Annotated in this window: 245 protein-coding genes, 2 tRNA genes, 1 other RNA gene, 5 pseudogenes and 3 riboswitches (1 of these 256 running past the window's edge); of the genes and pseudogenes, 212 read left to right on the top strand and 41 right to left on the bottom strand. The window is 39.4% G+C overall.

Translation table 11 applies throughout. The features are described 5' to 3' along the window. From JJN14_RS07680 to JJN14_RS07620, 13 genes and pseudogenes are all read left to right on the top strand, one after another. Positions 1-707 carry the 3' portion of a class I SAM-dependent methyltransferase gene (locus JJN14_RS07680; RefSeq protein ID WP_125410111.1) on the top strand. Its footprint begins 52 nt before the window's first position, so the window shows 707 of its 759 coding nt (coding positions 53-759); the start codon falls outside the window, past its left edge; the stop codon is at positions 705-707. 86 nt (positions 708-793) lie between these two features. Beyond that, positions 794-1,306, top strand: coding sequence for an adenine phosphoribosyltransferase (locus JJN14_RS07675; RefSeq protein WP_001049318.1), 513 nt, complete (start codon positions 794-796; stop codon positions 1,304-1,306). 288 nt (positions 1,307-1,594) lie between these two features. Beyond that, on the top strand, positions 1,595-2,539 hold the full coding sequence (gene metA, locus JJN14_RS07670) for a homoserine O-acetyltransferase MetA (RefSeq protein ID WP_201058329.1): 945 nt from the start codon (positions 1,595-1,597) through the stop codon (positions 2,537-2,539). A gap of 8 nt (positions 2,540-2,547) precedes the next feature. Then, positions 2,548-3,225 (top strand): DnaD domain-containing protein, encoded by a 678-nt coding sequence (locus JJN14_RS07665; RefSeq protein ID WP_201058328.1) that lies wholly within the window; start codon positions 2,548-2,550, stop codon positions 3,223-3,225. Between the two features lie 97 nt (positions 3,226-3,322). Continuing rightward, a complete protein-coding gene (tpiA, locus tag JJN14_RS07660; protein WP_201058327.1) occupies positions 3,323-4,081 on the top strand; it encodes a triose-phosphate isomerase in 759 nt (252 codons plus the stop codon). Positions 4,082-4,153: 72 nt separating this feature from the next. Then, positions 4,154-4,559, top strand: a pseudogene (locus tag JJN14_RS07655) (ATP-binding cassette domain-containing protein); the annotation flags it as partial. Positions 4,560-4,719: 160 nt separating this feature from the next. Continuing rightward, complete coding sequence (locus JJN14_RS07650) at positions 4,720-5,238, top strand: Dps family protein (protein ID WP_004237560.1); 519 nt, start codon at positions 4,720-4,722, stop codon at positions 5,236-5,238. Positions 5,239-5,445: 207 nt separating this feature from the next. Next, positions 5,446-5,784 (top strand): zinc ribbon domain-containing protein YjdM, encoded by a 339-nt coding sequence (locus JJN14_RS07645; protein WP_001061584.1) that lies wholly within the window; start codon positions 5,446-5,448, stop codon positions 5,782-5,784. A gap of 2 nt (positions 5,785-5,786) precedes the next feature. Next, the gene (locus tag JJN14_RS07640; protein ID WP_201058326.1) at positions 5,787-6,416 is read left to right on the top strand and encodes a Pr6Pr family membrane protein; all 630 of its coding nucleotides are present in this window, start codon (positions 5,787-5,789) and stop codon (positions 6,414-6,416) included. A 124-nt stretch (positions 6,417-6,540) separates the two neighbouring features. Further along, positions 6,541-7,692: an MFS transporter gene (locus tag JJN14_RS07635; protein WP_201058325.1), complete on the top strand. Its 1,152-nt coding sequence runs from the start codon at positions 6,541-6,543 to the stop codon at positions 7,690-7,692. A gap of 99 nt (positions 7,693-7,791) precedes the next feature. After that, complete coding sequence (gene truA, locus JJN14_RS07630) at positions 7,792-8,541, top strand: tRNA pseudouridine(38-40) synthase TruA (protein ID WP_049510665.1); 750 nt, start codon at positions 7,792-7,794, stop codon at positions 8,539-8,541. Continuing rightward, positions 8,531-9,304 carry a bifunctional hydroxymethylpyrimidine kinase/phosphomethylpyrimidine kinase gene (locus JJN14_RS07625; RefSeq protein ID WP_070478558.1) on the top strand — a complete coding sequence of 258 codons (774 nt, stop codon included), beginning with the start codon at positions 8,531-8,533 and terminating at the stop codon, positions 9,302-9,304. The genes truA and JJN14_RS07625 overlap by 11 nt, the downstream gene beginning before the upstream one ends. Further along, entirely contained in the window at positions 9,282-9,743 is a 462-nt protein-coding gene (locus JJN14_RS07620) for an ECF transporter S component (protein WP_201058324.1), read from the top strand. The genes JJN14_RS07625 and JJN14_RS07620 overlap by 23 nt, the downstream gene beginning before the upstream one ends. A 253-nt stretch (positions 9,744-9,996) precedes the next feature. Here the strand turns inward: JJN14_RS07620 and JJN14_RS07615 are convergent, their stop codons facing one another. The 4 genes from JJN14_RS07615 to JJN14_RS07600 form a co-directional block, all read right to left on the bottom strand. Continuing rightward, positions 9,997-11,079 carry a M24 family metallopeptidase gene (locus JJN14_RS07615; RefSeq protein WP_201058323.1) on the bottom strand — a complete coding sequence of 361 codons (1,083 nt, stop codon included), beginning with the start codon at positions 11,077-11,079 and terminating at the stop codon, positions 9,997-9,999. A 127-nt stretch (positions 11,080-11,206) separates the two neighbouring features. Next, the gene (gene gatD, locus JJN14_RS07610) at positions 11,207-11,989 is read right to left on the bottom strand and encodes a lipid II isoglutaminyl synthase subunit GatD (protein WP_054388476.1); all 783 of its coding nucleotides are present in this window, start codon (positions 11,987-11,989) and stop codon (positions 11,207-11,209) included. Then, positions 11,989-13,332 carry a lipid II isoglutaminyl synthase subunit MurT gene (gene murT, locus JJN14_RS07605; protein ID WP_201058322.1) on the bottom strand — a complete coding sequence of 448 codons (1,344 nt, stop codon included), beginning with the start codon at positions 13,330-13,332 and terminating at the stop codon, positions 11,989-11,991. Before murT ends, gatD begins: the two co-directional genes overlap by 1 nt. A 98-nt stretch (positions 13,333-13,430) precedes the next feature. Beyond that, entirely contained in the window at positions 13,431-14,747 is a 1,317-nt protein-coding gene (locus JJN14_RS07600; RefSeq protein WP_049510658.1) for an FAD-containing oxidoreductase, read from the bottom strand. A 329-nt stretch (positions 14,748-15,076) separates the two neighbouring features. Between JJN14_RS07600 and JJN14_RS07595 the strand changes: the two genes are divergently transcribed. The 12 genes from JJN14_RS07595 to JJN14_RS07540 all read left to right on the top strand — a co-directional run bounded on the left by JJN14_RS07595 (position 15,077) and on the right by JJN14_RS07540 (position 29,100). Then, a complete protein-coding gene (locus JJN14_RS07595) occupies positions 15,077-16,651 on the top strand; it encodes a DEAD/DEAH box helicase (RefSeq protein WP_084863035.1) in 1,575 nt (524 codons plus the stop codon). 72 nt (positions 16,652-16,723) lie between these two features. After that, positions 16,724-18,072 (top strand): IS3 family transposase gene (locus JJN14_RS07590; protein WP_201058010.1). Its coding sequence is split into 2 segments (ribosomal slippage): positions 16,724-17,174 and positions 17,174-18,072, totalling 1,350 coding nucleotides; the frame shifts between segments, so codons are not numbered across the junction. A gap of 272 nt (positions 18,073-18,344) precedes the next feature. Continuing rightward, entirely contained in the window at positions 18,345-19,133 is a 789-nt protein-coding gene (gene codY, locus JJN14_RS07585) for a GTP-sensing pleiotropic transcriptional regulator CodY (RefSeq protein WP_000940738.1), read from the top strand. Further along, positions 19,133-19,708, top strand: coding sequence for a cysteine hydrolase family protein (locus JJN14_RS07580; protein WP_201058321.1), 576 nt, complete (start codon positions 19,133-19,135; stop codon positions 19,706-19,708). The genes codY and JJN14_RS07580 overlap by 1 nt, the downstream gene beginning before the upstream one ends. An 81-nt stretch (positions 19,709-19,789) precedes the next feature. Further along, positions 19,790-19,875: transfer RNA gene (locus JJN14_RS07575), tRNA-Leu, on the top strand. A 134-nt stretch (positions 19,876-20,009) separates the two neighbouring features. Then, positions 20,010-21,287, top strand: a complete 1,278-nt coding sequence (locus JJN14_RS07570; protein WP_201058320.1) for an ABC transporter permease — start codon at positions 20,010-20,012, stop codon at positions 21,285-21,287. 12 nt (positions 21,288-21,299) lie between these two features. After that, positions 21,300-21,947, top strand: a complete 648-nt coding sequence (gene vex2 / locus JJN14_RS07565; RefSeq protein ID WP_201058319.1) for an ABC transporter ATP-binding subunit Vex2 — start codon at positions 21,300-21,302, stop codon at positions 21,945-21,947. Positions 21,948-22,108: 161 nt separating this feature from the next. Further along, positions 22,109-23,488 (top strand): ABC transporter permease subunit Vex3, encoded by a 1,380-nt coding sequence (gene vex3, locus JJN14_RS07560; RefSeq protein ID WP_049492343.1) that lies wholly within the window; start codon positions 22,109-22,111, stop codon positions 23,486-23,488. A gap of 141 nt (positions 23,489-23,629) precedes the next feature. Then, entirely contained in the window at positions 23,630-24,286 is a 657-nt protein-coding gene (gene vncR / locus JJN14_RS07555; protein ID WP_201058318.1) for a response regulator transcription factor VncR, read from the top strand. Then, positions 24,283-25,611, top strand: a complete 1,329-nt coding sequence (gene vncS / locus JJN14_RS07550) for a sensor histidine kinase VncS (protein ID WP_201058317.1) — start codon at positions 24,283-24,285, stop codon at positions 25,609-25,611. Before vncR ends, vncS begins: the two co-directional genes overlap by 4 nt. 140 nt (positions 25,612-25,751) lie before the next feature. Then, complete coding sequence (locus JJN14_RS07545) at positions 25,752-26,633, top strand: class II fructose-bisphosphate aldolase (RefSeq protein ID WP_033688381.1); 882 nt, start codon at positions 25,752-25,754, stop codon at positions 26,631-26,633. 244 nt (positions 26,634-26,877) lie between these two features. Next, positions 26,878-29,100 carry an N-acetylmuramoyl-L-alanine amidase family protein gene (locus tag JJN14_RS07540; RefSeq protein WP_201058316.1) on the top strand — a complete coding sequence of 741 codons (2,223 nt, stop codon included), beginning with the start codon at positions 26,878-26,880 and terminating at the stop codon, positions 29,098-29,100. Positions 29,101-29,153: 53 nt separating this feature from the next. Here JJN14_RS07540 and JJN14_RS07535 read toward each other — a convergent pair whose 3' ends face one another. Further along, on the bottom strand, positions 29,154-30,410 hold the full coding sequence (locus tag JJN14_RS07535) for an ISL3 family transposase (protein ID WP_201058285.1): 1,257 nt from the start codon (positions 30,408-30,410) through the stop codon (positions 29,154-29,156). 390 nt (positions 30,411-30,800) lie between these two features. Between JJN14_RS07535 and JJN14_RS07530 the strand changes: the two genes are divergently transcribed. The 21 genes and pseudogenes from JJN14_RS07530 to JJN14_RS07440 all read left to right on the top strand — a co-directional run bounded on the left by JJN14_RS07530 (position 30,801) and on the right by JJN14_RS07440 (position 50,130). After that, the gene (locus tag JJN14_RS07530; protein WP_201058315.1) at positions 30,801-31,793 is read left to right on the top strand and encodes an ABC transporter ATP-binding protein; all 993 of its coding nucleotides are present in this window, start codon (positions 30,801-30,803) and stop codon (positions 31,791-31,793) included. Between the two features lies 1 nt (position 31,794). Then, the gene (locus tag JJN14_RS07525) at positions 31,795-32,613 is read left to right on the top strand and encodes an ABC transporter permease (RefSeq protein WP_201058314.1); all 819 of its coding nucleotides are present in this window, start codon (positions 31,795-31,797) and stop codon (positions 32,611-32,613) included. Between the two features lies 1 nt (position 32,614). Next, positions 32,615-33,400, top strand: a complete 786-nt coding sequence (locus JJN14_RS07520; RefSeq protein WP_201058313.1) for an ABC transporter permease — start codon at positions 32,615-32,617, stop codon at positions 33,398-33,400. A 384-nt stretch (positions 33,401-33,784) separates the two neighbouring features. Beyond that, a pseudogene (locus JJN14_RS10310) lies at positions 33,785-34,015 on the top strand (hypothetical protein); the annotation flags it as partial. 16 nt (positions 34,016-34,031) lie between these two features. Beyond that, positions 34,032-34,439 (top strand): hypothetical protein, encoded by a 408-nt coding sequence (locus JJN14_RS07515; protein ID WP_201058312.1) that lies wholly within the window; start codon positions 34,032-34,034, stop codon positions 34,437-34,439. Positions 34,440-34,583: 144 nt separating this feature from the next. Beyond that, positions 34,584-34,796, top strand: coding sequence for a hypothetical protein (locus tag JJN14_RS07510; protein WP_201058311.1), 213 nt, complete (start codon positions 34,584-34,586; stop codon positions 34,794-34,796). A gap of 24 nt (positions 34,797-34,820) precedes the next feature. Further along, entirely contained in the window at positions 34,821-35,360 is a 540-nt protein-coding gene (locus JJN14_RS07505; RefSeq protein ID WP_201058310.1) for a hypothetical protein, read from the top strand. A gap of 237 nt (positions 35,361-35,597) precedes the next feature. After that, a complete protein-coding gene (locus JJN14_RS10155) occupies positions 35,598-35,819 on the top strand; it encodes a hypothetical protein (RefSeq protein ID WP_236253684.1) in 222 nt (73 codons plus the stop codon). A 24-nt stretch (positions 35,820-35,843) separates the two neighbouring features. After that, complete coding sequence (locus tag JJN14_RS10150) at positions 35,844-36,038, top strand: hypothetical protein (RefSeq protein ID WP_236253683.1); 195 nt, start codon at positions 35,844-35,846, stop codon at positions 36,036-36,038. Positions 36,039-36,111: 73 nt separating this feature from the next. Continuing rightward, positions 36,112-36,654: a hypothetical protein gene (locus JJN14_RS07495; protein ID WP_236253682.1), complete on the top strand. Its 543-nt coding sequence runs from the start codon at positions 36,112-36,114 to the stop codon at positions 36,652-36,654. Next, on the top strand, positions 36,647-36,775 hold the full coding sequence (locus JJN14_RS07490) for a DUF4176 domain-containing protein (RefSeq protein ID WP_201058308.1): 129 nt from the start codon (positions 36,647-36,649) through the stop codon (positions 36,773-36,775). The genes JJN14_RS07495 and JJN14_RS07490 overlap by 8 nt, the downstream gene beginning before the upstream one ends. Next, positions 36,759-37,082, top strand: a complete 324-nt coding sequence (locus JJN14_RS07485; protein ID WP_236253681.1) for a hypothetical protein — start codon at positions 36,759-36,761, stop codon at positions 37,080-37,082. The genes JJN14_RS07490 and JJN14_RS07485 overlap by 17 nt, the downstream gene beginning before the upstream one ends. A gap of 13 nt (positions 37,083-37,095) precedes the next feature. Next, positions 37,096-37,893 (top strand): hypothetical protein, encoded by a 798-nt coding sequence (locus JJN14_RS07480; RefSeq protein WP_201058307.1) that lies wholly within the window; start codon positions 37,096-37,098, stop codon positions 37,891-37,893. Between the two features lie 33 nt (positions 37,894-37,926). Then, on the top strand, positions 37,927-38,448 hold the full coding sequence (locus JJN14_RS07475; RefSeq protein WP_201058306.1) for a hypothetical protein: 522 nt from the start codon (positions 37,927-37,929) through the stop codon (positions 38,446-38,448). A gap of 14 nt (positions 38,449-38,462) precedes the next feature. Then, positions 38,463-39,005, top strand: a complete 543-nt coding sequence (locus JJN14_RS07470; protein WP_201058305.1) for a hypothetical protein — start codon at positions 38,463-38,465, stop codon at positions 39,003-39,005. Positions 39,006-39,159: 154 nt separating this feature from the next. Further along, positions 39,160-39,690, top strand: a complete 531-nt coding sequence (locus tag JJN14_RS07465; protein WP_201058304.1) for a hypothetical protein — start codon at positions 39,160-39,162, stop codon at positions 39,688-39,690. A 5-nt stretch (positions 39,691-39,695) separates the two neighbouring features. Beyond that, positions 39,696-39,977, top strand: a complete 282-nt coding sequence (locus tag JJN14_RS07460) for a hypothetical protein (protein ID WP_236253680.1) — start codon at positions 39,696-39,698, stop codon at positions 39,975-39,977. Between the two features lie 243 nt (positions 39,978-40,220). Further along, positions 40,221-40,943: a hypothetical protein gene (locus JJN14_RS07455; protein WP_201058303.1), complete on the top strand. Its 723-nt coding sequence runs from the start codon at positions 40,221-40,223 to the stop codon at positions 40,941-40,943. 600 nt (positions 40,944-41,543) lie between these two features. Next, a complete protein-coding gene (locus JJN14_RS07450) occupies positions 41,544-48,038 on the top strand; it encodes a S8 family serine peptidase (protein ID WP_201058302.1) in 6,495 nt (2,164 codons plus the stop codon). Between the two features lie 611 nt (positions 48,039-48,649). Next, on the top strand, positions 48,650-49,561 hold the full coding sequence (locus JJN14_RS07445) for a DUF6287 domain-containing protein (RefSeq protein ID WP_185760943.1): 912 nt from the start codon (positions 48,650-48,652) through the stop codon (positions 49,559-49,561). 251 nt (positions 49,562-49,812) lie between these two features. Continuing rightward, the gene (locus tag JJN14_RS07440; RefSeq protein ID WP_070842676.1) at positions 49,813-50,130 is read left to right on the top strand and encodes a hypothetical protein; all 318 of its coding nucleotides are present in this window, start codon (positions 49,813-49,815) and stop codon (positions 50,128-50,130) included. A gap of 31 nt (positions 50,131-50,161) precedes the next feature. On the opposite strand, the gene JJN14_RS07435 is transcribed toward JJN14_RS07440, so the two are convergent. Both JJN14_RS07435 and JJN14_RS07430 read right to left on the bottom strand, forming a co-directional pair. Then, on the bottom strand, positions 50,162-52,039 hold the full coding sequence (locus JJN14_RS07435; protein ID WP_201058301.1) for an N-acetylmuramoyl-L-alanine amidase: 1,878 nt from the start codon (positions 52,037-52,039) through the stop codon (positions 50,162-50,164). A 51-nt stretch (positions 52,040-52,090) separates the two neighbouring features. Further along, the gene (locus JJN14_RS07430) at positions 52,091-52,999 is read right to left on the bottom strand and encodes a LysR family transcriptional regulator (RefSeq protein WP_084926873.1); all 909 of its coding nucleotides are present in this window, start codon (positions 52,997-52,999) and stop codon (positions 52,091-52,093) included. 63 nt (positions 53,000-53,062) lie between these two features. Between JJN14_RS07430 and JJN14_RS07425 the strand changes: the two genes are divergently transcribed. From JJN14_RS07425 to JJN14_RS07410, 4 genes are all read left to right on the top strand, one after another. Further along, positions 53,063-53,332, top strand: a complete 270-nt coding sequence (locus JJN14_RS07425; RefSeq protein WP_020901947.1) for a YqgQ family protein — start codon at positions 53,063-53,065, stop codon at positions 53,330-53,332. After that, the gene (locus tag JJN14_RS07420; RefSeq protein ID WP_201058300.1) at positions 53,332-53,712 is read left to right on the top strand and encodes a rhodanese-like domain-containing protein; all 381 of its coding nucleotides are present in this window, start codon (positions 53,332-53,334) and stop codon (positions 53,710-53,712) included. The genes JJN14_RS07425 and JJN14_RS07420 overlap by 1 nt, the downstream gene beginning before the upstream one ends. Positions 53,713-53,875: 163 nt before the next feature. After that, positions 53,876-54,103 (top strand): hypothetical protein, encoded by a 228-nt coding sequence (locus JJN14_RS07415; RefSeq protein ID WP_049492311.1) that lies wholly within the window; start codon positions 53,876-53,878, stop codon positions 54,101-54,103. A 165-nt stretch (positions 54,104-54,268) separates the two neighbouring features. Next, positions 54,269-54,496: a DUF4190 domain-containing protein gene (locus tag JJN14_RS07410; RefSeq protein ID WP_201058299.1), complete on the top strand. Its 228-nt coding sequence runs from the start codon at positions 54,269-54,271 to the stop codon at positions 54,494-54,496. Positions 54,497-54,535: 39 nt separating this feature from the next. Here JJN14_RS07410 and JJN14_RS07405 read toward each other — a convergent pair whose 3' ends face one another. Beyond that, a complete protein-coding gene (locus tag JJN14_RS07405; RefSeq protein ID WP_201058298.1) occupies positions 54,536-55,261 on the bottom strand; it encodes a 16S rRNA pseudouridine(516) synthase in 726 nt (241 codons plus the stop codon). A 161-nt stretch (positions 55,262-55,422) separates the two neighbouring features. Between JJN14_RS07405 and typA the strand changes: the two genes are divergently transcribed. From typA to thiE (JJN14_RS07315), 18 genes are all read left to right on the top strand, one after another. Continuing rightward, a complete protein-coding gene (gene typA, locus JJN14_RS07400) occupies positions 55,423-57,264 on the top strand; it encodes a translational GTPase TypA (RefSeq protein ID WP_000164111.1) in 1,842 nt (613 codons plus the stop codon). 19 nt (positions 57,265-57,283) lie between these two features. Continuing rightward, entirely contained in the window at positions 57,284-57,538 is a 255-nt protein-coding gene (locus JJN14_RS07395; protein ID WP_000262657.1) for a DUF3165 family protein, read from the top strand. A gap of 114 nt (positions 57,539-57,652) precedes the next feature. Next, positions 57,653-59,005: a UDP-N-acetylmuramoyl-L-alanine--D-glutamate ligase gene (gene murD / locus JJN14_RS07390; protein ID WP_125386116.1), complete on the top strand. Its 1,353-nt coding sequence runs from the start codon at positions 57,653-57,655 to the stop codon at positions 59,003-59,005. A gap of 1 nt (position 59,006) precedes the next feature. Next, on the top strand, positions 59,007-60,065 hold the full coding sequence (locus JJN14_RS07385; RefSeq protein ID WP_201058297.1) for a UDP-N-acetylglucosamine--N-acetylmuramyl-(pentapeptide) pyrophosphoryl-undecaprenol N-acetylglucosamine transferase: 1,059 nt from the start codon (positions 59,007-59,009) through the stop codon (positions 60,063-60,065). 9 nt (positions 60,066-60,074) lie between these two features. Next, positions 60,075-61,328, top strand: a complete 1,254-nt coding sequence (locus JJN14_RS07380) for a cell division protein FtsQ/DivIB (RefSeq protein WP_201058296.1) — start codon at positions 60,075-60,077, stop codon at positions 61,326-61,328. A gap of 232 nt (positions 61,329-61,560) precedes the next feature. Next, complete coding sequence (gene pyrF / locus JJN14_RS07375; RefSeq protein ID WP_125386113.1) at positions 61,561-62,262, top strand: orotidine-5'-phosphate decarboxylase; 702 nt, start codon at positions 61,561-61,563, stop codon at positions 62,260-62,262. Positions 62,263-62,295: 33 nt separating this feature from the next. Beyond that, positions 62,296-62,928, top strand: coding sequence for an orotate phosphoribosyltransferase (pyrE, locus tag JJN14_RS07370; protein ID WP_201058295.1), 633 nt, complete (start codon positions 62,296-62,298; stop codon positions 62,926-62,928). Positions 62,929-63,161: 233 nt separating this feature from the next. Continuing rightward, on the top strand, positions 63,162-64,298 hold the full coding sequence (gene lctO / locus JJN14_RS07365) for an L-lactate oxidase (RefSeq protein WP_000120714.1): 1,137 nt from the start codon (positions 63,162-63,164) through the stop codon (positions 64,296-64,298). A gap of 148 nt (positions 64,299-64,446) precedes the next feature. After that, positions 64,447-64,535, top strand: a riboswitch (TPP riboswitch). A 217-nt stretch (positions 64,536-64,752) separates the two neighbouring features. Then, on the top strand, positions 64,753-65,421 hold the full coding sequence (locus JJN14_RS07360) for a TenA family protein (RefSeq protein WP_201058294.1): 669 nt from the start codon (positions 64,753-64,755) through the stop codon (positions 65,419-65,421). Between the two features lie 275 nt (positions 65,422-65,696). Continuing rightward, entirely contained in the window at positions 65,697-66,479 is a 783-nt protein-coding gene (thiM, locus tag JJN14_RS07355) for a hydroxyethylthiazole kinase (protein ID WP_201058293.1), read from the top strand. A 1-nt stretch (position 66,480) separates the two neighbouring features. Beyond that, the gene (gene thiE / locus JJN14_RS07350; protein ID WP_201058292.1) at positions 66,481-67,113 is read left to right on the top strand and encodes a thiamine phosphate synthase; all 633 of its coding nucleotides are present in this window, start codon (positions 66,481-66,483) and stop codon (positions 67,111-67,113) included. Positions 67,114-67,308: 195 nt separating this feature from the next. Next, a riboswitch (TPP riboswitch) is annotated at positions 67,309-67,397 on the top strand. A gap of 155 nt (positions 67,398-67,552) precedes the next feature. Next, positions 67,553-68,113, top strand: a complete 561-nt coding sequence (locus tag JJN14_RS07345; RefSeq protein WP_201058291.1) for an ECF transporter S component — start codon at positions 67,553-67,555, stop codon at positions 68,111-68,113. Beyond that, the gene (locus tag JJN14_RS07340; protein WP_201058290.1) at positions 68,114-69,499 is read left to right on the top strand and encodes an ATP-binding cassette domain-containing protein; all 1,386 of its coding nucleotides are present in this window, start codon (positions 68,114-68,116) and stop codon (positions 69,497-69,499) included. Position 69,500: 1 nt separating this feature from the next. After that, positions 69,501-70,151, top strand: coding sequence for an energy-coupling factor transporter transmembrane component T (locus JJN14_RS07335; protein WP_201058289.1), 651 nt, complete (start codon positions 69,501-69,503; stop codon positions 70,149-70,151). 10 nt (positions 70,152-70,161) lie between these two features. Beyond that, complete coding sequence (gene tenA, locus JJN14_RS07330; protein WP_201058288.1) at positions 70,162-70,854, top strand: thiaminase II; 693 nt, start codon at positions 70,162-70,164, stop codon at positions 70,852-70,854. Positions 70,855-70,858: 4 nt separating this feature from the next. After that, entirely contained in the window at positions 70,859-71,383 is a 525-nt protein-coding gene (thiW, locus tag JJN14_RS07325; protein ID WP_033685230.1) for an energy coupling factor transporter S component ThiW, read from the top strand. Then, positions 71,383-72,186 carry a hydroxyethylthiazole kinase gene (locus JJN14_RS07320; RefSeq protein WP_201058287.1) on the top strand — a complete coding sequence of 268 codons (804 nt, stop codon included), beginning with the start codon at positions 71,383-71,385 and terminating at the stop codon, positions 72,184-72,186. The genes thiW and JJN14_RS07320 overlap by 1 nt, the downstream gene beginning before the upstream one ends. Then, on the top strand, positions 72,179-72,811 hold the full coding sequence (thiE, locus tag JJN14_RS07315) for a thiamine phosphate synthase (protein WP_201058286.1): 633 nt from the start codon (positions 72,179-72,181) through the stop codon (positions 72,809-72,811). The genes JJN14_RS07320 and thiE (JJN14_RS07315) overlap by 8 nt, the downstream gene beginning before the upstream one ends. A gap of 85 nt (positions 72,812-72,896) precedes the next feature. On the opposite strand, the gene JJN14_RS07310 is transcribed toward thiE (JJN14_RS07315), so the two are convergent. Both JJN14_RS07310 and thiD read right to left on the bottom strand, forming a co-directional pair. Next, positions 72,897-74,153: an ISL3 family transposase gene (locus tag JJN14_RS07310; protein WP_201058285.1), complete on the bottom strand. Its 1,257-nt coding sequence runs from the start codon at positions 74,151-74,153 to the stop codon at positions 72,897-72,899. A 125-nt stretch (positions 74,154-74,278) separates the two neighbouring features. Continuing rightward, entirely contained in the window at positions 74,279-75,070 is a 792-nt protein-coding gene (gene thiD / locus JJN14_RS07305; protein WP_201058284.1) for a bifunctional hydroxymethylpyrimidine kinase/phosphomethylpyrimidine kinase, read from the bottom strand. Positions 75,071-75,153: 83 nt separating this feature from the next. After that, positions 75,154-75,252: riboswitch (TPP riboswitch) on the bottom strand. Positions 75,253-75,435: 183 nt separating this feature from the next. Here thiD and JJN14_RS07300 point away from each other — a divergent pair. The 9 genes and pseudogenes from JJN14_RS07300 (at position 75,436) to JJN14_RS07265 (ending at position 84,799) form a co-directional block, all read left to right on the top strand. Beyond that, positions 75,436-75,831, top strand: a complete 396-nt coding sequence (locus JJN14_RS07300; RefSeq protein WP_201058283.1) for a CopY/TcrY family copper transport repressor — start codon at positions 75,436-75,438, stop codon at positions 75,829-75,831. Positions 75,832-75,841: 10 nt separating this feature from the next. Beyond that, on the top strand, positions 75,842-76,213 hold the full coding sequence (locus JJN14_RS07295) for a cupredoxin domain-containing protein (protein ID WP_000935055.1): 372 nt from the start codon (positions 75,842-75,844) through the stop codon (positions 76,211-76,213). Between the two features lie 9 nt (positions 76,214-76,222). After that, complete coding sequence (locus JJN14_RS07290) at positions 76,223-78,466, top strand: heavy metal translocating P-type ATPase (RefSeq protein ID WP_201058282.1); 2,244 nt, start codon at positions 76,223-76,225, stop codon at positions 78,464-78,466. 211 nt (positions 78,467-78,677) lie between these two features. Beyond that, positions 78,678-80,453: a pyruvate oxidase gene (spxB, locus tag JJN14_RS07285; protein WP_000191811.1), complete on the top strand. Its 1,776-nt coding sequence runs from the start codon at positions 78,678-78,680 to the stop codon at positions 80,451-80,453. Between the two features lie 154 nt (positions 80,454-80,607). Continuing rightward, a complete protein-coding gene (locus tag JJN14_RS07280) occupies positions 80,608-80,955 on the top strand; it encodes a VOC family protein (protein ID WP_201058281.1) in 348 nt (115 codons plus the stop codon). A 434-nt stretch (positions 80,956-81,389) separates the two neighbouring features. Further along, a pseudogene (locus tag JJN14_RS10220) lies at positions 81,390-81,533 on the top strand (DUF961 family protein); the annotation flags it as partial. Positions 81,534-81,584: 51 nt separating this feature from the next. Beyond that, a pseudogene (locus JJN14_RS07275) lies at positions 81,585-82,373 on the top strand (conjugal transfer protein); the annotation flags it as partial. Positions 82,374-82,594: 221 nt separating this feature from the next. Beyond that, the gene (gene tet(M) / locus JJN14_RS07270; protein WP_201058279.1) at positions 82,595-84,514 is read left to right on the top strand and encodes a tetracycline resistance ribosomal protection protein Tet(M); all 1,920 of its coding nucleotides are present in this window, start codon (positions 82,595-82,597) and stop codon (positions 84,512-84,514) included. A 99-nt stretch (positions 84,515-84,613) separates the two neighbouring features. Continuing rightward, a complete protein-coding gene (locus JJN14_RS07265) occupies positions 84,614-84,799 on the top strand; it encodes a cysteine-rich KTR domain-containing protein (protein ID WP_413926387.1) in 186 nt (61 codons plus the stop codon). Between the two features lie 57 nt (positions 84,800-84,856). Here JJN14_RS07265 and JJN14_RS07260 read toward each other — a convergent pair whose 3' ends face one another. After that, positions 84,857-85,210, bottom strand: coding sequence for a helix-turn-helix transcriptional regulator (locus JJN14_RS07260; protein ID WP_001227349.1), 354 nt, complete (start codon positions 85,208-85,210; stop codon positions 84,857-84,859). 531 nt (positions 85,211-85,741) lie between these two features. Here JJN14_RS07260 and JJN14_RS07255 point away from each other — a divergent pair. From JJN14_RS07255 to manA, 6 genes and pseudogenes are all read left to right on the top strand, one after another. Further along, positions 85,742-86,164 carry an RNA polymerase sigma factor gene (locus JJN14_RS07255; protein ID WP_000804878.1) on the top strand — a complete coding sequence of 141 codons (423 nt, stop codon included), beginning with the start codon at positions 85,742-85,744 and terminating at the stop codon, positions 86,162-86,164. Beyond that, complete coding sequence (locus JJN14_RS07250; RefSeq protein WP_000845144.1) at positions 86,161-86,391, top strand: helix-turn-helix domain-containing protein; 231 nt, start codon at positions 86,161-86,163, stop codon at positions 86,389-86,391. The genes JJN14_RS07255 and JJN14_RS07250 overlap by 4 nt, the downstream gene beginning before the upstream one ends. Before the next feature lie 447 nt (positions 86,392-86,838). After that, on the top strand, positions 86,839-87,042 hold the full coding sequence (locus tag JJN14_RS07245) for an excisionase (protein WP_000814511.1): 204 nt from the start codon (positions 86,839-86,841) through the stop codon (positions 87,040-87,042). A gap of 81 nt (positions 87,043-87,123) precedes the next feature. Then, positions 87,124-88,341: a tyrosine-type recombinase/integrase gene (locus tag JJN14_RS07240; protein WP_001291561.1), complete on the top strand. Its 1,218-nt coding sequence runs from the start codon at positions 87,124-87,126 to the stop codon at positions 88,339-88,341. Positions 88,342-89,098: 757 nt separating this feature from the next. Beyond that, a pseudogene (locus JJN14_RS07235) lies at positions 89,099-90,537 on the top strand (6-phospho-beta-glucosidase). A gap of 120 nt (positions 90,538-90,657) precedes the next feature. Then, a complete protein-coding gene (manA, locus tag JJN14_RS07230) occupies positions 90,658-91,602 on the top strand; it encodes a mannose-6-phosphate isomerase, class I (protein ID WP_201058278.1) in 945 nt (314 codons plus the stop codon). Between the two features lie 40 nt (positions 91,603-91,642). On the opposite strand, the gene JJN14_RS07225 is transcribed toward manA, so the two are convergent. Further along, positions 91,643-92,983: a sodium-dependent transporter gene (locus JJN14_RS07225; protein WP_201058277.1), complete on the bottom strand. Its 1,341-nt coding sequence runs from the start codon at positions 92,981-92,983 to the stop codon at positions 91,643-91,645. A 340-nt stretch (positions 92,984-93,323) separates the two neighbouring features. Here JJN14_RS07225 and JJN14_RS07220 point away from each other — a divergent pair, with 340 nt between their 5' ends. Continuing rightward, entirely contained in the window at positions 93,324-94,064 is a 741-nt protein-coding gene (locus JJN14_RS07220) for a MerR family transcriptional regulator (protein ID WP_201058276.1), read from the top strand. Between the two features lie 41 nt (positions 94,065-94,105). Here JJN14_RS07220 and JJN14_RS07215 read toward each other — a convergent pair whose 3' ends face one another. Genes JJN14_RS07215 through JJN14_RS07205 form a run of 3 tightly spaced genes read right to left on the bottom strand, consistent with a single transcriptional unit; the run spans position 94,106 to position 96,752 of the window. Further along, positions 94,106-94,627 (bottom strand): DUF1697 domain-containing protein, encoded by a 522-nt coding sequence (locus tag JJN14_RS07215; protein ID WP_201058275.1) that lies wholly within the window; start codon positions 94,625-94,627, stop codon positions 94,106-94,108. Positions 94,628-94,675: 48 nt separating this feature from the next. Then, positions 94,676-95,848, bottom strand: a complete 1,173-nt coding sequence (locus tag JJN14_RS07210; protein WP_201058274.1) for an NAD(P)/FAD-dependent oxidoreductase — start codon at positions 95,846-95,848, stop codon at positions 94,676-94,678. 58 nt (positions 95,849-95,906) lie between these two features. After that, positions 95,907-96,752 (bottom strand): DegV family protein, encoded by an 846-nt coding sequence (locus JJN14_RS07205; protein WP_201058273.1) that lies wholly within the window; start codon positions 96,750-96,752, stop codon positions 95,907-95,909. A gap of 124 nt (positions 96,753-96,876) precedes the next feature. Here JJN14_RS07205 and JJN14_RS07200 point away from each other — a divergent pair, with 124 nt between their 5' ends. The 18 genes from JJN14_RS07200 to metK all read left to right on the top strand — a co-directional run bounded on the left by JJN14_RS07200 (position 96,877) and on the right by metK (position 114,690). Next, entirely contained in the window at positions 96,877-97,434 is a 558-nt protein-coding gene (locus JJN14_RS07200; RefSeq protein WP_201058272.1) for a TetR/AcrR family transcriptional regulator, read from the top strand. Between the two features lie 18 nt (positions 97,435-97,452). Further along, the gene (locus JJN14_RS07195) at positions 97,453-97,920 is read left to right on the top strand and encodes a deoxycytidylate deaminase (protein ID WP_000136976.1); all 468 of its coding nucleotides are present in this window, start codon (positions 97,453-97,455) and stop codon (positions 97,918-97,920) included. An 88-nt stretch (positions 97,921-98,008) separates the two neighbouring features. Further along, a complete protein-coding gene (gene upp / locus JJN14_RS07190) occupies positions 98,009-98,638 on the top strand; it encodes a uracil phosphoribosyltransferase (RefSeq protein WP_201058271.1) in 630 nt (209 codons plus the stop codon). A 173-nt stretch (positions 98,639-98,811) separates the two neighbouring features. Next, the gene (gene clpP / locus JJN14_RS07185; protein ID WP_000613475.1) at positions 98,812-99,402 is read left to right on the top strand and encodes an ATP-dependent Clp protease proteolytic subunit ClpP; all 591 of its coding nucleotides are present in this window, start codon (positions 98,812-98,814) and stop codon (positions 99,400-99,402) included. Between the two features lie 78 nt (positions 99,403-99,480). Next, positions 99,481-99,768 (top strand): YlbG family protein, encoded by a 288-nt coding sequence (locus tag JJN14_RS07180; RefSeq protein ID WP_049492230.1) that lies wholly within the window; start codon positions 99,481-99,483, stop codon positions 99,766-99,768. 67 nt (positions 99,769-99,835) lie between these two features. After that, positions 99,836-100,996, top strand: a complete 1,161-nt coding sequence (locus JJN14_RS07175; RefSeq protein ID WP_070478656.1) for an ABC transporter substrate-binding protein — start codon at positions 99,836-99,838, stop codon at positions 100,994-100,996. Positions 100,997-101,111: 115 nt separating this feature from the next. Then, positions 101,112-101,981, top strand: a complete 870-nt coding sequence (locus JJN14_RS07170; RefSeq protein WP_000941421.1) for a branched-chain amino acid ABC transporter permease — start codon at positions 101,112-101,114, stop codon at positions 101,979-101,981. A gap of 3 nt (positions 101,982-101,984) precedes the next feature. Next, positions 101,985-102,941, top strand: a complete 957-nt coding sequence (locus tag JJN14_RS07165; protein WP_000662290.1) for a branched-chain amino acid ABC transporter permease — start codon at positions 101,985-101,987, stop codon at positions 102,939-102,941. Next, positions 102,941-103,705 (top strand): ABC transporter ATP-binding protein, encoded by a 765-nt coding sequence (locus JJN14_RS07160; RefSeq protein WP_201058270.1) that lies wholly within the window; start codon positions 102,941-102,943, stop codon positions 103,703-103,705. The genes JJN14_RS07165 and JJN14_RS07160 overlap by 1 nt, the downstream gene beginning before the upstream one ends. Then, the gene (locus JJN14_RS07155; protein WP_000062200.1) at positions 103,705-104,415 is read left to right on the top strand and encodes an ABC transporter ATP-binding protein; all 711 of its coding nucleotides are present in this window, start codon (positions 103,705-103,707) and stop codon (positions 104,413-104,415) included. Before JJN14_RS07160 ends, JJN14_RS07155 begins: the two co-directional genes overlap by 1 nt. A gap of 367 nt (positions 104,416-104,782) precedes the next feature. After that, complete coding sequence (locus tag JJN14_RS07150) at positions 104,783-105,439, top strand: CBS domain-containing protein (RefSeq protein ID WP_064276923.1); 657 nt, start codon at positions 104,783-104,785, stop codon at positions 105,437-105,439. 108 nt (positions 105,440-105,547) lie between these two features. Next, a protein-coding gene (prfB, locus tag JJN14_RS07145) for a peptide chain release factor 2 (RefSeq protein WP_201058269.1) occupies positions 105,548-106,643 on the top strand; the annotation gives its coding sequence in 2 pieces (ribosomal slippage) (positions 105,548-105,619 and positions 105,621-106,643; 1,095 coding nt in all). A gap of 17 nt (positions 106,644-106,660) precedes the next feature. After that, a complete protein-coding gene (ftsE, locus tag JJN14_RS07140; RefSeq protein ID WP_004263501.1) occupies positions 106,661-107,353 on the top strand; it encodes a cell division ATP-binding protein FtsE in 693 nt (230 codons plus the stop codon). Further along, positions 107,346-108,272, top strand: a complete 927-nt coding sequence (ftsX, locus tag JJN14_RS07135) for a permease-like cell division protein FtsX (RefSeq protein ID WP_042751472.1) — start codon at positions 107,346-107,348, stop codon at positions 108,270-108,272. The genes ftsE and ftsX overlap by 8 nt, the downstream gene beginning before the upstream one ends. Before the next feature lie 180 nt (positions 108,273-108,452). After that, positions 108,453-110,636, top strand: a complete 2,184-nt coding sequence (locus tag JJN14_RS07130; RefSeq protein WP_201058268.1) for a PTS transporter subunit IIBC — start codon at positions 108,453-108,455, stop codon at positions 110,634-110,636. A 51-nt stretch (positions 110,637-110,687) separates the two neighbouring features. Continuing rightward, the gene (locus tag JJN14_RS07125) at positions 110,688-111,503 is read left to right on the top strand and encodes an endonuclease/exonuclease/phosphatase family protein (protein ID WP_201058267.1); all 816 of its coding nucleotides are present in this window, start codon (positions 110,688-110,690) and stop codon (positions 111,501-111,503) included. A gap of 292 nt (positions 111,504-111,795) precedes the next feature. Beyond that, the gene (locus tag JJN14_RS07120; RefSeq protein ID WP_061589833.1) at positions 111,796-113,139 is read left to right on the top strand and encodes a DEAD/DEAH box helicase; all 1,344 of its coding nucleotides are present in this window, start codon (positions 111,796-111,798) and stop codon (positions 113,137-113,139) included. A 360-nt stretch (positions 113,140-113,499) separates the two neighbouring features. Beyond that, positions 113,500-114,690, top strand: coding sequence for a methionine adenosyltransferase (metK, locus tag JJN14_RS07115; RefSeq protein ID WP_201058266.1), 1,191 nt, complete (start codon positions 113,500-113,502; stop codon positions 114,688-114,690). Positions 114,691-114,773: 83 nt separating this feature from the next. Here the strand turns inward: metK and JJN14_RS07110 are convergent, their stop codons facing one another. The 5 genes from JJN14_RS07110 to JJN14_RS07090 form a co-directional block, all read right to left on the bottom strand. After that, positions 114,774-115,409: a GNAT family N-acetyltransferase gene (locus JJN14_RS07110; protein ID WP_201058265.1), complete on the bottom strand. Its 636-nt coding sequence runs from the start codon at positions 115,407-115,409 to the stop codon at positions 114,774-114,776. 134 nt (positions 115,410-115,543) lie between these two features. Beyond that, entirely contained in the window at positions 115,544-115,843 is a 300-nt protein-coding gene (locus JJN14_RS07105) for a DUF1827 family protein (RefSeq protein ID WP_000767189.1), read from the bottom strand. A gap of 58 nt (positions 115,844-115,901) precedes the next feature. Further along, positions 115,902-116,354 carry an NUDIX hydrolase gene (locus JJN14_RS07100; protein WP_201058264.1) on the bottom strand — a complete coding sequence of 151 codons (453 nt, stop codon included), beginning with the start codon at positions 116,352-116,354 and terminating at the stop codon, positions 115,902-115,904. 135 nt (positions 116,355-116,489) lie between these two features. Beyond that, on the bottom strand, positions 116,490-118,748 hold the full coding sequence (locus JJN14_RS07095) for an ATP-dependent Clp protease ATP-binding subunit (protein WP_201058263.1): 2,259 nt from the start codon (positions 118,746-118,748) through the stop codon (positions 116,490-116,492). A gap of 231 nt (positions 118,749-118,979) precedes the next feature. Continuing rightward, positions 118,980-119,210 carry a DUF1797 family protein gene (locus tag JJN14_RS07090; RefSeq protein ID WP_000443570.1) on the bottom strand — a complete coding sequence of 77 codons (231 nt, stop codon included), beginning with the start codon at positions 119,208-119,210 and terminating at the stop codon, positions 118,980-118,982. A gap of 190 nt (positions 119,211-119,400) precedes the next feature. Here JJN14_RS07090 and JJN14_RS07085 point away from each other — a divergent pair, with 190 nt between their 5' ends. From JJN14_RS07085 to JJN14_RS07040, 10 genes are all read left to right on the top strand, one after another. After that, the gene (locus JJN14_RS07085) at positions 119,401-120,084 is read left to right on the top strand and encodes an amino acid ABC transporter permease (protein WP_033686685.1); all 684 of its coding nucleotides are present in this window, start codon (positions 119,401-119,403) and stop codon (positions 120,082-120,084) included. Continuing rightward, positions 120,084-120,818 carry an amino acid ABC transporter ATP-binding protein gene (locus tag JJN14_RS07080; RefSeq protein ID WP_000140957.1) on the top strand — a complete coding sequence of 245 codons (735 nt, stop codon included), beginning with the start codon at positions 120,084-120,086 and terminating at the stop codon, positions 120,816-120,818. Before JJN14_RS07085 ends, JJN14_RS07080 begins: the two co-directional genes overlap by 1 nt. Positions 120,819-121,170: 352 nt before the next feature. Continuing rightward, the gene (locus JJN14_RS07075; RefSeq protein WP_033681420.1) at positions 121,171-121,734 is read left to right on the top strand and encodes an HAD family hydrolase; all 564 of its coding nucleotides are present in this window, start codon (positions 121,171-121,173) and stop codon (positions 121,732-121,734) included. A 14-nt stretch (positions 121,735-121,748) separates the two neighbouring features. Further along, positions 121,749-123,695: a DNA topoisomerase (ATP-hydrolyzing) subunit B gene (gyrB, locus tag JJN14_RS07070; RefSeq protein WP_201058262.1), complete on the top strand. Its 1,947-nt coding sequence runs from the start codon at positions 121,749-121,751 to the stop codon at positions 123,693-123,695. Between the two features lie 81 nt (positions 123,696-123,776). After that, the gene (gene ezrA / locus JJN14_RS07065) at positions 123,777-125,504 is read left to right on the top strand and encodes a septation ring formation regulator EzrA (RefSeq protein ID WP_201058261.1); all 1,728 of its coding nucleotides are present in this window, start codon (positions 123,777-123,779) and stop codon (positions 125,502-125,504) included. Between the two features lie 136 nt (positions 125,505-125,640). Next, the gene (gene pgdA, locus JJN14_RS07060) at positions 125,641-127,032 is read left to right on the top strand and encodes a peptidoglycan-N-acetylglucosamine deacetylase PgdA (protein ID WP_201058260.1); all 1,392 of its coding nucleotides are present in this window, start codon (positions 125,641-125,643) and stop codon (positions 127,030-127,032) included. Between the two features lie 208 nt (positions 127,033-127,240). Then, positions 127,241-132,151 carry a S8 family serine peptidase gene (locus JJN14_RS07055; protein ID WP_201058259.1) on the top strand — a complete coding sequence of 1,637 codons (4,911 nt, stop codon included), beginning with the start codon at positions 127,241-127,243 and terminating at the stop codon, positions 132,149-132,151. A 414-nt stretch (positions 132,152-132,565) separates the two neighbouring features. Then, a complete protein-coding gene (gene glyQ, locus JJN14_RS07050) occupies positions 132,566-133,483 on the top strand; it encodes a glycine--tRNA ligase subunit alpha (RefSeq protein ID WP_000038736.1) in 918 nt (305 codons plus the stop codon). A 259-nt stretch (positions 133,484-133,742) separates the two neighbouring features. Next, positions 133,743-135,779 carry a glycine--tRNA ligase subunit beta gene (gene glyS / locus JJN14_RS07045; RefSeq protein WP_201058258.1) on the top strand — a complete coding sequence of 679 codons (2,037 nt, stop codon included), beginning with the start codon at positions 133,743-133,745 and terminating at the stop codon, positions 135,777-135,779. A gap of 43 nt (positions 135,780-135,822) precedes the next feature. Then, positions 135,823-136,080, top strand: a complete 258-nt coding sequence (locus JJN14_RS07040) for a DUF896 family protein (protein WP_049492208.1) — start codon at positions 135,823-135,825, stop codon at positions 136,078-136,080. 90 nt (positions 136,081-136,170) lie between these two features. On the opposite strand, the gene JJN14_RS07035 is transcribed toward JJN14_RS07040, so the two are convergent. The 4 genes from JJN14_RS07035 to JJN14_RS07020 all read right to left on the bottom strand — a co-directional run bounded on the left by JJN14_RS07035 (position 136,171) and on the right by JJN14_RS07020 (position 140,483). Then, a protein-coding gene (locus JJN14_RS07035) for an IS3 family transposase (protein WP_201058010.1) occupies positions 136,171-137,519 on the bottom strand; the annotation gives its coding sequence in 2 pieces (ribosomal slippage) (positions 136,171-137,069 and positions 137,069-137,519; 1,350 coding nt in all). Positions 137,520-137,631: 112 nt separating this feature from the next. Next, positions 137,632-138,876, bottom strand: coding sequence for an NAD(P)H-dependent oxidoreductase (locus tag JJN14_RS07030; protein WP_061589828.1), 1,245 nt, complete (start codon positions 138,874-138,876; stop codon positions 137,632-137,634). Between the two features lie 18 nt (positions 138,877-138,894). Continuing rightward, positions 138,895-139,500 carry an NADPH-dependent FMN reductase gene (locus JJN14_RS07025; protein ID WP_201058257.1) on the bottom strand — a complete coding sequence of 202 codons (606 nt, stop codon included), beginning with the start codon at positions 139,498-139,500 and terminating at the stop codon, positions 138,895-138,897. 59 nt (positions 139,501-139,559) lie between these two features. Next, entirely contained in the window at positions 139,560-140,483 is a 924-nt protein-coding gene (locus tag JJN14_RS07020; protein ID WP_201058256.1) for an FAD:protein FMN transferase, read from the bottom strand. A gap of 308 nt (positions 140,484-140,791) precedes the next feature. On the opposite strand from JJN14_RS07020, the gene nox reads away from it, so the two are divergent. The 3 genes from nox to pdxT all read left to right on the top strand — a co-directional run bounded on the left by nox (position 140,792) and on the right by pdxT (position 143,780). Further along, entirely contained in the window at positions 140,792-142,171 is a 1,380-nt protein-coding gene (gene nox / locus JJN14_RS07015; protein ID WP_201058255.1) for a H2O-forming NADH oxidase, read from the top strand. A gap of 151 nt (positions 142,172-142,322) precedes the next feature. Next, the gene (gene pdxS / locus JJN14_RS07010) at positions 142,323-143,198 is read left to right on the top strand and encodes a pyridoxal 5'-phosphate synthase lyase subunit PdxS (protein ID WP_000138526.1); all 876 of its coding nucleotides are present in this window, start codon (positions 142,323-142,325) and stop codon (positions 143,196-143,198) included. Continuing rightward, positions 143,199-143,780: a pyridoxal 5'-phosphate synthase glutaminase subunit PdxT gene (pdxT, locus tag JJN14_RS07005; RefSeq protein ID WP_201058254.1), complete on the top strand. Its 582-nt coding sequence runs from the start codon at positions 143,199-143,201 to the stop codon at positions 143,778-143,780. 20 nt (positions 143,781-143,800) lie between these two features. Here pdxT and trhA read toward each other — a convergent pair whose 3' ends face one another. After that, complete coding sequence (trhA, locus tag JJN14_RS07000; RefSeq protein WP_201058253.1) at positions 143,801-144,448, bottom strand: PAQR family membrane homeostasis protein TrhA; 648 nt, start codon at positions 144,446-144,448, stop codon at positions 143,801-143,803. After that, positions 144,445-144,891, bottom strand: a complete 447-nt coding sequence (locus JJN14_RS06995) for a DUF1836 domain-containing protein (RefSeq protein WP_201058252.1) — start codon at positions 144,889-144,891, stop codon at positions 144,445-144,447. The genes trhA and JJN14_RS06995 overlap by 4 nt, the downstream gene beginning before the upstream one ends. A gap of 134 nt (positions 144,892-145,025) precedes the next feature. Between JJN14_RS06995 and JJN14_RS06990 the strand changes: the two genes are divergently transcribed. The 7 genes from JJN14_RS06990 (at position 145,026) to trxB (ending at position 149,378) form a co-directional block, all read left to right on the top strand. Beyond that, positions 145,026-145,520 carry a GNAT family N-acetyltransferase gene (locus tag JJN14_RS06990; protein ID WP_201058251.1) on the top strand — a complete coding sequence of 165 codons (495 nt, stop codon included), beginning with the start codon at positions 145,026-145,028 and terminating at the stop codon, positions 145,518-145,520. Next, positions 145,520-146,029 (top strand): methylated-DNA--[protein]-cysteine S-methyltransferase, encoded by a 510-nt coding sequence (locus JJN14_RS06985; RefSeq protein ID WP_201058250.1) that lies wholly within the window; start codon positions 145,520-145,522, stop codon positions 146,027-146,029. The genes JJN14_RS06990 and JJN14_RS06985 overlap by 1 nt, the downstream gene beginning before the upstream one ends. Before the next feature lie 12 nt (positions 146,030-146,041). Then, the gene (locus JJN14_RS06980) at positions 146,042-146,398 is read left to right on the top strand and encodes an arsenate reductase family protein (protein WP_201058249.1); all 357 of its coding nucleotides are present in this window, start codon (positions 146,042-146,044) and stop codon (positions 146,396-146,398) included. 157 nt (positions 146,399-146,555) lie between these two features. Continuing rightward, positions 146,556-147,356 (top strand): amino acid ABC transporter permease, encoded by an 801-nt coding sequence (locus JJN14_RS06975; protein ID WP_201058248.1) that lies wholly within the window; start codon positions 146,556-146,558, stop codon positions 147,354-147,356. Beyond that, a complete protein-coding gene (locus tag JJN14_RS06970) occupies positions 147,356-148,099 on the top strand; it encodes an amino acid ABC transporter ATP-binding protein (RefSeq protein WP_000590965.1) in 744 nt (247 codons plus the stop codon). The genes JJN14_RS06975 and JJN14_RS06970 overlap by 1 nt, the downstream gene beginning before the upstream one ends. Before the next feature lie 77 nt (positions 148,100-148,176). Then, on the top strand, positions 148,177-148,401 hold the full coding sequence (locus JJN14_RS06965; protein WP_000926599.1) for a DUF4059 family protein: 225 nt from the start codon (positions 148,177-148,179) through the stop codon (positions 148,399-148,401). A 65-nt stretch (positions 148,402-148,466) separates the two neighbouring features. After that, a complete protein-coding gene (gene trxB / locus JJN14_RS06960) occupies positions 148,467-149,378 on the top strand; it encodes a thioredoxin-disulfide reductase (protein ID WP_061589820.1) in 912 nt (303 codons plus the stop codon). Positions 149,379-149,416: 38 nt separating this feature from the next. Here trxB and rlmB read toward each other — a convergent pair whose 3' ends face one another. Continuing rightward, positions 149,417-150,145: a 23S rRNA (guanosine(2251)-2'-O)-methyltransferase RlmB gene (gene rlmB / locus JJN14_RS06955; RefSeq protein WP_045611907.1), complete on the bottom strand. Its 729-nt coding sequence runs from the start codon at positions 150,143-150,145 to the stop codon at positions 149,417-149,419. Positions 150,146-150,189: 44 nt separating this feature from the next. Further along, complete coding sequence (gene def, locus JJN14_RS06950; RefSeq protein WP_001272956.1) at positions 150,190-150,801, bottom strand: peptide deformylase; 612 nt, start codon at positions 150,799-150,801, stop codon at positions 150,190-150,192. Between the two features lie 279 nt (positions 150,802-151,080). On the opposite strand from def, the gene JJN14_RS06945 reads away from it, so the two are divergent. From JJN14_RS06945 to ssrA, 4 genes are all read left to right on the top strand, one after another. Further along, the gene (locus JJN14_RS06945) at positions 151,081-152,406 is read left to right on the top strand and encodes a CapA family protein (protein ID WP_201058247.1); all 1,326 of its coding nucleotides are present in this window, start codon (positions 151,081-151,083) and stop codon (positions 152,404-152,406) included. A gap of 21 nt (positions 152,407-152,427) precedes the next feature. After that, positions 152,428-153,255 (top strand): HAD family hydrolase, encoded by an 828-nt coding sequence (locus tag JJN14_RS06940; protein WP_201058246.1) that lies wholly within the window; start codon positions 152,428-152,430, stop codon positions 153,253-153,255. A 1-nt stretch (position 153,256) separates the two neighbouring features. After that, complete coding sequence (locus tag JJN14_RS06935; protein WP_201058245.1) at positions 153,257-153,892, top strand: SGNH/GDSL hydrolase family protein; 636 nt, start codon at positions 153,257-153,259, stop codon at positions 153,890-153,892. 61 nt (positions 153,893-153,953) lie between these two features. Beyond that, positions 153,954-154,301, top strand: a transfer-messenger RNA (tmRNA) gene (gene ssrA, locus JJN14_RS06930). A 136-nt stretch (positions 154,302-154,437) separates the two neighbouring features. On the opposite strand, the gene JJN14_RS06925 is transcribed toward ssrA, so the two are convergent. From JJN14_RS06925 to JJN14_RS06905, 5 genes are all read right to left on the bottom strand, one after another. Beyond that, positions 154,438-155,520, bottom strand: a complete 1,083-nt coding sequence (locus tag JJN14_RS06925; protein ID WP_201058244.1) for a tyrosine-type recombinase/integrase — start codon at positions 155,518-155,520, stop codon at positions 154,438-154,440. A 132-nt stretch (positions 155,521-155,652) separates the two neighbouring features. Beyond that, positions 155,653-156,249 carry a CD20-like domain-containing protein gene (locus tag JJN14_RS06920; protein ID WP_201058243.1) on the bottom strand — a complete coding sequence of 199 codons (597 nt, stop codon included), beginning with the start codon at positions 156,247-156,249 and terminating at the stop codon, positions 155,653-155,655. Positions 156,250-156,671: 422 nt separating this feature from the next. Beyond that, positions 156,672-157,565 (bottom strand): type II toxin-antitoxin system PemK/MazF family toxin, encoded by an 894-nt coding sequence (locus JJN14_RS06915; RefSeq protein ID WP_201058242.1) that lies wholly within the window; start codon positions 157,563-157,565, stop codon positions 156,672-156,674. A 13-nt stretch (positions 157,566-157,578) separates the two neighbouring features. Then, positions 157,579-157,959 (bottom strand): ImmA/IrrE family metallo-endopeptidase, encoded by a 381-nt coding sequence (locus tag JJN14_RS06910; RefSeq protein WP_201058241.1) that lies wholly within the window; start codon positions 157,957-157,959, stop codon positions 157,579-157,581. Between the two features lie 5 nt (positions 157,960-157,964). Beyond that, positions 157,965-158,324, bottom strand: coding sequence for a helix-turn-helix domain-containing protein (locus JJN14_RS06905; protein WP_201058240.1), 360 nt, complete (start codon positions 158,322-158,324; stop codon positions 157,965-157,967). Positions 158,325-158,620: 296 nt separating this feature from the next. On the opposite strand from JJN14_RS06905, the gene JJN14_RS10215 reads away from it, so the two are divergent. After that, positions 158,621-158,743: a hypothetical protein gene (locus JJN14_RS10215; protein WP_265342529.1), complete on the top strand. Its 123-nt coding sequence runs from the start codon at positions 158,621-158,623 to the stop codon at positions 158,741-158,743. On the opposite strand, the gene JJN14_RS06900 is transcribed toward JJN14_RS10215, so the two are convergent. Then, positions 158,715-159,374 (bottom strand): DUF4145 domain-containing protein, encoded by a 660-nt coding sequence (locus JJN14_RS06900; protein WP_201058239.1) that lies wholly within the window; start codon positions 159,372-159,374, stop codon positions 158,715-158,717. The genes JJN14_RS10215 and JJN14_RS06900 overlap by 29 nt on opposite strands. A gap of 106 nt (positions 159,375-159,480) precedes the next feature. Between JJN14_RS06900 and JJN14_RS06895 the strand changes: the two genes are divergently transcribed. The 62 genes from JJN14_RS06895 to JJN14_RS06590 all read left to right on the top strand — a co-directional run bounded on the left by JJN14_RS06895 (position 159,481) and on the right by JJN14_RS06590 (position 199,384). Next, a complete protein-coding gene (locus JJN14_RS06895) occupies positions 159,481-159,672 on the top strand; it encodes a DNA-binding protein (protein ID WP_201058238.1) in 192 nt (63 codons plus the stop codon). A gap of 80 nt (positions 159,673-159,752) precedes the next feature. Continuing rightward, positions 159,753-160,031, top strand: coding sequence for a helix-turn-helix domain-containing protein (locus tag JJN14_RS06890; protein ID WP_049542764.1), 279 nt, complete (start codon positions 159,753-159,755; stop codon positions 160,029-160,031). A 7-nt stretch (positions 160,032-160,038) separates the two neighbouring features. Further along, complete coding sequence (locus tag JJN14_RS06885) at positions 160,039-160,224, top strand: hypothetical protein (protein WP_201058237.1); 186 nt, start codon at positions 160,039-160,041, stop codon at positions 160,222-160,224. Beyond that, positions 160,221-160,412, top strand: a complete 192-nt coding sequence (locus JJN14_RS06880) for a hypothetical protein (protein WP_201058236.1) — start codon at positions 160,221-160,223, stop codon at positions 160,410-160,412. Before JJN14_RS06885 ends, JJN14_RS06880 begins: the two co-directional genes overlap by 4 nt. A 10-nt stretch (positions 160,413-160,422) precedes the next feature. Further along, entirely contained in the window at positions 160,423-160,764 is a 342-nt protein-coding gene (locus tag JJN14_RS06875) for a hypothetical protein (RefSeq protein ID WP_201058235.1), read from the top strand. After that, positions 160,765-160,995 carry a hypothetical protein gene (locus tag JJN14_RS06870; protein ID WP_201058234.1) on the top strand — a complete coding sequence of 77 codons (231 nt, stop codon included), beginning with the start codon at positions 160,765-160,767 and terminating at the stop codon, positions 160,993-160,995. It begins immediately after the preceding gene. Positions 160,996-161,008: 13 nt separating this feature from the next. Beyond that, positions 161,009-161,731, top strand: a complete 723-nt coding sequence (locus tag JJN14_RS06865) for an HNH endonuclease signature motif containing protein (protein WP_201059149.1) — start codon at positions 161,009-161,011, stop codon at positions 161,729-161,731. Further along, positions 161,724-162,206 carry a siphovirus Gp157 family protein gene (locus tag JJN14_RS06860; protein WP_201058233.1) on the top strand — a complete coding sequence of 161 codons (483 nt, stop codon included), beginning with the start codon at positions 161,724-161,726 and terminating at the stop codon, positions 162,204-162,206. The genes JJN14_RS06865 and JJN14_RS06860 overlap by 8 nt, the downstream gene beginning before the upstream one ends. After that, positions 162,206-162,565, top strand: coding sequence for a hypothetical protein (locus tag JJN14_RS06855; RefSeq protein ID WP_201058232.1), 360 nt, complete (start codon positions 162,206-162,208; stop codon positions 162,563-162,565). Before JJN14_RS06860 ends, JJN14_RS06855 begins: the two co-directional genes overlap by 1 nt. Then, on the top strand, positions 162,565-163,050 hold the full coding sequence (locus JJN14_RS06850; RefSeq protein WP_201058231.1) for a hypothetical protein: 486 nt from the start codon (positions 162,565-162,567) through the stop codon (positions 163,048-163,050). Before JJN14_RS06855 ends, JJN14_RS06850 begins: the two co-directional genes overlap by 1 nt. After that, positions 163,013-164,206, top strand: coding sequence for a DEAD/DEAH box helicase family protein (locus JJN14_RS06845; RefSeq protein ID WP_201058230.1), 1,194 nt, complete (start codon positions 163,013-163,015; stop codon positions 164,204-164,206). Before JJN14_RS06850 ends, JJN14_RS06845 begins: the two co-directional genes overlap by 38 nt. 16 nt (positions 164,207-164,222) lie before the next feature. After that, complete coding sequence (locus JJN14_RS06840; protein WP_201058229.1) at positions 164,223-164,540, top strand: hypothetical protein; 318 nt, start codon at positions 164,223-164,225, stop codon at positions 164,538-164,540. After that, a complete protein-coding gene (locus tag JJN14_RS06835) occupies positions 164,540-165,313 on the top strand; it encodes an AAA family ATPase (protein WP_201058228.1) in 774 nt (257 codons plus the stop codon). Before JJN14_RS06840 ends, JJN14_RS06835 begins: the two co-directional genes overlap by 1 nt. Positions 165,314-165,332: 19 nt before the next feature. After that, the gene (locus tag JJN14_RS06830; RefSeq protein ID WP_201058227.1) at positions 165,333-165,860 is read left to right on the top strand and encodes a hypothetical protein; all 528 of its coding nucleotides are present in this window, start codon (positions 165,333-165,335) and stop codon (positions 165,858-165,860) included. Positions 165,861-165,962: 102 nt separating this feature from the next. Further along, complete coding sequence (locus tag JJN14_RS06825) at positions 165,963-166,139, top strand: hypothetical protein (RefSeq protein ID WP_191619980.1); 177 nt, start codon at positions 165,963-165,965, stop codon at positions 166,137-166,139. A 119-nt stretch (positions 166,140-166,258) separates the two neighbouring features. Next, on the top strand, positions 166,259-166,507 hold the full coding sequence (locus JJN14_RS06820) for a hypothetical protein (RefSeq protein ID WP_201058226.1): 249 nt from the start codon (positions 166,259-166,261) through the stop codon (positions 166,505-166,507). 4 nt (positions 166,508-166,511) lie between these two features. Further along, positions 166,512-167,042, top strand: a complete 531-nt coding sequence (locus JJN14_RS06815; RefSeq protein ID WP_201058225.1) for an NUMOD4 domain-containing protein — start codon at positions 166,512-166,514, stop codon at positions 167,040-167,042. Between the two features lie 18 nt (positions 167,043-167,060). Then, on the top strand, positions 167,061-167,882 hold the full coding sequence (locus JJN14_RS06810) for a bifunctional DNA primase/polymerase (RefSeq protein ID WP_201058224.1): 822 nt from the start codon (positions 167,061-167,063) through the stop codon (positions 167,880-167,882). 41 nt (positions 167,883-167,923) lie between these two features. Then, positions 167,924-169,222 (top strand): virulence-associated E family protein, encoded by a 1,299-nt coding sequence (locus JJN14_RS06805; RefSeq protein WP_201059148.1) that lies wholly within the window; start codon positions 167,924-167,926, stop codon positions 169,220-169,222. Between the two features lie 300 nt (positions 169,223-169,522). Then, positions 169,523-169,678 carry a DUF7204 family protein gene (locus JJN14_RS06800; RefSeq protein WP_201058223.1) on the top strand — a complete coding sequence of 52 codons (156 nt, stop codon included), beginning with the start codon at positions 169,523-169,525 and terminating at the stop codon, positions 169,676-169,678. Next, on the top strand, positions 169,675-170,145 hold the full coding sequence (locus tag JJN14_RS10140) for a RusA family crossover junction endodeoxyribonuclease (protein ID WP_236253677.1): 471 nt from the start codon (positions 169,675-169,677) through the stop codon (positions 170,143-170,145). The genes JJN14_RS06800 and JJN14_RS10140 overlap by 4 nt, the downstream gene beginning before the upstream one ends. After that, positions 170,142-170,357, top strand: a complete 216-nt coding sequence (locus tag JJN14_RS06785) for a hypothetical protein (protein WP_201058222.1) — start codon at positions 170,142-170,144, stop codon at positions 170,355-170,357. The genes JJN14_RS10140 and JJN14_RS06785 overlap by 4 nt, the downstream gene beginning before the upstream one ends. 184 nt (positions 170,358-170,541) lie before the next feature. Next, complete coding sequence (locus tag JJN14_RS06780; RefSeq protein WP_201058221.1) at positions 170,542-170,778, top strand: hypothetical protein; 237 nt, start codon at positions 170,542-170,544, stop codon at positions 170,776-170,778. Further along, positions 170,778-171,296, top strand: coding sequence for an adenine-specific DNA methylase (locus JJN14_RS06775; RefSeq protein WP_201058220.1), 519 nt, complete (start codon positions 170,778-170,780; stop codon positions 171,294-171,296). Before JJN14_RS06780 ends, JJN14_RS06775 begins: the two co-directional genes overlap by 1 nt. Continuing rightward, positions 171,293-171,553, top strand: a complete 261-nt coding sequence (locus JJN14_RS06770) for a DUF1372 family protein (RefSeq protein ID WP_201058219.1) — start codon at positions 171,293-171,295, stop codon at positions 171,551-171,553. The genes JJN14_RS06775 and JJN14_RS06770 overlap by 4 nt, the downstream gene beginning before the upstream one ends. Beyond that, the gene (locus tag JJN14_RS06765) at positions 171,550-171,867 is read left to right on the top strand and encodes a MazG-like family protein (RefSeq protein ID WP_322107870.1); all 318 of its coding nucleotides are present in this window, start codon (positions 171,550-171,552) and stop codon (positions 171,865-171,867) included. Before JJN14_RS06770 ends, JJN14_RS06765 begins: the two co-directional genes overlap by 4 nt. Then, a complete protein-coding gene (locus JJN14_RS06760; protein WP_201058218.1) occupies positions 171,864-172,220 on the top strand; it encodes a hypothetical protein in 357 nt (118 codons plus the stop codon). The genes JJN14_RS06765 and JJN14_RS06760 overlap by 4 nt, the downstream gene beginning before the upstream one ends. Beyond that, positions 172,205-172,432, top strand: coding sequence for a DUF3310 domain-containing protein (locus tag JJN14_RS06755; protein WP_201058217.1), 228 nt, complete (start codon positions 172,205-172,207; stop codon positions 172,430-172,432). The genes JJN14_RS06760 and JJN14_RS06755 overlap by 16 nt, the downstream gene beginning before the upstream one ends. Continuing rightward, positions 172,422-172,811, top strand: a complete 390-nt coding sequence (locus tag JJN14_RS06750; RefSeq protein ID WP_201058216.1) for a helix-turn-helix transcriptional regulator — start codon at positions 172,422-172,424, stop codon at positions 172,809-172,811. The genes JJN14_RS06755 and JJN14_RS06750 overlap by 11 nt, the downstream gene beginning before the upstream one ends. Then, positions 172,808-173,233, top strand: coding sequence for a DUF1492 domain-containing protein (locus JJN14_RS06745; RefSeq protein ID WP_201058215.1), 426 nt, complete (start codon positions 172,808-172,810; stop codon positions 173,231-173,233). Before JJN14_RS06750 ends, JJN14_RS06745 begins: the two co-directional genes overlap by 4 nt. 196 nt (positions 173,234-173,429) lie before the next feature. Beyond that, positions 173,430-173,558: a hypothetical protein gene (locus JJN14_RS10210; protein WP_265342528.1), complete on the top strand. Its 129-nt coding sequence runs from the start codon at positions 173,430-173,432 to the stop codon at positions 173,556-173,558. A 929-nt stretch (positions 173,559-174,487) separates the two neighbouring features. Further along, positions 174,488-174,928 (top strand): terminase small subunit, encoded by a 441-nt coding sequence (locus JJN14_RS06740; RefSeq protein WP_201059146.1) that lies wholly within the window; start codon positions 174,488-174,490, stop codon positions 174,926-174,928. Continuing rightward, positions 174,906-176,204, top strand: coding sequence for a PBSX family phage terminase large subunit (locus tag JJN14_RS06735; protein WP_201058214.1), 1,299 nt, complete (start codon positions 174,906-174,908; stop codon positions 176,202-176,204). Before JJN14_RS06740 ends, JJN14_RS06735 begins: the two co-directional genes overlap by 23 nt. Positions 176,205-176,215: 11 nt before the next feature. After that, entirely contained in the window at positions 176,216-177,685 is a 1,470-nt protein-coding gene (locus JJN14_RS06730; RefSeq protein WP_201058213.1) for a phage portal protein, read from the top strand. Beyond that, entirely contained in the window at positions 177,594-179,111 is a 1,518-nt protein-coding gene (locus JJN14_RS06725; protein ID WP_236253676.1) for a minor capsid protein, read from the top strand. Before JJN14_RS06730 ends, JJN14_RS06725 begins: the two co-directional genes overlap by 92 nt. Beyond that, a complete protein-coding gene (locus JJN14_RS06720) occupies positions 179,098-179,340 on the top strand; it encodes a hypothetical protein (protein WP_201058212.1) in 243 nt (80 codons plus the stop codon). The genes JJN14_RS06725 and JJN14_RS06720 overlap by 14 nt, the downstream gene beginning before the upstream one ends. Before the next feature lie 17 nt (positions 179,341-179,357). Then, the gene (locus JJN14_RS06715; RefSeq protein WP_049512727.1) at positions 179,358-179,537 is read left to right on the top strand and encodes a hypothetical protein; all 180 of its coding nucleotides are present in this window, start codon (positions 179,358-179,360) and stop codon (positions 179,535-179,537) included. A 266-nt stretch (positions 179,538-179,803) separates the two neighbouring features. Further along, entirely contained in the window at positions 179,804-180,016 is a 213-nt protein-coding gene (locus tag JJN14_RS06710; RefSeq protein ID WP_084887156.1) for a crAss001_48 related protein, read from the top strand. A gap of 109 nt (positions 180,017-180,125) precedes the next feature. Next, positions 180,126-180,695, top strand: a complete 570-nt coding sequence (locus tag JJN14_RS06705; RefSeq protein WP_201058211.1) for a DUF4355 domain-containing protein — start codon at positions 180,126-180,128, stop codon at positions 180,693-180,695. A gap of 4 nt (positions 180,696-180,699) precedes the next feature. Continuing rightward, entirely contained in the window at positions 180,700-181,542 is an 843-nt protein-coding gene (locus JJN14_RS06700; RefSeq protein ID WP_201058210.1) for a N4-gp56 family major capsid protein, read from the top strand. A gap of 11 nt (positions 181,543-181,553) precedes the next feature. Further along, the gene (locus tag JJN14_RS06695) at positions 181,554-181,736 is read left to right on the top strand and encodes a Rho termination factor N-terminal domain-containing protein (RefSeq protein WP_201058209.1); all 183 of its coding nucleotides are present in this window, start codon (positions 181,554-181,556) and stop codon (positions 181,734-181,736) included. Further along, positions 181,726-181,914: a hypothetical protein gene (locus JJN14_RS06690; RefSeq protein ID WP_201058208.1), complete on the top strand. Its 189-nt coding sequence runs from the start codon at positions 181,726-181,728 to the stop codon at positions 181,912-181,914. Before JJN14_RS06695 ends, JJN14_RS06690 begins: the two co-directional genes overlap by 11 nt. A 1-nt stretch (position 181,915) precedes the next feature. Further along, complete coding sequence (locus JJN14_RS06685) at positions 181,916-182,227, top strand: phage head-tail connector protein (protein WP_201058207.1); 312 nt, start codon at positions 181,916-181,918, stop codon at positions 182,225-182,227. Beyond that, complete coding sequence (locus JJN14_RS06680; protein WP_201058206.1) at positions 182,208-182,546, top strand: hypothetical protein; 339 nt, start codon at positions 182,208-182,210, stop codon at positions 182,544-182,546. The genes JJN14_RS06685 and JJN14_RS06680 overlap by 20 nt, the downstream gene beginning before the upstream one ends. After that, complete coding sequence (locus JJN14_RS06675) at positions 182,521-183,033, top strand: HK97-gp10 family putative phage morphogenesis protein (protein ID WP_201058205.1); 513 nt, start codon at positions 182,521-182,523, stop codon at positions 183,031-183,033. Before JJN14_RS06680 ends, JJN14_RS06675 begins: the two co-directional genes overlap by 26 nt. After that, a complete protein-coding gene (locus JJN14_RS06670) occupies positions 183,030-183,398 on the top strand; it encodes a hypothetical protein (protein ID WP_050228845.1) in 369 nt (122 codons plus the stop codon). Before JJN14_RS06675 ends, JJN14_RS06670 begins: the two co-directional genes overlap by 4 nt. Positions 183,399-183,400: 2 nt before the next feature. After that, positions 183,401-183,814 carry a phage tail tube protein gene (locus JJN14_RS06665; RefSeq protein WP_153192975.1) on the top strand — a complete coding sequence of 138 codons (414 nt, stop codon included), beginning with the start codon at positions 183,401-183,403 and terminating at the stop codon, positions 183,812-183,814. A gap of 4 nt (positions 183,815-183,818) precedes the next feature. Continuing rightward, complete coding sequence (locus tag JJN14_RS06660) at positions 183,819-184,199, top strand: DUF6096 family protein (RefSeq protein ID WP_201058204.1); 381 nt, start codon at positions 183,819-183,821, stop codon at positions 184,197-184,199. A gap of 38 nt (positions 184,200-184,237) precedes the next feature. Continuing rightward, on the top strand, positions 184,238-184,588 hold the full coding sequence (locus tag JJN14_RS06655) for a hypothetical protein (RefSeq protein WP_201058203.1): 351 nt from the start codon (positions 184,238-184,240) through the stop codon (positions 184,586-184,588). Further along, a complete protein-coding gene (locus JJN14_RS06650) occupies positions 184,575-188,261 on the top strand; it encodes a phage tail protein (protein WP_201058202.1) in 3,687 nt (1,228 codons plus the stop codon). The genes JJN14_RS06655 and JJN14_RS06650 overlap by 14 nt, the downstream gene beginning before the upstream one ends. An 11-nt stretch (positions 188,262-188,272) precedes the next feature. Then, the gene (locus tag JJN14_RS06645) at positions 188,273-188,623 is read left to right on the top strand and encodes a DUF6711 family protein (RefSeq protein ID WP_201058201.1); all 351 of its coding nucleotides are present in this window, start codon (positions 188,273-188,275) and stop codon (positions 188,621-188,623) included. 8 nt (positions 188,624-188,631) lie between these two features. After that, the gene (locus JJN14_RS06640) at positions 188,632-192,099 is read left to right on the top strand and encodes a tail fiber domain-containing protein (protein ID WP_201058200.1); all 3,468 of its coding nucleotides are present in this window, start codon (positions 188,632-188,634) and stop codon (positions 192,097-192,099) included. Further along, positions 192,096-192,296, top strand: coding sequence for a hypothetical protein (locus JJN14_RS06635; RefSeq protein ID WP_125852258.1), 201 nt, complete (start codon positions 192,096-192,098; stop codon positions 192,294-192,296). The genes JJN14_RS06640 and JJN14_RS06635 overlap by 4 nt, the downstream gene beginning before the upstream one ends. Positions 192,297-192,299: 3 nt before the next feature. Beyond that, on the top strand, positions 192,300-192,926 hold the full coding sequence (locus tag JJN14_RS06630; RefSeq protein ID WP_201058199.1) for a hypothetical protein: 627 nt from the start codon (positions 192,300-192,302) through the stop codon (positions 192,924-192,926). Between the two features lie 8 nt (positions 192,927-192,934). Then, positions 192,935-193,213, top strand: a complete 279-nt coding sequence (locus tag JJN14_RS06625) for a DUF7365 family protein (RefSeq protein ID WP_201058198.1) — start codon at positions 192,935-192,937, stop codon at positions 193,211-193,213. Positions 193,214-193,227: 14 nt separating this feature from the next. Then, entirely contained in the window at positions 193,228-193,719 is a 492-nt protein-coding gene (locus JJN14_RS06620; protein ID WP_201058197.1) for a hypothetical protein, read from the top strand. A gap of 4 nt (positions 193,720-193,723) precedes the next feature. After that, on the top strand, positions 193,724-194,044 hold the full coding sequence (locus JJN14_RS06615) for a hypothetical protein (RefSeq protein ID WP_201058196.1): 321 nt from the start codon (positions 193,724-193,726) through the stop codon (positions 194,042-194,044). A 5-nt stretch (positions 194,045-194,049) separates the two neighbouring features. Further along, a complete protein-coding gene (locus JJN14_RS06610; protein WP_201058195.1) occupies positions 194,050-194,778 on the top strand; it encodes a hypothetical protein in 729 nt (242 codons plus the stop codon). 17 nt (positions 194,779-194,795) lie between these two features. Further along, entirely contained in the window at positions 194,796-195,140 is a 345-nt protein-coding gene (locus tag JJN14_RS06605) for a phage holin (RefSeq protein ID WP_201058194.1), read from the top strand. Next, a complete protein-coding gene (locus tag JJN14_RS06600; RefSeq protein ID WP_201058193.1) occupies positions 195,133-195,999 on the top strand; it encodes a CHAP domain-containing protein in 867 nt (288 codons plus the stop codon). The genes JJN14_RS06605 and JJN14_RS06600 overlap by 8 nt, the downstream gene beginning before the upstream one ends. A 591-nt stretch (positions 196,000-196,590) precedes the next feature. Continuing rightward, the gene (locus JJN14_RS06595; protein WP_000094601.1) at positions 196,591-197,925 is read left to right on the top strand and encodes an Nramp family divalent metal transporter; all 1,335 of its coding nucleotides are present in this window, start codon (positions 196,591-196,593) and stop codon (positions 197,923-197,925) included. Between the two features lie 110 nt (positions 197,926-198,035). After that, positions 198,036-199,384 (top strand): IS3 family transposase gene (locus tag JJN14_RS06590; protein ID WP_201058010.1). Its coding sequence is split into 2 segments (ribosomal slippage): positions 198,036-198,486 and positions 198,486-199,384, totalling 1,350 coding nucleotides; the frame shifts between segments, so codons are not numbered across the junction. Between the two features lie 57 nt (positions 199,385-199,441). Here the strand turns inward: JJN14_RS06590 and JJN14_RS06585 are convergent. Beyond that, positions 199,442-199,529: transfer RNA gene (locus tag JJN14_RS06585), tRNA-Ser, on the bottom strand. Positions 199,530-199,690: 161 nt separating this feature from the next. Here JJN14_RS06585 and JJN14_RS06580 point away from each other — a divergent pair. The 4 genes from JJN14_RS06580 (at position 199,691) to JJN14_RS06565 (ending at position 205,680) form a co-directional block, all read left to right on the top strand. After that, positions 199,691-200,431 carry a DeoR/GlpR family DNA-binding transcription regulator gene (locus JJN14_RS06580; RefSeq protein WP_000920654.1) on the top strand — a complete coding sequence of 247 codons (741 nt, stop codon included), beginning with the start codon at positions 199,691-199,693 and terminating at the stop codon, positions 200,429-200,431. Beyond that, entirely contained in the window at positions 200,428-201,339 is a 912-nt protein-coding gene (gene pfkB, locus JJN14_RS06575; RefSeq protein ID WP_201058192.1) for a 1-phosphofructokinase, read from the top strand. The genes JJN14_RS06580 and pfkB overlap by 4 nt, the downstream gene beginning before the upstream one ends. Then, the gene (locus tag JJN14_RS06570) at positions 201,336-203,288 is read left to right on the top strand and encodes a fructose-specific PTS transporter subunit EIIC (RefSeq protein ID WP_000701448.1); all 1,953 of its coding nucleotides are present in this window, start codon (positions 201,336-201,338) and stop codon (positions 203,286-203,288) included. Before pfkB ends, JJN14_RS06570 begins: the two co-directional genes overlap by 4 nt. An 88-nt stretch (positions 203,289-203,376) precedes the next feature. After that, complete coding sequence (locus tag JJN14_RS06565; RefSeq protein WP_080673740.1) at positions 203,377-205,680, top strand: DNA translocase FtsK; 2,304 nt, start codon at positions 203,377-203,379, stop codon at positions 205,678-205,680. A gap of 44 nt (positions 205,681-205,724) precedes the next feature. Here the strand turns inward: JJN14_RS06565 and JJN14_RS06560 are convergent, their stop codons facing one another. Continuing rightward, positions 205,725-206,153: a DUF6556 family protein gene (locus tag JJN14_RS06560; RefSeq protein ID WP_125443067.1), complete on the bottom strand. Its 429-nt coding sequence runs from the start codon at positions 206,151-206,153 to the stop codon at positions 205,725-205,727. Between the two features lie 138 nt (positions 206,154-206,291). Here JJN14_RS06560 and JJN14_RS06555 point away from each other — a divergent pair, with 138 nt between their 5' ends. The 10 genes from JJN14_RS06555 to JJN14_RS06510 all read left to right on the top strand — a co-directional run bounded on the left by JJN14_RS06555 (position 206,292) and on the right by JJN14_RS06510 (position 216,222). Then, entirely contained in the window at positions 206,292-207,434 is a 1,143-nt protein-coding gene (locus tag JJN14_RS06555) for a cysteine desulfurase family protein (RefSeq protein ID WP_201058191.1), read from the top strand. A gap of 8 nt (positions 207,435-207,442) precedes the next feature. Beyond that, on the top strand, positions 207,443-208,657 hold the full coding sequence (gene thiI / locus JJN14_RS06550; protein WP_033687158.1) for a tRNA uracil 4-sulfurtransferase ThiI: 1,215 nt from the start codon (positions 207,443-207,445) through the stop codon (positions 208,655-208,657). 136 nt (positions 208,658-208,793) lie between these two features. After that, complete coding sequence (locus JJN14_RS06545; RefSeq protein ID WP_084951156.1) at positions 208,794-209,618, top strand: alpha/beta hydrolase; 825 nt, start codon at positions 208,794-208,796, stop codon at positions 209,616-209,618. A gap of 20 nt (positions 209,619-209,638) precedes the next feature. Beyond that, positions 209,639-210,379 carry an esterase family protein gene (locus JJN14_RS06540; protein ID WP_125443071.1) on the top strand — a complete coding sequence of 247 codons (741 nt, stop codon included), beginning with the start codon at positions 209,639-209,641 and terminating at the stop codon, positions 210,377-210,379. A gap of 12 nt (positions 210,380-210,391) precedes the next feature. Continuing rightward, on the top strand, positions 210,392-211,558 hold the full coding sequence (locus tag JJN14_RS06535) for an ATP-grasp domain-containing protein (RefSeq protein WP_201058190.1): 1,167 nt from the start codon (positions 210,392-210,394) through the stop codon (positions 211,556-211,558). Positions 211,559-211,717: 159 nt separating this feature from the next. Beyond that, positions 211,718-212,623: an aquaglyceroporin Gla gene (gene gla, locus JJN14_RS06530; RefSeq protein ID WP_125386017.1), complete on the top strand. Its 906-nt coding sequence runs from the start codon at positions 211,718-211,720 to the stop codon at positions 212,621-212,623. Between the two features lie 124 nt (positions 212,624-212,747). Further along, positions 212,748-213,473 (top strand): CppA N-terminal domain-containing protein, encoded by a 726-nt coding sequence (locus JJN14_RS06525; RefSeq protein ID WP_201058189.1) that lies wholly within the window; start codon positions 212,748-212,750, stop codon positions 213,471-213,473. Continuing rightward, the gene (locus tag JJN14_RS06520; protein ID WP_201058188.1) at positions 213,470-214,405 is read left to right on the top strand and encodes a serine hydrolase domain-containing protein; all 936 of its coding nucleotides are present in this window, start codon (positions 213,470-213,472) and stop codon (positions 214,403-214,405) included. The genes JJN14_RS06525 and JJN14_RS06520 overlap by 4 nt, the downstream gene beginning before the upstream one ends. A gap of 8 nt (positions 214,406-214,413) precedes the next feature. Then, the gene (locus JJN14_RS06515; protein WP_201058187.1) at positions 214,414-215,310 is read left to right on the top strand and encodes a DMT family transporter; all 897 of its coding nucleotides are present in this window, start codon (positions 214,414-214,416) and stop codon (positions 215,308-215,310) included. 153 nt (positions 215,311-215,463) lie between these two features. Beyond that, entirely contained in the window at positions 215,464-216,222 is a 759-nt protein-coding gene (locus JJN14_RS06510) for a CPBP family intramembrane glutamic endopeptidase (RefSeq protein WP_201058186.1), read from the top strand. Between the two features lie 52 nt (positions 216,223-216,274). Here the strand turns inward: JJN14_RS06510 and JJN14_RS06505 are convergent, their stop codons facing one another. Together JJN14_RS06505 and rsmG are read right to left on the bottom strand one after the other, a co-directional pair. Then, a complete protein-coding gene (locus JJN14_RS06505; RefSeq protein WP_004239507.1) occupies positions 216,275-217,558 on the bottom strand; it encodes a uracil-xanthine permease family protein in 1,284 nt (427 codons plus the stop codon). Positions 217,559-217,859: 301 nt separating this feature from the next. Continuing rightward, entirely contained in the window at positions 217,860-218,573 is a 714-nt protein-coding gene (gene rsmG / locus JJN14_RS06500) for a 16S rRNA (guanine(527)-N(7))-methyltransferase RsmG (RefSeq protein ID WP_125851892.1), read from the bottom strand. 93 nt (positions 218,574-218,666) lie between these two features. On the opposite strand from rsmG, the gene JJN14_RS06495 reads away from it, so the two are divergent. Both JJN14_RS06495 and htpX read left to right on the top strand, forming a co-directional pair. Beyond that, positions 218,667-219,227, top strand: a complete 561-nt coding sequence (locus JJN14_RS06495) for a LemA family protein (RefSeq protein ID WP_000219844.1) — start codon at positions 218,667-218,669, stop codon at positions 219,225-219,227. Position 219,228: 1 nt separating this feature from the next. Beyond that, complete coding sequence (gene htpX / locus JJN14_RS06490; protein WP_033687100.1) at positions 219,229-220,128, top strand: zinc metalloprotease HtpX; 900 nt, start codon at positions 219,229-219,231, stop codon at positions 220,126-220,128. Between the two features lie 150 nt (positions 220,129-220,278). Here htpX and JJN14_RS06485 read toward each other — a convergent pair whose 3' ends face one another. Both JJN14_RS06485 and JJN14_RS06480 read right to left on the bottom strand, forming a co-directional pair. Further along, positions 220,279-221,838, bottom strand: a complete 1,560-nt coding sequence (locus JJN14_RS06485; protein WP_201058185.1) for an ATP-binding cassette domain-containing protein — start codon at positions 221,836-221,838, stop codon at positions 220,279-220,281. 330 nt (positions 221,839-222,168) lie between these two features. Further along, on the bottom strand, positions 222,169-222,498 hold the full coding sequence (locus JJN14_RS06480) for a helicase BlpT (protein WP_084927338.1): 330 nt from the start codon (positions 222,496-222,498) through the stop codon (positions 222,169-222,171). A gap of 169 nt (positions 222,499-222,667) precedes the next feature. Here JJN14_RS06480 and JJN14_RS06475 point away from each other — a divergent pair, with 169 nt between their 5' ends. Continuing rightward, complete coding sequence (locus JJN14_RS06475) at positions 222,668-223,210, top strand: YceD family protein (RefSeq protein WP_201058184.1); 543 nt, start codon at positions 222,668-222,670, stop codon at positions 223,208-223,210. Next, the gene (gene nth / locus JJN14_RS06470) at positions 223,210-223,839 is read left to right on the top strand and encodes an endonuclease III (protein ID WP_061714266.1); all 630 of its coding nucleotides are present in this window, start codon (positions 223,210-223,212) and stop codon (positions 223,837-223,839) included. The genes JJN14_RS06475 and nth overlap by 1 nt, the downstream gene beginning before the upstream one ends. 29 nt (positions 223,840-223,868) lie before the next feature. Here nth and JJN14_RS10205 read toward each other — a convergent pair whose 3' ends face one another. Further along, entirely contained in the window at positions 223,869-224,003 is a 135-nt protein-coding gene (locus tag JJN14_RS10205; RefSeq protein WP_265342527.1) for a hypothetical protein, read from the bottom strand. Between the two features lie 46 nt (positions 224,004-224,049). Between JJN14_RS10205 and pyrR the strand changes: the two genes are divergently transcribed. From pyrR to carB, 5 genes are all read left to right on the top strand, one after another. After that, positions 224,050-224,571, top strand: coding sequence for a bifunctional pyr operon transcriptional regulator/uracil phosphoribosyltransferase PyrR (pyrR, locus tag JJN14_RS06465; RefSeq protein WP_000850023.1), 522 nt, complete (start codon positions 224,050-224,052; stop codon positions 224,569-224,571). Between the two features lie 18 nt (positions 224,572-224,589). After that, positions 224,590-225,513: an aspartate carbamoyltransferase catalytic subunit gene (locus tag JJN14_RS06460; RefSeq protein ID WP_004260121.1), complete on the top strand. Its 924-nt coding sequence runs from the start codon at positions 224,590-224,592 to the stop codon at positions 225,511-225,513. A 49-nt stretch (positions 225,514-225,562) separates the two neighbouring features. Further along, the gene (locus JJN14_RS06455; RefSeq protein ID WP_201058183.1) at positions 225,563-226,648 is read left to right on the top strand and encodes a carbamoyl phosphate synthase small subunit; all 1,086 of its coding nucleotides are present in this window, start codon (positions 225,563-225,565) and stop codon (positions 226,646-226,648) included. A 4-nt stretch (positions 226,649-226,652) separates the two neighbouring features. Beyond that, a complete protein-coding gene (locus JJN14_RS06450; protein ID WP_201058182.1) occupies positions 226,653-227,216 on the top strand; it encodes a hypothetical protein in 564 nt (187 codons plus the stop codon). Positions 227,217-227,412: 196 nt separating this feature from the next. After that, complete coding sequence (carB, locus tag JJN14_RS06445) at positions 227,413-230,589, top strand: carbamoyl-phosphate synthase large subunit (protein ID WP_201058181.1); 3,177 nt, start codon at positions 227,413-227,415, stop codon at positions 230,587-230,589. Positions 230,590-230,686: the final 97 nt, after the last annotated feature.

Genomic DNA, 230,686 nt, shown 5'->3' with positions numbered 1-230,686 from the left:
GTCCAGGTGGAAAACGTGCCACAGATTGGTTAATTGCGGAAGGAGAATTTTCAAAAGAAAAGAGAATACTAGAGGTTGCGTGTAATAGAGGAACTACAGCAATTGAGTTGGCACAGCGTTTTGGTTGTAAGATAACTGCTGTTGATATGGATGCTCAAGCTTTAGAAGTGGCTAAAAAATCTGCTGAAACGGCAGGTGTTGGTCATTTGATCAGGTTTGAAAGAGCAAATGCAATGAAACTTCCTTATGAAGATGCTAGTTTTGATATTGTTATAAACGAAGCTATGCTGACTATGCAAGCCGATCAAGCTAAGAAAAAATGTGTAATGGAATATCTAAGGGTTTTAAAACCTGAAGGTCTTCTCTTGACACATGATGTGCTTCTTAAGGAAGCTAAAGAGTCTGTCAGACAGGAACTGTCACAAGCAATTCATGTAAATGTAGGTCCTTTAACTCAAGATGGTTGGGAAGAGGTGATGATAGAATCAGGTTATTGTGATGTGAAAGTATTGACTGGTGAAATGACGTTAATGAAATTATCAGGTATGATTTATGACGAAGGTTGGTTAGGAACTTTGAAAATTTGTGTAAATGCTTGTAAAAAGGAGAATAGAAAGCAGTTTTTAACTATGTATAAAATGTTCGCTAAGAATAAAAAGAACTTGGGCTTTATTGCTATGGCTAGTTATAAATCGTCAAATCGTTAGATAATCATTGATGTTAACTTTTCCTTTCTTCTTTCTTAAAAAATATGCTATAATAGAGAGTAAAAAACTTTGAAAGAAAGAAAAAGATGAATTTAAAAGATTATATTGCAACAATTGAAAATTATCCGAAGGAAGGTATTACTTTCCGTGATATTAGTCCTTTGATGGCTGATGGAAATGCTTATAGCTATGCTGTTCGTGAAATTGTTCAGTATGCTACTGACAAGAAAATCGACATGATCGTGGGACCTGAGGCTCGTGGTTTTATCGTGGGCTGTCCAGTTGCCTTTGAGTTGGGAATTGGTTTTGCACCTGTTCGCAAACCAGGTAAATTGCCACGCGAAGTTATTTCTGCTGACTATGAAAAAGAGTACGGTGTTGATACCTTGACTATGCACGCTGATGCCATCAAGCCAGGTCAACGTGTTCTTATCGTAGATGATCTCTTGGCAACAGGTGGAACTGTTAAGGCAACTATCGAGATGATTGAAAAACTTGGTGGTGTTGTAGCAGGTTGTGCCTTTCTTGTTGAATTGGATGAATTGAACGGCCGTGAAAAAATCGGTGACTACGATTACAAAGTTCTTATGCATTATTAATGAAAAACAGTCCCTAGGGCTGTTTTCTCTACATTAGGATATAAAAATAGACTATAGCTAGTTAGAGAAAAAGTATAATTGAAAACTATATCTTCTTGCAGTATAATAAAAGGACTAAGTGTTTGAGATTTAGTTTCATACTCAATGAAAATCAAAGAGCAAACTAGGAAACTAGTCGCAGGCTGTACTTGAGTACGGCAAGGCAACGTTGACGCGGTTTGAATTTGATTTTCGAAGAGTTTCAAACATATGCAATGATTCCTGAAAGAATACAGTTAGGAGAGGGTTATGCCGATTCGAATTGATAAAAAATTACCAGCTGTTGAGATTTTACGGACAGAGAATATCTTTGTCATGGATGATCAACGTGCAGCCCACCAAGACATCCGTCCTTTGAAGATTTTAATCTTAAATCTTATGCCACAGAAAATGGTCACAGAAACCCAGCTGTTGCGCCATTTGGCCAATACGCCCTTGCAACTGGATATTGATTTTCTCTATATGGAAAGCCATCGTTCTAAGACAACTCGTTCAGAGCACATGGAGACCTTTTATAAAACTTTTCCTGAAGTTAAGGACGAGTATTTTGATGGCATGATTATCACGGGTGCTCCAGTTGAGCATTTACCATTTGAGGAAGTGGACTATTGGGAGGAATTTAGCCAGGTGCTTGAGTGGTCCAAGACCCATGTCTATTCGACCCTTCATATCTGTTGGGGGGCTCAGGCAGGACTCTATCTGCGTTATGGGGTTGAAAAATACCAGATGGACAGTAAGTTATCGGGTATCTATCCTCAGGACACCTTAAAGGAAGGTCATCTTCTTTTTAGAGGCTTTGACGATAGCTATGTATCCCCTCATTCACGGCACACGGAGATTTCTAAGGAAGAGGTCTTAAACAAAACCAATCTCGAGGTTTTATCAGAGGGTCCTCAGGTTGGGGTTTCGATTTTGGCTAGTCGTGATTTACGAGAAATTTATAGTTTTGGGCATTTGGAATATGACCGTGATACCTTGGCAAAAGAGTATTTTAGAGATCGTGACGCAGGTTTAGATCCACATATTCCAGAAAATTACTTTAAGGATGATGATGTCAACCAGACACCTTGTCTTTGTTGGTCTTCATCAGCAGCCCTCTTTTTCAGTAACTGGGTTAATTATGCGGTCTATCAGGAGACGCCTTTTGATTGGAGAAAAATAGAAGATGATGCATCTGCTTTTGGGTATTTATAAGAGGAATTATGACATATTTAGACGCTTTTAAATCAGGGAACTTGGTTTTACCGAGTGCCCTGCTCTTGCATTTTAAGGAACTCTTTCCTTCTAGCGACGATTTTCTGGTCTGGCAATTTTTCTATTTGCAAAATACGACAGGCTTAGAAGAAATGTCCCCAAGCCAGATTGCTGAAAGGATTGGCAAGGAAATTTCGGATGTCAATCAGGCTATTTCCAATCTGACGGAAAGGGGACTGCTTCAGTATCGAACCATCGAATTAAATGGTGAAATCGAATTGCTTTTTGATGCTAGTTTAGCTTTGGAACGTTTGGATGACTTGTTTGGAGTTGCTCATTCGAGTTCAGACCAGTTGACATCTCAAAATCAACTCAAGGATTTGGTGGAAACCTTCCAACAGGAGTTGGGGCGCTTGTTGACGCCTTTTGAGATTGAGGATTTGACCAAGACACTAAAGGAAGATGGGACCAGTGCTGACTTGATTAAGGAGGCTCTTCGTGAAGCGGTTTTGAATGGAAAACCAAACTGGAAGTACATTCAGGCGATTTTAAGAAACTGGCGCCATGAAGGTGTCAAGAGTGTGGCTCAAATCGAGGCTAAACGAGCAGAGAGAGAAGCAAGCAATCCTCAGTTGACACAGGTATCTACAGATTTCAGAAATGCTATGGATCTCTGGAAGGATTAATCATTGGAAGCAAGCTTGAAATCCGAGTAAGATTTGCAAGCTGTGTCTAATTGTGATAAAATAAATAGAAAATAAATTGAAAAAAGAGGTATGTGAAATGTCACGTAAACCATTTATCGCTGGTAACTGGAAAATGAACAAAAATCCAGAAGAAGCTAAAGCATTTGTTGAAGCAGTTGCATCAAAACTTCCTTCATCAGATCTTGTTGAAGCAGGTATCGCAGCTCCAGCTCTTGATTTGACAACTGTTCTTGCTGCTGCAAAAGGCTCAAACCTTAAAGTTGCTGCTCAAAACTGCTACTTTGAAAATGCAGGTGCTTTCACTGGTGAAACAAGCCCACAAGTTTTGAAAGAAATCGGTACTGACTATGTTGTTATCGGTCACTCAGAACGCCGTGACTACTTCCATGAAACTGACGAAGATATCAACAAAAAAGCAAAAGCAATCTTTGCAAACGGTATGCTTCCAATCATCTGTTGTGGTGAGTCACTTGAAACTTACGAAGCTGGTAAAGCTGCTGAGTTTGTAGGTGCTCAAGTATCTGCTGCATTGGCTGGATTGACTGCTGAACAAGTTGCTGCCTCAGTTATCGCTTACGAGCCAATCTGGGCTATCGGTACTGGTAAATCAGCTTCACAAGACGACGCACAAAAAATGTGTAAAGTTGTTCGTGACGTTGTAGCTGCTGACTTTAGTCAAGAAGTTGCGGACAAAGTTCGTGTTCAATACGGTGGTTCTGTTAAACCTGAAAACGTTGCTTCATACATGGCTTGCCCAGACGTTGATGGTGCCCTTGTTGGTGGTGCGTCACTTGAAGCTGAAAGCTTCTTGGCATTGCTTGACTTTGTAAAATAATCGACTCTTTATCAACATTATTGGGTTGAAGAAAAGCTAAGATCGAGAAAGGACAAATATCGTCCTTTCTTTTTTGCTACCAAAGCGGCTAATGTAGACCATTTTATCCGAACTCTTCCTGGTGGTTATAACATGGAGATGAACCAAGACTCCAGCAATATTTCCCTCGAGCAAAAACAACTCTTGACCATCGTGCGTGCTCTCCTAGACAATCCTAAAATTCTCATTTTGGATGAAGCGACTTCCTCTATTGATACCCGTTTGGAACTCTTGATTCAAAAAATCACGAAACGATTGATGAAAGGAAGGAACAGCTTTGTCATTGCACACCGCCTTTCGACCATTCAAGAAGCAAATAAGATTCTCGTTCTTAAGGATGGACAGATTATTTAGCAGGGAAATCACGAAAGTGTACTCCAAGCGAAAGGTTTTTTATTATGATCTTTACCATAGCCAATTTTCAAGCCAATCTGATTAAATCAGCTAATAAAATAATGTCAAACTTTTCTTAAATTATCAGTCTATTGCAACTTTTCTCATGTGAGTCATTTGGCTTGCTATTGGTTTTCCTTAGTAGTATACTAAGAGAGTAAACACTAAGAAGTGCTTACAAATAATAATGAATGAGGTAAAATAAAATGGTAGAATTGAAAAAAGAAGCAGTAAAAGACGTAACATCATTAACAAAAGCAGCGCCAGTAGCATTGGCAAAAACAAAGGAAGTCTTGAACCAAGCTGTTGCTGATTTGTATGTAGCTCACGTTGCTTTGCACCAAGTGCATTGGTACATGCGTGGTCGTGGTTTCCTTGTATGGCATCCAAAAATGGATGAGTATATGGAAGCTCTTGATGGCCAATTGGATGAAATCAGCGAACGCTTGATTACACTTGGTGGTAGCCCATTCTCTACATTGACAGAATTCCTTCAAAATAGTGAAATCGAAGAAGAAGCTGGTGAATACCGTAATGTTGAAGAAAGCTTGGAACGTGTGCTTGCTATCTACCGTTACTTGTCAGAACTCTTCCAAAAAGGTTTGGATGTCACTGATGAAGAGGGTGATGATGTGACAAACGGTATCTTCTCAGATGCTAAAACTGAAACTGATAAAACAATCTGGATGCTTGCCGCAGAACTTGGACAAGCACCAGGTTTGTAAGATAAATGCATCCCTTTCTATCATGAGTTTCTGTATCACTACTCATGATAAACTATCTTTTAAAAATCATGTAGCAGACAAAGTTACATGATTTTTTCTTTGCTTCTCCGGCGACTCATTTGTCAAAATGCTGATTTTAAGGTATAATAGTTGCTGTTCGAGAAATTTTGATTTTCAAAGAATAGTGAATGATGATAAGGAGAAACCATGAACAACTTACCAAATTGCCCAAAATGTAACTCAGAGTATGTCTACGAAGACGGTGCCCTACTGGTTTGCCCAGAGTGTGCTCATGAGTGGAATCCTGCTGAAGTTGCAGATGTAGAAGAGGGCCTTGTTGCTATCGATGCCAACGGGAATAAATTGGCTGACGGTGATACTGTAACCCTCATCAAGGACTTGAAAGTAAAAGGTGCGCCAAAAGATTTGAAACAAGGGACGCGCGTGAAAAATATCCGCATCGTAGAAGGCGACCACAATATCGACTGTAAAATTGATGGCTTCGGTGCCATGAAACTCAAATCAGAGTTTGTGAAGAAAATTTAAGCATGTCAAAGCACTACAAACTTGTATTTTATAGCCGTATCTTCTTGTTTCTAGCGGCTTTTACGGGAGTTTATCTTGAAATCGCCAAGCATGGTGGATTTGGGATGCTTCTCTATTACACTGTTCTGTCCAACCTTTTAGTCGCGATTTTTACGCTCTATCTCCTAAAGGTTATGAGCCGTTTAGGTGAAAACTGGCAAAGGCCAAGCCTCTTGCGCTTAAAAGGTGGGGTCACCATGAGTATCATGATTACCTGTGTGATTTACCATTTCCTATTAGCGCCTATTGCGACTAATTTCTATACTCTAGAAAATTTCCTTTGCCACTATATCGTTCCCCTCTGGTTTTTAGCAGATACCCTCTTTTTTGACAAACAGGGTCAATACAAAATCTGGGATCCAGTTGTGTGGACAATTTTACCCTTACTTTATATGATTTTTGCTCTTTTTAATGGCTTGGTACTGAAACTTGATGTTCCTAATTCTAAGGTCAGTCCCTTCCCTTACTTCTTTTTGAATGTGAACAAGGGGTGGGATGTCGTGTTCAAGTGGTGTCTGATTATATTTGTTGCCTATATGGTGGCAGGATTTATCTTCTACTTGATCAAGCAAACCAAGAGAAAGTCATCCTAAGACACAAGGGATTCATTTTCGAGTTTAAGAAGGAGTCTATACAATAAAGAGGCTTCTTCTTTTCTTGCCTGTTTGATAACTATCAAAAAAGTAGAAGATTAAGAGAAATATAGAAAGAGATTTCATGAAACAATTTTTAGAACGGGCCAGTATTTTGGCTCTCTCCCTCGTTTTGATTACATCCTTTTCCATCTCGAGTGCTCTGCCAGCCATGTTTGACTATTATCAAGGTTATCCTAAGGAACAAATTGAGCTCTTGGCGAGCTTGCCTTCCTTTGGAATCATGATTATGTTATTACTAAATGGTTTCTTAGAAAAAATATTTCCTGAGCGATTACAGATTAGTTTGGGCTTGCTAATATTATCTCTTAGTGGAATCGCACCTTTCTGGTATCAAGCCTACCCCTTTGTTTTTGGAACACGGATTCTTTTTGGTTTGGGTGTTGGGATGATTAATGCCAAGGCCATTTCCATTATCAGTGAACGCTATCAAGGAAAAACGCGAATTCAGATGTTAGGGCTACGCGGTTCTGCAGAGGTCGTTGGGGCTTCTCTCATTACCTTGGCAGTCGGCCAATTGTTGGCCTTCGGTTGGACAGCTACCTTCCTAGCCTATAGTGCTGGATTTTTGGTACTGACCCTTTATCTGCTCTTTGTCCCTTATGGAAAGGAAAAGAAAGAAGTCAAGAAAAAAGCGAAGGAAGTAAGTCGCTTAACTCGAGAAATGAAAGGCTTGATTTTTACCCTAGCTATTGAAGCGGCAGTTGTAGTTTGTACCAATACAGCTATTACCATCCGTATTCCAAGTTTGATGGTGGAAAGAGGACTTGGAGATGCCCAGTTATCTAGTTTTGTTCTTAGTGTCATGCAGTTAATCGGGATTGTGGCTGGGGTGAGTTTTTCTTTCTTGATTTCTATCTTTAAGGAAAAATTGCTCCTCTGGTCTGGTATTACCTTCGGCTTAGGGCAAATTGTGATTGCCTTGTCTCCATCCTTGTGGGTGGTAGTGGCAGGGAGTATTCTGGCTGGTTTTGCCTACAGTGTAGCCTTGACGACGGTCTTTCAACTGGTCTCTGAACGAATTCCAGCTAAACTCCTCAATCAAGCAACTTCATTTGCTGTATTAGGCTGTAGTTTCGGAGCTTTTACGACTCCATTCGTTCTAGGTGCGATTGGCTTACTAAGTCACAATGGTATGTTGGTCTTTAGTATCTTAGGAGGGTGGTTGATTGTAACCTCTATCTTTGTCATGTACTTACTTCAAAAGAGAGCTTAGGATTGGTTTCCTAAGTTTTTCTTTTTGTGAATTTTGCACCCAGACAATATTTGTTTTTGAACCTTGTTTTCAGATTATTTTCTTGATAAAATAGAAGTTATGACGAGATATAAAGCAACTATTTCCTATGATGGTTACGCCTTTGCGGGCTTTCAACGCCAGCCCCATGCGCGTAGCGTTCAGGAAGAAATAGAAAAAACCTTGACCAGGTTAAATAAGGGGCAAGCTATTACTGTTCACGGTGCTGGTAGGACAGATAGTGGGGTTCATGCCCTGGGACAGGTGATTCATTTTGACCTGCCTTATCAAATGGATGAGGAGAAGCTCCGTTTTGCTTTGGACACCCAGTCCCCTGAAGATATTGATGTGATTTCGATTGAGCTTGTGGCGGATGATTTTCATTGCCGTTATGCCAAGCACAGTAAGACCTATGAGTTTATCGTGGATAGGGGCCGTCCCAAGAATCCTATGCGCCGTCACTATGCCACTCACTTTCCCTATTCACTCGATGTGGAACGCATGCAGATTGCAATCAAAAAGTTAGAGGGAACCCATGATTTCACTGGCTTTACAGCCTCTGGGACTAGTGTAGAGGATAAGGTTCGAACCATCACAGAAGCTAGTTTAACAGTTAATGAGACAGGTCAGTTTTTGACCTTTACCTTTTCAGGAAATGGTTTCTTGTATAAGCAGATCCGCAATATGGTGGGGACGCTGCTCAAAATCGGCAACAACCGTATGCCAGTAGAGCAGATTGACCTCATCTTGGAGAAAAAGGACAGGCAGCTTGCAGGTCCCACTGCAGCACCAAATGGTTTATATTTAAAGGAGATTCGTTATGAAGAATAATCGTATTTTAGCACTTTCTGGGAATGATATTTTTAGTGGTGGTGGCCTGTCAGCTGATTTGGCTACCTATAACTTGAACGGCTTGCATGGCTTTGTAGCAGTGACTTGCTTGACAGCCTTGACGGAAAAGGGCTTTGAAGTCTTTCCAACTGACGATGCCATTTTTCAACATGAATTAGATAGCTTGCGTGATGTGGAGTTTGGGGGAATTAAGATTGGTCTTCTTCCTACTGTCAGTGTGGCTGAGAAGGCTTTGGACTTTATCAAACAACGCCCAGGAGTGCCTGTGGTTCTGGATCCTGTCTTGGTTTGCAAGGAAACACACGACGTAGCTGTAAGTGAACTCTGCCAAGAATTGATTCGCTTCTTCCCTTATGTCAGTGTGATTACGCCTAATCTTCCTGAAGCAGAATTATTGGCAGGTCAGGAAATTAAAACCTTGGAAGACATGAAAACTGCAGCTCAGAAATTGCATGACTTAGGAGCGCCAGCAGTCATTATCAAGGGAGGCAATCGCCTTAGTCAGGACAAGGCTGTGGATGTCTTTTATGATGGACAAAACTTTACAGTCCTAGAAAATCCTGTTATCCAAGGGCAAAATGCTGGTGCAGGTTGTACCTTTGCCTCAAGCATTGCCAGTAACTTGGTTAAAGGTGATGAACTTTTAGCAGCAGTAGAAAGCTCTAAGGCTTTCGTTTACCGTGCCATCGCACAAGCAGATCAGTATGGAGTAAGACAATATGAAGCAAACCAAAACAACTAAAATCGCCCTTGTATCCCTATTAACCGCCCTCTCTGTGGTTTTAGGTTATTTCTTAAAAATTCCAACACCGACAGGCATTCTAACTCTTTTAGATGCGGGTGTCTTCTTTACGGCCTTCTACTTTGGTAGTCGCGAAGGGGCTGTAGTCGGAGGACTAGCAGGTTTCTTGATTGACCTCTTATCAGGCTATCCTCAGTGGATGTTCTTTAGCTTGGTCAACCATGGCTTGCAGGGATTTTTCGCAGGATTTAAAGGAAAAACTCAGTGGTTAGGCCTTATCTTAGCAACGATTGCCATGGTAGGGGGTTACGCCTTGGGTTCTACTTTGATGAATGGCTGGGCATCAGCCCTACCAGAAATTCTACCAAATTTCATGCAAAATATAGTAGGGATGATTGTAGGATTTATTCTTAGTCAAAGTATCAAGAAGATTAAGTAAAGAGACTGAGTCAAAAGTCTTTCAAATAAGAAAAACGCATAGTATCAGGTGTTGAAAACTTGATACTATGCGTTTTATTGTGGGAAGATTTTATACTCTTCAAAAATCTCTTCAAACCGCGTCAACATCGTCTTGCCGTAGATATGGTTACTGACTTCATCAGTCTTATCTACAACCTCAAAACAGTGTTTTGAGCAACCTGCGGCTAGTTTCCTAGTTTGCTCTTTGATTTTCATTGAGTATTAGATGAATATTAATCAAAATAAAGCAAGTCTTTGCTGGTGCTTGTAAAGAGGTCAAAGCCATCCTTGGTAACAACACCACAGTCTTCAATACGGACACCAACTTTACCAGGGATATAGATACCTGGTTCAACAGAGAAGCACATGCCTTCTTCGATGACCATGTCGTTTCCTTCCATGATGGATGGGAATTCGTGGACATCCATACCGATACCATGACCAAGACGGTGGTTGAAGTACTCACCGTAACCAGCTTTTTCGATGACTTCACGGGCAGCGCGGTCCACTTCATGGGCAGTCACACCTGGCTTGATAAAGTCAAGAGCAGCTTGTTGGGCTTCAAGAGTCAAGTTATAAATGTCTTTCTTGAATTGGTCAGGTTTACCAACAGCGACTGTACGAGTCATATCTGACGCATAGCCGTTGACCAGAACACCGAGGTCAAAGAGGAGAAGAGCATCATTTTCAACCTTATTAGCTGCTGGAATACCGTGTGGATTTGCAGCATTATCACCAGTCAAGACCATGGTATCAAAACTCATTTCATAGCCTTCACGTTTCATGGCAAAGTCGATTTGAGCGATGATATCTGTCTCCGTCTTATCAAGAGAAATATTGTCAAACCCCACTTTAACAGCCTTGTCCGCATAGAGACCTGCAACCATCATTTTTTGCACTTCGTCAGCTGATTTGATGAGGCGCATGCGTTGGATACGAGGTGTGAGGTTTTCAAACTCAGCAGTTTCAAAAACGGTTTTTAAACCATGATATTTGGTCAAGATAAGATTGTCAAACTCAACAGCGACACGTTTGAAGTCAAGTTGAGGAAGAGCATGTTTCATTTTTTGCCATGGATTTTCAGAATCCACATAGCCCACAACTGGGAAGGAAACAGTGCTAGTAGCACGTTCTACTTCAAGGGCTGGGACAAAGAGGAGAGGTTCCTGATTTGCTAGGACAAAAAGGAACATTTGGCGTTCATGGGGATCACTGTAAAAGCCAGTGAGGTAATTGATTGTGACGGGGTCAGATACGACAGCGACGTCTAGTTTTTCTGATTCAAGATATGTTACGATTTGTTGTAATTTAGACATATGCTACCTTCTTTCTACCCCTCTATTTTGGCAAAAAATGAGAGAAAATGCAAGGGAGAAGGGTAAAAGAAAAGTCAAAAAGAACTCCGACAAGATAACGGAGTTCTTTGATATAGTTTTACCTTGTTTAAGAAAAGTCAGCCTTGCTTTTGACGTCGCTGTATTCTTCAGCGATTTCTTGGCTGAGAATGTCTTCATAGGCAGGGAGTTGGATGTCCTGACCATATTTCTTCTTGAGGGCAGTAGTGACTAGGCGATAGGCCAGATTGGCATTACGAGAGAGGATAGGCCCGTGGAAGTAGGAACCAAAGACATTCTTATAATGAACCCCTTCACCAACCTTTTCTTCATTGTTTCCATTTCCATAGACAACCTGTCCCAGTGGTTTTTGGTCATCTGAGAGGAAGGTACGGCCCTGGTGATTTTCAAATCCATAGTAGGTTTCATTGAAATCTTCATTGTGAATCTTGATGTCCCCGATAAAACGGTTATTGGTCTGGTTGAGCGTGTAGTGGCCCATGACACCTAGCCCTTCGATACGTCTCCCTGAAGCTTCAATATAATATTGACCCAATAGTTGGAAACCACCGCAGATAGCGAGGACCACACCGTCGTTTTGTATGTAGTTGTCAATGCTCTCTTTTTTAGCAGGTAGGTCGTCTGCAATAATACTTTGTTCAAAGTCTTGACCGCCACCGAAAAAGGCGATGTCGTAGTGATTTTCATCAAAATCATCATGAAGTGAAACGATGTCAACCGTCACATGGGCTCCCAGTTTTTCAGCCACATACTTGAGCATGAGGATGTTTCCATTGTCCCCGTAGGTATTCATGAGATTTCCGTATAGGTGGGCAATGTTGATCTGATAGGGGTAATTGCCAGCTTTTGAGGAAAGTGAAGTATAAACCATTAGTTCATCTCCTTTCTAACAATCTGACGACTAGCCAGCAGTTCGCGGAATTCCAGCATAGCAGTATAGGTAGCTAGAATATAAGCATGCTTGCAGTCTTGGTTCTCAATGGTCTTAAGAACTTGTTCCAGACTACTTGTTTCAGTGATTTTTTCAGCTGGATAGCCTGTTACTCGTAGACGACGAGCGATTTCAGAATGACGAACACCGCCAGCGTTGATTTCAGGGATGTCCATCTCAGTGATTTGTTCAAAATCAGCATCCCAGATCCAGCTGGTATCAATTCCATCTGCATAGTTGGCATTTAGGAGAACAGATAGACTAAATGGATAAGGTGCTAGTTTAATCATTTCGATAGCTTGAGTTGCACCGACTGGATTTTTAATCAAGACGAGGGTACATTCCTTGTCACCGATATGGAAGGTTTCTTGGCGTCCAAAGACTGCACGGCTCTTATCAAATCCCTGCTTGATGAGTTGTGAATCTGCACCGAGGAAACGGGCGATGGCAACCGCTGCTAGGGCGTTGTAGATATTGTAGAGACCACCGATTTGGATACCATATTCTTGTCCGTCAATGATAAAGCGAGAGCGATTGTTGGTCAACTCAACTAGTTCTGTCAAGCGATAGTCGAGATCAGGACGTTTACATCCGCAGCCTTCACAGATATAGGCACCCAAGTTTGCATAGGTATTATGCTCATATTTGAGGATTCCTTGGCAGTCAGGACAAAGAATCCCTTCTGTATTATAGTGAGCCAGCTGGGCTGGACCTTTCTCCAAGTCAAAACCAAAATACTCTACAGGATTTGGAATAGCTGGCTTGTAGAAAAGAGGACTGTCACCATTTAGGAGAACAGTAGCCGTAGGTACCTTACGAATAGCATCCAAAATCATCTTGTAAGTAGTGTAAATCTCACCATATCGGTCCATCTGGTCACGGAAGATATTCGTGATAACAAATAAGCTTGGCTGGATATAGTCACAGATACGAGATAGACTTGCTTCGTCAATCTCTAGGACGGCAATATTTTTCCCAGTTTTAGAAGATTTGGCTGTTAAGAAGGTTGTCGCAATTCCTGTAATCATGTTGGCACCGCTTGGGTTGGTCAGAACTTGACCATAAACCTCTTTTAAAATGCCGACAGTGAGGGCAGTTGTCAAGGTTTTTCCATTGGTTCCAGTGACCACGACAATCTCGTAGTTCTTAGCTAGGTTTTGTAAAATATCTTTATCAAATTGAAGGGCAAGTTTTCCTGGAAGCGTACTCCCTCGGCCAAGACGGCTTAAAATGAAGTGGGAAGAACGCCCAGCAAGAAGGCCCAAAGTAGTTTTTAATTTCATGGTTCTATTATATCATAAAAGAGGAAAAAGACAGATTTGAGGTTCCGCAGAAGTAAAAACAGCCCAAAGAGGGCTGTTCGATACGATTAAATCTCAACTTAAATCGCAAACAAGTCATTCAAGTTCTCAGCCAAGGTTGGGTGAGTGAAGATTTGTTTTGTGAAGTAAGTGTAAGGAATCTTGTTGTCCATAGCAACAGTGATGATATTGATGATTTCTTGAGATCCTTCTGAGAAGATGCTTGCTCCAAGAATTTCTTTTGTTTCAGTATTAACAACAGCTTTGAAAGCTCCGCGAAGGTCTCCATTTACATGACCACGAGGCATTGCTGCAACAGGGATTTCTTTCACAGCGTATGGAAGTTTCAAATCAGCTGCTTGACTTTCAGTCAAACCAACTTGTGAAAGTGCAGGTGTGATGAACATGGTGTTTGGTACATTGAGACGGTCTTCAAGTGTGTAGCTGCCATCTCCAGCAAGGTAGCTGTAAACAACACGGAAGTCATCAAGTGAAATGTAAGTAAATTGAAGGCCACCGTTGACATCTCCAACTGCAAAGACACCAGGAACGTTTGTTTGACAATGTTTGTCCACTTTAATAGCGCCACGTTCAGTTAGTTCAATATCTGTATTTTCAAGTTGAAGTGGTTCTACATTTGGTTTGCGTCCAGTTGCGTAGAGAAGGGCATCGAAACGGTAAGTTTCATTTTCAGTTACGACAAGCACTTGGTCACCGTCATTTTTAATTTCAGTAGTACGGATATTTTGAAGCAATTCAATACCGTCTTCTTCCATGTATTGTTTAGCAAGAGCTGCGATGGAAGGTTCTGCACGAGGTAGGAAAGTATCCAAGGCATCTAGGACTGTAACCTTGCTTCCAAGTTTGTTGTAAAGGCCGGCAAATTCAAGACCGATATTTCCGCCACCAAGAACACCAAGTTTTTTAGGCAATTTGTCCAAGTTTTGGATACCTGTTGAGTCAAAGACGTTTTTGCTTGTAGCAAGTCCAGGGATTGGCAAGACGTTTGAAACAGCACCAGTGTTGATGACGATTGTTTCAGCAGTCAGTTCTTTCTTTTCATCACCAGCTTGGATTTCGATGACTTTATTTGAAAGGAAGTGAGCTTCCGCATCAAAGATATCTACGCCTGTACCAGCAACAGTCGCATAGTTTTTACCGTTAAGGCGACCAGTGATAGTGTTTTTGGTAGCAATGACTTCTTCAAAAGACAAGTCTTTTTCAGCAGCAACTAGCAAAGTCTTAGTTGGGATACAACCAATGTTGATACAAGTTCCACCGTACATGGCTTTGCTACGTTCAATGAGGGCAACTTTTTTGCCAGCTGAAGCCAATTTACCAGCTAGTGTTTTACCAGCTTTACCAAATCCGATAACGATTAAATCATAAGTTAACATTTAGAGTTCCTCCTATTCGAATTTCATTCTAGCACAAGAAAAAAACTTTTGCACAATTCTGCTACGCTTTAAAAAAGTTTATGAAATAGTGGAAATTACAGCCTTACTTTCTCAGAAAAATCGTTTACATGACATTATCGAAGGATTAGGCTATCTTTTGCTTCTCTCTTGTGTTATACTAGATAGGTTGCAAAGAAAACAGTACTTTTCTTTTGTGGAAAAGAAGCAACACGATTTTATATCCAGTATATGAAAATACGTCATAAAAAGAAAAGTATAAACTAAGCCCTATAGGGTGGCTTCGCACCACCTTTAGAAAGAAGAATAACGTGAAATTTAATGAATTAAACTTGTCTGCTGATTTGCTAGCAGAGATTGAAAAAGCTGGTTTTGTAGAAGCCAGTCCGATCCAAGAGCAAACTATTCCCTTGGCTCTTGAAGGCAAGGACGTTATCGGTCAAGCTCAGACTGGTACAGGAAAAACTGCAGCCTTTGGCTTGCCAACCCTTGAAAAAATCCGTACAGAAGAAGCGACCATTCAAGCTTTGGTTATCGCTCCAACACGTGAACTTGCTGTTCAAAGTCAAGAGGAACTCTTCCGTTTTGGTCGTAGCAAGGGAGTCAAAGTCCGTTCAGTATATGGCGGATCGAGCATTGAAAAACAAATTAAGGCTCTTAAATCTGGTGCCCATATCGTGGTGGGAACACCGGGTCGTCTTTTGGACTTGATTAAACGTAAGGCCTTGAAATTACAAGATATTGAAACCCTCATCCTTGACGAAGCAGACGAAATGCTCAACATGGGCTTCCTTGAAGATATCGAAGCTATCATTTCTCGTGTCCCTGAAAACCGTCAAACTTTGCTTTTCTCAGCAACTATGCCAGATGCCATCAAACGTATCGGTGTTCAGTTTATGAAAGAACCTGAGCATGTGAAGATTGCTGCTAAGGAATTGACAACAGAATTGGTTGACCAATACTATATCCGAGTTAAAGAACAAGAAAAATTTGACACCATGACTCGTCTCATGGATGTGGAGCAACCTGAGCTTGCTATCGTATTTGGTCGTACAAAACGCCGTGTAGATGAATTGACTCGTGGTCTGAAAATCCGAGGCTTCCGTGCAGAAGGAATTCATGGTGATTTGGACCAAAACAAACGTCTTCGTGTCCTTCGTGACTTTAAAAATGGCAATCTTGATGTTTTGGTTGCGACAGACGTTGCAGCGCGTGGGTTGGATATTTCAGGTGTGACCCATGTCTATAACTACGATATTCCACAAGATCCTGAAAGTTATGTTCACCGTATCGGTCGTACAGGTCGTGCTGGTAAGTCAGGTCAGTCTATTACTTTCGTATCACCAAATGAAATGGGCTACCTCCAAATCATTGAAAACTTGACTAAGAAACGCATGAAAGGTCTCAAACCTGCAAGTGCAGAAGAAGCCTTCCAAGCTAAAAAACACGTAGCTCTCAAGAAAATCGAACGTGATTTTGCAGATGAGACTATCCGTGCCAACTTTGAGAAATTTGGTAAGGATGCTCGTAAGCTGGCTGCCGAATTTACTCCTGAAGAATTGGCAATGTATATCTTGAGTCTGACTGTTCAAGACCCAGATAGTCTTCCTGAAGTGGAGATTGCACGTGAAAAACCATTGCCATTTAAACCATCAGGTAATGGATTCGGTGGTAAAGGTAAGGGAGGTCGTCGTGGAGATGACCGTCGTGATAATCGCCGTGGAGACAACCGTCGTGGTGGTCGTCGTGATGATTTCAAAAAAGGAAGTCGTGGCAACGATCGTTTTGATAAGGAAAAACGTTACCGTAAAGATAATAAAAAACCACGCAATACTTCAAGCGAAAAGCAAACAGGCTTTGTTATTCGTAACAAGGGCGATAAATAAGAAAAAGCGGTTCAAAATGTACTGCACCCCAAAAGTTAGACAGTAAAAATCTAACTTTTGGGGTGTTTTATTATGAAATTGAGTTATGATGATAAAGTTCAGATCTATGAACTTAGAAAACAAGGATATAGCTTAGAGAAGCTTTCAAATAAATTTGGGATAAACAATTCTAATCTTAGGTACATGATTAAATTGATTGATCGTTACGGAATAGAGTTCGTCAAAAAAGGAAAGAATTGTTACTATTCTCCTGAACTAAAACAAGAGATCATTGATAAAGTTCTTCTTGAGGGGCATTCACAAATTAGGGCGTCTCTGGATTATGCTCTTCTAAGTAGTGGATTACTTTCGAATTGGCTGGCACAATATAAGAAAAACGGGTATACTATTGTTGAGAAAACAAGAGGGAGACCACCTAAAATGGGACGTAAGCCAAAGAAGAGATTTGAAGATATGACAGAATTAGAACGTCTTCAAGCAGAAAATGAGTACTTGAGAGCGGAGAATGCCATTCTAAAAAAGTTGAGAGAACTCCGATTGAGGGACGAAAAGGAGCAAGAAGAAAAACGGAAATTGTTCAAGGACTGGTAACAGAGTTTTCTTTAGATATCCTTCTAAAGATTATTAAGCTTGCCCGTTCAACTTATTATTACCACTTAAAACAGCTGGATCAAAGCGATAAAGATTATGATATTAAAGCTGAAATTCAGTCAATTTATACTGAGCATAAAGGAAATTACGGCTATCGTCGCATGACTCTAGAATTACGAAATCGTGGCTTCGTAGTGAACCATAAGAAGGTGCAGCGTCTGATGAAAGTACTTGGTTTAACGGCTCGAATTCGCCGTAAAAGGAAGTATTCTTCATACCAAGGAGAGGTTGGCAAGAAAGCAGATAATCTTATTCAACGTCAATTTGAAGCAACCAAACCAATGGAAAAGTGTTATACGGATGTGACAGAATTTGCCATTCCAGCAAGCAGCCAAAAGCTTTATTTATCACCAGTTTTAGATGGCTTTAACAGCGAAATTATCTCCTACAATCTTTCTACTTCGCCGAACTTAGTACAAATGAAAGCTATGCTAGAACAAGCCTTTACAGAGAACCATTACGAGAATACAATTCTCCATAGTGACCAAGGATGGCAATACCAACACGATTTCTATCATCATTTTTTAAAGAATAAGGGAATCCAACCATCTATGTCACGTAAGGGAAATAGCCCAGATAACGGTATGATGGAATCTTTCTTTGGCATTCTTAAGTCTGAAATGTTTTATGGTTATGAGAATACGTTTCAGTCACTTGAACACTTGGAACAAGCTATTGTAGACTATATTGATTACTACAACAACAAACGAATTAAGGTAAAACTAAAAGGACTTAGCCCTGTACAATATAGAACTAAATCCTTTGCTTAAATTAATTGTCTAACTTTTTGGGGTCAGTACAAAATGAATCGCTTTTTTATATAAGGAGACCGAATGGAAAAGAAAGATAAATAAAATAGATATATTATCTTCTTATAATATTATGATACACAAAAATAGGGGGCTTGTCAATAGAAAAGAAGCAATTTAATTAAAAATATTCTTGTTTTTTTAAATTGCAATTAAATAAGCAATTTTCAGATAATAATTGAAAATTCAAGCTGTTTATGTTATAATGATAGCGATTATATTCGAGGTGAAAAATGGCACATTTATTAGAAAAAACTAGAAAAATTACTTCTATCCTGAAGCGCTCAGAGGAGCAGTTGCAGGAAGAGCTTCCCTACAATGCAATTACCCGTCAATTGGCAGATATTATTGACTGTAACGCCTGTATCGTTAATAGCAAGGGACGTCTCCTTGGCTATTTTATGCGTTACAAAACCAATACAGATCGTGTAGAGCAATTCTTCCAAACTAAGATTTTCCCGGATGACTACATTCAAGGCGCGAACATGATCTACGATACAGAAGCCAATCTGACAGTTGATCATGATTTGAGTATTTTCCCTGTAGAGAGTCGTGCCGACTTTCCAGATGGTTTGACAACGATTGCACCGATTCATGTATCAGGGATTCGTCTTGGTTCTTTGATTATTTGGCGCAATGATAAAAAATTCGAAGATGAGGACTTGATCCTTGTTGAGATTGCGAGTACCGTTGTTGGAATTCAACTCCTCAACTTCCAGCGTGAAGAAGATGAGAAAAATATTCGCCGCCGTACTGCTGTTACCATGGCGGTTAATACCCTTTCTTATTCAGAACTCCGTGCTGTTTCAGCAATTTTAGGGGAATTAAATGGAAATGAAGGGCAGTTGACTGCGTCTGTGATTGCAGACCGTATCGGTATTACCCGTTCTGTGATTGTCAATGCTCTTCGTAAACTTGAGTCTGCGGGAATTATTGAAAGTCGCTCACTTGGAATGAAGGGAACCTACCTTAAGGTCTTGATTTCAGATATTTTTGAAGAAGTGAAGAAAAGAGATTACTAATGACTAAGGCTTTAATTTCGATTGATTATACAGAAGATTTTGTTGCTGATAGTGGGAAGCTGACAGCAGGTGCTCCAGCTCAGGCGATTTCGGATGTCATCAGCAAGGTAACTCGATTAGCTTTTGAACGCGGAGATTACATCTTCTTTACAATAGATGCTCATGAAGAAAACGATTGTTTCCATCCAGAAAGCAAGCTATTTCCTCCTCACAATTTGATTGGGACTAGTGGACGGAATTTATACGGAGATTTGGGGACCTTTTATCAAGAGCATGGTTCAGACAGTCGTGTCTTTTGGATGGATAAACGCCATTACTCAGCTTTTTCAGGGACTGACCTGGATATCCGTTTGAGAGAGCGTCGAATTTCTACAGTTATTTTAACCGGAGTCTTGACGGATATCTGTGTCCTGCATACAGCTATAGATGCCTATAATCTAGGATATGATATCGAGATTGTTAAACCAGCTGTTGCTTCCATCTGGCCTGAAAATCATCAATTTGCCCTAGGTCATTTCAAAAACACACTTGGAGCTAAGTTAGTAGATGAAAATCTAAATGAACTTTCTGAGTAATTTGGTTGATGAAATGAAAAAATTTTGAAAAAAAGTGTTGACAAGGATCCCAAAAGTTGATATACTAGTAAAGTAATCGACGCGGGGATGGCGGAATTGGCAGACGCGCAGGACTAAGGATCCTGTGACCGCTTTAGGTCGTGAGGGTTCAAGTCCCTCTCTCCGCATAGGATAAGAGTTAGCTTAGGCTAGCTCTTTTTTATCTAATTCAAGTAGAGCAAAAAATTTTTGCTCTTTTTTGTATTTCATAAACATTTCATATTTGGATTTTATAATAGTCTTACAAATATGGAGGTGACAAATGAATCCAATCCAAAGAGCTTGGGCTTATGTCAGCAGAAAACGACTGAGAAGTTTTATTTTATTTCTGATTTTATTGGTCCTGTTGGCTGGAATTTCAGCCTGTTTGACTCTGATGAAGTCCAACAAAACAGTTGAAACCAATCTTTACAAATCACTCAATACCTCTTTTTCTATTAAGAAGATAGAAAATGGTCAGACCTTCAAGTTGTCAGACCTAGCATCTGTAAGCAAGATTAAGGGACTGGAAAATGTTTCTCCTGAACTGGAGACGGTCGCAAAACTAAAAGACAAGGAAGCAGTGAGTGGCGAGCAGAGCGTAGAACGTGATGATTTGTCAGCTGCAGACAAGAACCTGGTTAGCTTAACGGCTCTGGATGATTCATCTAAGGATGTAACCTTTACCAGCTCGGCTTTCAATTTAAAAGAAGGGCGACATTTTCAAAAAGGGGATTCAAAGAAAATCATCATCCACGAAGAGTTGGCTAAGAAGAATAGTCTTTCCCTTCATGACAAGATTGCCTTAGAAGCCGGTCAGTCAGAATCTGGAAAAGGGAAAACAGTGGAGTTTGAGATTGTCGGCATCTTTTCTGGTAAAAAACAAGAGAAATTTACAGGCTTGTCTTCTGACTTCAGTGAAAACCAAGTCTTTACAGACTATGAAAGTAGCCAAAGCCTTTTGGGAAATGGTGAATCTCTAGTCAGTGCAGCTCGCTTTTATGTAGAAAATCCTAAGGAAATGGACGGACTCATGAAGCAGGTGGAAAACTTGGCCTTGGAAAATAACGGCTATCAAGTTGAGAAAGAAAACAAGGCTTTTGAACAAATCAAAGACTCGGTTGCTACCTTCCAAACCTTCCTGACCATCTTCCTTTATGGGATGCTGATAGCAGGAGCAGGGGCTTTGATTTTGGTCTTGTCTCTCTGGTTGAGAGAAAGGGTCTACGAAGTGGGAATTTTACTGGCACTTGGAAAAGGCAAGAGCTCGATCTTCCTACAATTTTGTTTAGAGGTTGTTTTGGTGTCTCTTGGAGCTTTGCTTCCAGCATTTGTTGCAGGAAATGCAATCACATCTTACCTACTCCAAACCCTACTAGCAAGTGGAGATCAGGCAGTCTTACAAGACACGCTAGCCAAAGCAAGCAGTCTATCAACCAGCGTCCTATCTTTTGCAGAATCCTATGTTTTTCTAGTTCTGCTTAGTTGTTTATCTGTAGCCCTTTGTTTCCTATTCTTATTTAGAAAATCGCCGAAAGAAATTTTATCATCTATTAGTTAAGAAGGAGAAATCATGACTTTATTACAATTACAAGATGTTACCTACCGTTATAAGAACACTGCTGAAGCAGTCCTATATCAGATCAATTATAATTTTGAACCCGGAAAATTTTACAGTATCATTGGTGAGTCAGGAGCGGGGAAATCCACTCTCTTGTCTCTACTAGCTGGTCTAGATAGTCCTGTTGAAGGTTCTATTCTTTTCCAAGGAGAGGACATTCGTAAGAAGGGCTATTCTTACCATCGCATGCACCATATTTCTCTGGTCTTTCAAAATTATAACTTGATAGATTATCTTTCTCCACTGGAAAATATCCGCTTGGTCAATAAAAAGGCAAGCAAGGATACACTGCTTGAGCTTGGTTTGGATGAAAGTCAGATCAAGCGGAATGTTCTCCAGTTATCAGGTGGTCAACAGCAACGTGTTGCCATTGCTCGTAGTTTGGTCTCAGAAGCTCCAGTTATTCTAGCGGATGAGCCAACGGGAAATCTGGACCCTAAAACTGCTGGAGATATTGTCGAACTGCTCAAATCACTTGCCCAGAAAACAGGTAAATGTGTCATCGTCGTAACTCACAGCAAAGAAGTGGCACAAGCGTCAGATATTACACTTGAGTTGAAGAATAAGAAATTGACTGAAACTCGCAATACGACGAAATAATATGAGCTTTTTCAGTTATACTCTTCGAAAATCAAATTCAAACCACGTCAGCGTCGCCTTACCGTACTCAAGTACAGCTTACGGCTCGCTTCCTAGTTTACTTTTTGATTTTCATTGAGTATTAGAACTATAAAATAGAATAAAATCTAGAAAGGGAACCTATGTTACACAACGCATTTGCCTATGTTACAAGGAAGTTTTTCAAATCGATTGTTATCTTCCTGATTATTCTCCTCATGGCGAGCTTGAGTTTGGTCGGCTTGTCGATCAAGGGAGCTACTGCCAAGGCTTCTCAGGAGACCTTTAAAAATATCACTAACAGCTTCTCCATGCAAATCAATCGTCGCGTCAATCAAGGAACGCCACGTGGTGCTGGGAATATTAAAGGTGAAGATATCAAAAAAATCACCGAAAACAAGGCCATTGAGTCTTATGTGAAACGCATCAACGCTATCGGAGATTTGACTGGCTATGAACTCATCGAAACACCAGATACCAAGAAAAATCTGACACCTGACCGTGCTAAACATTTTGGAAGTAGCTTGATGATTACAGGTGTCAATGACTCCTCTAAAGAAGACAAGTTTGTCTCTGGTTCTTATAAGTTGGTCGAAGGTGAGCACTTAAACAACGACGACAAGGACAAGATCCTCCTGCACAAGGACTTGGCAGCCAAACACGGCTGGAAAGTAGGGGACAAGGTCAAACTAGACTCTAATATCTACGATGCAGACAATGAAAAAGGTGCCAAGGAAACAGTCGAAGTGACAATCAAGGGACTCTTTGATGGTCATAATAAGTCAGCAGTAACCTACTCACAAGAACTCTATGAAAATACAGCTATCACAGACATTCACACTGCTGCAAAACTTTATGGATACACAGAAGACACAGCTATTTATGGGGATGCAACCTTCTTTGTAACAGCGGACAAGAACTTGGATGATGTTATGAAAGAGTTGAATGGCATCAGTGGTATCAACTGGAAGAGCTATACACTTGTTAAGAGCTCCTCTAACTACCCAGCTCTTGAGCAATCCATCTCTGGTATGTACAAGATGGCCAACCTCCTCTTCTGGGGTAGCTTAAGCTTCTCAGTCCTTCTCCTTGCCCTCTTGCTCAGCCTTTGGATCAATGCCCGTCGCAAGGAGGTGGGAATCCTCCTCTCTATTGGTCTCAAGCAGGCAAGTATCTTGGGTCAATTTATCACCGAATCCATCTTGATTGCCATCCCTGCTCTTGTTTCTGCTTATTTCTTAGCTAACTACACAGCGCGTGCAATCGGAAATACTGTTCTTGCCAATGTTACTTCAGGTGTTGCCAAGCAAGCCAGCAAGGCTGCTCAAGCCTCTAACCTTGGTGGTGGTGCAGAAGTAGATGGCTTTAGCAAGACTTTGTCGAGCCTAGACATTTCTATTCAGACATCAGATTTTATCATCGTCTTTGTCCTTGCCTTGGTTCTAGTAGTTCTCGTTATGGCACTTGCTTCAAGCAATCTCCTTAGAAAACAACCAAAAGAACTCTTGCTGGATAGCGAATAACAAACTTGCTACCTTTTCTCCACTAAATGGGGTATAATATAGGTAGCATTTTTATCTATTTCATCTTGATAAGTCCTCTGTTTATCTGGATGAAACTGGGATAATTTACAAGAAATTTAAAGGAATGTGAAACGTTTTTCTATGAAAATTTTAATTGTAGAAGATGAAGAGATGATCCGTGAGGGGGTCAGTGACTATTTGACGGATTGCGGTTATGAAACCATTGAGGCAGCAGATGGGCAAGAAGCCTTAGAAAAATTTTCTAGCTATGAAGTAGCCTTGGTTTTACTGGATATCCAGATGCCCAAGCTCAATGGCCTAGAAGTCCTAGCTGAGATTCGTAAAACCAGCCAGGTCCCTGTCTTGATGTTGACAGCCTTTCAGGATGAGGAATACAAGTTGAGTGCCTTTGCTTCGCTAGCAGATGGCTATCTGGAAAAACCTTTTTCTCTGTCCCTCTTAAAAGTAAGGGTGGACGCGATTTTCAAGAGATACTACGATACGGGACGAATCTTCTCCTATAAGGATGCCAAGGTGGACTTTGAAAGCTACAGTGCAAGCCTAGCAGGTGAGGAAGTAGCCATTAATGCCAAAGAGTTGGAAATTCTGGACTATCTGGTGAAAAATGAAGGCCGGGCCTTGACTCGTTCTCAGATTATCGATGCCGTCTGGAAAGCGACAGATGAGGTTCCCTTTGACCGTGTCATTGATGTCTATATCAAGGAACTGCGGAAAAAGTTAGACTTGGATTGCATCCTCACTGTGCGCAATGTTGGTTATAAATTGGAGCGAAAATGAAACGAACAGGTTTATTTACAAAGATATTCATCTACACCTTCTCGATTTTTAGTGTTCTAGTCATTTGTCTTCATTTAGCTATTTATTTTCTTTTTCCTTCGACTTATCTGAGTCATCGTCAGGAAACCATTGGTCAGAAAGCGACAGCCATTGCCCAGTCACTAGAAGGAAAGGATAGGCAGAGTATCGAGCAAGTGTTAGACTTGTATTCCCAAACTAGTGATATCAAGGGGGCCGTTAAGGGCGAGATGACCGAGGACAAGTTAGAAGTCAAGGACAGCCTTCCTCTGGATACAGACCGCCAGACCACCTCTCTTTTTATCGAGGAGCGCGAGGTGAAAACGCAAGACGGTGGTACTATGACTCTCCAGTTTCTAGCTTCCATGGACTTGCAAAAGGAAGCAGAGCAAATCAGTCTCCAGTTTCTTCCCTATACCTTGCTGGCATCCTTTCTGATTTCCCTCTTGGTGGCCTATATCTATGCTCGGACTATTGTTGCTCCGATATTGGAAATCAAGCGAGTGACCCGTCGGATGATGGAACTAGATACCCAAGTACGATTGCGCGTGGACTCTAAGGATGAGATTGGTGATCTCAAGGAACAAATCAATAGCCTTTACCAGCATCTTTTGACTGTTATTGCGGACTTGCATGACAAGAATGAAGCCATTCTCCAGCTTGAAAAGATGAAGGTCGAATTTTTGCGAGGGGCTTCTCATGAACTGAAAACACCCTTGGCTAGTTTGAAAATCCTGATCGAAAATATGAAAGAGAATATCGGTCGCTATAAGGATAGAGACCACTATCTGGGAGTTGCCTTGGGGATTGTGGATGAGCTCAATCACCACGTTCTGCAGATACTTTCCCTCTCTTCTGTGCAGGAATTGCGAGATGATAGGGAAACAATTGATCTCCTCCAGATGACGCAAAGTCTCGTTAAGGATTATGCCTTACTAGCCAAAGAAAGAGAACTTCAGATTGACAATAGCTTGAACCACCAGCAGGCTTATCTAAATCCATCTGTGATGAAGTTAATTCTGTCTAATCTCATCAGCAACGCTATCAAGCACTCCATTCCAGGTGGCTTAGTTCGAATTGGCGAAAGAGAAGGGGAACTTTTTATCGAAAATAGCTGTAGCTCAGAGGAACAAGAAAAACTGGCCCAGTCTTTTTATGATAATGCTAGTCGCAAGGCCAAGGGGTCGGGGATGGGGCTCTTTGTAGTCAAAAGTCTATTAGAACATGAAAAATTAGCTTATCGTTTTGAAATGCAGGAGAATCGCTTAACCTTCTTCATAGCTTTTCCAAAAGTTACCCAAGACTAGTCAGAGAAAGGGTTTACATAGATGAAGCTAGAAGAAATTCAATCGAAACTGCGAGAAAAACTAGATTTTTTTGTCAAAAAGTGATAAAATGAACAATGTAAATGGGATGACCCATAAAAATATACAGGAGGCCTGATAAAATGGCAATCGTTTCAGCAGAAAAATTTGTCCAAGCAGCTCGTGACAACGGTTATGCAGTTGGTGGATTTAACACAAACAACCTTGAGTGGACTCAAGCTATCTTGCGCGCAGCAGAAGCTAAAAAAGCTCCAGTTTTGATCCAAACTTCAATGGGTGCTGCTAAATACATGGGTGGTTACAAAGTCGCTCGCAACTTGATCGCTAACCTTGTTGAATCAATGGGTATCACTGTACCAGTAGCTATCCACCTTGACCACGGTCACTACGAAGATGCACTTGAGTGTATCGAAGTTGGTTACACTTCAATCATGTTTGACGGTTCACACCTTCCAGTTGAAGAAAACCTTAAATTGGCTAAAGACGTTGTTGAAAAAGCACACGCTAAAGGTATCTCAGTAGAAGCTGAAGTTGGTACTATCGGTGGTGAAGAAGACGGTATCATCGGTAAAGGTGAATTGGCTCCAATCGAAGACGCTAAAGCAATGGTTGCAACTGGTATCGACTTCTTGGCAGCTGGTATCGGTAACATCCACGGTCCTTACCCAGCAAACTGGGAAGGTCTTGACCTTGACCACTTGCAAAAATTGACAGAAGCTCTTCCAGGATTCCCAATCGTATTGCACGGTGGATCAGGTATTCCTGATGAGCAAATCCAAGCAGCTATCAAACTTGGTGTTGCGAAAGTTAACGTTAACACAGAATGCCAAATCGCATTCGCTAACGCAACTCGTAAATTTGCTCGTGACTACGAAGCAAACGAAGCAGAATACGACAAGAAAAAACTCTTCGACCCACGTAAATTCTTGGCTGACGGTGTAAAAGCTATCCAAGCATCAGTTGAAGAACGTATCGACGTATTCGGTTCAGAAGGTAAAGCTTAATCTAGCTGAACTATATAAATCAGAAACCTGCCCATTGGGTGGGTTTTTTGTTTGGGGAAAAATAAAATATATGTTATAGACTTTGTATTATGCCTTTGATATAATTAATTTAGCTTATAGGTAAATATCAAGTTTTTTAAAAAGTTTCGGTTTTTAATATTTGGTACTATGTAGTTTTAAAACTTGATAACGTTACTAGATAGCTAGTTTTAGTATATTAGAATTATTGGGGTTAATGTTAGAGATGAAAGATAATATCGTGAGTTTTTTTCAGTATTTTTTATGGAAAAGAAAAATTAAAGAGGTCCATACTCACAATGAAGCTAGTGTTAGAAGAGTGTTTAGGTCTATTGCACAGAATGGATTTGATTATTATGGTGAGTCAGTACCTTATGGTCGGGCTAAGTGGTTTATTGAGTCAGAAAAAGAATTTTATAATGAATTCTCTAATACTGAATTTGAATATTTTGGCTATTCTCCGGTTAGAAGTTTAAAGGAAGAAGATTTTAAAGAATATGGTTTACTCTTGACCCAGTATGGAATTTTCGAAAAAATGCAAATCAAGGATCAAGAAAGGTGTAATGTACAATTTTTTCCATTTTCCAATTTATGGAAAGTAGAAGTAGATGATAATGATCAGTTAGCATTTTACTATCCATATGGGATTATTAAACGTTTGAATGTCTCGAATAGTTTGAACTATGTTGTTAGGGAATTGAATGAATTGATTGCCTCTGGTTATACAAATGATGTACAAGTTGAAAATTTAAATACACAGTTATTAAAAATTGGTAAAAAGAATGTTAATTCAACTACCTTTAGAAGAGGAACTGAAATAGGAGTTGTTTCTTGGATTTTATTAAGTGTTGGTGACAGATTGCATAAAGCTCAAATAAATGCAATGGTTAGCGCTCCTTCAGGTCATGGACATGCAGCTGAGTATGCAAATAATCTGATGGATAAGATTAAATATCCATTCCACTATGTAAGACAAACTGGTCAAGATAATGCCAAAAATGGCGCTGATCGAATGGTTGGAAATCAAAAAATTCAAACTAAATATTATGCAAGAGCAAGCGGGACTGTAAACTCAGCTTTCGAGTCTAAAAGCGAAGGAGGAATGTATAAGTATAAAGGAATGCAATTGGAAGTTCCTAAAGATCAATATGATAAAGCAGTAGAGTTATTTGAAGAAAAAATTAGACAAGGTAAAGTTGAAGGAGTTAATAATCCAGCTGAGGCAAAAAATATCATCAGAAAAGGTCATATTACCTATAACGAAGCAAAATTGATAGCCAAAGGAGGTAATTTGACCTCTATTAAATTTGATGCAATTGATGGAGCTATTAATTCATTACCAGGTGTAGGTATAAGCTTTGTTATTGTCTTTTCTCAGGCCAAATGGTCGGGTGCAGAAACCAAAGATGCGGCTCTAATGGCTGGTAAAGCAGGATTACGAACCCTAGCTATGGGAACTAGTATTTATGTTGCGTCACAGCAATTTGCAAAAATATTTACAAAACAAATTAATGATTATTTTGGAAAAAAAATTACAGCTGAAGTAGTTGCAAGACGAGCTGCACCGGTGATTTCATTTGCTGTTATTATGGGTCCAGATATTTTTGAAGCGCTTGTTGGAAGAATTTCTTCACAGCAGTTATTAAAAAATGCAGCAGTTGCTGGGGGCGGTATGATGGCAGGAGCTGGTGCAGGTGCGGTTGGTGGTGCAATTGCTGGACCAATAGGTGCATTAGCGGGTGCGATTATAGGAGGAATTGCAGGAGGAATAGGAGCAAAAGCAATTGCGGATCAATTCATAGAAGATGATCGTGTGGAAATGTTTGCTCAATTAAAAGAAGAGTTTATTGATATTGTGATGGTTATTTCGCTATCTCAAAAAGAGTTTAATAAAATTCAAGAAGATGTCTTTAATGAACAATTAGAAGGTTTATTGAAGGATATGTTCCAGAGAAAAGAAAATAGTCGAACTTATGCGAAAGAGTTTGTTGAGGAAAAAGTTAAATCTGTCATAAAAGATAGAAAACGAGTTGAATTGAAGGGTATTATTGAGGCTGTTCAAGTAATAAATGATATTCAAGATTCATCGGAATCAGGATGGATACAAAATGACGGCGCTTGGTACTATCTAAATAATAGCGGTTCTTTAGCAAGGGGGTGGATTCAAGATAATGAACATTGGTACTATCTAAGTGAAGATGGAGCCCTGGTAACAGGTTGGTTTAAGTATAATGATGTCTGGTATTACTTGAAAGATAGTGGAGCTATGGCGACAGGTTGGATTCAAGATTCAGGAAAATGGTATTATTTAAATGAGGACGGATCAATGGTAACAGGTTGGTACCAAGTTGGCGAAATATGGTATTATTCATATTCTTCAGGAGAACTCGCAGTTAATACTACCATAGACGGGTATAGAGTTAATGAAAATGGAGAATGTGTTGATTAAATTGAATATTAATACTAACGGCTCTTTGTCAACTGTAGTGGGTTGAAGAAAAGCTAAGATCTAGAAAGGACGGATTTCGTCCTTTCTTTTTTGATATTGAGAGCGATAAAAATCCGTTTTTTGAAGTTTTCAAAGTTCCGAAAACCAAATGCATTTCGTTTGATAAGTTTAATGAGATTATTAGTCGCTTCTAATTTGGCATTAGAATAAGGTAGTTGAAGAGCATTGACAATCTTTTCTTTGTCCTTGAGGAAGGTTTTAAAGACAGTGTGAAAAAGAGGATGAACCTGCTTTAGATTGTCCTCAATAAGTCCGAAGAATTTGTCAGGTTCCTTGTTCTGGAAGTGAAAAAGTAAGAGCTGATAGAGATTGTAGTGGTGTTTCAAGTCTTCTGAATAGCTCAAAAGCTTATCTAGAATCTCTTTGTTGGTTAGATGCATGCGAAAAGTAGGGCGATAGAAACGTTTATCACTCAATTTACGACTATCCTGTTGAATGAGCTTCCAGTAACGCTTGATAGCCTTGTATTCATGGGATTTTCGCTCAAACTGATTCATAATTTGGACACGCACACGACTCATAGCACGGCTGAGATGTTGGGCAATGTGAAAGCGGTCGAGAACGATTTTAGCGTTAGGAAAAAGTTTTCTGGAAATATCGTAGTAGGGGCTAAACATATCCATAGTAATGATTTTCACCTGACAACGAACGGCTCTATCGTAGCGCAGAAAGTGATTTCGGATGATAGCTTGTGTTCTGCCTTCAAGAACAGTGATAATGTTGAGATTATCAAAATCTTGCGCAATGAAACTCATCTTTCCCTTAGTGAAGGCATACTCGTCCCAAGACATAATCTCAGGAAGACGAGAAAAATCATGCTTAAAGTTGAAATCATTGAGCTTTCGAATGACAGTTGAAGTTGAAATGGAAAGCTGATGGGCAATATCGGTCATAGAAGTTTTTTCAATCAGCTTTTGAGCAATTTTTTGGTTGATGATACGAGGGATTTGATGATTTTTCTTTATTAGAGGAGTCTCAGCGACCGCTATTTTCGAGCACTGATAGCACTTAAAACGGCGTTTTCTAAGGAGGATTCTAGTAGGCATACCAGTCGTTTCGAGGTAAGGAATCTTAGACGGTTTTTGAAAATCATATTTCTTCATTTGACTTCCACACTCAGGACAAGATGGAGAGTCGTAGTCCAGTTTAGCGATGATTTCTTTGTGAGTATCCCTATTGATGATATCCATAAATTGGATATTAGGGTCTTTGATATCGAGCAGTTTTGTGATAAAATGTAATTGTTCCATATGATTCTTTCTAATGAGTTGTTTTGTCGCTTTTCATTATAGGTCATATGGGACTTTTTTTCTACACAAAAATAGGCTCCATAATATCTATAGAGGATTTACCCACTACAAATATTATAGAGCCATACTAACCTGCCCATTGGGTGGTTTTTTTGACGTTTCAAGGAAACTATTAAACCAGAATTTTTGTTTAAAAGTATGATTTTAAGAGAGAAATCTCTAATTTTATAATCTGTAGGCAAACGCTTGCATTCCTTTTTTTATTGGACTATAATAGGTTGGTATAAAGCCTTTTGTAAGAATAAAATGTAGAAGGTGTAGAAAGTAAGGATTTAGAATGTTTGTAGTCAAAAACACAACGTTGCTATTCCTTGCGCTAGGGAGAGATTTATGGCAATGATAGAAGTGGAACATCTTCAGAAAAATTTTGTGAAGACTGTTAAGGAACCGGGCTTGAAGGGGGCTTTGCGCTCCTTTATTCATCCTGAAAAGCAGACCTTTGAAGCTGTCAAAGATTTGACCTTTGAGGTGCCCAAAGGGCAAATTTTAGGATTTATCGGGGCAAATGGTGCTGGGAAGTCGACAACCATTAAAATGCTGACAGGGATTTTAAAACCGACATCTGGTTTTTGTCGGATTAATGGCAAGATTCCCCAGGACAATCGCCAAGATTATGTCAAGGATATTGGAGTGGTCTTTGGACAACGCACCCAGCTATGGTGGGATTTGGCTCTACAAGAGACCTACACGGTCTTGAAAGAGATTTACGATGTGCCAGACTCGCTCTTTCATAAGCGTATGGACTTTTTGAATGAAGTCTTGGATTTGAAGGACTTTATCAAGGATCCCGTACGAACTCTTTCACTGGGGCAACGGATGCGGGCGGATATTGCAGCTTCCTTGCTTCACAATCCCAAGGTTCTCTTTTTAGATGAGCCGACCATTGGGTTGGACGTTTCGGTCAAGGACAATATTCGTCGGGCTATCACCCAAATCAATCAAGAGGAAGAAACAACCATTCTCTTGACCACTCATGACCTGAGCGATATTGAGCAACTCTGTGATCGGATCTTTATGATTGATAAGGGGCAGGAGATTTTTGATGGAACGGTGAGCCAACTTAAGGAAACCTTTGGAAAGATGAAGACTCTTTCTTTTGAACTGCTACCAGGTCAAAGTCATATCGCTTCTCACTATGAAGGCCTGCCTGATATGGCCATTGATAGACAAGGGAATAGTCTCAACATTGAATTCGATAGTTCTCGCTACCAATCAGCTGACATTATCAAGCAAACCCTATCTGATTTTGAAATCCGCGATTTGAAGATGGTGGATACGGATATTGAGGATATTATCCGTCGCTTCTACCGAAAGGAGCTCTAAGATGTTCAAATTGTGGAGACGTTATAAACCCTTTATCAATGCAGGGGTTCAGGAGTTGATTACCTATCGAGTCAACTTCATTCTCTATCGGATCGGCGATGTTATGGGTGCTTTTGTGGCCTTTTATCTCTGGAAGGCTGTCTTTGATTCATCGCAGGAGTCCTTGATTCAGGGCTTTAGTATGGCAGATATCACCCTCTACATCATCATGAGTTTTGTGACCAATCTTCTGACCAGGTCGGATAGCTCCTTTATGATTGGGGAGGAGGTCAAGGATGGTTCCATTATCATGCGCTTGTTGAGACCAGTGCATTTTGCAGCCTCTTATCTTTTTACCGAGCTTGGGTCTAAGTGGTTGATTTTTATCAGCGTTGGCCTTCCATTTTTAAGTGTCATTGTTTTGATGAAAATCTTATCTGGGCAAGAGATTGTAGAAGTGCTGGGATTAACTGTCCTTTATCTCTTTAGTCTAACGCTGGCCTATCTGATTAACTTTTTCTTTAATATCTGCTTTGGATTTTCTGCCTTTGTGTTTAAAAATCTATGGGGTTCCAATCTACTTAAGACTTCCATAGTGGCTTTTATGTCTGGAAGTTTGATTCCCTTAGCATTCTTTCCAAAGGTTGTTTCAGATATTCTCTCCTTCCTGCCTTTTTCATCCTTGATTTATACTCCGGTTATGATTATTGTTGGGAAATACGATGCTAGTCAGATTCTTCAGGCACTCGCTTTGCAGTTTTTCTGGCTCTTAGTAATGGTGGGCTTGTCTCAGTTGATTTGGAAACGAGTCCAGTCATTTATCACCATTCAAGGAGGTTAGTATGAAAAAATATCAACGCATGCATCTGATTTTTATCAGACAATACATCAAACAAATCATGGAATATAAGGTGGATTTTGTGGTTGGAGTCCTGGGAGTCTTTCTGACCCAAGGCTTGAACCTCTTGTTTCTCAATGTCATCTTTCAACACATCCCATCTCTAGAAGGTTGGACTTTTCAAGAAATTGCTTTTATCTATGGATTTTCCTTGATTCCCAAGGGCTTGGACCATCTCTTTTTTGATAATCTCTGGGCATTGGGACAACGCTTGGTGAGAAAAGGGGAGTTTGATAAGTATCTGACGCGTCCTATCAATCCTCTTTTTCACATTCTGGTTGAGACCTTTCAGATTGATGCTTTGGGCGAACTCTTGGTTGGTGGGATCCTACTAGCGACAACGGTATCTAGCATTGCTTGGACTCTTCCAAAATTCCTGCTTTTCCTAGTTTGTATTCCTTTTGCGACCTTGATTTATACTTCCTTGAAAATCGCGACAGCCAGCATCGCTTTTTGGACTAAGCAGTCAGGTGCCATGATTTACATTTTCTATATGTTTAATGATTTTGCCAAGTACCCGATTTCTATTTACAATTCGCTCCTTCGATGGTTGATTAGCTTTATCGTGCCTTTTGCCTTTACGGCCTATTATCCTGCTAGCTATTTCTTGCAGGACAAGAATGTTATCTTTAACATTGGTGGTTTGATGTTGATTTCCCTTGTTTTCTTTGTCATTTCTCTTAAACTTTGGGATAGGGGGTTAGATGCCTACGAAAGTGCGGGGTCCTAAGAAAAAACTCAAAGCCTTGTCTCAGGACAGGCTTTTTTAGATGTTAGGATCATGCCTTGAAGCTAATTCTAGAGTGTTAAACTAGATGAAAAAAGAAGCAATAAGATGTAATTCAATTGCAGTTAGTATAAATGAATGAAAAAGATGGGATAGCACCTTAGAATCAGATCTTATAGGTATTTCTTTGATTCCTGTTATAGGAATTATTGGAAAGATAGTGTAAAAGGAATTTTATAGAAAATTTTTTTCAAACAAAATACTGATAAGGTACAGATATTGAGAGAGTTAGATTTTTGGTTAAGCTTTGAGGGGCGGTTCATGACAAGAATTTTTTTACATTCATGATATAATATGTCTATATTCTCACGTTATAGGAGGATAATCATGAAAAAATGTACCTTGCTTTGGCTGATTTTAGCACTTGTAATTTTTGGAGGAGCATGAAGAAGAAATTGAAAAATTTGTAAAGTCTTTAAAAATTCAAAGATTGGATCTGTTCAGATGGATTAGAATAGTTTAACTGTTGAACAGATATGGAATGGAACTCCTCAAGGTGGTGGCTATATGTTGAAACTTAGAGGAAAGGTAAATAATAATGATAAAACGAAATTCATGGAGGTAACTGATACTGATGAAAAATAAAACAAAAAAATGGAAATGGTTTCTTTTGATTATTCCTGCATTTATGATTCTAGGGCTCATTACTACTATTCTTGATGATATGAAATCAGATGATGGAATTTACTATCTGGTAGTCAAAAATGAATCTACTAAAACGGCTTCACTAGATAAAACTTCATGGATAAAAATAGAAGGTGAGCAGATCACTATAAAGGAAGGAGGTAAAGAATATACTTACTCATTTGATACTGAGAATGAAGAATTTATTAGAGATTCGGTTCATTATTCTTGTTTGATACATGATGGGACCTTAATTCTTTTAGGAGAACAGCCACAAAAGGAATTGCCCGAATATGTCAGTCCTGAAAGTAGTTGGTATTCGGGATATGAAAAAGGTCAGGTGAAAATAACTAATTAATTGGTTTTTCTCTATATTAACGGTAGCAAGTTAACAAGAATTCATGTCTAGGAGAGGACTAATTTACCTCTCTTCTTTTTGGATAATCTGAATAAGGAAATTGCGAGATGTGCATTTGTACATACAGCAACTAAACTGTGATTAATGGATTCAGTAGCCGGTGCAAAAGCACGTTTAAGTACTCTTTTTGATAAGGCTTATCTATATGATAAATATGGGGATAAAGTCGTGGAATTTGCTGGTGATGTTTGGAATGGTACAGAGAAAGTAGTAGGTGATACTGCTGGAAAAATATGGGACAGTACAGGAGATGCAGTTAATGGATTTTTCTCGGGATTAGGTAGTGTTTTTAATTAATAAATTAACGGAGAAATTTTAATTATGAAAATATATATTGGTTATTTGGATTCGAAATGGATTTATTTTGATGAAAGAAACGAAGTATTTCAATATCAAAATCAAAAAAATAGTTCTAATTGGATTATGGTTGCTGCTCCACTTGCAGTCTTTCTTTTAAAAGGAATTGCAAGTGCTTTAAATTCAGCCATTGGTACATTATCGTATACGATTAATCTCGGTATTGCAATGATTGGAACTCTGATAGTTTGCGGAATGTTGATGATAACGAAGGCGAGAAAAAAATATCCGAGAACTGGTTGGAAAACAGTTGTTTTGAAGGGAAAAGATCTCAAAACACTATTAGTAAAGGTGATTTCAATTTTTATTATTAAGATTCTCTTTATTATTTTAGGGATTTATTTTTTGGTTACTTATATTAGAGAAACTGATTTTTTATGTCTGTTGATATATCTACTTGCTTTTGCTTGTGTTATACATTTTCATCAGGAATTTAAGACAAGTAAAGTTAAAAAAATATTGAAAAGACAAAAAATATTGTTAAATGGTTTGGGAGATTCATAGTAGGAAGGGAATAAATACTTTATTTCAAGCAAACAACAAAATGGTATAAATATTTCTCCGGATGATCTAAAAAATGAGTCTGTAGATTTTTTAAAGGAAAGTATCACTTCAAAATTAAGTGATATAGCTTCTGATTTAGGAACGGGTTATTATACCTCTTACATGCTTCCATATCAAGTTCCATATTTAATCAATGGCTTAAAATCACAGATTGGGAATACACTAACGAAATGTGGATTGAGTGCACTTCTATCAACTGCACCTGGTTCTACTGTTAATAAAATGGTGGGAGAAAGCATTGAGAAAATTGGAGATTGTGTAATACTGTCAGTGAATAAATTAGATGGATTCTTAGGGAGTGCTAAATTTGCGAAAGCATTACCATATGGATTGGGATCGGCGATTGATTTTGTCGCACAGTTATACAGTGGCGAAGATGTTGGAGATGCAGCAATTTAGACAGGTGGGCATATTGGAGTAACATTGTTAGCTACAGCATTATTAGGTCCAGGAGGATGGGTTTTTGGTGCAACAGTGGTGGGATCAATGGCTTTTGATTATCTATATGATAAATATGGAGATAAAGTCGTGGAATTTGTTGGTGATGTTTGGGATGGTACAAAGAAAGTAGTAGGTGATACGATGAAATCTGTTGGTGATACAGCTGATAAAATATAGGACAGTGCGGGAGATGCAGTTAATGGATTTTTCTCGGGATTAGGTAGTGTATTTAATTAAAAAGGATGTACATATGGAAACAATTATTAATTTAGGGATATGGGAGAACAAAAATTATCATTTTGATTGGGAGAATAAGGTATTGCTAGAGGAAACATCTTCTCCTAATTACTGGTCTTATATTCTACTGCCTGTTATGCTGTACATTATAAATAAAATTTCTGATATATTGGCTGAAGCAGGAATATTTAATAATCAGTTAGTCCGAGTTGGGACGGTTACGATCTTAGGCGTTTTATCTTATTTTTTGGCCGCTTTGATTATCAGATTTTACCACGGAACTTTAAAATTAAAAAAATCAGAGTTGGATGGGGAACAGAGTAAGAAGTTTGTCAGATCTTTGAAGAGAAGAAGAGGGTATTTTAAATGTCTTCTTAATCTTTTTAGAATCCTAACTGTAGTCGCTACTCTTTTGTTTGTCTTTGGAAATGAAACCATTGCCGTACTCTTTTTGGCGGTTAGTTTTTTAGTGATATTTATGTTCAAATTTGATTACCAACTTAATAGATGGTTAAAAATCATTAAAATAGTAGAAAAAGGAGAGGAGAATGTCTAACTTATTACCTATTGGTACAATTGTTCGTCTACATAATGGAGCGATTGATGTGATAATTATAGGTAGATTTCCATTATACAATCAGGAGGGTACAATTAGCTATTTTGATATTGTGGTATAATGGGGCAAGGACATTTTTCTTTGTTTTTCTGTTTGGCAAAAATTCGAAGACTGCTATTGGAGCTATCGTTGGGCTCGCTTGGGGAACGCTTAATCTTATCGGTTCTGTTGTTGCACCAGAATTTAAAAAGTCAGTTTATGACAAAGCTAAAAATTTAGCTTATGGTGCTGTAGACGTGGTAGAATCAGGAGTGGAATCTATCGGGAAAGGAATCCACCAGGGCTTGGAGACTGTCAAAAGTGTGGGCAAGAATGTTTCTGATTTTTTCAATGGTGGTCTGAAGGCGGCCTCATCCTTGTTTGGATAATAGGAGAAAATAAATGGATAAGATACAAAAAGATACTAATGATGCACTAGAAACAACACGTAAATGGAATCCATTATTAATGATTTTCGCAATGCCTTTGTATTTGTTTTTGATTATTTGGGCCTCATACTTTCCAATGGGAGTGCTCCGATTGGCTAGTGAAGATGGACATGAACTAGTTATACAATTGACATCAATAGAAAATAGCCTTATTCCTCCAGCTAGTTTCTTTGGTTTTCTATTCTTGTTTAGTTGGCTCTGTTTTATTAGTTTTTATATTATTTCCAAAAGAAATCGCATTAAAGCTTATTTATTGACTCAGATTCTTCAGTTGATTCTATTTGTGATTTTTTATTATAGTTGGTTTATAGCCATCTTGTATTTAATCCCTCTAGTTGCAATTCGTATCGTTTACTGGATAGGTTTTGTCTTATCACTGATTTACTTTATCTACATTTTTGTAACAAAGCAGCGCGCTAGAAAAGATTTTTTTGCTTCTCTAAATATTAAAAAATTTTTGAATGTTATTTTATTCTTATGGTTGTTGATGTATGGAATCAACCTCTTTACCCACGGGCTTAATCATTTCCTTGCGCACCTCTTGCTTGCTTTATTGCCAATTTCACCTATTTTATTTGGCCTTTTTATGGTTTCATTTCTTAAATCCTATTTAGTAACGCTAGAGAACTTGAATGCAGTCAATAAAAATCAAGAGAAATACCGTGAAGAGTATGGATATACCATCGAAGAATGGTATGGGAAAAAGTCAAAAATGTACAAGGAACATGTGAAGAAGTCTAAAAAGAGATAAAGGTTTGTATAATTTTTATTAAAAGGAGAAAAGATGAAGAAGTTATTTGTCATCATTTTGTTATTGATTCTTGGAGGTTGCTCTAATGGAAAGGAAGCAGGGGGAACAGAGAAAAGTACACGCAATACAGTTGTAAATAAAGAGAAAGAATTGAAATTTGTAGTAGCACCGCAATATGAAGGTCAAACGTCTGATTTAATTGAACTTGGAAAAAAATTGACTAAGGAACATCCCGAACTAGGTAGTAAGGGAAATATGGCTATCTACTATACAGGAGCAGTCTCAGATGGTAGAGCAGCACTGATGCTCGTCAATAAAACTGACGTAGATATCAAAAAAGATTTGGAGTTTTCACTAAGCTGGTCCTATGATGGCAAAACTATTTTTGAGAATCAAAAGATTAGCTATGCTATCAAGGATAGTGGTGAGTTACCTTCTTACACAACTACATTAATTTTGTTACCACTTAACTCAGAACAATTGGAGGTTGTTGACTCGATGTCAGATCCATCCAAGATGACACTTTCAATGTCTGATGTGAAGAGCATAGAATAAGCTAGGAGTTGAATGTGACAACAGAAACCATTTTATTTTTATTTGCTACCATCGTCATCTTTTTATCTTTGATCTTTTTATCTGGTACATATCTCTACCTTTATTTTCGGGATAAAAAGATGGTACGTCTTGCCAAATCGTCTGTTAAGGGAACGGTTGTGGGCTATAGTAATTTTCAGGCTGGAAATCCTCCGATTGTTGAATATACGGTTAACGGAACTACTTATAGCAAGCCATTACGGTATTTTATAATCAAAACGGTTTCGCTTCCATGGGGCCCCATAAGTACATATGATAACTTTACAAGAGAGGATATGTTGGCAAATTCACTAACCTTTTATCGCAATTCTTTTATATCGTTTAATAACTTAATGCGTACGCATTTTCCAGTCTATTCGAAGATGACGGTATGGTATGATCCTGAAAAACCAAACAGGGCTTATGTGGAACGATACTGTGGGATTAACAAGCTTTATAAATGGTTTGGCATCGGTAGTGCTATATTGTTAATCATGACCTATGCTATTGTAGTACTTGCTTATTTGTTAAAGAGATGAGGTATAGATGTCAGACGTTAGTATTGTTGAAGTAGAGGAATATGGCTATACCATTGAAGAATGGTATGGAAAGAAGTCAAAAATGTATAAGGAACATGTTAAGAAGTCTAAAAAGAGATAAAGGTTTGTATCATTTTTATTAAAAGGAGAAAAGATGAAGAAGTTATTTGTCATCGTTTTGTTATTGATTCTTGGAGCTTGCTCTAATGGAAAGGAAGCAGGGGGAACAGAGAAAAGTACACGCGATACAGTTGTAAATAAAGAGAAAGAATTGAAATTTGTAGTAGCACCGCAATATGAAGGTAGAACATCGGAATTAATTGAACTTGGAAAAAAATTGACTAAGGAACATCCTGAGGTAGGTAATCAGGGAGAAGTTACTCTATACTATTCTGGTAGTACATATACATTCAATGAGCAGGAGTATGCAGTATTTATGATATTAAACAAGACAGATACTGACATTAATCATGATGCTAAATTTAAAATTAGTTGGAGTTATGCGGGACAGCAAATCTACCAAAATGAATTAGTTGAATACAAGATTTCTGAAAGCGGGGAGCTGCCTACACAATCTGCAACAATTTTCTTACTTCCTTTAACAACTGAACAGAAATCGATTGTTACAAAGATTGTAGATGAAAGAAAAATGAACCTAAGTATATCAGATATTCAGATGAAGTAGAAGAAGTGTATATTGAAGATGCTTTGCCAGAAGACTTTTTGTATCACAGTCTGTTTCAAGTTTTAAATACTGTTTCAACTAGAATTTTAGAACCAGATGATGAGTCAGTGAAAGAAGGAATTGATTTCTTAGCTGGTTATATCCATTATCAGGGGCATTGTGAGTTGACCCCTCCCTTCTTTTTCACCACAATCTCTGATGGGAAAGTCTATACAGATATAAAAGTAGGTGTGTTAAAAGAGACTTTTTCAGGTATTCAGTCTATTGAAGAAATTTTTGGATGGTAAATGTGGAATTAAAATTTAGTCACTGCATGTATTGAGTGGGTTGGGAAATGTATCATATGAACGGATTTGTCAAAAAGTATATCCTTCATGTTAGGAGCTTATAGAGGATATGCTGGAAATGTTTTATAGATATCCCAGTTTATTTTAAGAGTTATCCTTTCTCTGAAACAGATGTAGCTAAGGATGCCTTCATAAAATATAGATGCAATTGGTTAAGGCTTGCAAACGATAGGAGTGGAGTTGATGGTAAAGAAAAATAGAAAAAATAAAGCAAAGATTACTGATATAGAAAGAGAAAGATACCACGGGCCTTTGATTACAGATGGTGTTAGTTTAGTTTATATTAAGTTATATCCATGGATTGCTTTAGCATTAACTGGTTTTCTGTATGTGGGTGGAACTTATGAAGACAATCTAGGCATCTTTAAAGGACTTTCTTTGTTTTGCGGTGTTGTGAATATACTTGGTATTATCATTTCTTTTATTCCTTATTTGGTAAACGCCTGGAAGGCTTTAACATATTATTTGATAGCCCTCACAGTGTTAAGCTTAGTGATAGATTTAGATTTTATTGGTTTATTAATGGTTATTTCAGACGGCAGTCCTATAGGAGCCAAGGAGATATATCAATCCCCTCTCACTCCATTTTATGTAATATTGATGATGCTCCTTTTTATCTTTGCTTGTTGCCTCTATGCTTGGTACTATCTCCCAAAGAATCAGGGGAAAGTCTGGGCTTTTAATCAAGTAAAAGAGGGAGATAGAAAGAAAACATGGTGGAATAATGTTGCTATAGCTTTTGCGGGGGCAACAATCATTCCCGCCCTTCTAACAGGTTATATTCAGATTGTTTTTGGTGTTTTATTGGGAATTTTGTTGACCTTGACGCTACCAGCTGTTATGGTAGATGCGTTTTATGCAGCTATTTACATAAGAAAGCATCCTGATAGCGATGGATTAGTTTAGAAATGAAATCATTTGTAAATATCTAAGAAAGGTGCACTTAATTTGACAATTCAAGGGAGATGAAAATTTCTTGACTTCTATACTCAGAGTTCTATACTATAATCGCAATCGCCGATTTAGCTCAGTTGCTAGAGCAAGCTACTCGTAAAGTCTGGCTCCTAGGTGAATAAATGATCGAATATCTGAAAGATTTATATATAGAAAATAACCGTTAAGCCTTTTTCTTAGCGGTTATTTCTATTATTTAATAGCATTGATATTTCATCAATTATGTCTGTCTCTGTGATTCTGGTAGAGGTTCAACTTGATTGTTACTATTTTTAATGGTGTGAATATGCTTATAATGTACCCCAGTTAAGTACGAAACTTTTTGACTCAATCTTATTTTTAACATGTGTTAAAAAAATAATTAACCCATATTAATTTTTCTTGACTTAAATTTTTTAAATTGATATACTATTTTTCAGAGAGCTAACAATTATATATAAATGTACTACTCTATTTCCTAGATAACACTTAGTAAAACTTTTTATAACAAAGGCTAGCAAAGTTAAAGTTTTTCTATCTATTGGAAGTTAAATAAATATGTAAGGAATTAAAATGAAAAAAAGTACAGTATTGTCACTAACCACAGCTGCAGTTATTTTAGCAGCATATGTCCCTAATGAGGTAGTTTTAGCAGACACATCTAGCTCTGAAGATGCTTTAAATATCTCTGATAAAGAAAAAGTAGTAGTAGGTAAACAAAACGAAAACAAAGAAAAACATGAAGATATTCATAATGCTATAGAAACTTCAAAGGATATTGAAGAGAAGAAAACAACAGTTATTGAAGAAAAAGAAGTTGTTAGTAAGGATTCTGTGATAGATAATAAAACTAACAATGAAAAAGTAACAATCAAAAAAGAAGATTCCAATCAATACAAAGGAGATAATGCAGACTCGGCTGCAAGTAAAGATACGGAAAGTCCCAAAAAAGAAGATAGACTTGTCTATATTGCTGAATTTAAAGATAAAGAATCTGGAGAAAAAGCAGTCAAGGAACTATCCAATCTTAAGAATACAAAAGTTTTATATACTTATGATAGAATTTTTAACGGTAGCGCTATTGAAACAACCAAAGATACTCTGGATAAAATTAAACTAATAGAAGGTATTTCATCGGTTGAAAGGTCACAAAAAGTCCAACCTATGATGAATCATGCTAGAAAGGAAATTGGAGTTGAAGAGGCAATCGATTACCTAAAATCTATCAATGCACCATTTGGTAAAAATTTTGATGGTAGAGGTATGGTCATTTCAAACATCGATACTGGGACTGATTATAGACATAAAGCTATGAGAATCGATGATGATGCCAAAGGCTCAATGAGATTTAAAAAAGAAGACTTAAAAGGTACTGATAAAAATTTCTGGTTGAGTGATAAAATTCCTCATGCTTTCAATTATTATAATGGTGGTAAAATCACTGTAGAAAAAGCTGATGATGGAAGCGATTATTTTGATCCACATGGGATGCATATTGCTGGGATTCTTGCGGGAAATGATACTGAAAAAGATATCAAAAACTTTAACGGAATAGATGGAATTGCGCCTAATGCACAAATTTTCTCTTATAAAATGTACTCAGACGCTGGATCTGGATTCGCAGGAGATGAAACAATGTTTCATGCTATTGAAGACTCGATCAAACACAATGTCGATGTTGTTTCAGTATCGTCTGGCTTTACAGGAACAGGTCTTGTAGGTGAGAAATATTGGCAAGCTATTAGAGCGTTAAGAAAAGCAGGCATTCCAATGGTGGTAGCTACAGGTAACTATGCGACTTCTGCTTCAAGTTCTTCATGGGATTTAGTGGCAAATAATAATCTGAAAATGACAGATACAGGGAATGTGACAAGAACTGCAGCACATGAAGATGCGATAGCAGTTGCTTCTGCTAAAAATCAGACAGTTGAGTTTGACAAAGTTAAGATTGGAGGAGAAAGTTTTAAATACAGAAATATAGGGGCCTTTTTCGATAAGAATAAAATCATAACAAACGAAGATGGTTCAAAAGCTCCTAGTAAATTGAAATTTGTATATATAGGTAAAGGTCAAGACCAAGATTTGATAGGTTTGGATCTTAAGGGCAAAATTGCAGTAATGGATAGAATTTATACAAAGGATTTAAAAAATGCTTTTAAACGAGCAACGGATAAGGGCGCACGCGCCATTATGGTTGTAAATACTGTAAATTACTACAATAGAGATAATTGGACAGAGCTCCCAGCTATGGGATATGAGGAGGATGAAGGAACTACTAGTCAAGTTTTCTCAATTTCAGGAGATGATGGTGTAAAGCTATGGAACATGATTAACCCTGATAAAAAAACTAAAGTCAAAAGAAATAATAAAGAAGATTTTAAAGATAAATTGGAGCAATACTATCCAATTGATATGGCAAGCTATAATTCTAATAAACCGAATGTAGGTGATGAAAAAGAAATTGACTTTAAGTTTGCACCTGACACCGACAAAGAACTTTATAAAGAAGATATCATAGTTCCAGCAGGGTCCACATCTTGGGGACCGAGAACAGATTTACTTTTAAAACCGGATGTCTCAGCACCCGGTAAAAATATTAAATCCACTCTCAATGTCATTAATGGGAAATCAACTTATGGCTATATGTCAGGAACTAGTATGGCAACTCCAATCGTGGCAGCTTCTACTGTTTTGATTAGACCAAAGTTAAAGGAAATGCTTGAAAGACCTGTATTGAAAAATCTTAAGGGAGATGACAAAATAGATCTTACAAGTCTTACAAAAATAGCCCTACAAAATACTGCACGTCCTATGATGGATGCGACTTCTTGGAAAGAAAAAAGTCAATACTTTGCATCACCTAGACAACAGGGGGCAGGGCTAATTAATGTTGCCAATGCTTTGAGAAATGAAGTCGTAGCAACTTTCAAAAACACGGATTCTAAAGGTTTGGTAAACTCTTATGGTTCTATTTCTCTTAAAGAAATAAAAGGAGATAAAAAATATTTTACAATTAAGCTTCACAATACATCAAACAGACCTTTGACCTTTAAAGTTTCAGCATCTGCTATAACTACAGATGCTCTAACTGACAGACTCAAACTGGATGAAACATACAAAGATGAAAAATCTCCAGATGGGAAGCAAATTGTTCCAGAAATCCACCCAGAAAAGATCAAAGGAGCAAATATTACATTTGAGCATGACACTTTCACTATAGGCCCAAATTCTAGCTTTGATTTAAATGCGGTTATAAATGTTGGAGAGGCTAAAAACAAAAATAAATTTGTAGAATCATTTATTCATTTTGAGTCAGTGGAAGAAATGGAAGCTCTAAACTCCAATGGGAAGAAAACAAATTTCCAACCTTCTTTATCGATGCCTCTAATGGGATTTGCTGGGAATTGGAACCACGAACCAATCCTTGATAAATGGGCCTGGGAAGAAGGTTCAAAATCAAAAACAATGGAAGGTTATGATGATGATGGTAAACCAAAAATTCCAGGAACCTTAAATAAGGGGATTGGTGGAGAACATGGTATAGATAAATTTAATCCAGCAGGAGTTATACAAAATAGAAAAGATAAAAATACAACATCCCTAGATCAAAATCCAGAATTATTTGCTTTCAATAACGAAGGAATCTACGCACCATCATCAAGTGGTTCTAAGATTGCTAAAATTTATCCTTTAGATTCAAATGGAAATCCTCAAGATGCGCAGCTTGAGAGAGGATTAACACCTTCTCCACTTGTATTAAGAAGTGCAGAAGAAGGATTGATTTCAATAGTAAATACAAATAAAGAGGGAGAAAATCAAATCGACTTAAAAGTCATTTCGAGAGAACACTTTATTAAAGGAATTTTAAACTCAAAAAGAAATGATGCAAAGGGAATCAAATCTTCTAAACTAAAAGTTTGGGGTGACTTGAAGTGGGATGGACTCATCTATAACCCTAGAGGTAAAGAAGAAAATGCACCAGAAAGCAAGGATACCAAAGATCCTGCTACTAAGATAAGAGGACAATTTGAACCGATTGCGGAAGGCCAATATTTCTATAAATTTAAATATAGGTTAACTAAAGATTACCCATGGCAGGTTTCCTATATTCCTGTAAAAATTGATAACACAGCCCCTAAGATTGTTTCGATTGATTTTTCAAATCCTGAAAAAATTAAGCTGATCACAAAGGATACTTATCACAAGGTCAAAGAGCAATACAAGAATGAAACTTTATTTGCGAGAGATCAGAAAGAACATCCTGAAAAATTTGACGAAATTGCCAACGAAGTTTGGTATGCAGGAGCCGCTATTGTTAATGAAGATGGAGATGTTGAGAAAAATCTTGAAGTAACTTATGCAGGTGAGGGTCAAGGAAGAAATAGGAAACTTGACAAAGACGGAAATACCATTTATGAAATTAAAGGTGCAGGAGATTTAAGAGGAAAAATCATTGAAGTCATTGCACTAGATGGCTCTAGCAATTTCACAAAGATTCATAGAATTAAATTTGCTGATCATGCTGATGAAAAAGGGATGATTTCCTATTATCTAGTAGATCCTGATCAGGATTCTTCTAAATATCAAAAGCTTGGAGAGATTTCCGAATCTAAATTTAAAAATTTAGAAAATAGAAAAGAGGATAGTCTTAAAAAAGATACAACTGAAGTAGAACATCATCAAGAAAGTGAAGAGGCTACCGAAGAAAAATCTAGCTTTACTATTCATAAAACTATTTCAACAATTAGAGACTTTGAAAGCAAAGATTTAAAGAAACTGATTAAAAAGAAATTTAGAGAAGTTGATGATTTTACAAGTGAAACTGGTAAGAGAATAGAGGAATACGATTATAAATACGATGATAAGGGAAATATCATTGCTTATGACGATGGTAGTGCCTTACAATATGAAACTGAAAAACTTGACGAAATCAAATCAAAAATTTATGGTGTTCTAAGCCCGTCTAAAGATGGACACTTTGAAATTCTTGGAAAGATAAGTAATGTTTCTAAAAATGCCAAGGTATATTATGGCAATAACTATAAATCTATAGAAATCAAAACGACCAAGTATGATTCATATTCAAAAACGATGACATTTGATTTATACGCTAATATTAATGATATTGTGGATGGATTAGCTTTTGCAGGAGATATGAGATTCTTTGTTAAAGATGATGATCAGATAAAAGCTGAAACGAAGATTAGAATGCCTGAAAAAAATAAGGAAACTAAAACAGAATATCCCTATGCATCAAGTTATGGGAATATAATAGAATTAGGAGAAGGAGATCTTTCAAAAAACAAACCAAACAATTTAACGGACATGGAATCTGGTAAAATCTATTCTGATTCAGAAAAACAACAATATCTATTAAAGGATAACATCATTTTAAGAAAAGGCTATGCACTAAAAGTGACTACCTATAATCCTGGAAAAACGGATATGTTAGAAGGAAATGGAGTTTATAGCCAGGAAGATATAGCAAAAATACAAAAGGCCAATCCTAATCTAAGAGTCTTATCAGAAAAAATAATTTATGCTGATAGTAGAAATGTTGAAGATGGAAGAAGTACTCAATCCGTATTAATGTCGGCTTTGGACGGCTTTAACATTGTAAGGTATCAAGTGTTTACCTTTAAAATGAATGATAAAGGGGAAGCAATCGATAAAGATGGAAATCTTGTGACAGATTCTTCTAAACTTGTATTATTTGGTAAGGATGGTAAAGAGTACACAGGAGAGGATAGGTCCAATGTAGAAGCTATAAAAGAAGATGGCTCTACGTTATTTATTGATGCAAAACCAGTAAATCTTTCAATGGACAAGAACTACTTTAATCCATCTAAATCTAATAAAATTTATGTACGAAATCCAGAATTTTATTTAAGAGGTAAGATTTCTGATAAGGGTGGTTTTAACTGGGAGTTGAGAGTTAATGAATCGGTTGTAGATAATTATTTAATCTATGGAGATTTACACATTGATAACACTAGAGATTTTAACATTAAGCTTAATGTTAAAGATGGTGACATCATGGACTGGGGGATGAAAGACTATAAAGCAAACGGATTCCCAGATAAGGTAACTGATATGGATGGAAACGTTTATCTTCAAACTGGCTATAGTGATTTGAATGCGAAAGCGGTTGGAGTACACTATCAATTTTTATATGATAATGTAAAACCTGAAGTAAGCATTGATCCTAAGGGAAATACTAGTATCGAATATGCTAATGGAAAATCTGTAGTCTTTAATATCAATGATAAAAGAAATAATGGATTCGATGGTGAGATTCAAGAACAACATATTTATGTAAATGGAAAAGAATACAAAACATTTGCTGATATTAAACAAATAGCAGATAAGACACTAAACATTAAGATCGTTGTAAAAGATTTTGCAAGAAATACAACCGTAAAAGAATTCATTTTAAACAAAGATACGGGAGAAGTAAGTGAATTAAAACCTCAGATGGTAACTGTGACCATTCAAAATGGAAAAGAAATGAGTTCAACGATAGTGTCGGAAGAAGATTTCATTTTACCTGTCTATAAGGGGGAATTAGAAAAAGGCTATCAATTTGATGGTTGGGAAATTTCTGGTTTCGAAGGAAAAAAAGACACTGGCTATGTTCTTAATCTATCAAAAGATACCCTTATAAAACCTGTATTCAAGAAAATAGAGGAGAAAAAGGAGGAGGAAAATAAACCTACTTTTGATGTATCCAAAAAGAAAGACAACACACAGGCAAATCCTAGTCAATTAAATCAAAGTCATAGAAAAGAGGACTTACAAAGAGCAAATCATTCACAAAAATCTGATTCAACTAAGGATATTACAGCTACAGTTCTTAATAAACACTTTGAAACTAAGAAAGAAGTCTATCTTAATGAACAAGAGAATATAGCTAATAAACATACTAACATTGATAGTAAGTCGGATACTAACCATTCTGATAAGTTGCCAAAAACCGGAACAGTTAGAGCAGTTCTTACACCATTCATTGCTGGAATGTTGTTTATAGTAGGAGCGCTTCTTGGATTGAAGAAAAAAGATCAAGATTAAGATTAAGACAAAAGGTATGGATGAAAAAATGGTTTATGTGTTGAGATTAGATAGTGTGATTGTTAAACAGTTTGCTGACAATTACTATTTAATACTTAATTCTTAAGTTTACATTGATAATTATACACTTTTAGAATGTATTAATGGACTTCATTTAGATAACAAAAAATCTTCTTATTACAGATAGGAAGATTTTTTGGATTTTACCAATTTCATAAAATACAGTATCGAACTATATATTAAAAACTGTGCTTTTACAATTGTAGTAAAAACTCAAGATTTATTTGATGAAGTACAGGCTATATGAAATATGATAAGTAAATATGCCTATTAGATTTTTTATAAACATAATATAAGTGAATAATATGAAAGGATAGCTCCTTTTCATTATCATAGTTAGACTATAAAAATATATAAAATTCTTAAAAATTATGGTATAATTTATGTTAATAAATTCGATATAGAGTTTAATGGATGATTCTATTGCTGCCAATATTTAAGGGTTAGTTGATTGGTTTTCTTTTGAAAATCCATCCATTCATGGATACTGACAAATCTTACGAATTTGTTTAAGATATAGGTGAAATATAGTGAAAAATGGGAGGAATACTATGACTAAGAAACATTTTGAAGAGAGAAATGGTCCGAAATCAACTGTATCGAAGGTAGTGAAAGGAACTTCTCCATCTAAGATTAGGGGCAAGTTTTTTAAAATAAAAGTCTATATTGGCATTGCCATTAGTCTCTTGGTCGTTGCAATCCTAGCAAGCCTCTTCTTATTCTCACCTAACGCAAAGAAAGAGTCAAATGAAGCCATTTCTTCAGTTGCTAAAAAAGAGAACACAAGTAAAGAAGCGATAGATACTTCGAAAGCGTCTGAGAATGAGAAGAAGAAAGAAGAGGAGATTCAAAAACTCAAGGAACAGCTAACCAGTTTAGATAGCAAGGTCTCTGAGTCAGAGAAGGTAGTTAGCAAGCTAAAAGAAGAAACTGCAGTTCCGAAACTGGATATTGAAGCATTAAGAAATAATGATTTATCTAGTTTGAAAGGCACATGGCGTACACCGTCGGGCAATGAATATGTCATTAATGAGTCTGGTGAAATTTATATAACTAGCTTTAGAGATGGTCAAAAATTTGAATATACTGTTGAATTGGACAATAGTTACTCTCATCTGAAAAATCGAAGTTCAGATTCCAACTTTAAAGAAGTTGAAAGTCTAAGTGCACACACTAAAGGTTCTGTCGCAGGAGGATTTGTGGTAGTTGCCGTACCAAGTGGAGTTGTCATGCAACCTGGTGATGATGGAAAACTGACAGATAAAAGCAATCATGACGAGGAGAGACTGTTTGCAGGACAGCAGTATGAAGCGATGTTGTCGAGACCAGAAGATGTTTATTATCGTGTAAAACCAGATACTAGTAAACTTGAGGAAGAGGAGAAGAATTTAGCTCAACTACAGGCTGAACGCGAAGCAATCAAAACTTCTCTAGAATCTAAGGAAAAGAAAAATAATAACTAGAAAAAACTAGTTTAGAATCTAACTTTCGATTGTTTTAGTTCAGAAATACTGTTGCAATCGCTAGAATGAAGAAGCTCATTAGGGCTTCTTTTCTTTTATCTTAACACTTCAACCACTTAGACTGATATAGAGACCAGATAGGCAAAAGAACTTGTTCTTGAAACTGACCTCTGCTATAATGATTTTTGTAAGGGACGTGAGGCGTCACTATCAGATAACTCAAGTTCATAAAAAAGCAATTGGAGATAAAAATGAAAAAATTATTAGGTATTGGATTCTTGCTAGTTTCAGCTTTGGTTTTGTATTTTGGTTCTGTTGGATGGCCAAGTTTGGATGTCAACCTATGGTCACTGATTCCGGTAGGACTGTTCCTCTTTTTCACTCTAGAGAATTTTTTGAAAAAAGACTACAAGGCTAGTCTGATGTGTTTAATTATTGCTTTTATCATTGCAAATGCAATTTTAGACCTTTTGCCAATTTCAAGTGGCTTGGTAATTGGAGCGGGCGTACTAGCTTGCATTGGTATTGGATACCTCTTTCCTGATAAAGATACACAAGAAGACAAATAGAAAAGGCCTCGAGGTTTCTCGAGACCCTTTTTTACTTACCAGCGTAATATTTTTGAATTCCTTTCACGATACCTGCTACAAGCTTATCTTGATAGTGGCTATCTCGAATCTGTTGATTTTCAGCGAAATTATCTATATAACCAAGCTCTAGGAGGACGGCTGGTTTAGCAGTTTCTCGAAGAACGGCAAAGCTTCTTTCCAATAAACCAGCATCTTTAGCACCAGTCTCAGCTAACAATGAAGAGTGGATAGCGGCTGCAAGACGCTTGCTCTCACTCATACGGTCAGGATGGTTATGCCAGTATGGGTTGATTTTACTTGGATAATCAGGATCATCACTATAGGAATAGGTTTGAATTCCACTAGCTCTAGAGTACGCGCTGCCAGTCGCATTGAAGTGAATACTAATAAAGATATCAGAGTTAGTCTTGTTAACCATACGAGAACGCTCTGTAACAAAATCTACATCAATATCACTATCACGTGAAGTAAGAACTTTGTAGCCAAGTTCTTCTAACTTTTTGCGTAATTTACGATACACCTGCATGTTGAGGTCTTTTTCAGCGACATTGTAATAGTATGCACCTGAGTCTCTTCCACCATGTCCTGGATCTAAAAAGATGGTTCTACTGTATTGGCCTTTTACAAAACCAACTTCTTTTGAGACCTCAGAAATCCATTGACCATTTTTGTGGAATAGATGGTCTTTACCGTCAATTTTGTAAGTTCCGGAAACATAATGTCCATTATCATCTAAGTAGTAGCGAGCCTTATAAGTGTCGTCGTAAATCCACTCTTTTTTAGCCATATAACCACCAGCTTTGAGATAGTAAGCTCCAATCCATTCTTTTGATGCATACATTCCACCACGCTTCAAAAAGAACCAGCTGTTATAGTTTTTATCAAATATCCATTCATTATCAGCCATGGCTCCATTGGTTTTTAGATAATAGCTTCCCGACCATTTATCGGCTAACATAGCTCCATCTTGAGCAAAAGAATACCAAGAACCGCTGATTTTTTCCCATTTGTTTTGGACAAATTTTCCAGATGCGTTCGCATAGAACCAGGTATCTTTAATTTTTACCCAGCTATTTTCAGCCATAGCACCACTGTTATTAAATAGGTAGCCCTTAAATGTAGTTGAGCTCAACATGATTCCCTTTTTATCAAAGTAGTACCAAGAACCATTGACTTTCTCCCACTTGTCCTGAGAGATTTTTCCAGAGGATGTGGCATAATACCAATTTTGGTCGATTTTTGCCCAGCCGTTTGTGGCCATAGCTCCACTTTTGGTCAGTAAATAGTTATCAAAAGTTGTATTACTAAGCATGATTCCATCTTTGTCAAAGTAATACCAAGCACCACCAATTTTCTCCCATTTATTCTGAGAAATTTTTCCAGAAGAATTAGCGAAGTACCATTTTCCATTGATAAAGTTCCAACCGTTTTCAGCCATCACTCCATCTTTATTGAAAACATAACCATCAAAGGTTGTATTGCTTAGTCGATGGCCATCTTTATTGAAGTAGTACCACTTTCCTTGGATTTTTTTCCAGTTGGTAACAGGTTTGTTGTGTTCGTAAAAGCGCCAGTTATTATTTTCTTCCTGCCAACCTTCTTTGACTTTTTCAACTTTTTCTTCTTTTTTTACTTCAGACTTCTTCTCTTCTGTAGCAGGATTTTTTTTCTCTATTTTTTCTTCTTTATCATCAATTTTAGAAGAATTGTCTGTTTTTTCGACCTTCTCTTTCGATTTTTCTTGGTTTTCGATTTTTGAAGTACTTGAATGAGGAATTGTTACATTTTCTCGTACTGACTCTGCTTTATTTTCTTGAGCTTGGGCAGTTGTTTGAGTGTATCCTAAAATAGATAAGGCAACTGCACTAGCAAGTAAAACCTTTTTCATATTAAACTCCTTTTGTTTTTTTGCTTATTATAATAAAATCTTGCTGATTTCTCAACTATCAAACTGAACTTCTTCTAGTAGATAGTCTATAAAGCGTTCGCCCATCTTAGATAGGCTGGTTTTTTCATGCTGGATATAGACCAGCTCAATGGGGTCGTCAATGTCCAGAGGGATGGAAACGATATTGTCTCCATTGAGATTACTGTTCAAAATCCCTGTCGCAATGGTATAACCATCCAAACCAATCAAGAGATTAAAGAGGGTAGCACGGTCGCTGACTACGATAGATTTTTTGTGGTATTCCTGCGAGAGAATCTCTTCTGAAAAGTAGAAGGAGTTATGAGTTCCTTGGTCATAGCTGAGGTAAGGGAAGTTTTCTAAATCAGACAGTTTGACCTTATCTTTCTTTGCTAGAGGGTTGGTCTTGCTGACAAAGATATGAGGCTGAGCTGTAAAGAGATGGTGAGCTAGCAGGTGGTTGTCATCCAGCATTTTGGTTAAAACATCACGGTTGTAGCTGTTTAGGAAGAGGACACCGACCTCACTACGGAAATTCTTGACGTCGTCAATAATCTCCCAAGTACGAGTTTCACGAAGGAAGAGCTCGTATTTCTCCATATCACTTTTCTTGAGCAGAGAGACAAAGGCATTGACCACAAAGGCATAGTGCTGGGAGGAAACGCTAAAAAGTTCGCGGTGGGCGACAGGATTTTTATAGCGTTCCTCCAGAAGTTGAGTTTGCTCGACAACCTGACGGGCATAGGAGAGAAACTCCATCCCATCACGGGTCAAGGTGATACCCTTGGGATTGCGGATAAAGATTTCAATGCCCATTTCATTTTCCAAATCTCTCACAGCATTGGAAAGACTCGGTTGAGTGATAAAGAGTTGCTTGGCTGCCTCATTCATGGAGCCAGTTTCGACGATTTTGATAATATAATGTAATTGTTGAATTCTCATGTTTTTATTGTACCACACTTGCGTCAGAATCGCCAAAGAAGATAGGAAAATCAGGGGTATTGTGTGATTCTCTTCTTGAAAAAAACACAAAATTTTGCTAGAATGAGTCTTATGAAAACATTCTATGATGTGCAGCAATTCCTCAAACGATTTGGTATTATTGTTTATATGGGAAAACGCTTATATGATATTGAGCTGATGAAGCTGGAACTCTCTCGAATTTACGATGCAGGGTTGATGGACAAATTAGACTATCTAGAAGCAGAAGCAGTTCTTCGCAGAGAGCACAAGGTAGAATTGGATTATATTGAGAAAAATGGAGAGAAGAACTAATGGTTACTTGGATTTTGTGGGCACTTATACTAGCAATGTTGGCATGGATGGGCTTTAACTATCTCCGTATTCGTCGTGCGGCTAAAATCGTGGACAATGAGGAATTTGCAGCCTTGATTCGTACGGGTCAATTGATTGATTTGCGCGACCCAGCTGAATTCCACAGAAAACATATCCTTGGTGCCCGAAATATTCCTTCAAGCCAGTTGAAGACTAGTCTTGCAGCCCTTCGTAAAGATAAACCTGTCCTTCTTTACGAAAACCAACGTGCGCAACGTGTCACAAATGCAGCACTCTATCTGAAAAAGCAAGGTTTCTCTGAGATTTATATCCTTTCTTATGGATTGGATTCTTGGAATGGAAAAGTGAAGACTAATTAACATAAGCTAAATTCTCAAACTAAGTTCCGATTTGGGTAGACAAGTGGACGTTTCTTTGAGAGAATGCTATGATTAATATGATGAAAAAACGTATAGTATTATATAGACAAAACCTATTTCTTTTGATATAATTTAGTGGTAATAATTTTAGGAGTTTTATAATATGAAAGAAAAGAAGAAGTCTTCCCTTGTTTTAGGTATCCTATCTATCGTTCTTGGTTTGCTATCTCCAATCGTGGGTCTTGTTTTGGGGATCATTGGTCTAGTCTTGGCTAATTCACATCAAAAAGAATCTGAATTAGACTATAAAACAGAACGAATTCTAAATATCGTAGGAATTGTAGTTTCTGTAATTAACTGGGTTGCAGGACTCCTCTTAATGATGCACTAATCAGGATTCTAACAAAAAAAGCTTTATTTTTAAAAGCTTTTTTGTTTTATCCACTCTTCTCGGTTCAAGAACCGGATAATATAGTGCTAACATTTTTCACCCAATTGATAAAGCCGATTTTTATGGTATTATTCATTTGTGTTTAGTTTAAGGAGTTTTTAGAAAATGCAAGAAAAGAAAAAAAATCCACTTTTTGTGGGTATTCTGTCTATTGTTATGAGTTTATTATTTGCTTTGGGAGGTATTCTTTTAGGTATCGCCGGTATCTTGTATGCTAACGAACTTCAAAAAGAATCTGGACTTGATTATAAAACAGAAAGAATTATAGCTATTGTAGGTATTGTTCTTTCTGCTCTTAACTGGATTGTTGGAATTATCTTACATATGAGTTAAAGAAGATTAAAAAAGCTTTAAACATAAAGCTTTTTTCTTTTATCCACTTTTTTCTAAATAGTTTTTAATGACTTCCAATTCCTCTGGATTCAAGGGGCGGAATTGCCCTTCTGCTAGTTCTGGGTCTAATGTAAAGTCACCGAACTGAACTCGTTTGAGAGAGACAACCTTGACACCAACTGACAGGAACATTTTCTTGACTTGATGAAATTTTCCCTCTGAAATGGTAATAGAGGCTTGACTGAGAGAAGGACTTGCGGATAGAATCTCTAGCCTTGCAGGTTTACAGACAGTGCCATCTAAAAAGACAATTCCTTTTTGAAAGGCTTGGATATGGGCAGGTGACAGGAGGCCATTAACCTCAACTTGGTAGGTCTTATCGACATGGTATTGGGGATGGAGGAGCTGAAAGCCCAAGGGACCGTTGTCGGTCAAGAGGAGGAGTCCAGTCGTATCTCGGTCCAGTCGACCGACGGCATAGAGCTTGTCAGACTGGATGTCAGGCGGAAGGAGGTCCATGACGGTTGGAAGTTTCTTGTCTTTGTTGGCTGTAACGACACCAGCAGGCTTATGAAGCATAAGATAGGTGTGCTCATAGCCTTGAATGATTTGATCCTGAAAAAGGAGTTCCTGTAGTCCTGTATCGATATTTTGGGCTAGGGAGCGGGCTGGGCAACTATCGACTAGAATTTCTCCTTTAAGTAAGGCTTGTTTCATGGCCTTTCGGCTGATTTTTTCTTTGGCTAATAAATTATCTAAACGCATACTGTGCCTATCTTATCATAAGTTGTTTGCTTTGAAAAGGCTTGACGTGAAAAGAAAAGCGGAGTGAAAACATTTACACTTGCTTGAGTTATGTTATTTACTTGAAAATATGGTATAATCGTTCAGTTAGAAAATAAATTTTGAATATTATAGAGGAAATCATGACAAAATTAAGAGAAGATATCCGTAACATTGCGATTATCGCCCACGTTGACCACGGTAAAACAACCCTCGTTGACGAATTATTGAAACAATCAGAAACGCTTGATGCACGTACTGAATTGGCTGAGCGTGCTATGGACTCAAACGATATCGAAAAAGAGCGTGGAATTACTATCCTTGCTAAAAATACAGCCGTTGCCTACAACGGAACACGTATCAACATCATGGACACACCAGGACACGCGGACTTCGGTGGAGAAGTTGAGCGTATCATGAAAATGGTTGACGGTGTTGTCTTGGTCGTAGATGCCTACGAAGGAACCATGCCACAAACTCGTTTCGTATTGAAAAAAGCCTTGGAGCAAGACCTTGTCCCAATCGTGGTTGTTAACAAAATCGATAAACCATCTGCTCGTCCAGCAGAAGTAGTGGACGAAGTCTTGGAACTTTTCATCGAGCTTGGTGCTGATGATGACCAGCTTGATTTCCCAGTGGTGTATGCTTCAGCTATCAACGGAACTTCTTCATTGTCAGATGATCCAGCTGACCAAGAAGCTACTATGGCGCCAATCTTTGACACAATTATCGACCACATCCCAGCTCCAGTAGATAACTCAGATGAGCCTTTGCAATTCCAAGTATCACTTTTGGACTACAATGACTTCGTTGGTCGTATCGGTATTGGTCGTGTCTTCCGTGGTACTGTTAAGGTTGGGGACCAAGTTACCCTTTCTAAACTAGATGGTACAACGAAGAACTTCCGTGTTACAAAACTCTTCGGTTTCTTTGGTTTGGAACGTCGTGAAATCCAAGAAGCTAAAGCAGGTGACTTGATTGCCGTTTCAGGTATGGAAGATATCTTTGTCGGTGAAACCATCACTCCGACAGACGCAGTTGAAGCTCTTCCAATTCTACACATCGATGAGCCAACTCTTCAAATGACTTTCTTGGTAAACAACTCACCATTTGCTGGTAAAGAAGGTAAATGGGTGACTTCTCGTAAAGTAGAAGAGCGCCTTCAAGCTGAATTGCAAACAGACGTTTCCCTTCGTGTTGACCCAACTGATTCACCAGATAAATGGACTGTTTCAGGACGTGGAGAATTGCACTTGTCAATCCTTATCGAAACAATGCGTCGTGAGGGATATGAACTTCAAGTATCTCGTCCAGAAGTTATCGTCAAAGAAATCGACGGCGTTAAATGTGAGCCATTTGAACGTGTTCAAATCGATACTCCAGAAGAATACCAAGGATCTGTTATCCAAAGCCTTTCTGAACGTAAGGGTGAAATGTTGGATATGATTTCAACTGGTAATGGTCAAACTCGTTTGGTCTTCCTTGTTCCAGCGCGTGGTTTGATTGGATACTCAACTGAGTTCTTGTCAATGACTCGTGGTTACGGTATCATGAACCATACTTTCGACCAATACTTACCATTGATTCCAGGGGAAATTGGTGGACGTCACCGTGGTGCCCTTGTTTCTATCGATGCTGGTAAGGCTACAACTTACTCAATCATGTCTATCGAAGAACGTGGAACAATCTTTGTTAACCCAGGTACTGAGGTTTACGAAGGAATGATCATCGGTGAAAACTCTCGTGAAAACGACTTGACAGTTAACATCACTAAGGCTAAACAAATGACCAACGTTCGTTCAGCTACTAAGGACCAAACAGCTGTTATCAAGACACCTCGTATCTTGACACTTGAAGAATCTCTTGAGTTCTTGAACGACGATGAGTACATGGAAGTAACGCCTGAGTCTATCCGTTTGCGTAAACAAATCCTTAACAAGGCAGAGCGCGAGAAAGCTAACAAGAAGAAAAAATCAGCTGAATAAGAGCTAGAAAGAGATAAAGATGGTTTATTTAATCATAGGAATCCTCTTATTACTACTCTATGTATTTGCGACACCAGAAAGTATTAAAGGGACAGTCAATATCGTCCTTGTCGTCTTTGCTTTTGTAGCACTTTTGATTTTATTAATGCTGTCTGTTCTGCAAATCTTTCAGCTACCGACAGAATTCTTCATCGCAATCGCTATGCTCTTCTTAGCATACTTTAGCTTGCGAGATATTACCCTCATGTCGGTCCATAAAAGTAAAAGAAGATAAAAAGAGAGTTTCGGCTCTCTTTTTGCTTGTTAGAATGCCCAATCTGAGCATTTTCATTTAGAATTATTTCCATAAAAATGGTAAAATAGTAAGAGTAGAAATGGAGTTCGAGACATGAAAGTAATAGATCAATTTAAGAATAAGAAAGTCCTTGTTTTAGGTTTGGCCAAGTCTGGTGAATCTGCAGCTCGTTTGTTGGACAAGCTAGGTGCCATTGTGACAGTAAATGATGGGAAACCTTTTGAGGACAATCCAGCTGCCCAAAGTTTGTTGGAAGAAGGAATCAAGGTCATCACAGGCGGTCATCCTTTGGAACTCTTGGATGAAGAGTTTGCCCTTATGGTGAAAAATCCAGGTATCCCTTACAGCAATCCCATGATTGAAAAGGCTTTGGCCAAGGGAATTCCAGTCTTGACTGAGGTGGAATTGGCTTACTTGATTTCAGAAGCACCGATTGTTGGTATCACAGGTTCAAATGGTAAAACAACCACAACGACTATGATTGGGGACGTTTTGACTGCTGCTGGCCAACATGGTCTTTTATCAGGAAATATCGGCTATCCTGCCAGTCAAGTGGCTCAAACTGCGACAGACAAGGATACGCTTGTCATGGAACTTTCTTCTTTCCAACTCATGGGCGTTCAAGAATTCCATCCTGAGATTGCGGTTATTACCAACCTCATGCCAACTCATATCGATTATCATGGTTCTTTTGAGGAATATGTAGCAGCCAAGTGGAATATCCAAAACAAGATGATAGCGGATGATTTCCTTGTCTTGAACTTTAACCAAGACTTGGCAAAAGAATTGGCTACTAAAACACAAGCTACAGTTGTACCATTCTCAACACTTGAAAAGGTTGATGGAGCTTATCTGGAAGATGGTCAACTCTACTTCCGTGGGGAAGTTGTCATGGCAGCGAATGAAATCGGAGTTCCAGGTAGCCACAATGTGGAAAATGCCCTTGCGACTATTGCTGTAGCCAAGCTTCGTGGTGTTGATAACCAAACCATCAAAGAAACTCTTTCAGCCTTTGGAGGTGTCAAACACCGTCTCCAATTTGTGGATGAAATCAAGGGTGTTAAGTTCTATAATGATAGCAAATCAACCAATATCTTGGCTACTCAAAAAGCCTTGTCAGGATTTGACAACAGCAAGGTCATTTTGATTGCAGGTGGTTTGGACCGTGGTAATGAGTTTGACGAATTGGTTCCAGACATTACTGGACTCAAGAAGATGGTTATCCTGGGTCAGTCTGCCGAACGTGTCAAACGGGCAGCAGATAAGGCTGGTGTGTCTTATGTGGATGCGACTGATATTGCTGATGCGACCCGCAAGGCCTATGAACTTGCGACTCAAGGAGACGTGGTTCTTCTCAGTCCTGCCAATGCTAGCTGGGATATGTATGCTAACTTTGAAGTACGTGGCGACCTCTTTATCGACACAGTAGCGGAGTTAAAGGAATAATATGAAAAAAATTGTCTTTACAGGTGGGGGGACGGTTGGACACGTGACCCTTAACCTTTTGTTAATGCCCAAGTTCATCGAAGATGGTTGGGAAGTCCACTATATCGGAGATAAGCGTGGGATCGAACACCAAGAAATCCTCAAGTCGGGTCTAGATGTCACCTTCCATTCCATTGCGACTGGAAAATTGCGTCGCTATTTCTCTTGGCAAAATATGCTGGACGTCTTTAAAGTTGGCTGGGGAATTGTCCAATCGCTCTTTATCATGTTGCGACTTCGTCCACAGGCCCTTTTTTCAAAGGGAGGTTTTGTCTCAGTGCCGCCAGTTATCGCAGCGCGTGTGTCAGGAGTGCCAGTCTTTATTCACGAATCGGACCTATCTATGGGCTTGGCCAATAAAATCGCCTATAAATTTGCGACTAAGATGTATTCAACCTTTGAACAAGCTTCAAGTTTGTCTAAGGTTGAGCATGTGGGAGCAGTGACCAAGGTTTCAGATCAAAAAACTCCAGAACCAGATGAATTGGTGGATATCCAAACCCACTTTAATCCCCAATTGCCAACTGTATTGTTTGTTGGCGGTTCTGCAGGTGCTCGTGTCTTTAACCAATTGGTGACAGACCATAAGAAAGAACTGACAGAGCGCTACAATATTATCAATTTAACTGGAGATTCTAGCCTGAACGAGTTGAGCCAAAATCTTTTTCGTGTTGACTATGTGACAAATCTCTATCAACCCTTAATGGAATTGGCTGATATTGTTGTGACACGAGGCGGTGCCAATACGATTTTTGAGCTCTTGGCGATGGCAAAATTACATGTTATTGTACCACTTGGTCGTGAAGCAAGTCGTGGAGACCAGATTGAGAACGCAGCCTACTTTGTTAAAAAAGGCTATGCAGAAGAGCTTCAAGAAAATGATTTGACCTTGGATGGTTTGGAAGAGAAGCTTTCTCACTTACTAAGTCACAAGGAAGACTATCAAGCCAAGATGAAGGCTTCTAAGGAATTGAAATCTCTAGCAGATTTTTATCAATTGTTGAAAAAAGATTTATCATAAGGAAAGTAAATGTCAAAAGATAAGAAAAAAGAGGGCAAAGAAATCCTCGAAGAATTTAAAGAGTTATCAGAATGGCAGAAACGAAACCAAGAATATCTAAAAAAGAAGGCTGAGGAAGAAGCAGCCCTAGCTGAGGAGAAGGAAAAGGAAAGACAAGCTCGAATGGCTTCCAAATCTGAAAAGTCAGATGCAACCGAGGACCAAGAGAGTGAATCTGATCCAAAAGACCCAAAATCAGCTAAGGAAGATGCTAAAGAAAAAGTAGGAGAGTCAGAAGACGTCAAAAAAGAAGTAGTCAAAGAAGAATCAAAGTCTAAAAAGACAGAGAAAGAGGATAAACGGGATAAAAAAATAGAGAAAAAGCCTGTTAAGGAAAAACCGGTCAAACCGAAAATTCCAGGAGTTCATATCTGGCGGGCTATCTCGATTTTGTTTCTCAGTCTGATTTTATTGGTTGTCTCTGCTTATTTGCTTAGTCCTTATGCGACCATGAAGGATATTCGTGTTGAGGGAACAGTGCAAACTACAGCTGATGATATTCGACAGGCTTCAGGCATTCAGGATTCGGATTATACGATTAACCTTCTGCTAGATAAGGCAAAATATGAAGAGCAGATCAAGTCTAATTATTGGGTTGAATCAGCTCAGCTTGTCTATCAATTTCCAACCAAGTTTACTATCAAGGTTAAGGAATACGATATTGTGGCCTACTATGTTTCTGGAGAAAGCCATTATCCAATCCTTTCAAGTGGGAAGGTGGAGACAAGTGCGGTAAGCTTGGTGAGTCTGCCAGAAACTTATATATCAGTTCTTTTTAATGACAGTGAACAAATCAAAGCCTTTACGTCTGAACTTGCTCAAATTAGCCCAGAACTCAAGTCTGCTATCCAAAAGGTGGAACTAGCCCCAAGCAAGGTGACATCAGATTTAATTCGATTGACTATGAATGATTCGGACGAGGTCTTGGTTCCTCTATCTGAAATGAGTAAGAAACTGCCTTACTATAGTAAGATTAAGCCACAATTGTCAGAACCGAGTGTGATTGACATGGAAGCTGGAATTTACAGCTACACAGTGGCGGATAAAGTAATTATGGAAGCTGAGGAAAAAGCCAAACAAGAGGCTAAGGAAGCTGAGAAGAAACAAAAAGAGGAAGAGAAGAAAAGACTGGAAGAACAGCAGAATAAACTAGAAGAGGAAAGGAAAAAGCTGGAGGAAGAGGGCAATCAAAACCAAACGACCCGACGTTCATCGCGTCGCTAGGTTTACCTTTTCTTCTATAGCTCTTTAGTTGCCATGTTTTTACTTGACAAGTGTTAGTAGAAATAATAGAATAGTAAAAAACCTTTAAAGCAGTCCAGAGAGGCAGCTAAGGTTAGACGGTGAAAGGGTGGAGACTACCCATTTTTCGTGGAACCTTGCTGTTGGCAGGTTCCTTTTTTCGTGGCTTCTGTTGCCCAGACTCTCTCACTAGCAAAGGTAAAAGGAGAAACCTATGCGAGAACATCGTCCAGTCATTGCTCTTGATTTTCCTAGTTTTGAGGCGGTCAAGGAATTCTTAGCTCTTTTTCCAGCAGAAGAAAGCCTTTATCTTAAGGTAGGGATGGAGCTTTATTACGCAACGGGGCCTGAGATTGTGTCTTACTTGAAAGGCCTGGGGCACAGTGTCTTTTTGGATCTCAAGCTGCATGACATTCCCAATACAGTCAAATCAGCTATGAAGGTCCTGTCTCAGCTTGGTGTGGATATGACAAATGTTCATGCTGCTGGGGGTGTAGAGATGATGAAGGCTGCGCGTGAAGGTCTTGGTAGTCAAGCCAAATTGATAGCTGTCACTCAGCTCACATCAACATCAGAAGCCCAGATGCAGGATTTTCAAAATATCCAAACCAGCCTGCAAGAGTCTGTGATTCATTATGCCAAGAAGACGGCTGAAGCGGGATTAGATGGTGTTGTTTGCTCGGCTCAGGAAGTGCAACTCATCAAGCAGGCCACTAATCCAGATTTTATCTGTCTAACACCGGGCATTCGTCCACAGGGATCTGCTGTTGGAGATCAAAAACGCGTGATGACACCTGCTGATGCCTATCAAATCGGTAGTGACTATATCGTAGTGGGACGTCCTATTATCCAAGCTGAGAATCCTGTTGCAGCTTATCATGCCATCAAGGATGAATGGACACAGGACTGGAATTAAAGAACTAGATTAGAAAAATAAAAGGAGAATACCATGACACTTGCTAAAGATATCGCTAGCCACCTCTTGAAAATTCAAGCCGTTTACCTCAAACCAGAGGAGCCTTTCACTTGGGCATCTGGTATCAAGTCGCCGATTTACACAGATAACCGTGTAACTCTTGCCTATCCAGAAACTCGTACTATCATTGAAAATGGCTTTGTGGAAGCTATTAAAGAAGCCTTTCCAGAGGTAGAAGTCATTGCAGGAACTGCAACGGCAGGGATTCCACACGGAGCTATTATTGCTGACAAGATGAATTTGCCATTTGCCTATATCCGTAGCAAACCAAAAGACCACGGCGCTGGTAATCAAATCGAAGGCCGGGTAGCTCAAGGTCAAAAAATGGTAGTGGTTGAAGATCTTATTTCAACAGGTGGTTCTGTTCTTGAAGCAGTAGCAGCCGCTAAACACGAAGGAGCAGATGTGCTTGGTGTTGTGGCAATTTTTAGCTATCAACTGCCAAAAGCAGATAAGAACTTCTCAGACGCAGGTGTCAAACTTGTGACGCTTTCTAACTACAGTGAACTCATCCACCTAGCCCAAGAAGAAGGTTACATCACACCAGAAGGCCTCGACCTTCTAAAACGATTTAAAGAAGACCAAGAAAATTGGCAAAACGCCTAAAACATAGAAAATCAGGTAGTCACTAGGATTACCTGATTTTGTTTTTTAGACTAGAAAATGAAAAGATTATTTGAATTTCCATAACTTAAGAAAGTTTATCATTTTTAATTATCTCTGTAAAATGATTGAAAGTATGAAATTTCCAAACAAAATATTTGAAAAGTTTTGAAAAAAGAGTTAAGATATTTTTGTAATATACAAAGTAAACGCTTACTTATTAAGGAGGGCATTTTATGTCATATAAAACAAGCAATGCAGAAGGTCATGTAGATTTCATCAATACCTATGATTTGGAGCCAATGGCGCAACAAGTTATTCCTAAAGCAGCATTTGGCTATATCGCTAGTGGGGCGGAAGATACTTTCACTTTACGTGAGAATATTCGTGCCTTTAACCACAAACTCATCGTTCCGCATACGCTTTGTGATGTTGAAAATCCAAGTACAGAGATTGAATTTGCAGGTGAAAAATTGTCTTCACCAATCATCATGGCGCCTGTTGCGGCTCATAAATTGGCAAACGAACAGGGTGAAGTGGCGACTGCGCGTGGTGTGCACGAGTTCGGTTCCCTCTATACAACCAGCTCTTACTCTACTGTCGATCTTCCAGAAATTACAGAAGCCCTTCAAGGGACACCTCACTGGTTCCAATTTTACTTTAGTAAAGATGACGGGATTAACCGCCACATCATGGACCGTGTGAAGGCTGAAGGTTATAAAGCGATCGTCTTGACGGCAGATGCTACCGTAGGGGGCAATCGTGAGGTGGACAAGCGTAATGGTTTTGTCTTCCCAGTTGGTATGCCGATTGTTGAGGAATATCTGCCAGAAGGTGCTGGAAAATCAATGGACTTTGTTTACAAATCAGCTAAACAACGCTTGTCTCCACGTGATGTAGAATTTATCGCTGAATACTCAGGACTTCCTGTTTATGTCAAGGGACCACAATGCCGTGAGGACGTTGAACGTTCACTTGCTGCAGGTGCCTCTGGTATCTGGGTAACCAACCACGGTGGTCGCCAAATCGACGGTGGACCAGCTGCCTTCGACTCACTTCAAGAAGTAGCTGAAGCAGTTGATAAACGCGTGCCAATTGTCTTTGATTCAGGTATTCGTCGTGGTCAACACGTCTTTAAAGCCTTGGCTTCAGGAGCAGACTTGGTAGCTATTGGTCGCCCGGTTATCTATGGCTTGGCTCTCGGCGGTAGTGTTGGTGTGCGTCAAGTCTTTGAACACTTGAATGCGGAATTGAAGACAGTTATGCAATTGTCTGGAACTCAGACCATTGAAGATGTCAAACACTTCAAACTCCGTCACAACCCATACAACCCAACCTTCCCAGTTGACCCTCGTGACTTAAAATTGTATTGATAAAACAGCTCGCCTCCACTGAATGTGGAGGTTTTTCTTCGTCTATAGGAAGAAAAAATCGCTATTGAAAACTATATAAATATATTTTTCAGTCAAATATCTTGCTAGAGCTTTCATTTTTTGCTATACTGGTCCAGTAATTAAATAATAAAGACATTTGGGGTGCTTTAGGCTGAGATGATACCCATTGAACCTGATACAGTTAAGACTGGCGAAGGGAAATGTGAACAGTTTTTTTCGTATGGTGAAATGAACAATCTAATCTTGTAAGCTAAACTCTAATTCTTGATTGTAATTGGAGTTTTTTTTGTTTATATAAGCTGGATGAAAGTGATACAAAGCATTTAGGTAGCTCTTCTTGAACGCCCTTGATTTTCTTTAAAAAGGTCAAGTAAAACTAGGATTTTCTTGATGTTTTGTCGATTACGAACGAGTAAAGAGAGGAAAAATAAATATGGAAACACAAGACTATGCATTTGAGCCAGGTTTGACTGTTGGAGAATTATTAAAAAGCAGTCAGAAGGATTGGCAGGCTGCAATCAATCATCGTTTTGTTAAGGAACTTTTTGCGGGGACAATTGAGAATAAGGTCTTAAGAGACTACCTAATTCAAGATTATCACTTCTTTGATGCCTTCTTATCCATGCTGGGTGCTTGCGTAGCCCACGCAGACCAGCTTGAATCCAAGCTTCGTTTTACCAAGCAACTAGGCTTTCTTGAAGCAGACGAAGATGGTTATTTCCAAAAGGCTTTCAAGGAGTTAAAAGTATCTGAGAATGACTATCTAGAAGTAACCTTGCACCCTGTAACAAAAGCGTTTCAGGATCTTATGTATTCGGCAGTGGCTTCATCAGACTATGCTCATCTTTTGATCATGCTGGTCATTGCAGAAGGTCTCTATTTAGACTGGGGTTCTAAAGTTTTGGCTCTACCTGAAGCCTATATTCATTCGGAATGGATCAATCTACATAGAGGTCCTTTCTTTGCAGAGTGGGTTCAATTTCTGGTTGACGAACTCAATCGTGTCGGAAAAGGTCGAGAAGATTTGACAGAACTTCAGCAACGCTGGAATCAAGCAGTCGCTTTAGAATTAGCATTTTTTGATATTGGTTATGATGCCTAGAGAAGGTTCAGGGTATTTACAAATTTGATGAGGTAATTCTCTTCGAAAATCTCTTCAAACCACGTTAGCTTCACCTTAGATTATATATGTGACTGACTTCGTCAGTCTTATCTACAACCTCAAAGCAGAGCTTTGAGCAACCTGCGGCTAGCTTCCTAGTTTGCTCTTTGATTTTCATTGAGCATAAATCATTCAATGTAAAAAAATTTCTTAACGAAAGATAGAGATAAATCGAAATCAGTAGATCGTATAAAGTGAAAAGGAAGGATTTTAATATGACAAGTTTAAAATTATTAAAAGAAAAAGCACCTTTGATCATTTGTATAACCAATGATGTAGTAAAAAATTTCACAGCAAATGGATTAGTAGCACTGGGGGCATCACCAGCCATGAGTGAGTTTCCTGCAGATTTAGAGGATTTGTTAAAGTATGCTGGAGGTTTATTAATAAACATAGGAACATTGACAGATGAAAATTGGAAATTATACCAAGCTGCTCTGAAAATTGCAGAGAAATATAATGTCCCAGCAGTTTTAGATCCTGTAGCCTGTGGAGCAGGAGAATATAGAAAAAAAGTAGCAGATGATCTAATCAATAATTACAAACTGGCAGCGATTAGGGGAAATGCTGGCGAGATTGCCTCTTTAGTAGGAATAAATGTGGCATCTAAAGGAGTAGATAGTGCAGGCGTAGATAATATTGATGAAATTGCTCTAGCAGCAAATAAAAAGTTCAATATTCCAATAGTAGTAACAGGTGAAGTGGATGCCATTGCGGTTAATGGAGAAGTTGTAACGATTCATAATGGTAGTGCCATGATGCCAAAAGTTATTGGGACAGGATGTTTATTAGGTGCTGTAGTAGCAAGCTTTATCGGACTAGAAAAAGGTCAAGAATTGAAATCATTAGAAACAGCAATGTTGGTTTACAATATCGCTGGAGAAATGGCAGAAAAACGTCCAAATGGACATCTTCCTGGAACATTTAAAGTTGAATTTATAAATGCCTTATACGAGATTACAGATGAAGATGTAAAGGAATTCAAAAGAGTGAAGTAAAATGTTTCATAAGGAATTATTAAAACTATATTTTATTTGTGGAACGACTACTTGCCAAGGAAAAGATCTATATACAGTCGTTGAGGAAGCCTTAAAAGGTGGTATAACTTTATTTCAATTTCGTGAAAAAGGTGAGGGAGCTTTAGAAGGCAAAGAAAAAGTCGAATTAGCAATTAAACTACAGGATCTTTGTAGAAAATACAATGTTCCGTTTATTGTTAATGATGATATTGAGTTAGCATTGGAAATAGATGCTGACGGCGTACATGTAGGTCAAGACGATATTGGTGTTGATGAAATTAGAAAATTGATGCCAGATAAAATAATTGGTCTTTCTATAAAAAACGAGAAAGAATTTCAACAATCAAAAGTTGAATATGTCGATTATGTTGGTGTTGGTCCTGTATTTGATACCCAGTCAAAGGATGATGCTGGTGGTGCTATAGGTTATGAAGGTCTTAAATTGATGAGAAAACTATTGCCACAAATGCCCTTAGTTGCAATTGGTGGGATACAGACGAAACATATTAAAGACATTATGAAGACCAATGTTGACGGTGTTTCAATCATTTCAGCAATATCGTATGCAAAAAATATAGAAAAAACTGTTCGAGAAATGAATGAACAATTTTAACTTTTTTATTCTTGTATTTTAAGTCAATAGGATTCTCTCACTCGATAAGTTGGGTTATTATCCTTCATAAGTGAATAGGCTGTTTATATGGTTTACTTAGTGATTTTACTACAATAGATTGGCCTAGCTTATTTCTCAGTTCAATTCCTTGAACTAGAATAAATCGTTTGTTATAATATTTATATAATTAAATAATAAAGACATTTGGGGTGCTTTAGGCTGAGATGATACCCATTGAACCTGATACAGTTAAGACTGGCGAAGGGAAATGTGAAATGGTTTTGTATTTATAGAAACTAACCATCTAATCTTGTAAGCTGAACTCTAATTCCTATCTGTAATTAGAGTTTTTTCTTTTACGAAACTGGATGAAGATGATACAAAGCATTTAGGTAGGTCTCCTTGAATGCCCCACTTTTCTTTAAAAAAGGAGTTTTTTATGTTGAAAAAATGGCAGTTAAAAGATGTTATCTTACTTGCTTTCTTGTCTATCTTTTTTGGTGGCGTTTTTGTGGGTTCAGGCTATCTGTTTGATATCCTCACCCTGATTTTAGCGCCTCTTGGTTTGCAGGCCTTTGCCAATGAAATCCTCTTTGGTCTCTGGTGTATGGCTGCCCCTATTGCTGCCATTTTTGTTCCAAGAGTGGGAAGTGCAACGATTGGAGAAGTGCTAGCTGCGCTTGCTGAAGTCCTTTATGGTAGCCAATTCGGTCTAGGTGCCCTTTTGTCTGGCTTGGTTCAAGGTTTGGGAAGTGAACTTGGTTTTATCGTAACCAAGAATCGCTATGAAAGTTGGCTCTCTCTAACTGCCAATAGTATTGGGATTACGCTTGTTAGCTTTGTCTATGAATACATTAAGTTAGGTTACTACGCCTTCTCCCTTCCTTTTGTTCTTTCCTTGCTTGTAGTACGTTTTATTTCTGTCTTTTTCTTCTGTACCATCTTGGTTCGTGCCATTGTCAAACTCTATCATCAGTTTGCAGCTGGAGGCAAGTCATAGATGGGCCTGGAACTACGAGCGATTCAGTCTCCAATCTTCTCTGAGCCGCTTGATTTTACTTTTCATGAGCAAGCCTTTACCTTGTTAGTTGGGAGCAGTGGTTCAGGAAAATCCAGTCTCTTTCAAATGATTGCCCAAGTCAGTTCCTTGCCCCATAGTGGTCAAGTCTTGATAGATGGGAGTGAGGTCAGTCAGCTTTCTATCGTCGAACGTGTCCAGACAGTTGGGATTCTCTTTCAAAATCCCAATCATCAATTTACCATGGAGAACTTGTTTGAGGAGCTGGTTTTTACCTTGGAAAATATTGGGCATCCTGTTCAGGAAATTGATTCTAAAATAGCAGAGGTGGTCCAGCAATGTCGCTGCAAGGAAATTTTGCACCGTCCCATCCATCACTTATCAGGTGGGGAAAAGCAAAAAGCTGCTTTGGCTGTTCTCTTTGCCATGAATCCTAGGGTCTATCTCTTGGATGAGCCCTTCGCTTCCATTGACCGCAAGAGAAGAATCGAGATATTGGAGATTCTAAAAGAGTTAGCCTCTAATGGGAAGGCGGTCATCCTGTGCGACCATGATTTGTCTGACTATGAAGCCTATATCGACCATATGGTGGAGCTAAGAGACGGACAACTAAGGAAAATAAATCAAATCCCTGCCTCTGAAATGACACAGGCTGTTTCAAAGGAGGTTGCTTCTAGCCCAGAACTATTCTATATGGACCGAATCACTTGTGAACTGGATAAGCACCCCCTCTTTTCGATTGCGGATTTTACATTCTACCAAGGAATTTCCTGTATCTTGGGTGATAATGGTGTCGGGAAATCAACCCTTTTTCGGTCTATTCTTCAATTTCAAAAGTATAAGGGGCGCATTACCTGGAAGGGGACAGTCCTGAAAAAGAAAAAGAGTTTGTATAGTGACCTGACGGGTGTTGTTCAGGAAGCTGAGAAGCAGTTTATCAGAGCCAGTCTGCGAGAAGAGCTTCAATTAGATGGACCTGATTCTGAAAGAAATCAGCGGATACTCCAAGCTTTACAATATTTTGATTTGGAGCAGGTACTCGATAAGAGTCCCTATCAATTAAGTGGTGGCCAGCAAAAGATTCTTCAGCTCTTGACCATTTTGACCAGCAAGGCTTCTGTGATCTTGCTAGACGAACCTTTTGCTGGTTTGGATGATAGAGCCTGCCATTATTTTTGTCAGTGGATTGTGGAGGAGAGAAACCAAGGAAGAAGTTTTCTGATCATTAGCCATCGTTTAGATCCCTTGATCTCTGTGGTTGATTATTGGATTGAGATGACTAGTCAAGGTCTCAGTCATGTGAAAGAAGTGACAATTACCAAACCACTCACATCTCAGAGTAGCAATACCCAAGGGGAGGTGAAGTAGTATGGTCAAAGTAGCAACCCAGACACCGATTATCAGTCTCTTCTTGCTGATTTTATCCTTGGAAACATCTTTCATTCCTTCGATTGCTCTGAATCTTTCGGTAGTCGCATTTTGTATTCTCTTTATGCTCTATTACCGTCGATTTAAAGTATTGGCTTGGATGATTCTGCTCGCCATTTTGCCATCTTTGGCCAACTACTGGGCAGTTCAGTTACACGGAGATGCTTCGCAGGCAGTCATGCTTGGAACGAGGGCCTTTGTGACAGTTTGTATCGGCCTTGTCTTTGTTTCCTCTATTTCCTTAAAAGAGCTTCTCTTGTACTTGGCTCAAAAGGGGTTATCACGCTCTTGGGCTTATGCCTTGATTGTGGTATTCAATTCCTTTCCCCTTATTCAGCAAGAAATCAAGTCCCTCAAGGAAGCTTGCTTATTACGTGGTCAAGAACTGCACTTTTGGTCGCCCTTGATTTACAGTAAGGTTTTGATGACGGTCTTTAGATGGCGCCATCTTTACCTGAGAGCTCTATCAGCGCATGGATATGACGAACATGCACAGGTGGAGAATCGCTATCGGATCTTTTATATTTCTAAAAAAACAAAATTAATCTACCTGCTGTTCTTTTTATTACTTCAAACCAGTCTATTTTTATAAAGGAGTTATTATGGAATTTACAGATATTGCGATGGAATTATCCAAGGAAGCTTGGCAGGCTTCCTTTCATCACCCCTTTGTTTTACAGTTGCAAGAGGGTAATTTAGACCCGTCCATCTTTCGCTATTACTTGATTCAGGATGCCTACTATTTGAAGGCCTTCTCAGAAGCCTATCACCTCTTGGCTGATAAGACTTCAAATCAAGAGATGAAAAGACTCTTGAAACAAAATGCTCAGAGTCTAGTGGAAGGTGAGTTATTTATCCGCCAACAATTTTTCAAGGAATTGGAAATCAGCGATCAGGAAATGGAGCAACATCCAATCGCTCCAACCTGCTATCATTATATCTCTCACATTTATCGTCAATTTGCAGAGCCAAACTTGGGCATTGCTTTTGCGAGCTTGCTGCCTTGTCCTTGGTTATACCATGATATAGGCAAATCACTTAATCTTAAACCATCACCAAATCCTCTCTACCAACAATGGATTGAAACTTATATTACGGATGAGTTGGAGCAGCAGATCAGAGAGGAGGGAGTGCTGGTCAATCAACTCTATCGAGAAAGTGACGAGACAGACAAGAAAAAAATGCTAGATGCCTTCCACATTAGTGTTCATATGGAAGCTAAGTTTTGGGAAATGGCCTATCAACACCAAACCTGGAAGAGCGATTTACAGTCTTTAGAAACAGGAGAAGAATAGAAATATGAGAAAGCACCAATTACAAGTTCACAAATTAACCATTTTATCCATGATGATTGCCCTTGATGTAGTCCTTACGCCTATCTTTCGGATTGAGGGAATGGCACCGATGTCCAGTGTAGTCAATATTCTAGCTGGAATCATGATGGGACCTGTTTATGCCTTGGCTATGGCTACAGTGACAGCCTTTATCCGTATGACGACTCAAGGGATTCCACCTTTAGCTCTTACAGGAGCGACTTTTGGAGCCCTTTTAGCAGGTCTCTTTTATAAGTATGGTCGAAAATTTTACTTTTCTGCCTTGGGAGAAATTTTGGGAACAGGTATTATTGGTTCTATTGTTTCCTATCCTGTTATGGTACTCTTTACAGGATCGGCCGCTAAGCTTAGCTGGTTTATCTACACTCCTCGATTTTTCGGAGCAACCTTGATTGGTACAGCGATTTCCTTTATTGCCTTTCGATTTTTAATCAAGCAGGAATTCTTTAAAAAAGTGCAGGGATATTTCTTTGGTGAAAGGATAGACTGATGCAGGCATTTACAAATCCTTTTCCTCTGGCAACGACTTCCCTCATTCACTGCATTACCAATGAAATTTCTTGTGAGATGCTGGCAAATGGGATTTTGGCACTGGGATGCAAACCTGTCACGGCAGATGATCCCCGTGAGGTTCTTGATTTTACTAAGCAAAGCCAGGCACTCTTCATCAATTTGGGGCATTTGTCAGCTGAGAAGGAAAAAGCAATCCGTATGGCAGCTTCTTATGCAGCTCAAGTTTCTCTTCCAATGGTGGTAGATGCGGTTGGTGTAACAGCTTCATCCATTCGTAAGAGCTTAGTTAAAGACCTTTTAGATTATAGACCTACGGTCCTTAAAGGAAATATGTCGGAAATCCGAAGTCTTGTTGGCTTAAAACACCACGGTGTTGGGGTCGATGCGAGTGCTAAAGATCAAGAAACTGAGGATTTACTTCAAGTCTTGAAAGACTGGTGTCAGACCTATCCAGGTATGTCATTCTTAGTCACAGGCCCCAAGGACCTAATCGTTTCGAAGAATCAGGTCGCTGTACTGGGAAATGGCTGTGCAGAATTAGACTGGATAACAGGGACAGGAGACTTGGTTGGAGCCTTGACAGCCGTTTTTCTCAGCCAAGGAAAGACTGCCTTTGAAGCTTCTTGCCTAGCGGTTTCTTATCTCAATATCTCTGCTGAGAGAATAGTTGTTCAAGGAATGGGATTGGAAGAATTTCGTTATCAAGTTCTCAATAAGCTCTCTCTTCTAAAAAGAGATGAAAATTGGCTAGATGGCATCAAAGGAGATATTTATGAATAGAGAAGCACTTAGACTGTATCTGGTAACTAATCGCTACCAAGATTCCTTGGAAAGTTTTCTTGAAAAGGTTGAGACGGCTTGCCGTTCAGGGGTTACCATAGTCCAATTACGAGAAAAAAACCTCACCACCAACCAATACTATCAGCTGGCAAAACAAGTCAAGGAAATAACAGATGCCTATCAGGTACCCCTGATCATCGATGATCGTTTGGATGTCTGTCTTGCAGTTGATGCTGCTGGTTTGCATATCGGAGACGATGAATTACCAGTTCCGGTTGCCCGACAAGTCTTGGGCCCTGACAAAATACTTGGTGTCACAGCTAAAACTGTAAAAAGAGCCCTTGAGGCAGAAGAAGGAGGGGCGAATTACTTGGGAACAGGAGCCATTTTCCCGACTACGACCAAGGAAAATGCACCTATCACCCTGATTTCAACCTTGAAGACAATTTGCCAAAGGGTCGCCATTCCAGTAGTTGCTATTGGAGGATTGACTTCAGAGAACATTGACCAGCTTATTGACACTGGTATAGCTGGTGTAGCTGTAGTGCGTGATCTAATGCAAGCAGAAGATATAGAGGCAAAAACGCAAGCTTTTTTAACAAAGCTGGATGATATTATTTCCTAATCAAAAACACTCTAATTCCCTCAAAGTGGGAACTAGAGTGTTTTTTAATCTGGCTCTTTGTCAACTGTAGTGGGTTGAAGAAAAGCTAAGATCTAGAAAGGACGGATTTCGTCCTTTCTTTTTTGATATTGAGAGCGATAAAAATCCGTTTTTTGAAGTTTTCAAAGTTCCGAAAACCAAATGCATTTCGTTTGATAAGTTTAATGAGATTATTAGTCGCTTCTAATTTGGCATTAGAATAAGGTAGTTGAAGAGCATTGACAATCTTTTCTTTGTCCTTGAGGAAGGTTTTAAAGACAGTGTGAAAAAGAGGATGAACCTGCTTTAGATTGTCCTCAATAAGTCCGAAGAATTTGTCAGGTTCCTTGTTCTGGAAGTGAAAAAGTAAGAGCTGATAGAGATTGTAGTGGTGTTTCAAGTCTTCTGAATAGCTCAAAAGCTTATCTAGAATCTCTTTGTTGGTTAGATGCATGCGAAAAGTAGGGCGATAGAAACGTTTATCACTCAATTTACGACTATCCTGTTGAATGAGCTTCCAGTAACGCTTGATAGCCTTGTATTCATGGGATTTTCGCTCAAACTGATTCATAATTTGGACACGCACACGACTCATAGCACGGCTGAGATGTTGGGCAATGTGAAAGCGGTCGAGAACGATTTTAGCGTTAGGAAAAAGTTTTCTGGAAATATCGTAGTAGGGGCTAAACATATCCATAGTAATGATTTTCACCTGACAACGAACGGCTCTATCGTAGCGCAGAAAGTGATTTCGGATGATAGCTTGTGTTCTGCCTTCAAGAACAGTGATAATGTTGAGATTATCAAAATCTTGCGCAATGAAACTCATCTTTCCCTTAGTGAAGGCATACTCGTCCCAAGACATAATCTCAGGAAGACGAGAAAAATCATGCTTAAAGTTGAAATCATTGAGCTTTCGAATGACAGTTGAAGTTGAAATGGAAAGCTGATGGGCAATATCGGTCATAGAAGTTTTTTCAATCAGCTTTTGAGCAATTTTTTGGTTGATGATACGAGGGATTTGATGATTTTTCTTTATTAGAGGAGTCTCAGCGACCGCTATTTTCGAGCACTGATAGCACTTAAAACGGCGTTTTCTAAGGAGGATTCTAGTAGGCATACCAGTCGTTTCGAGGTAAGGAATCTTAGACGGTTTTTGAAAATCATATTTCTTCATTTGACTTCCACACTCAGGACAAGATGGAGAGTCGTAGTCCAGTTTAGCGATGATTTCTTTGTGAGTATCCCTATTGATGATATCCATAAATTGGATATTAGGGTCTTTGATATCGAGCAGTTTTGTGATAAAATGTAATTGTTCCATATGATTCTTTCTAATGAGTTGTTTTGTCGCTTTTCATTATAGGTCATATGGGACTTTTTTTCTACACAAAAATAGGCTCCATAATATCTATAGAGGATTTACCCACTACAAATATTATAGAGCCTTTAATCTTTAAAACTTGTATGGTTGACTGGGCCAGAACCATGACCGAGTTGAGGGGCGTCTTGGATGGCTTTCGTGATAAAGGCCTTGGCCTTATCAACTGCCTGATAAAGGCTTTTTCCCTTGGCTAGTTCAGCAGTAATCACTGCAGCAAAGGTACATCCAGTACCATGGGTGTGACAGGTTTGAATTCGTGGACTTTCCCAGACAAATTGGTCCTCCTTGGTAAAGAGGAAATCCTTAGCACCGCCTTCGAGATGCCCACCTTTAATAACAACAGACTGAGGACCAAATTCTTTTAAAATCAGGCGACCAGCACGCTGCATGTCTTCAGGATCATGGATTGAAAAACCAACAATCTCTTCTGCCTCAGGAAGATTGGGTGTAATAATAGTTGCAAGGGGAAGTAGGTTTGTTTTTAGGTAAGTTCTGGCACTGGTATCAATCAGGGTATCTCCGCTCGTAGCGACCATAACAGGGTCAAGGACGTATGGACAGTCCAGCTTTTTAAGATAGGGCTGGATGATTTCCATGATTTCGGTAGTTGCCAACATCCCAGTTTTTACAGCCTGAGGCTTGATATCCGAAAAGACACTGTCCAATTGAGATTTCAACATTTGAGGAGAAACGTGCTCGATTAATTGAACGCCTCTGGTATTTTGAGCGACAAGACTGGTCACAACGGCCATTCCATAGACATCTCTAGCTTGGAACGACTTTAAGTCAGCCATAATGCCAGCACCACCACTAGGGTCAGTCCCTGCAATGGTCAAAGCAACGGGTAAATAAGTCATCTAAAACCTCCCAACCAACTGAAGTTTGTATTCTTAAGAACAAGCTAGTCTGTTTTAGAAAGGCAATAGAAGACTGCTAGTCCCCATTATCATTTCCACTTCCATCAGCTAGCATTACCTAGATTGAGTCAAAGGGATCTAACAGTCGTTAATCTCAGCTTTACGCACCCCTAGTGGTTGTTTTCTTTTTTCTTTAGTATAGCATATTTTTATAGTTTATATAGTAATATTTGACTGTAAATCTCTCATAAAATGGTTAAAATTCTATTTTTCGAAAAAATAATAAAAATTATAGTTGACAAATGTAGATTTTAAGAGTATACTGATAATTGTAATTGACAAATGTAGATTTTGGAGGTGTTATTATGCAGATTTCAGATGCAGAATGGCAGGTCATGAAGATTATTTGGATGCAAGGAGAGCAGACTAGTTCAGATTTGATTAGGGTTCTGGCGGAGCGGTTCGACTGGTCCAAGTCGACCATTCAAACTCTTTTGGCTCGTTTGGTTGAGAAAGAATGCCTGACTCGGAAAAAAGAAGGCAAGTCCTTTGTTTATTCAGCACTTTTAACTTTGGATCAAAGTCGGGATTTGCTTGTCCAAGATATCAAAGACAAGGTTTGTTCCCGTAGGATTAAGAACTTGTTGGCTGATTTGATTGCTGAATGTGATTTTACTCAGGCTGACTTGGAAGACTTAGAAGCTGTGATTTCTAAGAAGAAATCAAGTGCTGTAACAGAAGTAAAATGTAATTGTATGTAAAGGAGACGTCATGTTAAATAGTATTGTAACCATTATTTGTATTGCCCTTATCGCCTTTATCTTGTTTTGGTTTTTCAAAAAGCCTGAAAAATCTGGACAAAAGGCCCAGCAAAAAAAGGGCTACCAAGAGATTCGAGTGGAAGTCATGGGGGGCTATACGCCTGAGTTGATTATCCTCAAGAAATCAGTGCCAGCCCGCATTGTCTTTGACCGCAAGGATCCTTCACCCTGTCTGGACCAAATTGTTTTTCCAGATTTTGGTGTACATGCGGACCTGCCAATGGGTGAAGAGTATGTAGTGGAAATCACGCCTGAGCAGGCTGGAGAGTATGGTTTCTCTTGTGGCATGAATATGATGCACGGCAAGATGATTGTAGAATAGGAGAATGATATGACTGAAATTGTAAAAGCAAGTCTTGAAAATGGTGTTCAAAAAATCCGTATCACGGCAGACAAAGGCTACCATCCAGCTCATATACAGCTTCAAAAAGGGATTCCAGCTGAGATCACCTTTCATCGTACTACTCCTTCAAACTGTTATAAGGAAATTCTGTTTGAAGAAGAAGGCATCTTAGAACCAATCGGCGTAGACGAAGAGAAAGTCATTCGTTTTACACCTCAAGAATTAGGTCAACATGATTTTTCTTGTGGTATGAAGATGCAAAAGGGAAGTTATACAGTTGTTGAGAAGACTCGAAAATCTCTATCACTTTTACAGCGTTTTTGGATTACTAGTATCTTTACTGTGCCTCTTGTAATCCTCATGATTGGGATGTCGACAGGAGGAATTAGTCACCAAGTCATGCGTTGGGGCACCTTTTTAGCCACAACACCGATTATGCTAGTAGCAGGTGGTCCTTATATCCAAAGTGCTTGGGCTAGTTTTAAAAAGCACAATGCCAACATGGATACCTTGGTTGCTCTGGGAACCCTAGTGGCCTATTTCTATAGCCTAGTCGCCCTCTTCGCTGGCCTCCCCGTTTACTTTGAAAGTGCTGCCTTTATCTTCTTCTTCGTTCTTATGGGAGCCGTTTTTGAGGAGAAAATGCGGAAAAATACTTCCCAAGCTGTGGAGAAATTACTTGACTTGCAGGCTAAAACTGCAGAAGTCATGCGTGAGGATAACTATGTTCAAGTCCCTTTGGAGCAAGTCAAGGTAGGTGACCTGATTCGAGTGCGTCCCGGTGAAAAGATTGCGGTTGATGGTGTCGTAGTAGAAGGTATCTCTAGTATTGATGAGTCTATGGTGACAGGTGAGAGTCTGCCTGTGGACAAGACAGTTGGAGATACCGTCATTGGTTCAACCATCAATAATAGTGGAACACTTGTTTTTAGAGCAGAAAAAGTTGGTTCAGAGACTGTTTTGGCTCAGATTGTGGATTTTGTGAAGAAAGCTCAGACAAGTCGTGCGCCGATTCAGGACTTGACGGATAAGATTTCAGGGATTTTTGTCCCAGCAGTTGTCATTTTAGGGATTGTGACCTTTTGGGTTTGGTTCGTCTTGCTCAGGGATAGTGTAGTTGTGCTTGGAGCGAGCTTTGTGTCTTCGCTTCTCTATGGAGTAGCAGTTCTGATTATTGCCTGCCCTTGTGCATTGGGACTTGCAACACCGACGGCCCTTATGGTGGGGACAGGTCGCAGTGCCAAGATGGGAGTTCTCCTCAAAAATGGAACTGTTCTACAGGAAATCCAGAAAGTTCAAACTATCGTCTTTGATAAGACCGGAACTTTGACTGAAGGGAAACCTGTGGTCACAGATATCATCGGCGACGAAGTAGAAGTGCTTGGATTGGCAGCTTCCTTGGAAGAAGCTTCTCAACACCCACTGGCTGAAGCCGTTGTGAAACGAGCGAGTGAAGCTGGACTTGAGCTTCAAACTGTTGAAAATTTCCAAGCCTTGCACGGAAAAGGTGTCTCAGGGCAAATCAATGGAAAACAAGTTCTGCTTGGAAATGCTAAAATGCTGGATGGCATGAACATTTCTAGCACTTATCAAGAAAAACTAGAAGAACTGGAAAAAGAAGCTAAGACAGTTGTGTTCTTGGCTGTTGAGAATGAAATCAAAGGCTTGCTTGCTCTGCAAGATATTCCTAAGGAAAATGCTAAGCTTGCCATCAGTCAGTTGAAAAAACGAGGTCTTAAAACAGTCATGCTGACAGGAGACAATGCTGGTGTGGCGCGTGCTATTGCAGATCAAATCGGAATCGAAGAGGTAATTGCAGGTGTCTTGCCAGAAGAAAAAGCTCATGAAATCCATAAACTACAAGCGGCTGGCAAAGTAGCCTTTGTTGGGGACGGTATCAATGACGCTCCTGCCCTTAGTGTAGCAGATGTGGGGATTGCTATGGGAGCTGGAACGGATATCGCTATCGAGTCAGCAGATTTAGTGTTGACAACCAATAACCTCCTAGGCGTGGTTCGTGCCTTTGACATGAGTAAGAAAACCTTTAATCGAATTCTGCTCAATCTTTTCTGGGCCTTTATCTACAATGTCGCCGGAATTCCGATTGCAGCAGGAGTCTTTTCTGGTGTTGGACTGGCCCTCAATCCAGAACTGGCAGGTCTAGCTATGGCCTTTAGTTCTGTATCTGTGCTGACCAGTTCACTCTTACTAAACTTTAGTAAAATAGATTAAAAGCGGGCTTGCTCGCTTTTTATTATAAAACAGAAGCTAAAAACGTTTTCAAACTGTACTGTAATAGAGAATAAAAACTTCTGAGCAGATTCTTAGTAAAGTCAAAATAAATGTGATAAATTAGTATTGTAAAAATTTACTGAAACGTTTTCAAAAACTATATGAAACCTTTTTTAGTAGATTTAAAAATATTTGAAGGAGAGTTATCATTATGACTCAAGGGAAAATTACTGCATCTGCAGCAATGCTTAATGTATTGAAAACATGGGGCGTAGACACAATCTACGGTATCCCATCAGGAACACTCAGCTCATTGATGGATGCTTTGGCTGAAGACAAAGATATCCGTTTCTTGCAAGTTCGCCACGAAGAAACAGGTGCTCTTGCAGCGGTTATGCAAGCTAAATTCGGCGGCTCAATCGGGGTTGCAGTTGGTTCAGGTGGTCCAGGTGCGACTCACTTGATTAACGGTGTTTACGATGCAGCTATGGATAACACTCCATTCCTAGCAATCCTTGGATCACGTCCAGTTAACGAACTCAACATGGATGCTTTCCAAGAATTGAACCAAAACCCAATGTACAATGGTATCGCTGTATATAACAAACGTGTAGCTTACGCTGAGCAATTGCCAAAAGTTATTGACGAAGCTTGCCGTGCTGCAGTTTCTAAAAAAGGTCCAGCTGTTGTTGAAATCCCAGTAAACTTCGGTTTCCAAGAAATCGACGAAAACTCATACTATGGATCAGGTTCATACGAGCGTTCATTCATCGCTCCTGCTTTGAACGAAGTTGAAATCGACAAAGCTGTTGAAATCTTGAACAATGCTGAACGTCCAGTTATCTATGCTGGTTACGGTGGTGTGAAAGCTGGTGAAGTGATTACTGAATTGTCACGTAAAATCAAAGCACCAATCATCACAACTGGTAAAAACTTTGAAGCTTTCGAATGGAACTATGAAGGTTTGACAGGTTCTGCTTACCGTGTTGGTTGGAAACCAGCCAACGAAGTGGTCTTTGAAGCAGACACAGTTCTTTTCCTTGGTTCAAACTTCCCATTTGCTGAAGTTTATGAAGCATTCAAGAACACTGAAAAATTCATCCAAGTTGATATTGACCCTTACAAACTTGGTAAACGTCACGCCCTTGACGCTTCAATCCTTGGTGACGCAGGTCAAGCAGCGAAAGCAATCCTTGACAAAGTGAATCCAGTTGAATCAACTCCATGGTGGCGTGCAAACGTTAAGAACAACCAAAACTGGCGTGATTACATGAACAAACTCGAAGGTAAAACTGAGGGTGAATTGCAATTGTATCAAGTTTACAATGCAATCAACAAACATGCTGATCAAGACGCTATCTACTCAATCGACGTAGGTGACACTACTCAAACATCTACTCGTCACCTTCACATGACACCTAAGAACATGTGGCGTACATCTCCACTCTTTGCGACAATGGGTATTGCCCTTCCTGGTGGTATCGCTGCTAAGAAAGACAATCCAGATCGCCAAGTATGGAACATCATGGGTGACGGTGCATTCAACATGTGCTACCCAGACGTTATCACAAACGTTCAATATGACCTTCCAGTTATCAACGTTGTCTTCTCAAATGGTAAATATGCCTTCATCAAGGACAAATACGAAGACACAAACAAACACTTGTTTGGTTGTGACTTCCCTAATGCTGACTATGCGAAAATCGCTGAAGCTCAAGGAGCTGTTGGATTTACAGTTGACCGTATCGAAGACATCGATGCAGTTGTTGCAGAAGCTGTTAAATTGAGCAAAGAAGGTAAAACTGTTGTTATCGATGCTCGCATCACTGAACACCGTCCACTTCCAGTAGAAGTACTTGAATTGGATCCAAAACTTCACTCAGAAGAAGCAATCAAAGCCTTCAAGGAAAAATACGAAGCAGAAGAACTCGTACCATTCCGCCTCTTCTTGGAAGAAGAAGGTTTGCAATCACGCGCAATTAAATAATTCCTCTCGTCGAAAATCAAATGTAAACTGTGTTATCTTCACCTTGCCGTACTTCAGTACTGCCTGCGGTTCGATGCCTTGTTTATTCTTTGATTTTCTTAGAGCGAAACTTAAAAAGATCGGAGCAATCCGGTCTTTTTATGGAGGATAGTAAATGAATTTAAATCAATTAGATATTATCGTTTCCGATGTTCCCCAAGTCTGTGTTGACTTGGAGCGTATTTTGGATAAAAAATCCGATTATGTTGATGACAGTTTTGCTCAATTTACGATTGGCAGTCACTGTCTGATGTTGTCCCAAAATCATTTGATTCCTTTGGAAGATTTTCAGTCAGGAATCATTCTTCATATCGAGGTTGAGGATGTAGACCAGAACTACAAACGGTTGAACGAGCTTGGTATCCAGGTTTTAAACGGTCCAACTGTAACCGATTGGGGAACAGAGTCCTTGTTAGTTAAAGGTCCAGCTGGTCTAGTGATTGATTTTTATCGTATGAAATAAGGCGCTTAATCATTTGAAGATAACCTTAACCATTCTTAAAAACAGAATGTGAGAATATGAACTATTGAAAGATCGGAGCAATCCGGTCTTTTTAATATAAAAATAGCATAAAAATCTAGTTATCCGCATAAAAACTGGACTTATCACACTTTATCAAGGTCAAAACCACTCAATTTACTACTAATTTACTACTTATGAATGAGCTTTGATACGACGATTTATCCTTGAAAAGTGAAGATATAAAGATACTTCCAATAAAATTTGAATATTTAATAGGTAGACACTTCAAAAAATGAGGTGTCTATTTTTTTACCCGATTTTGAAAGGAAGTGAACTTATGAAAACAAAAAATCAAGAATCAAAAGGTCGTTCCCCACTCTTTAAGACCATCAAACATTCATTCAGCCAATAAAAAAGAAAGGATAGGTAAAAATATGGAACTTAAATTTGTGATTCCCAACATGGAAAAAACATTCGGCAATTTAGAATTTGCTGGCGAGGATAAAGTCGTTCAGCGAAGAATCAACGGACGGCTAACTGTCTTATCAAGAAGCTATAATCTCTATTCTGATGTTCAAAGAGCAGATGATATTGTGGTGGTGTTTCCTGCTGAAGCTGGCGAAAAACATTTCGGCTTTGCGATATTCAAGCACTTTACAGCTATAGATACTCATACTATTCACGAAACAACTATCATAGAAAAGGAATACGTTGATACTCATCATGTAGAAAATTTTGTAGAGAACTTTGCGAAAGTCTACTATTCATGGGAGCAATCCGATAAGTCCATTGATAATCGAATGGAAAGTCTAAAAGGCTATCTGACAGATGAACTTCAAGCTCTCAATGTTGATACAGTACGCAAAGATATTCCTGTATCGTCTTCTGTAAGAGGATTTCAGATATGGACGGTAGAGCCAACTGGCGACAATGAGTTTAATGTAACCTACAGTGTAGACCAGCTCATTACAGAGGGAGAAAATACAAAGACCGTCCACTCTGCTTATATAGTGAGTGTCTATGTAGATGGTTCTGGAAATATGGTACTGGTTAAGAATCCGACCATTACCAACATACCTAAGAAATCAAGTTATAAACCAAAAGCCATTGAAAGTGAGGGGACGGTTGATTCCATTACAACCAATGAAATCAATGAGTTTTTAACGACGTTCTTCAAGCTCTATCCTACAGCGACAGCCAGTGAACTTTCCTACTATGTGAATGACGGGATATTAAAACCAATCGGAAAAGAGTACATCTTTCAAGAACTGGTAAATCCTATTCACAATCGTAAGGATAATCAAGTCACGGTATCGCTGACAGTGGAGTATATCGACCAGCAGACCAAAGCAACGCAGGTATCTCAATTTGATTTGGTACTTGAAAAGAACGGGAGTAATTGGAAGATTGTAAAATAACAAATATTGGTACATTATTACAGCTATTTTGTAATCACGTACTCTCTTTGATAAAAAATTGGAGATTCCTTTACAAATATGCTCTTACGTGCTATAATTTAAGTATCTATTTAAAAGGAGTTAATAAATATGCGGCAAGGTATTCTTAAATAAACTGTCAATTTGATAGTGGGAACAAATAATTGGATGCCCTTTTGGGCTTTTGAATGGAGGAAAATCACATGAAAATTATTAATATTGGAGTTTTAGCTCATGTTGATGCGGGAAAAACTACCTTAACAGAAAGCTTATTATATAACAGTGGAGCGATTACAGAATTAGGAAGCGTGGACAGAGGTACAACGAAAACGGATAATACGCTTTTAGAACGTCAGAGAGGAATTACAATTCAGACGGCGATAACCTCTTTTCAGTGGGAAAATACGAAGGTGAACATCATAGACACGCCAGGACATATGGATTTCTTAGCAGAAGTATATCGTTCATTATCAGTTTTAGATGGGGCAATTCTACTGATTTCTGCAAAAGATGGCGTACAAGCACAAACTCGTATATTATTTCATGCACTTAGGAAAATGGGGATTCCCACAATCTTTTTTATCAATAAGATTGACCAAAATGGAATTGATTTATCAACGGTTTATCAGGATATTAAAGAGAAACTTTCTGCCGAAATTGTAATCAAACAGAAGGTAGAACTGTATCCTAATATGTGTGTGACGAACTTTACCGAATCTGAACAATGGGATACGGTAATAGAGGGAAACGATGACCTTTTAGAGAAATATATGTCCGGTAAATCATTAGAAGCATTGGAACTCAAACAAGAGGAAAGCATAAGATTTCATAATTGTTCCCTGTTCCCTGTTTATCACGGAAGTGCAAAAAACAATATAGGGATTGATAACCTTATAGAAGTGATTACGAATAAATTTTATTCATCAACACATCGAGGTCAGTCTGAACTTTGCGGAAAAGTTTTCAAAATTGAGTATTCGGAAAAAAGACAGCGTCTTGCATATATACGTCTTTATAGTGGCGTACTGCATTTGCGAGATTCGGTTAGAATATCGGAAAAGGAAAAAATAAAAATTACAGAAATGTATACTTCAATAAATGGTGAATTATGTAAAATCGATAAGGCTTATTCCGGGGAAATTGTTATTTTGCAGAATGAGTTTTTGAAGTTAAATAGTGTTCTTGGAGATACAAAGCTATTGCCACAGAGAGAGAGAATTGAAAATCCCCTCCCTCTGCTGCAAACGACTGTTGAACCGAGCAAACCTCAACAAAGGGAAATGTTACTTGATGCACTTTTAGAAATCTCCGACAGTGACCCGCTTCTGCGATATTATGTGGATTCTGCGACACATGAAATCATACTTTCTTTCTTAGGGAAAGTACAAATGGAAGTGACTTGTGCTCTGCTGCAAGAAAAGTATCATGTGGAGATAGAAATAAAAGAGCCTACAGTCATTTATATGGAAAGACCGTTAAAAAAAGCAGAGTATACCATTCACATCGAAGTTCCACCGAATCCTTTCTGGGCTTCCATTGGTCTATCTGTAGCACCGCTTCCATTAGGGAGCGGAGTACAGTATGAGAGCTCGGTTTCTCTTGGATACTTAAATCAATCGTTTCAAAATGCAGTTATGGAGGGGATACGCTATGGCTGTGAACAAGGATTGTATGGTTGGAATGTGACGGACTGTAAAATCTGTTTTAAGTATGGCTTATACTATAGCCCTGTTAGTACCCCAGCAGATTTTCGGATGCTTGCTCCTATTGTATTGGAACAAGTCTTAAAAAAAGCTGGAACAGAATTGTTAGAGCCATATCTTAGTTTTAAAATTTATGCGCCACAGGAATATCTTTCACGAGCATACAACGATGCTCCTAAATATTGTGCGAACATCGTAGACACTCAATTGAAAAATAATGAGGTCATTCTTAGTGGAGAAATCCCTGCTCGGTGTATTCAAGAATATCGTAGTGATTTAACTTTCTTTACAAATGGACGTAGTGTTTGTTTAACAGAGTTAAAAGGGTACCATGTTACTACCGGTGAACCTGTTTGCCAGCCCCGTCGTCTAAATAGTCGGATAGATAAAGTAAGATATATGTTCAATAAAATAACTTAGTCGTTTTATGTTGTTATATAAATATGGTTTCTTATTAAATAAGATGAAATATTCTTTAATATAGATTTGAATTAAAGTGGAAAGGAGGAGATTGTTATTATAAACTACAAGTGGATATTGTGTCCTATTTGTGGAAATAAAACAAGACTACGAATACGAGTGGATACTATACTTAAAAATTTCCCTTTATACTGCCCCAAATGTAAGAACGAAACTTTAATTAATGTTCAAAAAATGAATATAATAACAATCAAAGAGCCAGACGCCAAGACGCAGAGCCGATAATTTGAGAAATGAAACTCTCATCTTATCGGCTCTTTTTGTTTATCTGAATTTTACTGACTAGCCTTCAATATTTCTTGCTTCATTGATACCTTTTGCTAGTGCTTCCATTAAGGATAGTTCTTTGTCTGTAAAGCTATCCATGTATTTTTCTATCTGTAGCCTTCGAGTGCTTTTTATCAAATTATCTGTAGGTAAGAAAAATTCATCAATAGACACATGGAGTAATGATACAAGATCATAAAGCACCTGTGTACTTGGGTGTTGCCCTTTATTTTCTATATTTGTTAAATAACGTGGGTCAATTTCAATGATTGTTCCTACTTGTTCACGGGTGAGACCACGTTTTATTCGAGCCTCTTTAATCGCTAGACCAACGGCTCTAAAATCGTATTTATCTTCTTTTTTACGCATAATAAACCACCTCTATACATTTTACTGTTCCTATCCAAGTGGAAACAGGTATAGAAAAACGTGTTATGTAGTTTGTGAGTTCTTTTAAGAGCGCTATTATGCTTATGAATGTGATAAATCCAATCTCAAATAGAAAGGTCGCTGATTTTATTTACCCATACAACTATATAAAATTTAGTTATGCTGCTAAAAAGTAGATAAAATTGGCGACTGAATGGAGGTCACAGTCGCCATGAAAAAGATACGTCACTATCTAATTCTCTTAATTAGGTTCTTATCAAAAAAACTTACCCACCTACACTAGATAAATATGACCATCAATGTGGTTTTACAAATCGTATAGACAGAACAATTGAAGCGCATGAACAGAGAAAACAATCTGTTTATGTGTTTTTTTGGCTACTTCGTGAATATCTTTTAAGATTTTTCTTCACTTATGCAACAAATCCCCCTTTCGTGTCGGGACTTAGTATGAAGGGAGATAAAGAAGTACATGCCACTCCCTTTCACGACAGAAAGGGGGTGAAAAACATGAAACCATCTTCTTTTCAAGAAACCATAGAAAATCAGTTTGACTATATCTGCAAACAAGCCATTGAAGATGAACGGAAAGATTATTTCAAACATCTAAGCAGACTGTCCAAAAAAGAAGTTTCATTTTCTGAAATAGATAACTACCTTGTCACCTCTTTTTCTACGGTTGATACGTATGTCACTGATTTTCAACTATTCACATTGTATGGATTAAGAATCAATGTTGAAAGTGATTTGTTAAGCGAAGCCTTACGCCACCTTCCAGAGAACAAGCGGAACATCATTTTACTTCATTATTTTATGGATATGAGTGATGTGGAAATTGCAGAATTACTAAATGTAAATCGTTCAACAGTTTATCGTCATCGAATAAGTGGACTAGCCATGATTAAAGAATTCATGAAGGAGTGTAAAGAATGAAAACAGCCTATCCAAGGGTTCCCTTCCCCCTCATTGTAAAGGCGACAGATGGCGACGTGGAAGCAATTAATCAGATTGTTAAACATTATCGAGGGTATACCTCAAAACGTTCTTTGCGTCGCATGACAGACGAATATGGCAATTCTCATATGGTTATTGATGAAACCCTACGTGGCAGAATGGAAACAAAACTCATCACCAAGATTTTAGCGTTCGAAATTAAATAATCTCATTTTTTCGTGGAAGCGTGTTGAACCGTTCCACGCTTCCCGATTTGGGAGGTTTGTTATTCCATCAAAGCCTACTGTATGTTCAGTATGTTTTGATAGGCTAACAAGCCAAACGTTCTTTGACAATTGAATAAAGCCAATCGAATACGTTTCGATAAGAAAAGAGCCAACGAACTAACACGCCATGATCTATGAAGATAGCGAGCGATTCATGTTAAAACTTCGTAAACAATCTTTAGCAGGATTGTTGCCATGACTTTCTTATCGTGATAATGATACTCCCGTATAGCCACAGTCCGAGCGTTAGTAGCGTCGCAGACAATGGGTACGGCTACATGAAAATCATGCAGGGGTGAAATGCCCGTGAGCTTTGCTAAAGCTGTTCGATTGCTGGTAAAACAACTTTTATGAAATCCAAATAAGTGATTTGGAAAGGAGGATTTTATGAAGCAGACTGACATTCCTATTTGGGAACGTTATACCCTAACCATTGAAGAAGCGTCAAAATATTTTCGTATTGGCGAAAACAAGCTACGACGCTTGGCAGAGGAAAATAAAAATGCAAATTGGCTGATTATGAATGGCAATCGTATTCAGATTAAACGAAAACAATTTGAAAAAATTATAGATACATTGGACGCAATCTAGCGTCGCCAAAGGGTCTTGTATATGATAAAATAGTATTAAGTCGTATCAAGGCTCTTTCCATAAAGGAAAGGAGCAAATGCCATGTCAGAAAAAAGACGTGACAATAAAGGTCGAATCTTAAAGACTGGAGAGAGCCAACGAAAAGACGGAAGATACTTATACAAATATATAGATTCATTTGGAGAACCGCAATTTGTTTACTCGTGGAAACTTGTGGCTACAGACCGAGTACCAGCAGGAAAGCGTGATTGTATCTCACTTAGAGAGAAAATCGCAGAGTTACAGAAAGACATTCATGATGGTATTGATGTTGTAGGAAAGAAAATGACACTCTGCCAGCTTTACGCAAAACAGAACGCTCAAAGACCAAAGGTTAGAAAAAACACTGAAACTGGACGCAAATATCTTATGGATATTTTGAAGAAAGACAAGTTAGGTGTAAGAAGTATTGACAGTATTAAGCCATCAGACGCTAAAGAATGGGCTATTAGAATGAGTGAAAATGGTTATGCTTATCAAACCATCAATAACTACAAACGTTCTTTAAAGGCTTCATTCTATATTGCTATACAAGATGATTGTGTTCGGAAGAATCCATTTGACTTTCAACTGAAAGCAGTTCTTGATGATGATACTGTCCCTAAGACCGTACTAACAGAAGAACAGGAAGAAAAACTGTTAGCCTTTGCAAAAGCTGATAAAACCTACAGCAAAAATTATGATGAAATTCTGATACTCTTAAAAACAGGTCTTCGTATTTCAGAGTTTGGTGGTTTGACACTTCCAGATTTAGATTTTGAGAATCGTCTTGTCAATATAGACCATCAGCTATTGAGAGATACTGAAATTGGGTACTACATTGAAACACCAAAGACCAAAAGTGGCGAACGTCAAGTTCCTATGGTTGAAGAAGCCTATCAAGCATTTAAGCGAGTGTTAGCGAATCGAAAGAATGATAAGCGTGTTGAGATTGATGGATATAGTGATTTCCTCTTTCTTAATAGAAAGAACTATCCAAAAGTGGCAAGTGATTACAACGGCATGATGAAAGGTCTTGTTAAGAAATACAATAAGTATAACGAGGATAAATTGCCACACATCACTCCACATAGTTTGCGACATACATTCTGTACCAACTATGCAAATGCAGGAATGAATCCAAAGGCATTACAGTACATTATGGGACATGCTAATATAGCCATGACGCTGAACTATTACGCACATGCAACATTCGATTCTGCAATGGCAGAAATGAAACGCTTGAATAAAGAGAAGCAACAGGAGCGTCTTGTTGCTTAGTAGTACAAATGAATTTACTACTTATTTACCACTTCTGACAGCTAAGACATGAGGAAATATGCAAAGAAACGTGAAGTATCTTCCTACAGTAAAAATACTCGAAAGCACATAGAATAAGGCTTTACGAGCATTTAAGAAAATATAAAAAGATAATTAGAAATTTATACTTTGTTTAATAATAAAGAAATTGCATATGAATTATTGACAGCGTTTTCTTAAAACCTTATAATAAAAATATAATAGTAGAAAATAAGACTGATGTGGAAAGGAGGAATATTTTGTAAATAGCTGTAGTAAGTAGGTTTTCTTATCTCATTGGAACTTGGGATTGAAATATCTCCATGAATAGATAGTAGGAGGAAAGAGATGAAAAAAAAAGGATATTTATCTAATCTGTGTGACCATGATTATCTGTTCAATTATTATAGGTTTGATTGTAGGAAGTTTTATTTTGCATGGTCTTGAAGATATTGCAGCAATCATTAACCACGGCTTAATGACAATCAATCAGTCCATCCATTAATTGACAAGAGCTATTCATTTTTACATTTTATGGATTAAACAGATCGGAGCAATCCGGTCTTTTTCTTATCACAAGGCTGTGATAGTTTACATTTTTATAACAAAATTCCCAAATTCTTGCTTGTTTTTGTATTAAATATAAAAGCCAGCTCAGGCCCATCATTACCCAGATAGTTCCAAACTTTTTGTCCTCTTTTTAGTATAATAGGACTATCAAGTCAAGTGAGATAAAGTGATGACAGAAATACTACAATTTCCTGATGGTTTCCTCTGGGGTGGTGCTACGGCTGCTAATCAATGTGAAGGTGCTTATAATTTAGATGGTCGTGGATTAGCGAACGTTGATGTCGTCCCAATCGGTCCTGACCGTGAAGCCATTATCACAGGTCAGAAAAAGATGTTTTCGTTTGAGGAGGGCTATTTTTACCCAGCAAAAGAAGCCATTGATATGTACCATCATTACAAGGAAGATATTGCTCTTTTTGCAGAGATGGGCTTTAAGACTTATCGGCTTTCCATTGCTTGGACTCGGATTTTTCTAAGGGAGATGAAACCGAGCCAAATGAAGCTGGTCTAGCCTTTTATGAGGATTTGTTTAAGGAATGTCATAAGTATGGAATCCAACCTCTGGTAACCATTACTCATTTCGACTGTCCTATGCACTTGATTGAAGAGTACGGTGGATGGCGCAATCGACGTATGTTAGACTTCTATGAAAAACTTTGTCGCACGCTCTTTACCCGCTATAAGGGTTTGGTCAAATACTGGCTTACCTTTAATGAAATCAACATGATTCTTCATGCCCCCTTTATGGGAGCTGGTCTCTGTTTTGAAGAAGGAGAAAATCAAGAACAGGTTAAATATCAGGCTGCCCACCATGAGCTAGTAGCTTCAGCCATGGCGACTAAGCTTGCCCATGAAATTGACCCAGAAAACAAGGTGGGATGTATGTTGGCGGCAGGTCAATATTATCCTAACACAGCCCATCCGAGAGACTACTGGGCAGCCATGGATGAAGATCGCAAGAGTTACTTCTTCATTGATATTCAAGCGCGTGGGGAATACCCAAACTACGCCAAGAAGCAGTGGGAGCGTGAGGGGATTGAGATTCAAATGACGGCAGAGGATCTGGACTTGTTGAAGAACAATACTGTTGACTTTGTTTCCTTCTCTTACTATGCAAGTCGAGTAGCCTCAGGTGATCCAGAAGTTAAAGAATTAACTGCTGGAAATGTTTTTGCCTCTCTCAAAAATCCTTATCTTGAATCCTCAGAATGGGGATGGCAGATTGACCCACTTGGTCTTCGCATCACCCTCAATGCCATCTGGGATCGTTATCAAAAACCTATGTTCATTGTAGAAAATGGACTCGGTGCTATGGATACACCGGATGAGAATGGTTATGTAGCAGATGATTATCGGATTGCTTACTTAGAGGATCATATCAAGGCTATGAGAGATGCCATTTACCAAGATGGAGTTGACTTGCTTGGTTATACGACTTGGGGATGTATCGATCTGGTTTCAGCTGGAACAGGCGAAATGAATAAGCGCTATGGCTTTATCTATGTAGATCGAGATAATGCTGGTCATGGAAGTCTCAAACGTAGCAAGAAGAAATCCTTCTACTGGTACAAGGATGTCATTGCCAGCAATGGTGCAAGCATTGAGTAGAGCACATTTGTTCACTATTTTTATAAAATCTTCTCCCTACTTTATAAGATATGAAAAAGAGTTCTAATGGAACTCTTTTTTTGCTATAATGAGGGGAGAAAAATCAGACAGGAGATCAAGATGTCAGAACCATTATTTTTACAATCAGTTATGCAAGAAAAAATCTGGGGTGGTACCAAGCTACGTGATGAGTTTGGCTACGACATCCCTAGTGAAAAAATCGGGGAATACTGGGCCATCTCAGCTCATCCAAATGGTGTCTCTAAGGTTGCCAATGGTCGCTACGAGGGAACAGATCTAGCTACTTTGTATGCAGAACACCGTGAATTGTTTGGCAACCGTCCAGAACCTGTATTTCCGCTTTTGACTAAAATCCTTGATGCCAACGACTGGCTCAGCGTCCAAGTTCACCCAGATGATGCTTATGGACTCGAGCATGAAGGTGAACTTGGAAAAACAGAATGCTGGTATATCATCGCTGCGGATGAAGGTTCAGAGATTATTTACGGTCACAATGCCAAGTCAAAAGAAGAACTTCGCCAGCAAATCGAAGCGAAAGACTGGGATGGTTTATTAACAAAAGTCCCTGTCAAGGCTGGTGATTTCTTCTATGTACCAAGTGGCACCATGCACGCCATCGGTGCAGGTATCTTGATTCTTGAAACCCAACAATCTAGTGACACCACCTATCGCGTCTATGACTTTGACCGTAAGGATGATAATGGTAACTTGCGTGAACTTCACCTTGAAAAATCCATTGATGTATTGAACATTGGCGAGCCTGCAAATAGCCGACCTGTAACTGTTAAAGCAGATGATTTGCGTTCCACTCTTCTTGTATCCAATGATTTCTTTGCAGTTTACAAGTGGGAAATCACTGGAAAAGTTGATTTTGAAAAGACAGCTGATTACAGTTTGTTTAGTGTCTTAGCTGGCCAAGGTCAGCTAACTGTTGATGGAAAGAACTATCCAATCCAAAAAGGTAGCCACTTTATCCTACCAAGTGATGTTGAAGCTTGGACTCTGGAAGGGCAAGGTTTGGAATTAATTGTTAGCCATCCATAAAAAAGAAAGGGCCTGAGTTCATTACTCAAGTCCTTTTTGATTATATAAATTGGGCGATAAAGACCACGATGATGATGATTGGAATGATGAAACGAAGAAGGAAGAGCCAGACTTGGAAAAGTCCCTGTTTCCATGCTCTTTCATCAAGATGCAGTTCCTCCATGGCAAGAACTTTTTTAAAGATGTAGCCTGTAAAGAGTGAAAGGCAGAGAGCTCCAAATGGCATAAGAAGATTAGAAACCAAGAAATCCATAGCATCAAAGAAGGTCTTCCCAAAAATGTGAACATCCACCATGATACCATAAGACAGGGCTGAAGGAATTCCAAAGATAAAGGTCAAGATTCCTAAAATAGCACTCCATTTAGCACGCTTACTGTTGTCCTGATTAGTGATATTACCCACATTGATTTCCAGCATAACGACGGAAGAAGTGACTGTCGCAAAGAGGAAGAGCAAGAGGAAGAGAATGTAGAAAATGGTTCCAAAAGGCATCTTGTCAAAGAGTTGAGGCAAGACGATAAAGAGCAAGCTCGGTCCCCCTTCAGACTGGATATTGAATGCTGACATAGCTGGGAAAATGGCGAGACCTGCCATGATGGATACCGAGATATTCATGGCTACGATGGAGATTCCTGATTGGACCAGATTGGTTTTCTTATCCAAGTAAGAAGCATAGGTCAGCATGGCTGTAACCCCTAGTGAGAGGGCAAAGAAAGATTGTCCCAGAGCATAGAGGAGACCAGCACTGGTCAGTTTTGAAAAGTCTGGTTTGAGGAAGTAAAGAACCCCTTCCATGGCATTTGGCAAACTGAGAGAGCGCCCAATGATGACAACAAAGATAATAAAGAGCAGGGGCATCATGACCTTAGAAGCTCTTTCAATACCTTTTTGAACCCCACGTGATACAATAAAGATATTCAATAAGATAAAGGCTGCTTGAGCTCCGAGGGCAATGGCTGGATTTGAAATGATGGAAGTAAATAATTGAGCATAATCCCCCGTTCCACCAAGCTGGAACAATTTCCCAAACTCAATGCCTAGATAGACTAGAATCCATCCTCCAATAACACTGTAGAAAGATAAGAGGATAAAGAGGGCAAAGGCACCAATCCAACCGATAAAGTTGTACTTACTATTCTTGCCTAGTTTTCCAAAGGTTTTGATAGCTGAAACACCAGCGCTTCGGCCGAGGGCAAATTCAGCAAGCAAGAGAGGGAAACCGATTAAAATAGTGGAAACGAGAAAGACCAGTAAAAATCCTCCTCCACCGTTAGCAGCAGTCATGTAGGGGAATTTCCAAACGGCACCAAGTCCGATGGCTGAACCAGCAGATGCGAGGATAAAGCCCAGTTTAGAACCCCATTGCGATTTTTCAGACATAGTTAAACTCCTAAAATTAGTGTTACAAAAGAAAAAGCTACTGCCCTTGGCAACTAGCCTCATAAGTACTCAAAATGAGCGTTTCTTTTGATTAATAGACTTGACTATCCTATCATGTTTTCTAAGGTCTGTCAAGAAAACCATTTTCATGTTATGATAAAGTAAAAAATTTCGCAAAAACGCTTGACTCTGACCTAAGGGTAGGGGTTATACTATCAATGTAATACTCTTCGAAAATCAAATTCAAACCACGTCAGCGTCGCCTTGCCGTACTCAAGTACAGCCTGCGGCTAGCTTCCTAGTTTGCTCTTCGATTTTCATTGAGTATAAGGAGGAAATCATGTACCATATAAAAGAAGCTGCGCAGCTTTCGGGCGTCTCTGTCAAGACCCTACACCACTACGATAAGATAGGGCTTTTGGTTCCTTTAAAATCGGAAAACGGTTATCGAACCTACAGTCAGGAGGATTTGGAACGACTTCAGGTCATTCTTTATTACAAATATCTAGGTTTTTCTTTAGAAAAAATAGCAGAGCTATTAAAGGAAGAAAGGACAGATTTATTGCCTCATTTGACCAGGCAGTTGGACTATTTGACTCGAGAAAGGCAACATCTGGATACCTTGATTTCCACCTTGCAAAAAACCATTCAAGAACAAAAAGGAGAAAGAAAAATGAGCATTCAAGAGAAATTCGCTGGATTTAACTATCAAGACCATCAAAAATACCACCAAGAGGCGGTAGAGAAATATGGACAAGAAGTCATGGACCAAGCGCTGGAGCGCCAAAAAGGTCACGAAGATGAGGCTACGGCTACCTTCAATCAAGTCTTTCAAGCATTGGCACAAAATCTTCAATCTGGTCTACCTGTAACAGCAACCGAAAATCAAGAAGAAGCAGCCAAACTCTTGCAAGCTATTCGTACTTATGGATTTGATTGTACGATTGAAGTATTCGGCCATATCGGTAAGGGATATGTTTATAACCCAGAGTTTAAGGAAAACATTGACAAATTTGGAACTGGCACTGCCCAATACACATCAGATGTCATTGCCCACTATGTCCAAACTCAAACAAAATAAAATCGGAGGAGCATTCTTCCGATTTTTACTAAATTCAAGCACTATTTGCTTAATAATTTTTCTACCACATTTAGTTTTCGCATGGTCAAATCTACATTGAAAAGTTTTTCAAGATAGTTAGTATTGAGCTTTTTTTGTTTTGCAGTTCTAGGGAGATAGAGGTAGAGACAATGGTTACCGACACAAATTTCTTCTTCGCCGTAATCAATTTTCAATTTTTCTAAAGGGAGACTTTGAATAGATTCTTGATAAAAAATCACGTGTATACGGTCATAAAGATAGTGTTCTCCAAACGGGTTTTCTTGGACAATTTTTTCAAAATCATCCTTATTCTTAATGATTATTTTGAGATCAGCTCCAATTTTTTCCTTTATTAGAGTATGAACCTGTTCTCGTATTTTTTCTAAGGCTAAGTTACTTTCAAGAATGATATTCCCACTTTGAATATAGGTTCGAACTTGTTGAAAACCAGCTTCTGTTAAGATATCTACTAGATAAGACATTTTAGGGATAGCATTTTTTCCATTAGGAGTAACTCCCCTTAACAAGATAATATGTTCCAAAGGACTTCCTTTCTTTTGGGGCTGATTTAGCCATTAAATAATTCAGATTTAGATTGGGTTTGATCCCGCCACCCAGCCGGTACAAAGGGCAGAAGTAATGTTAAAGCCACCTGTGTGGGCATTGATATCCAGTACCTCGCCCGCAAAGTGAAGGCCAGGGACCAGCTTACTTTCTAGAGTTTTAGGATTGATTTCCTTGAGACTGACACCGCCTTTGGTGACAAAGGATTTGGCAAGGGACATTTTGCCAGTCACAGGGATTTTGAGGGCCTTAATAGACTGGAGAAGTTGTTCACGTTCCTTTTCAGTAAACTGTTTGACTTTTTCGGGATAGCCTTGCACAAAAAATTCAGCCAAGCGTTCTGGAAGCAAAGTTTTTAAAGCATTTTTCAAGGATTTTTCCCGATTTACTTCTAGGAACGTAGCCAATTCCTTTTCAGAAAGTTGAGGCAAAACATCCAGTGAAAGAACCTCCCCACCCTTGACAAAGCTGGACATACGCAGAGCAGCAGGGCCAGACAAACCAAAGTGGGTAAAGAGCAGATCGTGAGTGATGACATGCTTGCCATAACTTAGTGTCACATCATCCAGAGAAATTCCTTGTAAGGCCTTATGTGGAAAATCCGTCAATAATGGACTTTCAGCAGCCTCAAGTTCGGTAATGGTATGTTTAAAATGACGGGCAATCTCGTGTCCAAAACCAGTCGAACCAGTAGAAGGATAGGATTTCCCACCTGTTGTGACAATCAGTTTATCACAAGTGAAGATTTGGTCAGCTGATTTAAGAACAAACTGGTCACCCACCTTTTTAACCGAAACAATCTCTGTTTGAGTGGCAACTTGGCCGCCTAGCTCAGTGATTTTCTTTTCTAAGGCTTCGATAATGGTTCGAGACTTGTCACTATCAGGAAAGACGCGTCCGTGGTCTTCGACCTTAAGTTTAACCCCATTTTCCGTAAAAAAGTTAATGATATCATGGTTATCAAATTGGGAGAAGACACTGTAGAGAAAGCGCCCATTTCCAGGGATTCCAGCTAGTAGGTCATCTAGAGTTCCATTGTTGGTGACATTGCAACGTCCCCCACCAGTACCAGCTAATTTTTTTCCAAGTTTCCGATTTTTTTCGATGAGGAGGGGTTTCTGACCATAAAAGCTACTGGAAATCGTAGCCATCATACCAGCAGGTCCCCCACCGATGACAATAGTATCAAAATGTTTCATAGCTCTATTGTACCACAAAAAAACAAGAGATGATGGTCACCTCTTGTCAAGAATGCAATTAATCAATTTCATATCCCATCAGCAAACCACCATCTTCTGCATAGAAACTGCAGAGACCAGATGTTGGGAGAATTTTGATATCCGCTTGTGGGAAGGTTTCAAGGATTCGCTCTGAGAGCTGTTGGCAACATTTTTCGTTATTGCGTTGGGCCATGACAATACGGCCTCCAGCATATCCAGCCTTCACCAACTCTTCATAGGCTGCCTGAATCGATTTCTTTGGCCCTCGTGCTTTTTGTAGTAATTCAAGAGTTCCAGTTTCACTAGCTTCTCCAACCATACGGATGTTGAGAAGGCCAACGACTGTACCGATAAGCTTGCTCAAACGGCCGTTCTTCACCAAGTTATCGACTTTGGCTAGGACAAAAAGTAACTTGGTTTTTTCTTGATAGGCAGTGATAGCTTCAACCACTTCTTCAAAAGACAAGCCCTGGTCAATCAAGTCATTCAATTTTTCTACGAGCAAGTCAACTTCCCCACCAGCAGACAAACTATCAATCACATGAATCTTAGTGTCAGGATGTTCTTCCAGATAAATATTCTTTGCTAGTTGAGCACTATTGTGGCTGCCAGAAAGAGTACCCGTGATGGTTACTAGGAAAATGTTTTTGGCACCTTCAAATGCTCGCAAATAATCATCTGGGCTTGGACAAGCTGATTTTGAAGCTTCTGCGGTTGCATACATGGTTTCCATCATTTGGTCAATGTCAAGACTGGCATCATCAACAAAGACCTGATCAGCTACTTGAATGGTTAAGGGGACACTTACAAAGGTTGTGTCAATAGCTGGTCTTTCCAGCTGACGATAATCACAACCAGAGTCAGCAATAATCTTCCAAGTCATAGAAATTCTCCATCTTTGTCAGTTATACATTGACAAAGGTTCTGTCTTTTTTTACAATTATATCATGAAAACCCTTGAAACAAAAGCCTCATCCGTCTGTTGTGACAAGTAGAAAGAAAATGTTATGTCTGAACGTAGAATCTCTGAAAAGTCTCTTGAAAATCTCAGAAAATCAAACCAAGAATCCAATTTATTAACCAGAGAAGCCATTGAAACTGCCCTCTTGCAACTCTTGGAAAAAAAGGACCTGACCAAGATTAGTATTTCGGAATTAGTCAAGCGTGCAGGCGTTTCGCGTGCGGCCTTTTATCGCAATTATGATTCCAAAGAGGAGATTTTAGAGAGCATCTTTAAACGAACTGTCCACAATATCATTGAACAGCTGCATCATTTCGATCTAAAGACAGACCTCTATTTGGTCTGGGTTCACCTTTTCCGCGAGGCCAGAAAGGAAGCCAGAGTGATTCAATTGGCCTTGGATTACCATCTGGAAAAAATCTTTGTCCAAGCCATGCAGGAATTTCTAGAAAAATACCATGGAAAATCAAAAGGTGTTAGCTCTTATCTTCATTCCTTCTGGAGCTCAGCCATCGTCTCTGTCCTTCTAAAATGGATCAAGGATGGCATGAAGGTACCTGCTGAAAAGATAGCGGATTTACGGTTACCATTTTTTAAAAAATAGAGAAAAAGGAGAAGAGATATGACTGAAAAAAGACTAGCATGGGATGAGTATTTTGCAGCCCAAGCCTTACTAATTGCCAATCGTTCCACTTGTAAACGTGCCAAAGTGGGCGCGATTCTGGTAAAAGATAATAAGGTTATTTCCACTGGTTACAATGGTTCGGTGTCAGGAACCGAGCATTGTATTGATCACGAATGTCTGGTCATTGAAGGCCACTGTGTTCGCACACTTCACGCTGAGGTCAATGCTATCCTTCAAGGTGCAGAACGTGGTGTTCCTAAAGGCTTTACAGCCTATGTAACCCATTTTCCTTGTCTGAACTGTACAAAACAATTGCTTCAGGTCGGCTGCAAGCGCGTGGTTTATATCAACCAGTACAGAATGGACGACTACGCCCAATACCTTTATCAAGAAAAAGGGACAGAATTGACTCATTTACCACTTGAGACAGTACAGACAGCTCTTAAAGAGGCAGATCTAATGTAAAAATTATCAAAAATAAATGGTTTAGAAAGATTTTTAAACCGTTTTTTGGTATAATAAGAAGAATAAATTGAAAGAAGGAATTCCAAAAATGGGAAAAATTGAAGTTATTAATCATCCACTGATTCAACACAAATTGTCAATCTTGCGTCGTACAGATACTTCTACAAAAGCTTTTCGTGAGCTAGTAGATGAGATTGCAATGTTGATGGGGTATGAAGTACTTCGTGATCTTCCACTAGAAGATGTGGAAATCGAAACACCAATTACAAAAACAGTTCAAAAACAATTGGCAGGTAAGAAACTGGCTATCGTTCCAATCTTGCGTGCAGGTATCGGGATGGTTGATGGGCTCTTGAGCTTGGTTCCAGCTGCTAAAGTTGGTCACATCGGTATGTACCGTGATGAAGAAACACTTCAACCAGTTGAGTACTTGGTGAAATTGCCTGAGGACATTGACCAACGTCAAATTTTTGTCGTAGACCCAATGTTGGCAACAGGTGGCTCAGCAATCTTGGCTGTTGATTCTCTTAAAAAACGTGGCGCATCAAATATCAAATTTGTCTGCCTTGTATCTGCTCCAGAAGGTGTAAAAGCCCTTCAAAAAGCTCATCCAGATGTAGAAATCTTTACAGCAGCCTTGGATGAACGCTTGAACGAACACGGTTATATCGTTCCAGGTCTTGGAGATGCTGGAGACCGCTTGTTCGGTACAAAATAACATCGAAAAGAAGAATGACTTGGAAAAGTATTTCTAGTCGTGAAAGGGGGTTGAATTTTTGTTTCTGTCTGATGAAAACAGAGCAAAAATTTGACCTTTTTTGACCAAGATATTATAATAGTCTTATCTTCAGTCGTTTGACCAACAAAAATAAAACTCAAAAGGAGAAATGAATGATTCCTGTAGTTATTGAACAAACAAGCCGTGGAGAACGTTCCTACGATATTTACTCACGTCTTCTCAAAGACCGCATCATCATGCTGACAGGCCCAGTTGAAGACAATATGGCCAACTCAGTTATTGCCCAATTGCTTTTCTTGGATGCCCAAGATAGTACAAAAGATATTTACCTATATGTCAACACACCTGGTGGTTCCGTTTCAGCTGGTTTGGCAATCGTTGATACCATGAACTTTATCAAGGCAGATGTCCAAACCATCGTTATGGGAATGGCTGCATCTATGGGTACAGTCATCGCATCAAGTGGAGCAAAAGGCAAACGTTTCATGCTTCCAAATGCTGAATACATGATCCACCAACCAATGGGTGGTACAGGTGGTGGTACTCAACAAACTGATATGGCTATCGCTGCAGAACACTTGCTTAAAACTCGTAACACCTTGGAAAAAATCTTGGCTGAAAATTCAGGTCAGTCAATTGAAAAAGTCCATGCAGATGCAGAACGCGATAACTGGATGAGTGCTCAAGAAACACTTGAATATGGCTTTATTGATGAAATCATGGCCAACAATTCATTGAACTAATGATGAAAGAAGGCAAACTCGACTGGGTTTGCTTTTTTTGGTATAATAGGGAGAGATTTCTTAGAAAGAGGATTTATCATGTTTGAAAAAGTCAATCGATCTGGCTTGATTATCTATCTTTACTATAATCGTGATGCCAAAAAACTGCAGGATTATGGAGATATTACCTATCATTCCAAGAAACATCGTTACTTACAACTCTATGTTCCAACTCAAGAAGTGGAGCAATTGGTCGGACACTTGAGCAAGGAAAAATTTATAAAAAAAGTCAGAGTTTGTCATATCCAAGAGCTGGAAACACCCTTTGTGGGTAATCTTTATCGAGAGGAAAACGTTATCATCGAAAAAGTTCAAGAAAAGTGTTGACAATTTTCTGATAATTCGGTATATTCTTAACATGCTATTTATTTAAGAAATAAGGAGACAAAAAAAGATGAAGAAAAAATTTGCCCTATCGTTTGTGGCGCTTGCAAGTGTAGCTCTTCTTGCAGCCTGTGGAGAAGTGAAGTCTGGAGCGTCAAACGCTGCTGGTAACTCAGTAGATGAAAAGACAATCAAAATCGGATTTAACTTCGAGGAAACTGGTGCCGTAGCAGCCTACGGTACATCTGAACAAAAAGGTGCCCAACTTGCTGTTGATGAAATCAATGCAGCAGGTGGTATCGATGGAAAACAAATCGAAGTAGTTGATAAAGATAACAAGTCTGAAACAGCTGAGGCGGCTTCAGTAACAACTAACCTTGTAACCCAATCTAAAGTATCAGCAATCGTAGGACCTGCGACATCTGGTGCAACTGCAGCTGCTGTAGCGAACGCTACAAAAGCAGGTGTTCCATTGATTTCGCCAAGTGCGACTCAAGATGGATTGACTAAAGGTCAAGATTACCTCTTTATCGGAACATTCCAAGATAGCTTCCAAGGAAAAATTATCTCAAACTATGTTACTGAAAAATTAAACGCTAAGAAAGTTGTTCTTTACACTGACAATGCCAGCGACTATGCTAAAGGTATTGCTAAAGCCTTCCGTGAAGCTTACAAGGGTGAAATCGTCGCAGATGAAACTTTCGTAGCAGGTGACACAGACTTCCAAGCAGCCCTTACAAAAATGAAAGGGAAAGACTTTGATGCTATCGTTGTTCCTGGTTACTACACTGAAGCTGGTAAAATTGTAAACCAAGCGCGTGGTATGGGAATTGACAAACCAATCGTTGGTGGTGATGGATTCAACGGTGAAGAGTTTGTACAACAAGCAACTCCTGAAAAAGCATCAAACATCTACTTTATCTCAGGCTTCTCAACTACTGTAGAAGTTTCTGCTAAAGCAAAAGCCTTCCTTGAGGCTTACCGTGCTAAGTACAATGAAGAGCCTTCAACATTTGCAGCCTTAGCTTATGACTCAGTTCACCTTGTAGCAAACGCAGCAAAAGGTGCCAAAAACTCAGGTGAGATCAAAGACAACCTTGCTAAAACAAAAGACTTTGAAGGTGTAACTGGTCAAACAAGCTTCGATGCAGACCACAACACAGTCAAAACTGCTTACATGATGACCATGAACAATGGTAAGGTTGAAGCAGCAGAAGTTGTAAAACCATAATAGAAAATGTTGAAATAGGGAATGAGCCTCTGACTCACTCCCTGTTTCGATGTTTAAGAACCTATCAAAAAGTGAGGGAAAACCCTCGAAATTATATATAGAAAGAGTGAATCTTATGCTCCAACAACTAGTAAATGGTTTGATTCTAGGTAGTGTTTATGCACTGTTAGCCCTAGGATATACCATGGTTTACGGAATTATCAAGCTCATCAACTTCGCCCACGGTGATATTTATATGATGGGAGCCTTTATCGGTTATTTCTTGATTAATTCTTTCCAAATGAATTTCTTTGTAGCGCTTATTGTAGCGATGCTAGCGACAGCCATTCTTGGTGTCGTGATTGAGTTTCTTGCTTACCGACCTTTGCGTCACTCTACTCGTATCGCTGTTTTGATTACAGCTATTGGGGTTTCCTTCCTATTGGAGTATGGCATGGTCTATCTGGTTGGTGCCAATACCCGTGCCTTCCCTCAAGCAATTCAAACAGTTCGCTATGATTTGGGACCAATTAGCTTAACGAATGTACAGTTAATGATCTTAGCAATCTCCTTGATTTTGATGATTTTGTTACAAGTTATTGTTCAAAAGACCAAGATGGGGAAAGCCATGCGTGCAGTATCTGTAGATAGCGATGCAGCGCAATTGATGGGGATCAACGTAAACCGTACTATCAGCTTTACCTTCGCTTTGGGTTCAGCTCTTGCGGGTGCAGCTGGTGTTCTGATTGCCCTCTATTATAACTCTCTTGAGCCTTTGATGGGGGTTACTCCAGGTCTTAAATCTTTCGTTGCCGCTGTACTTGGCGGTATCGGAATTATTCCTGGTGCGGCGCTTGGTGGATTTGTAATTGGTCTATTGGAAACCTTTGCGACAGCCTTTGGTATGTCAGACTTCCGTGATGCAATTGTTTATGGAATCTTGTTGTTGATCTTGATTGTCCGCCCAGCTGGTATCCTTGGTAAGAATGTGAAAGAGAAGGTGTAAACGATGAAGGAAAATTTAAAAGTTAATATTCTATGGTTACTCCTTTTGTTAGCTGGTTATGGCTTGATTAGTGTACTGGTCTCAGTCGGTGTACTCAATCTATTCTATGTACAGATTTTACAACAAATTGGAATTAATATTATTCTGGCTGTTGGTCTCAACTTAATCGTTGGTTTTTCAGGACAATTTTCACTTGGGCATGCAGGTTTCATGGCAATTGGTGCCTATGCCGCTGCTATTATTGGTTCTAAATCACCAACCTATGGTGCCTTCTTTGGAGCCATGCTGGTAGGAGCTTTGCTTTCAGGAGCAGTTGCTTTACTTGTCGGAATTCCAACCTTGCGTTTGAAGGGAGACTATCTTGCAGTAGCGACTCTTGGTGTATCTGAAATTATCCGTATCTTTATCATCAATGGTGGAAGCCTTACAAATGGTGCGGCAGGTATCTTGGGAATTCCTAACTTTACAACTTGGCAAATGGTTTACTTTTTTGTCGTGATTACAACCATTGCAACCTTGAACTTCTTACGTAGTCCAATTGGTCGTTCAACTCTCTCTGTTCGTGAGGATGAAATCGCTGCTGAGTCAGTTGGGGTTAATACGACTAAAATTAAAATCATCGCCTTTGTCTTTGGTGCTATTACTGCAAGTATTGCAGGGTCACTTCAGGCAGGATTTATCGGTTCGGTTGTACCGAAAGATTACACTTTCATCAACTCAATCAACGTATTGATCATTGTTGTATTTGGTGGCCTTGGTTCCATTACAGGTGCCATTGTTTCGGCTATTGTTCTGGGGATTTTGAATATGCTTCTCCAAGATGTTGCTAGCGTCCGTATGATTATCTACGCTTTGGCCTTGGTATTGGTAATGATTTTCAGACCAGGTGGACTCCTTGGAACATGGGAATTGAGCCTATCACGTTTCTTTAAAAAATCTAAGAAGGAGGAACAAAACTAATGGCATTACTTGAAGTAAAACAGTTAACCAAACATTTTGGCGGTCTAACAGCTGTTGGAGATGTGACTCTTGAATTGAACGAAGGGGAATTAGTTGGACTAATTGGTCCAAACGGAGCTGGGAAAACCACTCTTTTCAACCTCTTGACTGGTGTTTATGAACCAAGTGAGGGAACAGTTACCCTTGATGGTCACCTTTTAAATGGGAAGGCACCTTATAAGATTGCTTCTTTGGGACTTGGACGTACTTTCCAAAATATTCGTCTCTTTAAAGATTTAACCGTTTTGGACAATGTTTTGATTGCCTTTGGCAACCATCACAAGCAACATGTTTTTGCTAGTTTCTTACGCTTACCAGCTTTTTACAAGAGTGAAAAAGAATTAAAGGATAAGGCTTTGGAATTGTTGAAAATCTTTGATTTAGATGGTGATGCAGAGACTCTTGCTAAAAACCTCGCCTACGGACAACAACGTCGTTTGGAAATTGTTCGTGCCCTTGCTACGGAACCTAAAATTCTCTTTTTAGATGAACCAGCAGCAGGGATGAACCCACAGGAAACTGCTGAATTGACTGAGTTAATTCGTCGTATCAAAGATGAATTTAAGATTACCATCATGTTGATTGAACACGATATGAATCTGGTTATGGAAGTAACAGAACGTATCTACGTTCTTGAATATGGTCGTTTGATTGCTCAGGGAACTCCTGACGAAATTAAGACCAATAAACGTGTTATCGAAGCTTATCTAGGAGGTGAAGCCTAATGTCTATGTTAAAAGTTGATAATCTTTCTGTGCATTACGGTATGATCCAAGCAGTCCGTGATGTAAGCTTTGAAGTAAATGAAGGAGAAGTAGTTTCCCTTATCGGTGCCAATGGTGCAGGTAAGACAACCATTCTTCGTACCTTGTCTGGTCTAGTTAGACCAAGCTCAGGAAAAATTGAATTTTTAGGTCAAGAAATCCAAAAAATGCCAGCTCAGAAAATCGTGGCAGGTGGTCTTTCACAAGTACCAGAAGGACGCCACGTCTTCCCTGGCTTGACTGTTATGGAAAATCTAGAAATGGGAGCTTTCTTAAAGAAAAATCGTGAAGAAAATCAAGCTAACTTGAAGAAAGTTTTTTCACGTTTCCCACGTCTTGAAGAGCGCAAGAACCAAGATGCAGCCACTCTTTCAGGAGGGGAACAACAAATGCTTGCCATGGGACGAGCTCTTATGTCAACACCGAAACTTCTACTTTTAGATGAACCATCAATGGGACTTGCCCCAATCTTTATCCAAGAGATTTTTGATATCATTCAAGATATCCAGAAGCAAGGAACAACTGTTCTCTTGATTGAACAAAATGCCAATAAGGCACTCGCAATCTCTGACCGAGGTTATGTACTGGAAACAGGAAAAATCGTTCTATCAGGAACAGGAAAAGAACTCGCCTCATCAGAAGAAGTTAGAAAAGCATATCTAGGTGGCTAAAAAGGTCCGGGGGACCTTTTTAGTCGGTGAATAGAGATTACGAAGTAATCACCATTAATAGTCCGGTGGACCTTTTTAGTCGGCAGATGAAGATTACGAAGCAATCATCATTATAGTCCGGGGGACCTTTTTAGTCGGTAAATAGAGATTACGAAGCAATTCTCATCTGCACTGGAAGGTTAGCTTCTGATAATTAAAATAAAATCGAATGAAGCGTACACCTACTCTTCATTCACAGAGCTCGATTTCAGAGCTCTTTTTGCTAGCTTATTCATACTTTTCTGAATTTTGAAAAAGAAATGTAAGCGTTTGATAGATTTACAAAAAGATTGTATAATAGGGATAAGAACAGAAAAGGAGAAGTCTCATGGCAGTTAAAGATTTTATGACCCGTAAGGTAGTGTATATTAGTCCAGATACAACAGTATCTCATGCAGCAGATTTGATGAGAGAGCAAGGGTTGCATCGCTTGCCTGTTATCGAAAATGATCAATTAGTTGGTTTGGTAACTGAAGGAACCATTGCGCAAGCTAGTCCATCCAAAGCAACCAGTCTTTCTATCTATGAGATGAACTATCTTCTAAATAAGACAAAAGTAAAAGATGTGATGATTCGCGAAGTTGTCACTGTTTCAGGCTATGCGAGTCTAGAGGATGCAACTTATCTGATGTTGAAAAATAAGATTGGTATTCTTCCTGTAGTAGATAACCATCAAGTCTATGGGGTTATTACGGACCGTGATGTTTTCCAAGCCTTTCTTGAAATTGCTGGTTATGGTGAGGAAGGAATTCGTGTGCGCTTTGTTACGGAAAACGAAATTGGCGTTCTTGGAAAAATTATTTCTTTGATTGTAGAAGAAAATTTGAATATCTCGCATACAGTCAATATTCCGCGTAAAGATGGTAAGGTGATTATAGAAGTTCAAATCGATGGATCAATTGATTTACCAGCCTTGAAAGAAAAATTTGAATCAGAGAATATTCAAGTAGAAGAAATTACTCGTACTTCAGCAAAAGTCTTGTAAGAAAGGAAGCCGAAAGGCTTCTTTTTACGTGTAATAAGGGATTAGAGCAAAAGATGGAAAGAAATGATAAAATATGCTATAATGAAATAATGTAAAAAAGGAGTATTTATGGACATTTCAGAAATTCGTCAGAAAATTGACGCAAATCGTGAAAAATTAGCTTCTTTCAGGGGGTCTCTTTGACCTCGAAGGTTTAGAGGAAGAGATTGCCATCTTGGAAAACAAGATGACAGAACCTGATTTTTGGAACGATAATATCGCGGCCAAAAAAACGTCGCAAGAATTAAATGAATTAAAAAATACCTATAACACCTTCCACAAAATGGAAGAGTTGCAGGATGAAGTCGAAATTTTATTAGACTTTTTAGCTGAAGATGAGTCGGTGCATGAAGAATTGGTTGAACAGTTGTTAGAACTTGATAAGATGATGATCAGTTACGAGATGACCTTGCTCTTGTCAGAACCTTATGACCATAATAATGCGATTTTGGAAATCCATCCAGGATCCGGTGGTACTGAGGCTCAGGACTGGGGTGATATGTTGCTTCGTATGTACACTCGCTATGGAAATGCTAAAGGCTTTAAAGTAGAAGTATTGGATTACCAAGCAGGAGATGAAGCTGGTATTAAGTCAGTAACCTTATCATTTGAAGGACCTAATGCCTATGGTCTTCTCAAGTCAGAAATGGGTGTTCACCGCTTGGTGCGAATCTCACCATTTGACTCTGCTAAACGTCGCCATACTTCTTTCACATCTGTAGAAGTGATGCCAGAGTTGGATGATACCATTGAAGTGGAAATTCGGGAAGATGATATCAAGATGGATACCTTCCGTTCAGGTGGAGCTGGTGGACAAAACGTCAACAAGGTTTCAACAGGTGTGCGTTTGACACACATTCCTACTGGGATTGTTGTCCAGTCAACAGTCGATCGTACTCAGTATGGAAATAGAGATCGTGCCATGAAGATGTTGCAGGCTAAGCTCTATCAAATGGAGCAAGAAAAGAAAGCTGCGGAAGTTGATTCCCTCAAAGGTGAGAAAAAGGAAATCACATGGGGAAGTCAAATCCGTTCTTATGTTTTCACGCCTTATACTATGGTAAAAGATCATCGAACTAGCTTTGAAGTTGCGCAGGTAGATAAGGTTATGGATGGAGACCTAGATGGTTTTATTGATGCCTACCTCAAGTGGCGAATCAGCTAAGATAGAAAGGAACTCACATGTCAATCATTGAAATGAGAGATGTCGTCAAAAAATACGACAACGGAACGACTGCTTTGCGAGGTGTCTCAGTCACTGTTGAACCCGGGGAATTTGCCTATATCGTAGGTCCGTCAGGAGCTGGGAAATCAACATTTATTAGAGCTTTGTACCGCGAAGTAAAAATCGAAAAAGGAAGCTTAACTGTTGCTGGTTTTAATCTGGTTAAAATTAAAAAGAAAGATGTCCCTCTCCTACGTCGTAGTGTTGGGGTTGTCTTCCAAGATTATAAACTGTTACCAAAGAAAACCGTTTATGAAAATATTGCTTATGCAATGGAAGTTATTGGTGAGAGCCGCCGTAATATCAAAAAACGTGTTATGGAAGTTTTAGACTTGGTTGGATTGAAGCATAAGGTTCGTTCTTTCCCAAATGAACTTTCAGGGGGAGAACAGCAACGTATTGCGATAGCACGTGCCATTGTAAACAATCCAAAAGTATTGATTGCGGACGAACCAACAGGAAACTTGGACCCAGATAATTCATGGGAAATTATGAACTTGCTGGAACGCATCAATCTCCAAGGTACAACTGTCTTGATGGCGACCCACAACAGTCAGATTGTAAATACCTTGCGCCACCGTGTCATTGCCATTGAAAATGGCCGTGTCGTTCGTGACGAAGCTAAAGGAGAATATGGATACGATGATTAGTAGATTTTTTCGTCATTTATTTGAATCATTAAAAAGTTTGAAACGAAATGGCTGGATGACAGTAGCTGCTGTCAGTTCAGTTATGATTACTTTGACCTTGGTTGCAATATTTGCATCTGTTATCTTTAATACGGCTAAACTAGCTACAGATATTGAAAATAATGTTCGAGTAATGGTATACATTCGTAAGGACGTAGCTGATAATAGTGAGACGATTGAAAAAGAAGGTCAAACTGTTACAAATAACGACTACCATAAGGTATATGATGCTTTGAAAGGTATGTCAACCGTTAAAAGTGTTACGTTTTCAAGTAAAGAAGAACAATATGAAAAGTTGACAGAAACAATGGGGGACAACTGGAAAATCTTTGAAGGCGATGCCAATCCTCTCTATGATGCATATATCGTTGATACCAATACACCAAGTGATGTAAAGACAGTAGCAGAAGAGGCTAAAAAAATCGAAGGTGTATCAGAAGTTCAAGATGGTGGTGCTAATACAGAACGCTTGTTTAAGTTAGCCTCATTTATTCGTGTCTGGGGACTAGTTATCGCTGGATTATTGATTTTCATTGCGGTGTTCTTGATTTCTAATACTATACGTATCACCATCATTTCACGAAGCCGTGAAATTCAAATTATGCGTTTAGTAGGAGCTAAGAACGGTTATATCCGCGGACCTTTCTTGCTTGAAGGTGCCTTCATCGGTTTGCTTGGAGCAACACTTCCGTCAGTTTTGGTATTTATTGTCTATAAAATGGTTTACCAATCGGTTAATAAGTCATTGGTTGGTCAGAACCTTTCGATGATATCACCAGAAATATTCAGTCCACTGATGATTGCTCTATTATTTGTGATTGGAATTTTTATCGGTTCAATCGGATCAGGAATTTCAATGCGCCGATTCCTGAAAATCTAAAATAGAAGTATATTTGAGGAGATTTTAATATCTCCTTTTTTACTACAAAAATTTTAGAAAAAAGTCTACTTTTTTTTATAAAAGCCTTTACAAAAAAAATTAAAGTGGTATAATTAATACATAGTTAAGTGCAAACGTTTTCGTAAAACGTTTGCCTAAATAAAAATAAAGGAGATTTGAATGATGAAAGATACATTCAAAAATGTCTTGTCTTTCGAGTTTTGGCAGAAATTCGGTAAGGCTTTGATGGTGGTTATCGCGGTTATGCCGGCTGCTGGTTTGATGATTTCAATCGGTAAGTCTATCGTAATGATTAACCCAACTTTTGCACCACTTGTAGTGACAGGTGGAATTCTTGAGCAAATTGGTTGGGGGGTTATCGGTAACCTTCACATTTTGTTTGCCCTAGCAATTGGAGGAAGCTGGGCTAAAGAACGTGCTGGTGGTGCTTTCGCCGCTGGTCTTGCCTTCATCTTGATTAACCGTATCACTGGTACAATCTTTGGTGTATCAGGAGATATGTTGAAAAATCCAGATGCTATGGTCACAACTCTCTTTGGTGGTTCAATCAAAGTTGCTGATTACTTCATCAGTGTTCTTGAAGCTCCAGCATTGAACATGGGTGTGTTTGTAGGGATTATCTCAGGTTTTGTAGGGGCAACTGCTTACAATAAATACTACAACTTCCGTAAACTTCCTGATGCACTTTCATTCTTCAACGGGAAACGTTTCGTACCATTTGTAGTTATTCTTCGTTCAGCAATCGCTGCAATTCTACTTGCTGCTTTCTGGCCAGTAGTTCAAACAGGTATCAATAGCTTTGGTATCTGGATTGCCAACTCACAAGAAACTGCACCAATCCTTGCACCATTCTTGTTTGGTACTTTGGAACGTTTGCTCTTGCCATTTGGTCTTCACCATATGTTGACTATCCCAATGAACTACACAGCTCTTGGTGGTACTTATGACATTTTAACTGGTGCAGCTAAAGGTACTCAAGTATTTGGTCAAGACCCACTATGGCTTGCATGGGTAACAGACCTTGTAAACCTCAAAGGTACTGATGCAAGTCACTACCAACAATTGTTGGATACTGTTCACCCAGCTCGTTTCAAAGTTGGACAAATGATCGGTTCATTCGGTATCTTGATGGGTGTGATCGTGGCTATCTACCGTAATGTCGATGCTGATAAGAAACATCAATATAAAGGTATGATGATTGCGACAGCTCTTGCAACATTCTTGACAGGGGTTACTGAACCAATCGAATACATGTTCATGTTTGTAGCAACACCTATGTATCTTGTTTACTCACTTGTTCAAGGTGCGGCCTTCGCTATGGCTGACGTAGTAAACCTACGTGTCCACTCATTCGGTTCAATTGAATTCTTGACTCGTACACCACTAGCAATTAATGCTGGTATTGGTATGGATATCGTTAACTTTATCTGGGTAACTGTTCTCTTTGCTGTAATCATGTACTTTATCGCAAACTTCATGATTCAAAAATTCAACTACGCAACTCCAGGACGCAACGGAAACTATGAAACTGCTGAAGGAGCTTCAGAAGGAGCTAGCAACGAAGTGAAAGTTGCAGCAGGTTCTCAAGCTGTAAACATTATCAACCTTCTTGGTGGACGCGCGAACATCGTTGATGTTGATGCATGTATGACTCGTCTTCGTGTTACTGTTAAGGATGCAGATAGAGTTGGTGATGCAGAACAATGGAAAGCAGAAGGAGCTATGGGGCTTGTCATGAAAGGACAAGGAGTTCAAGCTATCTACGGTCCAAAAGCAGACGTATTGAAATCTGATATCCAAGATATCCTTGATTCAGGTGAAATCATTCCTGAAACTCTTCCAAGTCAAATGACAGAAGCGCAACAAAACACTGTTCAATTCAAAGGTCTTACTGAGGAAGTTTACTCAGTAGCAGACGGTCAAGTTGTTGCCTTGGAACAAGTGAAAGATCCAGTATTTGCTCAAAAAATGATGGGTGACGGATTTGCTGTAGAACCTGCAAATGGAAACATTGTATCTCCAGTTTCAGGTACTGTATCAAGCATCTTCCCTACAAAACATGCTCTTGGTCTTGTGACTGAAGCGGGTCTTGAAGTACTTGTTCACATTGGTTTGGACACAGTAAGTCTTGAAGGAAAACCATTTACTGTTCATGTAGCTGAAGGACAAAAAGTTGCAGCAGGTGATCTTCTTGTCACAGCTGACTTGGATGCTATCCGTGCAGCAGGTCGTGAAACTTCAACAGTGGTTGTCTTCACAAATGCTGAAGCTATTAAATCAGTTAAATTAGAACAAACAGGTTCTCTTGCAGCTAAAACAGCAGTTGCTAAAGTAGAATTGTAATACACTTGAGGTTGGAAGCTGTTTTCCAACCTCTTGTTTTAGGAGAAAAGCATGAAATTTTTAACACTCAATACTCATAGCTGGATGGAAAAAGAAGCCGAGGAAAAATTCCAGCTTTTGCTTGAAGATATTCTTGATAAAGATTATGATTTGATTTGTTTCCAAGAAATCAATCAGGAAATCACCTCGCCTAAGGTAGAAGTTAATGCTCTCTATCAAGCTTTGCCAGCAGCTGAGCCGATTCATCAAGATCATTATGTTAGACTTTTGGTTGAAAAGTTGTCAGAGCAAGGGAAAGATTACTACTGGACTTGGGCCTATAACCATATTGGTTATGACCGCTACCATGAAGGTGTGGCTATCTTGTCTAAAACACCTATTGAAGCAAGAGAAATTTTGGTTTCAGATGTGGATGATCCAACAGACTATCATACTCGCCGTGTCGCTCTAGCTGAAACTGTAGTTGATGGTAAGGAGCTTGCAGTTGCCAGTGTCCACCTTTCTTGGTGGGATAAAGGTTTCCAAGAAGAATGGGCACGATTTGAGGCTGTCTTGAAAGAATTGAACAAGCCACTTTTGCTTGCTGGAGATTTCAACAACCCAGCTGGTCAGGAAGGTTACCAAGCTATTTTAGCTAGTCCATTAGGCTTACAAGACGCATTTGAAGTTGCTCAAGAGAAAAGTGGTAGTTATACTGTTCCACCAGAAATTGATGGCTGGAAAGGGAACACAGAACCCCTTCGAATCGACTATGTTTTTACTACCAAAGAGTTAGCGGTGGAAAATTTACATGTCGTATTTGATGGCAACAAGAGTCCACAAGTTAGTGATCACTATGGCTTGAGTGCTATTTTAAACTGGAAATAATAACTGATACTCAATGAAAATCAAATTCAAACCACGTCAACGTCGCCTTGCCGTATAGATGTTACTGACTTCGTCAGTTCTATCTGCAACCTCAAAACACTGTTTTGAGCAACCTGCGGCTAGTTTCCTAGTTTGCTCTTTGATTTTCATTGAGTATGAAAAGAGGTTGGAATCATGAAATTCCAGCCTTTTTCTGACTAGAGATGCTACTGGAAATAGCCTAAATAAGTGAGACTACTGAAATGGAATAAAATGTGGTATAATTTATAAGATAGATAGAATCGAGGATATTATGTCATTTACGAAATTTCAATTTAAAAACTATATTAGAGAGGCCTTGGAGGAGTTAAAATTTACAACTCCAACAGAGGTGCAAGATAAGTTGATTCCGATTGTCTTGGCAGGTCGTGACCTAGTCGGTGAATCAAAAACAGGTTCAGGTAAGACTCACACTTTCTTACTACCGATTTTCCAGCAATTAGATGAAACCAGCGATAGTGTTCAAGCAGTCATTACTGCACCGAGCCGTGAATTAGCTACTCAAATTTACCAAGCAGCCCGTCAGATTGCTGCCCACTCAGAAGTGGAAGTTCGTGTGGTTAATTATGTGGGTGGTACGGATAAGGCTCGCCAGATTGAGAAATTGGCAAGCAATCAGCCTCATATTGTTATCGGAACGCCTGGTCGTATCTACGACTTGGTTAAATCTGGTGACCTAGCTATTCACAAGGCTAAGACCTTTGTGGTCGATGAGGCAGATATGACTTTGGATATGGGATTCTTAGAAACTGTTGATAAGATTGCTGGAAGTCTTCCAAAAGACCTTCAATTCATGGTCTTCTCAGCGACTATCCCACAAAAACTGCAACCATTCTTGAAAAAATACTTGTCAAATCCTGTTATGGAGAAAATTAAGACTAAAACTGTCATTTCTGACACCATTGATAATTGGTTGATTTCGACAAAAGGACGCGATAAGAATGCTCAAATTTACCAGTTGACTCAGTTGATGCAACCGTATTTGGCAATGATTTTTGTTAACACTAAAACGCGTGCTGATGAATTGCATTCATATCTGACTGCTCAAGGCTTGAAGGTGGCAAAAATCCATGGGGATATTGCCCCTCGTGAGCGCAAACGTATCATGAACCAGGTTAAAAATCTGGATTTTGAGTATATTGTCGCAACAGATTTGGCAGCGCGTGGAATTGACATTGAAGGTGTCAGCCATGTCATCAATGATGCCATTCCGCAAGATTTGTCTTTCTTTGTTCACCGTGTTGGTCGTACTGGACGAAATGGCCTACCAGGTACAGCTATTACCCTTTATCAGCCAAGTGATGACTCGGATATCCGTGAGTTGGAGAAATTGGGAATCAAGTTTACTCCTAAGATGGTCAAAGACGGGGAATTTCAAGATACTTATGACCGTGATCGTCGTGCCAACCGTGAGAAAAAACAAGATAAACTTGATATCGAAATGATTGGTTTGGTTAAAAAGAAAAAGAAAAAAGTCAAACCGGGTTATAAGAAGAAAATTCAATGGGCGGTTGATGAAAAACGCCGCAAGACCAAGCGTGCTGAAAATCGAGCTCGAGGTCGTGCCGAGCGTAAAGCAAAACGCCAAACATTTTAATAGCAATTGTTGGAGTACTGAGCTCCAACTTTTTTATTTATGAGAACGAATTATCTAAACAGAAACACTACATTAAAGACTGCAAATTGCGCTAAAAAATGGTATAATGATAAAGTTATATAGTCCCGATAAGATGGTAGGTATTTATCACTAAGAGTTTTCCTATCAGTACTTTGTAATTCGCAAAGACTGACGGCTCCATACGGTTGCCGCTATAGTGCGGTCATCCTATGCGCCTTACTAGCTTCAGAAATAAAAAAGTATCGTTTTTATTTCTTTTGCGTCGTAACTCTTATAGAATAAAAATACCTATCAGTACTTTGTAACTCTATAACACTATTTTTAAGGGGGGACATTTTTATGTCAGAACGTAAATTATTCACGTCTGAATCTGTATCTGAGGGGCATCCGGATAAGATTGCAGACCAAATTTCAGATGCGATTTTGGATGCTATTTTAGCTAAGGATCCAGAGGCGCACGTTGCTGCTGAGACAGCTGTATATACTGGTTCCGTCCATGTTTTTGGTGAAATATCTACAAATGCCTATGTAGATATTAACCGTGTGGTTCGAGATACCATTGCAGAGATTGGCTACACCAATACAGAATATGGTTTTTCTGCTGAGACTGTAGGAGTACATCCATCTTTGGTGGAACAATCTCCTGACATTGCTCAAGGTGTTAACGAAGCCTTGGAGGTTCGTGGGAATGCAGACCAAGATCCACTTGATTTGATTGGTGCTGGAGACCAAGGACTCATGTTTGGATTTGCAGTGGATGAAACAGAAGAGCTCATGCCTTTGCCGATTTCACTCAGTCATAAATTGGTTCGTCGTCTGGCAGAACTTCGTAAGTCTGGGGAAATTAGCTATCTTCGCCCAGATGCCAAATCACAAGTTACAGTTGAATATGATGAGAATGACCGTCCAGTACGTGTGGACACAGTCGTTATTTCTACTCAGCACGACCCAGAAGTTAGCAACGAACACATTCATAATGATGTCATTAACAAGGTTATCAAAGAAGTTATTCCAGCCTCTTACTTGGATGAGCAAACCAAATTCTTCATCAATCCTACTGGTCGTTTTGTAATCGGTGGACCGCAAGGGGACTCAGGTTTGACTGGTCGTAAGATCATCGTAGATACTTATGGTGGCTACTCTCGTCATGGTGGTGGTGCCTTCTCTGGTAAGGATGCGACTAAGGTGGACCGTTCAGCCTCTTATGCTGCTCGTTATATTGCCAAGAATATCGTTGCAGCAGGCCTTGCTAAGAAGGCAGAAGTGCAATTGGCCTATGCTATCGGTGTTGCCCAGCCTGTTTCTGTTCGTATCGATACCTTCGGTACAGGAACAGTAGCTGAAAGCAAACTTGAAAAAGCTGCTCGTCAAATCTTTGACCTTCGTCCTGCAGGAATTATCCAAATGCTGGACCTCAAGCGCCCAATTTACCGTCAAACAGCGGCTTATGGACACATGGGACGTACAGATATTGACCTTCCATGGGAACGTTTGGATAAGGTAGATACTTTGAAAGAAGCAGTCAAATAGATAAGAAAACCAACGTTTTGAACGTTGGTTTTTATAAATATAAGTTATCCTTATTTAAATAGGATTTGTAAATTGCTGGCCTGTTATAATTTATTCATTGTTTTTAAAAATGCCCAGTTACCAATTGATTTTGACCCGTATTTTAAGTCCATATGGTCCAGTAATACATAATCGTTTTTTTTGTAGAATGAGGTATTTCTAGCTGTATTAGTTATGAGTCCCAAGTGTTTACAGCCTTTTGATTTGACATAAGGTTCAACCCCTTGTGTCAGAAAAGTACTGCCTATTCCCCGCCCCTTACTTTCTATATTGACAGCTAAAGCCATCAAATACCAATCAAACTCCCCTGATTGTTCTAAATGCTTTTTGGAACGTTTTACAAAGTCAAAGTATTTAAGGAGATTTTGTGGTCGAATGTAGCGAAAAATGTTTGTCCCACCATTTCGTAGATAGGATAGTATACAGAAATCCTTTTGTTGCAAAAGGGCAACTGCAAGTAATTCTCCATCTTGTTCCGCAACCAAACAGTTTCCTTTTTTAATATAGACTCTAGTAAGCAGAATTTGCAATGTTTCTACAAAAGCAGGATAGGAGTCAGGTTTCTTCAAATCATCAGTTATAATCGTTAAAAAGGGATAGTCAAGAAAAGAATTAGCTAATAGTTTTCCAATTTTTTCGTATTCTTCAAGTCTTGCCTCTCGATATATCATGTCTCCCATGCTTGTCTCCTTAATTATCTATAAAATTGTGTATGATAGGATTTCAAGATAAAAAATTGGAGATGATTTAAAAAGCTAAATAAACCCAATTTTGTTCCATAAGGTTTAAAGCACTTTCTAATCTCTCCAAGATTTTATTTGGTTGGAATCGAAATTCCAATTAATTTTTCTGAATAGAGGGTTTTGATATTGGCCTCATCAATAGAGTCCTTATCAATTTTACGTTTCAAGAAAAATTCTTGAATAGCTTCGATTTCAGGTTCACGAATAGCTCGGTGTTTGTTTGAGATGAGGATTTCATAGTGAAGCGGAGCTTGAGTAAAAATAACATCTGTATTCCCTGCAGAATAAACCTCAACAAGGGTTGCATCTGTACTTTCTAGCTGGCTTTTTACAAGTTGCGAGTGTGAGTTTGTCGTATTGATAAGCTTCATAACATTTCCTCCGATTTTCTAATTCTATTATAGCACTTTTTAAATAAAGTAGCTTGATTTAGTCAATCTTATGCTGTTTTTTCCAAGATTCAATAGCCCATTTATGGCTACCACGTTTGAGGTTTTCAATAGCCTCGTCAATAGGGAACCAGGCAATATGATTAAAGTCTTCTAATGGTTTTTGTACTTCTTTGAAGGAAGTCGCTTCATAGAGGTAGGCAGGATTGTAGTAGTAGGTGTCACGGTGACGAGAATAGAAATATTCATCAGCTTGTCCGTAATAAGTACCAATTTCAGCTGTAAAGCCAAGCTCTTCAATCAATTCACGCTTTAGGGCTTCTTGATGATTTTCACCTGCTTCAATTTCGCCACCTGGTAGAAACCAAGCACCATTTGGTGCTTGAACAAGAACAATTTGTTTTTGTTCAGCGTCTGGAATTACTGCATATACGCCATAGCGTGAAACATAGTCTGTATTCGATTTTTTTTCTCCGAAAGTTGGGTTTGCCATTGCATTTTCCTCATTATTTATTATCTTTATTATTATTATTATCTTAATGGACAAAGGCCGAGCTGTCAAGAATTTATAGTTATTTTAGTAAAAAGGAGCAGAAAATTTTCATTTTCTACTCCTTTTCTATAGGAATTATACTTCTTTTTCAGAAGTTTTTACTTCAGCTTTTTTGGCAGATTTGATTTGAATGTTGCCCTTGCTGGTCATAACTGCCTTGAGGTCTTTTTCACTTGGATTTTCAAGGTAGTAGTCAGTGATTGCGTCTTCAATATAGTCTTGAATAGTACGACGAAGTGGGCGCGCCCCCATTTTTGGATCATAGCCGAGGTCAACCAATTTTTCCTTAACCTTGTCAGTTACATCCAAATGAATGTTGTTGCTAGAAAGGCGCTTGTTAACGTCTGCAAGCATAAGCTTGACAATCTGAAGGAGGTTGTCCTTGCTGAGAGCCTTAAATTCGATAATACCATCAAAACGGTTCATAAACTCTGGGCTAAAGAAGTTACCGAGTTCACCGAGAACAGAATTGGTACGTCCTTCTCTAGCAGCTCCAAAACCAACGCTGGCTTCGGCTTTACCAGTCCCGGCATTTGAAGTCATAATGATGATGGCATCCTTGAAGCTAACGGTACGTCCTTGACCATCTGTCAAACGCCCATCGTCCAAGACTTGAAGGAACATGTGCATAACATCAGGGTGAGCTTTTTCCACTTCATCTAGAAGGATGAGAGAATATGGATTACGGCGGACTTTTTCAGTTAGTTGCCCAGCCTCGTCGTAGCCGACATAACCTGGAGGGGCACCGACCAACTTAGCCACACTGTGTTTTTCCATGTATTCACTCATATCAAAGCGAATCATGCTGTCAGCAGAACCAAAAAGTTCAATGGCTAGTTGTTTGGAAAGTTCTGTCTTACCGACACCAGTTGGGCCAACAAATAGGAAGCTTCCGATTGGGCGGTTAGGCGTACCGAGACCGACACGATTACGGCGAATAGCCTTGGCAATCTTATCGACTGCATCATCTTGGCCAATAACATGAGACTTGAGGTCTTCAGCTAGATGGATGAGTTGAGATTGTTCTTTCTCTTTCAAATCGCCAACAGGGATATTGGTTTTCTGCTCGATAATGTGCTCAATGGTTTTCTCACTGATGATAGGAGTATCTTGGTCTGTGACCTTTTTCTTTTGCAGTTCCTTATACTTGGCAATCTGGTCGCGGAAATAAGCTGCCTTCTCAAAATCTTCCTCTCGTGTAGCTTGAGATTTGAGATTTTCAGCCTCAATCAAGCGTTGATCAATCACTTTAGGATCCACAAAATTCAAGGTCAAGTTCATCTTAGAACCAGCTTCATCCAGGAGGTCGATGGCCTTGTCAGGCAAGAAGCGATCTTGGATGTAGCGATTGGAAAGAGTTGCAGCTGCTTCAATTGCAGCATCGGTATACTGAACGTGGTGGTAGTCTTCGTATTTCTTTTGAATACCTTTGAGGATTGTGATTGTTTCGTCCACTGTTGGTTCATCGACCTTAACAGGTTGCATACGACGCTCTAGGGCAGCATCTTTTTCAATGATACGGTATTCATTGAGGGTAGTGGCACCGACCAGTTGCAGTTCCCCACGAGCAAGGGCGGGCTTGAGGATATTTCCTGCATCCATATTGCCATCGCCCGCAGAACCAGCACCAACAATTTCATGGATTTCATCGATAAAGAGAATAATGTCTTCACGTTTTCGAATTTCTTCCATGAGCTTTTGCATGCGTTCTTCAAATTGTCCTCGAATACCCGTTCCTTGAACTAGGCTAACCACATCCAGACGGATGACTTGTTTACCTTGGAGTTTATGTGGAACGTCGCCATCAACGATTTTCTGAGCTAGACCTTCGACAACGGCAGTTTTTCCGACACCTGGTTCACCGATAAGAACAGGATTATTCTTGGTTCTGCGATTGAGAATTTCGATAACACGGATAATCTCATCGTCGCGCCCAATAACGGGGTCAATATCTCCACGACGGGCAATTTCAGTTACGTTGATACCAAATTCTTCCAGCAGGCCTTTTTCTTGGCTTGGTGGAGGAGTTTGAGCAGGTCCACTATTTTGGGAACCATAACCGCCGTTTCCACCGTAGCCTCCACCTGATTGGGTTGGGGGAGTCGGAGGAGTGTTGTTAGAAGGTCTAAAATTGTTTAGGTCATTGAAGAAATCACCAAAGGGATCAAAGTCACGATTGTTCAGATCCGTCATACCTTTAAAGAGGCTATTGTTAGGATCTGTCTTGATAATCTTATAGCAGTTTTGACAAAGGTCAATTTGTTTTTGCTTTCCGTTAAGATTGGTATAAAGATGAATTGTTGAGTCATTGATTTTACAGTTTTGACAAAGCATACATCTACCTCATTTCTTTCTTTAGGCTGACCTGTTTAAAGGTCAAAAATAGTCAAATTTCTATACTCTCATTATAACAGGATTGGGGTGTAAAGCAAGTAAAAAGATTGCAGCTTTGAGAAGTTGTTACAATGAAAATCTTTGTAAATTTGGACTATAAAAAAAATCCTATTTGTGAGACAAAAAGGATTTTGGTTAGACATGCAGGGTGTAATCCCAGCTTGTTTTAGATTAGTAGAGGAGTTCGTAAATCTCCATTGCAATCAAGTCAATGCTGTCAAACGTATAAGTTTCGCGAGCTTCTACATCACGAAGGGTAAAAATTGAGCCATTTTCTTCATCATGGCTGTATGCAACTTCTGCAACAACAACTCCTTCGCGTTCAAAATTACGTTTTAAATTTCCGCCGTCTTTTGCCATTGCTTCAAGGCGATTGATGATTCTAACCAAATGTGATTCCATTTTGATTCTCCTTCATTTCTTATCGTTACTATTTTACCATAAAGGAGGCCAACTTGCCTAGAAAAAACTAAGATTTCTCGCTAATTCTACCAGCTTAAAGTTTTTTTGAATAAATTGGATAAAGGGTTTGAATTTTAATTCAATACATGTTATAATCATACAGTATTCTATTTTAGAAAGTAGTGAGACTATGAATTTTTCTTTTTTACCTAAGTATTTACCTTATTTTAACTATGGGGCTGTTGTGACGGTTCTCATTTCTATCTGTGTTGTCTTTTTGGGAACTATTTTGGGTGTTGTCTTGGCTTTTGGGCAACGTTCAAAGTTTAAACCGTTTGTTTGGCTCGCCAACTTGTACGTTTGGATTTTCCGTGGGACACCGATGATGGTTCAGATTATGATTGCCTTTGCCCTTATGCACATCAATGCTCCGACTATTCAGGTTGGAATTTTAGGTGTTGACCTTTCTCGTCTGATTCCAGGGATTTTGATTATCTCTATGAACAGTGGTGCTTATGTTTCTGAGACTGTTCGTGCTGGGATTAATGCAGTTCCTAAGGGTCAGTTAGAGGCGGCCTATTCTTTAGGGATTCGTCCTAAAAATGCGATGCGCTATGTGATTTTGCCACAAGCTATCAAAAATATTTTGCCAGCATTGGGGAACGAATTTATCACCATTATCAAGGATAGTTCTCTTTTATCAGCTATTGGTGTCATGGAGTTGTGGAACGGAGCTACAACAGTTTCTACAACAACCTATCTACCTTTGACACCACTTTTATTTGCAGCCTTTTATTACTTGATTATGACTTCTATTTTGACAGTAGCCTTGAAAGCTTTTGAAAAACGTATGGGACAAGGAGATAAGAAATAATGACAGAAACCTTGATAAAAATTGAAAATTTACATAAATCCTTTGGAAAGAATGAAGTATTGAAGGGAATCAACCTCGAGATTAAAAGAGGGGAAGTTGTCGTTATCATTGGTCCTTCAGGAAGCGGGAAATCTACCTTGCTCCGCTCTATGAATTTGTTGGAAGAAGCAACCAAAGGGAAGGTTATCTTTGAGGGAGTTGATATTACGGACAAGAAGAATGACCTCTTTGCCATGCGTGAGAAGATGGGGATGGTTTTCCAACAATTTAATCTCTTTCCTAATATGACTGTGATGGAAAATATCACCTTGTCTCCTATCAAGACTAAAGGTGAAAGTAAGGAAGTTGCAGAGAAGAGAGCTCAGGAACTTTTGGAAAAAGTTGGTTTACCAGATAAGGCAACTGCTTATCCACAGAGTTTGTCAGGTGGTCAGCAACAGCGGATTGCTATTGCGCGTGGTTTAGCTATGGAACCAGATGTTTTGCTCTTTGACGAGCCAACTTCAGCCCTGGATCCTGAAATGGTAGGTGAAGTGCTGGCTGTTATGCAAGACCTAGCCAAGTCAGGAATGACCATGGTTATTGTAACGCATGAGATGGGATTTGCTCGTGAGGTGGCAGACCGTGTCATCTTTATGGCAGACGGTGTGGTTGTTGAAGACGGAACACCTGAACAGATTTTTGAACAAACCCAAGAACAACGGACTAAGGACTTCTTGAGTAAGGTTTTATAATTTATTTTAAAATTTCAAGACAAGATTAGTGAAAAGCTAGTCTCAATACCACTCAAGTGGAACTTACTTTGAGAAGTTCCCCACCCCCTTATTAATAACATCCATAAATTGGATATTAGGATTTTTAATATAAAGTAGTTTTGTGTTAAAATATAATTGTTCCATATGATTCTCTCTAATGATGGTTTGGTTACTTTTCATTATAGATTATATGGGGCTTTTTTCTACAAGAAAATAGGTTTCATAATATCTATAAGAAATTTATCCTATATAAATATCATAGAGCATTTTTTATGTGGAAAACTCAGGGAAATCATCGCTTTTTTCATAAAAAAATGCTATAATGAAGGGTATGAAATATCACGATTACATCTGGGATTTAGGTGGAACTTTACTAGATAATTACGAAACTTCAACAGCTGCATTTGTTGAAACATTGGCATTGTATGGCATCACACAAGACCATGACAGTGTCTATCAGGCTTTAAAGGTTTCTACTGATTTTGCGATTGAGACATTCGCTCCCAACTTAGAGAATTTTTTAGAAAAGTACAAGGAAAATGAAGCCAGAGAGCTAGAACATCCGATTTTATTTGATGGAGTTTCTGGTTTATTGGAAGATATCTCAAATCAAGGTGGCCGTCATTTTTTAGTTTCTCATCGAAATGATCAGGTCTTGGAAATTTTAGAAAAAACCTCTATAGCAGCTTATTTTACAGAAGTGGTGACTTCTAACTCAGGCTTTAAGAGAAAACCAGATCCTGAGTCCATGATTTATTTAAGAGAAAAGTATCAAATTAACTCTGGTCTTGTCATCGGTGATCGGCCGATTGATATCGAAGCAGGGCAAGCTGCTGGACTCGATACCCACTTGTTTACCAGTATCGTGAATTTAAGACAAGTATTAGACATGTAAGAAAAAGGAATAAGATGACAGAAGAAATTAAAAATCTGCAGGCACAAGATTATGATGCCAGTCAAATTCAAGTTTTAGAGGGCTTAGAGGCTGTTCGTATGCGTCCAGGGATGTATATCGGATCGACCTCAAAAGAAGGTCTTCACCATCTAGTCTGGGAAATTGTTGATAACTCAATTGATGAAGCCTTGGCAGGATTTGCTAGCCATATTCAAGTCTTTATTGAGCCCGATGATTCGATTACAGTTGTTGATGATGGGCGTGGTATCCCAGTCGATATTCAGGAAAAAACAGGTCGACCTGCCGTTGAGACTGTCTTTACTGTTCTTCACGCTGGAGGAAAGTTTGGCGGTGGCGGATATAAGGTCTCAGGTGGTCTTCACGGAGTGGGGTCCTCAGTTGTTAACGCCCTTTCAACTCAATTAGACGTTCATGTCCACAAAAATGGTAAGATTCATTACCAAGAATATCGTCGTGGTCATGTTGTCGCAGATCTTGAAGTAGTTGGAGATACGGATAAAACGGGAACAACAGTTCACTTTACACCGGATCCAGAAATTTTCACTGAAACAACCACTTTTGACTTTGATAAATTAAATAAACGTATTCAAGAATTGGCCTTTCTAAATCGTGGTCTTCAAATCTCCATTACAGATAAGCGTGAGGGGTTAGAACAAACTAAGCATTACCACTATGAAGGTGGGATTGCTAGCTACGTTGAATATATCAATGAGAACAAGGATGTTATCTTTGATACACCAATCTACACAGATGGTGAGATGGATGATATTACCGTTGAAGTAGCAATGCAGTACACAACGGGTTACCATGAGAATGTCATGAGTTTCGCCAATAACATTCACACCCATGAAGGTGGTACGCATGAACAAGGTTTCCGTACGGCACTAACTCGCGTTATCAATGATTATGCTCGTAAAAATAAGTTACTGAAAGACAATGAAGACAACCTGACAGGGGAAGATGTCCGTGAAGGGTTAACTGCAGTTATCTCAGTTAAACACCCAAATCCACAGTTTGAAGGACAAACTAAGACCAAACTGGGAAACAGTGAAGTGGTTAAAATTACCAATCGCCTCTTCAGCGATGCTTTCTCTGATTTCCTCATGGAAAATCCACAGATTGCTAAACGTATCGTGGAAAAAGGGATTTTAGCTGCCAAGGCTCGTGTGGCTGCCAAGCGTGCGCGTGAAGTCACTCGTAAAAAATCTGGTTTGGAAATTTCCAATCTTCCAGGGAAACTAGCAGACTGTTCTTCTAACAATCCTGCTGAAACAGAACTCTTCATCGTCGAAGGAGACTCAGCTGGTGGGTCAGCCAAATCTGGTCGTAACCGTGAGTTCCAGGCAATTCTTCCAATCCGCGGTAAGATTTTGAACGTTGAAAAGGCAAGTATGGATAAGATTCTAGCTAACGAAGAAATTCGTAGTCTTTTCACAGCGATGGGAACAGGATTTGGGGCAGAATTTGATGTTTCAAAAGCCCGTTACCAAAAACTCGTTTTGATGACCGATGCCGATGTCGATGGAGCCCACATTCGTACCCTCCTTTTAACCTTGATTTATCGTTATATGAAACCAATCCTAGAAGCTGGTTATGTTTATATTGCCCAACCACCAATCTATGGTGTCAAGGTTGGAAGCGAGATTAAAGAATATATCCAGCCAGGAGCAGACCAAGAGATTAAACTCCAAGAAGCTTTGGCTCGCCATAGTGAAGGACGTGCCAGACCAACTATTCAGAGGTATAAAGGTTTAGGTGAGATGGATGATCACCAGTTGTGGGAGACAACCATGGATCCCGAACATCGCTTGATGGCCAGAGTTTCTGTGGACGATGCTGCAGAAGCAGATAAAATCTTTGATATGTTGATGGGGGATCGAGTAGAACCTCGTCGTGAATTTATCGAAGAAAATGCCGTCTATAGTACACTTGATGTCTAAAAAATAGGGAGAAGTAGTTCCCTTGGTCTAAAAAATATGATATAATCATTACGATTGTTTCAAGTTAAAAAGGAGTTTAATATGTCTGGTAGACTAGTAATTTATCTTGCAATTGCAGTTGCAGTTTTCTTAGTGATTGCTTATGCTATCGCAATCTACGTACGAAAACGCAATGAAAGTAAATTAGCAATTTTAGAAGAGAAAAAAGAAGAGCTGTATAATCTTCCAGTTAATGATGAAGTTGAAGCTGTTAAAAATATGCACTTGATTGGACAAAGTCAAGTGACTTTCCGTGAATGGAATCAAAAATGGGTTGATTTATCTCTTAATTCTTTTGCCGATATCGAAAATAATCTTTTCGAGGCAGAAGGTTATAACAATTCATTCCGTTTTTTCAAGGCCAGTCATCAAATTGACCAAATTGAGAGCCAAATTACCTTGATTGAAGAAGATATTGCGGCAATTCGCAATGCCTTGGCAGATTTGGAGAAACAAGAGTCCAAAAATAGTGGACGTGTTCTTCATACCTTGGACTTGTTTGAAGAGTTGCAACACCGAGTTGCTGATCATTCTGAAGAATATGGCCAAGGTTTGTCTGAAATCGAAAAACAATTGGAAAATATCCAATCAGAGTTTTCTCAGTTTGTTACTTTGAATACCTCAGGTGACCCAGTAGAAGCTGCTGTGATTTTGGATAATGCTGAGAATCATATCTTGGCTTTGAGTCATATTGTTGACCGCCTGCCAGCAATTGTAAAAACATTATCTAAAGAGTTACCTGATCAATTGGAAGATTTGGAGGATGGTTACCGTAAGCTTTTAGACGCTAACTATCATTTTGCTGAGACGGATATTGAATCTCGCTTCCAATTGCTTTATGAAGCTTTGAAGAAAAATCACGAAAATATTGCACAATTAGAGTTGGATAATGCTGAGTATGAAAATACTCAAGTTCAAGAAGAAATCAATTTACTCTATGATATCTTTACACGAGAAATTGCTGCTCAAAAAGTAGTAGAAGGCTTAGTTGCAACCCTTCCTACATATTTGAAACACATGAAAGATAGTAATGCTGTTTTAGTAGAAGATATTCAACGATTAAGTAATAACTACCTGCTTTCTGAAACGGATGTTAGTCATGTTCACAGATTACAAGCTGAGTTAGAATCTCTGGAAGAATCTGTATTGGAATTAACTTCTGAACAAGAAGAACATTCTGAACCTTATTCATTCCTTGAAGAACGTTTGGAAAACTTACAAGCGACTTTGAAAGAAATTGAAGATGAACAAGTTGCGGTTAGTCAACGTCTTGCTCAGATTGAAAAAGATGATATCAATGCTCGCCAAAAGGCAAATGTTTATGTTAATCGTCTTCACACAATTAAGAGATACATGGAAAAACGTAATCTTCCAGGTATTCCTCAGAATTTCTTACAGTTGTTCTTTACAGCAAGTAACCATACTGAAGAGTTGATGGCTGAACTAGAAGAAGCTCGGGTCAATATCGAAGCTGTGAACCGTATGCTTGAAATTACAACAAATGATATGGAAGCACTTGAAGAAGAAACCTATAATATTGTTCAATATGCAACATTGACAGAACAATTGCTACAGTATTCGAACCGTTACCGCTCATTTGATGAACGAATTCAAGAAGCCTTTAATGAATCATTAGAAATTTTTGAAAAAGAATTTGATTATCATGCTTCATTTGATAAGATTTCGCAAGCTTTGGAAGTTGCAGAACCAGGTGTAACCAACCGTTTTGTTACTTCATACGAAAAAACACGTGAGACGATTCGTTTCTAACATAATAAAAGGCTCTATAATATTTGTAGTGGGTAAATCCCTCTATAGATATTATAGAGCGTATTTTTTTGTTCAAAACGAGTAATAGTACTTATTTCTCATTGAAATTATAGCCTGAATTTGATATGATATTTCTATGGATAAAAGTAGAGCAAATCGTGTTGAGCACGATAAAAAGAGAATCGGTTTAATAGCCCTAGTAGCTATCTTTTCAGTAAGTATTTGTGTCCTTGGTTCAATGATTGGATACAAAATATATACAAAGCAAAGTTTTGAACAAAGGATTGAAACGCTCAAGAAAGAGAAAGATGATCAATTGAGTGAGGGAAATCAGAAAGATCATTTTCGTAAGGGACAAGCCGAAGTAATTGCCTATTATCCTCTCCAAGGGGAGCAAGTGATTTCATCTGTAAAAGAAATCATGACACAGGATATTAAGGAAAATCTGGAAGACAAGGAAAATCTGGTTTTTTATTATACGGAGAAACAGGATTCGACTTTAAAAGGGATTGTTAACCGAAGTGTGATGAAACAAGTCTATGATTTAACTTCGTCAAAAGTTGAAGAGACTGAAAAAACTAGTCTGGCAAAAGTCCATTTGACAGAAGATGGTAAACCTTTTACACTTGATCAATTATTTTCAGATCCTAGTAAAGCCAAAGAGCAGTTGTTAAAAGAAATCACCTCTTTCTTACAGGATAAGAAATTGGAGCAAGAAAAGATCGATCAGCTTGTTAAAGGCTTCTCTGACCAAGACTTGTCTGCATGGAATTTTGATTACAAGGATAGTCAGATTATCCTTTATCCAAGTCAGGCAGTTGAAAATCTAGACGAGATTGCCTTACCAATATCTAGTTTCTTTGAAGTTATTCAGTCCTCTTATTTATTAGATAAGGATGCAGAGCTATATAAGGCTTATTATGAAAAGAAAAATCGTAAAGTAGTAGCCTTGACTTTTGATGATGGACCAAATCCTGCAACGACAAATCAAGCCTTAGATACTCTCTCTAAGTACGGAATTAAAGCAACTTTCTTCGTTCTGGGTAAGAATGTTTCTGGAAATGAAGAGATTTTGAAACGTATGAAATCGGACGGCCATGTTATTGGAAACCATAGTTGGAGTCATCCAGTGCTTTCAAAACTTTCCCTTGATGAAGCTAAAAAACAAATTACTGATACTGAGGATGCGCTAACTAAGGTGCTGGGTTCTAGTTCTAAACTTATGCGTCCGCCTTATGGAGCTATTACAGATGACATTCGAAATAGTCTCGATTTGAGCTTCATTATGTGGGATGTGGATAGTCTGGACTGGAAGAGTAAAAATGAAGCAGCTATTTTGACAGAAATTCAGCGTGAAGTCAAGAATGGTTCTATTATTCTCATGCATGATATCCATGCTGAGACGGTAAATGCTCTTCCGAAGGTTATTGATTATTTGAAAGGGCAAGGTTATGACTTTGTCACAGTTCCTGAAATGCTTAATTCACGATTGAAATCACATGAACTATTCTATGACCGTGATCAGTAAGATTTTTACTAAATGAGTAATTGAATAGAAAGTAATTATTTAATAAATAAATTTAGTCTTGTATTAATCGAGGCTAAATTTTTTTTATGTTTAAATCTCGAGAGATAATTGATTAATATTACAATTTTGTTACAAAATAAGTTTTTGATAGAATTTTCAGACAATTTAGGATATAATACTTTTAATTTAAATAAAAAGGAGTGATTTTATGGGAGATTGCAAAGATTTTTGTCATAAAAAGTACCAAATAGCAACGATTTTTCTGCTATCGGTCTTTGCATTCGGATTTGCTTTCGCACAGGTTAGTGCCGATGAGGGAAAATTTGAATCATCAAATCAAGTTACACATTTGGTAACAATTAATAAATTAGATGATTCAAATAATATCGCACCGCCAGTCACGGCTGACAAGAATGCTCTAAATTCTTCTTCGAAGGAAAAAACAGAAGTGACAGAGTCATTAAAACAAGATGAATATAGAGATAATAAGTCAGACAAGGATGAAACCACACAGAAAGAAACGATTGCTATAAAAAGTGAAGAGAAGAAGGAAGAATTAGCAGTGAAAAGTAATTCTTCTTCGGAAAGCTTACAATCAGAGTCGTTATCTCAAGGTGGACATAAAGAAAAGCCAAACAGTATCTCCAGTAATGAAATTATTACTGTCCCTAAAACCTGGGAAGCAGGACATAAAGGACAAGGAACTGTAGTCGCTGTTATAGATTCAGGTCTTGATTTGAATCATGAGGTTTTGCGTATTTCTGATCCGTCAAAGGCGAAATTTAAAAATAAGGATGATATCGAAAAAGCTAAAAAGGCTGCTGGTATTGACTATGGGAAATGGTACAGTGATAAAGTAGTATATGCTTATGATTACTTTGATGGAACTGATAATATAAAAGAGGCTGAAAAAGAGTCTCATGGAATGCATGTTACTGGTATTGTAGCTGGAAATCCTGTTAATAAAGCCCCGAATTCTGAGAAGGTTTACGGGGTGGCGCCAGAAGCTCAAATTATGTTTATGAGAGTTTTTTCAGACAGAGATAAAACTACAGCCTCTGCCCTTTATGTAAAAGCCATTGATGATGCAGTTGCGTTAGGTGCGGATGTGATCAATATGAGTTTGGGTGCAGGTGCGGGTTCAACGGTAGATGCAGGTTCAGATATCATTGATGCAGTAAAAAGAGCACGCGCTAAAGGAGTATCTGTTGTTATCGCTGCTGGTAATAGTAATACTTTCGGTAGAGGTTTTTCACAACCATTAGCAGAAAATCCTGATTATGGTCTCGTTGGAAATCCCTCTACAGTAGAAGATTCAATTTCTGTTGCTTCGATTAATAATAAAATTCTAACTACTGAGGTATTTGAAGTAAAAGGTTTAGAAAATGACGCTACCCTTGATTATGGTAAGTTTGATTTTAATAGACCTGAAACAGAAAAAGATTTTGAAAAAGGGAAAGAATACGAATATATAGCAGCGGGTATTGGTCGTGAAGAAGATTTTGCCAATATTGATGTGAGAGGCAAGTTAGCACTGATTCAACGTGGTAAAATTAATTTTTCTGATAAGATTAAAAATGCTCTTAAACACGGTGCAGCTGGAGTTTTAATTTATAACAACGTTGAAGGTGCAAATGTTAGTATGTCTGTTACAGGTGATGCTAAGAAAATCCCATCTGTCTTTATTTCAAAACATTATGGTGAAGTTCTTAAGTCTGGTCAGTATAAAATTGTCTTTAATCACAAGATGGATAATCGTAAATCAGATGTTGCAGACCAATTATCAGATTTTTCAAGTTGGGGAGTTACAACAGATGGACAATTGAAACCAGATGTTACTGCACCTGGTGGAAATATCTATTCATCATTTAACGACAACAGTTATGGAAGTATCAGTGGAACAAGTATGGCGGCCCCTCATGTAGCTGGTGTCGCAGCATTAGTCAAAGAATATTTAGCAAAGAAACATCCTGAATTATCAGCTAGTCAAATTTCAGAGATTGTAAAAGCTTTAATTATGTCTACTGCAAAACCACATTTTAATAAACAGACTGGAGCCTATACTTCTCCACGTCAGCAAGGTGCCGGTGTAGTTGACACGATGGCGGCAACCAGCACAGACCTATTTGTAACAGGTGCAAATAACTATCCAAGTGTTACGCTTGGTAATGTTGGTGATAAATTTACCTTTGAAGTTACAATTCATAATATTTCGGATAAAGACCGAACATTGAAGATGATTGTAAATACAAATACGGACGAAGTTGAAGAAGGGAAATTCACTCTCCGTCCACGAAAATTAACTGAAACAGTCTGGCCTGAAGTAACTGTGAAAGCTCATAGTACAAAGACGGTAACAGTTAGTGTAGATACAAGTAAGTTTACTGAAGAACTTAGCAAAATAATGCCAAATGGATATTTTCTAGAAGGATTTGTTAGATTTGTCAATCCTGCAGATGATAGTTCTGTTATTGGTTTACCATTTATGGGATTTAAGGGAGAATTCCAAAATCTACCTGCAATTGAAAAACCAATTTATCAATTGATTAAGGAAGGAAACAGTGGATTTTACTCTGAAATTGATAAGGATAATCCAGGAATTTCACCTTCAGACGATGCAACTTATTTAACAAGTTCTGAAAATGATGTAAATGTTTTAAAAGCAGAGCGTCAAGGAAATCGAGTGACTGTACTCGGAGTGAAACAAGATGCTGAAGGGAAATACCATCTTCAATTAGATGAAAAAGGGAACATCCGCCTTGCTATCTCGCCAAATGAGGATGGAAATAAGGATTCTGTTCAATTTAAAACTCTTGTCTATAGAAACTTGGTAAATCTTCGTGCGACGGTTTATGATTCTTCGGATACAACACACAGTCAGCCTATTTGGCAAAGTCGTCCGACAGACCTTGTAAAAAATTATTTTGATGGCGATACTAGAAATCCAAGAAGTTACATTGTAGATAAAACAGCTTGGGGAGGACAGGATTCTAATGGAAATCGAGTCTCTGATGGAATTTATGACTATGTTATTAGTTATAAGCCAGATGTCCCTGGAGCTGAGGAACAATACACAATATTTAAAATTCAAATCGATACACAAAAACCTCTGATTACTTCGGGATATATTCGTTCTCAAAAAGATCAAGAACAATTTATAGCTCGTAAACCTCAGGATGTCGGAAATGGGGGAATTCTTCTAGAAAAAGTCTTTTATATTCGTCCTTCTGAAAATAGAGAAGCGACAGATTCAGAAATCGAACAATATCAGATTATCAAACAAAATGAAGATGGTAGTTATACACTTCCTAAGAACGTTGATAAATCGAAAATCTTTTATTATGTGGAAGACTTTGCGGGAAATGTAGATTTTATATCTCTCAAAGATCTTGTAGGTGAAGAAAATAGTGGTCGTGTAAAAATTGCTATACTAGACAATAAAACCAACGATGAGATTGATACAACTTATGTTTATCGCATTAAAAATAGTGAAGGTCAATATGTAACTGTTGATAAGTCAAAAGATATTAATTTCTTGAAATTTGGACATTATGTTGCAGAGATTTTTAGCTATGACCGTACAGAGTTGAAATTTGTGAGTGCTTTATCTAAGGAATTTGATTTAACGAAAGAAAATAGTTTTCAAACTATTACCTTCTTGGCTAACAAAATGAAATATGCCCCAGTAACGATTGGTTTTAATCAAGCTGTTCCTGGAACTACAACGATTACTTTGGTAGGTGAGGAGGGTCAGAGTCAAGTCTTGCCAGCTGAAACATATGGTAAACATTCTTATGGTAAGAAAGTAGTTACTGGTGAATATAAGGTTCTTGTAAATCTGTCAAATGGTTATGAATTACTTGATAATCTTCAACCATTTAAAGTTCTGTTTGGTAAAAATAATGTTTTGTCACTTTCAGTTGTTTCTAAGTTAGCTCTGATTGCAGCTTTAAATAAACAAATGGAAGTAGTTAAAACTCCGAGATATTATAATACAAAACAGAAGTTAAAAGAGATTTTTGATCAAAGTGTCAAAGATGCGCAACTAGCATTGGGAAGTAAACTTAACCAAGATAAAATTGATCAAATTGTTAATGCTTTAGAGTCTGCTATGCAAACATTGGATGGTAAGGAATCTGATATCACATCATTGAAGAATGCAATTAAAGCATATGCTGAGACAGTGAAAAAAGGTAAATATATAAATTCTGATCAAGAACGCAAAGGTCAATATGATCGTGAATTTAAACTCTTGGCATTATTAATTACAAAAGATTTGATAACTCAAGATGAAATCGACCGTCTATTGACCACTTTCTTGCAAGCACAAGACCAGCTGAATGGGAAAGAAACAGATTTCATGAGCCTGAAGAATGTTATCGTGGATGAAGTGAAGTTCCAAGACAAAGATCCAAGATTTTTGACAGCTGGTAAAGAGGAGAAAGATGCATATAATCTTATTTTCAACAAAGCTAAGTTACTTTTGGAAAATGCAGAAGCTAGTCAAGAAGAAATTAATGAAGTAATTAATGCTCTAAAAGAAACGGCTGTAAAACTTAATGCTAATAAAGTAGAGATTCCAACTAAACCGGTTATAACGATTAATCCAGTTAATCCAGCTAAACCAGTTGTAACGATTAAACCAGCTAATCCAACTAAACCGGTTGTAACGATTAAACCAGCTAATCCAACTAAACCGGTTATAACGATTAAACCAGTTATTCCAACTAAACCAGTTGTAATGATTAAGCCAGTTAATCCAGCTAAACCAGTTGTAACGATTAAACCAGCTAATCCAACTAAACCAGTTGTAACGGTTAAGCCAGTTTCTCAAGTGCAACCTGTTAAAATAGTAAGTCACAATAGACAAGTCTCAACTATTAAGCCTTCAATTAGCAATGATAAAATTGAGAAAGATCCATCAATTATAGAAGCTAAGCATGAGAATAAAACACTAGCTGGAAGTGGTCAACAAGTATTTTTAGCTACAGTCAACAAAGAAGGAAAACAATTACCAGCCACTGGTGATAATAACATGATTTCTATTATGCTAAGTATTTCCGGAATTGCTCTCTTATTGTCAGTTATTGGACTTGCAACTTTTTCAAAAAGTGAGTAGAGAATACAATACATCTTTCTATAGTTTTTGATTTACAGTATGTTACAATTCTGATATAATAGTCAGCAGGAAAGAAAGTCTTATGGCGTTCTTCAAGCGAGCTTGGGATAGTGGGAGCCAAGTAGGATAAAATAAAGAACTGGCACTTTCTGTAGTATTTTCAAAAACAATGAAGTAATAAATTAGGGTGGAACCGCGTTTCTGACGCCCCTAGTCGCAAGGCTTGGGTGTTGAAATTCGGTTCTTTTTGATTTTGAACCTAAGTCTTCTTTCAAGAAAATCAGTCTTTGATTTTCTATATAGTCTTACTGCTTTAGGTCTGTTTAAGCTAGAAGCAGTACTAACTCGTCTTGCCTCGTATGATCGACGAGGCAGACTCGTGTCGCAAGTAATTTATATAAAAAGGAGAAAACAATGTCTAAGAAATTAACATTTCAAGAAATTATTTTGACTTTGCAACAATTTTGGAATGACCAAGGTTGTATGCTTATGCAGGCTTATGATAATGAGAAAGGTGCGGGAACCATGAGTCCTTATACTTTTCTTCGTGCTATCGGACCTGAGCCATGGAATGCGGCTTATGTAGAGCCATCACGTCGTCCTGCAGACGGTCGTTACGGGGAAAACCCTAACCGTCTCTACCAACACCACCAATTCCAGGTTGTCATGAAGCCATCTCCATCAAACATCCAAGAACTTTATCTTGAGTCTTTGGAAAAATTGGGAATCAATCCTTTGGAACACGATATTCGTTTTGTTGAGGACAACTGGGAAAACCCATCAACTGGTTCAGCTGGTCTTGGTTGGGAAGTTTGGCTTGATGGGATGGAAATCACTCAGTTCACTTATTTCCAACAAGTTGGTGGATTGGCAACTGGCCCTGTGACTGCGGAAGTTACCTATGGTTTGGAGCGTTTGGCTTCTTACATTCAAGAAGTGGACTCTGTCTATGATATCGAATGGGCTGATGGTGTAAAATACGGAGAAATCTTTATCCAGCCTGAGTATGAGCACTCAAAATATTCATTTGAAATTTCGGATCAAGAAATGTTACTTGAAAACTTTGATAAGTTTGAAAAAGAAGCTGGTCGTGCATTAGAAGAAGGCTTGGTACACCCTGCCTATGACTATGTTCTCAAATGTTCACACACCTTTAACCTGCTTGACGCGCGTGGTGCCGTATCTGTAACAGAGCGCGCGGGCTATATCGCTCGTATCCGTAACTTGGCTCGTGTCGTAGCCAAAACTTTTGTCGCAGAACGCAAACGCCTAGGCTACCCACTTTTGGATGAAGAAACACGAGCTAAACTCCTAGCAGAAGACGCAGAATAGTGAGTAATACTGTGCTCTAAAATCGTTAGAGGCAAGTCGAAGACTTGCTAGAGGGATATGCACCGCTGTACTGTTATGTGGGGATTTTTGAAACTTTAGGTTCAAAAATCAGTCAGCTAAATCCACTTTGATGAGACTGTTGGAAATCTTGAACAATTTTGCATTAGATTTCCCTACAGACTCACAAAGTTAGTTAGCGACGTCCCAAGTACCTAAGGTGCATATCAAAAAAGATTGAAGAAAATGTAAAGGAAAAAACATGACAAAAAACTTATTAGTAGAACTCGGTCTTGAAGAATTACCAGCCTATGTTGTCACACCAAGTGAAAAACAACTAGGCGAAAAAATGGCAGCCTTTCTCAAGGAAAACCGCCTATCTTTTGAAGCTATTCAAACCTTCTCAACACCACGTCGTTTGGCTGTTCGTGTGACTGGTCTTGCAGACAAGCAGTCTGATTTGACAGAAGACTTCAAGGGTCCAGCAAAGAAAATTGCCTTGGATAGTGATGGAAACTTCACCAAAGCAGCTCAAGGATTTGTCCGTGGGAAAGGCTTGACGGTTGAAGATATCGAATTTCGTGAAATCAAGGGTGAAGAATATGTCTATGTCACTAAGGAAGAAGTGGGCCAACCAGTTGAGAACATTGTTCCTGGTGTTGTAGATGTCTTGAAGTCCTTGACTTTCCCTGTCAGCATGCACTGGGCTAACAACACTTTTGAATACATCCGCCCTGTACACACTTTGACTGTTCTTTTAGATGAAGAAGAGTTTGATTTGGATTTCCTTGATATCAAGGGTGGTCGTGTTAGCCGTGGTCATCGTTTCTTGGGACAAGAAACTAAGATTCAGTCAGCATTGAGCTATGAAGAAGACCTTCGTGCACAGTTTGTAATTGCGGATCCTCGTGAACGTGAGCAAATGATTGTTGACCAAATCAAAGCAATCGAAACTGAACATGGTGTACGCATCGAAATTGATGCTGATTTGCTTAATGAAGTCTTGAACTTGGTTGAATACCCAACTGCCTTTATGGGAAGTTTTGATGCCAAATACCTTGAAGTTCCAGAAGAAGTCTTGGTGACTTCGATGAAGGAACACCAACGTTACTTTGTTGTTCGCGATCAAGATGGCAACCTCTTGCCAAACTTCATTTCTGTCCGTAACGGAAACGCAGAGCATTTGGAAAATGTCATCAAAGGAAATGAAAAAGTCTTGGTAGCCCGCTTGGAAGACGGAGAATTCTTCTGGCGTGAAGACCAAAAATTGGTTATTTCAGACCTTGTTGAAAAATTAAACAATGTAACCTTCCATGAGAAAATTGGTTCCCTTCGTGAACACATGATTCGTACTGGTCAGATTGCTATTCTCTTGGCAGAAAAAGCAGGCTTGTCAGCGGATGAAACAGTTGATCTAGCCCGCGCGGCAGCCATTTACAAGTTTGACTTGTTGACAGGTATGGTTGGTGAATTTGACGAACTCCAAGGAATTATGGGGGAGAAATATGCCCTTCTTTCTGCTGAAACTCCAGCAGTGGCAGCTGCTATTCGTGAACACTACATGCCTACATCAGCTGAAGGAGAACTTCCAGAGAGCAAGGTCGGCGCAGTGCTTGCCATTGCAGACAAATTGGATACGATTTTGAGTTTCTTCTCAGTAGGCTTGATTCCATCAGGTTCTAATGACCCTTATGCCCTTCGTCGTGCAACTCAAGGTGTAGTTCGTATCTTGGATGCCTTTGGTTGGCATATTGCTATGGATGAGCTGATTGATAGCCTTTATGCATTGAAATTTGATAGCTTGACTTATGAAAATAAGGCAGAGGTTATGGATTTTATCAAGGCTCGTGTTGATAAGATGATGAGTTCTACTCCAAAAGATATTAAGGAAGCCGTTCTTGCAGGATCAAACTTTGTTGTGGCGGATATGTTGGAAGCAGCAAGTGCTCTTGTAGAAGCAAGTAAGGAAGAAGATTTCAAACCATCTGTTGAATCACTTTCTCGTGCCTTTAACTTGGCTGAGAAGGCAGAAGGGATTACTACAGTTGATTCAGCTCTCTTTGAGAATGAAGAAGAGAAAACCTTGGCAGAAGCAGTAGAAACACTTACTTTATCAGGATCTGCAAGTCAACAATTGAAACAACTCTTTGCACTTAGCCCAGTTATTGATGCTTTCTTTGAGAATACCATGGTAATGGCAGAAGATCAGGCTGTCCGTCAAAATCGTTTGGCAATCTTGTCTCATTTAACTCAAAAAGCAGCTAAACTTGCACGTTTTAACCAAATCAATACCAAATAAAAATCTGTTAAACGGATTAAATCTTATCATAAAGGAGAGAAATATGGATCCTAAAAAAATTGATCGTATTAACGAGCTTGCCAAAAAGAAAAAAACAGAAGGCTTGACCCCAGAAGAAAAAGTTGAACAAGCCAAACTACGTGAAGAGTATATTGAAGGATATCGTCGTTCTGTTCGCCATCACATTGAAGGAATTAAAATTGTGGATGAAGAAGGAAACGATGTTACACCAGAAAAACTACGTCAGGTACAACGTGAAAAAGGATTACATGGTCGTAGTCTCGATGACCCAAATTCATAATAAATATTCTTTCTTTTAACAAAGATAGATGAAATAATAAGTAAAAGACTAGCAGACAATGTACTGACCCCAAAAAGTTAGACAATTAATTTAAGCAAAGGATTTAGTTCTATATTGTACAGGGCTAAGTCCTTTTAGTTTTACCTTAATTCGTTTGTTGTTGTAGTAATCAATATAGTCTACAATAGCTTGTTCCAAGTGTTCAAGTGACTGAAACGTATTCTCATAACCATAAAACATTTCAGACTTAAGAATGCCAAAGAAAGATTCCATCATACCGTTATCTGGGCTATTTCCCTTACGTGACATAGATGGTTGGATTCCCTTATTCTTTAAAAAATGATGATAGAAATCGTGTTGGTATTGCCATCCTTGGTCACTATGGAGAATTGTATTCTCGTAATGGTTCTCTGTAAAGGCTTGTTCTAGCATAGCTTTCATTTGTACTAAGTTCGGCGAAGTAGAAAGATTGTAGGAGATAATTTCGCTGTTAAAGCCATCTAAAACTGGTGATAAATAAAGCTTTTGGCTGCTTGCTGGAATGGCAAATTCTGTCACATCCGTATAACACTTTTCCATTGGTTTGGTTGCTTCAAATTGACGTTGAATAAGATTATCTGCTTTCTTGCCAACCTCTCCTTGGTATGAAGAATACTTCCTTTTACGGCGAATTCGAGCCGTTAAACCAAGTACTTTCATCAGACGCTGCACCTTCTTATGGTTCACTACGAAGCCACGATTTCGTAATTCTAGAGTCATGCGACGATAGCCGTAATTTCCTTTATGCTCAGTATAAATTGACTGAATTTCAGCTTTAATATCATAATCTTTATCGCTTTGATCCAGCTGTTTTAAGTGGTAATAATAAGTTGAACGGGCAAGCTTAATAATCTTTAGAAGGATATCTAAAGAAAACTCTGTTACCAGTCCTTGAACAATTTCCGTTTTTCTTCTTGCTCCTTTTCGTCCCTCAATCGGAGTTCTCTCAACTTTTTTAGAATGGCATTCTCCGCTCTCAAGTACTCATTTTCTGCTTGAAGACGTTCTAATTCTGTCATATCTTCAAATCTCTTCTTTGGCTTACGTCCCATTTTAGGTGGTCTCCCTCTTGTTTTCTCAACAATAGTATACCCGTTTTTCTTATATTGTGCCAGCCAATTCGAAAGTAATCCACTACTTAGAAGAGCATAATCCAGAGACGCCCTAATTTGTGAATGCCCCTCAAGAAGAACTTTATCAATGATCTCTTGTTTTAGTTCAGGAGAATAGTAACAATTCTTTCCTTTTTTGACGAACTCTATTCCGTAACGATCAATCAATTTAATCATGTACCTAAGATTAGAATTGTTTATCCCAAATTTATTTGAAAGCTTCTCTAAGCTATATCCTTGTTTTCTAAGTTCATAGATCTGAACTTTATCATCATAACTCAATTTCATAATAAAACACCCCAAAAGTTAGATTTTTACTGTCTAACTTTTGGGGTGCAGTACACAAAAACTGCTAGTCTTTTTTTTGCTAAAAAAGGAACCAAGATGGTTCCTAAAATGATTAGTTACTTGCTCCAGATGTAGCGTCAGCGCCACCACCGTGACCACCGGCATCACCTGAATCAGAAGCTCCAGATGTAGCATCTGCATCGCCGTGACCATGTCCGCCAGCAGGAGCTGCAGCATTTCCACCGACTAAACGTTGACCAGTTGTATTGAGGTACCAATCAAGCCATGGTTGGAAATTAAAGATAATCTCATTAATTCCAGCATATGAACCATCTGGGTAGTACATTGCTTGGTAATTATGGGTATTAATAACACCTTCAGGTGTTCCTGGCACAATTGTACGGACATATTCTTGATCCCCGTTACGCAATACGCCGACAACCCATTCAACGTTTTTCATTCTAGAATCTGGCAATGTACCGTGTACTGTTCCTAATCTATTTCCTGATTGAGCACGTACACGTTTACCAAACATTGTATCTGGGTCTTGGTGTGCGTTATTAAAGTACAAAAATTGATTGTTATCATCTGCAAATGTCAATTCAAATGGCATTGCTTTCAAGAACATGTCAATTTGGTTAACTGTCAAGATACCGTGGTCTAATTTAACGTAAGTATCTCCAGAAACAGCTCCAACAAGTTCAGCAGCTTTTTCTACCCATTCAGGATCATCTGGATCAACACCTTGGATGGTAGTTGCAATTGAATTTGTACAATATAAATCTTCTGGCTCAATTGGTTTTGGTTTTTTCAATTTTGAAACGACTCCCACGTATTTTACAAAGTTGTCTAAACATGTTTCAAGGAAATTAACAGTTCCTTCATTTGTGATATTTCCATTAACATCAAAAGCTTCTTTAGCTTTACCAAGAAGGAATTCATTTCCTGGAAGTGTGTAGGCATTGACACCTGGAGCGTCAAGAATCTTACGAAGGTGAACTTGGGCACGTGAAGTACCTTGGTCATAGTAAGAAGCTCCCACAATCATGACTGGTTTGTTTTCAAATGGATGAACTTCATATGAAAGCCATTCAAGAACAGATTTTAGGGAAGCTGAGATTGTGTGGTTGTGCTCAGGAGTAGCGATAATAACACCATCAGCACGAGTAATTTTGTTATATAAATAACGTAATTGGAAACTTTCGTCCCATTTTTCGTCTTGGTTGAACATTGGAACTTCGTCAATTTCGAGAACTTCTAATTCAAATTTGAGTTTGAAGTGACGACGGATGAATTCCAAGAGTTTACGGTTATATGATTGATCGTAGTTTGATCCTACAAGTCCAACAAATTTCATTCTTTTTGGTCTCCTATCTTACAAATTTTCCCAGTCAAAGTCTTCTGCATCTTTACGAAGTAGTGCTTGTGCATTGCGCAATTTTTCTGTGATTTTTACAAAGATACGGAAGTCGTCAAAAGTAGCATCCATTTTTTTGATAACATCAAGATCTACTAGGTCTCCACTTGGGTTGAAAGCTTGAAGAGAATGTGAAAGCAAGAATTCATCTGGAAGGACACTTGCTTTAATTTCTGGGGCATTCAAGATTTGGCGAAGTTGTAATTGGGCACGTGATGAACCAAGCGTACCGTAAGAAGCACCAGTAATCATGATTGGTTTGTTCAAAAGTGGGTAAATACCGTATGACAACCAAGCAAGAGCGCTCATCAAAACAGCTGGGATAGAGTGGTCATACTCAGGAGTACCGATAATAACGCCATCTGCCTCTTCAATTTTAGCAGCAATTTCTAGAATTTCAACAGGTACTTGCTTGTCAGCTGGTTTGTTGAAGACAGGGATGTCTTTAATTTCAACAAGCTCAATTTCAGCTTTTTCAGCAAAGTGTTTTTGCATGTATTGAAGCAATTGGCGGTTTGTAGAACGTTTTGAATTTGTTCCAACAATAGCAATAAGTTTTAACATGAGATTTCCTTTCTCTTTTTACATAATACGATTTTAAAACTCCATTGAAACATCTATTTCTATAGAGTAGGAATTCCTGAAGAACAGCTTAGGTGACCTTCTTTATCGATGAGGATAGCTTCGATGCCCTCCAAACTTTCGACTTGCCAGAGGATAGAAGCAGGTCTTTCTCCAAATAGACGAGTTGTCCAGATTTCACCATCAACTGATTTATCAGAGATGATTGTTAGACTAGCTAGTTCCGTTTCAACAGGATATCCTGTTTGGCTGTCAAAAATATGATGGTAATCTTTTCCATCGACAGTCAGGTGACGTTCATAAATGCCTGAAGTCACGACAGATTTATTGACAACAGGGATGGTCATTAAGTGATTTCCCCTCGGATTGGCTGGGTCTTGAATCCCGATTTGCCAAGGCTGATTTCCTCTTGCCTGATTTTTTCCAATAGTCAGGATATTCCCTCCAAGATTGATCAAGGCAGATGTCACTCCCTCTTCTCTAAGAAATTGGGCAACCTTATCCGCACTATAGCCCTTAGCTAAACAACCTAGATCGATCTTCATTCCTTTCTGTTTCAAGAATACAGTGGAAGTAGAAGAATCTAACTCAATAGAATGAGGATTGATTAAAGGTAGAACCGATTCAATTTCTTGAGGTTGGGCCACTTTGGCATCTGAAAAACCGATGCGCCAGGTTTGAATCAAGGGACCAATGCTGATGTTGAGATGACTAGAGGGCGCTAGGCTATGTTCTAATCCAAGTGAAATCAATTCAAACAAATCAGGATGAACATTGACTGGAGCTATTCCAGCTTGATAATTGATTTCCATCAACTCAGATTCTTGGCTATTGGCATTGAAACGATATTCTAACTCTTTGAGCAAATCAAAGGATTTTTGGAGCAAGATATCGGCTTGCTCATCTACTAATGAAATAGTGATAGTAGTCCCCATTAGCCGTTCGGAATGTGAACTAAGAGGCAAGCTACCAACTCCTTTCTCTTATGAAAAGACGGCTGAAATATAGTAAATTTACATTAAATTTAACCCCTTACATTTTCTTTCCATGATACTAGCATACCATAAAGTCAGCGTTTTCACAAATAAAATTTGTAAACTTGTCAAGAAATATGCTCAGAAAATAAAGAGTAATTGTAAGAAAGGCTGATAAAATACAGATTATTTACATTTTTTTACAAAAAAATCGGGAAAATTAGCTAAACTCTTGTAAACGCTAACAGTAAATGTTATACTAGAAGAGTAAATTTAAAATTGAAGGTAGGAATTTTTCTATGAGTAAAATCGTTGTAGTTGGTGCTAACCACGCTGGTACAGCATGTATTAACACTATGTTGGATAACTTTGGAAATGAGAACGAAATCGTTGTATTTGACCAAAACTCTAACATTTCTTTCCTAGGATGTGGAATGGCCCTTTGGATTGGTGAACAAATTGACGGTGCTGAAGGCTTGTTCTATTCTGATAAAGAAAAATTGGAAGCTAAAGGTGCTAAGGTATACATGAACTCACCAGTTCTTTCAATCGACTATGATAACAAAGTAGTTACAGCAGAAGTTGAAGGGAAAGAGCACAAAGAATCATACGATAAATTGATTTTCGCTACAGGTTCTACACCAATCTTGCCACCAATCGAAGGTGTTGAAATTGTTAAAGGAAACCGCGAATTTAAAGCAACTCTTGAAAACGTACAATTTGTGAAATTGTACCAAAACGCTGAAGAAGTTATCAATAAACTTGCTGATAAGAGTCAACACCTTGACCGTATCGCTGTTGTTGGTGGTGGTTATATCGGTGTTGAGCTTGCTGAAGCCTTTGAACGTCTTGGAAAAGAAGTTGTCCTTGTTGATATCGTTGATACTGTCTTGAACGGTTACTATGACAAAGACTTCACTCAAATGATGGCGAAGAACTTGGAAGACCACAACATCCGCTTAGCTCTTGGTCAAACTGTTAAAGCAATCGAAGGTGACGGTAAAGTTGAACGCTTGATTACTGATAAAGAAACTTTCGATGTGGATATGGTTATCCTTGCAGTTGGTTTCCGTCCAAACACAGCCCTTGCTGATGGTAAAATTGAACTTTTCCGCAACGGTGCCTTCCTTGTAGACAAGAAACAAGAAACATCTATCCCAGGCGTTTACGCAGTAGGTGACTGTGCGACTGTTTATGACAATGCTCGTAAAGATACTAGCTACATTGCCCTTGCTTCAAACGCTGTTCGTACTGGTATCGTTGGTGCTTACAACGCTTGTGGACATGAGTTGGAAGGAATCGGTGTTCAAGGTTCAAACGGTATCTCAATCTACGGTCTTCATATGGTTTCAACTGGTTTGACTCTTGAAAAAGCGAAAGCTGCTGGTTACAACGCAACTGAAACAGGCTTTAACGATCTTCAAAAACCAGAATTTATGAAACATGATAACCATGAAGTTGCCATCAAGATTGTCTTTGATAAAGATAGCCGTGAAATTCTTGGTGCTCAAATGGTATCACGTGATTCTGCTATCAGTATGGGAATCCATATGTTCTCACTTGCTATCCAAGAGCATGTGACAATTGATAAATTGGCATTGACAGACTTATTCTTCTTGCCACACTTCAACAAACCATACAACTACATCACAATGGCTGCACTTACAGCTGAAAAATAAAATTTGATGAGCTATCTGGCCTTAAGTTAAGGTCAGATAGTTTTTTCATCATTCTGTACCCATACAATTACGTTTTTTTTATCTTGTACTTCATTTTAATCTAACTTAAAATGAAATGGTAGCTACCAATACAAATGATGAGGATAAAGAAATGACTGAAAATCGTTATGAACTAAATAAAAACTTGGCACAGATGCTCAAAGGTGGGGTTATCATGGACGTTCAGAACCCTGAACAGGCTCGTATTGCAGAGGCCGCTGGTGCGGCTGCTGTTATGGCCTTGGAGCGAATTCCAGCTGATATTCGTGCAGCTGGTGGTGTTTCCCGTATGAGTGATCCAAAGATGATTAAGGAAATCCAAGAAGCGGTTAGTATTCCAGTGATGGCCAAGGTCAGAATCGGGCACTTTGTTGAAGCTCAGATTTTAGAGGCTATTGAGATTGACTATATTGATGAGAGTGAAGTTTTATCTCCAGCAGACGATCGTTTCCATGTGGACAAGAAAGAATTCCAAGTTCCTTTTGTCTGTGGGGCTAAGGATTTGGGTGAAGCCTTGCGTCGTATCGCTGAAGGTGCTTCTATGATTCGTACCAAAGGAGAACCGGGTACGGGGGATATCGTCCAAGCTGTTCGTCATATGCGTATGATGAATCAGGAAATTCGCCGTATTCAAAACCTACGTGAGGACGAACTTTATGTTGCTGCCAAGGAATTGCAAGTCCCTGTAGAATTGGTTCAATATGTCCATGAACATGGGAAATTGCCAGTTGTAAACTTTGCTGCTGGAGGTGTTGCAACGCCAGCAGATGCTGCGCTGATGATGCAATTAGGGGCAGAGGGTGTCTTTGTCGGTTCAGGTATTTTTAAGTCAGGAGATCCTGTTAAACGAGCGAGTGCCATTGTCAAAGCGGTAACTAATTTCCGAAATCCTCAAATTTTAGCTCAAATCTCTGAAGATTTAGGAGAAGCCATGGTTGGTATCAATGAAAATGAGATCCAAATCCTCATGGCTGAGCGAGGAAAATAGATGAAAATCGGAATATTGGCCTTGCAAGGGGCCTTTGCAGAACATGCAAAAGTGCTAGATCGATTAGGTGTCGAGAGTGTTGAAATCAGAAATTTAGAGGATTTTCAGCAAAATCAGAGTGACTTGTCGGGTTTGATCTTACCTGGTGGGGAATCTACAACCATGGGCAAGCTCTTACGTGAGCAGAACATGCTGATTCCCATTCGAGAAGCAATTCTATCTGGCTTACCGGTGTTTGGGACCTGTGCGGGTTTAATTTTGCTGGCTAAGGAAATTACTTCTCAGGAAGAGAGTCATCTAGGAACTATGGATATGGTGGTCGAGCGCAATGCCTATGGGCGCCAATTAGGAAGTTTCTACACGGAAGCAGAATGTAAGGGAGTCGGTCAGATTCCAATGACCTTTATCCGTGGTCCGATTATTAGTAGTGTTGGAGAAGATGTAGAAATTCTAGCAACAGTTGATAATCAAATCGTTGCAGCCCAAGAAAAAAATATGTTAGTAACTTCTTTTCATCCAGAATTGACTGATGATGTGCGCTTGCACCAGTACTTTATCAATATGTGTAAAGAAAAAAGTTGAGATTGAATTTCTCAACTTTTTTACATGTAATAAACAATGGCAATGTATTGGAGGGCAGATGCTGCTAGGATAAAGAGATGCCAAATCATGTGGAAATAAGGTTTTTTCTTGGCATAAAATCCAGCTCCAACTGTATAAGAGAGTCCACCGCTTACCATGAGACTCCAAAAGATTGGTGTTGTTTGACTGATAATGGCAGGAATGATAGCCAGAACCAACCAGCCCATAATCAGGTAAAGAGCAAGGCTGAATTTCTCATTGACCTTTTTAGCAAAGATTTTATAGAGGATACCAAAGATGGTCGTTCCCCATTGAATAGCAATAATCAGATAGCCAAACCAGTTATTCATCAAGGTCAATACGACTGGCGTATAAGAGCCTGCGATAGCCACATAAATCATAGAATGGTCAATAATTCTCAAGACATATTTGTGGGTTGAACCATAGGCCATAGAGTGGTAAATGGTGGATGAGAGGAACATGAGAAAAAGACTGATGACAAAAATGGATACACCTATAGATGATAAAAATCCGTGTGTCTCATAACTATAGGTGGATGAAATAGGTAGCAAGATGAGCATGATGACTGCTCCTACGGCATGGGTCACGCTATTAGCAATCTCCTCTCCAAAACTGAGTTGTTTGCTGAGTTTAAGACTAGTGTTCATTGGATTACCTCTTCTTGAGTATGATCGATTAAGGCTAGAGTTTGATGATAGAGTTTAACGGTTTGACAGCTACTTTGGATAATAGGGTTAGCTGGGTCAATTCCTTGGTTCATGTAGTTTACAAAAGCATCGTAGAGTTGCTCTGAACTTGCTTGACTTTGTAGAGTATTCAGTGTCTGAGCTATTTCTTGAATAGAAAATACAGACTTGAGGGTTGTGATAGCAATCAAACGGGCAATCTGTTGGCGTTGGTATTTTTTCTTGTCAGGCTTTGTCAGGTAACCATGTTTGACATAATTGTTGACCATAGATGCTGTTAGGCCCTTGTCTTTATCTGGAGATACAGGAGCGCAGACTTGATTGACATAAAGCAAAACCTGGTCCAGATAGAGGTCAATGTTTGGAATTTCTTCCCATCTTGGGTAAGAAAAAGCAGTTTTCATTTTAAACTCCTTTTTATCTAGTTTTAATAACTAGATTATAAAATAATAAAAACAAACAGTCAAGTTTTAACTGCTTGTGAAAAGGCTTAAATTATGCTATGATGGGAGAAACTAGTCAGAAATGAGGAGAAAAGATGGAGATTCGTTTAGCTTTTCCAAATGAAGTAGATGCCATTATGCAGGTAATTGAGGATGCTAAAAAATGTTTAGCAGATGCTGGTAGTGACCAGTGGCAAAATGGCTATCCAAATGCGGACATTATTATCGATGATATTATCTCAGGTCAAGCTTATGTTGCCTTGGGAGAGGGAGAACTGCTAGCCTATGCTGCTGTGACCAAGAGTCCAGAGGCAGCCTATGAAGCCATTTATGAAGGAAAATGGCAAGCTGGAGAGTCAGAGTACCTAGTCTTTCACCGTATTGCTGTGGCAGCAGATGTCCAGGGACAGGGAGTTGCTCAAACTTTTTTAGAGGGCTTGATTGAAGGTTTTGACTATCTAGATTTTCGCTCAGATACGCACGTTGCAAACAAGGCCATGCAACATATTTTTGAAAAACTCGGTTTTAAACAGGTTGGTAAAGTGCCGGTTGATGGCGAACGCTTGGCCTATCAAAAATTAAAGAAATAATGCAAAAGAAGTACGCAAAAAGGCTCTACTCTTCGCCAATTGGCTCTCTTTCTCTCGTAGCTGATGACCACTATCTGTATGGCATTTGGGTACAGGATCAGAAGCATTTTGAGAGAGGAATAGGAGACAAAACCATAGAAGAAGTTGTTAGTCATCCTGTTTTAGCTCCAGTTATTGCTTGCTTAGATGATTACTTTAAAGGCAAGTCTCAGGATTTATTCAACTTACCCTTGGCTCCAATTGGAACGGATTTTGAAAAGCGAGTTTGGTCCTATTTACAAGGAATTCCTTATGGTCAGACAGTGACCTATGGACAAATAGCGCAAGACCTGCAAGTGCCTTCTGCTCAAGCAATTGGTGGAGCAGTGGGACGCAATCCTTGGTCTATCCTAGTACCTTGTCATCGTGTTCTTGGAGCAGGCAAGTGTCTGACTGGTTATGCTGCAGGAGTGGAAAAGAAAGTCTGGCTTTTAGAGCATGAAGGCGCAGATTTTAAAGATATAAAATAGAAAGTGAAACACATGTTAGAATTTATCGAATACCCAAAATGTTCAACTTGTAAAAAAGCAAAACAAGAATTAAACCAACTCGGTGTGGACTACAAAGCTGTTCACATCGTCGAAGAAACACCAAGCCAAGAAGTCATTTTAAACTGGCTAGAAACCTCAGGATTTGAATTGAAGCAATTTTTCAATACCAGTGGAATCAAATACCGGGAATTAGGACTAAAAGATAAGGTAGGAAGTCTGTCAAACCAAGAAGCAGCTAAATTGCTAGCAAGCGACGGTATGTTGTTAAAACGTCCCATTTTAGTGGAGAATGGAACTGTTAAGCAAATCGGTTATCGAAAAGCTTACGAAGAATTGGGACTGAAATAGTTTTTACTTATCTCTTTGATAGATAAAATATATAACCTCCCTGTTTCAAAGTATGATAAACTAGTAGGTAGACAAAGTCTGTATCTGACCGTAGCAAATAATTTCATTGACGGCAGAAGTATGGTAGAATGAATCATTATCAGGAGAGGATGTTTTTATGAATGTTACAACGATTTTAGCATCAGATTGGTACCAAAACTTGATGCAATTGATTCCAGATGGCAAGCTGTTTAGCCTGCGTTCGGTCTTTGATGGAATTCCAAGAATTGTTCAACAGCTTCCAACAACGATTATGTTGACCATTGGTGGTGCCCTTTTTGGCTTGGTTTTGGCGCTTCTTTTTGCTATTGTGAAAATCAATCGTGTCAAGATTTTATACCCCTTGCAGGCCTTCTTTGTTAGTTTCCTCAAAGGGACACCGATTTTGGTGCAACTCATGTTGACCTACTACGGGATTCCTTTGGCTTTGAAAGCCCTCAATCAGCAATGGGGAACAGGTCTTAATATCAATGCGATTCCAGCTGCTGCTTTTGCGATTGTTGCCTTTGCTTTTAATGAGGCAGCTTATGCGAGTGAAACCATTCGTGCAGCGATTCTCTCAGTTAATCCTGGTGAAATTGAGGCGGCACGCAGTCTGGGAATGACCCGAGCACAAGTTTATCGTCGCGTGATTATTCCAAATGCGGCCGTTGTGGCGACTCCAACCTTGATTAATTCCCTAATCGGCTTGACCAAAGGAACATCTCTAGCCTTTAGTGCGGGTGTTGTGGAAGTCTTTGCCCAAGCTCAGATTTTGGGTGGTGCTGATTACCGCTATTTTGAACGCTTCATATCCGTCGCCCTTGTTTATTGGGTAGTAAATATCGGTATTGAGAGCCTCGGTCGTTTCATCGAGAGAAAAATGGCTATTTCTGCACCCGATACAGTGCAAGCAGATGTGAAAGGAGACCTTCGTTAATGATTAAGATTTCGAATTTAAGTAAATCCTTTTCAGGACAGACTGTCTTGGATCATCTGGACTTGGATATCCAAAAAGGGGAAGTCGTAGCCTTGATTGGTTCTTCAGGAGCTGGAAAATCAACCTTTTTACGCAGTCTCAATTATCTTGAAACTCCTGACAGTGGCTCTATTCAGATTGATGATTTCTCAGTTGATTTTTCTAAAATCACTCAAGAAGAAATCCTGGCCCTACGCCGTAAGTTGTCTATGGTTTTCCAACAGTTTAATTTGTTTGAACGCCGAACAGCACTTGATAATGTAAAAGAAGGCTTGGTTGTTGTCAAGAAATTGTCTGACCAAGAAGCGACTAAGATTGCCAAGGAAGAGTTGGCTAAGGTTGGGCTTTCGGACCGTGAAAACCATTACCCTCGCCATTTATCAGGTGGACAGAAGCAACGGGTTGCCTTGGCGCGTGCTCTTGCTATGAAACCAGATGTCTTGCTCTTAGACGAACCAACTTCAGCTCTTGACCCAGAATTGGTCGGTGAAGTAGAGAAGTCTATTGCAGATGCTGCTAAGTCAGGTCAAACCATGATTTTGGTCAGTCATGACATGTCCTTTGTAGCCCAAGTGGCTGATAAGATTCTTTTCTTAGATAAGGGGAAAATCATCGAGTCTGGAACACCGGATGAGATTATCCACCATCCTAAAGAAGAACGGACAAAAGAATTCTTCGCTAGTTACAAACGGACTTATATTTGATATAATAGATAAAGGAAAACTCAGTTAGCTGGACTAGCTGAGTTTACTCTTTAAAAAAGATAGAAATGAGAGAAATCATGCTACTGCAACTATTTTCTTTATATTTCGAGAGTTTGATCTTGACCACCATCCTCGTCCTGATTTTTTTAGGGATTTGGATTGGACTGAGAGCCATGTCGGGAGTTGATAAGACTGCTAAGGCTCGCCAAGCCCATCTCTATGATATGATTATGATTGGGGTCTTGGTTGTTCCAGTATTATCCTTTGCGGTTATGAGTTTAATTCTTGTTTTCAAGGCATAATCCTTGCTTCATTGACAAGAAAGAGTTAGAATAAAGATAGTTACAACAAGAAAGAAGGAATCTATATGTACGATACTATTATTATCGGTGCTGGTCCTGCAGGAATGACTGCAGCCTTGTATGCTGCTCGAAGCAATCTCAAAGTAGCCTTGATTGAAGGTGGTCTGCCAGGTGGTCAGATGAATAATACATCGGATATCGAAAATTACCCAGGATACGCTAATATTAGTGGACCTGAATTGGCTGAAAAGATGTTTGAACCACTTGAAAATCTTGGTGTTGAGCATATTTATGGTTATGTTGAAAATGTCGAAGACCATGGTGATTTTAAGAAAGTGATGACTGATGACCAAACATACGAAACACGTACAGTTATCGTAGCGACTGGTTCAAAACACCGTCCTTTGGGAGTACCTGGAGAAGAAGAACTGAACAGTCGTGGTGTTTCTTACTGTGCCGTGTGTGATGGTGCTTTCTTCCGTGACCAAGATTTGTTGGTAGTTGGTGGCGGAGATTCAGCTGTTGAAGAAGCCCTCTTCTTGACTCGTTTTGCTAAGACTGTTACCATTGTTCATCGTCGTGACCAACTTCGTGCTCAAAAAGTTTTACAAGACCGCGCCTTTGCGAATGAGAAAATCAGCTTTATCTGGGATTCTGTAGTGAAGGAAATCAAGGGCGAAAACCGAGTAGAATCTGTCGTTTTTGAAAATGTGAAAACAGGTCAAGTGACAGAACAAGCCTTCGGTGGCGTCTTTATCTATGTTGGTTTGGACCCTCTTAGCGATTTTGTTAAAGGATTGAATATCCAAAATCAGGCTGGCTGGATTGTGACAGATAACCACATGAAAACTGCGGTTGATGGTATCTTTGCCGTTGGAGATGTTCGCTTGAAAGACCTTCGCCAAGTAACAACAGCAGTTGGAGATGGAGCTATCGCTGGTCAAGAAGCTTATAAGTTTATCACCGAACATAGTTAATCATAAAAAAGTTTCCAATCAGATGACTGGAAACTTTTTTATAGTCTATTTCGAAAAACTTCGTACATGAGAATGGCTGCAGCAACACTGGCATTGAGACTTTGAACATGTCCATTCATCGGAATGGTAATCATCTCATCAACCTGTTTTTTGATGTTGCTAGAGATGCCTTTTCCTTCATTTCCGATGATGAGGGCAATTTTCCCTTTTGTATTCCACTTGTGGCAAGGAGTCCCATTCATATCTGTTCCAAAGGTCCAGAATCCTTCATCCTTGAGTTTGTCTAGAGTTTGGCTCAGATTGGTCACTCGAGCAATTGGAACGTGCTCAATAGCACCTGTGGCTGTTTTGGCAACGACAGGAGTAACTCCGACAGCACGGTGCTTGGGAATGATGACTCCTGAAACATTGGTCGCATCGGCTGTTCTTAAGATGGAGCCTAAGTTGTGAGGGTCGGTTAAGCCATCCAGAATTAATAGCAAAGGATTTTCTTCTTGGCGTGTTTTGGCAAGGATTTGGTCCAGCTCACTATAGGCAAATTCGGACACTCGTAGAACAAAACCTTGGTGGACAGCACCTTCAGTCATCTCAGAGAGGGATTTTTTTGAGGTCCAAGAAATGGAGACCTTCTTTTCTGTAGCTAGTTCCTTGACTTTCTCAACATTCTTACCTCGGAGATCTTCTTGGAGGTAAAGTTTGTTTCCTGTGTTTGCAAGGAGAGCTTCGGTAACGGCGTGGACGCCATAGACAATATCATTTGTTTTCATGCCTCTATTATAACACAAAACCCCGTCTTGCAACGGGATTTTCTTTATTCCAGAATCAGTAAACCATCTTTAACTGCAAATGGGTCTTTTTCATTGATGCGATCGTAAAACATGATACCGTTGATGTGGTCAATTTCATGCTGAACAACGATGGAGTTGTAGCCTTTGAGCTTGATACGGTGTTTTTCTCCATCCTTGTCAAAGTAGTCAACAGTAACGCGGGCATGGCGAACTACATAGCCAGGCACGTTGCGGTCAACAGAGAGGCAGCCTTCTCCTTCACCAAGAGCAGCGTCTTGAACAGAGTGAGAGACGATTTTTGGATTGTACATAATGGCTTGCAAGTCGTAGGCTTCCTGTGGAGTTTCGCCTTCTTCGACAATGTTTGGCACCAAAACAGCGATAATACGTTTTGAGATATCTAATTGAGGAGCAGCAAGTCCAACCCCACCGCGGAGTCCCATCTTTTCAGCCATGACAGGATCTTGGGAATGTTTCAGGAATTGCATCATCTTTTCGCCTAGGATGATTTCCTGGTCAGACAAGGGGAAAGTGACTTCCTCAGCAACTGCGCGTAGAGTAGGATTCCCTTCGCGGATAATATCGTTCATATCAATTAAGTGAGCAGCTTTTGTAATACGTTCTATTGCAGACATTTTCTCTCCTTTCATTACCTCTACATGATATCACAAAATGACAAGGAATGAAAGCATTACAGCCTTTAGGATTTATAGAAAATAGATAGAAGTTCAATTCATACTCAATGAAAATCAAAGAGCAAACTAGGAAGCTAGCCGCAGGCTGTACTTGAGTACGGTAAGGCGACGCTGACGTGGTTTGAATTTGATTTTCGAAGAGTATCAATTGTGAAAGAATTACTTATCTGTGATATAATAAAAAGAAAAGGCTTGCATTAGAAAGTAGGGAGAATGGAGATGCAAAGAAGACAAGATAGACATAAACGTGGACCAGTTTTTCGCTTTGTGAAAGGTTTGGTCAACTTTTTTAGACGTTATCGTAAGTGGAGTAATAAGGGGTTTGTGGCGATACTCTTGCTAGCAGTTGCTTTATCAATGGGCTTGGTCTTGCTGTTTGAAAGTTTCCAAGGAATCCCCTTGACCAGTCAAAAAAAGGATGCCATTTCTAAAGAAGCAAATAAGACAAATCAAAAATCTAAAGATCAGGAAGAAGAAACAAGTGCTCGTATTATGGCCCATGGAGATTTACTTTACCATGATATTATCTATATGTCAGCTAAAAAGGAAGATGGCAGCTATGATTTTCATGAGAATTTTGAATACGTAACTCCTTGGCTTAAGCAGGCAGATTTGGCAATAGGTGATTTTGAAGGGACCATTAATAAAGATCATTATCTAGCTGGCTATCCTTTATTTAATGCTCCTGGTCAAGTAATGGATGCTATTAAAGATGCTGGGTATCATGTTTTAGATTTAGCCCATAATCATGTTTTAGATTCGCAAATTGAAGGAGTCATTTCAACGGCAGATGCAATTGAAAAGGCAGGAATGACACCTATTGGAGTTTATACGCACGAGTCACGTGATCAAGCTCCGCTCGTTATCAAGGAAGTGAACGGTATCAAGGTTGCACTTTTGGCTTATTCTTATGGATTTAATGGAATTGAGCAAAGTATTTCTCAAGAAGATTATAACCGCTATCTTTCAGACCTAAACGAAGATAAGATGAAGGCTGAAATTGAGCGTGCAGAGAAGGAAGCGGATATTACTGTTATCATGCCTCAGATGGGTGTTGAGTATCGAATAGAACCGACTGAAGAGCAAAAGGCTTTGTACCACAAGATGATTGATTGGGGAGCGGATATTATCTTTGGAGGCCATCCACACGTAGTTGAACCATCTGAGATTGTTGAAAAAGATGGAGACAAGAAACTCATTATCTATTCAATGGGGAACTTCATTTCTAACCAACGTATTGAAACAATGACTGGTGTAGACAATGCTAAGTGGACAGAGCGTGGTGTTCTTATGGATGTAACTGTCAAGAAAAAAGATGGACAAACAACTATTGAAACAGCTAAAGCTCATCCTACTTGGGTCAATCGAACACCAAAAGGAACTTTTTCACCAGAAGGATATCCCCTATATCATTACCAAACCTATATCTTAGAAGACTTTATCGAGGGTGGTAGCCATCGTGACCAGTTAGATGAAGCGACTAAGGAGCGAATTGATACAGCCTATAAAGAAATGAACGAACATGTGGGATTGAAGTGGGACTAGCTTAAATCCAGAGGAAAGTAAATGACGATTAAAGTAATTGCGACAGATATGGATGGGACCTTGCTGGATGCTAGAGGCCAGCTTGATCTCCCACGCTTGGAAAAGATTTTAGATCAGTTGGATCAAAGGGGTATTCGTTTTGTCATCGCGACTGGGAATGAAATTCACCGCATGAGGCAACTACTGGAGCACTTGGTCGATCGAGTGGTTCTGGTTGTTGCAAACGGTGCTCGTATTTTTGAAAACAATGAATTGATTCAGGCACAGACTTGGGATGATGCCATTGTCGATAAGGCTTTGGCTCATTTCAAGGGTCGAGCGTGTCAGGACCAGTTTGTTGTGACGGCTATGAAGGGTGGTTTCGTCAAGGAAGGTACGATTTTTACAGACCTTGAAAGTTTTATGACTTCAGAAATGATTGAAAAATTCTACCAACGGATGCAATTTGTGGACGAATTAACCTCTGACCTCTTTGGTGGTGTGCTCAAGATGAGTATGGTTGTTGGTGAGGAACGTTTGAGTTCGGTCTTGGAAGAAATCAATGACCTCTTTGATGGCCGTGTTCGTGCTGTATCGAGTGGCTATGGTTGCATTGATATCCTTCAAGCTGGAATTCATAAAGCATGGGGCTTGGAAGAATTACTCAAGCGCTGGGACTTGACCTCCCAACAAATCATGGCTTTTGGTGACAGTGAAAATGATGTTGAAATGCTTGAAATGGCTGGAATTGCCTATGCGATGGAAAATGCTGATGATAAAGCCAAAGCTGTGGCTACTGCTCTAGCGCCAGCCAATAGCCAAGGAGGAGTTTATCAAATCTTGGAAAACTGGTTAGAAAAAGGAGAATGAAGTGGCAGTACAGTTATTAGAAAATTGGTTACTAAAGGAACAAGAAAAAATCCAAACCAAGTATCGTCACCTAAATCAAGTTTCTGTTCTAGAGCCCGATATTCTCTTTATTGGGGATTCCATTGTCGAATATTATCCTCTACAGGAACTATTTGGGACTGCAAAGACGATTGTCAATCGAGGCATTCGAGGTTATCAGACAGGGCTGTTACTAGAGAATCTAGATGCGCATCTTTACGGTGGAGCGGTAGATAAAATTGTCCTTCTGATTGGGACAAATGATATCGGAAAAGATGTGCCTGTGAATGAGACTCTCAATAATCTCGAAGCTATCATACAGTCTATTGCTCGCGATTACCCACTGACAGAGATAAAATTGCTTTCTATTTTGCCAGTCGATGAGGGAGAGGAGTACAAGCAGACAGTCTATATCCGCACGAATGAAAAAATTCAGAAATGGAATCAAGCCTATCAAGAGCTTGCTTCTGCCTATATGCAGGTAGAATTTGTGCCAGTTTTTGATAGTTTGACAGACCAGGCAGGTCAACTCAAAAAAGATTATACAACTGATGGGTTGCACCTTAGTGTTGCTGGTTATCAGGTTTTGACAAAATCTTTGAAAGACTATCTTTTGTAGTTAATTGCTTTCCTTTTTGCATTTTTGTGTTAGATAAGGTATAATGGTTTTATTGTCTTTTGGGGTCGTTACGGATTCGACAGGCATTATGAGGCATATTTTGCGACTCGTGTGGCGACGTAAACGCTCAGTTAAATATAACTGCAAAAAATAACACTTCTTACGCTCTAGCTGCCTAAAAACCAGCAGGCGTGACCCGATTTGGATTGCTCGTGTTCAATGACAGGTCTTATTATTAGCGAGATACGATTAAGTCTTGTCTAGCGGCTTGATAAGAGATTGATAGACTCGCGGTTTCTAGGCTTGAGTTATGTGTCGAGGGACTGTTAAACGAATACATAACCTATGGTTGTAGACAAATATGTTAGCAGATGTTTGGACGTGGGTTCGACTCCCACCGGCTCCATTATTCCTTTGCATTCTTTTGCATTCCTTGGTAAAACGTTGTTAAATCAACGTTTTTTATTTTTGTCTTTGGTATTCCTTGGCATTCTTTTGCGAAAAAGGGAGTCACAAAAGGAGTCACAAAAAGGAGGCGAACCTCCTTAAAAATCAATATAACTCGCAAAGCGTTCTCCGATGTCATCTTTTGCTTGCTTAGTTATGTGAGTATAAACGTTCATGGTTGTTTTCAAGTCAGAATGTCCTAACCGATGTTGGACTTGCTTCAAAGTCATACCAGCGTCAAAACAAAGGCTGGCATGTGTATGTCTGAAGCCGTGGATTTTAATCGGACGCAGGTCGCTACCTTCCACAATCTTGATAAGCCACTTTCTGGGCAATGTACTTGGAATTGGCTTTTTAAATTCATTTTCAAAAATGTATTTGGTATTTGGATTTTGCTTTTTCCATTTTTTTAAAATGCTTTTTGTTTTCTTATCTAAGCTTATTAGTCGATTACTGCTGACCGTTTTGGTGTTTCCTATCTCTTCGCCTGCAAAACCTCTTGTAATAGCCTTGTTTATGTCCAGAGTATTATCTGTCCAGTCGTTCCATTCAAGAGCTAAAATTTCCCCTTTCCGTGCCCCTGTGAAGGCCAGAAGACGGAATAGAGTTATTTTCTCTAGATCCTTTGTTTTGGAGACAAGTTTTAAGAATTTTTGAAGTTCATCTTTGTTGTAAAAGTCGCTTTTGCCATCTGATTTCTTTCTTGTCGAAGTAATCACGCTATCAACTGGATTTGTATCAATATATCCATGCCTAATTGCGTATTTAAAAATATTATTCATCAATCCCTTCAATTTACGACCATAAACTAATTTTCTAGACCATTCATTGACTTGATCTTGCATTTGAAGGGGAGTGATACTAGCTATTTTTCTATTACCAAAAGCTGGATAGATGTGATTCTTGAAGTTCCTAGATGTCTTGATGTAGGTGCTGTCTTGTACGGTTTCAGAATAATCTTTAAGCCATTTTTTCGCAATCTCCTCAACCGTGATTTCTTTCCTGCTTTGCTCACCACTCTCAATATCGTCCTGAAGCTGAAGTAGTGCTGCTCTTGCTTTTGCTTTTGTTTCAAAACCACGGCGAGTAGCGTATTGACTATATCCGTTAATTTTCCCGATATAGGCACGGAACATGTAAGCTGTCTCTCCGTTTTTCTTTTTATAAGACTTGATTTCCATTGATTTTTACCTCATTTCTTGATAAAATGGGTATAGTAAAGAGGGCTTTTTAATGCCTTTTACTATACTGCTAATCCTCATGCTCAGACTCGCCAAAGTTTGAGAGCGTGGGGATTTTTTTTGTTGTCTTTTTTATTCCAAACCGTTACCAACTTTGGTAATCAATAAGAAAGTTCCATCATCTTGTTTTGCGAATGACAAGATAACAGCTTTATATTTAGTACCAATCGAAGTGTAAGAGATTGTTTTGTTTTCGTGGTCATTAACTGTACTTGTGTTAGTATCGCTCGGCTCACCGTGTTCTTTAACGATATCATCATATTTAGAACCGCCTGCACCTCTATTAGCGATATCACCAGTCACAAGCGCATCAAACTGCTCTTTTGTCCAGTTAAATTTAGCATCTTCTTCTTTTTGTGAAGATTCGATTGAAGAACTTGCTGAACTAACTGCTTGTTCCACATCTTTACCAAGTTTATCAAGCGATTTAGCATACATAGCTTGAGTTGCAAGCACGATAGCAATCGAAACAACAGATAAAACAGTTCCGATAATAGCTAGTGTTTTTGGTCTTTTTCTGTTTACTGCAAAACCAATTAAACCAAAGATAAGAGCCAAAATAGCCAAAATGAATGAAAAATTGTTGATAATAGGCATCCATGAGCCAAGTAGAGCAAGTGCTCCGAAAATAATAGCTAAAATACCTAAAACTTTGCGTTCTTGTTTCATAATGAAACCTCTCTATCAGCTTTTAGTGTGAATCAGTTGTTGCACATTTTTTATTTCCGTTTTTTACATGCCAACTATTTCCAAAATGGAAACAGTTGCTAGATAAAAAGAAAAGTAGCCGTATCAAATACGGCTACCATCACGTTATGGATCTAAAATCCAAACCTAAACTTTATGGAGCTAAACTCCTGATAGCTGTATTGTAATATAATTTTCTAAAAATATCAATCTTGCACAATAGACCATAAAAAGATGGTTGCTATTGGCGAATATGGGGGCTTTTTAATAAACTAAAAGCCCTACTCATAAGAGCAGGGCTAGAATTGTCCTCTTGGGACAGTATCATATATTTTGTCGTCAAGCGACTTTATGATTCTATTCTAACCCTAATTATGATAAAAGTCAAGAAAAATATTCAAATTTTAAAAAATATTTTTAAGTGCTTCTTCAATTTTTTCCATAGTATCATCGGAAAGTACAATACCATTCAAAATTGAATTATTATTTTTGGGATCGTAAAGTCTCATTTTACTAATTGTTGTAACCTGATTCAATAAAACAATGCTATCTTTGTTCATATTTTGTGTTTTTGTAATGGTTTTTTTAGCGTATGTCAACTTTTTATTAAGTTCTGTAAGTAACTTCTCATTTTCTTTGAGTTCTTGTTTGATTTGTAGTGCCTCGGAAAGTCCAAATTCTATGTTCTTTCTAATAGTAGGTGTTTGATTAACAAAAAATTCATCCGAATTCGAAAGCAAGGAATTCTCAAGGTTTTCGATTAGTTTTTTATTCTCATTGATTAAAGAATCAATTGCTTTTGCTCTTGTCGTTAATTCATAGTTTTTGTTAGAATAACGGTCGTACATTTCAGATAATTCTCTAACTTTTTGCAAAGCTTTATTTGATAGTAATTGAAATACTTCGTTACCAATTGGGAATTGAAAATATTTCAAATTACTCATATCAGTTTTTTCTTTCACAGAGGTTAAAGGCAGTACATGAAGAAGATGGTTTGAACGTGCATCTTCTTTGTTCAAAACTATTGCATAATGTAGTCCGCCATACTCCATTCCAACATTAAAGCCAAAATCTGCATAAACAATGCTTCCTCTTTTCAAAGCCTGAATACTCTTTGGATTAAAAGTTTGTTCTATTTTTAAATATTTTGTCCAGTTCTCTACCCACTGAGCTATTTTTTCGGCTCGTTTATTCTCTTCGTCGTTCATTCTCTGAAGATGGTGGATATAATCCTCTAGTTCTTGTATTATCGTTGCAGTATATATAGCTATTTCTTGGTTAGTTCTGTTGCTTCCCATGATATTTTCTCCTTTATCCAATTAGCGACTTATATTCTTCCTTGACCATCGTTTCATCAGCAATGGTTTTTAGGTTATATTTTTCCATAAAGACCAAGTAATTAAATACGGTCTTATCTTCAGCGATATCCAATTCAGCTTTCATGAGATGATGAATCATGTTGCGATTTGCTTCCAACTCACATCTCTCACGGAAATTTTCGTAAATATCTGTCGAGTGGTTGCGATGTCCTATTTCGTGCAGAGCGACCTGTACCCTCTTATCTTCAGAGATTGCGTCGCTAAGGAACATTGTTTTTAAAGCAGGAATATAAAATGCTTCATCAGGAAATAAGACATCTTCAAAGACCTCTATTTTGATACCTAAATTAGAGGCAAGTTCTTTTTCAGTCATATAGACTATCCTTTTCGTAGATAAATTTCGATAATATTCTGGATTGCTTTTTTATCTTCGTCTGATAATGGCTTACCATTGAAGCGCATAGCAGTCGAAGCGAGTTCTTCAATATTTACCTCTTTGCCTTCAAAAAAGAATTGCTCTTTTGAGTTGGCAATATTTGGGTTATCTGTACGACCAAGTAAGTAGTCTGTAGATACGTTGAAGTAGTCTGCGATTTCTTGTAATCTTTCAGCATTTGGTTTTTTACTTTTCATGCTATAGATTGTATTTCTGCTATATCCAAGTGTTTCTTCGAGGGAATTTATAGAAATTCCTCGTTTTTGGCAGAGTTCTTTAATTTTTTCAAACAAAGAAAACATTGATTTATCAGCCTTTCTAAGACATGACAAAAAATATTTAAACTTTTGTGTGTAAAGTTGTTGACAAAACACAATCAATAGTTTACAATAGTTTTTGTAAGTAAGTTACAACTAAAAAAACAACTAAGAAATAAATTATAAAAAGTTTTGGCGAACGGTATTTATAGTTTTATTAGTGCTTTTTCTTATGCTTTTATTCTAAACAATAGATTGTAAAAAGTCAAGCAATAACACAAAAAATAGTTAAATTTTTAGTTGTTTCTTATTTACAAATAAGTGAAGAGGGAGGTGTAACTATGGAAAAAATCATCGCTTACTCTGTCGAAGAGTTATACGAGAAGGTTGCAGAACAAGAAAAACGCATCTCAGAAATTGAAATGCGTTTGGGAATCAAGCATCCGGAAGATACTTCATCATAAATTTAGACTTAAAGATTTGAATAATAATTTCAACATAATGTTTCATTGTAGGAAGAGAGATGCTGGAGCTTTTATCCCAGTGGGTGTAGTCATTGCCCACTTCTCTTATAAAGTGCAATGCACCTTTTAGGAGTTCGTCATCTTTTATGTACCGGTCAATGGCATTATTAAATGATAGTTTTGGATTAGATAGATACTCTTTGTTATCTAATTTAAAGTCTAAAGCATAATCTTTAATTAAGCATTCAATGGCAGAACGATAACCGGTTCCTGCGATATTCTCTAGTCCCATTTTTTCTGCCTCGACCGCTTCACTGTAAAACTCTACAAATCTAGGAGCGTGCTCAATAAAAAGAGGGTCTATGTTGATAGCGACTTTGTTAGGGTAAACAAGAACCATGGTCGTTTTATCAGCTTGATGCAAACATTCTTGGTTTGTCATGTGGTATTTTTTACAGGATGGACAACGATGGTGCATAGTGAAAATGCGACCTTCTTGAATTTCTAAATGTCCTGCCTCGTTGTTAGTGGGATTATTTCCAATTCCGCACCAAGGGCAAGTTTGAGGAATTTGAATAGTTACAGTTCTTCCAATTATGCCGAAGTAATGATCAACAGTGGATAACTCCATAAAACTTCTCCAATCATTTTTCTTGATTATACCATATTTAGAAAAAAAGGGGATAAGGAGAGTAACGCAATATTTCAATAGTACAAAAAAGAGAGGAGGGAAGTATATGCCAGATATCACAAACGGTCGTGAAAAGATTAATACTTTCTTGAAAGAGAAAGGAATCAAAAAAACAACTTTAGCGGTTGCTTACGGCTTTAAGCGACAGGAAGTAACAAATATTCTGAGTGGGACAACAAAAGGACCACGAGCGAATAGCTTTATTCTTCAGGTTATTGAAGATTATGGAATTGAGTAGCATAAAAAAGCACCTAACAGAAGTCAGGCGCTTATCAAAATAACTAATCAAATTATATCACGAAAGGGAGGAAATTGCCAATGGCTTTAGAATTGTTTGGGGAAGATTTCAAAAATGAACTGCTAGAAGAACTTGTCCAGTTAAATGTGAAAGCTATGACTGAGGCTAAATTACGAGTGGCAAGAGGAACGAACTGGGCTTCAATTAAAGACGTCCAAGAGAAGACCGGTTGGGGTCGTAAGAAAATTGAAGATTTCAGAGATGCAGGGAAATTCCGCTATCAGCAAAATGCTAAAGGCGGTAAATATTTATATGACATGAACGACGTACTACGTTTTCAAAGTCAGTTAGCAAAGTGAGGGAAGAATGAATCTATTAGTAAGATTAAAAAACTGGTTATCCAAAGAAATCAACACTGACTGGAGAATCGTAGCATTAGACTTAAACCAGGCGTTAATTGAATCACAAGAAAAACTTCAAAAAGCGAATCAAGAAATTGCAGATTTGAAGGAAATTGTAGCAATTTATAAAGAAAAGGAAAATGCAAAATGATGGAATACATTTACTTTGTAATAATCATAGGAATCGGGTTGTGGTCGCTAGTGAATACACTGGATGACCACGCTGAAATGAAGCAGAAAGAGCGCCAGCGAATAGCTAACAATGTCGCACGGATGAACCCGAGAAATTCAGACAAGCAATTTACTTATGATGTAGAGCCACCTGTAGGGTTGAAATAAGGAGAAGAACATGACTCAAGCTGAACAAATCAGGGAATATTATAGAGAGCACCCTGCTGCCTCATATGATGAAGTGGCTGAGGTTGTCGGAACAACAAAAAGCAACGTAAGTGCAAATCTGGCCAAAGACATCAAGGCAGGCAGATGCGTTCGCTTGGAAGATAAGTCATACGACTACTCGCCTTACTATAACCATACACAGGCACTCACTGAGTTGGTTGATTGGAAGAATGACAACAGACGTGAGTGGGTGGATATGCTGACAAGAGCAGCAGAGAAAGAAACTGATAGCAACGTTATGCGTTTGCTAATCAAAGAAGCAAATAAATTGATGAAAGAGGTGACGAAGTAGATGGTTCGAAATAAATTATCAGATTTAACCAATACTCTTTTCGCTCAGTTGGAAACATTGGACGATAGGGATCTTACTGCTGATGAATTAAAGACCGAGCTTCAACGATCAAAACAGATGGTCGCAATCTCGGGTCAAATCCTACAAGCTGGCCAGTTGGCGCTAGATGCTGAAAAATTCAAAGACAAGGTAGGTGAAGTCAATGCCCCGATCGCTTTGCTGGAAGGATGAGTACACGGAGTACATGCATGAAATTTGCCCTGGTCGATTAACTCCTGAAGTAACTAAGTTACTGAATGAGAAATTTGGTACGAATTACAACAAGACTCAAATAGGCGGTGTGCGTAAACGTTTAGGCTTGCTTGTTGGTGAAGCTTATCAAGGTAAATTGCTGACTAAGGAGCAACACGACTACCTTGTGTCCATCCAAAAAAATAAGATTTCTCGTGATGTCGCAAATGAAATGAACCAAAAATTTGGCTTATCACTAACTGAGAAACAGATTAAGAGTTATCGGAGAAATAATAATCTACATAGTGGTTTGACGGGAAGATTCGAGAAAGGTCAGACTCCTCACAATAAGGGGAAGAAGTACCCGAATCGGCCACCCAATAGTGGTTACTTCAAAAAAGGTAATAGACCTCCCAATTATGTACCTGTCGGCACTATCAACTACACAACAGATGGCTATCCGAAAGAAAAGTTTGGAGAACCTAATCAATGGGTTTTGAAACATCGTAAAGTGTGGGAAGAACATCACGGGCCGATACCAAAAGGGTACTCAATCGTTTTTCTGGACGGCGATAAAACAAACTATGATATTTCAAATCTGGCATGTTTATCTAAGAACGAAATAGCTAGAATGAATCAAAATCATTTATTCACGTCCAACGCTGATTTAACTAAATCAGGTATTGGACTAACAAAACTATCAAACAAAATTAGAGAGGTAGAAAAAAATGGCTAGTTTATATGAATTGACAGGTCAGTTTCTGGCAATTTACCAAATGGATATTGATGACGAAACAAAAACGGATACGCTTGAGGCGATCGATTGGCAAGAGCAATTCGAACAGAAAGCCGAAGGATATGCCCATGTTATCAAGAATCTAGAAGCAGACGTGGCCATGTACAAGGCTGAGGAAGATAGCTTCAAAGCAAAGAAACAGGCAGCGCAAAAAAAGCTGGATTATGTTAAAGACAACATTATGACAGCGATGAAGGTCACAGGTCAAACTGAGGTCAAGAGTGGTGCCCTGATTATAAAAGTTACTAAGAATCCAGAATCAATCAAGGTCAATGAAGACGATCTTCCGAAAAAATATTTTACAAAAAAAGTGACGCTTGCGCCGGACAAAAAAACACTCAAAGAGTTGCTTAAATCTGGCAAGAAAGTCAAAGGAGCTGAGCTCATTCGAACAGAAAAGTTGGTGATTAAGTAATGGAATTGATGAATAAAACACGAGTAACGGATTCACTAGCAGTTGTGATTGGACCAGAATCGATCGAAGTGCTTGTTACAGAAGGATTTCTATTCGATGTTGCGATTCGTTTTGTGAAAGTAGACGAAACGAATCTTGATCAGGGAAATGAAAAGCCGGTGTTTACTCCGGAGTACAAGCTGGTCACAGTCGCTAAATACAAAGAAAAACCTATTTTTGAATCAGAGGAAGATATTCGAAAATTCGAAAAACAAGCAAAAGAAATTAAGGCGCTATTTGCCTTTGCAAAGGTAAATAAACAAAATTGGTTTAACACTGCCCTTTATCCAGGAGTGCTGACTGAGAAAGTTGGTGTTTGATGAAAATTTTAGCAATTGATCCATCAAGCAACAAAATTGAAACCAGTACAACAGGGATTGTACTCTTGGATAATGCAAAGCTGGTTGATTATTGGGTGGTCCCTTATGGTATGAAGGGATTTGCTAAGTGGTTTCACGAAATCGGAAAAAGTCTTGAGTGCGATGTCGTTATTATCGAGGAATACAAAGTAAGGGATATCGACAAGTCAAAAGATAATAGTGTACTTGACACCATTGCTTATATCCAGCTTTGTTATCAGGAAGCAATCTTGCAAAACAATGCAGGTTATAAGTCGGATATTCCAGACGATCTTTTGAAAATTTTAGGCCTTTGGAAATTCGAGAAAAGCCATCACCAGGATGTCAGAGCGGCAGCAAGACTTGGATTATTTTGGGCAATGAGAAATGATATTGAAGAAGTAATTCAAGATATTGGAAAGGTGGTGAGTGAGTATAACAATAACGTTAAGAAAGTGGCAAGCTGAAGCAGTCAAAAGAAGTGATCACTTATCAAATGGAATTTTTCTTGAAGCTTTAGGGGGTCGGGGTAAAACTATATGTGCTCTAGCTATCTCAAAACATAAAAAGGCTAAGAAAATCATCATCACAAACAACAGATTGTCAATCTTGAATGGTTGGATTGATGCAGTCAAGTTTATGAATTTTGATAAAGATGTTGAGATTATCATTCAAACGGATAGATATCTTCAAAATAAAGTCAAAAAGGGGCATAAATTAGATTGTGATGTGCTGATAGTAGACGAATGGCAGAACATGTCATCTGACAAACAAGTGGCCTTATATCGCAAAATAAAGCGAAAATACACGATAGGTCTTTCAGCGACACCAATCCGGAAAAAAGGACAAAATTTCTATCCGCTTGAAAAAACGGTATTTGGTTGGGCAACCCCAAATAATAAATTTGACTGGCAAAAGACTCATGGGAAAATGGTCTATGATCCATTCAGCTACTCAAAAGAGAAGTGGGAAGATTTCAGGAATTATGAAAGTTATATCTCAAACTTGCCGAACTTCTTCCGCTGGGAAGACATTGAAAAGATTGAGAATGCCACTGAAAATAACGGTTTTGAAACCAAGTTCTATCCAGTCACAGTTAAAGCTGGAAACCCTGAGAAATTAGCTGAGTTTAGGCAGCTTAACCTGGTCACTGTTGGAGACAAGACGGCTATTGCCAAACAGTCCTTTGGTCGCAAGACCTTTGAACAGTACCTAAATCAAACTGGTGTAACCGTTGATTTTCCAAAGTTGAAACCAGTTAACGCTGATACCCCTCTCATGCTAAAGCTAGACGGTTTGATTGAGAGAGCACCTCATGACATGCTGATTGTCAGCAAGTCTAAGCAGATTGTCAACGTCATTCGCGAGCGCCACCCTGAAATTGGAATCTGGACGGGCGATATCCAAGAAGGACTTGATAAGAAAATCGTGGTTGCTACCAGTCAAGTTCTTGGAGTGGGGGTTGATGGTCTGCAGCATAAATATCAAACGGTTGTCGTGCTGGATCCGGTGGATAAGTCTTCTGGTGAATATGACGACTATCGTCAATTGTTGTGGCGCGTGACTGGTTCACGGCAGCAGCATGATGTGAATATTATTGAATTTTATTATAAAGAAAGTTAAAAAAAGAGGAAACAAAATGAATAAAACAACTAAAATGATCGTATTTCGTAGCCGTAAAACTGGAGAATTTCTTAAATCTTACAAGGACAGAAGTTCTTTGGCATTTGCAGCTGACTTTTGCTGTTTGGAACATTGTTTGAAGCTTCCTCGTAAAAAATACGAAGACAACAAAAAGACTTACAAGGCTCTTGCTACAGCTTTTGACTGTGAAATTGTCGCAGTTGAAGCGGAATACAAAATGACCTATCCAAATGGCTCAGAAGTTGAATCTATCAAGCGTGACCGTTCATCAATTGAGGACATGATTAAGGATATTATTGGAGGGCTTCTCTAATGGCATTTATACTTCCAGTAAATAAACCACGAGTTCCAGTGGATACTCCAAGAAATTTCTTTTTCTATGGAGCAACTATGAGTGGGAAATCTTACCTAGCTAACGAATTTCCCAACCCAATTATTTTGAACACAGATGGAAACGCTAGTGCAAATAGTGTTCCAGCAATCCAACTTGTCAACGAAAAGGACAAGAACGGTCATATCATAAAATCAGTGATTGAGCAGCTTAGTGAAATCTTACTGGCTCTTCAAACACAGAAACATACTTATGAAACAGTAGTAGTTGATGTTATTGACGATGTTATTGACATGATCAAAATTGCTGTATGTGGTGAATTTGATGTTAAGTCACTATCAGAAATCGGCTACGGTAAAGGTTATGATTATTTCAACCAAGCTTTGACAGAATTGGTTATTGATCTTAAAGCTCTGCCAATGAATGTTATCTACATCAGCCGTGAAATCACTGAATACAATGACGACGGAAAAGCAGTTAAGACTTTACCAAGTTTACGTGAAAAATATGTCAACCTCATCAATGGAAACTCAGACTTGATGATTCGGACTGAAAAACTTGGGAACAACTACAACCGAGAGGTTATCCGCAAACGTAAAACTTACAAATCTGATCAGATTGATGATAAAGCAATTTTGAAGATTTTGCAGACAATTGACGGTGCTGTTGCTATGACAACTACCAAATCAACAAAGAGCACAAAAAAAGAGGCACCTGAAAAAGTTGAAGTAGCTGCCGAAGATGATATTTTTTAAGAAATAGAGGAGAAAAAACATGAGTTTATATGATATTGCAAAACAATTAAAGGCTAACGGATATGATCCACGGAAAGACAAAGTTAACGGAAACCAGCATCTTCCCGGTGGTAAGTATCAGGTTATGTTAACAAGTGTTGAGGCCCGTATTGCTGATAGCAAATGGGAATCTATCAATTACGCCTTCGAAGTCCGTGATCCAGAAAGTCCATTCAACGGTCGTACACAATTCATTGGCATGGGAACCCTTGTTGATTGGGTAAAAGACGGTAAGAAGATGGACTTGACAAATATGGTTGAAACAACGGTCAAATTTTTCCAAAAAACTCTTGAACTAGCAGATGACAAAATGCGTGGTGCAGACCTTGAGGACAATAAGTCTATGGAAGAGGCTTTGAAGCGTAAGGCAGTCGGTACAAAATTTCTCTTGGTTATTGATGAATACACCAAACGTGACAAATCGACAGGTTACAACTATGATCTTGAAGAATATACCATGCAACCTGTAAATGTAGAAGAAATTGAGGATTCAGACTTACCATTTTGATAACTAAAAAAATGTTCGTTCTTTGAAAACTTAATAAAAACACTTGACAAATTGCCCGTACAGTTATATAATTTATTGTACGGGCAGAAAAGAGGTGATTGAATGAGCCCACGAACAGGAAGGCCTAAAAGTTCCAATCCTAAAAACGTTCGTCTTGAAATTAGATTAACTAAATCTGAAGCAGAAGAGTTACAGGCGTTAGCTGATAAACTCAACACTAATAAGACAGATGTTATTATTAGAGGTATAAAACTTTTACAGTCTGAACATAAAAAATAGGATAAAGCCCCTGTCGCCAAACATCAGCTTTACCCTATCGCTGCAGAAAGTGTTTCCGCATGAAATATTATATCATGCGAGACACTTCTTTTCAACATATACAAAGGAGTGTTTTTATTATGGCAAAAAATGAACTTTTAGATAGTTACGAAGAATTATTAGCTTATGTGGAGGAAATCGGACAAAGCCTTGATCTATTACACGAATGGTTATCAATTGAACCCAAATTTGAAGATTATTGGTCTTATCACGACTTAATAGCATTTCACGGTCAATACTTTGCTTTGCTTAATCTGATTAGATTTAGAATAGATAGCTTGTCCATTGAGCATAGGGATATAATAAAAAAAAATATAAAAGTAGGATGAAAGAATGGTAGAAATTTGGAAAGATGTTGTAGGTTATGAGGGAATTTATGAAGTTTCAAACTATGGTCGAGTACGAACCCATAAAGATAAAATAACATATACTCAAAGGCATGGTATTCGTCATTGGAAACAACGAATCTTAAAAGAGAAATCTAGGACTAATCGCGATGTAAGAATAAGTTTGTGGAAAAATGGTAGACGTAAAGACTACTTAGTTCATCGTTTAGTAGCTGAGGCTTTTATTCAAAATCCTGATAACAAACCGACGATTAACCATATTGACGGTAATCCAAGAAATAACCATATTGATAATTTAGAATGGGCGACATACTACGAAAACAATAATCATGCTTTTGACAATAAACTAATTTCGACTTCCCATGCAGTAACTTTAGTTAATCAAGAAACAGGAGAAAAACAGTATTTTCGTAGTTTGTCCAAAGCTAGTGAATATCTCGGTTTTTGTTCAGGTTATATAAGTAACCGATTAAAACAAGGAAAGAAGATTGAAGGATATGATATTTTTTCATCTTAAGAAATAAGGAGTTAAGATATGCCGTCAATGAAAGAATACGCATTACAGTATCAAAAGTTAGGATTCTCAGTCATTCCAATCAATCCTAAAAACAAGATGCCTTTGATTGAATTTGCTGATAAGCCTGCCATGACTCCTGCTGAGATTGAAAACTTTTGGGATGGCTACCCTAATGCAAACATTGCCCTAAAAACTACCAACTTCTTTGTCATCGATATTGATAAACACGGCAAGTCAAACGGTTTTGAGTCCTTGAAAAAATGGAAATATCTGGGATTGATTGAACCAACGTTGCAAGCCAAAACGGCCAGCGGCGGAAAACACCTTTTCTACTTCAAAAGGGATGACACCCCCATAACGCAGATGATTGGTTTTTTACCTGGTGTGGACATCAAGGCCCATGAAAACAATTATGTTTTGGTTGCTCCATCAGCAACAGAAAAAGGACAGTATGAGTGGGATCTGGAAAAATCCAAGGAAGGTGGTACGATGGTTACTCCTTCCAAAGAATTAATACATGCTATTAAAAAACAGTATGGCGAAACTCACGGCTATAAGTATGATGGTAAGGACGGTCTTAGGGACTTAGCTAGACGTTCGCATACTAGAGACCGAACCCAAACAACAGATCTCTTTGAAACAATTGCCCTTGGTTTTGGTGATGAGGGTGGACGAAATGACAAATTAGCCAAGTTTGTAGGTGGTCTCTTATATCGGGCTGTCGACGATGGTGTAGTTGTTCAACTTGCAAGATTGGCAAATGCAAATAGCCCAAACCCTTTAACTGAAAAGGAAGTGATGCGTACTGTTGAAAGTATGATTAAAAAAGATAGGAGGTGAGAGTAATCGGTGATGTAGTAAGTATAAATTCACAAGATAAAATGATTACAAATGCAAAAGGTGACATCAAAGCAAATAGCCCGATGAATGTACTTGTGGCGTTTAAAGCTGATGATCAACTAAGTATTTATTTAAAACACAATGATTTCTCTCAGGAACATGAACTCCTTAAAGACATCAAAATTGGTAATACTCTTTTCAAAAAAGGAGAACTCCCTTCCAATTTTGATTCAGTTGTAAAAGTTTACTTTGAAAGTGTATTAGGTGTTGCTTTCTCGAATCAAGCGATGCTGGATGGCATGGAGACTTTCTTTTCAGAAAGATCATACAATCCAGTTATTGAGTATATGGAGAGAGCAGCTGAAAAGTGGGATGGCAGAAATCGGATTGACCGCATGCTTCAAGTATATCTCGGCGCTGAAGATATCCCTTTAATTTCTAAAATTGCTCAAATGTGGCTAGTTGGTGCAGTTGCTAAAGTTTATGATCCATACATTAAGTTTGACTATGTTCTGGACCTGGTCGGTGGACAAGGAGTTGGGAAAACGTCACTCCTTCAAAAATTGGGTGGCGAATGGTATACGGATGCCGTAACAGATTTCTCTAATAAAGATAATTACGACATCATGTTAAAAAGTCTAATCGTCAATGATGACGAAATGGTGGCCAGTAATCGTATGAGCTTTGCTGAAACGAAAGCCTTTATATCAAAAACTAGCTTACGGTATCGTAAGCCCTACATGAAACGCACAGAAGAGTTTGCCAAAAACTTCATTTTAGCCAGAACTACTAACCAAACAGAATACCTGAAGGACAAAACCGGTGAACGTCGATTTCTCCCGATTATGGCAGATAGCAAGCAGCAAAAGAAACATCCAATGGAAATCGAACCTGATACAATCGAACAAATTTGGGGCGAAGCCGTTACAATCTATCGTGCTGGTGCTGATTTGATGTTTGATGAAAATACAGAGGATGAATTGAATATCTACCGTGAACAGTTCATGTATCGTGATGAAGTTGAATTACAAGTGCTTGAATATCTTGATATGCCCGTCCCTGAAAATTGGCAAAACTGGTCTATTCAGCAACAACATCAATACACAAGTAAATATTTCGATAATAGTAGCGATTTTGATCCTGGAAGCAAAAAACTAGATAAGGTCTCAACTCGTGAAATGATGTACAACTTATTTATGAGAAATTCGAATGACAGGAAGCTGTCAACGAAGATTAACATGATCATGGATAATCATCCTGATTGGAAAAAAAGTGTTTTCCGGGCAGGAGGTAAAAGTACAAAAGGGTTCGTAAGAGTGAAGAATTCGGAAAAAAACTAATCGGTAGCAATTTAAAAATTATCGGTAGTCATCGGTAGCAGTTGAGGGGGTAGATCGGTAGCATTCTACCGATAAAATGAGACATCGGTAGCACATCGGTAGCAGTCTAACCCCTTGATATTACTGGCTTTTATTTAATATTTATATATAATGCTACTCTTCTACCTATATTTTTAAAAAAAGTATATAAAATAATAGTAATAATAAAGAAAGCCTATAAAATAGGGATTCTTGAAAAAAACTTTTTACTTTTTAGAATTTATCGGTAGCACGGTAGCAGTTTAGAAAAAAGAGGTAAAAATGTCATACACAGTAACACTATATTTTGACAATATGGTAGATGAAACTCACTTCTTTAAGAAAGTGGGTGATGCTGCTAAATGCAAGGCTCAGCTAGAAAGCAAGTATCGAGGGAATCGAATGTATAAAGTTAAGATGGATGAGGTGAGAACTTGAAATTATTTCTCAACGAAGATTGTATGGATGTCATGAAAAGATATCCTGATAACTATTTTGATTTAGCTATTGTAGATCCACCATATTTTTCTGGTCCAGAACAAAGAAAATTTTATGGGAACAAAATCAGTCCGATTGGTGTCAATAGACTTTATGGTAAAACACCAGAGTGGAAAATTCCAAATAGAGATTATTTTGATGAGTTATTTAGAGTTTCAAAAAATCAAATCATTTGGGGTGTGAACTACTTCAACTATTCTTTTGGTTCTGGCCGTATCGTTTGGGATAAAGTTAATGGCCAGTACAAGACCACAAAGCCGGATACAGATAATTTACAGAAGTTGCTCAAGGATTGCATGACGAAACTTGGATACTGGCAAGATGATGCACAAGTGGCCAGCGAGATTGTAGAAAAGTTTTGGGCAGACACAGTCGGAATTTATATCAAGATTGAGGAATTGCCATGAAAATCAATTATATTGATTTCTTTAGCAGGGTCATTCCGGAATGGATGGCGCTCAGTAATCAGAAGAGCCAAGAAGTCGGTTTCGGTTCAGATGCTTATTGGCTATGGGCAGCGTCGTCAATTAGTGAAATTTGCAAACAATACAATGATGATGAGCTAGTGACGGAGCAGTTCGGTCTGCTCTTTAGCTGGCTAGAAAAACAAGCAGGATAAAACATGGAATACAGCAAACAGTCAGTCATCGATGGACTGAAACGCACAATCGAGCAGACGGAGACAAGGATAGTGGAACTATCTAAGCCGTGTGTCAAATCGCTTGCTTTTAGCAGATCCGAGGAAAGAGACTTGCTTAAAAAGAAAGTGAAAAACTGGAAGAAAAGAATAAAGGAGTTGGAAGATGAAAGTACAGCGATTAGTCGAGAAAGAGAAGAAATACAAAGTAGTTCTATTAAACTATAACGATGGACATTTGAATCTTGTTAATGTCAGGATTCTTGGAGAGAATATTATTTTCTTCACTAAGAAAACACAATTTGACCCAAGAAGTCTTAAACTTACAAAAGCAGAAATAATTTCTTCTGGTTTCGGCTGGGTATTCGATTGCCCAGGTGTGAAAGTTCAGGAGGTGGAGTGATGAAGATTGAACGAATTTGGGGATATCCATCTAAAAATACATTTTCAATAAAACCAATCGCAGACATTTTAAGCGAAGAGGTCACAGATGGCTTTTGGGTTGACCCTTTTGCAAATAATGCTAAAATCGCTACGGTGACAAATGACTTAAATACTGACTTTGACACAGATTATCACCTTGATGCCCTAGATTTTTTAAAAATGTTTCCTGATAATACTGTCGATGGGGTGCTTTATGACCCTCCATACTCGACAAGACAAATCTCAGAAGTTTATAAAGGGGTTGGACTGCCTGTAAACAAAGAAACAACTCAATCTACATTCTGGACAAAGCAGAAGAAAGAGATAGCGAGAATTGTGAAAATAGGTGGAAAAGTTATTTCATTTGGATGGAATAGTGGTGGGATAGGTAAAAAGAATGGATTTGAAATAATTCGTGTTCTATTAGTCCCACACGGTGGAAATCATAATGACACAATCGTAACTATTGAAGAAAAGATTAGAGAGGTCACAGATTGAAAAGATTTATCGCAATTTGGATATTATTGTCTGCTGGATTGAACATTTGGCAGAGTATCCAGATTAAGAAATTAGAAGAAAAGCGCCCTATGGTTATCTACAAGGCTGATAACGCAGGCGCAGAAATCAAAGGAAGAGTCGTCGAGAAAGGACGACACGGCAAGCTATACACGCTTACGATTCGTGATTACGGGGTGTTCGTGGTTAAGAAGGACGTGTATGAGAAAGTGAAAGTTGGGGATGAGGTGATGTTATGACAACAAACATGGAACTATTAGCGCATCATGTTGAGCATTGGGCGAAAGAACGAGGGTTAGACAATCCCGAAAATAGCACGGCCCAAGCATTGAAGCTGTTTGAAGAAGCAGGCGAACTAGCGCAGGCACATCTCAAGAAGCGAGATGATGAGGGCAAGGATGCCGTGGGTGATATTTTGGTAGTGCTGACCATCTACTGCCAGCAGAAAGGTTGGTCTATCGCTGAGTGCTTCCAAATGGCCTGGAACGAGATTAAAGACCGTAAGGGTAAGATGGTAGATGGTTCGTTTGTGAAAGAGGAGGATTTGAAATGAGACCGAAAAGATACCCTTTCAGCGGTGCTAAAAAAGAGAGTGAAACTAAGAAGATATCGTTAATGCTTAAAAAAGTCGATGAATCAAACTTGAAAGGAAGTGTTTGTGCTGAACCTCTCCCTCTCTATAGAAAAACAAGAGTCTATGTAGAGATAGAGGGTTACGGAAAGAAAATCAAAACCGAATTCAAAACAGATGATATGGTTTTTTCTAAAAAAACTTCATTCTTTAAGAGGGCATTATTCAAAAGAGCTGAAATGATGTCTCAGTTTGATTTTAGAGAATCAACAACTGAAGAATGGAATCGAATAATCTTAGAACTTTTGGAGTATTTAAAATGGAAGACAACATAAACAAACCAAACCATTATATCGGGACTTATGGTCTCGAAGCAAAGGATGTTACAGCTAATTTCATCAAAGGTAAATCAGAAATGGAAGCACATCGCTGGTGCAGCGCTGTCGAGTATTTACTTCGATACAAAGAGAAGAACGGTCTTGAAGACCTGAAGAAAGCTAGAAAAAACATCGACTGGTTGGTTGAGGAGATGGAGCATGAAGAATAGGATATTTTTCTCAGAACAGATTAGATTATGGCGAATTGGTAAAGGTCTATCTTTAAGAAAAGCTTCAAAGAGATTTGGTATTAGTCCAAGGACATTTTTAAATTGGGAACGAGGTCTGATACCAAGTGATCGTCAGAAAGAACGTCTGTCAAAAGAGTTAGGATTGGACAGAGATGTTTTATTCAAGAAGTGCGAGATTGGAAATCTTAATGCGCTCTTGAAAGAAAAACGTTTGGAGCAAGGTCTTACTCGTACAGAACTAGCAAAGCATTTAGGATATCCCTCAACAATCATAAGTTGTTGGGAGAGAGGTTTGGAAATTTCCGAATGTGAAGCGGAAGATATCTGCACATTTTTTGGAATCGAGGTGTATGATTGACAGTAGATATTAAACAGAGATTAAAAGGTTTGAAGTACATAGATATTAAGGCTATGTCAAAGCATCAGGAATTGATTAGCTTGCGTTCAGGAATTTTAAAAGGACAGACCTTCGATAGTATGCCAAAAGCCAAGGATAATAAAAACAAGACTGAGGAATTAAATGTTTTGATTATCGATAAGTCAGAACAGTTATACGAGGAAATCAAAGGTATATATCGTGAACGCGATGAGTTGGTTCGATTGATTGAGTCACTGGAAGACCCAGTTGAGAGTCTTGTGATGAGACTCATCTACATCAATGGATTGACGTGGAATGAAATTGAACGCAAATTGAAATGCAGTCCTGCTACTATTCAAAGGGCGCAGGCAAGAGCTTTAGTTAAATTATCCAAAATGTTTGATACCAACGATAGTAAATGATGATTCTAATCTGATAAAATAGTATTATCAGCTGAAAGCGGTAAGCGCACTGATGACTCCTTATATTTTTCATTTTATTTCTGAGGCTTCGGCCTCACATGGCGGTGACAGGTAAGTGGTTTATCTCCTATGTATTTTTTTCGGTTCGATTCCGGACATCGCCGTTAATATTGTATTTTGCAACGAGGTATTTAAAATGAAGCAAGCAATGTTTAATAAATTGGAAGATGCAAAACAATTTGCGAAAACTGTAAAAGAATTGTTGTGTATCAAAGAACCTGTAATGATTAAGAATAAACCGACATATATTGTTGTTTATAAATAATCTAACGTAATTAACTCGCAAGGTTGTAGTCGCCTTGCATTTTTAGGGCTTAGCCTAGATAATCTGTGGTAACTCAGGAAAAGGATGTTTTTAAATCTATCAAACATCCTGCCAGCAATGGTCAATCTAAGCAATTTAATCTTAACTATTTCAGTTTTGGAATAGGTAGGCGAAGTTAAAGCAGAAAAGATTCCAACGGCAAGGGTGTTGAGGAAATGCAAACGTGGCAGTTTGGCTGTGAGACGAGTCTATAAGAGGAAAGAGGTATTTGGTTCGAGGTGCAACAAGAGCTTAATACCATATCTTACAAAAATTGGGCGCCTCCCAAAAGTATGTAAGGTGAGTTGATTGTCCGCAAAACAATCGATAACAAGCAGGCGCTGTGGATTTGGTTCTTCAAAAGAGAATGAAACACATGGCGATGCGTGTCTGTGATAGATAAAAGATGATTTTTATATTTTAAGGCTATTCAAGATAGAAAAAACTCAAAAAAGCAAAAGTCATCGCCCGTCACAAACGAAAGTGTACTTCGGCAATTAGATTGCCTGCTCAAGTCTCGCAAGGATAAGAGTAAAGTCAAAGAGTAAAGCAGCTTAGACTTTTAGCGGGGTCTTCGTTAATTGAAAAATGGCTTAGTAGTTTGTGATGTAAGGAGTGATTGGTCTAACCAATCGTGCATGAGTGATACAAGTAGGAATATTTGTGGACAAGATAATAAACTATAAGTTATCGAAAGTCACTCGCTTAAAGCAGTAGTCTCATGCTGATTAATGGATATATGGTAGACGGATTAAATCCTGTTTAGGGAATTGAGACGTCACAGGTTCGCATCCTGTCGTTCCAATTGCGATTTTAATTCGCAGAGAGAGGTCTTAAAAAGGTCGCACATTGTGTGGCTTTTTATTTTGTCGAAAGGTGGTGATGGAAAATTGAGTGGATTGAGAATAAAACAAAAGAGATTTGCAGATGAGTACATCATCTCAGGTAATGCGACGGAAGCCTATAAGAAAGCAGGTTATCGTGCTTCTAGCGATAGAGTGGCAGGTGTCGAAGGGCATAAATTACTAAAGAATCCTAAGATTAAAAGCTATATAGATGAACGACTGAAACAACTTGATTCTGAGAAAATCGCAGGCCAGCAAGAAGTCCTTAGTTATCTAACCTCAGTAATGCGAGGGGAGACGCAAGAACAGACTTTGATAAGCATCGGAGAATTGGGTCAAACGATTACGGATATAGATGTTGGAGCAAAAGACAGAATCAAGGCAGCCGAACTATTAGGAAAACGTCATAGACTCTGGACTGACAAGGTAGAGGCTGACGTTTCTGGAACGGTGGTGTTTGCAAATGAGTCAGAAATACCAGATTAAACAGAATGATATTGTTATTGACCTACCTAAGGTAGTAGGCAGTGGATACGGCCAGTTTTGGCGCTCAAGAAGTCTTTATCGTGTAGTCAAAGGGTCCCGTGGTTCGAAGAAGTCCAAGACAACTGCATTGAATTATGTTATCCGTCTTTTAAAATATCCCTGGGCTAACTTGCTTGTTATTCGTAGATATTCGAATACGAACAAGCAATCGACCTATACGGATTTTAAATGGGCGTGTAATGTGTTGGGTGTGACTCATTTATTTAAATTTAACGAGTCCTTACCCGAAATAACTGTAAAAGCAACTGGCCAAAAAATCCTATTCCGTGGTTTAGATGATGAACTTAAAATCACATCTATTACGGTCGATGTCGGTAGTCTATGCTGGGCATGGTTTGAGGAAGCGTATCAAATCGAAACTGAAGATAAGTTCAGTACAGTAGTTGAGTCAATCCGTGGTAGCTTAGACGTACCTGATTTCTTTAAACAGATTACAATTACGTTTAACCCGTGGAATGAAAGGCACTGGCTCAAGCGTGTCTTCTTTGATGAAGATACGAGACGAGCTGATACATTCGCTATTACTACCACTTATAAATGCAATGAGTGGCTGGATGAAGTCGATATCAAGCGTTATGAGGATTTGTATCATACGAACCCAAGACGTGCGAGAATCGTTTGTGATGGTGAGTGGGGAGTTGCTGAAGGTTTAATCTATGAGAACGTAACTATCAAAGAATTCAATAAAGATGAATTACTACAAGATTCAGCTTATAAGTTATGTATCGGTCTTGACTTTGGTTTCACTCATGATCCAACCGCTTTGTGTTGTTCGTTGATAAATGATACGACGAAAGAGATTTATGTCTTTGACGAGGCGTATAAAGTTGGATTGATAACCAAAGAAGTTGCGAAGATGATAAAAGACAAAGGTTATCATCGCTCACGGATTATCGCTGATAGCGCTGAATTACGACTGATTGAGGAATTAAGGTCAGAACATGGTATAACTCGAATTAAAGAGAGTCGTAAAGGTAAGGATAGTATTATGGCAGGCGTGTCCAAGTTACAAGGATACGCTATTTATGTACATCCGAGTTGTGAACATATCATGGATGAATTTTATAGTTACTGCTACCAACGAGATAAAGAAGGCAACTGGTTGAACAAACCAGAAGATAAAAACAACCACTTGATGGATGCTTTGCGTTACAGCCTTCAATGTATCGAAGGTGGGAAAGCAACCGTCCGCAGACGTTCTGATTATGGTTTATAGAGAGGAAAGGTATGTACCAATATTTAACCTATCCACGGGATGGATATGATGAGGGTTCTTTGAAGAAAGACCTGATTTACAAATTGATAACGAAGCATAGCACTGAAGGCTCACGTTTGAAGAAACTTAAAAGCTACTACTTGGGTGAGCATGCTATCTTAAAACACAAAAGACGCAACGAGAACGCACCCAATTACAAAACGGTAGCCAATCATGCCAAGGATATCGCAGACACGGCTACGGGCTATTTCATGGGCAATCCTATCAAGTACAATAACACTGCTGACGGTGATATCGATGAACTACTTACAGCCTTTGACGGTGCTGAGATTGACCAAGTGGATGCACAGAATGCTTTGAACATGGCTATCTATGGTCGTGCTTATGAGTACATCTATGCCAAAGAGGGATTGACTGAGTTGGACTCTACTAGTATTGATCCAGAAAATACCTTCATGGTCTATGATGATAGCATTGAGCGGAAGCCTTTGTTTGCGGTTTATTACTATCAAGTCAAGGATGATACGAAAGATACTACTAAGTATCAAGCAGAAGTCTTTACCGAGAATCTGCACTATCACATGGTGCTGAGAAGTACAGATTCAGGAACATCTCAGATTGAAGAGGCAACACCTCATAACCTTGGTCAAATTCCAATTATAGAATATCGCAACAATCACTTTGCGATTGGCGACTACGAGCAACAGATTAGCTTGATAGACGCTTATAATTCTTTGATGGGTAACCGTGTCAATGACAAGGAACAGGCGGTAGAGTCTATCCTTGTCTTGTATGGCACGCAGTTAGCAGACACGCCAGAAGACGCTAAGGTAGCGATGAAGATTCTTTCTGAAGAAGGTCTTTTGGAATTGCCGGGCGATAGTGCAAGGGCTGAGTTCTTGAAGAATACGCTGGACGAAAGTGCTACTGAAATCTTGCGTACAGCATTGAAAGAGGATATCTACACATTCAGCCATGTGCCTAACCTGACTGATGAGAACTTCGCAGGGAATACATCAGGCGTAGCTATGGAATTCAAGCTGATGGGACTTGAGATGATTACCAAAACCAAAGAGGCCAATTACAAACGTGGACTACGTCAACGGATTGCAATTTTCGCTCATTACTTGGGTATGAAACAGATTGGTTTAGAGTCTCATTCAATCGTTCCACAGTTCAGCCGTGGTTTACCTAAGAACTTACTGGAAATCTCTCAGATTGTGAACAACTTGGAAGGCAAAGTGACCAATAGGCAGCTTATTTCTCTCTTGCCGTTTGTGGAAGACCCTGATGCTGAATTGGAAGCCTTGGAAGAAGAGAAAGAGAAGAACATGGAAAGAATGCCGATGTTCAACCAAGACAATACGAAACCCGAAGATGAGGTAGCAGATGAAGAATCAGGAGTACTGGGCGAAGAGGAAAGCCAATCTGATTTACCAGCAGATGGACAAGGCCGAAGAGCAGGCAGACAAGTTCGATAAAGTCTATCAGGAAGCTAAGACATACTTGGATAAGGAAATCAACAAGATTTTTGATAAGTTCCAACGGGATTATGGCTTAAGTCAGGTAGATGCTAGACAAGTCTTGAAGAATATGAAAGACAAGAAGGACTTGAATGAACTTCGTAAGGTGCTTGAAGCGAGACCGAATGACCCGAACATCCAAAAACTACTGGCTGACTTAGACAGTCCGGCTTATTCTTTTCGTATGAAGCGCCTAGAACGATTGAGCGACGATTTAGACCGTATGCGTGAATCTATCTATCATTCGGAGAAGACAGGCTCAGACGCTTTTTATAGCGACCTGATGAAGGATAGCTACTACAAGGCTACCTTTGAGCTGCAACAGCAGACAGGGCTGGCATATGGCTTTTCTGAGCTTCCTGAGAGCGAGATAAAACATCTACAGTCTTTTAGTTGGGTAGGCGACGGAAGTACGTATTCAACAAACATCTGGAAGAATACAGGTAAGCTTACTTCTAGCATAAAAGATGAACTACTTATGAGCCTCATGACAGGACGAGGAACACGAGAAACTGCACAAGCAATTGCTGAGCGGTTCAATGTAGGTCAGAACGATGCAAGGCGTTTGGTTCGGACAGAATCAGCCTTTTTTCATAACCAGATGGAGCTGCTTAGTTATGAAGAAGCAGACATAGAGAAGTATATCTTTGTGGCCGTCTTGGACAAGCGTACATCACGCATTTGCCAAGAGCATGATAATCAGATCTATGATAGGGATAAGGCTGTCCCTGGCGTCAATTGTCCGCCTATGCATCCGTGGTGTAGGTCTACTACTGTCGCATACGATGAGGACGCAGACTACAGCAAGCTGAAGCGCAGAGCAAGGAATCCAGTGACAGGTAAGACCGAGCTAGTACCTGCTGATATGACTTATAAAGAGTGGTATAGCAAGTATGTTGCGAAAGACGGGGAAAAGATGTATAATCAGGGTATGGATAAGTTGGACTCTTTAGTCTCTAGCGGTTCAATAAGTGAGGCTCGCGGAGATGTAGAAAAGCAAAAAAGTGATTTTGCGATAAAATACTATGAGCAACTGAAAAATTCGAATCGTGCAGATGTTGTAGAAAAAATGGTAAAAAGTAGCAACCTTCCTCATTCTACAGTATCGAAAGCATTAGAACATATTTTGGATAACCAGTATTTGTTGTGGGATTTTGAAGCTTTTGAAGAAAGGATGATGAACTTTTATCCGCACTATGACATGGCTCAAAGTTTCCAAAGATTATACTTGGGTAATCCAAAGAAATACGATATATTGATGCTACAGCACGAAAGCCTTGAATCATATTACATGAATCAGTTAAAAATGGATTATGATGAAGCTCATAAAAGAGCTAACCTAAAATTTAATTATCAGGAGGCAAGCGAAAATGGCGAAGATTGATAAACAAATTATTACTATGCGTAAAATAGAAGATGGTACTGCTATGAGACAATATTCTGCCGTTAGTGGAGAATGTCAAGGTATTGCAACAGTTGATAAAACCACTTTAAAATATAGCTATACAGGAGATGATTTAGGACAATTCGCTTCGTTTGTAAAAGATACTTTAACTAAAAGTATTAAAATGGGTAAAGAGTTGCCAGATAAATTTTCTTACGGTTTTGGATAAAGTGTTGAGGTTCCATCATGGAAGTAATGGCTATGCCTAGCAAAGAAGTTTTGATTTTTACAAAACAAATCCGCCACTGGATTGTTGGAGATAAAACTATTTCAGGAAAGAAACAATTTATCTTCCGTGAAGATACTCCTGCTGAAATCTTAAAACTTTATCAAGATATAAAACCAAAACTTGAATTTGCTTATTAACAATAAAAAGCACCTAGAGAAATCTAAGTGCTTTTTTCGTGCCCAGAAAGGAGGAGCTTATGTTCATTTGGGATTGGGTATCAATCGCCTTTGGGTGGTTGGTATTCTTTTGGCTATTTGTTTTAATTGTAGGAACTATTCTTGCGATTTTAACAGGTTTCAGAAATAGAAAGTAGGTGATTCGACATCTTGACTGGCAGGAATAGACTGTTATAAATTACTATAAATTGCTATAAATTAGTGAATTGAAGAAAGGAATAGAAAAAATGGAAGATTGGCAAAGACGTTTTATCGATGAATACAATGCGCTTAAGGATAAATATACAAAATTACATAAAATGGTTATCAAATACGAAGCTGGTACGCTCAATTTTGAGCCAAAATGCTCAATTGAAGTTTTAAAAAATCAAAAGTGCGCCATGGGTCAGTATTTATACTGGATGGAAGTTCGATCAGAAATCGAAGGAATCGAATTATAAAACTTAACCGTATGGAATCCCGTACGGTTTTTATATTGTCCAAGCATTGAAGACTATAAAAGCTATGGAAATTACAGTCGGGGACGACTTTAAAAATAGGAGGTTCGCAATGAACGAAGAAACACAAACAGTCGAAACGGTTGAAGAACAAAAGGTACCTGCAGAACCTGCACAACAACCGCAAGACGAGAAGAAGTACACGGACGCAGACGTCGATGCTATCATCGATAAGAAGTTTGCCAAGTGGAAATCAGAGCAAGAGGCCAAGGAAAACGAAGCTAAGAAACTCGCCAAGATGAACGCTGATGAGAAACAGAAATATCAGTTAGATCAGCGTGAACAAGAACTAGCTGACCGTGAAAAGGCTATTGCTCGCAAGGAATTGACCGCAGAAGCTAAAGAAATGTTAAGTGAACGTGACTTACCTGTTGAGTTAGTGAATGTAGTTAATCTGACAAGCGCAGAGACGGTATCGCAGTCTGTCGCATTATTACAGAAATCATGGGAGCAAGCTGTACAGAAAGGCGTACAAGAAAAGCTAAAAGGCGGAGCTCCAATGAAGCAAGCACCAGTTGACAGCGACGGTATCACAAAAGAAGAATTTGCTCGTATGGGTTATCAGAGTCGAAATGAACTCTATCAAAAGAACCCAGAACTCTATAAGAAATTGAAAGGTTAAATAAATGACAGCAGGACAAACTAAATTAGCCGCTATGGTTAATCCAGAGGTAATGGCGGATATGGTTTCCGCTAAACTACCTAAATTGATTAAATTCACTTCACTCGCTTATGTGGAAACAGCACTCCAAGGCCGACCAGGGAATACTCTAAAAGTTCCAGCATGGGAGTATGCAGGAGATGCTGCAGAGGTTGGAGAAGGTCAAGCTATTACTCTAGACCAACTATCAACAAAAGAAAAAGAAATGACTATTAAAAAGGCTGCTAAAGGTTATGAAATTACCGATGAAGCTCTTTTGTCAGGTCTTGGTGACCCACTAGGTCAAGCTACTTATCAGCTTGGGTTGGCTATCGCTAATAAAATTGATAACGATTTGGTGGCAGTAGCGAAAACAGCAACACAACACGTTGCAGACGCTCCTACAACTATTGAGGCAATCGATAAAGCTCTTGATATTTTTGAGGATGAAGAAGATGCGCGATATGTTGCTATCATCAACCCTAAAGATGCTATTAAGCTAAAAACTGCAGTAGCGAAAGAATGGACTAAGGGGTCAGAGATTGGCGCAGATATGGTCGTTTCTGGAACCTTTGGTGAAGTTGCCGGTGTGCAAATCGTCCGTTCTAAAAAAGTTGATGAAGGTAAAGGATTTATCGTCAAAGTCTCTCCTAGCCAAACTCAGACAGACGACGCTAATAAATACGGTGCGTTTGTTATCATGATGAAACGTGACGTAGCTATCGAAACAGACCGTGACATCATTAAAAAGACAACGGTTATCACTGGTGATGAACACTATGGTGTTTACCTATACGACCCTACACGAGTTGTAAAATTCGGTGAGTAAGAGGTGATGATATGAGCTTATTGCTACGACGTCATTATATCCAAGAGGAACAAGCTAGCCAGTATTCTGATTTAGAGAATAAGACTCTAGAAGAGTTGAAGAATCTAGCTAAAGAAGCTGGCTTAGCTGGGGCCTATAAGTTATCAAAAGCCGAAATTGTAGAGGTGTTGGAGGATTTAAAAAGTGAAATTTAAAATCAAACAAGATTTCTATGATTGGAAATCAAATGTGAAACGACTGGCAGGGGAGGAACTTGAGATTACTGAGGATCGCTATGCTGAGCTGGCAGACAATTTTGCCAGCAATGGTGTCGCCATCTCAGATGTTCTTGAGGAAATCCTCCCTGACCCCGAGTTTTTAGAAGAGGATTGATATGTCTATAGAGTTGCTGAAGAAATTAACAGGCGAAGAAGATACTCAGCTTCTCATGTTGCTCCAAACGAGGGCTACAAATCTTATCTTATCAGAGACTAATCGCACATCTTTGACACCTGCTTTAAGTCTCTTAATACCTGAGGTTGCTATTGAGCTCCACAACCGCTCAGGAGCGGAAGGAGAGCATTCTAGAACCGAAGGTGGTATAGCAGTAGTCTACGGAGAAAACGGCCTGTCTATGGGTCTTTTACAGCGTATCCGCATGCACAGACTAGCAAGGGTGGCAGGCCATGTTTTTGAAGCAGAGTAGACTGAAACCCTATCCGATACGACGGTTTGAAAAGACTGTCACAGAAGAAGGCGTCGTAAAAGAAGGATATGCCAAAGAAGCCGAGACAGTCCGCCTTGAATTGTGGCCAGCTAGTAGCAAACTACAATCTGAATTGTATGGAGAGCGTGTCAACGACATTTTGAACGCAAACGCCAACAAGTCAGCTACTATCAAAGTGAAAGATGGCGTGTGTATCGATAGCCAGACGGAAGTAACTCACAAGGTTATTTCTAAAAAGGTCTACACATATCATCAAGTTTTGGAGTTGGAACGTGTCAGAGCTACTAGGGGCAGATAGACTTATAGCTAAGCTCAGAAAGTTGTCAGATGTTGCGCGACGGGATATTGTTTCAAAGGCGGTTCATCATGCAGCCAAAACCATTGTCCAAGCTGATGCTAAAAGGCTTGCACCAGGGAACAATGGAGAACTTAGAAATAGTATTAAGACTAGGGTTAAAATGGACGGAGATAAGGTTATAGGCGAGGTTTACATAAATCTACACTATGCTCCTTATGTTGAGTTTGGAACAGGGCCAAAAGGACAAGCTAGCCATTCGGGTATATCGCCAGAGATCAGCGTGTCTTATCGGTCTAGCCCGTGGTATGTGCACGAAGACCAAATCAATGTAGGACCTTACCACTTTCAAAAGATTGGGGAGTTCTACAAGATGTATGGTCAACCTGCCCAGCCTTATCTTTATCCAGCTTTGAGAGACAATCAAGAGCGTGTGTCTAAGAATATTTCGAATTATGTGAGTAGAAAGATAAGAGAACAAATAAAATGATCAATATCAAGCCTGTTATTTATAAAGAATTGCAAAAGGTCGCAGATAATGTGACTGATACTTATCCTAGCGATTGGGAGACTTTCCCAGTCGTTATTTTTTTGGAAGAACAAAACAAGCCGGGTGATTGGTTTGACGACAAGGAACAAAAATCATCTATCCGCTATAAGGTAGATATCTTTGATGATACCAGCACTAGTGAGTTAGCTGTTAAAATCAATCAGATCTTTGAGTCTTTAGGTTTGCGAAGAACCGACTGCCAAGACGTGCCAGACCCGTCTCATTTGAGACACAAGGTCATGCGTTTTGAAGGTGTTGTTGACTTAGATTCAGAGCTTGTTTTTCAATTTAGAATGGAGAATTAAACATGTTAGCAAATGGAATTACGCTATCTTATGGCGAAGCTAAAGGAACTTATACTAAACTTGTTGGATTGAAAGAAGTACCAGAGTTTGGTATTGAACCTGAAAAAGTAGAGAACACTACTCTTGAAGATAAAGTGAAAATGTATGAGTTCGGTATCGGGGACGCAGGGGAATTGGAATACAAATTCTCTTACAAGAACGATAGCGAAACTGCACCTTATCGTGTATTACGTAAAGCGGCAGACAATAAGAAAAAACTCTTCTTTGAACAAGCTTACCCAGACGGTACTAAAGTTCGTTTTGAAGGTCAAGTATCTGTAAAACTAGGCGGTGGCGGTGTTAATGCCGTTATCGAGTTCACACTTAAGATTGCCTTGCAGTCAGATTTGGAATTTACAGACGGTCTTGGAGGTTAATTAAATGGCGTTACCTTACTCAATTTGGAAGATTAGCGATGAGAAAGAGTTGAAACTACGACTTTCATCTCATCAAGCAGCAAAAGTTGAAGAAAAAATCGGTATGAACTTACTGAAAATCTTCATGCTTGAGGCTGGCGAAGAGTTTTCTTTGCCTCCTTTGAAAGTTGTATTGCTCTTGATTCATGGAGCCTTGCAGAAGTATGAAAATGGGTATTCTCTCGAGGATGTCTATGATCTATACGATGAGTACGTCGATAACGGCGGAGACCAAACAACCTTCATGACAGAGGTTTTAATGCCACTATTTGAAGTATCGGGTTTTACTCCACGAGGAAGCAAGGACAAGAAAACTTCCAAGAAGAAAATGACAGTAGTCGAGTAATCTTAACGGTAACGCAGATTATTGAGAGGCTTTACCCTATGTTTTTGGACATCGGAGGTAAGCCTCTTGATTTTTGGGATTTGACGGTGCTTGAAATCAGGGAAATGATAGAAAGCTACAACCGTGTCAAAACCCAAGAGCGTAAAGAAAAGATTATTGACTCTTATAGACTTTCGCAGATGATATCCAACCAAGTTTCCTTATTGTTATCTAAAGACGCCAAGGTCTTTGAGTTCTGGGAATATGCGCCTGAGTTGTTTGCAGAAGAACAACAAGCGGTAGAACAGGAACGACAGAGACAAGCGCTTTTGTTGCATAAGGAACGGATGCGTGATTTTGCAGAGAGACACAATCGCAAAAGAAAGGAGAAAATGAATGGCAACTCTTGACGAATTAAAAGTCATGATTGACGCTGAGATAGCGCCTTTCAGAAAGAAGATGAAAGAAGTCGAGAATCAGGTCAAGGGAACATCTGACCAAGTGAAAAATGCCACTGCCAAAGTTCGTGAACAGTCGAACTCAATCGGTAGTGCGTTTGGTAAGCTAGCCAAGTTCGCTGGCTTTGCAATCCTTGGTAAGAAATTGCTTGATGTTGGGATGTATTCAGCGCAGACAGCTCTTGAAGTATCAGCGTCTATGAACCAAATCAAGCGACAGATGGGCGAGAGTTCGCAATCTTTCTTAAAATGGGTTAACGATAACGCCAACGCCATGAATATGGGTGTGGGTGAGGCGACCAACTACGGTGCGGTCTACTCAAACCTATTTTCTGGATTTATCAAAGATACCAACAAGCTAAGTGCTTATACTGCTAAGATGTTGCAGACATCGGCAGTGGTCGCAGAGGGGTCAGGGCGTAGCATTACAGACGTTATGGAGCGGATTCGCTCAGGTTTACTAGGGAACACGGAAGCAATTGAGGACCTAGGAATCAACGTCAATGTGGCTATGATTGAGTCCACTGAAGCCTTTAAGAAGTTCGCAAACGGACAAAGTTGGCAACAGTTGGACTATCAAACACAGCAACAAATCCGCCTTATGGCAATCTTGGAACAGGCCACAGCCAAGTACGGTGACACCTTATCCAACTCGGTCAATGGTAGTATCAGTCTGTTTAAATCTCTGATGAAAGATAGTGCATTGAACCTTGGTAACTCTATGTTACCGATTATCAATGCAATTATGCCTGTCTTGAACTCTTTTGCTATGGTTTTGAAGAATGTAACGGCTAAACTCGCTGAGTTTATTGCTTTGATGTTCAACAAGAAAGCTACGGTAAAAGACGGCGCTGCAGGAGCAATCAGCAACGTAGGAAACGCCATGCAAGACGCTGCAGGAGGTGCAGATGATTTAGGAAACGCAATCGGAGATGCAGGAGACTCAGCAGGAGGACTTGCTGACAATCTTGGAGACTCAGCCAAAAACGCTAAGAAAGCTGCTAAAGAATTGCTTGGTCTTATAGGATTTGATGAGATTAATATCTTACAAAAGCCAAAAGACGACGATGCAGGCGGTTCTGGCGGTGGAGGCGGAGGCGGAGGCAAAGGTGGTAAAGGAAAGGGAGGCGGTGGCAGACCTTTCAAAGACATCTTGCCAGAAGTCGAGTTGACCGACATGGACAATAAATTTAAGAGCATTTTCGATGGTCTTGGAGATAAGCTGAAAGGGTTGTTTGACCTCTTCAAAAAAGGTTTTGATGCAGCATTTAGACCAGAAGGTTTAGAGCGTATTAAAGCTGCTTTAGAACGAATCAAGAAAACTCTTGAAGAAATCGCTACTGACCAAAGGGTTGTGAATGCCTTTAACCGAATGGCGGAGAAAATCGCTTATGCTTTAGGGCAAGTGATAGGATCAATAGCTACTATCGGCGTTGGTATTGGTGTACTCCTTACTGAAAGTATTGCAAACGGCCTTGAAAGGCAGAAAGAACGCATTATCAGGGCGCTAGTCGCTTTGTTTGATAATGTTGGCAACATTGCAGAGGCGGTAGGGAACATTGCTCAGGCTTTTTCTAGTGCTTTCTACGATGCCATTACCTCAACCGGTGCGGTTCGTATCGGTAGCGCTATTGTGTCGACTCTATTAAGCTTGACATCTACCATTGTTGAAGTTGGTAGTAAATTAGCAGGAGGTTTGTTTAACGGATTTGAAAAAATCGTTGTGACAAGCGCTCCTAAAATTTCTTCAATGCTCCAAAGTCTGTTAGACATTGTAGCTCCAATATTTGAAACAATCGAGAGCGTTGTTGATAAGTTTGGCGATGGATTAAGTAGTGTCTACGATGAACACGTAGCCCCTGCTATTGACTCTATTGCGAATGCTTTTAACGGACTAATTGATATTATTCAAATACTTTGGGAAGGAAGTTGGAAACCTTTTGCAGAGTTCTTGTCTAACACATTCGGCATAAGTATTGAAACCGTCGCTGATTTACTAGGCGGTATCATACTAGAGGCATTGAAGTTATTAGCTGATACAATCAAGCTAGTAGCTGATGGTTTTACTGCTTTTTCTGATTGGTGTAAAGAAAATAAAGAGATTATCTCCACAATCGCTAGTGTGATTGGTACGCTTGCAACCGTATGGCAAGGAATCAAGTTCTTGTCTTGGGCTGAACAAGCTGGAGGACTTGCAGGGGCATTCGAATCATTAAGTGGCAAGGTTTCCCTTATTGTTAGCGGAATTAAAAATCTTGGACTAGCTTTGAAAGCTTTGACATTCGATAAATTGGTTAGCTTCGGAGAAACCATCTATTTGAATGCGTTATATGCAAAAGACTTTGTGGTCAATTCAGGTAAATTGATAGTTCAATTAGGAAAAACTGCTTTAGAACTTGGTAAATCAGCACTAGCTTGGGGTGTTCATGCAGCGCAGATGGGGCTTGCAGCAGCAGCGGAAATCGCTCAATCGATTGCTGCAGGAGTCGCAGCAGCGGCAACATGGGCACTCAATGGAGCTATTGCGGTATTGACCAGTCCGATAACTTTAGTTATTGCTGCTATTGCAGCCTTAATTGCTATCGGTGTTTTGCTCTACCAAAACTGGGATACTGTTGTTGAGTTTGCTAAAAATGCATGGCAAGGACTATGTGATTTTATTAGTGGTATTTGTCAAGCGATTGGCGAATTCTTCAGTGATCTATGGACAAAGCTACAAGAAATCTTTGAGCCAATAGGCCAATGGTTTAGTGAGAAATTCCAGCAAGCATGGGATGCCATTGTAAACATCTTCTCTGGTATCGGAGATTGGTTCTCTGGTGTATTCCAAGGCGCATGGGACGCTATCGTTAATATCTTCACACCAATTGGATCATGGTTCGGAGAACGTTGGGCTGATGTGACTAGTGCTTTGGCTAATATCGGAGCATGGTTTACTGACATGTTCGAAAAAGCATGGACTGGTCTAACCAATATCTTTAGCAAACTAGGTTCTTGGTTTGGCGAGAGATGGAACGATGTCACAAATGCTCTTGCGAATGTATCTTCTTGGTTTGGGAATATGTTTACTAGTGCTTATAATGCAGTTAAGAACGCGTTTAGTTCAATTGGTAGCTTCTTCAGTGGAGTTTGGGATACGGTTAAAAGTATCTTTGTTAACGCTGGTCAAATGGTTGGTAGCGCAGTGGGTGGAGCTTTCAGAAGTGCAGTCAATGCGGTTCTTGGAACTATCGAGAACGTAGTCAATGGTTTTATTGGCATGATTAACGGAGTTTTGGATACTGTCAGAGGTCTTCCAGGATTAGGATGGGTCGGTAGCGTTGGATACGTTAGTCTTCCTCGTCTTGCCCGTGGTGGTATTGTTGATAGTCCGACTGTAGCCATGATTGGTGAAGCTGGTAAAGAAGCAGTCGTACCACTTGAAAATACAGGATTCATCCAAACACTTGGGCGAGTTGTCAGCAGTGCGGTAGTAAATGCCATGGCTGGTGTAAGTCCACAAGGTGGATTTTCTGGCGACGGCGACATCGTTATTCAAATCGGCGGACACGAATTCGGACGTGTGGCTATTCAAGAAATAAATCGAGAACAAGAACGTGCAGGACAAGTCTTGCTTAACATCTAAAGGGAGGTAAAATGGCACGCTTAATTATCAATGGGGTGGCTGTTAAACCTCCTCAAAAATTTCAAGTGGGTATCCAAGACATCGACGGAGAAACGGGTCGCAATGCGAACGGAGACATGATGCGTGACCGTATCACGACTAAACGCAAGCTAGACTGTGAATGGGGTATGCTGACTCAAGATGAAATGAGTCAGCTTTTAAATGCCGTTTCAGCAGTTTTTTTTGAAGTTTCATATCCTGATCCAGTAAGAGGTCAAACAACAGGGACTTTTTATGTCGGTGATAGGACGGCTCCGAGTTATTCATTTACTGAGAAGTTCAAGCCGTGGTCGGGCGCAAAATTTAATTTGGTAGAAAGGTAGGTTAGAACATGGATATATTCAGACGAAAGAAATTTGATGAAGCTATGTTTGCTAAGAACCGTACTCTTGCTATCAGAGTAGGGCAATATCAGTCAAGCGATATTAAAGAGGCTCATTTTGATTATGGCTATATCAAGGGTGACACTTACAAGCCAGGCGGAACCTGCGCTGGTAGTGCTAAAATCACATTCACAAGAATCATCACTACTTTCAATAAATTAGATAAGATTTACCCTGAAATCGGCCTTTTGGTCGACGGAACCTACGAATGGGTCAAAATGGGTGAATATTTCATCAATGATATTGAGATTGACCGCAATCGTAAAACGACCAAGCTTGACCTTATGGATGGAATGTTCAAGCTTAACCGTGAATATGTAACGGACTTGACTTATCCAGCTGAAATCAGGCACGTCATCAAAGAGGTTTGCCTAAAAACAGGTATCACATTAGCAAATGAATACATGGATATTACATCCATGAATTACAGAATTGAGCAGATTCCCAAAAATAAAAAAATGACATTCAGAGATGTTTTGAGCCTTGCTTCTCAAATGCTCGGGATGTCTTGTTTTTTCAATCGAGAGGGTAAACTCGAAATCAAGGAATTGACTGACTCAGGTATCACAATTACAGCAGATAGCTACTTTATGCACGGATTGACCAAGAGTGAAATTGAGTATCAGATTGCTGGGATAAGTTGTAAGAAAGACAAAGAGACTCTTACAGTCGGCATGCGTACTGGTCGTTCATTGGAACTGGATAATCTGTTCATGTCTCAAACGGTTTTAGATAACCTTTACCACAAGATTAAGAATATTCGCTATTACCCTTTCAATTTGAATTATCAAGGCCATCTCTTGCTTAACGTGGGTGAATGGGTGACCATCAAGACAAACACTGGCGAAACCTTCAAATCGCCTGTATTGAGTCAATTATTCACATTTAAGGGCGGTTTGCGTGGTCGTATTAGTGCAGACAGTAAAGCTGGTAATGATGCGCAGTATTCATACGCAGGAACCATCACGAAGAAGATTGTGCAATTCAACGAGTTTGAAGCTCAAATCCAAAACCAAATCGAAGAAGCAGATAACGATTTTGACCAAAAGGTCGCAAAAATCAAAAAAGATTTTAATGATCAATTCGAACTCGCTAAAGCAAGAGCCGAAGAAATCAAACGTCAAATCTCAAGCGAAATCGACAAGAAGTTTCAGTCGTTCGACAACGCTTCAATCCAAGAAGCTAAGCGTAAGGCCGAAGAGGCCCTACGAAGTGCTGGTGCAAGCAGTTCACTCGCTCAGGAAGCGAAACGAATTAGCGAGCGAGCAAGAGCAGACCTTACTAACCTACAAGTATCATCTCAAAATGCTCTCAGCCAGATTGAGGCTTTCAAAACTGAGTATGGTACGAAGCTGAACGAGGTTAAAAGCACTGCAGACGGTATCTTGACCAAGATTGGTACGATTGAGACCTATATCAACAAGGACGGTCAACGACAAGAGAGCTTGCAGCGTTATGCTCGAGATGAGAGCGCTCGTCAAGCGTCTGCAATTCGTGAGCAGATATCCAGAGATTATGTTGGTAAATCAGCTTATCAAGAAGATGTGAGAGGTCTTGAACGTCGGTTTAGTGCGATAAGCACGCAGACGAACAACGACATCGCTACAAAAATCGCTCAGTACAAGCAGACAGTAGACGGTCAATTTGCAAGCATCACATCGCAGATTGCTGGTAAGGTCAATCAGACAGACTTCCAACGTGTCAGAGAGACTAGTCAGCTCTATGAGCGGATTATTGGTAGCAACGAGAATGCTATCTCGAATAAAGTTGCTCGCATGGCACTGACTAATCAGCTATTTCAAGTGGAAGTCGCTAAAAACATTGGAAGTGATAATAACTTAATTGTCCGCTCTAAGGCGATGGACAGGCATACGCTAGTCAATGAAGGCAATACTAAGCGAGTATTCGTGAATAACGGTATATTTAGCATTAGATGTACTGGTAATTCAGGATATACATTCGCAGGATTCACGCTACCACTCTACATCGATAGAATGGCCAGAGGTGAGACATACACTCTTAATTTTAAGTATCGCATTATGGGACGATTAGACCATAATTTTGTAGTTGTTGCCAAAAATCACGGAACGAATGAAACGGCTATTTCTTCAGATGTAGCCACAAGCTCAACTGCAGTTTCAAGCAGTTGGAAAGAGTTCAACGAAACATATACCATCAGTAGAGATTTTGAATTTGGGAATAGTGATAAATATCCACTCTATTTTTACTTAGCTAAAAATGGCTGGGTTGAAATTAAAGAGATTATGCTCGTTCGTGCTACTCAAACGCACGGATATAAAGCAAGTCAATTTGATGATATGTCCGAAGCTGTTCGCTCGGTTCAAAGTCAGTTAGCCGGCTCGTGGTCTGTTCAGAATATCAACAGCGCAGGCGATTTGATTTCAGGTATCAATCTTGGAGCAAATGGCCACAATCGTATTACTGGTAAGTTGACCCACATAACTGGCGAGACTTTGATTGATAAGGCAGTTATCAAGTCGGCCATGGTTGATAAGTTGACTACAGGTAATTTTGAAGCTGGTTCAGTGACTACAGTTGTTTTGGATGCTGAAGCAGTGACCGCTGACAAAGTGAGAATGGACCAAGCTTTTGCGAACAAGCTTGTAGCAAGTAACATCTTCACAGATACGCTTGCAGCTAAACAGGCCTTTATCAACAAGCTTCGGTCTGTTGTGGTTACTGCTACCTTGCTTGAGGGGTATAAGGGGAAAATCGGTGGATTCCAGATTGGTACTCATGATAAAGACCCGAACTCTTACTGGCTAACTGGCCAGAACCAATTCGCAGTCGGAATGGGTTCAGGTAATGGGCGATGGGGCCAGACTGCCCTTTGGGTTAACTGGGGAAACAACTGGGAGAAGCCAGGCAATTACGCTTGGTATGTCAAAAATAACGGTGAAATGTATTGTTATAATCAAGCTAATTTTTGGAATCGACCTATAGTTCACGGAAACCTTGAAGTAACCGGAAATATTGTATATACGTACGATAAGAATAAAGAGGGTTACTGGATTTCATCACCAAAATACTCAAGAATTGATCCATCTAGCGGTTATTTATATCTTTATTACAGCGGTTCAGGTTACGACTGGATCCCAATGAATAAAGAGATTTCAGACCGTCGATATAAGAACAATATCGAAGACAGTACAGTCTCAGGCCTTGATATTGTCAACAGCTTGAAAACTTACAGCTACCGCAAGGAGTACGATGGAAAAATAGAAGATATAGCTTGCGGTATCATGGCGCAGGATGTCCAGAAGTACGCTCCTGAGGCGTTCTTTGAAAACCCAGACGGTGCGTACTCATATCGCACATTTGAACTTGTACCTTATTTGATTAAGGCAATTCAAGAATTAAATCAACGATTGGAGAAATTGGAGGAAATAGCATGAATGAAGCAATCAATCAGCTAGTGCTACAATCACTAGCGACCAAACTTGCTAAAAGTGAGTTGGAATCGGCTCAAAACGAAGCCTTTTATCAACTCGCAACAAGCGAATTAAAAGCAATGAACGAAGTGCTGGAATATGACCCAGCACTCAAAGAACTTTTCGAAGAAACAAAAGCTAAAATGCAAAAAGGAGAATAGAACATGACACAAACATACGAATTAGCAAATGCCCCTTATTTTCGTCAACCAGAAAATGTCACAATCGTGACCATTAAGAAAGAACATGGCCAACGCTATAGCTACGAGCAAGCAGGCTTGTCTGGTGACCGTACGCATGAAAGTCAGGAAGTGCTTATCCAGGCAGTTCTTGATGTGGTTAAGGCTGAACTTGACCCAGCTAGTGCAATCGTTCAGACGCAAGCGAAATTGGAAGAAGCGACTCATGAACTTGCTGAAACTAAAGCGAAACAGACTGCGACAGATGAAGCAGTTAAGCACAATCAGGAAGAGACAGACCGTTATGGTAAGATTATCCATGCGGTCGTTTTAAATGCCGTAGCAGGTAAGACAATTGCTTATGGAACCAACTACAAGGAATTGGTTGAGTTGATTCCGCTTGCTGAAGTTGGTAAGCATTACATGGCACATGACTTGATTACTATCGAAGACCCTAATCATGTGGAAGTAAACGGCGAAGGTAAGCGTGTTTTGGTTCAGCTTAACCGTGAATTTACATACAACGGTGAACCAGTTAGCGATTTTGCTCGCAACGGTCGTCTTGAAATGGACGGAACAGGCGCAGCATGGAAGTTTGAGCCTAAAGAATAGAGGTGACTATGCCAGAATATGAACGTTTAATTTTGCAAATCTTCATATCTCTTATCCCTGTGATTGGTCTTTATTTTTCGATGAAAGACAGAGCGACAAAACAAGAGAATCGCATCACAATTATGGAAAAGGACATCGAGAACTTGCACGAATTTAAAACATCGGCCAATAAACGTCTGGATAACCACGACGAACAGAACAAGGCTATCTTGGTTCTGGCTGAGCAGGTTAAATCATTAGGTGAAGATGTTAGAGAGTTGAAAGCATTGATACAGAATAACAATTAAGAAAGGAGCGCAGAATGGCTTATGTTCTTAATTCAACCAATCTCGAACAAGTGGACGGTGGATTTCTAGTCAAGCAAGGCGATGTGGCTTCCACATTTGCCTTTTCTTTGCTTGATGAAAATCATGAGCCTATTCCACATCTTGAAGGACAAGAGTCATCTATTACGTTGACGAGAATGTTGACGAAGAGTCAGGAGCAATTACGCAAAACGGCAGTCGTGACAAATGGTGCAGTTTCTTTTAATTTGGGCATGATTTTACCTGCTGGCTTATATCGAATCGAGGTAGCTGTGGGTGGATATACATTCCCAAGCGACGACTCGACTCAAATTCAAATCACAAAATCAGATAAGAATCTGGTCACAGAAGAAATCCATGCTCTTAAAGAGTTGGATATTGCTGAAGAAGTTAAGAATCAACTTGCAGGTAGGTCTGTAGGTAGCGATGGCACAGTGGGTCAGGAATTTCCTGACCTACTCTTTTATTACAACTTAGGAAAGGTGTAGGAATATGGACACAACGAAATTAACGGCATTTGCGCAAGCAGTTGGGGTTGACATCAAGGAATTGAAACAACTGCTTAATGGTAAAGTTGACAATGCGACAGTCACACAACTGATTGAACAGGCTAAAACGGCAGTCAAAAACGAGATTTTAGGTGACGGTGTTCCTGAAAATCTCGACACCTTGAAAGAGATTGCTACAATGATCGCAGGCATGAGCGGTGATACTGAAGGCGCAGTTGTGCAAAAACTAGCTGACCTCGGCCGTCGTATTGACGAGTTTGCCAATCTCGACCTGGTCGCAACTTATAACGCTGCGAAAGCGTGATTGCTATGAGCAATTTAGAGGAATTTGCTAAAGCGGTTGGCCGTGATGTGAAGGTGCTGAACCAAAAGCCTGAACCAATGCTGACCTTGACAGGAAATACACTCGGAATTATCGGGGGTAATAATGTCACTCTGCCACTACCGGAGAACGTAGGCCATGAAATCCGTGGTACAGGTTCGCCAGAAGGGCGTATAACAGCCGAAATAGGGACGACCTATGTCGATGTCAACGTGACAAATGGCGCTCTGAAATGGATAAAAGAAAAAGGGAGTGACAACACAGGCTGGCGTGTCTTAATTGGTGATACAGGTTGGAGGACCCTGAACTCAGTTTCTAAATTGGTAGCAAATGGTAAAACATCGTTCATTAAGATACGAAGAGTTAACAATTTAGTTACCTTTCAATTCGGAGGTCTTCAGTGGGGCTGGTTTGGGATTGTTCGCAGAAATGGACCTGGATTTGTAAGACACAATAGTAGTGGAGACAAAGGGGCCAAAGTTACTTATCCTAACGGAATTCCAGAAGGTTTTAGAAGCGAGAATTCGCTTGTAGGGCCAACTTATGACGATAAGGGTAGACCTTATGGAATTTGGTATTTAGGTGGTAAATCTGACTTAAATTTCATCCAATTCACTTTTAACGAGAACATTCCGACCGACCGAGACATCGGAGATATCCGTGTAAGTGCCATCTCATACTTGACAGACGACCCTTGGCCAACAAAATTGCCATAATAGAAAGGAAAATAACAATGTCACAATTTAATGAAATCATTATCGCTTTTGCTACAGGCTTTTTAGCAGTAGCCACAGGCAGTATTGTAAAAGCAGTAAAAGAGTATCTTTTGCGCAAAGGTGGAGAAAAAGCGGTAAAAATCGCTGAAATCCTTGCTAAGAACGCAGTCAATGCCGTTGAGCAGGTAGCAGCTGAAACAGGCTACAAAGGTGATGAAAAGTTGGAGCAAGCTCGTGATAAAGTCCGAGCTGAGCTTACAAAATACAATATAAGCATGACTGATCGTGACCTCGATACATTTGTCGAGTCAGCAGTTAAGCAAATGAATGACGCTTGGAAAGGAGACGATGCCAATGTCTAAGAAACAAGATATGATTAACGACCTCATGGCTCACGCTGATGCAGGGACTGGGGTTGACTATGATAAAATGTACGGCTATCAATGTGCTGATGTGACGTGCTACGGAATCTACGAGTATTTCGGTACTCGTCTATGGGGTAACGCTATCGACTTACTACGGTCCGCAGAATCAGCAGGCTTGCAAGTGGTATATGGCGCTCAATATCCTAAGGCTGGCTGGTTCTTCGTTAAGAACTTTGTGGCAGGCGATGGAGTGAATTATGGCCATACTGGTCTTGTCTATGAGGACTCAGATGGCTCTACAATCAAGACTATTGAACAGAATATTGACGGTAACGCTGATTTCTTGGAAGTCGGTGGTCCTTGTCGCTATAACGAGCGCTCTGTTGATTCTATTGTGGGGTATATCGTTCCGCCTGAAGAAGATGAATCAGGTTGGAAGCATGATGACACTGGCTGGTGGTGGCGTCGCAAAGACGGTTCATATCCAACATCTAAATTTGAAGCAGTAGATGGAAACTGGTTCTATTTCAATGACAACGGCTATATGTATGAGAGTCAATGGCTACTTCATACAGATGGTAAGTGGTACTGGCTCGACAAAGATGGCTACATGGCCAATAGCGGTTGGAAGAAGATCAATGGCAAATGGTACTATTTCAATGCAGACGGTGCCATGCAGACTGGCTGGGTTAAATACTACGAGAAGTGGTATTACCTCGACTCAGAGAATGGCGATATGGTATCGAATACTTTCGTGCCATACAACGGTGGCTATTACCTCATGCTTGAAGATGGACGATTGGCTGACAAGGAAGCGTTCGCTATTGAGCCAGACGGCTTAATTACCACTAAATAATCTTAAAATAAATAGAAAGGAAACTTTCTAAAATGTTCTTTCACCGCAGGCTCAGGCTTGCGGTTTTTTTGTTTGCTCTGAAAAAGGTTGGATTTAAAATCCATGCAATGTAAATCGAATAAACGCATTTCAAATGTGTAAAATCATCTGCTTGGGGGAGTAGCGGTTTTATCAAAAATAAAAACAGTGAGCGATTGCGTTTTTTGTTAAAGAGTTATAAAAGGAGTTATAAAATTAAATATAGTTTGATTTAATAATGCACCAGAGACTCCCACCGGCTCCATTGATAATTTACATTGTTTTGTAAATCTTTCTAAAACGTTGTTTTTACAACGTTTTTTATTTTATTCTTTGGTATTCTTTTGCAAAAAAAGAATACAACATTTTGTTGTATCCTAAATATTAAATCAAGTCCTGAATTTTCTTAAGTTTTTATCATATTTTCTGTTATAATTAAGGTGCCTTAAGAAAAATAATGAAAAAACTAAATGTTTTTCATATAGTTTTCATTGTTTTAATAGTTTAAAGTCAATCTTATTTTTCTCTAATAGAAAATAATGAAAAAGTAGGTTTAGAAAGAGGTAAGTATCTATGTCTTCTCATAAAAAAGTGTCACTCTCTGAGATTAATCAATCTATCGATACTCCAAATAACAATCATTTCTGGCAAAATTTAAATGCCTTTTTAGGTCCGGGTGCTCTTGTCGCAGTTGGTTATATGGATCCAGGAAACTGGATTACCAGTGTAGTCGGTGGTGCTTCCTATAAGTATAGTCTCTTGTTTGTTATCTTGATTTCATCTCTCATTGCCATGCAACTTCAGCAGATGGCAGGAAAGCTTGGTATTGTAACCCAGATGGACCTGGCTCAAGCAACGGCTCATCATTCACCTAAATGGCTTCGTTATAGTCTATGGGTGATTTTAGAATTAGCCTTGATGGCGACAGATCTGGCAGAAGTTCTAGGTTCAGCGATTGCTCTCAATCTTCTCTTTAAGATTCCGATTATGATAGCAATTCTCTTGACCGTGTTGGATGTTTTTCTCTTATTGCTTCTGATGAAATTTGGCTTTAAGAAGATTGAAGCTATTGTGACAACACTGATTTTAACCATTCTAGCAATTTTTACCTATCTGGTAGCTTTGTCACATCCAAGCTTCCAAGGAATCGTTGAGGGTTATCTACCGAATGCAACCTTATTTGAAAGTCCCTTGCCAGGGCATGAAAGTCAATTAACCTTGGCACTAGGGATCGTGGGAGCAACGGTTATGCCCCATAACCTCTATTTGCATTCTTCCTTGTCTCAAACTCGGAAAATCAATCACAAGGACAAGAATGATGTTCGAAAAGCCGTGCGCTTTATGACCTGGGATTCAAATCTCCAATTATCCTTGGCCTTTGTGGTTAACTCCCTTCTATTAATTCTCGGGGCGGCTCTCTTTTTCGGCCATGCATCTGAGATTTCTGCCTTCTCTCAAATGTATAATGCCTTGCAGGATTCTACTATTGCAGGAGCTATAGCTAGCTCGACCTTATCAACCTTGTTTGCCTTGGCTTTATTAGCCAGTGGTCAAAATTCGACAATTACGGGTACCTTGACTGGACAAATCGTTATGGAAGGTTTCTTGCATATGAGATTACCTCAATGGTTCATTCGTTTGGCAACTCGTCTCTTTGCCTTGTTGCCTGTCATGATTGTAGCGGTTCTGTTTGGTCATCAGGAAAAAACATTAGATCAGTTATTGGTTTATTCACAAGTCTTTCTTTCGATTGCTCTTCCATTTTCAATCTTCCCACTGATTTATCTAACTTCTAAGAAATCACTGATGGGAGAATTTACCAATGCCAAATGGAATACCATCCTTGGCTATATCGTTTCCATTATCTTAACAATTCTCAATGTGAAATTGTTATTTGATATTTTCTAAGAAATTCACCCGAGTTATAAAACAAGCATATAAGAAAAAAGATACCCAAGATTTCTGTACTGCACCCCAAAAGTTAGACAGTAAAAATCTAACTTTTGGGGTGTTTTATTATGAAATTGAGTTATGATGATAAAGTTCAGATCTATGAACTTAGAAAACAAGGATATAGCTTAGAGAAGCTTTCAAATAAATTTGGGATAAACAATTCTAATCTTAGGTACATGATTAAATTGATTGATCGTTACGGAATAGAGTTCGTCAAAAAAGGAAAGAATTGTTACTATTCTCCTGAACTAAAACAAGAGATCATTGATAAAGTTCTTCTTGAGGGGCATTCACAAATTAGGGCGTCTCTGGATTATGCTCTTCTAAGTAGTGGATTACTTTCGAATTGGCTGGCACAATATAAGAAAAACGGGTATACTATTGTTGAGAAAACAAGAGGGAGACCACCTAAAATGGGACGTAAGCCAAAGAAGAGATTTGAAGATATGACAGAATTAGAACGTCTTCAAGCAGAGAATGAGTACTTGAGAGCGGAGAATGCCATTCTAAAAAAGTTGAGAGAACTCCGATTGAGGGACGAAAAGGAGCAAGAAGAAAAACGGAAATTGTTCAAGGACTGGTAACAGAGTTTTCTTTAGATATCCTTCTAAAGATTATTAAGCTTGCCCGTTCAACTTATTATTACCACTTAAAACAGCTGGATCAAAGCGATAAAGATTATGATATTAAAGCTGAAATTCAGTCAATTTATACTGAGCATAAAGGAAATTACGGCTATCGTCGCATGACTCTAGAATTACGAAATCGTGGCTTCGTAGTGAACCATAAGAAGGTGCAGCGTCTGATGAAAGTACTTGGTTTAACGGCTCGAATTCGCCGTAAAAGGAAGTATTCTTCATACCAAGGAGAGGTTGGCAAGAAAGCAGATAATCTTATTCAACGTCAATTTGAAGCAACCAAACCAATGGAAAAGTGTTATACGGATGTGACAGAATTTGCCATTCCAGCAAGCAGCCAAAAGCTTTATTTATCACCAGTTTTAGATGGCTTTAACAGCGAAATTATCTCCTACAATCTTTCTACTTCGCCGAACTTAGTACAAATGAAAGCTATGCTAGAACAAGCCTTTACAGAGAACCATTACGAGAATACAATTCTCCATAGTGACCAAGGATGGCAATACCAACACGATTTCTATCATCATTTTTTAAAGAATAAGGGAATCCAACCATCTATGTCACGTAAGGGAAATAGCCCAGATAACGGTATGATGGAATCTTTCTTTGGCATTCTTAAGTCTGAAATGTTTTATGGTTATGAGAATACGTTTCAGTCACTTGAACACTTGGAACAAGCTATTGTAGACTATATTGATTACTACAACAACAAACGAATTAAGGTAAAACTAAAAGGACTTAGCCCTGTACAATATAGAACTAAATCCTTTGCTTAAATTAATTGTCTAACTTTTTGGGGTCAGTACATTCTTGGGTATCTTTTTTAAAATAAACGGAAGACATGGGATTCGAACCCACGCACGCTGTTACACGCCTACCGCGTTTCCAACACGGCCTCTTAAGCCTCTTGAGTAATCTTCCAATACTTACTCAAATAGTCTACCATAAAGGCTCTCATCTTGCAATAAAAATTCTAGAAATAAGAAAAATGATAGATTATGAAAGAAAATGATAAAAAATGCTTGACTTTGAAAGAAAGTATGATAGAATGAATAGTGTAAACGATAACAGGAGGTGATTCAGTGTTAAAAACAGAGCGGAAGCAACTGATTCTAGAGGAGTTAAATCAACATCATGTAGTTTCTCTAGAGAAATTAGTTAGTTTGCTAGAAACGTCAGAATCAACGGTTCGAAGAGACCTGGATGAGTTGGAAGCAGAAAATAAGCTTCGCCGTGTACATGGTGGAGCAGAATTACCCCACTCCTTGCAGGAAGAAGAAACCATTCAAGAAAAATCTGTCAAAAACCTTCAAGAGAAGAAGTTGTTGGCTCAGAAAGCAGCCTCTCTCATCAAGGAACAAGATGTCATCTTTATCGATGCTGGAACAACAACTGCCTTTTTGATTCATGAATTGGTCAATAAGAATGTTACAGTCGTGACCAACTCGATACACCATGCTGCTCAGTTGGTTGAAAAGCAGATTCCAACTGTCATGGTTGGAGGAAGTGTCAAGATGGCGACAGATGCGAGCATCGGGGGCGTTGCTCTTAACCAGATTAACCAATTGCACTTTGACCGTGCCTTTATCGGGATGAATGGTGTGGACGATGGTTATTATACGACTCCTGATATGGAGGAGGGAGCTGTGAAGAGAGCTATTTTGGAGAATGCCAAACAGACCTATGTCTTGGTGGATTCGTCTAAGATTGGACAAACTTGCTTTGCCAAGGTAGCACCACTCAAACGCGCTATCGTTATCACAAGTCAAGGGCATGAGCTCTTGCAGGCTATTAAGGAGAAAACGGAGGTAATAGAAGTATGATTTATACAGTCACACTCAATCCATCCATTGACTATATCGTTCGTTTGGACCAAGTCCAAGTCGGTAGTGTCAATCGAATGGATAGTGATGATAAGTTTGCTGGTGGGAAAGGAATCAATGTCAGTCGTGTTTTGAAACGTTTGGGTATTCAAAATACAGCGACTGGATTTATCGGAGGCTTTACTGGTAAATTTATCACAGATACTTTAGCAGAGGAAGAAATCGAGACACGTTTTGTCCAAGTAGCAGAAGATACTCGTATCAATGTTAAAATCAAAGCAGACCAAGAGACAGAAATCAATGGGACTGGTCCAACTGTTGAGCCGGATCAGCTAGAAGAATTGAAAGCTATTTTATTTAGTCTGACAGCAGAAGATATAGTTGTCTTTGCAGGTTCAAGTACTAAAAATCTAGGCAATGCCATCTACAAGGATCTAATTGCCTTGACACGCCAGACTGGTGCGCAAGTCGTTTGTGACTTTGAAGGACAGACCTTGATTGATAGTTTGGACTATCAACCACTTTTGGTCAAACCAAATAATCACGAGCTTGGAGCTATCTTTGGAGTGAAACTCGAAAGTTTGGATCAAATCGAGAAATACGCTCGTGAGTTATTGGCTAAAGGTGCTCAAAACGTCATTATCTCTATGGCTGGTGACGGTGCCCTTCTTGTCACATCTGAGGGAGCTTACTTCGCAAAACCTATCAAGGGAACAGTCAAAAATTCAGTTGGTGCTGGTGATTCTATGGTTGCCGGATTCACAGGTGAATTTGTCAAATCAAAAGACGCAGTAGAAGCCTTCAAATGGGGAGTTGCTTGTGGAACGGCAACTACCTTCTCGGATGACTTGGCAACAGCAGAATTTATTAAAGAAACATATGAAAAAGTTGAGGTAGAAAAACGATGAAAATTCAAGACCTATTGAGAAAAGATGTTATGTTGCTGGATTTGCAAGCAACTGAAAAAACAGCTGTCATCGACGAGATGATTAAAAGTTTGACAGACCACGGTTATGTGACAGATTTTGAAACCTTTAAAGAAGGAATTTTGGCGCGTGAAGCTCTCACTTCTACAGGTTTGGGTGATGGTATCGCAATGCCTCACAGCAAAAATGCTGCTGTCAAAGAAGCGACAGTTCTCTTTGCCAAGTCAAACAAGGGTGTTGACTACGAGAGCTTGGATGGACAATCAACTGACCTCTTCTTTATGATTGCAGCTCCAGAAGGTGCCAATGATACTCACTTGGCAGCCTTGGCAGAATTGTCTCAATACTTGATGAAAGACGGTTTTGCTGACAAACTTCGCCAAGTAACATCAGCTGACCAAGTTATCGAACTTTTTGACAAAGCTTCCGAAAAAACTGAAGAGCCTGTTCAAGCACCTACTAATGACTCTGATGAGTTTATCGTTGCTGTTACAGCTTGTACAACAGGTATTGCTCACACTTACATGGCTCAAGAAGCCCTTCAAAAAGTGGCTGCTGAAATGGGTGTTGGAATCAAGGTTGAAACCAACGGTGCTAGCGGTGTTGGAAACCAACTAACTGCTGAGGACATCCGCAAGGCTAAAGCTGTTATCATCGCTGCAGACAAGGCGGTTGAGATGGATCGTTTCGATGGCAAACCATTGATCAATCGTCCAGTTGCTGACGGTATCCGTAAAACAGAAGAATTGATTAACTTGGCTCTTTCAGGAGATGCTGAAGTCTACCGTGCTGCTAATGGAGCAAAAGCTTCGACAGCAAGCAACGAAAAACAAAGCCTTGGTGGTGCCTTCTACAAACACTTGATGAGTGGTGTATCTCAAATGTTGCCATTCGTTATAGGTGGTGGTATCATGATTGCCCTTGCCTTCTTGATTGACGGTGCTTTGGGTGTTCCAAATGAAAATCTTGGTAATCTTGGTTCCTACCATGAGCTAGCTTCTATGTTTATGAAAATTGGTGGAGCTGCCTTTGGTTTGATGCTCCCAGTCTTTGCAGGTTATGTTGCCTACTCTATCGCTGAAAAACCAGGTTTGGTAGCAGGTTTCGTGGCTGGTGCTATTGCCAAAGAAGGTTTTGCCTTTGGTAAAATTCCTTATGCCGCAGGTGGTGAAGCAACTTCAACTCTTGCAGGTGTCTCATCTGGTTTCCTAGGTGCCCTTGTTGGTGGATTTATCGCAGGTGCTTTGGTTCTTGCTATCAAGAAATACGTTAAAGTTCCTCGTTCACTCGAAGGTGCTAAATCAATTCTTCTCTTGCCACTTCTTGGAACAATCTTGACTGGATTTGTCATGCTAGCTGTGAATATCCCAATGGCAGCAATCAATACTGCTATGAATGACTTCCTAGGCGGTCTTGGAGGAGGTTCAGCTGTCCTTCTTGGTATCGTCCTTGGTGGAATGATGGCTGTTGACATGGGGGGACCAGTCAACAAAGCGGCTTATGTCTTTGGTACAGGTACGCTTGCAGCAACTGTTTCTTCAGGTGGTTCTGTGGCTATGGCAGCAGTTATGGCTGGAGGAATGGTACCACCACTTGCAATCTTTGTCGCAACTCTTCTCTTTAAAGACAAATTTACTAAAGAAGAACGCAACTCTGGTTTGACAAATATTATCATGGGCTTGTCATTTATCACTGAGGGAGCAATTCCATTTGGTGCCGCTGACCCAGCTCGTGCGATCCCAAGCTTCATCCTTGGTTCAGCAGTAGCAGGTGGCCTCGTTGGTCTTACTGGTATCAAACTCATGGCGCCACACGGAGGAATCTTCGTTATCGCCCTTACTTCAAATGCTCTCCTTTACCTCGTTTCTGTCTTGGTAGGAGCAATTGTAAGTGGTGTGGTCTATGGTTACCTACGCAAACCACAAGCATAAAAATTAGATAGAAAATAAAAAGATTGGACCGTTTGGTGCAGTCTTTTTCTCTTTCCGAAATGCCTGTGAAATATGGTATAATAGAAGAATGGCAAACAAGAATACAAGTAAAACAAGACGGAGACCGTCTAAAGCAGAACTCGAAAGAAAAGAAGCGATTCAACGAATGTTGATTTCGTTAGGAATCGCCCTTTTATTGATTTTCGCAGCCTTCAAATTAGGGGCTGCAGGTATAACCCTTTACAATTTAATTCGCTTGCTAGTGGGTAGCCTAGCTTATCTGGCAATATTTGGTATCCTGCTCTACCTCTTCTTTTTCAAGTGGATACGAAAACAGGAAGGGCTCCTATCTGGCTTTTTCACCATATTTGCAGGTTTGCTCTTGATTTTTGAGGCCTACTTAGTTTGGAAATATGGTTTGGACAAGTCCGTTCTAAAAGGAACCATGGCTCAGGTTGTGACGGATTTGACTGGTTTTCGAACGACCAGTTTTGCTGGAGGTGGCTTGATTGGTGTTGGACTCTATGTGCCAACAGCCTTTCTCTTCTCAAATATCGGTACTTACTTTATTGGTTCTATCTTGATTTTAGTGGGTGCTCTCCTAGTCAGTCCTTGGTCTGTTTACGATATTGCTGAATTTTTCAGTAGAGGCTTTGCCAAATGGCGAGAAGGGCATGAGCGTCGAAAAGAGGAACGCTTTGTCAAACAAGAAGAAAAAGCTCGTCAAAAGGCTGAGGAAGAGGCTAGATTAGAAAAAGAAGAGGCTGAAAAAGCCTTACTCGATATGCCTCCTGTTGATATGGAAACGGGTGAAATTCTTACAGAAGATGTTGTGCTTGACGTTCCACCTGTTCCAGAAGAAGAGTGGGTAGAACCAGAGATCATCTTGCCTCAAGCTGAACTTGAATTCACTGAACAGGGAGATGGCTCTGATGACGAAGATGTTCAGGTCGATTTTTCAGCAAAGGAAGCCCTTGAATACAAACTTCCAAGCTTACAACTCTTTGCCCCAGATAAACCAAAAGACCAGTCGAAAGAGAAGAAAATCGTTCGTGAAAACATCAAAATCCTAGAAGAAACTTTTGCTAGTTTTGGTATTAAGGTAACGGTTGAACGGGCTGAAATTGGGCCGTCAGTGACCAAGTATGAAGTCAAGCCAGCAGTCGGTGTACGGGTTAACCGCATTTCCAATCTAGCAGATGACCTCGCTCTAGCCTTGGCAGCCAAGGATGTCCGGATTGAGGCTCCAATACCTGGTAAATCCTTAGTCGGGATTGAGGTTCCTAACTCTGAGATTGCGACGGTATCCTTCCGCGAACTATGGGAACAATCTCAAACGAAAGCAGAAAATCTCTTAGAAATTCCTCTAGGAAAGGCAGTTAATGGCACCGCAAGAGCTTTTGACCTTTCCAAGATGCCCCACTTGCTAGTTGCAGGTTCAACGGGTTCAGGGAAGTCAGTAGCTGTTAACGGCATTATCGCTAGCATCCTCATGAAGGCGAGACCTGACCAAGTTAAATTTATGATGGTCGATCCTAAGATGGTTGAGTTGTCTGTTTACAATGATATTCCCCACCTCTTGATTCCAGTCGTGACCAATCCACGTAAGGCCAGCAAGGCTTTGCAAAAGGTCGTGGATGAAATGGAAAATCGTTATGAACTCTTTGCCAAGGTGGGAGTTCGGAATATTGCAGGTTTTAATGCCAAGGTAGAAGAGTTTAATGCTCAGTCTGAGTACAAGCAGGTTCCGCTACCACTCATTGTTGTAATTGTGGATGAGTTGGCTGACCTTATGATGGTAGCCAGCAAGGAAGTGGAAGATGCTATCATTCGTCTCGGACAGAAGGCGCGTGCTGCAGGTATCCACATGATTCTTGCAACCCAGCGTCCATCCGTTGACGTCATTTCTGGTCTGATCAAGGCCAATGTCCCATCTCGTGTCGCTTTCGCAGTTTCATCAGGAACAGACTCCCGTACTATTTTAGATGAAAATGGAGCTGAGAAACTGCTTGGACGTGGAGATATGCTCTTTAAACCAATTGATGAAAATCATCCAGTTCGTCTCCAAGGCTCCTTTATCTCGGATGATGATGTCGAACGTATCGTAAACTTCATTAAGGCTCAGGCTGATGCGGACTACGATGAGAGTTTTGATCCAGGTGAGGTTTCTGAAAATGACGGAGAATTTTCAGATGGTGAATCTGGTGGTGATCCGCTCTTTGAAGAAGCCAAGGCTTTGGTAATCGAAACCCAGAAAGCCAGCGCATCTATGATTCAGCGTCGTTTGTCAGTTGGATTTAACCGTGCGACCCGTCTCATGGAAGAGCTTGAGATGGCAGGTGTCATTGGTCCAGCTGAAGGTACCAAACCAAGAAAAGTTTTACAACAATAAAAAAATAGCTTCTTTCCAAGTTTGGAAGGAGGCTATTTTAGTGATTATTGATTAGTTTTATTTTCCGAAGTTGGGGTATTGGACTGTTTTTCATTTTCAGTAGCAGGTTTACTTGGAGTAGGAGTAGAAGAATCCTGAGTTGCTGCTTTCTGCTCTTCTTTTTTCTCTTCCTTGACGCTAGATTTTGGTGTTTCCTCTTGCTGTGTTTTTTCTTGGATAGTGTTAGTTTCCTTATTGGGACTAGTGTTTTCCTGAGGGGATTCCTTTTGAATTTCTTTGACAATTGTTGTCGTCTGGCTTGTCGTAGGTTCTTTTTTAGTATTTTTGTTATTATCCAAGGCGTTCATAATCGTGATACTAGCAGTAATCAAGCCGAGGATACTACCGATAGTAGCAACGGTTTTTTGAAAGACTGTAAAGCCTTTTTTGATGTGTTCTGTTTTTGGTTTTGAAGTTCTACGATAATTAGACATACATTCTCTCCTTTGATTAAAATTTATTATACCGCATTTCTTTAAAAAAATCTTAAAAAAAGAGGAATTGCCCTTTCTTGTCGCAAGCTCCGTTTCATGATACAATAGAAGGAGTGATTTTAGAAAGCGTGAGAAAACATGATTTACTTTGATAATTCGGCGACGACCAAGCCCTATCCTGAAGCCCTTGAAACTTATATGCAGGTCGCTTCAAAAATTTTAGGAAATCCATCTAGTCTCCATCGTTTGGGAGACCAGGCAACACGAATCTTAGATGCTTCTCGCCAACAGATTGCAGATTTAATCGGTAAGAAAAGCGATGAAATCTTCTTTACTTCTGGTGGGACAGAAGGAGATAACTGGGTCATCAAGGGTGTGACCTTTGAAAAGGCTCAGTTTGGAAAACACATCATTGTATCAGCCATTGAACATCCGGCAGTCAAAGAGTCAGCCCTCTGGTTGAAAAGTCAAGGATTTGAAGTAGATTTTGCTCCAGTTGATAACAAAGGATTTGTAGATGTTGAAGCGTTATCAGATTTGATAAGACCTGATACGACCCTCGTTTCCGTCATGGCTGTGAACAATGAAATCGGTTCGATTCAACCTATTCAAGCTATTTCAGTACTGTTAGCAGACAAGCCGACTATTTCCTTCCACGTTGATGCGGTTCAGGCGCTTGCCAAGATTCCGACTGAAAAATATTTGACTGATCGAGTGGATTTCGCGACCTTCTCTAGTCACAAGTTCCACGGAGTTCGTGGTGTTGGTTTTGTCTATATCAAGTCTGGCAAGAAGATTACGCCTCTGTTGACTGGTGGTGGTCAGGAACGTGATTACCGTTCGACAACTGAAAATGTGGCAGGAATTGCAGCGACTGCCAAGGCTCTCCGCTTGTCTATGGAAAAGCTAGATATCTTTAGGAGCAAGATTGGGCAGATGAAGTCAGTAATTCGTCAAGCCCTTCTGGACTATCCAGATATTTTTGTCTTTTCGGATGAGGAAGACTTCGCACCTCATATCCTGACTTTTGGAATCAAGGGTGTTCGCGGTGAAGTCATTGTTCATGCCTTTGAAGACTATGATATTTTCATCTCAACGACCTCTGCTTGTTCATCCAAGGCAGGGAAACCTGCAGGTACCTTGATTGCCATGGGAGTGGATAAAGATAAGGCCCAGTCAGCTGTGCGTCTTAGCCTAGACCTTGAAAATGATATGAGTCAGGTCGAGCAGTTTTTGACCAAGTTAAAATTGATTTACAATCAAACTAGAAAAGTAAGATAGGAGCATTCATGCAGTATTCAGAAATTATGATTCGCTACGGAGAGTTGTCAACCAAGGGTAAAAACCGTATGCGTTTCATCAATAAACTTCGCAATAATATTTCAGACGTTTTGTCTATCTATCCCCAAGTTAAGGTAACAGCAGATCGCGACCGTGCCCACGCTTACCTCAATGGAGCAGATTACACAGCAGTAGCAGAATCGCTCAAACAAGTTTTTGGAATTCAAAACTTTTCCCCTGTTTATAAGGTTGAAAAATCTGTAGAAGTTCTGAAGTCTGCTGTCCAAGAGATTATGCAGGACATCTACAAGGATGGCATGACCTTTAAAATTTCTAGCAAGCGTAGCGACCACAACTTTGAGTTGGATAGTCGTGAACTCAATCAAACACTTGGAGGAGCTGTATTCGAAGCCATTCCAAACGTACAAGCTCAAATGAAAAGTCCTGATATCAATCTCCAAGTGGAAATCCGTGAAGAAGCAGCCTATCTTTCTTATGAAACTATTCGTGGGGCTGGTGGTTTGCCAGTTGGAACTTCAGGTAAAGGCATGCTCATGCTGTCAGGAGGAATTGATTCCCCTGTAGCAGGTTATCTTGCTTTGAAACGTGGAGTGGATATTGAGGCTGTTCATTTTGCTAGCCCACCTTACACGAGTCCTGGTGCACTAAAAAAAGCCCAAGATTTGACCCGTAAATTAACCAAGTTTGGGGGAAATATCCAGTTTATCGAAGTTCCTTTTACAGAGATTCAAGAAGAAATCAAGGCCAAAGCGCCAGAAGCTTATCTCATGACCTTGACGCGTCGTTTTATGATGCGGATTACGGACCGTATTCGTGAGGTACGAAATGGTTTGGTTATCATCAATGGGGAAAGTCTTGGTCAAGTAGCTAGCCAGACCTTGGAAAGCATGCAGGCTATTAACGCTGTGACCAACACTCCCATCATCCGTCCTGTTGTCACTATGGATAAGTTGGAAATCATTGATATTGCACAAGAAATCGATACCTTTGACATTTCAATCCAGCCATTTGAAGACTGTTGTACCATTTTTGCGCCAGATCGTCCAAAAACAAATCCTAAGATTAAGAATGCGGAGCAGTACGAAGCGCGTATGGATGTTGAAGGCTTAGTTGAGCGAGCAGTGGCTGGAATTATGATTACTGAGATTACACCTCAAGCCGAAAAAGATGAAGTCGATGACTTGATTGACAATCTGCTCTAATCAGAAAATCCAGAAGAATTTAGAAAAATAGATGAAAAAGTTAGTTTTTAATTCCAAAAGTGGAAGCAAAACTAACTTTTTTTCTATAATTGTGATATAATAAAATAAAATTTTGAATATAGAGAGTTTTCTGACAATGAATCTATCCTACTTTTATTTAAAAATGAAAGAACACAAACTCAAGGTTCCTTATACAGGTAAGGAACGCCGTGTACGTGTTCTTCTGCCTAAAGATTATGAGAAAGACACGGATCGTTCCTATCCTGTTGTTTACTTTCATGACGGGCAAAATGTTTTTTATAGCAAGGAGTCTTTCATTGGACATTCATGGAAGATTATCCCAGCTATTAAGCGTAATCCTGATATCAGTCGCATGATTGTCGTCGCCATTGACAATGATGGTATGGGGCGGATGAATGAGTATGCGGCTTGGAAGTTCCAAGAATCTCCTATCCCAGGACAGCAATTTGGCGGTAAGGGCGTGGAGTATGCCGAGTTTGTTATGGAGGTGGTCAAGCCATTTATCGATGAGACCTACCGTACTAAAGCTGACTGCCAGCATACGGCTATGATTGGGTCTTCACTAGGAGGCAATATTACCCAGTTTATCGGTTTGGAATACCAAGACCAAATTGGTTGCTTGGGCGTCTTTTCATCTGCCAACTGGCTCCATCAAGAAGCCTTTAATCGCTATATTGAACGCAAGAAACTATCGCCTGACCAGCGTATCTTTATCTATGTTGGAACTGAAGAAGCAGATGATACGGACAAGACCCTGATGGCTGGTAATATCAAACAAGCCTATATCGATTCGTCGCTTCGCTATTACCATGATTTGATAGCAGGGGGAGTTCATCTGGACAATCTTGTCTTGAAAGTTCAATCTGGTGCCATCCATAGTGAAATCCCTTGGTCGGAGAATTTACCAGACTGTCTGAGATTTTTTGCAGAGAAATGGTAAGTTAGAAAAGGAGAAAGTCAATGCATATTGAAAACCTTAGCCACTGGAGTGGCAATCTTAACCGTGAAATGTACCTTAATCGTTATGGACATGCAGGGATTCCAGTTGTGGTCTTTGCTTCATCAGGTGGTAGTCACAATGAATACTATGATTTTGGCATGATTGATGCTTGTGCTTCTTTTATCGAGGAAGGCCGTGTTCAGTTCTTTACCCTATCCAGTGTAGATAGTGAGAGCTGGTTGGCCACTTGGAAAAATGGTCATGACCAAGCAGAGATGCACCGTGCCTACGAGCGTTATGTGATTGAGGAGGCTATTCCTTTTATCAAGCACAAGACAGGTTGGTTTGATGGTATGATGGCGACAGGTTGCTCCATGGGCGCCTACCATGCAGTCAACTTTTTCCTCCAACATCCAGATGTCTTTACCAAGGTGATTGCTCTCAGTGGTGTTTACGACTCACGTTTCTTTGTCGGCGATTACTACAATGACGATGCTATTTACCAAAACTCGCCAGTAGATTATATCTGGAACCAGAACGACGGCTGGTTTATTGACCGTTATCGTCAGGCAGAGATTGTGCTGTGTACGGGTCTTGGTGCCTGGGAACAAGACGGTCTACCATCCTTTTACAAGCTCAAAGAAGCCTTTGACCAGAAACAAATTCCAGCCTGGTTTGCTGAATGGGGACACGATGTCGCCCACGATTGGGAATGGTGGCGTAAACAAATGCCTTATTTCCTTGGAAATCTCTATTTATAAAAGGAGTTATCTATGAATTACCTTGTTATTTCTCCCTACTATCCGCAAAATTTTCAACAGTTTACAATTGAGCTAGCTAATAAAGGCATCACAGTCTTGGGAATTGGCCAAGAACCTTACGAGCAATTGGATGAACCTTTACGTAATAGCCTGACCGAGTATTTCCGTGTTGACAATCTTGAAAATATAGATGAAGTCAAACGTGCAGTTGCTTTCCTTTTCTATAAATATGGCCCAATTGACCGCATTGAGTCTCATAATGAGTACTGGCTTGAGTTAGATGCAAGTCTTCGTGAGCAATTCAATGTCTTTGGTGCCAAACCAGAGGATCTCAAAAAGACAAAATTTAAGTCTGAAATGAAGAAGCTTTTCAAAAAAGCAGGTGTCCCTGTGGTACCTGGAGCTGTTATCAAGACGGAAGCAGATGTTGATCAAGCAGTGAAAGAAATCGGTCTTCCAATGATTGCCAAACCTGATAATGGAGTTGGAGCAGCCGCAACCTTTAAGCTCGAGACAGAAGATGATATCAATCACTTTAAGCAAGAATGGGACCATTCGACCGTTTATTTCTTTGAAAAATTTGTTACTTCTAGTGAAATCTGTACCTTTGACGGGCTCGTAGACAAGGATGGAAAGATTGTCTTTTCAACGACCTTCGACTACGCCTATACACCGCTTGATCTCATGATTTACAAGATGGACAATTCTTATTACGTCCTCAAGGATATGGATCCTAAATTACGTAAATATGGTGAGGCAATTGTCAAAGAATTTGGTATGAAAGAACGGTTCTTCCATATTGAGTTCTTCCGTGAAGGGGATGATTACATCGCCATTGAGTACAATAACCGTCCTGCAGGTGGTTTTACCATTGATGTTTATAACTTTGCTCATTCCTTGGATCTTTATCGTGGCTATGCTGCTATTGTCGCAGGAGAAGTGTTCCCAGTATTAGACTTTGAACCTCAGTATTGTTTGGCTACGTCTCGCCGTGCAAATGCTCATTATGTCTATTCTGAGGAGGACTTGCTTGCCAAATACAGCCATCAGTTCAAGGTTAAAAAAATCATGCCAGCGGCCTTTGCGGAACTTCAAGGAGATTACCTTTATATGCTGACAACTCCGAGTCGACAAGAAATGGAGCAGATGATTGCAGATTTCGGACAACGTCAAGAATAAGAACTCTCGGATTAAGGAAATGGATCCCCTTAATCCTTTTGTTTTAATAAGAGAAATAAAACCGCTTTCTCATACATTCTTTTAGAAAACCTGTTGCTAAAAGATATAAAAATTGATAGAATAAGGATTGTCTAAAAAATTTTAAGGAGAATCTATCAAATGGATTTCACATGGGCAATTAAATATGCCACTGAATTTTTGGCCACTGCTATTTTGATCATTCTTGGAAATGGTGCAGTTGCCAACGTTGAACTTAAAGGTACGAAAGGTCACCAAAGTGGCTGGATCGTTATCGCTGTTGGTTATGGTATGGGGGTTATGATCCCAGCCTTGATGTTTGGTAACGTATCTGGTAACCACATTAACCCAGCCTTCACTCTTGGACTTGCGATCAGCGGTCTCTTCCCTTGGGCACAAGTTGCGCCTTATATCATCGCACAAGTTTTGGGTGCTATCTTTGGTCAAGCCTTGGTTGTGGCAACACACCGCCCATACTACTTGAAAACTGAAAATCCAAACAACATCTTGGGTACTTTCTCAACCATTTCAAGTTTGGATAATGGTACAAAAGAAGCACGTTTCGCAGCAACTGTTAACGGTTTTGTAAACGAGTTTGTTGGTTCATTTGTTCTTTTCTTTGCAGCTCTTGGAATGACTAAAAACTTCTTTGGTGCTGAACTAGTATCAAAAGCACAAGCAGCTATCAATGCTCAAGTTGCTCAAGCAACTACTCAAGGTCAAACAATTCCTCAAGAGCAAGTAACAGCAGCACTTGACCAAGCTAAAGAACAAGTAGCACCATTTATGACATCTGGTCTTGGAATTGCTCACTTGGCACTTGGATTCCTTGTTATGGCCTTGGTAACATCACTTGGTGGCCCTACAGGACCTGCCTTGAACCCAGCCCGTGACTTGGGACCACGTCTCCTTCATGCTTTCCTTCCAAAATCAGTTCTTGGTGAGCACAAAGGTGATTCAAAATGGTGGTACTCTTGGGTACCAGTAGTAGCACCGATCGCAGCAGCAATTGCGGCAGTAGCTATCTTCAAATTCCTTTACCTATAAGAAATTGAAACCGGGGCAATCCTCGGTTTTTTAGATGAAATTTTTACGAAAAATCGGTAAATTTGAGCATAATATCTTGTAAAAAATTCTAAAATCCTTTAAAATAAAAGAGTTGGAGGAGTTTATGAATGTAAATCAGATTGTACGGATTATTCCTACTTTAAAAGTAAATAATAGAAAATTAAATGAAACATTTTATATAGAGACCCTTGGTATGAAGGCCTTGTTAGAAGAGTCAGCCTTTCTGTCACTAGGTGATCAAACAGGTCTAGAAAAGCTGGTTTTAGAAGAAGCTCCAAGTATGCGTACTCGTAAGGTGGAGGGAAGAAAAAAATTAGCTAGATTAATTGTCAAGGTGGAAAATCCCTTAGAAATTGAAGGAATCTTATCTAAAACAGATTCGATTCATCGCTTATATAAAGGTCAAAATGGCTACGCTTTTGAAATTTACTCTCCAGAAGATGATTTGGTTTTGATTCATGCGGAAGATGATAGAGAAAGTCTAGTAGAAGTAGGAGAAAAACCTGAATTTCAAACAGATTTGGAATCAATTTCTTTAAGTAAATTTGAGATTTCTATGGAATTACATCTCCCAACTGATATCGAAAGTTACTTGGAATCATCTGAAGTTGGGACATCACTTGGTTTTATCCCAGCTGAGGGGCAGGATTTGACTGTGGACAATTCGGTTACTTGGGACTTATCTATGCTCAAGTTCCTGGTCAGTGAACTAGATATAGCAAGTCTTCGCAAGAAATTTGAGTCTACCGAATATTTTATTCCTAAGTCTGAAAAATTCTTCCTTGGTAAAGATAGAAATAATGTTGAATTGTGGTTTGAAAAAGTATGAAGTTGACCAAGATTATTAAAAAAATAGAAGAACAAATCGAGGCAGGGATCTATCCCGGAGCCTCTTTTGCATATTTTAAGGACAATCAATGGACGGAGTTCTATTTAGGCCAGAGTGACCCAGAGCATGGCTTGCAGACAGAGGCAGGACTAGTTTACGACCTAGCCAGTGTCAGCAAGGTTGTTGGAGTTGGTACCGTTTTTACCTTCTTGTGGGAAAAAGGCAAATTAGATATTGATAGACCGGTAACAGATTTTTTAGCTGAAAGTGATTATCCAGACATCACTATTCGCCAGCTCTTGACTCACGCAACAGACCTTGATCCGTTTATTCCCAATCGTGATCTTTTAACAGATTCAGAATTAAAGGAAGCGATGTTTCATCTCAATAGACGAAATCAGCCAGCCTTTCTTTATTCGGATGTCCATTTTTTGCTGTTAGGTTTTATCTTGGAAAGAATCTTTAATCAAGACTTGGATGTGATTTTACAGGAGCAAGTCTGGGAACCTTGGGGAATGATGGAAACCCAGTTTGGGTCTGTTAAGCTTGCTGTTCCAACAGTTAGAGGTGTCGAGGCTGGCGTAGTACATGATCCCAAGGCTCGTCTCCTGGGCAGACATGCTGGTAGCGCTGGTTTATTTTCGACTGTAAAGGATTTACAAATCTTTTTAGAACACTATTTAGCAGATGATTTTGCAAGAGATTTGAGTCAAAATTTTTCTCCTTTGGATGACAAGGAACGTTCTTTGGCATGGAATTTGGAAGGAGATTGGCTAGACCATACGGGCTATACAGGTACCTTTATCATGTGGAATCGCCAGAAGCAAGAAGCGGCTATTTTCCTATCGAATCGTACCTATGAAAAGGATGAGAGGGCTCAATGGATTATAGACCGCAATCAAGTGATGGACTTGATTCGCAAAGAAGAGTAAGGAGAGACATGCCAAATATTTTAAAAGGGACTCTATTAACAGTTGTGGCTGGGATTGCTTGGGGCTTGTCAGGAACGAGTGGCCAATATCTGATGGCACACGGAATTTCGGCTCTGGTTTTAACTAACTTACGACTTTTAATCGCCGGTGGGATTCTCATGGTCTTGGCTTATGCTACTGCAAAGGATAAAATGCTGGCCTTTTTAAAGGATAGAAAGAGTTTGTTGTCTCTTCTTATTTTTGCTCTGATTGGCCTCTTCCTCAATCAATTTGCCTATCTAACTGCTATTCAGGAGACCAATGCAGGGACCGCGACGGTGCTTCAGTATGTTTGTCCTGTCGGGATTTTGATTTATAGCTGTATCAAGGATAAGGTGGCGCCGACGCTTGGAGAGATTGTTTCCATCATATTAGCCATTGGAGGGACCTTCCTGATCGCCACTCATGGGCAGTTGGACCAGTTATCTATGACACCTGCAGGTCTGTTCTGGGGTCTCTTTTCTGCTCTGACTTACGCACTTTATATCATTTTGCCCATAGCCTTGATTAAGAAATGGGGGAGTAGTTTGGTCATTGGTGTGGGAATGGTCATAGCAGGTTTGGTCGCCCTTCCTTTTACAGGAGTTCTACAGACTGCTATCCCAACTAGTCTTGATTTTCTCCTCGCTTTTGCGGGTATTATCCTTATCGGAACTGTCTTTGCCTATACAGCTTTCCTTAAAGGAACCAGTCTGATAGGACCGGTCAAGTCAAGTTTGTTGGCTTCAATTGAACCAATCTCGGCGGTTTTCTTTGCCTTCCTAATTATGAATGAACAATTTTATCCTATTGATTTTCTTGGTATGGCAATGATTTTAATTGCAGTCACTTTGATTTCGTTGAAAGATTTATTGTTAGAGAAATAAACAAAAAAATGAAAGTAGATGATAACCACTCTCAAAGAGGGGTTATTTTTACTAATAAAAGCTTTTGAATCTAAATGAATTAATGAAATTTTATAAAAGTTTAAGCCTTTTTTCTTAAAATATTTATATGAGTATAGAATACCTGGAGAAGATATGAATATTTTAAAAAAAATACATCCATCTAAACCTCTAAAATACTTGAGATGGTTTGACATTGTGATTATTACGATCATAATGTTTGGTCAGTTTATAATTCGTTCAACCGAGCTATTTTTAGCAAATACGTTTCCAACGGGTGCATCAAGTACAGAAGGGACAGTTAGACAGGCTGCAAGCGAAGGTGCTGCTTATTTTAGTAATTTTACCCTGCAAACTATATTACTGGCTGTGACCTTACTCTATCTTTTGATTCGAAATTATGATTTTAAACAGCTTCCTATTCACTGGAATTGGTCCATTATCTTTTGGGTTCCATTTATATTTGCTTTAGTGGGATTGTTTGGAGACTTGGTTACAACTCTCACTGGTAAATATAATTACTTTAATCCAGACCTTTTTGCCTATATAGATTTCACGCAAATAATAGGGAAGTTCTTAGCTCTCAGCCCGATAGCGATTGCCTATGCCTTGCTAAATGGATTTTATGAAGAGTTTTTCTTTCTAGGTTTGTTAACTTCAGTGAAGGAAAAATACAAGTGGTTGGTTTTGCTTTATTCTACGATTATTCGTATTTCCTTCCACACCTATCAAGGATTAGTATGGGCTTTGGTAATCGGTGTAGTTTATGGCTTATTCTATTATTTCTTATACAAATATAAAATTAAAAATCTCCTTCCATTCTTTCTCATGCATGCTTTAGCAGATATGTTTGGTTCTAGCCTGATCTATCTATTGGTTGCTTGGGGGACTTGAAAATTAGAAAAGTCCACTCAGTTGTCTGAGCGGACTTTTTGTGTCAAGACATTTAGTCTTTATTTTCGTATGGCAAGATTAAGTTCAAGATGATTCCTGTCATGGCTGATAGGGCAGTACCTGAAAGGGTAACTGGACCAAGTTTAAGGATAGCTCCTCCAAGTCCAAGTACCAACATAGCACTTGCGATGATTAGGTTACGCATTTGAGCGAAATCAACACGTTCTTTGATCAAGACTTTCAAACCGTTGCTGGCGATAACTCCATAGAGAAGGATTGACATACCACCAAGTACAGCGTTTGGAATGGTTGAAATCAAGGCAGTGAATTTACCAAGGAAGCTAAGGGCAATCGCGATAAAGGCAGCGTTACGGATAACTGAGACAGAAGCGATACGAGTCATACCGATAACCCCTGTATTTTCTCCGTAAGTTGTATTTGCTGGTCCACCAAGGAAGGCAGAAACAGAAGTTGCGATACCGTCACCAAGAAGAGTACGGTGAAGACCTGGTTCTTTCAAGAATTGACGGCCACAGATTTGACCCAAAACAGTATGGTCTCCGATATGTTCAGAAATTGTTACAATAGCGATTGGCAAGATGGCGATGGTTTCTGGACCAAAGTAAAGATTGTATTCTTTAAAGGCACCACCTGTGCTAAATGGCAAGTAGAAACCAGGAATTTCGAACCAGTTGGCTTTAAGAACTGGTGTAAAGTCAACCAAACCAAGAGTTAGTGCGAAGAGGTAACCACCGATAATGGCAAAGAGGAATGGAATGATTCGTAGGAATCCTTTTCCTTTTGTATTGATAAAGGCAGCAATCAAGAATGTAACAACTGCTACAAGAGCATTTTTCCAGTTTCCATCAGCTACAAGACCAGCATTGGTAACAGCTGAACCTGCAAGTCCAAGACCGATAACGATAATCATAGGTCCGATGATGATTGGTGGCAAGAGTTTATCAATCCATTTTGTACCCGCAAAACGAACACTTGCAGCCACAAGGACATAGATAAAACCTGTAAGGATAACCCCTGTTTGTGCAGCTGATACATCCCCTCCTAGTTCCTTCATAGCTAGGGACATAGCTGTGATAAAGGCGAATGATGATCCTAGATAAACTGGAACTCTAAAACCAGTTGCGATCATGTAGATGAGTGTTCCAACACCTGAAGCAAAAAGGGCAACAGATACAGGCATTCCCAAAATCAATGGTACCAAGATGGTCGCACCAAACATGGCGAAAACGTGTTGGAAACTAAGGAGAATTCCTTTTCCAGCCGAAGGACGTTGGTCAACGTCTAGTAACAAATCAACAGTTGATTCTTGTTTCATATAAACCTCACTTTTGGGCATCAAAAAAGAGCCCATTATTTTACAGCAATAGGCCCTCAGAGTAAGACTTCTCTAAAATCTAGACTTTAAAGAGTTTTAAATATTTCTGCGTCTTCGTCACCTCACGGGATGACATTAAAAACCTTTGCTTAGGATAGTATAGCAGAAAAAAATGATTTTGTAAATCATTTTTTCCCGAGCCCGAAAATAAGAGAGCGAGGTTGATTTTGTAAATCATTTTTTCCCGAGCCTAAAAATAAAAGAGCGAGGCTGACTTTGTAAATCATTTTTAGTAAAAAATTTAGAGCGGGCGTTTATTTGGCATGCCAGCCTTACGTGGATATTTATTTGGTGTTTCTTTTTTCTTTTCTACCACTGTGATGTAACGCGGATCTCCATTTGGTAGGGCGTAGCTGAGATTGTCTTCGACCTTACTGAAGAGAAGGTTGAGGGCATTTTTGGCTTCTAACAACTCCTCAGGCGCATTACTGGCCTTGAGTGCCAATAGTTTGCCACCGACTTTAAGGTAAGGAATGGTCAATTCAGATAGGACCTGCATACGGGCAACCGCACGAGCTGTTACAAAATCATATTGAGCACGGAAGTTCTTGTCTTGGGCAAAGTCTTCTGCACGTCCATGATAGAAATGAACTCCGTTCAAATCCAGTTCTTGAGCCAACAGTTGGAGGAAGTTGATGCGCTTGTTGAGAGAATCAATGATGGTCACATCTAGCTGAGGATAGAGGATTTTCATAGGTAGACTAGGAAATCCTGCCCCGGCTCCAATATCAAGAAGTTTGATAGTTTCATTGGGAATCAAACCTTGAAGAATGGGTGCAATCGAATCGTAAAAATGTTTGAGATAAACTTCATCCTTGTCTGTAATAGCTGTTAGATTGATTTTTTCATTCCACTCGACCAAGAGTTCAAAATAACGTTCAAATTGTTTTTTTTGCTGGTCAGAAAGTGAAAGATTTTGCTCGGCAAGCAAGTTGTAAAATGTTTCTGGTTTCATAGTTTTTTCCTTCTTTAGTATCATCTTATTTTACCACAATCATTAAAAATTTGATATACTGGTACTAATCTAAAAGCAGAAAGGACTTATATAATGACTTGGATTATTCTTGGAGTTTTAGCTCTTATTGTGATTTTTGTGATTGTTAGCTATAACGGTTTGGTTAAGAATCGTATGCAAACAAAGGAGACTTGGAGTCAGATTGATGTTCAGTTGAAACGTCGAAATGATCTCTTGCCAAACTTGATTGAGACTGTAAAAGGTTATGCTAAATATGAAGGTTCTACCCTTGAAAAGGTGGCAGAACTTCGCAATCAAGTTGCTGCAGCGACTTCACCAGCAGAAGCTATGAAAGCTAGTGATGCCCTCACTCGTCAAGTTTCAGGTATTTTTGCAGTTGCAGAAAGCTATCCAGATTTGAAAGCTAGTGCAAACTTTGTTAAATTGCAAGAGGAGTTGACAAATACAGAAAATAAAATTTCTTACTCTCGTCAACTCTACAACAGTGTTGTCAGCAACTACAATGTAAAATTAGAAACTTTCCCAAGCAATATTATTGCTGGAATGTTTGGATTTAAAGCAGCAGATTTCCTTCAAACACCAGAAGAGGAAAAGGCAGTTCCTAAGGTTGATTTTAGCGGTTTAGGTGACTAAGATGTTGTTTGATCAAATTGCAAGCAATAAACGAAAAACGTGGATTTTGTTGCTGGTATTTTTCCTACTCTTAGCTCTTGTTGGCTATGCGGTTGGTTACCTCTTTATGCGGTCTGGGCTTGGTGGCTTGGTTATCGCGCTGATTATCGGCTTTATCTATGCCTTGTCCATGATTTTTCAATCCACAGAGATTGTCATGTCCATGAATGGAGCGCGTGAGGTGGATGAACAAACGGCACCAGACCTCTACCATGTAGTAGAAGATATGGCTATGGTGGCTCAGATTCCTATGCCACGTGTTTTCATCATTGATGATCCAGCCTTAAATGCCTTTGCGACAGGTTCTAACCCCCAAAATGCGGCGGTTGCTGCGACGTCAGGTCTCCTAGCTATCATGAATCGTGAAGAACTAGAAGCTGTTATGGGACATGAAGTCAGTCATATTCGTAATTACGATATCCGCATTTCGACTATTGCTGTTGCCCTTGCTAGTGCTATCACCATGCTTTCTAGTATGGCAGGTCGTATGATGTGGTGGGGTGGAGCAGGTCGCAGACGAAGTGACGATGATAGAGATGGAAATGGTCTTGAAATCATTATGCTAGTGGTTTCCCTACTAGCTATTGTGCTGGCACCTCTCGCCGCAACCTTGGTGCAACTAGCCATTTCTCGTCAGAGGGAATTCCTAGCTGATGCTTCCAGCGTCGAGTTGACTCGCAATCCTCAAGGAATGATCAATGCTCTACGTAAGTTGGATAATAGTAAACCGATGAGTCGTCCTGTAGATGATGCCAGCAGTGCACTTTATATCAATGATCCCAAGAAAGGGGGAGGGTTCCAAAAACTCTTTTATACCCACCCACCTATCTCAGAACGGATTGAACGTTTAAAACATATGTAAAATGAAGGCTGGGAAAAAGTCTTTAAAATCTTAAAAACGCATAATATCAGGTGTGCAAAAACTTGATATTATGCGTTTTATTATGGGAAGATTTACTTTCTCTTCTCCTAAAATTGTGTTTTTGCCCCACCTATCTGCTATGTTGCAAATTTATAAATCGTCTAAATTAACTATCTCCAAACCGTGTTCTGTCAAGCGATAGATAGTCGAACAGACCTCTTTTAAGAAACGCCTGTCATGCGAAACAGTGATGAGACCGCCTGGATAGGTTGCAAAGAGTTTTCTGATTTCAGGTTGAGAAGTTGGAGAAAAGTTTCGTGTGGGTTCATCCAGCAGGAGAAAGTTTGGTTTGCGCAGGACTAAATCCAAAAGCAGGAGTTTTCCCTGTTGCCCGCCAGATAAGGAGCGAATTTGATGTTGCATTTCTGGATAACTGAAATTGAGACTTGCTAAGTGAGATTGGATTTTCTGCAGTTCCTCTTTTTCCCCAGTTTTGCTGAGGTAGACGATTGGGGATAAATCCAATTGCAGTTTTTTATGGTAATCTTGTGGCATAAAACCAAGCGAAATCTCTCTTTTATCATTAAGAAGTTGCTGTAACTTTGCTAACAGAGTTGATTTTCCAACACCATTTGGGCCGATAATACCGATTTTTTCTTGGCCACGGATAGTTAATTGTAGTTCTTGCACCAGAACTCGGTCGCCAATGGACAAATTTTCTTTTTCCAGTTGGATTAAGACTTTAGATGCCGGTAATGGTTGGATGTCTGAAAAGAAAAGTTGGATTTGTTCCTCTTCAAGTGGCTTTTGGGTCATGGACTGAGCTGCCCTTTCGTAGCGTTTTTCTTGTGAGAGGACAGTTTTCATCTTTTTAGCCAATAGGCGACCGGCAGTACTATCTTTAGTAGCTCGAAGCGCAGTTTCTACATTTTGCTTGACTCGTCGATGTTTTTCCATAGTTTTATCGTAGGCTCTTTGGTCGTTAGCAGCTTGCTGGCTTTGTCTGGCAAAATTAGCCTTTCTCTGCTCACTATAGCGATCATAGTCTAAATGCTCTACTAGCGTTTCCGCTTCTTTACGGTGCTTGACCAGTCGCAAGTGGACAATAGTGTCTGCCGTTTCAGAAAGAAAGTCTTCATCATGGGAAATGAAAATAACAGTTTGCCTAATCTTGCGAATCTGACCTTTTAGCCAATCAACTGTTTCAAGGTCCAGGTCATTTGAAGGTTCATCTAAAAATAGAATCTCAAAGGGTTTGGCTAACTCATGGATGAGCTGAATTTTCAAAGCTTCGCCCCCTGATAGACTGCCAATCTCTTGGTCACTAGCAAAGCGATCACTATCAAAATGCAACTCTTCAGCTAAGCGATAAAGGATACTGTAGTCTAAATCAATAGAATCTAAAAATAAGTAGTCGTGTAGACTTCTCTTTTTCAGCTCCTCGGGGAGTTTTTGAGGAATGTAGGCTATTGATTGATAATCAGATTGAATGTCTCCCCTGATAGTGAAATCAGGCAAAGCTTCCCCCATTAAAGCTCGCAGCAAAGTTGACTTCCCATTTCCTTCTTCACCAATAATAGCAACCTTTTCCCCGTCTTGGATAGTCATGGTTAGGTCAGATACAAGATCTCGTAGATCTTTGTTTTGAGTGATAGTTAGATGATTGATTTTTATCATATTGTTGCCCTTTCTAGAATGTCGATAGTGCATAACAAAAAGCTCTACTTTATCTAGTAGAGCCCAAAGTCACTGTCAAAACTCTATTATCTTCGTTGAAAAACTCGTCAAACTAGCTTGGAGTTGCCTAACCCAACCCAAGAGGAGCATAGCTTTCTAGTTTTTTGATTTTCATAGATGATAAAGTACTAGAAAATCTAGTACAAAAAGAGCACACAAAAAGAGACAAAAACAAGATCTACTAAATAAAGTTCTTTATTCGATAGACTTAGTTGTTCATGTCTCCCTTACCTCCGAGTATTAGTACCTCTATCCTATACCTTTCAGGATATTTTGTCAACAGAAAACTGACAATTCTAATCTCTAAAATCCGAAAACAGGTCCATAAAGAGTTAGTACGTGTTTGATATGCTCGTAATGGAATTTGTCGTAGTTTCGCCAAGCGCAGCGTGCTTGATCGTTTAGTTTTAGGCTACCAAGACCAATCAGAAGACTGGTACGTTGGTAAAATTTCTCAAGATCTATTAAGATACTGTTGTCCAACTTTTCCGCTTTTTTGAGCTCTTGCAGAGTAGTATTTAGTAGCTCTTGCAGTCGAATATCATCTGCCGTACCCTGTTTGCAGCTTTGGAAACTTTTTTTTAACTCGGATAGGAGTTGGGTTGCATTAGTAATGAGTTCTTTGTCTTCCATGTTAGCATCCTCCTTGCTCTGATGTATTATTGCCTATAGTATAGCACTAAAAAACAAAAATGTCATAGTAAATATGTTAAAAAAATCGAATTTTAATTATAAAGTTTGCTGTGCTGATTTGTAGGCTTTTCATGGTATAATCAAGAGAGTAAATCTTTATGGAGGAAGTATGAAATTAAATATTCAAGAAATTCGTAAGCAGTCTGAAGGCTTGCATTTTGAACAAACGTTAGACCTAGCCGCAGAACTGCGTGCACGTAATCAAGAAATTTTAGATGTAAAAGATATCCTTGCAGTTGGGAAGGTTCAATACGAAGATCGTATGTATTTCTTAGATTATCAATTATCTTATACCATTGTTCTTGCTTCAAGTCGCAGTATGGAGCCAGTTGAGTTAGTTGAATCTTATCCAGTAACGGAAGTTTTCATGGAAGGGGCAACTAATCTGCTAGATCAAGAAGTTTTAGATGATGATTTGGTCCTGCCTATCGAAAATGGAGAACTTAATCTTGCTGAGAGCGTGTCAGACAATATCCTACTAAACATTCCTATCAAGGTCTTGACGGCTGAAGAAGAAGCGGGTCAAGGATTTGTTTCAGGAAATGATTGGCAAATCATGACTGAGGAAGAATACCAAGCTCAACAAGCAGTTAAGAAAGAAGAAAACAGTCCTTTTGCTGGCCTACAAGGACTATTTGATGGAGACGAATAATGGTCTTGTCAAAAAAACGAGCACGAAAAGTGCTAGAAGAAATCATTGCTCTTTTTCCAGATGCCAAGCCCAGTCTTGATTTTACCAATCATTTTGAACTCTTGGTTGCGGTCATGTTGTCAGCCCAGACGACGGATGCTGCAGTAAATAAGGCTACGCCAGGCCTATTTGCTGCCTTTCCAACGCCCCAAGCCATGTCTGTGGCGACAGAGAATGAGATTGCTTCACACATTTCTCGTTTGGGATTGTATCGGAATAAGGCTAAATTCCTTAAAAAATGTGCTCAACAGTTATTAGACGATTTTGACGGTCAAGTGCCTCAGACTCGAGAGGAATTAGAAAGTCTAGCAGGAGTTGGTCGCAAGACAGCCAACGTAGTTATGAGTGTGGGCTTTGGAATCCCAGCCTTTGCAGTGGATACTCATGTGGAGCGTATTTGCAAACACCATGATATTGTTAAAAAATCAGCGACACCGCTTGAGGTGGAAAAGCGGGTCATGGATATCTTGCCACCGGAGCAGTGGTTGGCAGCCCATCAAGCCATGATTTACTTTGGACGGGCTATATGTCACCCTAAAAATCCAGAGTGTGACCAGTACCCACAATTATATGATTTTAGCAATTTGTAAGCTGGAACATCGAAAGTTTTTACTTGATTTTAAGCATGCTTTGTGCTATAGTAATTGATAACTAAATATTCCTTTAAACCTGTCCCGTGAGGCAGGCAAGGAGCACGATAAAGTAGAAGGGTGAAGTCTATACTGTTTGCAGTAGGGCTCGCTTGGCTATACATTTCAAGTCTCCTTGTTTAAGGAGACTTTTCTTTTTGGAGGTTTGTCATGAAGACAAAAGAAGTTGTAGACGAATTGACCGTCAAACGAGCGATTACGCGTATTACTTATGAGATTATCGAACGTAACAAAGATTTGAATAAAATCGTCTTGGCTGGTATTAAAACTCGTGGTGTCTTTATCGCCCACCGTATCCAAGAACGTTTGGAGCAGTTAGAAAATCTTTCAGTTCCTGTTGTGGAATTGGATACAAAACCTTTCCGTGACGATGTTAAAAGTGGAGAAGATACTTCTTTGGTTTCTGTTGATGTGACAGACCGTGAAGTTATCTTGGTGGATGATGTGCTTTATACAGGTCGTACCATCCGCGCCGCTATTGATAATATTGTCGGTCATGGCCGTCCTGCGCGCGTGAGTTTAGCAGTTTTAGTCGATCGTGGACATAGAGAATTGCCAATCCGTCCAGATTACGTTGGGAAAAATATCCCAACCAGTCGTTCTGAAGAAATCATCGTAGAGATGGCAGAACTTGATGGCCAAGATAGAGTTCTGATTACTGAAGAAGCTTAGAAAGCTAAAGGAGTAGCCATGTCAGAAAATCAACAAGCATTGAACCATGTGGTGTCCATGGAAGACCTCACTGTCGATCAAGTGATGAAATTGATCAAGCGAGGAATTGAGTTTAAAAACGGAGCTCAGCTTCCCTATGAAGACCATCCAATTGTCTCCAATCTTTTCTTTGAGGATTCTACACGGACACATAAGTCCTTTGAAGTGGCAGAGATTAAACTGGGATTGGAGCGACTTGACTTTGATGTGAAGACTAGTTCAGTCAATAAGGGTGAGACACTTTATGATACCATTTTGACTCTGTCTGCTTTAGGAGTGGATGTCTGTGTGATTCGCCACCCAGAGGTTGACTACTACAGAGAGTTAATTGCAAGTCCAACGATTACGACTTCCATCATCAATGGTGGAGATGGTTCGGGCCAACACCCTAGCCAGAGCTTGCTTGATTTGATGACTATTTATGAGGAATTTGGTCACTTTGAGGGTCTTAAGGTTGCTATTGCAGGTGACTTGGACCACTCACGCGTTGCTAAATCCAATATGCAGATTTTGAAACGCTTGGGAGCTGAACTTTACTTTGCTGGACCTGAGGAATGGAGAAGTCAAGAGTTTGCAGACTATGGACAGTTTGTAACTATTGATGAAATCATTGATCAGGTGGATGTTATGATGTTTCTCCGTGTGCAACATGAACGCCATGATAGTGGAGCTGTCTTTTCAAAAGAAGACTACCATGCCCAACATGGTTTGACTCAAGAACGTTATGACCGTTTGAAAGAAACAGCAATCCTTATGCACCCAGCTCCAGTTAATCGTGATGTAGAAATCGCAGATCACTTGGTTGAAGCACCAAAATCACGGATTGTCCAACAAATGACCAATGGTGTCTTTGTTCGAATGGCAATCTTAGAATCCGTACTGGCGAGTAGAAACGCCAACTAAAACACAAGACGTTAAAAGACGCCAGTGAGCGTCCACGAGAGGTGAAAATATGACAAAAAGACTTCTAGTATTAGAAGATGGCACAGTTTTTGAAGGAAAGGCCTTCGGAGCAGATATTGATGTAACAGGCGAAATCGTTTTTAATACAGGGATGACTGGCTACCAAGAATCCATTACAGACCAGTCTTATAATGGACAAATCTTGACCTTTACTTATCCTTTGGTAGGAAATTATGGCATTAATCGTGATGATTACGAATCCATCATTCCAACTTGTAAGGGAGTTGTCGTTTTCGAAGAGGCGCGGCGAGCAAGTAACTGGCGCAATCAAATGACGCTGGATGAATTTTTGAAAGCTAAGAAAATTCCTGGTATTTCAGGGATTGATACGCGTGCCCTTACCAAGATTATTCGTAAGCATGGTACTATGCGTGCAACCCTGACCCATGTTGGGGACAGCATGGACCATGTGACGGATCAGCTCCAAGCGACAGTCTTGCCGACAGACAATATCAAGCAGGTTTCTACTAAAACTTCATATCCAGCTCCAGGAGTTGGTTTGAGCGTGGTGCTAGTTGACTTTGGTCTCAAGCACTCAATCTTACGTGAACTTTCTAAGCGAAACTGTAACGTGACGGTTGTTCCTTATTCGACAACGGCAGAAGAAATTCTCCATCTCAATCCTGACGGAGTTATGTTGTCAAATGGTCCAGGTAACCCAGAAGACGTTCCACAAGCACTCGATATGATTCGCGGTGTACAAGGAAAAATTCCAATCTTTGGTATCTGTATGGGGCACCAACTCTTTGCAATGGCAAATGGTGCTAAGACTTACAAGATGAAATTTGGTCACCGTGGATTTAACCATGCGGTACGCGAAATTGCTACTGGACGTGTGGATTTTACAAGTCAAAACCATGGCTATGCAGTTAGCCGTGAGGATTTGCCAGAGCACTTGATTATCACCCACGAAGAAATCAATGACAAGTCAGTGGAAGGTGTGCGCCACAGATATCAACCTGCTTTCTCTGTTCAATACCATCCAGATGCAGCCCCTGGTCCACACGACGCTAGCTACCTATTTGACGAGTTTATCGAGATGATGGAAGCTTTTAAAGAACTGAAAGGTTATTGAGGCAATGAATAATTTATTTAATAAATTTCAGGAAATTTTTGAAGAAAAATCTGACGAATATGAAGGCTACTTAAAATATAAAGGAAAAGTTGCTAATGAATTAGTAAAAAGTGAAGTTTCTAATATCATAAAGAAAAATAATCTACCTTTAAAAGTATCAGAAATCAATGCCTTTGTGGTAGGTAGCAAGTATGAGTATGATTTATTAATTTTAAAAGAAAATTCTCTTTGTAATAATTTTGCATATAATTATGAAGATGTAAAAGCAATAATAGAATGTAAAGTTAATGGGTTATATGATCCTGTAAAAAATACGGATAGTATTGCAAAAGCTGTTAATGAGGTTAGAAGGTTAAATAAGGATTTTAGCTTTGGTTACATTACGTTTAGTGAGGTAGTACCAAAGTATGAAACTTCAGTTCATTATTGGAATTTGACAGAGAAATTTTTAAAGGAAAAAGTAATTGGTTCCCATTTGTTTGCTATTACTTTAAGGACAGGAAACCAAGTTATTAAAACAACAACAACAGAGGATTTCGAAAAGTTCATACTTAAGTTAATTAACTGATAAAATTTCTAAATAAATTTATTTATTTAATGTCAACCCGAGAGTTGCCGAATAGAAAGGAGAAGATACATTGTTCGCGGAAGTGAACACAGCCTAAGAACTGTGTGAAAAAGATAAACATCGTCTTGACGCTGAAGGCGTCTGCACCGAGTTTCCTATTTTTACTGTGTTCTTTACGGGCTTTGTATCATAAACTATGCCTAAACGTACTGATATTCAAAAAATTATGGTGATTGGTTCTGGTCCGATTATTATTGGTCAGGCTGCTGAGTTTGACTATGCTGGGACCCAGGCTTGCTTGTCGTTGAAAGAGGAAGGTTATGAGGTTGTCTTGGTTAACTCAAACCCTGCCACCATCATGACGGACAAGGAAATTGCTGACAAGGTTTATATTGAACCGATTACACTTGAGTTTGTGACACGTATTCTTCGTAAGGAACGTCCAGATGCCTTGCTACCAACGCTCGGTGGTCAGACAGGCCTCAATATGGCCATGGAATTGTCTAAAAATGGTATTCTTGATGAGCTTGGAGTAGAACTTTTGGGGACTAAATTATCTGCCATTGACCAAGCGGAGGACCGTGACCTCTTTAAACAATTGATGGAAGAGCTCAACCAACCAATCCCTGAATCTGAAATTGTTAACACTGTTGAAGAAGCAGTTTCCTTTGCTGTAACTATTGGCTACCCAGTAATCGTCCGTCCAGCCTTTACCCTAGGTGGTACTGGTGGTGGTATGTGTGCCAATGAGGAAGAATTGCGTGAAATCGCTGAAAATGGTTTGAAATTGTCACCTGTTACCCAATGTTTGATTGAGCGTTCTATTGCCGGTTTCAAGGAAATCGAATACGAAGTCATGCGTGACTCGGCTGATAATGCTTTGGTTGTTTGTAACATGGAAAACTTTGATCCAGTTGGGATTCACACAGGGGATTCCATTGTATTTGCCCCTGCGCAAACCATGTCAGACTATGAAAACCAAATGCTACGTGACGCGAGTTTGAGCATCATTCGTGCCCTTAAGATTGAAGGTGGATGTAACGTTCAGTTGGCCCTTGATCCCTACAGCTTCAAGTACTATGTCATCGAAGTAAACCCTCGTGTGTCGCGTTCTTCAGCCCTTGCTTCTAAGGCGACAGGTTACCCAATTGCCAAATTGGCTGCCAAGATTGCCGTCGGTTTGACCTTGGATGAGGTGATCAACCCAGTTACAGGTTCAACCTATGCCATGTTTGAACCAGCCCTTGACTACGTGGTTGCCAAGATTCCACGTTTCCCATTTGACAAGTTTGAAAAGGGTGAGCGCCGTCTTGGGACACAGATGAAGGCCACTGGAGAAGTCATGGCAATCGGTCGAAACATCGAAGAATCTCTCCTTAAGGCCTGTCGTTCCCTTGAAATTGGGGTGCACCACAATGAAATTCCAGAACTTGCTAGTGTTTCAGATGATGCCTTGATTGAAAAGGTTGTGAAAGCTCAAGATGACCGTCTCTTCTATGTATCTGAAGCTATTCGTCGTGGTTATACACCAGAAGAAATTGCTGAATTGACTAAGATTGATATCTTCTATCTTGATAAACTCTTACATATCTTTGAAATCGAGCAAGAACTGGGAGCACATCCACAAGATTTAGACATTTTGAAAACTGCCAAACTGAATGGCTTCTCAGACCGTAAGATTGCTGAACTCTGGGAAACAACAGCTGACCAAGTTCGTCAACTTCGTTTGGAAAACAAGATTGTCCCAGTCTACAAGATGGTTGATACCTGTGCGGCAGAGTTTGACTCTGAAACACCATACTTCTATTCAACCTATGGTTGGGAAAATGAGTCTATCAAGTCTGATAAGGAATCCGTTCTAGTTCTGGGTTCTGGTCCAATCCGTATCGGTCAAGGGGTTGAGTTTGACTACGCAACTGTTCACTCGGTTAAGGCTATCCAGGCTGCTGGCTACGAAGCCATCATCATGAACTCAAACCCAGAGACCGTTTCTACAGACTTCTCTGTATCAGATAAGCTTTACTTTGAGCCATTGACTTTCGAAGATGTTATGAATGTCATTGACTTGGAGCAACCAAAAGGTGTTATCGTTCAGTTCGGTGGTCAAACAGCCATCAACCTTGCGGAGCCATTGGCAAAAGCAGGTGTGACCATCCTTGGTACACAGGTTGCTGACCTAGACCGTGCTGAAGACCGTGACCTCTTTGAGCAAGCTCTTAAAGATTTGGATATTCCACAGCCACCAGGACAAACGGCTACCAATGAAGAAGAAGCAGTGCTTGCAGCTCGCAAGATTGGTTTTCCAGTCCTCGTTCGCCCATCTTATGTCTTGGGTGGTCGTGCTATGGAAATCGTTGAAAACGAAGAAGATCTTCGTTCTTACATGCGAACTGCTGTTAAGGCTAGTCCAGACCACCCAGTTCTTGTCGACTCTTACATCGTTGGGCAAGAGTGCGAAGTTGATGCCATTTCAGATGGGGAAAATGTCCTTATTCCTGGTATCATGGAGCATATCGAACGTGCCGGTGTCCACTCAGGTGATTCGATGGCCGTTTACCCACCACAAACCTTGTCGCAAAAGGTGCAAGAAACAATCGCAGACTATACTAAACGCCTAGCAATTGGTCTTAACTGTCTTGGAATGATGAACATCCAGTTTGTTATCAAGGATGAAAAAGTCTATGTTATTGAGGTCAATCCACGTGCCAGCCGTACGGTTCCATTCCTTTCTAAGGTAACCAATATTCCTATGGCTCAGGTTGCGACCAAGCTCATTCTTGGTCAAAACCTTGAAGAACTGGGCTACCAAGATGGTCTTTACCCTGAAAGTACTCGCGTTCATATCAAGGCACCTGTCTTCTCCTTTACCAAACTAGCTAAGGTAGACAGCTTGCTCGGTCCTGAAATGAAGTCAACAGGTGAAGTTATGGGTTCTGATACTACTTTGGAAAAAGCTCTCTATAAAGCCTTTGAAGCTTCTTACCTCCACTTGCCAACTTTTGGTAACGTTGTATTTACTATCGCTGATGATGCCAAAGAAGAAGCTTTGGACTTGGCTCGTCGTTTCCAAAATATTGGCTATGGAATCCTCGCGACAGAAGGGACAGCAGCCTTCTTTGCCAGTCATGGATTGCAAGCCCAACCTGTTGGTAAGATTGGTGATGACGATAAAGATATCCCAAGTTTTGTTCGTAAAGGAAGAATTCAAGCTATCATTAACACAGTAGGAACAAAACGAACTGCTGACGAAGATGGAGAGCAGATTCGCCGTTCAGCCATTGAACACGGAGTTCCCCTCTTTACAGCCCTAGATACAGCTGATGCAATGCTTAAGGTACTTGAAAGCCGTAGTTTTGTCACAGAAGCAATCTAGTTTAGAAAATTTTTCATAGTTTTAAAGCCAGCGTCAGAAATCGCTGGCTTTTACAATACTGATGTTACTTATTTGAACCATCATTCTTTCCTTAAGA

The sequence above is a fragment of the Streptococcus mitis genome, from assembly GCF_016658865.1.
Classification (GTDB): Bacteria; Bacillota; Bacilli; order Lactobacillales; family Streptococcaceae; genus Streptococcus; species Streptococcus mitis_BT.
Note: the sequence above shows the minus strand (reverse complement) of the source record. Positions and strands in the feature narration are given on the sequence as shown.

Coding starts and splice junctions, on each gene's coding strand:
- JJN14_RS10210 (WP_265342528.1), top strand. CDS start 173,430: ATGAAGCAAGCAATGTTTAATAAATTGGAAGATGCAAAACAATTTGCG.
- JJN14_RS07380 (WP_201058296.1), top strand. CDS start 60,075: ATGTCAAAAGATAAGAAAAAAGAGGGCAAAGAAATCCTCGAAGAATTT.
- ftsX (WP_042751472.1), top strand. CDS start 107,346: ATGATTAGTAGATTTTTTCGTCATTTATTTGAATCATTAAAAAGTTTG.
- JJN14_RS06775 (WP_201058220.1), top strand. CDS start 170,778: ATGAAGATTGAACGAATTTGGGGATATCCATCTAAAAATACATTTTCA.
- pdxT (WP_201058254.1), top strand. CDS start 143,199: ATGAAAATCGGAATATTGGCCTTGCAAGGGGCCTTTGCAGAACATGCA.
- JJN14_RS07440 (WP_070842676.1), top strand. CDS start 49,813: ATGAAAAAATTATTAGGTATTGGATTCTTGCTAGTTTCAGCTTTGGTT.
- JJN14_RS06840 (WP_201058229.1), top strand. CDS start 164,223: ATGAATAAAACAACTAAAATGATCGTATTTCGTAGCCGTAAAACTGGA.
- pyrR (WP_000850023.1), top strand. CDS start 224,050: ATGAAGACAAAAGAAGTTGTAGACGAATTGACCGTCAAACGAGCGATT.
- carB (WP_201058181.1), top strand. CDS start 227,413: ATGCCTAAACGTACTGATATTCAAAAAATTATGGTGATTGGTTCTGGT.
- JJN14_RS06520 (WP_201058188.1), top strand. CDS start 213,470: ATGAAGTTGACCAAGATTATTAAAAAAATAGAAGAACAAATCGAGGCA.
- typA (WP_000164111.1), top strand. CDS start 55,423: ATGACAAAATTAAGAGAAGATATCCGTAACATTGCGATTATCGCCCAC.
- JJN14_RS06450 (WP_201058182.1), top strand. CDS start 226,653: ATGAATAATTTATTTAATAAATTTCAGGAAATTTTTGAAGAAAAATCT.
- JJN14_RS07175 (WP_070478656.1), top strand. CDS start 99,836: ATGAAGAAAAAATTTGCCCTATCGTTTGTGGCGCTTGCAAGTGTAGCT.
- JJN14_RS07615 (WP_201058323.1), bottom strand. CDS start 11,079: ATGTCTAAATTACAACAAATCGTAACATATCTTGAATCAGAAAAACTA.
- JJN14_RS06630 (WP_201058199.1), top strand. CDS start 192,300: ATGACACAAACATACGAATTAGCAAATGCCCCTTATTTTCGTCAACCA.
- JJN14_RS06685 (WP_201058207.1), top strand. CDS start 181,916: ATGTCTATAGAGTTGCTGAAGAAATTAACAGGCGAAGAAGATACTCAG.
- JJN14_RS06765 (WP_322107870.1), top strand. CDS start 171,550: ATGACAACAAACATGGAACTATTAGCGCATCATGTTGAGCATTGGGCG.
- JJN14_RS07155 (WP_000062200.1), top strand. CDS start 103,705: ATGTCTATGTTAAAAGTTGATAATCTTTCTGTGCATTACGGTATGATC.
- JJN14_RS06975 (WP_201058248.1), top strand. CDS start 146,556: ATGAATGTTACAACGATTTTAGCATCAGATTGGTACCAAAACTTGATG.
- pgdA (WP_201058260.1), top strand. CDS start 125,641: ATGGATAAAAGTAGAGCAAATCGTGTTGAGCACGATAAAAAGAGAATC.
- JJN14_RS06515 (WP_201058187.1), top strand. CDS start 214,414: ATGCCAAATATTTTAAAAGGGACTCTATTAACAGTTGTGGCTGGGATT.
- JJN14_RS06475 (WP_201058184.1), top strand. CDS start 222,668: ATGAAATTAAATATTCAAGAAATTCGTAAGCAGTCTGAAGGCTTGCAT.
- JJN14_RS06730 (WP_201058213.1), top strand. CDS start 176,216: ATGTACCAATATTTAACCTATCCACGGGATGGATATGATGAGGGTTCT.
- JJN14_RS06610 (WP_201058195.1), top strand. CDS start 194,050: ATGAGCAATTTAGAGGAATTTGCTAAAGCGGTTGGCCGTGATGTGAAG.
- JJN14_RS07410 (WP_201058299.1), top strand. CDS start 54,269: ATGCAAGAAAAGAAAAAAAATCCACTTTTTGTGGGTATTCTGTCTATT.
- JJN14_RS06890 (WP_049542764.1), top strand. CDS start 159,753: ATGGCTTTAGAATTGTTTGGGGAAGATTTCAAAAATGAACTGCTAGAA.
- JJN14_RS07105 (WP_000767189.1), bottom strand. CDS start 115,843: ATGAAGCTTATCAATACGACAAACTCACACTCGCAACTTGTAAAAAGC.
- codY (WP_000940738.1), top strand. CDS start 18,345: ATGGCACATTTATTAGAAAAAACTAGAAAAATTACTTCTATCCTGAAG.
- pyrF (WP_125386113.1), top strand. CDS start 61,561: ATGCGAGAACATCGTCCAGTCATTGCTCTTGATTTTCCTAGTTTTGAG.
- JJN14_RS07165 (WP_000662290.1), top strand. CDS start 101,985: ATGAAGGAAAATTTAAAAGTTAATATTCTATGGTTACTCCTTTTGTTA.
- JJN14_RS06485 (WP_201058185.1), bottom strand. CDS start 221,838: ATGCACTATCGACATTCTAGAAAGGGCAACAATATGATAAAAATCAAT.
- pfkB (WP_201058192.1), top strand. CDS start 200,428: ATGATTTATACAGTCACACTCAATCCATCCATTGACTATATCGTTCGT.
- JJN14_RS07385 (WP_201058297.1), top strand. CDS start 59,007: ATGAAAAAAATTGTCTTTACAGGTGGGGGGACGGTTGGACACGTGACC.
- manA (WP_201058278.1), top strand. CDS start 90,658: ATGTCAGAACCATTATTTTTACAATCAGTTATGCAAGAAAAAATCTGG.
- JJN14_RS07360 (WP_201058294.1), top strand. CDS start 64,753: ATGGAAACACAAGACTATGCATTTGAGCCAGGTTTGACTGTTGGAGAA.
- JJN14_RS07650 (WP_004237560.1), top strand. CDS start 4,720: ATGGTAGAATTGAAAAAAGAAGCAGTAAAAGACGTAACATCATTAACA.
- JJN14_RS07125 (WP_201058267.1), top strand. CDS start 110,688: ATGAAATTTTTAACACTCAATACTCATAGCTGGATGGAAAAAGAAGCC.
- JJN14_RS06455 (WP_201058183.1), top strand. CDS start 225,563: ATGACAAAAAGACTTCTAGTATTAGAAGATGGCACAGTTTTTGAAGGA.
- JJN14_RS07280 (WP_201058281.1), top strand. CDS start 80,608: ATGAATTTAAATCAATTAGATATTATCGTTTCCGATGTTCCCCAAGTC.
- JJN14_RS06800 (WP_201058223.1), top strand. CDS start 169,523: ATGTCATACACAGTAACACTATATTTTGACAATATGGTAGATGAAACT.
- JJN14_RS07110 (WP_201058265.1), bottom strand. CDS start 115,409: ATGGGAGACATGATATATCGAGAGGCAAGACTTGAAGAATACGAAAAA.
- JJN14_RS07445 (WP_185760943.1), top strand. CDS start 48,650: ATGACTAAGAAACATTTTGAAGAGAGAAATGGTCCGAAATCAACTGTA.
- JJN14_RS06535 (WP_201058190.1), top strand. CDS start 210,392: ATGAATTACCTTGTTATTTCTCCCTACTATCCGCAAAATTTTCAACAG.
- JJN14_RS06905 (WP_201058240.1), bottom strand. CDS start 158,324: ATGTTTTCTTTGTTTGAAAAAATTAAAGAACTCTGCCAAAAACGAGGA.
- JJN14_RS07635 (WP_201058325.1), top strand. CDS start 6,541: ATGAAACAATTTTTAGAACGGGCCAGTATTTTGGCTCTCTCCCTCGTT.
- JJN14_RS06990 (WP_201058251.1), top strand. CDS start 145,026: ATGGAGATTCGTTTAGCTTTTCCAAATGAAGTAGATGCCATTATGCAG.
- JJN14_RS06725 (WP_236253676.1), top strand. CDS start 177,594: ATGAAGAATCAGGAGTACTGGGCGAAGAGGAAAGCCAATCTGATTTAC.
- glyS (WP_201058258.1), top strand. CDS start 133,743: ATGACAAAAAACTTATTAGTAGAACTCGGTCTTGAAGAATTACCAGCC.
- JJN14_RS06825 (WP_191619980.1), top strand. CDS start 165,963: ATGAGCCCACGAACAGGAAGGCCTAAAAGTTCCAATCCTAAAAACGTT.
- JJN14_RS07120 (WP_061589833.1), top strand. CDS start 111,796: ATGTCATTTACGAAATTTCAATTTAAAAACTATATTAGAGAGGCCTTG.
- JJN14_RS07625 (WP_070478558.1), top strand. CDS start 8,531: ATGAAGAATAATCGTATTTTAGCACTTTCTGGGAATGATATTTTTAGT.
- clpP (WP_000613475.1), top strand. CDS start 98,812: ATGATTCCTGTAGTTATTGAACAAACAAGCCGTGGAGAACGTTCCTAC.
- JJN14_RS06635 (WP_125852258.1), top strand. CDS start 192,096: ATGAATGAAGCAATCAATCAGCTAGTGCTACAATCACTAGCGACCAAA.
- JJN14_RS07515 (WP_201058312.1), top strand. CDS start 34,032: ATGAAAAATAAAACAAAAAAATGGAAATGGTTTCTTTTGATTATTCCT.
- JJN14_RS06645 (WP_201058201.1), top strand. CDS start 188,273: ATGGCACGCTTAATTATCAATGGGGTGGCTGTTAAACCTCCTCAAAAA.
- JJN14_RS06565 (WP_080673740.1), top strand. CDS start 203,377: ATGGCAAACAAGAATACAAGTAAAACAAGACGGAGACCGTCTAAAGCA.
- JJN14_RS07260 (WP_001227349.1), bottom strand. CDS start 85,210: ATGCGTAAAAAAGAAGATAAATACGATTTTAGAGCCGTTGGTCTAGCG.
- JJN14_RS07030 (WP_061589828.1), bottom strand. CDS start 138,876: ATGAAATTTGTTGGACTTGTAGGATCAAACTACGATCAATCATATAAC.
- def (WP_001272956.1), bottom strand. CDS start 150,801: ATGTCTGCAATAGAACGTATTACAAAAGCTGCTCACTTAATTGATATG.
- JJN14_RS07645 (WP_001061584.1), top strand. CDS start 5,446: ATGAACAACTTACCAAATTGCCCAAAATGTAACTCAGAGTATGTCTAC.
- JJN14_RS07195 (WP_000136976.1), top strand. CDS start 97,453: ATGACTGAAAAAAGACTAGCATGGGATGAGTATTTTGCAGCCCAAGCC.
- JJN14_RS07150 (WP_064276923.1), top strand. CDS start 104,783: ATGGCAGTTAAAGATTTTATGACCCGTAAGGTAGTGTATATTAGTCCA.
- JJN14_RS07340 (WP_201058290.1), top strand. CDS start 68,114: ATGGGCCTGGAACTACGAGCGATTCAGTCTCCAATCTTCTCTGAGCCG.
- JJN14_RS10215 (WP_265342529.1), top strand. CDS start 158,621: ATGGAAAAAATCATCGCTTACTCTGTCGAAGAGTTATACGAGAAGGTT.
- JJN14_RS07170 (WP_000941421.1), top strand. CDS start 101,112: ATGCTCCAACAACTAGTAAATGGTTTGATTCTAGGTAGTGTTTATGCA.
- JJN14_RS07465 (WP_201058304.1), top strand. CDS start 39,160: ATGAAGAAGTTATTTGTCATCGTTTTGTTATTGATTCTTGGAGCTTGC.
- JJN14_RS06655 (WP_201058203.1), top strand. CDS start 184,238: ATGTTTTTGGACATCGGAGGTAAGCCTCTTGATTTTTGGGATTTGACG.
- JJN14_RS06995 (WP_201058252.1), bottom strand. CDS start 144,891: ATGAAAACTGCTTTTTCTTACCCAAGATGGGAAGAAATTCCAAACATT.
- JJN14_RS06945 (WP_201058247.1), top strand. CDS start 151,081: ATGCAAAGAAGACAAGATAGACATAAACGTGGACCAGTTTTTCGCTTT.
- JJN14_RS06650 (WP_201058202.1), top strand. CDS start 184,575: ATGGCAACTCTTGACGAATTAAAAGTCATGATTGACGCTGAGATAGCG.
- murT (WP_201058322.1), bottom strand. CDS start 13,332: ATGAAATTAAAAACTACTTTGGGCCTTCTTGCTGGGCGTTCTTCCCAC.
- JJN14_RS07095 (WP_201058263.1), bottom strand. CDS start 118,748: ATGCTTTGTCAAAACTGTAAAATCAATGACTCAACAATTCATCTTTAT.
- JJN14_RS07210 (WP_201058274.1), bottom strand. CDS start 95,848: ATGAAACATTTTGATACTATTGTCATCGGTGGGGGACCTGCTGGTATG.
- JJN14_RS07295 (WP_000935055.1), top strand. CDS start 75,842: ATGTTAAATAGTATTGTAACCATTATTTGTATTGCCCTTATCGCCTTT.
- JJN14_RS07475 (WP_201058306.1), top strand. CDS start 37,927: ATGAAGAAGTTATTTGTCATCATTTTGTTATTGATTCTTGGAGGTTGC.
- JJN14_RS07665 (WP_201058328.1), top strand. CDS start 2,548: ATGACATATTTAGACGCTTTTAAATCAGGGAACTTGGTTTTACCGAGT.
- JJN14_RS07320 (WP_201058287.1), top strand. CDS start 71,383: ATGCAGGCATTTACAAATCCTTTTCCTCTGGCAACGACTTCCCTCATT.
- pdxS (WP_000138526.1), top strand. CDS start 142,323: ATGACTGAAAATCGTTATGAACTAAATAAAAACTTGGCACAGATGCTC.
- thiI (WP_033687158.1), top strand. CDS start 207,443: ATGCAGTATTCAGAAATTATGATTCGCTACGGAGAGTTGTCAACCAAG.
- trhA (WP_201058253.1), bottom strand. CDS start 144,448: ATGAACACTAGTCTTAAACTCAGCAAACAACTCAGTTTTGGAGAGGAG.
- JJN14_RS07495 (WP_236253682.1), top strand. CDS start 36,112: ATGGAAACAATTATTAATTTAGGGATATGGGAGAACAAAAATTATCAT.
- JJN14_RS06680 (WP_201058206.1), top strand. CDS start 182,208: ATGTTTTTGAAGCAGAGTAGACTGAAACCCTATCCGATACGACGGTTT.
- JJN14_RS07455 (WP_201058303.1), top strand. CDS start 40,221: ATGGTAAAGAAAAATAGAAAAAATAAAGCAAAGATTACTGATATAGAA.
- metA (WP_201058329.1), top strand. CDS start 1,595: ATGCCGATTCGAATTGATAAAAAATTACCAGCTGTTGAGATTTTACGG.
- JJN14_RS07430 (WP_084926873.1), bottom strand. CDS start 52,999: ATGAGAATTCAACAATTACATTATATTATCAAAATCGTCGAAACTGGC.
- JJN14_RS07345 (WP_201058291.1), top strand. CDS start 67,553: ATGTTGAAAAAATGGCAGTTAAAAGATGTTATCTTACTTGCTTTCTTG.
- JJN14_RS07480 (WP_201058307.1), top strand. CDS start 37,096: ATGGATAAGATACAAAAAGATACTAATGATGCACTAGAAACAACACGT.
- JJN14_RS06870 (WP_201058234.1), top strand. CDS start 160,765: ATGGTTCGAAATAAATTATCAGATTTAACCAATACTCTTTTCGCTCAG.
- JJN14_RS06705 (WP_201058211.1), top strand. CDS start 180,126: ATGAACGAAGAAACACAAACAGTCGAAACGGTTGAAGAACAAAAGGTA.
- JJN14_RS06925 (WP_201058244.1), bottom strand. CDS start 155,520: ATGGAAATCAAGTCTTATAAAAAGAAAAACGGAGAGACAGCTTACATG.
- gatD (WP_054388476.1), bottom strand. CDS start 11,989: ATGGTTTATACTTCACTTTCCTCAAAAGCTGGCAATTACCCCTATCAG.
- truA (WP_049510665.1), top strand. CDS start 7,792: ATGACGAGATATAAAGCAACTATTTCCTATGATGGTTACGCCTTTGCG.
- rlmB (WP_045611907.1), bottom strand. CDS start 150,145: ATGAAAACAAATGATATTGTCTATGGCGTCCACGCCGTTACCGAAGCT.
- JJN14_RS07405 (WP_201058298.1), bottom strand. CDS start 55,261: ATGCGTTTAGATAATTTATTAGCCAAAGAAAAAATCAGCCGAAAGGCC.
- JJN14_RS06750 (WP_201058216.1), top strand. CDS start 172,422: ATGAAGAATAGGATATTTTTCTCAGAACAGATTAGATTATGGCGAATT.
- JJN14_RS06570 (WP_000701448.1), top strand. CDS start 201,336: ATGAAAATTCAAGACCTATTGAGAAAAGATGTTATGTTGCTGGATTTG.
- metK (WP_201058266.1), top strand. CDS start 113,500: ATGTCAGAACGTAAATTATTCACGTCTGAATCTGTATCTGAGGGGCAT.
- JJN14_RS07540 (WP_201058316.1), top strand. CDS start 26,878: ATGAAAGATAATATCGTGAGTTTTTTTCAGTATTTTTTATGGAAAAGA.
- ftsE (WP_004263501.1), top strand. CDS start 106,661: ATGTCAATCATTGAAATGAGAGATGTCGTCAAAAAATACGACAACGGA.
- JJN14_RS06555 (WP_201058191.1), top strand. CDS start 206,292: ATGATTTACTTTGATAATTCGGCGACGACCAAGCCCTATCCTGAAGCC.
- JJN14_RS06640 (WP_201058200.1), top strand. CDS start 188,632: ATGGATATATTCAGACGAAAGAAATTTGATGAAGCTATGTTTGCTAAG.
- JJN14_RS06715 (WP_049512727.1), top strand. CDS start 179,358: ATGGAAGTAATGGCTATGCCTAGCAAAGAAGTTTTGATTTTTACAAAA.
- JJN14_RS07545 (WP_033688381.1), top strand. CDS start 25,752: ATGGCAATCGTTTCAGCAGAAAAATTTGTCCAAGCAGCTCGTGACAAC.
- rsmG (WP_125851892.1), bottom strand. CDS start 218,573: ATGAAACCAGAAACATTTTACAACTTGCTTGCCGAGCAAAATCTTTCA.
- JJN14_RS06695 (WP_201058209.1), top strand. CDS start 181,554: ATGAGCTTATTGCTACGACGTCATTATATCCAAGAGGAACAAGCTAGC.
- JJN14_RS07130 (WP_201058268.1), top strand. CDS start 108,453: ATGATGAAAGATACATTCAAAAATGTCTTGTCTTTCGAGTTTTGGCAG.
- JJN14_RS07535 (WP_201058285.1), bottom strand. CDS start 30,410: ATGGAACAATTACATTTTATCACAAAACTGCTCGATATCAAAGACCCT.
- JJN14_RS06600 (WP_201058193.1), top strand. CDS start 195,133: ATGTCTAAGAAACAAGATATGATTAACGACCTCATGGCTCACGCTGAT.
- JJN14_RS07490 (WP_201058308.1), top strand. CDS start 36,647: ATGTCTAACTTATTACCTATTGGTACAATTGTTCGTCTACATAATGGA.
- JJN14_RS07300 (WP_201058283.1), top strand. CDS start 75,436: ATGCAGATTTCAGATGCAGAATGGCAGGTCATGAAGATTATTTGGATG.
- JJN14_RS07335 (WP_201058289.1), top strand. CDS start 69,501: ATGGTCAAAGTAGCAACCCAGACACCGATTATCAGTCTCTTCTTGCTG.
- JJN14_RS06605 (WP_201058194.1), top strand. CDS start 194,796: ATGTCACAATTTAATGAAATCATTATCGCTTTTGCTACAGGCTTTTTA.
- JJN14_RS07240 (WP_001291561.1), top strand. CDS start 87,124: ATGTCAGAAAAAAGACGTGACAATAAAGGTCGAATCTTAAAGACTGGA.
- JJN14_RS07080 (WP_000140957.1), top strand. CDS start 120,084: ATGACAGAAACCTTGATAAAAATTGAAAATTTACATAAATCCTTTGGA.
- JJN14_RS10205 (WP_265342527.1), bottom strand. CDS start 224,003: ATGTATAGCCAAGCGAGCCCTACTGCAAACAGTATAGACTTCACCCTT.
- JJN14_RS07090 (WP_000443570.1), bottom strand. CDS start 119,210: ATGGAATCACATTTGGTTAGAATCATCAATCGCCTTGAAGCAATGGCA.
- JJN14_RS07225 (WP_201058277.1), bottom strand. CDS start 92,983: ATGTCTGAAAAATCGCAATGGGGTTCTAAACTGGGCTTTATCCTCGCA.
- nth (WP_061714266.1), top strand. CDS start 223,210: ATGGTCTTGTCAAAAAAACGAGCACGAAAAGTGCTAGAAGAAATCATT.
- JJN14_RS06735 (WP_201058214.1), top strand. CDS start 174,906: ATGAGTCAGAAATACCAGATTAAACAGAATGATATTGTTATTGACCTA.
- JJN14_RS06895 (WP_201058238.1), top strand. CDS start 159,481: ATGCCAGATATCACAAACGGTCGTGAAAAGATTAATACTTTCTTGAAA.
- JJN14_RS06545 (WP_084951156.1), top strand. CDS start 208,794: ATGAATCTATCCTACTTTTATTTAAAAATGAAAGAACACAAACTCAAG.
- trxB (WP_061589820.1), top strand. CDS start 148,467: ATGTACGATACTATTATTATCGGTGCTGGTCCTGCAGGAATGACTGCA.
- JJN14_RS06525 (WP_201058189.1), top strand. CDS start 212,748: ATGAATGTAAATCAGATTGTACGGATTATTCCTACTTTAAAAGTAAAT.
- thiD (WP_201058284.1), bottom strand. CDS start 75,070: ATGACTTATTTACCCGTTGCTTTGACCATTGCAGGGACTGACCCTAGT.
- JJN14_RS06510 (WP_201058186.1), top strand. CDS start 215,464: ATGAATATTTTAAAAAAAATACATCCATCTAAACCTCTAAAATACTTG.
- thiE (WP_201058286.1), top strand. CDS start 72,179: ATGAATAGAGAAGCACTTAGACTGTATCTGGTAACTAATCGCTACCAA.
- JJN14_RS06855 (WP_201058232.1), top strand. CDS start 162,206: ATGGAATTGATGAATAAAACACGAGTAACGGATTCACTAGCAGTTGTG.
- JJN14_RS06505 (WP_004239507.1), bottom strand. CDS start 217,558: ATGAAACAAGAATCAACTGTTGATTTGTTACTAGACGTTGACCAACGT.
- JJN14_RS06720 (WP_201058212.1), top strand. CDS start 179,098: ATGGCGAAGATTGATAAACAAATTATTACTATGCGTAAAATAGAAGAT.
- vncS (WP_201058317.1), top strand. CDS start 24,283: ATGAAACGAACAGGTTTATTTACAAAGATATTCATCTACACCTTCTCG.
- JJN14_RS06885 (WP_201058237.1), top strand. CDS start 160,039: ATGAATCTATTAGTAAGATTAAAAAACTGGTTATCCAAAGAAATCAAC.
- tenA (WP_201058288.1), top strand. CDS start 70,162: ATGGAATTTACAGATATTGCGATGGAATTATCCAAGGAAGCTTGGCAG.
- JJN14_RS07075 (WP_033681420.1), top strand. CDS start 121,171: ATGAAATATCACGATTACATCTGGGATTTAGGTGGAACTTTACTAGAT.
- JJN14_RS06985 (WP_201058250.1), top strand. CDS start 145,520: ATGCAAAAGAAGTACGCAAAAAGGCTCTACTCTTCGCCAATTGGCTCT.
- JJN14_RS06495 (WP_000219844.1), top strand. CDS start 218,667: ATGACTTGGATTATTCTTGGAGTTTTAGCTCTTATTGTGATTTTTGTG.
- JJN14_RS06940 (WP_201058246.1), top strand. CDS start 152,428: ATGACGATTAAAGTAATTGCGACAGATATGGATGGGACCTTGCTGGAT.
- JJN14_RS06915 (WP_201058242.1), bottom strand. CDS start 157,565: ATGGGAAGCAACAGAACTAACCAAGAAATAGCTATATATACTGCAACG.
- JJN14_RS07040 (WP_049492208.1), top strand. CDS start 135,823: ATGGATCCTAAAAAAATTGATCGTATTAACGAGCTTGCCAAAAAGAAA.
- JJN14_RS06595 (WP_000094601.1), top strand. CDS start 196,591: ATGTCTTCTCATAAAAAAGTGTCACTCTCTGAGATTAATCAATCTATC.
- JJN14_RS07025 (WP_201058257.1), bottom strand. CDS start 139,500: ATGTTAAAACTTATTGCTATTGTTGGAACAAATTCAAAACGTTCTACA.
- JJN14_RS07525 (WP_201058314.1), top strand. CDS start 31,795: ATGTTCAAATTGTGGAGACGTTATAAACCCTTTATCAATGCAGGGGTT.
- JJN14_RS06615 (WP_201058196.1), top strand. CDS start 193,724: ATGGACACAACGAAATTAACGGCATTTGCGCAAGCAGTTGGGGTTGAC.
- JJN14_RS06780 (WP_201058221.1), top strand. CDS start 170,542: ATGAAAGTACAGCGATTAGTCGAGAAAGAGAAGAAATACAAAGTAGTT.
- JJN14_RS07415 (WP_049492311.1), top strand. CDS start 53,876: ATGAAAGAAAAGAAGAAGTCTTCCCTTGTTTTAGGTATCCTATCTATC.
- JJN14_RS06900 (WP_201058239.1), bottom strand. CDS start 159,374: ATGGAGTTATCCACTGTTGATCATTACTTCGGCATAATTGGAAGAACT.
- JJN14_RS07420 (WP_201058300.1), top strand. CDS start 53,332: ATGGTTACTTGGATTTTGTGGGCACTTATACTAGCAATGTTGGCATGG.
- JJN14_RS06805 (WP_201059148.1), top strand. CDS start 167,924: ATGATTACAAATGCAAAAGGTGACATCAAAGCAAATAGCCCGATGAAT.
- JJN14_RS06755 (WP_201058217.1), top strand. CDS start 172,205: ATGGAAGACAACATAAACAAACCAAACCATTATATCGGGACTTATGGT.
- JJN14_RS07085 (WP_033686685.1), top strand. CDS start 119,401: ATGAATTTTTCTTTTTTACCTAAGTATTTACCTTATTTTAACTATGGG.
- thiW (WP_033685230.1), top strand. CDS start 70,859: ATGAGAAAGCACCAATTACAAGTTCACAAATTAACCATTTTATCCATG.
- htpX (WP_033687100.1), top strand. CDS start 219,229: ATGTTGTTTGATCAAATTGCAAGCAATAAACGAAAAACGTGGATTTTG.
- JJN14_RS06480 (WP_084927338.1), bottom strand. CDS start 222,498: ATGGAAGACAAAGAACTCATTACTAATGCAACCCAACTCCTATCCGAG.
- JJN14_RS07200 (WP_201058272.1), top strand. CDS start 96,877: ATGTCTGAACGTAGAATCTCTGAAAAGTCTCTTGAAAATCTCAGAAAA.
- ezrA (WP_201058261.1), top strand. CDS start 123,777: ATGTCTGGTAGACTAGTAATTTATCTTGCAATTGCAGTTGCAGTTTTC.
- JJN14_RS07310 (WP_201058285.1), bottom strand. CDS start 74,153: ATGGAACAATTACATTTTATCACAAAACTGCTCGATATCAAAGACCCT.
- JJN14_RS07250 (WP_000845144.1), top strand. CDS start 86,161: ATGAAAACAGCCTATCCAAGGGTTCCCTTCCCCCTCATTGTAAAGGCG.
- JJN14_RS07600 (WP_049510658.1), bottom strand. CDS start 14,747: ATGTTAACTTATGATTTAATCGTTATCGGATTTGGTAAAGCTGGTAAA.
- spxB (WP_000191811.1), top strand. CDS start 78,678: ATGACTCAAGGGAAAATTACTGCATCTGCAGCAATGCTTAATGTATTG.
- JJN14_RS06625 (WP_201058198.1), top strand. CDS start 192,935: ATGCCAGAATATGAACGTTTAATTTTGCAAATCTTCATATCTCTTATC.
- JJN14_RS06540 (WP_125443071.1), top strand. CDS start 209,639: ATGCATATTGAAAACCTTAGCCACTGGAGTGGCAATCTTAACCGTGAA.
- JJN14_RS07640 (WP_201058326.1), top strand. CDS start 5,787: ATGTCAAAGCACTACAAACTTGTATTTTATAGCCGTATCTTCTTGTTT.
- JJN14_RS06560 (WP_125443067.1), bottom strand. CDS start 206,153: ATGTCTAATTATCGTAGAACTTCAAAACCAAAAACAGAACACATCAAA.
- gla (WP_125386017.1), top strand. CDS start 211,718: ATGGATTTCACATGGGCAATTAAATATGCCACTGAATTTTTGGCCACT.
- JJN14_RS07160 (WP_201058270.1), top strand. CDS start 102,941: ATGGCATTACTTGAAGTAAAACAGTTAACCAAACATTTTGGCGGTCTA.
- JJN14_RS07530 (WP_201058315.1), top strand. CDS start 30,801: ATGGCAATGATAGAAGTGGAACATCTTCAGAAAAATTTTGTGAAGACT.
- JJN14_RS07220 (WP_201058276.1), top strand. CDS start 93,324: ATGTACCATATAAAAGAAGCTGCGCAGCTTTCGGGCGTCTCTGTCAAG.
- vex3 (WP_049492343.1), top strand. CDS start 22,109: ATGTTACACAACGCATTTGCCTATGTTACAAGGAAGTTTTTCAAATCG.
- JJN14_RS06880 (WP_201058236.1), top strand. CDS start 160,221: ATGATGGAATACATTTACTTTGTAATAATCATAGGAATCGGGTTGTGG.
- lctO (WP_000120714.1), top strand. CDS start 63,162: ATGTCATATAAAACAAGCAATGCAGAAGGTCATGTAGATTTCATCAAT.
- JJN14_RS07205 (WP_201058273.1), bottom strand. CDS start 96,752: ATGACTTGGAAGATTATTGCTGACTCTGGTTGTGATTATCGTCAGCTG.
- JJN14_RS06785 (WP_201058222.1), top strand. CDS start 170,142: ATGAAAATCAATTATATTGATTTCTTTAGCAGGGTCATTCCGGAATGG.
- thiE (WP_201058292.1), top strand. CDS start 66,481: ATGTTTCATAAGGAATTATTAAAACTATATTTTATTTGTGGAACGACT.
- nox (WP_201058255.1), top strand. CDS start 140,792: ATGAGTAAAATCGTTGTAGTTGGTGCTAACCACGCTGGTACAGCATGT.
- JJN14_RS06620 (WP_201058197.1), top strand. CDS start 193,228: ATGGCTTATGTTCTTAATTCAACCAATCTCGAACAAGTGGACGGTGGA.
- JJN14_RS06660 (WP_201058204.1), top strand. CDS start 183,819: ATGGCGTTACCTTACTCAATTTGGAAGATTAGCGATGAGAAAGAGTTG.
- JJN14_RS06710 (WP_084887156.1), top strand. CDS start 179,804: ATGGAAGATTGGCAAAGACGTTTTATCGATGAATACAATGCGCTTAAG.
- JJN14_RS06920 (WP_201058243.1), bottom strand. CDS start 156,249: ATGAAACAAGAACGCAAAGTTTTAGGTATTTTAGCTATTATTTTCGGA.
- JJN14_RS07100 (WP_201058264.1), bottom strand. CDS start 116,354: ATGGCAAACCCAACTTTCGGAGAAAAAAAATCGAATACAGACTATGTT.
- JJN14_RS06850 (WP_201058231.1), top strand. CDS start 162,565: ATGAAAATTTTAGCAATTGATCCATCAAGCAACAAAATTGAAACCAGT.
- JJN14_RS06665 (WP_153192975.1), top strand. CDS start 183,401: ATGTTAGCAAATGGAATTACGCTATCTTATGGCGAAGCTAAAGGAACT.
- JJN14_RS07580 (WP_201058321.1), top strand. CDS start 19,133: ATGACTAAGGCTTTAATTTCGATTGATTATACAGAAGATTTTGTTGCT.
- tpiA (WP_201058327.1), top strand. CDS start 3,323: ATGTCACGTAAACCATTTATCGCTGGTAACTGGAAAATGAACAAAAAT.
- thiM (WP_201058293.1), top strand. CDS start 65,697: ATGACAAGTTTAAAATTATTAAAAGAAAAAGCACCTTTGATCATTTGT.
- JJN14_RS06670 (WP_050228845.1), top strand. CDS start 183,030: ATGATCAATATCAAGCCTGTTATTTATAAAGAATTGCAAAAGGTCGCA.
- JJN14_RS07520 (WP_201058313.1), top strand. CDS start 32,615: ATGAAAAAATATCAACGCATGCATCTGATTTTTATCAGACAATACATC.
- JJN14_RS07435 (WP_201058301.1), bottom strand. CDS start 52,039: ATGAAAAAGGTTTTACTTGCTAGTGCAGTTGCCTTATCTATTTTAGGA.
- upp (WP_201058271.1), top strand. CDS start 98,009: ATGGGAAAAATTGAAGTTATTAATCATCCACTGATTCAACACAAATTG.
- JJN14_RS06830 (WP_201058227.1), top strand. CDS start 165,333: ATGAGTTTATATGATATTGCAAAACAATTAAAGGCTAACGGATATGAT.
- JJN14_RS06980 (WP_201058249.1), top strand. CDS start 146,042: ATGTTAGAATTTATCGAATACCCAAAATGTTCAACTTGTAAAAAAGCA.
- JJN14_RS06865 (WP_201059149.1), top strand. CDS start 161,009: ATGCATGAAATTTGCCCTGGTCGATTAACTCCTGAAGTAACTAAGTTA.
- JJN14_RS07450 (WP_201058302.1), top strand. CDS start 41,544: ATGAAAAAAAGTACAGTATTGTCACTAACCACAGCTGCAGTTATTTTA.
- JJN14_RS06460 (WP_004260121.1), top strand. CDS start 224,590: ATGTCAGAAAATCAACAAGCATTGAACCATGTGGTGTCCATGGAAGAC.
- JJN14_RS06760 (WP_201058218.1), top strand. CDS start 171,864: ATGAGACCGAAAAGATACCCTTTCAGCGGTGCTAAAAAAGAGAGTGAA.
- JJN14_RS06810 (WP_201058224.1), top strand. CDS start 167,061: ATGCCGTCAATGAAAGAATACGCATTACAGTATCAAAAGTTAGGATTC.
- JJN14_RS06700 (WP_201058210.1), top strand. CDS start 180,700: ATGACAGCAGGACAAACTAAATTAGCCGCTATGGTTAATCCAGAGGTA.
- murD (WP_125386116.1), top strand. CDS start 57,653: ATGAAAGTAATAGATCAATTTAAGAATAAGAAAGTCCTTGTTTTAGGT.
- JJN14_RS07255 (WP_000804878.1), top strand. CDS start 85,742: ATGAAACCATCTTCTTTTCAAGAAACCATAGAAAATCAGTTTGACTAT.
- pyrE (WP_201058295.1), top strand. CDS start 62,296: ATGACACTTGCTAAAGATATCGCTAGCCACCTCTTGAAAATTCAAGCC.
- JJN14_RS07620 (WP_201058324.1), top strand. CDS start 9,282: ATGAAGCAAACCAAAACAACTAAAATCGCCCTTGTATCCCTATTAACC.
- gyrB (WP_201058262.1), top strand. CDS start 121,749: ATGACAGAAGAAATTAAAAATCTGCAGGCACAAGATTATGATGCCAGT.
- vncR (WP_201058318.1), top strand. CDS start 23,630: ATGAAAATTTTAATTGTAGAAGATGAAGAGATGATCCGTGAGGGGGTC.
- JJN14_RS07505 (WP_201058310.1), top strand. CDS start 34,821: ATGAAAATATATATTGGTTATTTGGATTCGAAATGGATTTATTTTGAT.
- JJN14_RS06970 (WP_000590965.1), top strand. CDS start 147,356: ATGATTAAGATTTCGAATTTAAGTAAATCCTTTTCAGGACAGACTGTC.
- JJN14_RS07290 (WP_201058282.1), top strand. CDS start 76,223: ATGACTGAAATTGTAAAAGCAAGTCTTGAAAATGGTGTTCAAAAAATC.
- JJN14_RS06835 (WP_201058228.1), top strand. CDS start 164,540: ATGGCATTTATACTTCCAGTAAATAAACCACGAGTTCCAGTGGATACT.
- JJN14_RS06965 (WP_000926599.1), top strand. CDS start 148,177: ATGCTACTGCAACTATTTTCTTTATATTTCGAGAGTTTGATCTTGACC.
- JJN14_RS06875 (WP_201058235.1), top strand. CDS start 160,423: ATGACTCAAGCTGAACAAATCAGGGAATATTATAGAGAGCACCCTGCT.
- JJN14_RS07675 (WP_001049318.1), top strand. CDS start 794: ATGAATTTAAAAGATTATATTGCAACAATTGAAAATTATCCGAAGGAA.
- JJN14_RS07180 (WP_049492230.1), top strand. CDS start 99,481: ATGTTTGAAAAAGTCAATCGATCTGGCTTGATTATCTATCTTTACTAT.
- JJN14_RS06820 (WP_201058226.1), top strand. CDS start 166,259: ATGGCAAAAAATGAACTTTTAGATAGTTACGAAGAATTATTAGCTTAT.
- JJN14_RS06815 (WP_201058225.1), top strand. CDS start 166,512: ATGGTAGAAATTTGGAAAGATGTTGTAGGTTATGAGGGAATTTATGAA.
- JJN14_RS07570 (WP_201058320.1), top strand. CDS start 20,010: ATGAATCCAATCCAAAGAGCTTGGGCTTATGTCAGCAGAAAACGACTG.
- JJN14_RS07510 (WP_201058311.1), top strand. CDS start 34,584: ATGGATTCAGTAGCCGGTGCAAAAGCACGTTTAAGTACTCTTTTTGAT.
- JJN14_RS07055 (WP_201058259.1), top strand. CDS start 127,241: ATGGGAGATTGCAAAGATTTTTGTCATAAAAAGTACCAAATAGCAACG.
- JJN14_RS06910 (WP_201058241.1), bottom strand. CDS start 157,959: ATGACTGAAAAAGAACTTGCCTCTAATTTAGGTATCAAAATAGAGGTC.
- JJN14_RS06860 (WP_201058233.1), top strand. CDS start 161,724: ATGGCTAGTTTATATGAATTGACAGGTCAGTTTCTGGCAATTTACCAA.
- JJN14_RS07245 (WP_000814511.1), top strand. CDS start 86,839: ATGAAGCAGACTGACATTCCTATTTGGGAACGTTATACCCTAACCATT.
- vex2 (WP_201058319.1), top strand. CDS start 21,300: ATGACTTTATTACAATTACAAGATGTTACCTACCGTTATAAGAACACT.
- glyQ (WP_000038736.1), top strand. CDS start 132,566: ATGTCTAAGAAATTAACATTTCAAGAAATTATTTTGACTTTGCAACAA.
- JJN14_RS07395 (WP_000262657.1), top strand. CDS start 57,284: ATGGTTTATTTAATCATAGGAATCCTCTTATTACTACTCTATGTATTT.